This is a genomic window from Heyndrickxia sp. FSL W8-0496, from assembly GCF_038007825.1.
In the GTDB taxonomy this organism is placed as follows: domain Bacteria; phylum Bacillota; class Bacilli; order Bacillales; family Bacillaceae_C; genus Heyndrickxia; species Heyndrickxia oleronia.
Genome location: NZ_JBBOXX010000001.1, coordinates 37,501 through 205,000, shown reverse-complemented (window position 1 = coordinate 205,000; position 167,500 = coordinate 37,501). Strand labels below are relative to the sequence as shown.

Genomic DNA, 167,500 nt, shown 5'->3' with positions numbered 1-167,500 from the left:
ACTTGGTTACTTCTTATATATCTAGTTTTCAAAGAACAAGGCTACTGATTTCAATCACATCATGATTAATCATCAGAGCGTTTGCTTCGTGCTGCCTTGCTCCGAGGTGAACCTAATCATCCTCGAATATGCATTGCCGCAGGAGCAATTATATTTTTATGTCATTAGAATCTTTTAAACAAGAAATCCAATGGACATTTTTTGAAGGATTGAACCTTCAAAACTGAACAAAACAGAAGACGTCTGAACCACGTAAGTGGTTTTCCATATTCCTTAGAAAGGAGGTGATCCAGCCGCACCTTCCGATACGGCTACCTTGTTACGACTTCACCCCAATCATCTGTCCCACCTTCGGCGGCTGGCTCCAAAAGGTTACCTCACCGACTTCGGGTGTTACAAACTCTCGTGGTGTGACGGGCGGTGTGTACAAGGCCCGGGAACGTATTCACCGCGGCATGCTGATCCGCGATTACTAGCGATTCCGGCTTCATGTAGGCGAGTTGCAGCCTACAATCCGAACTGAGAATGGTTTTATGGGATTGGCTAAACCTCGCGGTCTTGCAGCCCTTTGTACCATCCATTGTAGCACGTGTGTAGCCCAGGTCATAAGGGGCATGATGATTTGACGTCATCCCCACCTTCCTCCGGTTTGTCACCGGCAGTCACCTTAGAGTGCCCAACTAAATGCTGGCAACTAAGGTCAAGGGTTGCGCTCGTTGCGGGACTTAACCCAACATCTCACGACACGAGCTGACGACAACCATGCACCACCTGTCACTCCTGTCCCCGAAGGGAAATCCCTATCTCTAGGGAGGTCAAGAGGATGTCAAGACCTGGTAAGGTTCTTCGCGTTGCTTCGAATTAAACCACATGCTCCACCGCTTGTGCGGGCCCCCGTCAATTCCTTTGAGTTTCAGCCTTGCGGCCGTACTCCCCAGGCGGAGTGCTTAATGCGTTAGCTGCAGCACTAAAGGGCGGAAACCCTCTAACACTTAGCACTCATCGTTTACGGCGTGGACTACCAGGGTATCTAATCCTGTTCGCTCCCCACGCTTTCGCGCCTCAGCGTCAGTTACAGACCAGAGAGTCGCCTTCGCCACTGGTGTTCCTCCACATCTCTACGCATTTCACCGCTACACGTGGAATTCCACTCTCCTCTTCTGCACTCAAGTCTCCCAGTTTCCAATGGCCGCTTGCGGTTGAGCCGCAAGATTTCACATCAGACTTAAGAAACCGCCTGCGCGCGCTTTACGCCCAATAATTCCGGACAACGCTTGCCACCTACGTATTACCGCGGCTGCTGGCACGTAGTTAGCCGTGGCTTTCTGGTTAGGTACCGTCAAGGTACCGCCCTATTCGAACGATACTTGTTCTTCCCTAACAACAGAGTTTTACGATCCGAAAACCTTCATCACTCACGCGGCGTTGCTCCGTCAGACTTTCGTCCATTGCGGAAGATTCCCTACTGCTGCCTCCCGTAGGAGTCTGGGCCGTGTCTCAGTCCCAGTGTGGCCGATCACCCTCTCAAGTCGGCTACGCATCGTCGCCTTGGTGAGCCGTTACCTCACCAACTAGCTAATGCGCCGCGGGTCCATCTGTAAGTGATAGCCGGAGCCATCTTTCAATTCTCCTTCATGCGAAGGAAAAAGTTATCCGGTATTAGCCCCGGTTTCCCGGAGTTATCCCAGTCTTACAGGCAGGTTACCCACGTGTTACTCACCCGTCCGCCGCTAATCATCAGGGAGCAAGCTCCCATCAGATTCGCTCGACTTGCATGTATTAGGCACGCCGCCAGCGTTCGTCCTGAGCCAGGATCAAACTCTCCAAAAAGATGTTTGATATAGCTCTTTATAAATAAAAGTAATTCATTGACGTTTCGTTTTGTTCAGTTTTCAAAGATCAATTATTTTCCAAAAGCAACTTTTATAATATATCACTTCTGAACTTCCTTGTCAACAACTTTTTTAACGTTGTTAACGACATATATTAATATACCAGGATATTAAATTTTGGTCAACCCTTTTTTTCTCTCTCCCTTTAATTTTTTTATCTCTACATTTTTTCTTTCTTCTTTGTATCTATTATATAGTTCATGCATTCATTATGAGGTGCCACACGAGTAAACAGTGAAAATAAAATTTTATACCTCTCCTTCATCGCTCGCTTTACAATATGATCAATTCGTTCGTCCTCTAAATCATATAAAATTTCATCCATCTCTCTTTTTAATAAATACTGAATTTCTAATTTTTCTTTTTCATGAATTATTATCCCGAACAATCTATTCAACCCCTTTTTTATAATAAACGTAGTTTTTTCCAAAATTACCGGATTTATGAGAAAAAAATTTATTAGTCATAAATAATAAATGGCCAAGCATACAATTCAATAAGGACTTGTCTATCAAATAAAATATTTACAACAAAAAGGAGATTGCTGAGGTAGGAGGAGATACATTGAATTTTTTTATGATTTTGAGTGGGAAAAGATTAAAAAACTTTTTATTTATTGCATTACTATCGTTATTTACTGCCCTTTTCTTTTATTCACAAACTACTTCACAGGTTGCTGTATTTTCAACCAATGAAGGACCCAAAGCGATCTATAAAGGGGAAAAAGGAATTGCTTTGACCTTTAATATAGGTTGGGGGGATCAAAAGGCCGAACCGATTATTGATACTCTTGTGGAACATAACGTAAAATCAGCTACATTCTTCTTGTCTGGTTCTTGGGCTGAGCGCCATCCAGACATAGTTGATAAGATTATAAAAAGTGGATATGAAATTGGTAGTCTTGGATATGCCTATGAAGATTACACTGATTTAGAAACAGAAAAAATTCGCAAAGACATAGTAAAAGCACAAGAGGTGTTTAAAAAGTTGAATGTGAAAAATATTAAGCTTCTTCGAGCACCTACAGGTCATTTTGATAAAAAGACTTTAAATGTTGCTGAACAATTAAATTTAACTGTTGTCCATTGGAGTATTAATTCAGAAGACTGGACGAACCCAGGAGTCCATCAGATTGTAAAAAACATTGAAAAGGCAAAAAATGGAGATATTATTCTTATGCATGCATCAGATGCAGCAAATCAAACAGAAAAAGCTTTGCCATCTGTTATTGAATCACTTCATAAACGAGGGACATTTACTAATGTTTCAGATATGATCGCAAATGGAAAGGTAAAAACCACACTCATCAACTAACATCACTTAAAAGCAAAACGCTCAGAGTATATTTACATCCATTAGAATGTTTTCTAATGCGAATGTTTATAATAAAAAAAAGACGGTCTCAACAGAATTAATACCGTTGGGACCATCTTTTTATTTTTTCTTTTTGTTATTAGATTTCTTAGCTGTAGTTGGCGCATTAGACTTATTTTTCTTCTCGTTTAAGATCGCTCGTTCCTCTTCGGATCGTTTTAAATATTTCGGAAGCATTAGTATTTGATAAGCATTACAAATAACGAGAGGGAATAACATTAAATACACCCAGCTTTTTTCGTTCACACGTAATACAGGAATCCATTCCAAAATGGTTACAACGACCATAAAAAATAGGGCAGGAATGAAAGTCGTTCTTTTTCCCTGCTGTGATTTAAAATAAGCAACAATTAATCCAGCAATTAATATAAATATCGCCAACGCAATATAAGGAACTAAACTTTCATTTGGCTTCGCAAATTTTTCAAACCGGAAATAAATTAAATCGAATAATGCAAAAATCGTTAAGACAAGTTGAACTCCATTCCATAAAGTTGCTGATCGAAAAATACCTAATCCGAATTGGTGAATAGTCAAATAAGCAAAATAACCGACTTGACTAATTACACTAAAAATGAGCCCGACCCCAATCAACCATATAAAAGTAGATAAAATGGATCCAATCTTAAAATGAATAAAATAGTCCTGAAATTCACTCCAACGAATAATAAATCCTAAGACACCGGTTGTTATACCACCCCATGCTAATGTCGTAAAAAATAATCTTACCCAATTTCTGCTTGTCAATGGGATATCCTCCAATAATTATCATAATTAAGCCACATGCTTAAAAACTTCATCTTTTTTGATTTTACCAAGCACTGTATGAAAAATCTAGAAATTACCCCCTTATTGAATAATTCTTTTCATTAGAACCATATTAACTATATAAGACATCTTTATAGGGGAGAGCTTTTCCTATGAAAAAAATAGTTATCCTACTTTTATGCTGTACATTCCTTTCCGCTTGCTCGGGTAATCCAGGAAGCGAGCAAATGGATTATGACAAAACAAAGAAAATGATTGTTGATATACTTAAAACCGATGAGGGAAAAAAAGCCATACAAGAAATCTTGACCGATACACAAATGAAACAAAAGCTAATTATGGATCAAGCCGTAGTGACTGATACAATTGAAAAAACATTAGTATCAGAAAAGGGAAATGAATTTTGGAAAAAATCCTTTAAGGATCCTGAATTTGCAAAATCCTTTGCTACAGGAATGAAAAAGCAGAACGAAGAGTTACTAAAAAAATTAATGAAGGATCCCGAATACCAAGGAATGATGATAGATATTTTAAAAGATCCTGAATATCAAAAGGAAATGCAGGATTTACTTAAAAGCAAGGATTTCCGAAAACACATTCAATCAACCATCGAAGATACACTCGAGAGCCCTCTCTTTAAAGCAAAAATACAAGAAACATTGTTGAAGGCTGCTAAAGAAATGGAAGGTAACCAAGGATCCCAGAAACAAGGTCAAAATGGCAGTGGTGGAGGAACGCAAGGCGGTGGAGGTGGGCAAGGTACTTAATTTCACCGTGTCTTTAACAGAAAATAAGGGTGCCATCCAATATGGTACCCTTATTTATTTTGCTTTGGCTTTATTTATTAAGTAGATCAATCATTTTCTTTGCAATATCTCCATAAATTTTACCCAACTTATGGTCTGCTGCATAAATTGAAGGTGCAAAGTCTTCCTCATCCCAATCAGGTTGTTGTAATGGTAACTGACCTAGTAGCTCCGTACGTAGTTCTTCAGCTAACTTTTCTCCTCCACCACGTCCAAATACATATTCACGTTCACCAGTAACCTTACTTTCAAAATAAGACATATTTTCAATAACACCTAAAATTTCATGGTCTGTTTTTAAGGCCATAGCGCCCGCTCGTGCCGCCACAAATGCAGCCGTCGGATGTGGAGTGGTGACAATAACCTCTTTACAGTGTGGCAACATCGTATGTAAGTCTAATGCTACATCACCTGTTCCAGGAGGAAGGTCAAGTAATAAATAATCCAATTCTCCCCATTCCACTTCACTGAAGAAGTTATTAAGCATTTTTCCTAACATAGGTCCACGCCATATAACAGGTGCATTATCTTCTACAAAAAATCCCATAGAGATGATTTTTACGCCTAGTCTTTCAACAGGAATAATCCGATCCCCCCGTACGACTGGACGATTGGTGACTCCCATCATATCTGGGACACTAAAACCATAAATATCTGCATCAATAAGCCCCACCTTTTTTCCTTGACGAGCAAGAGAAACAGCCAAATTTACTGAAACAGTTGATTTACCTACTCCACCTTTTCCGCTTGCAACTGCAATAAAGGTTGTTTTATTTGTTGGTGATAATAGGTTATTATTTTCTTCTGCTGGCATGGAGCCTCTAAATTTCTGTAATACCTCTTCAGGAAGCTCAGCAAATCGAATACCTACTGTTTTAGCCCCTGCCTCTTTTAGTGTATTTACTACTAGTGTTTGCATTTGCAATTGTTCACTTGTCCCAGTTTTGGCTATGGCAAGCTTAACACTTACATGTTCTTTCTCTTCCTTTACCTTAATTTCTAAAATGCCGTTTGTCTCTTCTAATGTTTTATGTAGGAAAGGATCTTGTATACCTTTTAATAGATTAAATACCTGCTGCTCTGTTATCACTTCAAACACCATCCTTGATGTGAATTCGGTTACACCCCTACAGTATATCATAATTTCATTTAATAAGCGGTGTTAATGATCGAATCATCAATCAAATTGAAAAGGCTGTTTTCGTATCGTTTGTTGCTTTTGTAAATACCCAACTGCAGGTAGAGTTTGCAACTCTTTCCTCGGAGAAATGAAAGATATAGCAGTCTTCATGAAATAAAACTTCCCTAAATACAACCATGTTTGAGAAAGAGCCAATTAAAAAGGCAATCGAGAACATGTCGATTACCCTACTTTAAATCCTTTTCATTTGAAAAGTATCTCATAATTCCATTATAAATCGATGCCGAGACCTTTTCCTGATATTTATCACTTTTTAAATTCTCACGTTCAGTTGGATTCGATAAAAAACCAACCTCCACTAACGCACCTGGTTTTTTTGCATTTTTTACAATATAAATATTTTTAAGAAGCTTTGCTTCTCGGTCAGTATTTTCAAGATTTCTTATTAATTCGCTCTGGATGAATTTTGCTAATCGTTTATTTTCGATTAAATGTGGCGAATAAAAAGTTTGTGCCCCGCTCCATCTAGGTGAAGGAATAGAATTAAGATGAATGCTTAAATATAGATCAGCTTCGGATTCATTGATCATATCTAGTCGCGTTCTTAAATCCTCAACTTTTCTTCTACTTATTCCTTTTGTTTCAGGATCTGCTAAGTCACTATCATCCTCTCTCGTCATCATGACAAGAGCACCCTGCTCCTGTAAATATTCCTTAATTTTTTTTGAAATGCTTAAAGCAATATCCTTTTCAAGTGCATCTTCATCTCCAGCCCCACCGTCTGGCCCGCCATGCCCTGGATCTAAAATAATTACTTTTCCTGACAAAGGCAGATTCCACGATTCCCATGTATCCCTCTGGAAAAATTGAAATTGAAAGAGCAAAAATAAAAGTAAGGCTCCTAAAATAAAACTGATGACTTTGATCTTCCGCTTCATCCATAACCTTCCCTTCCCATTCTTCTATTCCAAAGATATGGGACAAGGTACAGGTTTAGAACATAAAATTAATGAAGTCTAAGCTTCCTTCTTTGCTCTCCCTTTGTGAACCCTTCCATCCACCAAATATCAACAAATCGTTCACAGGAATAATATATCGATTCTTGGATGAAGCCTTGATCGCCAAATTTCCAATACAGCCAAAAATTATAAAGAGTATCGGTTAAATGTCTAATTTCATTTTCACAGCGCTTCTTTGCCTGCTCAATAGATTCTCCGTAATGACCAAAACGACTATACTGTCCTCCTAATAAAAATGCCTCAATGGCTACATCATAACAGCCTTCCTCTACACCTTGTTGTAACCATAATCCACCCTCAATTCTCTCTGAACCAAAGTATTCCTGGACACTTTTCTTTAAACTTTGTATTGATAACTCTTTTAAGAGTTTTCTTTCATACTTGATCTGTCTTTCTCGTCTTTTTGCATTAAAGCTTGTAATTACATTCATTAATTTCACTCCTCCCATTACCTATTTTTCAACTAACCCCTCTTTCTAATTCACCTTATAAGCGTCAATCATTACCATATAAAGAAAAGCTTGTACTTACCCCATGAGCAGAGATATAGAGTGTTTTTCATATTCTAGAGGAATCGACATAAACTAAGGAAGGACATTTAGATAGGAGACGTTATTATGAGATGCTTATTATTCATTCTTTGTCTTACATTAATCTCACTACAAAGCCATTTTGAAGTACTAGCAGATTCAAAAGGACGCTTTGATTTTGAAAAAACAGGGCGAGTCTTCTGGGAGGTACATTCAAAGGAAAAATTGGTAGCACTCACATTTGATGATGGACCTCATCCACTTTATACACCACAGATTTTAGATATATTAGAAAAATACGACGCAAGAGCCACATTTTTTGTAATTGGTAAGAACGCTGAAAAGTATCCAGACATTATAAGAAAACAAGTGGATGCAGGTCATGAGATAGCGAATCATACCTACCAGCATGATTATGATATACATGTTTCTGCAACAAAATTAGAACAGGAAATCAAAAAGACCTCCAACATTATATACAGCATTACTGGTTATGCCCCTTCTCTCTTTCGTCCTGTTGGAGGATACTACAACGATACTATCGTTAAAACAGCTCTAAAAAACGATAATTATGTCATTATGTGGGGGTGGCATCAGGATACAAAAGATTGGAGTCAGCCTGGTACAAAGAAGATTATTCATAATGTGATTTCAGATACAAAACCAGGAGATATTATTCTTCTTCATGATTCTGGAGGAAATCGAACACAAACAGTAGAAGCTTTAGATAAAATTTTAGCTGTGTTCAAAAAGGAAGGGTACGAATGTGTAACCGTATCAGAATTACTGTATAGAACTCAACCCACTCTACCGGTGTCACTTCGAATTTTCTTGCACTTTTAAACAAGAAGTTTTCGTATCGTTTGTTGCTTTTGTAAGTAAATACCCATTGTAGTTCAGTTAATCAACATTCGTTTTTTTTATTGAAGGTAAAACTACACACATAACTAGATAATCTTCACCTTCCTATAGTGCATGAATACTTTAGCTATGGGAGGTGACAAAATGAAAGGGATATATATGGATGATCCCTCTCAAAGAGATCAACTCAATGAATGGGAAAAAGAAACGCTTATGAAATTTTCGGCAAAAATGAAAGATAAATTAAAACCCTTTCCATGCATCCCAGCCACCATTGGGTTCTCACTAAACCAATTACGATACTGCTTTATCGGTGACCCGAGAGAAATAACCACAATACATGAACTTGCAAAAATATTAAGTACGTACTCTGAAATTTCAAGGGAGATTGGAAATTACACATCACTCATCGTCTTTTTTGAAACGTCTGAGGATTTAAAAGCAACATATACAGTTCAAGATTATGAACAATTATTTTGGCAACATCTTAACAGCTTAAATAGAATGGACCATATGGATTGGCCTATAGAGATACCTAATGATCCACATCATCCCTATTGGGAGTTTTGCTACAATGGGGAGAAGTATTTTATGTACTGCGCTACACCAGCACATGAAAAGCGAAAAAGTAGACACTTTGATGGAATGATGCTTGCCATCACTCCACGCTGGGTTCTCCAAGAATTTAATCAATTGCCGACACGTGCAAAAGGAATCACTAAACAGATTCGAAAGAGGCTGTTAAAATATGATTCCATCGGAGTACACCCTGATTTAAATAGCTTTGGTTCTAAAAATAATTATGAATGGAAACAGTATTATCTTCGTGACGATAATACAACATTATCGAAATGTCCGTTTCACCAAGCAAATAACTTTCCAAAGCTTGAAAAAAATTAATATTATTCATAATAAGCCCCTGTAGTCGCATCTACAGGGGCCTTTCTAGTTGGTTCTCTTAAATGATCTTTCTTTTATTTAGGCTGTTTTTGTATAGTTTTTTGCCTTTTTTAAAAGCAACAGAGCCTATGACCTATGCAAATCCCATTTATCAAGTTATAAATTCAACTAATTGTAAAATATGGGAAAGTTCTAGAATCCTTCATTTATCGATGTTACTATTTTAAAGGTAAAGGCTACCAAATACATATGAAGTTTTTTATAAATCACTAGGAGGTAGAAATGGAACAAGGGCTTATTGAGCAATTGAATGAGTGGCATGAAGCAGATAAACATCAGCAAATTGTCGATTTGCTTTCAGCAATTGCTGATGAAGAACGGGACTATGAATCGATCAGCCTTTTGGGTAGAGCCTATAACAATTTGGGGCATTACGAAGAAGCGCTCTCTCAATTTGATAAAATTTCTGAGGCCGGCAAACAGGATTCTATCTGGAATTATCGGGTAGGCTTTGCTCTTTATTATTTAAAACGATATGAGGAAGCAGCTCAAGTTTTCAGCAGGTCAGCTCAAATAGAGCCTGGTGTTCAAAGTACGGAATACTTTTTAAGACAGAGCATTCATAAAGCAGAGAAGCATAAAAGCGAAGAACTCCGGCTTGCCAAGAAGAAACCCTCCATGGAACGTGGCTGTTCGGTTAAGGAGAAGGCTCTTTTTTCTGATATGTTTTTAGCTGATTTCTGGGAGGACAGCGAGTATGCAAGAGAATCTTATCAATCTGAGCAACCTACAGTTGAACTAATTGATTCGATCGAGAAAGAGCTTGGTTACAAGCTTCCATCCTCTTATATCCATCTGATGAAGCATCAGAATGGTGGAGTGCCGAAGAACACCAACTTTCCAACATCAGAGCCAACTTCCTGGGCGGAGGATCATATTGCCATTACAGGGATTATGGGAATTGGTCGCGAGAAAAGCTATTCACTGTGCGGGGATCTGGGTAGTCCGTTTATGATTGAGGAGTGGGGATATCCTGATATTGGCGTGGTGATCTGTGATTGTCCTTCAGCCGGTCATGATGTCGTCATGTTAGACTACCGTGCATGCGGTAAAGATGGTGAACCTGAAGTTGTTCATGTCGATCAAGAAGATGATTATGAGATTACCTTCCTTGCCGAGAATTTTGAAGAGTTTATAAAAGGCTTAGTTAGCGCAGAACAATATGATACTTCTGAAGAAGATAAAGAAGAAGACCTGGATAAAGTAGCACACGGTAAATTTTCTCCACTGCTGGAGGAACTGTGCTCTCGGATAACCGAAGTGGATCAGATTGAACAGAAAATCCGCAGTATATGTACAGAGGTTGTCGAAGAGAAAGGCCATTTTTCTTTTCATGCAGATGAATTATCGTATGTCATGTATGATGTGCAGTTTTGGTTATATACGAAGTCTTATCCAGACACCAGTCGCGAACAATATGTGGCAGCCTACCAGAACATAATTGCTTTTGGCGGAGAATTCAGTCAAGGCGGATATGCTCCCTCCTTCATTACAGATTGGCTTGCCCACCGCATCAAGGAAGGACGGATTGTACAGAATCACGGGATTATTCGGTTTACCAATTCATATGCAGAGGAAGTAATGAATAGGTTAAAAGAAGCCTAATCTTTGATCAAGTTGCAGATCACGTTCATGCCTACTAATGAAAAGAGCTCGCTTTCAAAGCGAGCTCTTCTTCTTTGGTTCCCTTTTGGTCTTTATCATTCATTTTTTTAGTGGCGGTTCGTTCCGCTCTAATCTTTCATTCAGTGCAACAGCAAGTTCTTTAAAACGTTTCTCCTCTTCCGTGTTCAACTGATCACAAGAATGATCCCTATCCATCCAATAATCCCCGTCCAACAATTCATACATGTCGAGAAGTGTAATCTCTGGAGTGGCTGGATTATAAAAAACGGACAGCATCGGTTCCGGGCCATCATCCCAGTTATATTCGTTCACAATGGCATGTAATAATTCCGGAGAATTTATTCCTTCTATCTTATCGCACATCTTATTCTGAGACTCCTCATACAAAACCTCATCAACAAGCTTTTGCTCCTCCAGTGTCAGAGATAGGCGAACGGCTCCTTTGGTTTCGAGCAGTAGGTCAGCGAGCTTTTTATCTTTCCGGGCTACATTCCAAGCTGTAGCTAATAGCCCAGTGGCGAGTCAAGTTTTGCCCCAGCTTCCATGAGCTTTAACAGCGCTTCAATTTGCTTAAACTTTACAGCTTTTTTAAGTGGAGTATCACCAAGTTTATCTTGTGCCTCAAGTTCTGCTCCATGCTCAATCAATATTTCTATCGCCTGAACAGGCATTCGATTGGTCAAAAAAAGCATTAGCGGTGTTCTCCCCCCGCTCGTCTCGTTCATTCACATTCAGTTCAGCTGCTGCCTTCTGTACCAGTGAAAGATCATCTGTCTTACTAACTTCCTTCCAATTCAAGAGTACTCCCCCTCTACATATGTCCCGCTTCTTCAAACTGACTTCCTATGACTTCAGCATGTTTAAGAAGTACCCAATGATTAACTTCGTCGTATCCAGATACTTCGGCGGTCACTCGATAGCTTGGGTACATCCATTCAGCAGGGGTTGCGGATTTTAAGGCGGATGTGTTCGTTATACCTATGGCCGGGGTTTCCCTTAAGTTAATCAAAGTACCTTGTGGAAAAAAAGCTTCTATATACCCCTCCACTCGAGTCCCAACAGGAAACAGAGTTTTGGTTCGACGCCAGTCTTCCAAACCGAGTTGAAGCTGCTCGTACCACAGTTTCTCGAACTCCGCCTGATTAATCTCCTTGTAATAGGATTCCTGCGTATTCAGTGGATGTTCTGCCAGCATGAAATGATAGAAATCATGCTTTCGATTCGATGTGATACACGTGCCATCATCATGATAAACGATCTGTCTGTATGCCACACCGTCGTTATCAATTTCAAAATACCAGGTCCCCATCCCTTGCTCCTGTATATCTTTTAAATATTTCAAAACAGTCACTCCAATCGGATGAGAAAATCAAGGATGGTTGATACTCATCAATATATTCCTTGTAATCTTTTCGGGTTAGGTCGGTAATATAATCCGCAGTTCTGCTTTTCCAGTATAAGTAATCCAATAACAATAAATTAGCCACTGACCTTTATGCAGGAAAACAGTGCTATAAGTAGGAAGGGCTTTGTAACTTTTATTTCTATGAATATTCATCAATTCGTTAATAATCGGCAATTAAGCAGAGTTAGATAAATCCGTCTTCTGGTTCACCAACCTCAAATCCTACTAATTTTGTCGTTTCCAATTTAAATTTCTCTATCCAAGAACTCCACTCACTATTACTCATCTGTGCATAAAATGATAATCCACTTGGTTCAACAGAGGCCATAATAAAGACCTCATCATCTTCCTGACCGAACCAATAGGGGATTCCATTTTTATATCCTATCCAACCCGGCATACTCTCATATATAGTAGTTACTTTATCCCATACTTCATCAGGTAGGTAATACCATATATTTAGATTGCATTTTTGAGAGTGTATGTTACTCATTTGTGTCCCTCCTTAGCTTTAAAAGAACTACTATAATGGAACACGACTAAAAGCGATGTTCTTCCTTGGTGTATCTTGCAGAAAAACTAGCGGCCAATGAGGAATCTCTTTTCTATTGTACTTTTCTCCACTTTTCCAATAGGAGGTGTGAAGCGAATAGTTGAAGAGTTAAAAAAGTCAATTCTGATCTTTTCAAAGAGAACACTCAAAAGTTCGCTTCTCCTATATTCGTAACCATGTCGCTTGCAAATCTATTGTATTTGTTACATGTCCGTTTATTATTACGTCGTTGAATATCTCCACGTATATATATTTCGTTTGCTCTATTCTATAAATTTCATTTTGATTCAACCAACTCTTCCAATTAAATACAAGGAGAAATCCTATATTGTATAATTCTTCGTGAAATCCTCGAATTCCTTCAAATTTAAGCATATACCGTTTTTTGATGTGTGTTTATGGCTCGATAATAGAAATGTAAAAAAAGGCAGCTAATTTATGTATAAAAAAAAATGAAGCACTCCAATATGGAAGATTTCAAACCTTCTCATTCTGTGAAACAAAAGAGAAAAGCACCTGTAATGGATACAGTGAAACCAATCTTTGATAAATAGCTCTTGAAGGATTCGAGGAAGAAAAAGAAATATCGACGGACGAAAAAAAGAATGCACGATCTGTTGGTTAAGGAACTTGAACTCGAGGGTTCTGCAAATTCGGATCCCCGGGAGTATGTATTGAAACGGATACAAGAACGGTTAGCTTCCGCTCGAAGCAAAGTAGGGAACGTCATAGGTGGATATTGGGGATACGATGGATATTTACACTCACATCACAGAAGATACAGACAGTAATTTGAGTAGGCCTTTGATGAGTTACTTGAACAAAGACACCATTAGTAAAAATGTTTATATAAAAATGCCCATTTGGGGATAATCTCCAAATGAGCGAAAGCCTTGATGCAACAAGGTTTTAACGTTTTGAGAAATATACAGAAAAATTCTAAGTGCATTGAATACATCGTAATCCATTAATATCAACATTTTGGGAATTGTTATATGGATAAAAGTGTATGAAAAAGGATTGAAATTGACATTACTTGAACCAATTTGAACCAAAGTGATTGATGTTAGTTGAATACTATTAACTTGCTTTCCAGAATAGGGCGTTGTTTGTTCCACAATCGCGCCCTATTACGGCAAATAATGTTGGCAACACACTTTGTCAACATTAGAACAGTAGGGAGATGATAATTTGATAACTATGAAAACATTGAAACACGAAATACATAAAGCCCAGTGGCTGGATCTGATCAGGGAACAAAGTGCGAGTGATTTATTAAAGAAGTCCAGAGCCAGGCACCTAACTTATTAGCTTTATAATCCGAGTCTGGCACCTACTTCTGCATACTCTATATCTTTTCTTTCTGCATTCCAATTACCCCCTGTTTGTCCGTCCCATATCGCTCCTGTTTCAACGAAACCGACAGACGCAAACAACTTCCGGACGGCTTCGTTTACCATCCAATATGATGTAGCAACTGCATCGGCTTTTCCTTGTGGAAACGACTTTATGTAATCAATAACTTTCATCATTGCTTGTTTGCCAAATCCTTTGCCTTGATGCTTTTTATCAATCATAAAGCGGTTAAGTCCATAAGTAGATTTATCTCCATATTTTTCACATAAAATTGAACTTTCCGCCAGTTTGTAAAATCCAATATCGACATATCCTATGACTTCATCATTGTTGCATATAGCGAAGATCATAGGAGGTTTTTCGTCGTTGAGTATCTTTACATAGGCTTTAGCCAAACAATATATGCTGGAATCCACATTTCCTTTCTGCTCATCTGTTATGCTTAACTTCAACACTGCCTCAAAATTATCGTGGGTAATCTTTCTTAATTCAATCATTTTTCTTCCCTACTTTCGAAAATATAAATTTAAGTCCATTAACGACACTTCCACAGGAGTGCCGTGTACCAAATAAATCTAAATAAAGTGTACACGAAATCCCCATCTAATAGCAGGTGGGGATTATTTTACGCTTACCAACGATGTACAAACCCCCTTATTCCAGAATAGCGCCCGCACAGGGAACTTGACCGTTTCATGATTGGTCGACATGAACGATACACAATGAAATCTTTAATAGAATTTATTGAAAAACACTCGGTTTAATTTATTAACAGTTGATAAGATGCAAGGTTCGGAATACAATACAGTTGTATTCAACTAGCATCTATCAACTATTTTTTTGAAGGGAATTGATAGTATGGCTAGTATTATAAAAAGAGGGAAATCATATCGAGCACAAGTTTCTCTATACAAACATGGTAAACACAAAAAACTTTCTAAAACTTTTCCGACAAAAAGAGAAGCCGAACTTTGGGCTTTAGAAATGGAATTAGCGAAAGGAGAAGGTAAAGAACTTGCCCACAGAACAACAACATTTGCTGATTTCTTCGAGAACTGGATTTATCTTGTAAAGGTAAATGACGTTAAAGAATCGACATTTCAAAATTATGTTCGTACTTTGGGAGTTATTAGAAACCTATTTCAGGATATCCAATTAAAAGATTTAAATGATATTGTTGTTCAGAAGAAAATAGATGAATATGCCAAGACACATTCTCGAAAAACAACACATGAGGTGCTTCTAAAAATAAAAACATCATTACGTGATGCATATGCTCGTGGTTATATTGCAAATGATTTTGCTCGTTTGGTAAAAACACGTGGAGAAAACCCACCTAAAAGAAACAAAGCTTTATCTATAACTGACTTTAAAAAGCTTCGTAATTACCTTTTACAGCATTCTGAAGATGAATTTAACTTACTTGCATTAGAAACAGGTATGCGACGTGGAGAGCTACTAGCAATTCGACCGGAGAACCTTTACGAATACAGCCCTTATGAATACGGAATAGAAGTTAGACATTCGATCAGTCCTACTTCTGATGACACCTCATAGACACAGAATGCTAAACGTGATGTTTCTATCAACAAAGAAGTGTATGAGCTTATTCGTCAAATTCCCGTTGAAGACAATGGTTATATTTTCGGCTTTGGTGGCTTTAAACAATCGGAACAATTAGCCGAGTTATTAACGGAATTAAACATTAAAAGAACTACCTTTCACGGTTTAAGAGATACGCATGCATCGTTTTTATTTGCTCAAGATATAGATATTGCTTATGTATCCAAACGATTAGGACATATAAATATACAAACCACACAAAATTATTATCTAGAATTAATGCCAGAAAAAAAGCACCAGCAAGATGCCGATGCTTTAAATCTGTTAAGTGCTTTATAAGGTACAAGTTGATTTGAACCAACTTGAACCAAAAAACCTTTGTAAACGTTGATGCAATAAGGAATTGATTAACGTTTTGAGAACTGAGGTGCACGACGAGCGCCTTTAAGACCGTATTTTTTACGTTCTTTCATTTCGTATAAATCATAGTTAATCATAACTTGTTAAAACGGTGAAAAATCAAGCTTTTTGAAAATCTCCTAACTCTAATAAATCATTAATAATTTTTTGATTGTGGGTAAATTGTGGGTAAAACAAAAGAGCACAACGTGTGCAAGTAGTGTTGGTAGCACTCTTACACCGTCCGCCTAATCAGACTAGGCAAACACTTTGCTGTACCCTTGAATGTATTTTATTACATCTAAGGTTTCTTAGCAATGGTTTGCTTTAATATGGGTAAATCGTTGCTTTTTTGTTTCCTAAAAGGAGACATATCAATATGAAGAAACTAATCAAAGTTATTGCAAGTGTTGATTCTTTCAAAAATCTTTCTACATTCAACGAAATTGAAGAAATGAATATAACTGTTCGCAACTATAAAGACATTATTAAATCGGTTGTGATCCGTTCTGACGTAAAGTCTAGATTAATTGCATTATTGGAAGTATTAAAGCGCCATAGCTGCAAGCAAATCGGTGTAAGCTACATGAGTAAAAATACTATCGCTGAAAAGATGGAACTATCTTATAAAACAGTACAACGTTTAATGAAAAAATTAGAGGATCTAGGAATGATCCGTCAAATACCAATGAAAAGAAAATCTGATATGTTGCAAACTGCTAATGCAATTCAGATCATTCCAGATAAAAGTGATGTGTCCGACAAGACCCCTCCAAAAAAGTCCGAGAAGTGTCCGGCCATTAAAACCAATTCTAATTCTTTAAAACAAAATATTAATAATAAACGTAAAGCAACCGTTTCATTTGCTCAAGCTAATTTTATTGCTTCTTGGGTTCCAGAACAATTCGGAAAGATTGCTAACTGTTTCTATCATGAAGCTAAAACTATTAATGAATTTTGGAAAGTTGTTAAACAGAACAATCCTATCATCAATCATGTGGAAGGCAATCGAGCATTTACTGATAAGCAAGAATTACATATTGGAATTAAAGCATTTAAAGAGTTTGTTATGAAGGTTAAGAGTGGAATAAGTATTAAGAATAAATTTGGATACTTTAATGGGATTGTTAACAAGATTATGGACAAGCTTTATTTTGATGATGAATTTATGGGACTTATTTAATTTCATCAAATGTATGAACTTCACATCTAATTTTTTGCGATTGAACCCATGTTTCTAGTTTTTGTTTTCTCATATTGGTTGTTGTGAAAAAATATAGAATTGGTTGTGAATGTTTCTTTATATCGTTCCACATATCAGCATACTTTTCTATTTTCATTTTATTGTCTTTCATGGAACGTGTATTATCTATTTCGACTAAATGCAAATACCCATTTCGGTTAAATACTGCATCACTAATAACTTTCTTTTTGTTGGTGACAGTTATCCCTTTAATTTGTATTCCAAATTGATATTCAGGCTCATTTTTAGATTCAATTACATATTCTCTTTTCCAATCGAAAGGACAATTAAAATATATATAAGCTTGATTGGTTAGTAACAAGTGATCAAAAAGAATAGATTTCTTTATTTCCTTATCAGATCCGATAAATTCACGACCGACTTTATTAAGATAGATTATTTTTCGTTGACCTCTATCAACATGAAGAAAATCTGATAACTGATTAACAATCCTACATGTATTCCTATAGGTTCCCAGCTGCATAATTTCATGTAATTGTTTCACTGTAACTATGCCTAATTTATCTATCATTTGAAGAACTTTCTCTATTCTTTCTTGATTCATATAAATACCTCCTAATTGTTTCATCATCAATATATGGACATTGGAGTACGTGCTTTTCAGCTAATTTATATATTGCCCTGCCTGGTAATGGTTCAAGTTCTTCTGCACCCATTTCATCCAATATGACACGACTACCAACACCATCAGCTATTCGGAATGATATACGAGCAACCATATTCATTTTCACTTGCATAGGGACTGTTTCCCTTGTAGGGTATTGAGTCGCAAATATTAAGCGAAAACCAAGACCACCGCCAATACGAGCGATTTCACCTAAGTATATTTGTGCTAGTTCTGCATACTTTTTAAACTCTTTACTGACTAATTTAGGAGATAATTCGGCTCCTTCATCCACAATTATAAAGGTTCTTTCTTTTATATTTGTATCAGCAATGTTAGTCCAGGAGTGCTTTCTATATCGTTCTTCTTCTAATTTTATTAATTTATAAACATGATCCAAAGCTTTACATGCTTCAATTAAATCTGTTGCGACTGTTTGAACTTGGGGTAGATCCCTATACTTCCAAAATTCAAGACCGCCTTTTAAATCTAAGATAATGAATCTTACACGATCAGGATTAGAAAATAACACTGATGTAAATAGACTTTTTAAAAAGACAGTCTTTCCAAAGCGTGTTGTTCCTCCAATTAACATGTGTGGGTAATGCTCAAAATTATGATATATGATCTTTCTTTTCTTTCCTATCGGTACAAGCCAGGAATGATAATATAACCTGTCTTTGTCATAGTTCCAATTGGACAACTTATTATTTGGTACAAGTGCAGCCAAACCTACTAGAATAGGTGGCAAAAACCATTCAATCACTACACTCACCTCTTCATTGTTTATGTCACTGTAATGGTCATCAGGTGACTGCTTCACTGAACACTTCACTTTTTAATATATCTAGGTTTAAACTAACTTTTGAATGTCATTTCTACCAGCAACTATATATCTATATCCAAAATATAAAGACCTTTGAAAGGTGCTGAAAAAACCACAAGATACTCCCATACTTGGTTATCTCTAAAGCAATTTTTATAGCATCCTTATTTAACTTTTCTTCAAACTTTGATAAAAGAACGAGGGTTCCACCTGCTGATCCAATTGCTACCATACCAAAAGTAAAAGGATCCAATTATCTTCACTCTCCTTTTCATTGAATAGTACAGTGTATGGGCAAATGAAATAAAACATGCATGTCTATCACAAATATTTGTGAAAGGATTTATAAAAATATTTGTAGAAATATACTTTTGAGGTGCATAAAATGCTTAAAAGTAAAATAGGGATATTGTTGAGGACATCGAAATATAGAAGGGAACATATTCAAAAAGAACTAGGAGTGAGTGCTAATACATTGTCTAATTGGTCTACTGGAAAGACCTATCCAACAATGGATAAAGGCTATTTATTGGCAAGGTTATTAGAAGTTAATATAGAAGATCTTTATGAATGGATTGAGGAAGAAAAATAAACCATTCTTTCAAATCAACTTACAATATGAGATTATATACATACAATTCAATTAGACTAGAAAAAAGGGGGATTTATCATGGCTAAAGCAAAAAATAAAGTTATTGCTGGGGATTATCAGGGAAAGAATGTATTACAATCATTAGGAATGACTGTAAGCATTGCAACTAGTTTATTCAAAACTTTAGATTTAACTAAAGAAAACGTTGAAGAATATGAAGTGATTACAGAAGAAAGTAGAAAAAGTGCTACAAGTGCCGTAGGACGTGCTTTTGTTGGTGGGGTCATTTTAGGTCCTGTTGGTTGGCTAGCAGGGTTATCAGCTAAATCAAAAGGTATACATACTATTGCTATACAATTTAAAGATGGAAAAAAGAGTTTAATAGAAGTTGATGATAAAATATACTCTACTTTAATTAAGGTGCTTTTCTAACAAAATAAGCCGTCCGAAATTGGACGGTTTAATCTATTACAACAAGATTCAAAAGACTAGCAAATTCTATCTTCTTAATCCCTTCCTCTGTGGCTAATTTAATTTCTTTCTTTAACGGATCAATTGAACTTATATAACCAAATAGTTTTATTTCAAATCCTTCTTCATATATAGATAAATCTACATATAAATTGTACTCTTTTGCATATTTAATTAATCCCTCAAATTCCGAAATTCTATCTTCATCAAATATAGGCTTATTAATTTTTTGACTATCTATCCACATCTGTTTTGTTTCAGCTACATGTTCAGGCATCATAAAACCATGCCATTTTAACATTCCCCTATCCCTAATACTCATTAATCATTGCCTACCTTAAAATATTATTTTTTATAATCATACACGAACAGCCGTTCGTTTTCAAGTTGATTTACGAACAACTGTTTGTATATAATATAAAGAAAAAAGTGAGGGATAAAAATGAAGCTAATCCCTGAAAAGGATCAGATTGTTATTGAAAAAGCTATATATTTACCTATGGTTATAATCGTACTTAATCAAGATCTAAAAATAATTAATGATAGTCCAATAAAATTAAAATCACCTTATACGGAATGGATAGAAAAAACAATCATCACTGTCCAAAAAGAATTATCCGATGTTAAACGTTATATGAAACACAATCAAATAAAAGTGGAAAAAGTGAAAACTGATGAATCATTTACTCAATATGTTTTTATCTATAAAGGATATGAAGATATCAATAATTACTTTAATCCGAGACTTAGAAACCGAACTGAAGAATTATTAAAGTATTACCTATATCAAAGATTTAATGACAATAACAACTAGTACCTTCATAATTAAACTGGGGTGAATACTTTGACCATAAACATAGATATATATTTAAAATTAGAAGATAAATACTATCAAAAAGGTGGTAGATTCTCCACACTATCACCCTTCAATGGTGCAAAGGATGCTGCCAAATATGCTTATATTTACATCAAACAATTCAAAAGAGAACACGGAAACAAAGAGATTGAAATTTATAAAGTTATTTATGAGGAAACTATAGATATTACTGAAGATGTTCAGAAGTTATATAAGAATGGAAATTTATATCTTGTGAAATAAAATATGCCCCCCTCTCAAATGAGAAGGGGATTTTTTATTAAATAATTTTAAACCAGGCATTAATGCTTTTTAAGAACTGTTCCATTTCTTTTGCTTTTGGTGTTCCTTCTGTAAACTGTCCAATTTCAAATGAAAGTGATCCGCCATCGTTCCGAGTAGGCTTAAAATAATAACCTTTTTGGATAAGGAAATTATGAACCTTTAGTAGTGATTCACCAGAATAGCCACCAGTATAAAAAGAAATTTTCTTTTCCACATTTGCCACCTCTGTTTTAATATCTGATTTCACCAAATTAATAAAGTCATTCCAGCTGATACCTTTTGCTCCACTTCTAAGATTTCTAGGACAGTTCTTTCCACTCCAATGATTATGTTGTACTACTTTCGACAATGGTATTTTAAATGTATTCATAAGATGATTTGTTAACCATGCAGCGTTTTCTACTGACTTTTTAAAATCACCATCACTGTTAACACAAATTTCTATACCGATTGATTTCATATTACCTGATCCATTTCCATCCCCTGCATGCCAACCCACCTCATTTGTTGGCAATGACTGATAAATAGAATCATCATCAACTTGAAAATGCCAAGATGCTTGTCTACTATTTCCGTTATATTGTAATTTTGCATGTGCTTCATCATTGGCACCTTTAGCCGTATTATCCGTTTCATGAATAGTAATATATTCAGGATTCATTTTGATACCAGGACGAGTAAAAGTATTTGATTTAGGAATAAATTTTTGATTAATTTCCACCGTTCATACACTCCTTTCAATAAAAAAGAGTAACGACTATTTGCCATCACTCTTCACTAAATTTTTAGTGCCACTATACAATCCTGTTGCTGATAAACCAAGCATCAACCCAACAATAATTCCTTCTTTTATTGGTGTATCTAAATAAAAAATACCTGCTAACAATCCAAAAAAGACAGCTATAACAGGAGAATATTTTTCTGGTAAACCTACCTTCTTAAAAAACTGAACTAAAGCTAAAATTAATGGAATAATCGCCACATCATGTATTTCAAACATTATTTATCCTCTCCTTTAAACATTCTTGTTTCGATTTTGGTTAAACGCTCTTTCACATCTTCTGATAAAGTTTGAATAACATTTACATACTTATCTTCACGTGCAATATATCTGTTTTCTCTTTGATTGTTGGTATATAGCACCCATAAAAGTAAAGCTATGAATAAAGCAAAAGGCAAACCGTAAAGGCTTGCTGCATCGGTGAATAACTCCCATAAAGTTGACATTGTTAACCCCTCCTAATTTAAACCATAAAAAATACACCTACTCTGCAGGTGCTACATAATCCTCTTTTGTTATTTGTTTATATTCTTCTGGTGTAATTTCGTTCCATTGTACTGCTGAATTTAAGTCATCTTTGCTTGCCCAACCAACTTTATAAGCCCTTTCCCAAAATGACATTATGCGTTACCTCCTTTTAAACGTGCAATGTCTAACTTTGTTTGTACCAACTCTTGACCAAGCGTTTTGACTAGTTCCTTTGTTTGTGCATGAGCCAATTTTTCTTGCACTAATTCAAGTCCTAAAGCATCCAATGAAATTGGAATACTTTCTTGTGCTTCTCTAATTTCTTTAATTTTGCTTAATGGCACTTCATTTAGGATTCTCAATCAAACGCACCCCCAAAACCGTTAAATTTAACCTGGTCATGTGCTGTTCCTTTGTTGATGGTAAAACGGATATTAATTCCCCATTGCTCGGCTGTTTTCTCTGTATTCGTAAAGTGGAATCCTCTTTTATTCATAGCCATTCCAGTTACGTCCTCCCATGTAGGTACTTCATCAAAGGCATTGTTACATGCTTCAATAACAATCGTTGATCCAATCGGTAAATACACATCAGGAGTAACAAGGATTCTAGTTGCAGCTATATCCGTAACAAAAGGATTTTTTAATTCTAATTGAATCGTATCTTCGGTTCTTGTAAATGTGTATGTTCTAGTTGATTTCGCCCCAAATGAGTCCTTTGCTTCAATAGTTAGCTTGTGTTCCTGTTCAAGTTGCAAAGGAATCCACATTTCAATAGGGATTTCTATTTTGTATTCTGCCCCTAACTCTGCATCAAATGTTCGAATGACTTGACCATTGATTCTTTCAGTGATTGTTGCTGTTTGTTTCTCAGGATCATCTACCTGGTATGTGATTGATGGTGTTTCAAGTAATTCCCCTAGATCTTCATCCGTTCCAGAAATAACAGGTGGTCTGTTGTGAATCACTCGGAATTTTCTTTCCTCAACTGTAGATATACCGCCTTGTCCATCATCTGCCCATACTTTTAATGTGTGATCCACATTTTCAGGAAGATCATTTGTTAAAGGTGTTGCACCATCGTAAACACGCTTATTGCTATATGTGATTTTTTTCGAAAACTCGATAGGTGTTGATCCGTCTGATAAGGCAGATTGGATATTTCGAATTGTTCCATCGTTAATCTGCATTTTGATAATAATATTATCGTTTGCATCCGTATCCCTTGCGCTACCATCCACAAGAACCTCATTTTGTCCTTCTGTTTCAGACATTATGAAGTTATTGGCTGTATTTAAAAGAATAGTAGGAGTTACATTGTGTTGGATCACGTAAACGTCCGAATAAATATAATCAGAATATACGTTATTAGTATCCTGTGCGCGTACTCTAAATTGAACTTTTGTAAATGACTTATTAGTAGTAGTCCTGTAATTCCTAGTCGTACTAATATCATTCGTTTGTACACTAAAACCATTTTCGTTGTACTGCATTTCCCAATCGTAACGCTTTATATTAGGTGATGTACTAGGATTGAATGTAAATGTTACTAACTCATCCGGTTTTAGTATTGTACCTTGTTTTGTTGTTGTAATTGGCCCCGGCGGTGCAATGGATTGATTGACGCGGCTACCTCGTACCCACCAATATCCACCTTGTTGCCCATCGGTTGGGTATGTTCCTTCTTCGGCTATGATACCGGATTGAATGAGTGATCCTCTAACGTCCTTCGTTTGTCCAGTTGTAGTTGATTGGTAAATAATACCCTCTTGACACTGTTGTGGAGGATCATCATTAACAATATACGTAAACTCTGATGAACTAGCTTTGAATGCATATATTTTACCAATGATTATATACCATCCAACATTTTCTCTCGGATATCCGTCACGCGGATTTCCAGACCCTTTGATTTCTCCTGTGATTTCATCGAAAGTATACGACGGGTAAAATGTATATCTTGCATTAACATATATTCTCGTTAAATAAGCGGTTTGGGACGCAATATATTCTTTTAAAAAATACGTCTTAACTTTGTCTATATTATACTTACTCCAATAATACTTTGGCTTTGTGACGGTGAAAACGGCGCTTTCTCTCCATGCGCTTTCTAGTCCTTCGGAATCCACCGCTTTCACTCGGAATTTTAATGTTTTTGCGGTAGGTATGGTGATTTCTGTACTAACGCTTGTACTCGGTGTCGTTACTCTTTTTAACCCCGTCCAAGTCGCTCCATCTATTGATTGTTCCAAAACATAAGTTAGGGTTGTCGTTTGTGCGTCCGTAGACCCTCCCCACGTCAACACCCTACTATCGCCAATCTCTAAATTTCCCGTCAGTTGCGTGAATACTCCTGGCGTTGTTGGCGCGGTGTTTTTTGGTTGTTGTTCTAATTGCCAATAAAATTCTGTGGCTCCACTAAAGGTGTTTCCTTCGAATGTCACAAGGGAATTACCCGGTATCAAGCCATCATTTGAAATAGGATAAACGCCGGGTGATATATATCCAAAATCTTTGTAAGTATAGTTATTTTCATTCAACGCTCGCATCTGAAGTGATCCGCCGCCGTTATTTGACCATAAATTCAATCTATAATCATATTTAGAAAAGTCAAACACTACCGTAGGGTAGATTGGTGAAAGTAAATTCCCGCATTGTCCCTTAGTCCCTATTGGTGTCCAAACCATTAAATTACCTCCCCTGTTTCAATGGTAAATGTTCGAATTACTTGATACATTCCTACATCACCAACCTCTTATTTACACTGTCATAAACCCCACGACTAACAATCACATCGTCAAGCGTATAAAAATCCTCTGTGAATTGATTGTTTGTGAAGTTATTAGAGAAGGATTGTTCTAGGTTTGTTAGTTTTAATGATATTTTGGAAATATCATCGGTGTTCTTTTCTGCCCTTTGACTAGTAGCATCCAACCGAATAACCAATTTATTAAATTCTTCCCTGGAAACATAGCCAGTGTTAGATATAACGGCTGTTATTTCTTTAGCATTGCCAACTATAACAATAATTTCAAATTCTGCATTAACACCAGTTGTACCACCGTTAGCAGGTAGAAAGTCGGCTTCTTTTGCAAAGATAATTCCAAAAAGAATTTCTCCTTCATCTGGATCTTCAGCAAAAAGACCTACTTCCCAAACATAAAACCCTTCTGTTAATCCTTCGTTATCAATAGAAGAATGGATCTTACATTGATCTATTTCAACTTGAATACCTGAGATTCCTAAATCTTTTTTAGGACTGATTAAAGCTGTAAGATCATCTATGTTTTGACCGTTGTTTTGACCATCCCCAATAGAAACCTTTGTAAATTTTAATAAAACCCCTGACTCTGCTTTAGCTTGTAATTTACGACCCTTTTTGGTCATGTACATATTTGTGTAATCTGCCATTAATGAATCACCTCCGGCTTAATGGTTGTTTTGTTTCGTATGGAAATAATACCTGCTGTAGTAACATCTAAATTAAGATTAGGCATTGTGAATTTAATAGGGTTGATTGTGATTCTTTTTCTTACAGAAATAACCCCACCATAAAATTGATGAAATTCTATTTGATTGCTAATTTTAATTAATGCACCTAGATGTGCAGGTTTAATTTCATTTATCATGTAATCAAATAAAGGGTAATTTAAATTAGGGTTTTTATTGTCATTTGCATTAAAACGAAATACGATCTTCCCATCAAATTCAACTTTTACAACTGTCTGCAAAATTGATGAAGCAACTGCTTCCAGTAAAGCACGGTCAACTTTTCCCCCTGACCGCCATTTTGCTTTTATTGCTGCTCGTCTACTCTCTAATGTACTGTTAGGAGAAACAACAAGATCTAATTCCTTTTCATAAAAAACTAGTCCCCAAGTAGCTGTATCAACAATAAATTGCTTTTGAATATCCTTGATCTGTTCATCTAATAATCCGAATTGCTTTGCTTCAGCTTCAAATTTTTCTATGAAAATATTACTTTTTCGTTCATAGGTAGGAATGCTTTTAATCATTTCATTGAACAATCTCAACACCACCAAGAACCGCAATTTCTTCATTTCCTATTGAAACATTAATAACCTCATCATTAATTTTTAAATTAGAGTAATCTTCCACACCTTCACTATCCAAAATCAAACTACCTGATTGAGCATAAGAAACAAAATCTTGTTTGAAAGCTATCTTTTTCAAGTAATCAACTATCATTTTTGAAACATTTTCTTCAGCTACTTCCACACTATATCCAGCCTTTAGAGTGGCATTAAACACTAAATTAATAGGTATAGGAATTGCACTAATAACGGTACAATAAGCACCTATAGGCGCTTGTCCATCTCCTAAGCCTGTTCCATTTGGATCTATATGTTTCTGTACCTCTTGAACAAGCAATGGGGATGCAGGTTGCATATTAGAATCAATGATGACAATTTTTACTGTGTTATCACCGTTCCATAATGGAATAACTTTAACTTCCCCTACACCCGGTACTTCTTTCGCCCAACTTTTATAATGATAAATATTTCCACTGGTTGCAGGGGTTCGAATACGTTCCTTGTATCGCTCTCTTAAATCATCGTCTGATTCTTCATCATAACCATCGGTGGTGGGATAAATATTTGTAATACTATTAATTCCAGCAAGGGATATTGGAATTTCAATGATTTGTTGTGCAGGTGTATTTCCGATATTGCCAGGTATAACAGCACGAATTTTAACATTACCTACCTGGTTAATTAGTTTGGTTTCTGTAGAAATAAATTGCACCCCTGATTTAGTTTCAAATAGATCACCTTGATTTATGGTTCCATTACCCTTTACTTCTAATTCTCCTACTGAAAAAGTAGCCTTTCGTCTTTCTTGACCGGTTCTCTGATATATAAACCTTTCTAGTTCTTCACCAGTTAGATTATCCACATCGAATTTTTCAACTACTTCATTCATAGACTGATAAGCTTTTTCAAATTGGTTTGCAGAAGGCTTCGTAGTATCGTAAATAAATGATCCGTCTGTCTTGTCATATTCATTTGAAATATCATTAAGCATTTCATTATGAATTTCTTTCGCTTTTTTATCTTCAAACACTAAAATTCCACCTCCTGTTCAAAAGAATCATCAAAAGTTATTACTCGGAATTTTATTCGCATCCACTTCCCATCACGTTCAAATTCCCAATTCTCCACACTTCTGATATGAGTGTGTCTAAGTAATGATGTTGTCACTTCTCTTTTAATTTCTGCTTCAATAAATGAACGTGGAAAATTTGATCCAATTAAATCTTCAAGTCTCACCCCGTATTCAACACCATCATAAATTCGGAATCTAAAACGTTCTGTTTTTAAAACTTTTGTAATCCATTGCTTTAAGACATCAATTCCATGAAGTTCAATCATTTTTCCATCTTTTAATACAAAATCACATTTATCAAAGTCATATAAAAAAGACTTACCTAATGGTGGCAAGTCCTCTGTAATAGTTTCTGTATCAAATTCTAATTCTGTTATTTGTGGCAGCATTATTCGAACCTCACCGCCTTACATAATACAAAGTATAATTGATCATCTGTTGTTGGCATTAAGATAACTTCATCACCTTCTTTTACAGTGTCTTTTGTTGTCATCTTAACGTCTTTCGCTTCAAAGGTTGTATCAACATTTAAGGTTGTAACAGTAGCACCATCAGAAGTAGATCCACAATCAGAATCAGTGAATTTTATTTCTCCTTTTAATTCTAATTCTCGTTCATATTCTTCAAGCATATGTGCAGACCATACCAGATTATTGTTATATAAAATAACAACATCATTTAGCCTTATTTTTGCATTTGGTGGAGGAGATATGACTTTTCCAGTAGTAATTGATGAAGGAATTTGGTTATCTCTATCTTTAAATAATTTCGCCATTTTGGTTCCCATTATTTCACCTCTAATCCAAGTGACATCTTGTGAAAACCACCACTGATTGTATGACCTACATCTTTAATTAAATATGTGCCAACTATTCCAGTTATCGGTTCTTTAAGTTGAAGTAAACGCCCTGATTTTACTCGGTCATCACCTAATAATTCTATACTTGTTTCTTCAACGATTTTAGCCAATTGTTTCAGTTCGTTTTGTGCAATTTGTGAAGCACTTCTTTTTTCATCCTGATCTAAAGAAACAACCTTTTGTAATTTGCCGTATTTATTAACCAAGGAACTGTTTTCTTTAGTTAAAATTAATTTATCATTTGAAACTATTTGAATGGAATTTATCATGTCAGTTATACTACGTTTTTTTGAAGGATTAGAAATAGCTGCTGTTACATCAACTTCAGATAAATTTTTAGCAAGTTTAAATGTACCTTTAATAATTAGATCCGATTGTTTTTCAATAAATAATTTTCCTTGTCGCATCTCCATTAAATACTTTATTCCTTGCTTTTGTTCAGCCATTCCAATAATTTCTTTGATAATATCACTTACTTTTTTATCATTAAAAATTTTATTGATTTTTGTTGGCATAGATACAATTTTTCCAATAGGTACATTAAAATCTTTACAAATCTTTTTTATCGCTTGATCCGCAGTGATTTTATTAAATTGGTAGACGGCATTTGATTTGTTTAGGTAAAAGGCAAAATCATAAGAAGTATAAGTAATCGGATCTCTTCCCTGCTTAGTTTCATCTACAATTATTGATCTAGTGATTTCATAATCTCCATTTTTCAAAATAACCATATCACCTAAGTCACATGGATTTTTTGGGTGGAAACGTGAATCATTATAAGCTATATCAAAATCTATCTGATCACCTAATTCATCAATGTTACTTTTCCAACTAATTGAGCCAATAATTGGTGTAATGTTGGTCATAGTACCACCCTTAACTAACCATAATTCATGACCCATTAATCACACCTTCTTTTTAACCAAATTAACAAACTTAAATTCGGATAATGAGAGAGAATAATATACATCACCAGTACCATCTTGCAATCCATATTCAAAGTTATCAATAACCATAGGTAAATTGACTGGTGTATTTGTAGCGACCAATCTAATAGGTATTCTTCTGTCAATCCATGATTCTATAATTTCAACATACTCCCATCCATGATAAGTTTTATCTCTGGAAAATGGATAATCCTTTGCTGGGAAAAATGAGGAAATTGTTATTGCTTTAAGACCCCTAAGACCAATTAATTTTATATCACCTTGATTAATAGTCGTATAGGTTTCATTATTTACTGGACTAGGAATTTTAAATTCAGAAGGGACAATAGGAAGCTGTATAACTTGTTCTCTGTTATTGATACTTAAAAATATATCCACTCTCTCACCTCCTACATGTTTGCTAAAGCCTTTTCTATTTTTGATACCATTTCATCCATTATTTCATCAGTAGTTTTATCCATACCCTGAATAATGATTTTTTCAATGACTACACTTTTACCCTCATTCCTAGCCATTTGAACACTTTTATCATGAGGATAGACACGTGATCCATTTGGAAGATCAACAATTTCTCCACCACGTTCATTAATTTGAGCAAGTCCACCAGTAAAATACTGTGTACCCTTTGCAAATTGGGGAATAGTAGGGATATTCATTTCAAATCCTTTTCCACCAATACCAGGCACCCAATCAGGGATTTTAATAGAAGCAAAATTATTAAAGCCTTCTATCATTTCATTAATACCGCCAATAATAAAATTTACCCCTGTTCGTGCAGCAGACTTCATGCCTTCCCACATTCCTGAAAATCCTTCTGAAATTCCAGTCCAAGCATTAGTAAGCATATCCCATAATTGCCCTGCTTTTTCTTTTACCGTGTCCCAGTTTTGCCAAAGAAGGACACCCACCGCAATAACGGCTCCAATAGCCATTGCAACCCACCCTAATGGTGAAATAGCCAATGTACCATTCAATAAAGCTGTAGCAATCTTTACTCCGTTGGTTACACCCTTCCAAATGTTTTGAGCTGCAGTAACTGCAATCACTCCAGCCTTATATGCCCCTATTGCTCCAGCAACACCCATTACAATCGGTCCAATTAGTGACCAATTTCCAGAAATAAAATTGTAAACACCGACAATTCCATTTTTGACTTCACCTAAACCTGTTTTAATTGTATCTAGGGTTACTTTAATTTGTGGCCAATAACTTTTAACATTATTTGCAAAGTTAACGGCTCCTGTCATCATCTTGCCGAATATAGGAACTATACCTTCAGCTTTAGTTGCAAGGGTATCTAAAAGTTCTGATCCTCCTGAATCCTGAAACGCTTCAGATATGCCTGTTTTGACGTTTCGCCACATACTAGTCATTCTTGCTCCAAAACCTTTATGTATGGCTTCTTCTGCCTTTTTAGTGGCTCCTTCAAAATCTCCTAAAGCATCTTTTCCATCACTCATTGCTAGAACTACTTTACTTCTTAGGTCTTCCCATTGTGTTCCAAACAAAGCTACACCAGCAGCATTTCTTTTAACTGGATCTTTCATTGCAGCAAGACCAGCCACGGTTGCATTGAATGCACCTTTTGCAGTATCGCCACCAGCTGCAAACTTATCAGCCATTTCATCAGCTTTTAATCCAATTAGTTTGAAACCTTCTGCTGTTGAATCTGATCCATCTATTGCCCTTATTCCTAATTCTTTAATGGCATCTCCAACTTTATCAAGGTTGAAGGCTCCTGCATCTGCACCTTTAATGAGCATGTTTGTAAATTCTTCAGCATTCATGCCCATGTCTGCAAAATATCCTGAATACTCGTTGAAGGTATCTAAAAGATCCCCTGCATAGTCACCTGTCTTTTGAAATGCAGTTGTCATTAAATCCATTGCGGTATTTTCAGACAGTCCTTTAAAGTTTGCAGTCATTGTTTTGACGGATTTTCCAACCTCGTTCACTCCTGCGCCCCATAAATCACTGATTGTACTCGCACCCATAGCAAGATCTTTTAATTCCTTATCATTCAAGCCTTTAAACATTGCTTTTAATGTGCCTATTTCACTGGTCACTTCGTCTATACTTTCGCCAAAACCTGCCTTAAATACATCTTTTGCAATTCCTTCTAATCCTTTTAAGTCGGCTCCAACTATGCCTGTTTTAGCTGATAAACGATCAAATGCTGTTTCAGTTTCAATAATTGCTGATCCAACTGCCCCAATGGATGCTATACCTGCCCAGGCACTAACAACACCTGTTACACCCTTAGCAACTGAAGAAAAACTTGAAACGGCAGTTGCTCCAAACTGTTTAATTTGATTGCCTGTATACTTTACCTTCTGTTCTAAATCTTTTACTCCACCAGTAGCCTTTTTAACACCAGAAGCAAAGTTCTTGTCTTTAAGTGTCAGAACACCAGAAATGACCCTTTTTCCTGCCAAATGTTCTCACCACCTCAATAAAAAAAGAAAAAGCCTATTTGGTTCCCCATCTGGCTTTTTCTTCGTCAAAATATAAATCCATGCTTGCTATCATAAATTCTTTTTCGTCAAAAGGTAGATTTAATAGATCACTTAATTTACGCCCTTTATGAATAAAGTGATGAAGAAAGTAAAAATCATCATCACTTTTAATTAGTTTTTTAAGTCTTTTACCCTTTTTGCGCTGCTAATGTACCCCGATAGTTCTAATCCTGCTTGAGAAATACTAGCAATTTCACCTGGATCAAAGATTTTTTCTACAATATCAGTTGGTTCAACACACCCATATGCTTTTTGTAATTCAGTATCTTTCAAATCAGGTTCAACAACAATATTATATGTCATGTAAACATCTGCTTGATCTGCTTGATCTTTATCCCTGGACATTGATATGGTATCAAGACACAATGAACGTTCTGGTTTACGAATGGTAATACTTGCATCTAAACGTTGAATATATAACTCCTCTGTTACATCCTTCTTTACTTGATATTTCTCTTTTTCCTTAATTAAATCAGTTAGTGTTAATTTTTTGATCTCAGTCATTTTTCTTTTCTCTCCTTTAAGCACTTATTAAATCAATTGGATCATAGTCTGCAAAGTTAAATGGTAATTCTTCTGTCGCAAGGGTTTTTTGTTCAAATTGCATTAACATAAATTCGTTAAAAGTTACCTCATTTATTGCTACACGTTCAGCACCAAAAGCATCTGGATCAGCAAGTTTTCCAACTAGATTTATTTCAGGCAATTGACCTTTCTTTACACCATCGGCTAATAAAGAAGCTCCACGACTATAGACTTTTTTGACTGTCAAAGTTCCTTCACCAGTCCATCCCGTCATTTTCTTATGAGTAGCTAAATCTTCAGCCATATTTACATCTTCATAATCAATAGTCACTTTAGCTTCAAAGCTTTCAACATCTAACCACTTTTCGTTATTGACCCAAACGGAACCAAATGTTCCATTTATTTGTCTGGTAGATTTTACTTTCTCCATTCTTCAAACCTCCTTATATAGCAATATCAAAGTCTAAGTCTTCCATTGTATCCACAATCTTAATATTTGCCGCAGCAAAAACATTTTTCTTAAATGATCTTTCTTTTACCTTCTGATCATCCCAACTACTTGTATCGGTTCCGATACCTTCCCAAGCAAGTCTTTGAGCATTTACATTTATATCTGCTTTATTTGCAAAGTTAGGATCAAGAAGTTCATTCCCTGAGAGGTCTGTGAAGTATGCATTTATAGAACGGAAGAAAAGGACTTGATTGTCATAAATGTTATTTACTTTACCAACATAATGATCATTGTATGTTGTACGAATATCATCCTTAATCAAATCCATTACTTCAACAACACGAATTGATTTAAAATCCTCTGTTTTTGATGTGGTTGTAGATGTTAAACTATTAACACCGCGACCAATCTTTATTTTTTCACCATCATTAATAAGGATTAGTTCTCCGTTGTCTACTGCTGCATCTGGATCATCAATTTCTGTAATACTGTCTATTTCGTTCAACTCATAATAAGTTGAAGAACGTGTGAACGGTAAACCTGCTAATATTCCAGCAATTCGTGCAGTATATTCGGCAGTGGTATATTCATTTTCGCCAACCTTAATTCCTGAAGTAGTAAAGTTAATAACTCCTTCATGATCTGCTTGTTCATTTGGAAGGACAGCTTTAAAAGTCTTTTTATTATTTTCACGTTTTGTTTTAATCCATGTTGAAATTAGGCTAGTATCTTTTCCATCAATTTGAGGAATTGCAAGGTAATTAAATCGTTTATTATTCAGACGTTTTAAAGCTTCGTTGTAATCTGTTACGTCTGAAGCTAAACGTTCACAAATAACTTTACTCGGTGTACCTTTAAAGGTTTTATGAATGTAGTCTAAAACTTCCGGTGTCCAATCAGATGCTTCAATTTCTTCAATACCTTTGTAAATTTTCGTATCAAAGTTACCTACATCATCTTTTAAAATTAGTGCAACAATACCTAATTGACTTCGTTGTACTGCGGTTACTGCTTTGCCTTTAAATTCAATATTTATTTCAGGTAAACCCACTTTGATCACTCCTTTTCAATCTCTAATTCTTCCATCTTTTCAATTGGATGCTTTTCATAAAATTCCTTATCAGAGATTTCATCTGGTAAGTTCTCTAAACCATCAAATTCACGACCATCATAGAAATTAATATCAAAAGAAAATTCCAGCACACCATCCGTTATTTCGCTATTGGTTTCATCTATATTAAACAAACGATCTTGCACTTTTAGCTTTAATTCAAAGATTCCTTCAAGTTGTTCCTGGACGTCCATTAACTCAATAGAATAATCATTTTCATCAGAAGGAAAATAATTTATCCGAACTGTTAAATCTTTATAAATCTGATTAACATCACTTGAACGTCCATTTGTATCTAACTGCACAAAAAAAGAAGGTCTTTCAAAACCTTCTTTCACATCATTGCTATTGATTGCAATATTATTAAATTCACTTTTAATCTTTGAATTAATAGCTTTTTTAATATCTTTATAACTAATCATCATAAACCACCACTGTCTAACATATCATCCAACCAGTCAATTAACATATCTTCAAACTTACCGCTATTATCGAATTTTTTCATACCCTTCTCCATTACATGTTTACCAGGAACAAAACCTACTTCCTTTCCATCCTTAGTAACTTGTCTATGACCATTTTCAATCAAATGAGCATGAGGGGATGAATTAATAATACGAACAACAATCTGATTTTCACGATCTCTAAACACTTTTCCTCGTTTAAAGCGTTTATGATAAGCACCAGTATCTTTTTTAACTGCACTTTTAGCAAGCCTTGATACATCGGTTCTTGCCTTACTGCCAATTTTCCTCATAATCTTATAGGATTCTTTTGGTAACTTTTTTTGTGCAACCTCCAACAAATCCTTTTGGAAATCCGTTAATCCTTCCATCTTAAAATCCATCAGTTCATCAACTCCTGACAGAAAATTTCTAGTGTTTCATTTTTGAAATAAGGATTAAGAATGTACTTAATTTCAAAACGATGACCACGAAAGAGTATTTGCATGTCCTTTGTAACGTCCTTACCTGATAAATAACGGACAATTATTTTATGGGTGACATTTGTTAGGATTGTATCAGCCTGTTGTTTTTGCAAATTACCTGTTTGAGGAATAATTTCAGCATAAATAGATTTTATTTTTTCAAATTTATATGTTGTTTCATCAAGTTCATTTATAACTTTTTTATTTTCATAGATGTCAATAAGATGTTTGAATTTATTGGTTTGTCTCTTCGGCATCGCTATAAACCTCCTGGACAAAGAAAGGTGTCATGGCATCCAAAGCATCACCTAATTCCTTTTCAGAAACACGATATTCATAATAAATGCCGGCTACCATAATTACTAAATAATCGGTCTGTTTGCCTGTCGCATTTTCCACGTATTTTCTAGCCTGTTCAATATAAAAAGAGAGCATGGAATCATCCATGTCCTCTTCACAATGAATATGACTTTTTAACTTAGGAATTAATTGATCCATATTAAGCACCAGGTTTTGTTGCTCCGACTTCATAACGATAAACCGCTGGTTCAAATGGAGAATAAACTAATTGACCATCAAGCAAGTTGTAAATTTGGAAACCAACTTTGTTTGTTCCAGAATATTTTTCAATTAATTTCTGTAATTCCATACCACCAATTACATCTTGAATGTGGAATGCTTTAAAATCACCAAAATAGAAAACTGGTTTAGTTGGATCTGATCCATCGGCTGCATCTGTAAAGTCCACTTTATGACCAAGTAATTTATACCCTACACCTTCAGATACTTCATGTAATAAAGGCTTTCCAGTAGTATCAGTCATTCCTTCTAATACTGTTAATGCAGCACGGTTGATAATCCACATTGATTTTTTAAGCACTTCTGTAACTGGTTGTCCTTTAAGTTTAACTAGTTGTTGATATAACTTTTGAGAATATCCTGCTGCGTTAATATCAACTGTTTCAGATTCATAATATTGAACTGATTTTTTAGCAAGTGCGCCTGGGTTTTCGTTCCCAGCATCATTACCATTAAACATATAATTAGTTTCTTTACGAACATAAGCTTTTTTCAACTCTTCAATAACAATGTCTTCCACATTCACACCAGACATTTTAATTAATTTCTTTGTAACTGTTGCTAATGCATCAAATTCAGCTGGATCAAGTAGAATTTCATCAAATTCAATAGCTGTTTCAGGAATTTCATCACCATTTCCACGTTCTTTCTTGCGAACATTGGCATCAGCTTTCTTAACTAATACTGGATATTTAACATCACCTTTTGTTCTATGGGTAGAACCGTATTTCCGTAATAAATTTTCTTCTTGTGCATATGTGATAATCTCTGAAGCAATGACTTCTGGAATAGTAACTGAACCATTACCAGCTTCAATTCCTAGTGAACGTGCTTCAGCTTCAGAAATATTTCCGACTACAAAGTTAGCAAATGCAGAACGAATTTCTTTTTCTTTTGTTTTAGTAGATTTATGCCCACGTGTAGAAAGACCTTTGCCAATTTGCTTCATAATTCCATCACGTTGTTCCGGTGTTATACTTGAACGGTTCTCAGGATCAACTGGTGGATCTTCTGGATCTTTTGGATCTTCATCACGATTTTCTGGATCTCCTTCTGGATTTTCTGGATCAGCTGGTGGATCTTCTGGATCATCACCAAGTTCAGCTAATGCATCTGCAATAGCTTGCGCTTCCTCTGCAAGTTCAGTTACTTCCTCTTGAACTGCTTCTAAATCTTCTTCACGTACTTCATTCTTTTCTAATTTTGTACGCAATTCAGTAAGTCTTGCTTTATTTCTCTTTTGTAATGCTAGCAACATTTTTTTATTCATTTCCCATAACTCCTTTTATTTGGTTTAATATTTTAATTCGTTTTTCAACTGATCTATCAATCTCTTTACTTCTGACAAGTGCTGCTTCAGTATCATCATAAGCAGGAATTGACACCACCGAAATTTCAAAAAGATCGGCTTCAATCACTGTCCTTAATGCAGGTTCAACCGAGTAGTTCCAATCTTCTTCAGTTGCAATAAATCCAAATGAACATTGATCAATATCTTTTCGTTCCATACTTTCAACTAAATCACGTGCAGCTGTAGTATTGGGTAAATCCACTTCAAACTTTAAACCACGTTCATCTTCCATCAATCGAAGAGTTCCGCTTTTTGTACGTCCCAGGACTTTATCCCAGTTATGATTGAACAATGCTCTGACATCATTTTCAGCAAGCGAACGTGCAAATGCACCTGGTGCAATTACTTCCTCAAAATAATCACCAATAGAAGTTTTAGAATTAAATACGGATGCATAGCCGCTAATCATTAAAGGTTGTTCATTTGTTCCATCTCTTTTTGAAAGACTGGTGATGTTAAACGTCCTCATTTCCCTTTTCCTTGTCATTATCATCACCCCCCTTCAAAGAATCATCAGTTGCCTTTTTCTCACCAATTTTTGATAGATCATTAGAAATATAGATTGCTTGTGTTTCTGGTGTATTTTGTTTAGGGAATCCAAGCATGTCAGCAACATTATCTGGTGATGTAATTCCTGTTCGGACAATGTTGTAACCGATATTTGTTTTCGTGCTATAAGTAACGAAATCAAGAACATTTATCTTAAATTTGATACGTTTCCCTGAATTTTTTCCAAAAAAAAGAAGACTCAAATGGTCTTCAAAATTTTTCATTATCGGTTTAACTGCTTTGTTATGTAAATACATCATTGCTTTTTCTAAATCTGATTTAGTTAATGCTATATATGTATCTACATTTATTCCTAAGAACTTGCCTAGATCCTTTTTATAAACATTTAAATAGGCAAGGATCTTTTCGTCTTCTATTGCACTTTTCATCGTATCAATAGAATATCCTTTGCCTAATGGAATCATTTTTACTGATCGTGATTCATCAATTGCTTCTAATTGATCCAATACTGCTTTTATTAATTTTGACTGGGCAGCGTTTTGAGGGTTTATATGAGCGTCCAGTTTGAGCAGATAAGCGAGTAAACCACCTTTAGAGTATTTGTCTGTCAAAACCTTTTCGGCGCTCATAACGCCTTCTAGGGTGCTTTTACCAAGTTCTAAAATCCCAACCCCTTTTAAGTGATTTGTACCAATATTTTTTATGTGCCTTATCATGAAAGAAGGAATTTCTATTCCACCTATTTTGTAATGCTCTATTAATCTATCATCAAGTTCCGTATAAACATTTGCTGCTAGATGTAGTTGATTGGAATCCAATACTGGATATACCTCACCTTGCAATAAATAAGTATTTGTCATTAGCTTTATATACTCTGACTGTGTAAGATAATTATTAGGATTGGACATTATCCTTATTGCAGGATCATTTTTCATTTCATTTCCACTTTCATCTACTACAACTATTTCTGCTAACATCATTTGATTGCTAATATCCTGCAACAATTCATATACATCACTTGATTCAAGAATGTTTTCATCATTAACATAACGTCCGCCATAACGGATTGATCTTTTATAATCATCTAACCATCCACGCTTTTCAGCTTGTCTATAAAGAAAATTTGAAAACCTATCTCTTAATCTCAATTTCTCACCGCCTTTCTATCTATAAATTTCATTGATTAAATCATCCATACCTGCTTCACTTAAATCATCCATTAACATCATTGTTTCTTTATGACCAACTAAAAAAGCGACAAATCCATCAATTTTCTTTTTGGATTGTCGCTTGCTTGGTGCCTTCATTCCATTCAAATTAGTTACAACAACTAGATTTAATGCACAATAAACAAATAAAGGATTATCAGTGATAAGTTTTCCTTCATAAATTATTCGTTCAGCATCATCAATCATTGCATTCATTACACTAGGATATTGATTAACAGCCAAGCATTCTATACCAAGATTCTCACATTTCTCAATTAACTTTTGAGACATTGCAGGATCATAATTAATTTGTTGAATATCATATAAATCCATGCATTCCTTGATATATTCAAGAACCTGTTCTTGATCTATCATCTTTCCATCACAAAATTGAACAAAACCTTGTTCAACTAATTCTGAATATGGAACATTATCTTCTTTTTCTCTATGCTCAATATCAGCACTAGGAATAAAATACATTTGTTTTACTTTTAAAATTGACTTTCCTTCATCATCGAAGGTAGGGAAATTTAAACTTACACATGTTAAATCTGTAGTTTTTGATAAGTCTAACCCAATAACACACGGCTCACCAGTTAAATCACCAAGATCTGTAACAAGTACGTGTTCCACCTGATCTTGTTCAAAGAAATTATCTGCACCATTCACAAATACATTCAAATGTTTAGATAAAAACTCCGCTTTTTTATGTGCAGAACGTGCCGCCGTAATAAATTCTGTTTCCAATGCACTCATGGTTACAGATACACCTATGTTTGGGTTAACCATTGCCCAAACTTTTCTATCAGTCCAATCATAGCCTTTATTTGGCTCATAGATCATAACAAAACTGGCATCGTTATCGTCATTTTTCAATACTTCTTTTGCTTCACGATAAACACGCATCCCAACGGATGAAGAACCTTTACCGGCTGTACTGATATTAAACATAATTGGTTCATCACGTGCGACCTGTGCAGACTTAAAGTTATCATATTGATCCATATTTTCTTGTTTGTGAAGTTCATCATTCAAAACAAAATGAGGGTTTGACCCCTCAATTGAATCAATATTTTTACTCATAACAATAAACTGGTTCGAATATGCTAAATCATTATGAATGTAGTCATAAGTTATAGAAGAAATAGATCCTTTTGGGCCTTTATAGATATGAGATGCATTCAGAAGTGCATCATGGTTCATAACTGTTGCTGCAAATGGTTTAGCTGCGTATTGCGCCTGGTTGAAGTCACTAGCACAACAATAACAATCAGCACTTAAAACACCCTCACCATACATGGAATAACCCAAGGCACCAACCGCTAATAAAGTTTTACCATTCTTTTTAGGAATTTGGATATAACATTCACGTGTTACACGGACAACTTTTCCTTTTTCGTTTTTATGAACCCATCCATATATCCATGAGTACGCAAACTTTTCCCATTCTTCTAATATGAATGGTTGTCCAGCTAAATCACCTTTTGTATGACGGACAAAAGTTTCAACCCAATCCATCATTTCATTTGCACGGTCAACATCGAACCAAATATCTTTTCGCCTTTTCCATTTATAATATCTATCTACCATCTTTTTAATAGTATCTGGATATTTTTTAGGATTTTTTCTAACCTTTTTCGCAAATATATCAGCGTAATTTACACCACGTTCAATCATGTTGCATTCCGCCATTTATTCCTATGTGCAGCTAGTTCATCCACTTTTGGTTGTTCAGGCTTCTTTAATTCTTCATCTTTTCTAACAGAAGATCCACCAGTCACAATCTTTCCTGGCTTTGATTTATTTGTTAATCCTAATAAATCCAATGCTTTTGTTTTCTTATCTGCCCATGTTTCAACCTGTTGTGCTAATGGATGCTTTGAATTATTTGTTGCACCTGCTTTATTGGTATGACGTTGTGTTGCTGGGAATCCCTTTTCTTTCCATTGGATATACATCGTCATATAGATTTCATATATATCAAGATAAGATTCAATTAATGGATCTAAAGTAAGGGTGTAAAGATCTGCATCCCTCATAATCTTTAAAATACGTTGTTTCTCAATTTCTGTTTTCTCAGCAACGATTTTTTGTCTTTCTTTTTTGGTAGACAAATTTCACACCCCCCTTTATTTTTTAAAAATCTTGTCTAACGAAAGAAATTAGGCAGGCAACCGGTCTTCAGGCACCCCAAAAATTTTTATTTTTGATAGGGGGGCTTTATAAAAAATAATTTGCGAAAACTTTTTCTTTTTCACCAAGATTCTCTTCAATGCTATGACACACTGGACATAGTAGCTTCAAATTGTTTGGATCTAGCTTCAAAGCTGGGTTCTCTTTCACTGTAACCTTATGATGGACTTGCGCCTGCTTTCCAAAGACAAACTTTCCACACCGTTGACAATAACCTTTGTCACGTTCATAAATGTATTGGCGCATTCTCTTCCATGCTGCACTATTATAGAATTGCTTATTCGAATTATGATAGATACTCTTTTTAGGCTTTGCCCTGGATGATCTCCCATGTTCTTCACAATAGGAACCACGTTCTATTTTGTTATTGCATCCGTTGAAGTTACAGTATTTCATTTGCTGTTAAGGCTTCCTCAATAAATTCAATTAAATCATCTTTCTTTTTTATATTAGATGGGATTTCTATATTCTTTTCTTCAGCATATCTTTTTAATTCAGTAATGGTCATTTCGATTAGTTCCATATCTTCTAATGACTTCTTACTAACTTCACCTGGTTCACCTATCATTGATTCAGGATTTTCAGTTACTTCAAAATCTGGTTCCTCTCCGTTAGAAACAAACAAAGTTCTTTTCTTTTTATTATCCCAATACTCTGTACCATGTGCGGTTACACGTGTTTTAACAAACATAACAACAACTCCTTCAATTAACCTTTAAATTCAATTTTTTCTTTCTTAGTCATTAATTTTAATGAGTGATTAATAATTAAATAGATTAATTTTGGATATTCAAACCACTCATATTCATATTTCTTTCTACATTCCTGCCACAATAGAACTGGCCATGCATACCATTTAATGATCAAAGTTGTGTTTATTACATTATGTTTTTCTCCAAGACTCATAGTGTAATAACACCCAAACCTTAACCGTTGTTTTCTTTTTAATAGACTAGCCATTTCATCCCCTCCCTCTACCATGAATTTATATATAAAAAGCACCCTATTGGATGCTAGATTAAAATAAAGAAATCATTTGCTACTATATTTCTTTAATATTTTCTTTAATATTTTCTTTAGGGTTTTTGTATATAATGAAGGAAAAATTTTTACTGTACTCTAATTAGCGGACAGAAGTGTACTCTAATTAGCGGACAGTGTTGTACTCTATTTAGCGTACAGTGAAGGTGTACTCTAATTAGCGGACAAACAAATGTTTCTATTATTGTTTTCAAAAGAGAAGTGCCACTCAATGAGTAGCACACCAACGAGAAAACTTGTATATAATAAAACGATGTTTCCGCATCGTTTTATCCGAATTTAAGCTATTCCTTACTGCGGTGAATAGCAAACCGTCCCGATCCATTCCTTAGTAGCTGGGATCACTACACCAGGAAGGTGGTAAAGTTACAATGTGGTCATGGCAACTCAGATTGTAACCAGGAATGGAGTAAAATAAAAAGGAACCAACTTTTGCTGGCCCCTTTGATAAATTATCTATGATATAAATTTACCACGTTTAAAACCAAATGCTCATTCTTAAATCGTTGTAAAAACAATGTGATTTCTTTTCAAAAACTTTTTACTCTTTTTTTAAATAAACCTCAACTCGTAACGCAAAAGCCATATTGTAAAATATCCTTGGTTTAAACTTCTTGTGATAATACGATTCACTCATACCAAGTTCATTGTACACTTCATAATCAAATAATTCTTCGTCACCTAAGTATTTAAGGACAAATGCTTGTCTTTCTTTACGTGGTAATCTATTTACTGCTTTTCGAAAGTATTCTATATAGGCTTCTTTCTTTCGTTGCTCGTCAATACGTTCAATAGCAATATCTTCTGTTGATGAATGAAATGCATTAGTGTTTGAAGGAGGAACAAGTGAAAATGTAGATGTTACTTTAGGAAGTCTTTCTTCTGGAACACTAAAACAATATAACCGATATTTCGCTATTTCTTTTTCAACATTTGCTTGTGTAGCTTCTCTATCTATTTCTGGAAGCATAAATGATAATTGTTTCCCCATTAGCGACCCCTCCCATGTATAATAAAAATGATATAGGTTAAAGCCAGGAGGGATCCTGGCATTTTTTACTGTTCTTCATCAAATAATTTATCATCATCATCATCAAGTAAATCATCGTTATTCGTATTACTTGAATTATCCACATTATTAACAGTTTTATCCTCTGTTTCCACATCGTCTATTGTAATTTGACCATCTGGAACACTAACGTTTCCTGATTCATCTACATTATACTCAATACCCTCATGAGGTTCTTCATTATAAAATTCATCAATACTCATTTGTGATTCAACAATAATTAGGGTTACGTCTGATCCGGCTTTCCTATAGAAATTAAATGATTGATCTGCCGATGTATCACCTTTTACAATAAAATCTAAAACAGTTTTCTTGCTATCTTTAGTGGTTTTATTAAATTCGCAACTTAGTTTTTGATCAACACCTTCAATTTCAAGTTCTACTACCTCACGGGTTAATTGATTGAGTTCTTGTTTCTTTTCGTCTTCACCTTTTACATAGAACTGAATAAGTTCTTTTTTACTGTCCTTTGTTTGTTTATTAAAATGCGCTTTTACTGTTACCTGCATGTTAATCGCTCCCTATTATTAATTTTTATTTTTTCTTGAAGCTATACCTTTTCTGGATCTCCATTTCCAATCAACTTTTCTTGGTCTATTCTCTAAATCACACTTTGCTCCTGTTCTCGCCTTCTCCAATTCTTCCTTTGATAGAATGCTAGTTTCAACTTTTGAAATCATTTTGCTACCACCTTTTTAGGTAGTTCTAGAATTGAATCAATAACCTCATTCTGGTAAGAAGGTCTTCCGTAACCAAAAGCCTTCGTTCCATTTAAATCCAAGAACAATTCGCGCGCAATTCGTGCCATTATATAAGCATCAACAATATTGTCGCTTGAATGAGTGAAACCATAATGTTCAATAACTGCATCTTTGACTGCTTCTTTTTTCTCTTTATCTTTTAATCTACGTTTATTACCTGGTTCCCCAGTCCATCCAGTAACTGCAACGAATTTTTTCACTGCATTAGGAGCAACTTCATAATAAGATAACTTACGTTTATATAATTCATTTCTAATTCCGTGATGTAATCCACCAGCAAACATTGCACGTTGTGTACTATATGGAAAACCTTCGATAACTATAAAATCATCTGGATATACGTGAGAATTAATTTCGTAAATTAAAGTGGTCATTCTTTTAGGATCTACACTACCTATCCCTGTTAATTCTTTTGCTTTTATAACATTTCCACGTTCGTCCAATGCTACAAAGCCAGTTTTAGTTGATGGATCTATACCTATGAATCTCATAACTCTACCCCTTTTTATTTATTTTTATCTCTTGGTAATTCTTCAAACTGCTGCTTCCATCCACGGAACAACAATCTAAATTCATTTATTCCGGTGTCTCTTCCTTTTGCAATTAGCTGCTGAACCACTTTACCTTGTTGGTGTGTATCACTAGGGTCATGCCATAAAAACTCAACTACGTCAGCATCTTGTTCGATAGAACTAGATTCTTTTAAGTGTGCTAAGGTAGGTTTTTTAAAATTTTCACTATCCCTTGTCATTTGAGAAAGCATCATAAAACAGCAATTCATTTCACGTGCTATTTGCTTTGCTGTAGATGTAACATTTCCTATTGCTGTTGCTCTTGTTTCTCCTTTTTTAACAGGGATTTTCATTATTTGAAGGTAATCTACTGCAATCATTCCTATACGTCCATACTTCCTTTTAAAACGCTTTGCTGTTGCTCTAACTTCTTCGATAGTTACACCTGAAGAATCTTGAATAAATATAGGTAGTTCTTCAAGTTCGTTGTAAGCATCCTCAACACGTGCTAATTCTTTTGTGCTTAAATTTTTATTTTTAATCCGACCATATGGTAAGCCAGTTATGTTTGAAATCATCCGATCATAAAGTTGATTCCTTCCCATTTCTTGCGACCATATTAGAACTGGTCTTTTCTTTACTTTTGCAACTCCTAAAATTCTTTGTAATAACATTGCTGTTTTACCTACAGAAGGACGTCCAGCTGATACAAACAACCAACCTTCCCATAATCCATGCGCCCATTCGTCAAATTGTTTAAATCCTGTTTCAACATATTCAGCCTTTTTTAGAAGGTGGGAAAAGTATTCCTTCCTTGAATCCTCAAAGCTTTTCATTTTTCCATTTTCTTGTGGTCTTAATTCAGCTACCTTGCTTTCAATTGCAGAAAAGTACTCTTCGTCTGATTCATAATCTTCCCTAGATAGCTGCATGATTTGATAACCAACCAATTCCCCTCTTCTTCGTAGAGCTTTTGACCGAACAATTTCAGCATAGTAAGTAATATTGGCAGTAGAAGGACAAGATTCTGCAAGACTAGTAAGATATGAAATACTTAATTGATCCAACTTATTATGTTGAACATACATTTCTGCTACTGTGGCAATATCAACTGGCTTGTTTTTTTCTTCAAGCCAGCGCATCACCCTATAAATTTGTTGATGTTTTTCATTAATAAAATCTCTATCTTCCAGGAAGACTATTTCGTCCAGTACATTGGAATCCAAGAATATCCCACCAAGTACGGCTTGTTCTGCCTGATCTACTTGAATATCATGTTCGCCAATTAAATGCATCTGGATCACCACCATCTTCTACCCATTTTTGAAACTCAATTTCCTTATCCCTTGGATCTGGTTGTTGATTCTTAAATGGTGTTTTAGGTTGCTTTTGAGCCTTCATTTTTATAGCAAGTTCGGTGAATTTATCTCTCAATTTTTTAGCTGATAAAATATTTGTTTTCCAGAATGAATCTTGTGTTACCCAGTCCATAACTTCCTTTACTAAATATTTGTCAACACCGTCTAATTCAATTAACTTTCTAAATTCATCAGCATATTTTTGGAGATTCGCCTTTTTAATTAGATGACTTACCCCTGCTTCTTCTGCAACGGCAGTGATTTTTTCATGAAAATAAACAGCCATCTTGTAATAGGTATTATCTTCATCATATTTTTTAGGTTTAGTTGATTTCTTTTTAGGTTCTTCCTGTTGAACATTTTCTTTTGGTTTATCCCACTCGTTATAATCCTTATTAAATCCCATTAGCCTTGCCCCCTTAGAACCTATCCCAATGACAACAACAATATTTCTATCAATCAATGCTGTTAACTCTCTATCAATTTGTGATCTATTTGCATTGAGAATCCTGGCTAAAAAGTTAAGTGACATTTCATGATGTTTTCTGCTGAATCCGTATGTATAACGCCAAATAGCAATTAATAGCCGAAATTGTGTGCCATTGAGATTAGTTTTTATTATTTGTTCAAGGATTTCATTGGCAATCCGTGTATGTCCGTTTTTCAATTTTGGATTTGCCATATTCAATCATCCGTTCACATTTTAGTTTTGTGGTTTTAAACCACCTCAATTTCAAAGTCTTTATCTTTCTTTAAACCCTTTTTCATAAGCGCCCTCATTACTGTCATTTCTGCTAGTGTAGACATGTTGTTTTTACTGGATAAGTGTGTTAGGTATATTTTCTCCTTTCGCCCTTGTATGAGCCTTGTCAGCGCTTCTGCGGTCTGTTGGTTTGATAAGTGTCCTATATGAGAAAGAATCCTTGTTTTTACGCTTGTCGGATAGTCAGATGCTTCAACCATTTTCGGTTCATGGTTCGCTTCAATAATGTAAATATCTGAATCCCTCATAGCTGCAAGAATTTCAGTATCTACTTGACCGGTGTCTAAACAAATTGATAACTTTTTACCCTCTTCTGTTTGAACTGTATATCCAAGTGGTTCATATGCATCATGATGGGTTCTAAAAGCACCCACTAGCAAACCCTTAATGTCCATAAACTTCCCTGGTCTTTTAATTCCTTGTAAATCCTCGTCAACACCGTTTATTGACTTCCATTCCTGCACTGCTGCATAAACAGGGATCTTATATTTATTAGCAAGGGGTAAACCCTTGATATGATCACTATGAGCATGTGTAATAAAAATAGCAGCAATTTGGTTTGGTCTAATTCCAACTTCAAGCAATCTTTTTTCAATTTTAGTTTTAGCAATGCCAACATCTATTAGAATGGTAGTTTCATTGGATCGAATAGCAATGCAATTGCCACTCGATCCACTTGCTAAAATATCCACTTTCATAAATGCTCTCCCTCGTTATCAACAATCATCATTGCGTAATTTGCAATGTTTGCACAACGAATAGTTATTTCGTGCTTGTCCCTATCATCTTTTGATAATTTTCCGTCTAGAGTTGATAAATTGTATTGTATTTTCCCTAAAAGATAAGATTCAGAAGTGTGATCCCAACCACGCTTATGATCATTAACCTTTAACTGTGATTCCATATCTCTTGCAAAATCAAAAATCACTTTTCTAAAAGTAGGACTTGGTTCAATTTGTTGTGCAAAAAAAGCTATTTCTTCTCCTAAGGGAAATATACTTATACAATCACGATCTTCGCCGTATCTTAAAGCAATAAGAGAATCTTCCTTATTTGTATAGGTTTCAAGTCTAATATTTTCAGAAAATGCCTTTTTGCTTTCTTCTAGAAACTTTAAATGCTCTGGTGTAATATATGCACCCATTTAATTCACCTCATTCCAATACATCATCGTCATCAGAAGATTGCATTTCCTTCATGTCTATATGCATGTCCATAATATCTAGTAAGCCAACTAACTCCTGATATGTCGGATTATCACCAATTTGTGGAGCATGATCTTTGATGTAATTCTGCTTTGCTACCTTTCCAGTAATTCCGAGACGTTTGAATTTTGCTTGCATTTCTTTTTTAGCTTGTGCTAATTGCGGATCTTCCTCATTTGTTCCATGGTTTGTTGGAGCATCTAATATCTCTTGATTTGGTGTAATATCTTTTCTAGGCTTGTATTCTGGAATAGTATTTTCACCTTCACCATGAGTGATAGTTTCGTCTTCAAATTCAAGTCCATATTGACGTTTTAATGCACGCTGTTGAACATGTTTCCCAAACATATCTTGTGTCCATTTGTTCCAGTTATCTTTGTTTTGACCAGTAAACATATGTGCTACTTCGTCAATGTCCATGATCACCGTTACCGGACGATAACCTTTTCTATATGCTATAGAATAAGCGCCAATAATTTTCCCTCTTGGAAATCCTATTTCATGTTTAATGACTTCTAATTCTTTTGTTTCTGCATTTTTAGCAATCTTAAATTCATCATTTTCATGCACCATTTGAGTATCAGGTGGTTCGAACCCTTCTTGTTCCCTTGCCTTTGAAAGATAAGCTTCTGCAGCAAATTGGATTCGTGCGGTGCTGCCATATTTGATAAAGAAAATTTCATTTTTAAATGGATCTAAACCGTATGAAGCTGCCTTGTGAGCAAATAAAACAAATTCTGCATCGTTTGCAGTTGGTGCCAGGGATGATCTCATAACATTTATTACTTCTGGTTTAAAAGCTTCTTGAATTTCTGGTGTTAACATAAGTGCATTATTTGACATGTTTTTTCCTCCTAATTTTCAATTGTCAATTCCTTACCTGCTACAACCCTAGAAATGATTAATTGTCCACTTGGTTGTTTAAAATTTGTTATTGATTCAGCATTATCAATAAATACTGGTGTGATTACTTCACTTTGTTTTGAAAGAACTTCTCTAAGTTCAAGCCCTGCCCTAATGCCTTCAGACAATGACAATTTCCTATAAGGCTTACCATCCATTTCAATTTCAAATGTGTTTTTCAATTCACCATTTTTTTGTTTCTCAAAGAGACGAATTGAAAGTGTATCGAATAAGTCTTGTACTTTTTCAGCTTGTAATTCAGCTTCTTTCGCTTTAAATGCTTTGATACTGTCCAGAATAAAAATGGATTGATTAAGTGAAGAAAGTAACTCTTTTTCTTCTCTCTCTGCTTCCTGCGCTTGTTCTTGAAAAAATTTAAACTCTTTATGCTTTGATAACTCTTTTTCGAGTGGATCTATCTTTGACTGAATTTCTCTTACTTTTTCAAGTTGTTCTGAAACATCAATGTATTCCAGTGTTTTCAATTCTTCTTCAAGCTTTTTTCGATCCTCAACAATTTGATGAAAAATCTTTTTGAAGTTATCTTTACGTTGTTCATGTTCATCTTTTACTGACTGTAATGATTCTTCCTGTAAAGGTTGTTTACACACACGGCAATGGTCTTCAATCTTTTCATTTTTTAATAAATCCCAATCCTTTTTCATTTGATCTCTTTCTTTATTGAGATTGTTGATTTTTGCATTAAGAACATTTATGCGCCCATTAATATCCCCTGCACTATCAGTAACTTTTTCAATTTCTTCCCTCTCTCTTTTTAAGGGATTCAATTCAGCAACTATAGAGTCAAAAGGAATTGTTGGCTGATAGTGTTCCATTTGTTCTTTAAGTGTTTTTGTTTTACTTTGTGCAGCAATATATTGTTTGTCTTTCTTTTTCTTGTTATCTTTATGCAGTTCTTCAAGGTCACTAAGAGAGTGCTTTTTTAGTAAAGGTTCTAGGCATTTTTTTTGCTCGTCCAGCATATGTTTTAATACTTCTTTACTTGATGGGGAAGTAACATATTTCAAAAGCATTTCACGCTGTTTTTCCCAATGTAGGGTGAAAAAATAATCTGGATTAAACTGTGTTAAAAATAATTCTTTGTCAAAAAGTTGTTCTAAAAGTTCATTAAAACTTCCAGCTTTGCTAGGTACTTCATTGATGTAATATTGAGTTTTTCCTTTATGTAGTTCACGACCTAGCAAAACTTGTTTTTCATCTAAAGAAAATAAAAGTGAAACCTTTGTTTCTTCTGATTCGTAAGTTATCGGTGTTGGATCTAATTTGCTTCCAAGTGAATCAACACCGTATAATAGCCATGTAATAGCTTCTTGAATGGAGCTTTTACCTTGGGCATTGTCACCAGTGATCTTTGTTTCCTCGCCAAAGTTAACAGTGAGATCCTGGTGACTTTTAAAATTTTGAAGAGTTAAGGTAATAAATGTTATTGCCATGGGTTGCCCTCCTTTTAAAGTTCCTCAAGTTCTTTTTCCAACCTATTTATTTCTGCCATGGTTACATTGATAAAAACATTTAACATGTAAGCTTCTACTTCTGCAGAGTAATTATTTTCAACTTGTGAAGATCCCCACTTTGTTAATTCGAATCCAGTAGAATCATATAAAATGTTTATTGATTTAAAACATTTTCCTTTAACCAGATCCATTTGTTTAATTAACAAATCAATTTGGTCAACTATGTCCATTGCTCTCTCGACTCGATCTGTCATGTATTCAAGCGTTTTTCTGTCCACTATTTTTCACCTCCCTTCATTTCTTATCTGTCATGAAGTCAAAAATCATGATCCCAACTAATACAATTAAGAAGATTAATAGATATAATGCGAAAATATGCATTCAGACATCACCTTTCAATTTGGTTGTTCTTTAAGCCATTTGAGTAAAAACTCTTCACATTCCTTTGCAGGAAATAACCACTTTTTCCCTACTCTTTTTTTTGGAAATCTAGGATCATAAAAGAATGTCTCCTTTATAAAGTTGATACTCATATTTGTTTGTCTGCAAAGTTCCTTCATATCCCAAAATGTGCTTTGACTTTCGATTTTTTTTAGATGTTTCCTCACTTCATCTAAAAAAATGTTTTCAATTTCTTTTTCATCAATCTGAACATTAATCATGAAACATCACTTTCTAGCATTTGTTCATCTGAAGTTCTTTCTTCCTCTTGCTCTTTTTCTATATAGAAAAACTTTTCAAAAGGACAGTTAAACACTGAAAGAACTCCTGCTATGAATTGATTACCTGGGGTATTGTAGCGTTTATCATGTTTTTGAAGTTTTGCTCTCCAAACTTGGCTTGGTGAGATTCCCATTTTTTCGGCTAATTCTGCATCGGATTTAATGTCATGATCAATTTGAGCCTTCATCAACTCCTTTACTTTCAAACGCACAGTTTTTTTATTCATATACATCACCTCGTTTTATTCTTTGACGAAATTATATTCGTTCTCGCATAATTAATATAACACGCATAATTTTAAAATTTCAAGCTTAATGACGAATATAATTGCGCGCACGAAATTTAATATGTATAATTGAATAAAAAATGAGTAGGAGAGATATTTAATAATGGTTGAAAAATTAAATGAAGAGAGTTTTGGAGATTTCTTTAGGAGATTAAGAAGATCTAAAGGTTTTAAATCACAAAAAAGTCTTGCAGAATTATCGGGAGTTTCTCAAACAACCATTTCAAGAATAGAAGATGGTTCCCAAAATCCAACACCTGAGACATTAAAGTTACTAGCAAAAGTATTGAAAGTTTCTAACTTTGATTTAATGGCATTGGCTGGACATTATGATGAAGAAGATCTCCTGGATCCTTTACATGTTATTAAGGATGAAATGATTCCAGAAGACAAATTAGATTCCAATAATGTTCAAAAACCTAATAATATTGAATACAAAAAAATAGAAGATCAACAAAGAATTCCGGTATTAGGTTATGTTGCTGCAGGTATTCCAATTGAACGTTCTGAACACATCGAAGGATATGAACTTGTTGAACAAGAGATTATTAGAGGTCGTGAAGTTTTCGGTTTAAGAGTAAAAGGAGAATCAATGATAGGTGATGGAATTTATGATGGAGATACAGTAATCGTTGTTAAACAAGTGGATATTGCGCCGTCTGATATTGCTGTTGTAGCTGTAAATGGTCATGAAGCTACTTTAAAGCGTGTTAAATGTGAAAATGGAATGTGTATGTTAATACCTTCAAATCCAAACATGCAGCCTATTTTAGTTCCAGCAAAAGATGTATATGTAATTGGAAAAGTAATTCAATCTAGAAGAAGCTTTGAATAGGAGGTATTGTTTTTGGCTAGCTTTCGTAAATACAAAAATAAGAAAGATAATAAAACGTATTGGGAATATAGAATTAGATATAAAGATCCTCTATCAAATGATTATAAAGAAACATCAAAGAGGGGTTTTACTACAAAAAAAGAAGCTCAATTAGCTGCGTATGAAATCGAACAAAAACTAGAAAATAAAACTTCATTAAACTCAACTAACCTTACATATCAAGAAGTATATGATCAATGGTGGTCAATACATTCAAGAACAGTAAAACAAAGCACTAGATATACAAAGTTGAGTAAATTTAATGTTCGAATACTTCCCTTTTTCGGCAGAATGAAAATCAAAGAAATAACCCCATCTATTTGCCAAGAATTTATAGACAGAATGGATCAGGAAGTTGATTCAGTAATTGATTTTAAAATACAAGCAAATTTAGTTTTCAAGTATGCAAAATCAAAGAAAATTATTTCTGATAACCCAATGGATAGTGTGATCATTCCAAAGAAGGAAAAAGAATTTTTAGTTGAAAACGAAGAGGAAAATAGAAACTTTTTATATAAGGAAGAAGTCAAACAATTTTTAAGCATTGCAAAATCTACAATGAACAAAAGTGATTTTATTATGTTTTACCTACTCATTTTTTTTGGAATGAGGAAAGGCGAACTATGTGCATTAAAATGGGAAGACATTAGTTTTAAAGATCACTCGATTAAGATAAATAAAACTCTATACTTTGAACAAGGAAAAGAGATTATCCAAAAAACCAAGAACTATTCTACAAGAGAACTGTATATTGACAATCAACAAATGAAAGTTTTGAAAAAGTGGAAAATACAACAAGAAGAAGAATTTTTAAAACTTGGCATGAATGTAAAACCTCCGTACGTGGTCTGTAGGGACGATTTAAGACCATTAAGGTTAGCTTACCCTAATGACGTTTTAAAATCGTTCTATAGGCAAAATAAAGCAATTCAGGAGGTTACTGTACACGGATTAAGGCATACTTTCGCTTCATTAGCATTTGAAGCTGGTGCAACCGTAAAAGAAGTACAAGCCATGTTAGGTCACAAAGATATTCAAACAACTACCAATGTTTATATACATGTGACAAGATCAGTAAAAGAAAAAGCTGCTACAAGAATAAATAACTTACTTAATGAATTATAAAAGTTGTGGGTGAATTGTGGGTGGATATAAAATAAAAGACCCCCAAGCAAAAAGCCTGAGAGCCGTTGAAACGTTGATAATTAACGTTTTGAGAACTGAGGTGCACGACGAGCGCCTTTAAGACCGTATTTTTTACGTTCTTTCATACGAGCGTCACGTGTTAATAAACCTGCACGTTTTAAAGTTGTGCGGTATTCAGGATCAGCTTGCAATAATGCACGAGCGATACCATGACGGATTGCTCCAGCTTGACCTGTGAAACCACCACCATTAACGTTAACTAAAACATCATAATTACCTAAAGTTTCAGTTGCGTTTAATGGTTGTTTAATTACTTCGATTAAAGCTGCGAATGGAATGTAGTCTGCTACATCACGATTATTGATAACGATTTTTCCGTTACCAGGAACTAAACGTACACGCGCTACAGAGCTTTTACGACGTCCTGTACCGTAATATTGAACTTGTGCCAAAATAATACCCTCCCTTATTAATTATCCGCGAAGTTCGTACACTTCTGGTTTTTGTGCTTCATGCTTATGCTCTGCTCCAGCATATACATGTAATTTTTTGATCATTTGACGACCTAAAGATCCTTTTGGAAGCATGCCTTTAATTGCTAATTCAAGCATTTTCGTAGGATAGTTTGTACGCATTTCACCTGCAGTACGAGTTTTTAAACCGCCTGCAAATTGAGTGTGACGGTAATAAATTTTATCAGATAATTTTTTACCAGTTAATTCGATTTTTGAAGCATTTAAAATGATGACATGATCACCAGTATCAACATGCGGTGTGAATGTTGGTTTATGTTTACCACGTAAAATAGATGCTACTTCACTTGCTAAACGACCTAAAGTTTTACCTTCAGCATCCACAACGTACCATTTACGTTCTACAGTATTAGCATTAGCCATATAAGTACGCATTGAGTTACCCTCCTAAAATAAAAAATTAAATTCTACCGTATTTATTTTTACACAGATAAGTTTCCGGGGCTTATTTGTGGGGTTAAATAACATACCATAGGTAATAATATCTTTTTATTAAGTCAATGTCAAGAAGATGTTACACCTGGATTAGTTGTTTTAACACTAGCGAAGAAGACTAGTTTCTTCTAACTCGTATGAAAAGCCGCATTAGACTTTCCTAAAAAGAAAAAAAACTCTAAATATTTCCAGGAAAATCCGTTATTTAACATATCGATAAAATATGTTGAGGATAGCTGGACATGGAAACTAAACAATTTACTTGTAGTAAACCTTCCACAAATACAGTCCTTGAGAAGGAGCTGTTTTGCCAGCATTTACTCGATTTTTTTTCTCGAGTATTATAGGAACTTCTTCAGGATTTCTTTTTCCAATACCAACTTCTAACAACGTTCCCATTAGAATTCGTACCATATTATAAAGAAAACCATTTCCGATAAACCTAACCTCTAATTCATGATTTGACCGAATAAAGCTGATTTCATTAATGGTTCGAACACGATCTATTACTTCTGTCTTTGCTGAACAAAAACTCGTAAAATCATGTGTCCCAATTAAATATTGACTCGCTTGCCTCATTTGATCCTCATTTATTTCATAAGGAAAATGATACGCATAATTCCTGCTAAACGGGTCCCGTATCTTTCCAGTATAAACCTTATACCGATATTCCTTCTGAATAACAGAATATCTAGCATGGAAATCAGAAGTTACCTCTTCAATATGTTGAACGGATATATCGTCAGGTAACGCACTATTTAATACAATGGGCCATCGGTCGATAGGAATATTATAAGGAGAATCAAAATGAATCACTTGCCCCACTGCATGAACCCCTGCATCCGTCCTTCCTGAACCCGTTACATGGATATCCTCATCCTTATGAATACGTTTTAACGCCGCTTCAAGCTCTCCCTGTACCGTTCGACCTTTTGGCTGAATTTGATACCCTGAAAATCCTGAACCATCATAGGCGATTGTACATTTATATCTAAGCATGGCTCTTCCCTCACGCTCTAAAAATAATTAAAACTCCTGCTAAGGCAAATAGAATGAATAAGACTACCCAATCAGCCTTTTTCCAATCTAATAATCGAAACTTCGTTCTGCCTTCTCCCCCTCGGTATCCCCTTGCCTCCATTGCAATCGCTAATTCCTCAGCCCGTTTAAACGAGCTAATAAAAAGTGGGATAAGTAAAGGAATAATTGCCTTTACTCGATCTTTAATAGGACCACCAGAGAAGTCCACTCCTCTTGCCATTTGTGCCTTCATTATCTTATCTGTTTCATCCATTAAAGTAGGAATAAAGCGCAATGAGATAGACATCATCAAAGCAAGCTCATGAACAGGAAATTTTATTTTCTTTAAAGGATGTAATAAAGTTTCTAATCCATCCGTTAATGAAATTGGTGTTGTTGTTAATGTCATCAAGGAGGTTACGAAAATTAATAGCATAAAGCGGAGAGAAATAAAAACCCCTTGCCTTACACCTTCTTCATAGATTTTTACAAAGCCTAAATGAAAAATTAAACTACCTTGTTTTGTAAAGAAAAGATGTAAAAACAAGGTAAATAGAATTAACCATAGTATCGGCTTCAATCCTTTTAAAAAGAAACTAAAGGGTATTTTAGAAAGCAAAATAAGAAGAATGGTAAAGACCACTAAAATCCCATAAGTTACTAAGTTATTAGCTAAAAACACTATACAAATAAAAGCAAAGACAAAAATCAATTTAGAACGTGGATCAAGTCGATGGATCATCGAATCTGTCGGAACATAACGACCAATAATCATTTTCTCCATCATGGTCGTTCACCCCTAATGTTGAACTCCTTGAGAACACTCGCTAGTTCCTCAATCGTTAAGCAAGTTTTTCCAAGCCGTTTGCTCATTCTTTCTTCAAGCAAATATTGAAAATGGACAACATCGGGCACGTTCAATCCTAATGAAATTAATTCATCTGGATTTGAAAAAATATCTCTAGGTGTCCCTCTACGTTTAATCTCCCCTTGATGCATGATAACAAGTTCATCTGCATACTTCGCTGCGTCCTCCATACTATGGGTGACAAGTACAGTTGACAGGCCCTTTTCCTTATGAAGTTGATAAAACATATCCATAATTTCTTTTCGACCCCTTGGATCTAATCCTGCAGTTGGTTCATCAAGAACTAATACATCAGGATCCATTGCTAAAACCCCAGCAATTGCCACACGGCGCATCTGCCCACCTGATAAATCAAATGGTGATTTTGACAAAGTCTCTTCAGTTAAACCAACCTGAACAATTAATTCCTTTGCACGCTTTATTGCCTCATCCTTACTCACACCAAAGTTCATCGGTCCAAAGCATATATCCTTTTCAACAGTCTCCTCAAATAGTTGATGCTCCGGAAATTGAAAAACAATTCCTACCTTTTGACGAACATGTCGAAGTGCCTTTTCCTTTTTATCTGAATGAATCACTGTTTCCCCAATTTTTACTATGCCATTAGTTGGCTGTAATAGAGCATTTAAGTGCTGTAAAAGGGTGGACTTACCAGATCCAGTATGTCCAATAATTGCAATAAATTTTCCTGAAGGGATAGTGAGATTGATATTTTTGATAGCTAGTCTTTCAAAAGGTGTATTTGCCTGATATCTGTACTCTACTTGTTCAAGTGTAATGTCCATAGTGCATCCACCAATTCATTTTCCGTTAAGTAATTTTTCTCTAATGTAAACCCTTGTTTCTCTAACTCTTTGCCCATTTTAATCGAAAAGGGAATATCTAACCCTAGCTCAATTAATTCTTCTTGCATTTGGAAGATCTCCATCGGAGTTCCTTCGTTATAAACTTCACCTTTATTTAACACAACAATGCGATCAGCCTTTGATGCTTCTTCCAGATCATGTGTAATGGATATAACCGTTAGTCCTAATTCCTCTTTCAACTCAAATATCGTCTCCAAAACCTCTTTACGCCCCTTAGGATCAAGCATAGAAGTGGCCTCGTCCAAAATGATTACTTTGGGCTGTAGAGCAATGACTCCAGCAATAGCTACCCTTTGTTTTTGTCCACCTGATAAATGGTGTGGCTCTTGATCGAGAAACGAATGCATATTTACTCTTTCCAAGGCATGATTTACTCTCTCCACCATAATATTTTGTGGGATCCCGTTATTTTCCAAACCAAAAGCCACATCATCTTGTACAGTTGTTCCAACAAACTGATTATCAGGATTCTGAAAAACCATACCTATTTGTTTTCTAATCTCCCACACTGTTTCTTCTGTTAGTGGAAGAGTATCTATCCTAACTTCCCCTTTTTCTGGATAGTGCAGACCATTAAGCATCTTAGCCAAAGTTGATTTGCCTGAGCCATTATGCCCCACAATCGCTAACCATTCCCCTTCATTGATGGATAATGATATATCTTTTAGAACATATGGATCTTGTCCTGGATAACGATAGAAAACATGTTCAATAGAAATAATCTGTCTCACCATTTCCAAGCCCCCTTACAACAAGATAATCATCTATAAATGCAATAACTATTTTTCTCCTCATTTTAAAGATATCACTGACTCGACTTGTCGATAAGATGAAACAAACTTAAATCAGTTGCATTAAGATGCCTACCCTCATGAGCAACAACTTAATCAAAAATACCCTTAATAAAGATACAAAATAAAAAAGCCTGCACCCCTCTCCTGGGGAAATCAACACTTCCCTGGTCACAAACTTCTCTATATAAATAGAGATGGAGAGGGATGCAAGGAGCTAGACGTAATAGACAATGTCTACCCATCGTAACACTCTATTAGCTTCAATACATCGCATTATTTAAATTCATGTTTGAATAATGAATTTACATAAATCTAGTTTTACAAAATTCTAGAAATGAGTTTTGTAAAAAAAAGGGCATAGAAGCAGTTATAACTAACTGTCCTGCCCTTTTAGAATAAATATTTTATTACACTAATTCAATAATTACTACTGGTGCACCGTCACCACGACGAGGTCCAAGTTTCATGATACGAGTATATCCGCCTTGGCGTTCTTGATAACGTGGAGCGATATCAGCGAATAATTTTTGAACAGCATCTTGGTTTGTTTCTGCATTTGCAATTTCATGACGAATGTATGCAGCAGCTTGACGACGTGCATGAAGATCACCACGTTTACCAAGAGTAATCATTTTCTCAACAACTGAGCGTAACTCTTTCGCACGAGCTTCAGTCGTTTCGATGCGCTCGTTGATGATAAGATCTGTTGTTAAATCGCGAAGTAACGCTTTACGTTGCGCACTAGTACGTCCTAGTTTTCTGTAAGACATGAAGTTTCCCTCCCTTGTTGAAGTTATTATATTTTATATCGTAATATCAATCGTCTTTACGTAAGCCTAAGCCAAGTTCATCTAACTTTGCTTTTACTTCCTCTAAAGACTTACGACCTAAGTTACGTACCTTCATCATATCTTCTTCAGTCTTATTAGCTAATTCCTGAACAGTATTGATTCCTGCACGTTTTAGGCAGTTGTAAGAACGAACGGAGAGATCAAGCTCTTCAATAGTCATCTCAAGAACTTTTTCCTTCTGATCTTCTTCTTTTTCAACCATGATTTCAGCATTTTGTGCTTCATCAGTTAATCCAACGAAAATATTTAAGTGCTCAGTAAGAATTTTTGCACCAAGGGATATTGCTTCCTTTGGACCAATGCTTCCATCTGTCCATACATCAAGTGAAAGCTTATCAAAGTTTGACACTTGACCTACACGTGTATTTTCAACTTGATAGTTGACACGTTGTACAGGTGTATAAATGGAATCAATCGGAATCACACCAATTGGAAGATCTTCGCGTTTATTCTGTTCAGCAGGTGTATAACCGCGACCAGTTACAGCTGACATACGCATGCGGAAGTGAGCATTTTTTCCAAGCGTAGCAATATAAAGATCCGGATTAAGAATTTCTACATCGCTATCATGTGTAATATCTGCTGCTGTTACGACTCCTTCTCCTTGCACATCAATTTCAAGCGTCTTTTCTTCGTCAGAGTATATTTTCAATGCTAGCTTTTTAATGTTTAGAATAATTGATGTTACATCTTCAACGACGCCTTCAATTGTTGAGAACTCATGCATGACACCATCTATTTGAATAGACGTGACAGCTGCACCTGGAAGTGAGGATAGTAGGATACGACGTAAGGAGTTACCCAAAGTAGTACCATATCCACGCTCAAGTGGCTCTACGACGAACTTTCCAAAACTTGCGTCATCGTTGACCTCAACCGTTTCAATTTTTGGCTTTTCGATTTCAATCATTCAATTTACCCTCCTTCAAAACGTCGAAACCCCGGCAAGACAAATTTTTATCGACCTAACCGAAATTCCCCATGTTTACATTCCCGTTTGTGCACAACAACTGGATTAATCATTTCTGTTTTGAAAATTTATGCATATCATATCCCATTATTGACATGGATACAAATTCTATACAGAAAAAATTAAACACGGCGGCGTTTTGGTGGGCGGCAACCATTATGAGGTACCGGCGTAACATCTTTAATAGCTGTTACTTCAAGACCTGCAGCTTGAAGCGCACGAATAGCAGCTTCACGACCTGCACCAGGTCCTTTAACAGTTACTTCAAGAGTTTTCATTCCATGTTCCATAGATGCTTTAGCTGCAGTTTCAGCTGCCATTTGAGCTGCAAATGGAGTAGATTTACGAGAACCTTTGAAACCTAGAGCACCGGCACTAGACCATGAAAGAGCATTACCATGAGAATCTGTAATAGTTACAATTGTATTATTAAATGTAGAACGAATGTGTGCAATACCTGTTTCTATATTCTTTTTCACACGACGTTTACGAGTGTTTGTTTTACGTGCCATACGACTATGAAACCTCCTTTACTTATTATTTCTTTTTACCTGCTACAGTCTTACGAGGACCTTTACGAGTACGTGCATTGTTTTTCGTGTTTTGTCCACGAACTGGTAATCCACGACGATGACGAAGTCCACGGTATGAACCGATTTCCATTAAACGTTTGATGTTTAAAGAAACTTCACGACGAAGGTCACCTTCTACCTTCAATTTGTCAATGATATCACGAATTTTATTTAACTCTTCTTCAGTTAAATCACGAACACGAGTATCTTCAGATACACCCGCTTCGGCTAAGATTTTTTGGGCAGTTGGTTTACCAATACCATAGACATAAGTTAAAGAGATCACTACACGTTTATCACGTGGAATGTCTACACCTGCAATACGTGCCATAAAATATGCGCACCTCCTTCATTATTATCCTTGTTTTTGTTTATGTTTAGGGTTTTCACAAATAACCATTACTTTACCATTTCTGCGAATGATTTTACACTTTTCACAAATTGGTTTGACTGATGGTCTGACTTTCATCTGTTTTACCTCCTTAACAGTACGGAGTGCATTATTATTTGAAACGATACGTAATTCTACCGCGCGTTAAATCATATGGAGAAAGTTCAACTGTCACTTTATCTCCAGGTAAAATTCGAATAAAATGCATTCTTATTTTTCCGGAAACATGTGCGAGAACAGTGTGGCCATTCTCTAATTCTACTTTAAACATTGCATTTGGCAATGTTTCACTAACAGTACCTTCAACCTCGATAACATCGTCTTTCGCCATCGAACCCGTCTCCCTTCTTCTTACATTTATGGACTATAAACTTATACCACTTTTACGCGAGTGCCTATGGTAGGCGGTCCATAATGAGGTAATAGTGGGTCTTCATGTAATTCTTGACCAATCCCATGTCCGGCATACTCGCGAACGATAGAAAAGCCATGATTTTCTACAAATGTTTGAATCGCATGAGAGATGTTCGAAAGACGCACACCAGGCTTTAACTCATTTAAGCCAAGATAGAGAATCCTCTGTCACATCCGCGAGCATCCCGCGTCTCTTCATCTATTTTACCAACAGGATATATACATATAGAGTCAGAATAACAACTATACTCCATTCATATCTATTGTTAAAATGTCACCTTCATTTAGCGTAAATGACCTGGAATTATCGTGCAATAATCCTAAATAAGACTTAGAACAAATACCACGTCAACCATTATACCCTTTATATGAAGGAATTGCATCAAACTTGCGAATAAATTTTTCAGCAATTACATCCAATTATTATAAACCCTATTATTTAATAGGATCAAGTAATACATCGATGTCTGAAAAAACCTTATTGATGTCTTGTTCACCATCAATCGTTTTTAAATAGCCTTTTTCCGCATAATAATCAAGAAGAGGTTGAGTTTGCTTAATATTGACTTCTAAACGATTTTGAACAGTTTCTTCATTATCGTCAGCGCGTTGATAAAGTTCACCGCCACAACGATCACAAACACCAGCTTCTTTTGGTGGATTAAATTCAAGATGATAAGTTGCACCACAATTTTTGCAAATGCGACGACCGGTAAGTCTTCCCATCAAAATATCTTTATCCACACTGATATTAATGCAGTAGTCTATTTTTTTGTTTAAGTCTTGAAGAATTGCTTCTAAAGCTTCTGCTTGTGGAACTGTTCTTGGAAATCCATCTAGCAAAAAGCCTTTTTGACAATCATCTTTACTTAAACGCTCACGGACAATACCAATTGTTACTTCGTCAGGAACGAGTTCACCTTTGTCCATAAACGATTTAGCTTGTAAGCCGAGTTCTGTTCCTTCTTTCATAGCAGCACGGAACATATCTCCAGTTGAGATATGAGGGATTGCATACTTATCTACGATTTTTTCGGCTTGTGTTCCTTTACCGGCACCGGGAAGGCCCATTAAGACTAAATTCACCAGTACTTCCCCCTCAGACTCTTCATTTAGTTTTAGGAACATAATTTGTTCCTAAAACTATAGTTTATTTTATAAAGCCTTTATAATGACGCTTCACAAGTTGAGATTCTAATTGTTTCATTGTATCAAGAGCAACACCGACAACGACTAGTAAACTCGTTCCACCAATTTGTGCAGCTTGTGGCAAGCCAGCAACACTTGTAAAGAAAATTGGAAGGATTGATATTATAGCTAAGAATATAGAACCAATAAATGTTAAACGATATAACACCGATGTTAAATATTCTTTCGTATTCTTACCAGGACGAATACCAGGGATATAACCGCCTTGCTTTTTGAGGTTATCCGCCATCTGCTCAGGATTCACTTGTACGAACGCATAGAAATATGTGAAAGCGACAATTAACGCAACATAGATGATCATCCCAACTGGTTTCGTATAGTCAAAGACCCATTGAATTGTATCTGTAACACCATTGGATCCAAAAAAGGATGCAATCGTTCTAGGAGCAATGATAAACGAAACAGCAAAGATTACTGGAATAACACCTGCTGCATTTACTTTTAATGGTAAGTGTGTCGATTGACCGCCCACAGGATTACGACCTGCTAGACGTTGTGCATATTGAATAGGAATTTTTCTTAATGCCTGTTGTATAAATACAACGGCAACGATAATTGCTAATACAACTAACACAATAAGTAGTAAAACAACAATTTTTATGAATAGCTGATTCCCAGCATTACTTAGCTGTTGTTCAAAAATTTGACGGACAACTGAAGGGATACGGGCAACGATACCAGCCAAGATAATAATAGAAATACCATTTCCTACACCTTTAGCTGTAATCTCTTCACCAACCCACATTAAAAAGGCCGTACCAGCTGTTAATACAACGGCAATGGTCAAATATGTTCCTATACCAGGATTACTTATCAATTGACCCTGTGTCATTGAATTAAATCCATATGACATACCAAGAGCTTCGATGAATCCAAGGACAATAGTGAAGTATCTAGTAAATTGTGCTAACTTACGTCGACCAACTTCCCCTTGCTTTGACCATTCAGTAAATTTTGGAACAACATCCATTTGTAATAGCTGAATGATAATTGATGCTGTGATATAAGGCATGATACCCATGGCAAAGATGGAGAACTGATACAACGCTCCACCACCAAAAGTATTTAAAATACTAAAAAAGCCAGATGTATCATTTGCCTCTAATGCACGAGCATCTACACCAGGAACTGGGATAAATGTCCCTATCCTAAACACAATTAACATTAAAAGGGTGAATATAATTTTTTTCCTTATATCACCCACACGCATAAAATTGGAGATTGTCTTTAGCATTAAATCACCTCAGTTTGTCCGCCAGCAGCTTCGATAGCTTCTTTAGCAGCAGAGGAGAATTTGTGAGCTTTGACTGTTAATTTTTTCTCAAGCTTACCATTCGCAAGAATTTTAATTCCTGCTTTCTCTTTGCTTACTACTCCTGTTTCAATAAGAAGAACCGGTGTGATTTCAGTACCATCTTCAAAACGATTAAGAGCATCTAGATTCACGATTGCATAATCTTTACGGTTAATGTTTGTGAAACCGCGTTTTGGTAAACGACGGAATAAAGGTGTTTGACCACCTTCAAAGCCAGGACGTACTCCACCGCCAGAACGAGCATTTTGTCCTTTATGACCTTTACCAGCAGTTTTTCCATTACCTGAACCAATACCACGACCTACACGATTACGCTCTTTACGAGAACCTTCAGCAGGTTTTAATTCATGAAGTTTCATTGTCGGCACCTCCTTGTATAAGTAAATTCTATTACTGTTCTTTTACTGTTACGAGATGAGCAACTTTATTGACCATACCTCGAATTGCGGCATTATCTTCATGCTCAACAGTTTGATTCGTTTTGCGCAAACCAAGAGCCTTAACTGTTTCACGCTGATCTTGTGGACGACCAATCAAGCTGCGAGTGAGGGTAATTGCTAATTTGTTTGCCATTAAAATCCCTCCTTATCCTAACAGTTCTTCTACTGATTTATTACGTAATTTAGCAACTTCTTCAACACGTTTTAATTGTTTGATACCGTCGATAGTAGCACGGATCATGTTAATTGGAGTATTTGAACCAAGTGATTTAGATGTAATATCTGCAACCCCACCTAATTCTAATACCGCACGAACAGGACCACCAGCAATAACTCCAGTACCTGGAGAACCTGGTTTCATTAGAATTTGACCAGCACCGAAGCGGCCAATAACTTCATGTGGAATAGTAGTTCCAACAATCGTTACTTCTACTAAGTTTTTCTTTGCATCTTCAACCGCTTTACGAATTGCATCAGGTACTTCTTGAGCTTTACCAGTACCAAAGCCTACATGACCATTTCTGTCACCTACAACTACAAGTGCTGAGAAACGGAAACGACGTCCACCTTTAACAACTTTTGCAACACGGTTAACTGTAACAACGCGTTCTTCTAACTCAAGTTTGTTAGGATCAATATGACGCATCTATTTGTCCCTCCTTTTTCTATTAAAATTCTAAGCCGTTTTCACGAGCTGCATCTGCAAGAGCTTTAATACGTCCATGATAGAGGTATCCACCACGATCAAATACGACAGCTTTAAAGCCTTTGTCAACTGCACGCTTAGCAATCAATTCGCCCACTTTTTGAGCTGCATCAACATTGCTGTTAGATTCAAGGTTTAAATCTTTATCTAATGTAGAAGCACTAGCTAAAGTTACACCATTTAAATCATCGATCAACTGAGCGTAAATGTTTTTGTTAGAACGATATACGTTTAAACGAGGACGAGTCGATGTACCACTTAATTTAGAACGTACACGAGCATGTCTTTTCTTACGTACCTTATTTTTATCTGGCTTAGTGATCACCCGAGGTCACTCCTTTCTTATTGCTTACGCTGCATTACTTACCAGTTTTACCTTCTTTTCTACGTACATATTCGCCTTCATAACGAATTCCTTTTCCTTTATAAGGTTCAGGCGGACGAACACCACGGATATTAGCAGCTAGTGCACCTACGCGCTCTTTGCTAGTACCTTTTACTATAACTTTTGTATTTGAAGGAACTTCGATTTCAAGACCTTCTTCTGCTTCGAATTCAACTGGGTGAGAATAACCTACGTTAAGAACAAGTTTTGAACCTTGTTTTTGGGCACGATATCCAACCCCAATTAATTCTAAAGATTTTTCGAATCCTTTTGAAACACCCTCAACCATATTCGCTAATAACGCACGAGTTGTACCGTGTAATGCACGATGCTCTTTATTATCAGTTGGACGAGTAATGCTAATTACGTTCTCTTCGATATTGATTGCAATGTCAGGGTTAAAGCTGCGAGTAAGCTCGCCTTTAGGACCCTTAACAGTAACATGATTTCCGTCTAATGTAACAGTTACACCAGAAGGAATTTCAATAGGTTTTTTACCTACACGTGACATTCTTTTGCACCTCCATTCATACCTTTATATTACCAAACGTATGCTAATACTTCTCCGCCAACTTGTTTGTTACGAGCGTCTTTATCAGTTAAAACGCCTTGAGAAGTAGAAACGATTGCGATTCCAAGACCGTTAAGTACTTTAGGAACCTCATTCGCTTTTGCATATACGCGTAAACCAGGTTTACTAATACGCTTAATACCAGTGATTACACGCTCATTGTTTGCACCATATTTCAAGAAGATCCGAATGATTCCTTGTTTGTTATCTTCGATAAATTCAACATCACGAACAAAACCTTCGCGCTTTAGAATTTCAGCAACTTCTTTTTTGATTTTAGAAGCAGGAACTTCTAATTTTTCGTGACGTACCATGTTCGCATTACGAATACGAGTAAGCAAATCTGCAATTGGATCTGTCATTACCATAATATTAACCTCCTTCCCAATTTAGGGTTTACCAACTAGCTTTTTTGACGCCTGGAATTTGACCCTTGTATGCAAGTTCACGGAAACAAATACGGCAAAGTTTGAATTTGCGAATTACAGAGTGTGGACGGCCACAACGTTCGCAACGTGTGTAAGCTTGCACTTCAAACTTTGGTGTGCGCTTTTGTTTCACGATCATAGATTTTTTAGCCACGTTTTCGCCTCCCTTTTAGCGATTACTTTTGGAATGGCATTCCGAATTGTGTTAATAGTTCACGAGCTTCTTCGTCTGTATTAGCAGTTGTTACGATAACGATATCCATACCACGTACTTTACTTACTTTATCGTAATCAATCTCAGGGAAGATAAGCTGTTCTTTTACTCCAAGTGTATAGTTTCCACGACCATCAAATGATTTCTTTGAGATTCCGCGGAAGTCACGTACACGTGGTAGAGAAACTGAAATTAGTTTATCTAAAAATTGATACATGCGTTCGCCACGAAGTGTAACTTTCGCACCGATAGGCATACCTTCACGAAGACGGAAGCCTGCAATAGAATTTTTCGCTTTTGTTACAACTGGTTTTTGACCAGTGATGATTGATAGTTCTTCAACAGCATTATCTAATACTTTTGCGTTTTGAACAGCATCACCAACACCCATGTTGATAACGATTTTTTCAATTTTTGGTACTTGCATTACTGATTTATAATTGAACTTGCTCATCAAAGCAGGTGTCAATTCTTTTTCAAATTTTTCCTTTAGGCGGTTCATGTCGTGTACCTCCCTTCATTTAAAGACTATTTATCTAATACTTCACCAGATTTTTTAGCTACACGTACTTTCTTACCGTTAACTTCTTGATATCCAACACGTGTTGGTTCGTTTGTTTTAGGGTCTAATAACATTACATTAGAAACGTGAATAGCTGCTTCAAAGTTAATAATTCCACCTTGTGGATTAGCTTGTGAAGGCTTAGAGTGCTTTTTCACGATGTTTACACCTTCAACGATTACACGGTCCTTTTTAGGAAAAGCTGCTAGGATCACACCTGTTTTCCCTTTATCTTTACCAGTGATAACCATCACTTTATCGCCTTTTTTAACATGCATCTTAATCGCACCTCCTTGGTTTACGAATCATTTATAATTAAAGAACTTCCGGAGCTAAGGATACGATTTTCATAAAGTTGTTGTTACGAAGTTCACGAGCAACTGGTCCGAAGATACGAGTTCCACGAGGGCTCTTATCATCACGGATAATTACACATGCATTTTCATCAAAACGAATATAAGATCCATCCGGACGGCGGACACCACTCTTAGTACGAACAACTACAGCCTTAACAACTTCACCTTTTTTAACAACGCCTCCTGGTGTTGCTTGTTTCACTGTACATACGATAATATCACCGATATTAGCAGTCTTACGTCCAGATCCACCTAAAACTTTGATTGTTAAAACTTCTCTTGCACCAGAGTTGTCAGCAACTTTTAAACGAGATTCTTGTTGAATCATTATGGTTTACCTCCCTTCGGAAATAGTATCCGAAACATTTATTAGATAATAACAGCCTTCTCAACGACTTCAACAAGACGGAAACGTTTTGTCGCTGATAGTGGGCGTGTTTCCATAATGCGAACGATATCGCCGATTTTTGCTTCATTTTGCTCATCGTGTGCTTTAAACTTCTTAGAGTATTTCACGCGTTTGCCGTAAAGTGAGTGCTTTTTATATGTTTCTACAAGAACAGTGATAGTTTTATCCATTTTGTCAGATACAACACGTCCTGTATAAACTTTACGTTGGTTCCGTTCACTCATTTTCAGAAAACCTCCTCTCTTTATCGATTGTTTACGCCGATCTCTCTCTCACGGATTACTGTTTTCATACGAGCAATCGCTTTACGTACTTCACGGATGCGAGCTGTATTTTCAAGTTGTCCAGTAGCTAACTGGAAACGTAGATTAAATAGTTCTTCTTTAAGAGATTTTACTTTTTGTTCAATTTCGGCAGTGGTTAAATCACGAATTTCATTAGCCTTCATTTGTTTCACCACCAATTTCTTCTCGTTTTACAAACTTACATTTGATTGGAAGTTTATGTGATGCAAGACGAAGTGCTTCACGAGCTACCTCTTCAGATACTCCAGCAATTTCAAACATAATTTTACCTGGCTTTACAACTGCTACCCAGCCTTCAGGTGCCCCTTTACCGGAACCCATACGTACTTCTAAAGGTTTTGCAGTATATGGCTTGTGAGGGAAGATTTTAATCCACACTTTACCGCCACGTTTCATATAACGTGTCATTGCAATACGAGCAGCTTCAATTTGTCTGTTTGTAATCCAAGAAGCTTCAACTGCTTGTAATCCATATTCACCAAATGCTACTTCAGTGCCACCTTTAGCACGTCCACGCATTTTCCCACGATGTTCGCGGCGATATTTTACGCGTTTAGGTAATAACATGATTATTTTCCTCCTTCCTCAGATTTTTTCTTCGCAGGAAGAACCTCTCCACGGTAGATCCAAACTTTTACTCCAAGTTTACCGTAAGTTGTGTCTGCTTCTGCATGTGCATAATCAATATCAGCACGAAGTGTATGAAGTGGAACTGTTCCTTCGCTATAATGTTCAGCACGCGCAATATCTGCTCCACCAAGACGTCCAGAAACTTGTGTTTTGATTCCTTTTGCACCAGCACGCATCGCACGTTGGATTGCTTGCTTTTGAGCACGACGGAAAGATACACGGTTTTCTAATTGACGAGCAATATTTTCAGCTACTAATTTCGCATCGATATCTGCTTTTTTGATTTCAACGATATTGATGTGTACACGTTTGCCAGTTAATGAATTTAGTGCTTTTCTTAAAGCTTCTACTTCAGTACCACCTTTACCGATAACCATTCCTGGTTTTGCAGTACGGATAGTAATGTTGATACGATTCGCAGCACGTTCGATTTCAACACCAGATACAGAAGCATCGCTTAAGCGTTTTTCGATATATTTACGTACCTTTAAGTCTTCATGTAAAAGATCTGCATAGTCTTTTTCAGCGTACCATTTAGATTCCCAGTCACGAATAACTCCGATACGTAAACCTATAGGATTTACTTTTTGACCCACGAATTATCCCTCCTTCTTTTCTGATACCACAACAGTAATGTGGCTAGTACGTTTAAGGATTTGGCTTGCACGTCCTTGTGCACGTGGACGGAAACGTTTAAGTGTTGGTCCTTCGTTCACATAAGCCTCAGTTACAACTAGGTTATTGATATCCATATCATAGTTATGCTCTGCATTCGCAATAGCAGATTTTAAAACTTTTTCTACAACTGGTGAAGCTGCTTTTGGTGTTAAGTTTAAGATAGCAACAGCTTCTCCTACTTGCTTGCCTCGTATTAGATCGACAACTAATCGTACTTTACGAGGAGCAATACGAACTGTTCTTGCAACAGCTTTAGCTTGCATCAGGATGCCCTCCTCTCAATTAGCGTCTTGTTTTCTTATCATCACTTGCGTGACCTTTATAAGTACGAGTTGGTGCAAATTCACCAAGCTTATGACCTACCATATCTTCAGTCACATATACAGGTACGTGTTTACGTCCATCATAAACAGCAATCGTGTGTCCGATGAATGCTGGGAAGATTGTAGAACGACGAGACCAAGTTTTAACTACTTGTTTTTTTTCAGACTCGTTTAGAACTTCAACCTTTTTCATTAAATGTTCATCAACAAAAGGTCCTTTTTTTAAGCTGCGACCCATGGTCGAACCTCCTTTCGTGATTGCGCTACGGCCCTAAAGCCGAACCGTAGTTCAACCCGAGTTATTTTTTGCGACGACGCACAATAAACTTATCAGATTTATTCTTCTTCTTACGAGTTTTATAACCAAGTGTTGGTTTACCCCAAGGAGTCATTGGTGATTTACGTCCGATTGGAGCACGTCCTTCACCACCACCATGTGGATGGTCATTAGGGTTCATTACAGATCCACGAACAGTTGGGCGCTTACCTAACCAGCGAGAACGACCTGCTTTACCAATGTTGATTAATTCGTGTTGTTCATTACCAACTTGACCTACAGTAGCACGGCAAGTAGCAAGAATCATACGAACTTCACCAGAGTTTAAACGTACAAGTACATATTTACCTTCTTTACCAAGAACTTGTGCAGATGTACCTGCAGAACGAACTAATTGTCCACCTTTACCAGGTTTTAATTCGATATTGTGGATAACTGTACCTACAGGGATATTTGAAAGTGGTAATGCATTACCAACCTTGATATCACTTTCAGGACCAGATACTACTTCCATACCAACCTTAAGGTTTTTAGGAGCTAAGATGTAGCGTTTTTCTCCATCCACATAGTTAATTAAAGCAATATTAGATGAACGGTTTGGATCATACTCAATTGTGGCAACGCGTCCTGGTATACCATCTTTATCACGTTTGAAGTCGATAATACGGTATTGACGCTTATGGCCGCCACCTTGATGACGAACTGTTAACTTACCTTGGTTATTACGGCCGCCTTTGCTTTTAAGTGGTGCAAGCAATGATTTTTCCGGCTTATCAGTTGTGATTTCCGCAAAATCAGATACAGTCATACCACGACGTCCGTTAGAGGTAGGTTTGTATTTTTTGATCGCCATTTTTTTCCCTCCTCTTCAAATTACATTATTTAATATTAAACCTCGAAAAATTCGATTTCTTTACTATCAGCAGTTAAAGTAACAATTGCTTTACGGCGCTTGTTAGTGTAACCAGCATGACGACCCATGCGTTTAAACTTACCTTTGTAGTTCATAACGTTTACTTTCGCTACTTTCACACCAAAGATTGCCTCAACAGCATCTTTCACTTGTGTTTTATTAGCTCTTACGTCAACTTCAAAAGTATACTTTTTATCAGCCATTACATCAGTTGAACGTTCAGTGATGACAGGGCGCTTAATGATATCACGTACATCCATTATCCAAGCACCTCCTCTACTTTTTCAACAGCGGCTTTAGTAATGATCAATTGATCATGAGAAACCACATCTAAAACGTTAATGCCATTTGCTTCAACAACAGTAATACCAGGGATATTACGAGCTGAAAGGGCAACATTTACATCAGAACCATCTGTAACTACTAGAGCTTTTTTACCAACAGATAGACTACTTAATACTGCTGCAAATTCTTTTGTTTTAGGCGCTGCAAAAGAAAGAGATTCTAATACAAGAATTTTTTCTTCTAAAACTTTAGTAGATAATGCAGATTTAATTGCTAAACGACGTACCTTTTTAGGTAATTTGTAGCTATAGCTACGTGGAACTGGACCGAATACAGTACCACCGCCACGCCATTGTGGTGAACGGATAGATCCTTGACGGGCACGACCAGTACCTTTTTGACGCCATGGTTTACGACCACCGCCGCTAACTTCAGAGCGATTTTTTACTTTGCTTGTTCCTTGACGTAATGATGCTCTTTGCATCACGATAGCGTCGAACAATACACTTTCATTTGGTTCAATACCAAAAACTGAATCATTTAGTTCGATATCTCCAACTTTTGATCCGCTTTGGTTATATAGAGCTACTTTCGGCATTCCTGTTTCCTCCTTTCCTTGTAATTAATCTACTTTGCTTTAATCGCTGATTTGATTTTAAGCAATGCTTTTTTAGGACCAGGAACATTACCCTTAACTAGGATAAGATTGCGTTCTGCGTCAATTTTGACAATTTCTAAGTTTTGAATCGTAATTTGTTCTCCACCCATGCGACCAGGTAATGCTTTTTGTTTAAATACACGGTTTGGAGCAACAGGACCCATTGATCCAGGGCGACGATGGTAACGAGATCCGTGAGCCATAGGTCCACGAGATTGTCCATGACGTTTAATTACACCTTGGAATCCTTTACCTTTAGAAATTCCAGTCACATCTACGATGTCACCTTCTGCAAAAATATCAACTTTGACTTCTTGACCAATTTCATACTCACTAGAGTTTACTGCGTCGAATTCGCGAATGAAGCGCTTAGGAGCAGTATTTGCTTTTGATACATGACCTTTTTCAGGTTTGTTAGCTAACTTTTCACGTTTGTCTTCGAAACCTAATTGAATTGCTTCGTAACCATCAGTTTCGATAGTTTTCTTTTGAAGAACAACGTTTGGAGCAGCTTCAACAACAGTTACTGGAATTAAATCACCATTCTCAGCAAATATTTGCGTCATACCTATTTTTCTTCCTAAGATTCCTTTGGTCATGAGTCACACCTCCTAATATAATTAACATTTTATTTACTATAGTTTAATTTCAATATCCACACCGGATGGCAAATCTAAACGCATCAATGAATCTACTGTTTGAGGAGTAGGGTTAACGATGTCGATTAGACGCTTATGAGTGCGCATTTCGAATTGTTCACGAGAATCTTTGTATTTGTGCACCGCACGTAAAATTGTGTATACAGACTTTTCAGTTGGAAGCGGAATCGGACCAGACACGCTAGCACCAGATCTTTTCGCTGTTTCAACGATTTTTTCTGCAGATTGATCAAGGATTCTATGATCATAAGCTTTTAAACGAATACGAATTTTTTGTTTTGCCATTATTTTCCCTCCTTTATCGCCTATTTTTATAATAGACATTCTCCGTGGAAATTTCCCACACACGCGCCATGGCAAAGCGGCCGGGTGTGTCAGCAACCTCCCACATCATCGCAGTCAAAGACCAACATTCTCTATTATACATAAAACATTTAGGTAATGCAATACTATAATAGTGATTTATTTAGGTTTTTAACACTTTTTCAATTATACATGCATATGATAAGTTGTTCAAGTAATACTTAAATTGTTGCAATTTAATAATTCTTTAACCTTAATCAATTTCTCAAATTCCTCATATTTTCATTAGAGTATAAAAGCATAGACTTTAAGATTATAGTTACAAAGATTTGTGTAGATAACTGAACAGAACAACGCAATATAACTGTCGTTATATGTATCAATTTCAAACAAAAAAGCAGACGATCGTCACCGTCTGCTTTTTATTTAGTCTAAATATATTATTTAGAGATTGAAGTTACAACGCCTGAACCTACAGTACGTCCACCTTCACGAATTGAGAAACGAGTTCCTTCTTCGATCGCGATTGGTGAAATAAGTTCAACATTCATTTCAGTGTTATCGCCAGGCATTACCATTTCAGTACCTTCGTTAAGATGAACGATACCAGTTACATCTGTAGTACGGAAATAGAATTGTGGACGATAGTTTGAGAAGAATGGAGTGTGACGTCCACCTTCTTCTTTAGATAATACATAAACTTCTGCTTTAAATTCAGTATGTGGAGTGATTGTTCCTGGCTTTGCAAGAACTTGACCACGTTGGATTTCTTCACGAGCAACCCCACGAAGAAGTGCACCAATGTTATCTCCAGCTTCTGCATAGTCAAGAAGTTTACGGAACATTTCAACACCAGTTACAGTTGTAGATTTTGCTTCTTCAGCTAAACCGATGATATCTACAACGTCACCAACTTTTACTTGACCACGTTCAACACGGCCAGTAGCAACTGTTCCACGACCTGTGATTGAGAATACATCCTCAACAGGCATCATGAATGGTTTTTCATTGTCACGTTCTGGAGTTGGAATGAATTCATCAACTGCAGCCATTAACTCAGTGATTTTTTCTTCCCAAGCTGGGTCTCCTTCAAGTGCTTTAAGAGCAGAACCTTTGATTACTGGAACATCGTCTCCAGGGAAACCATATTCAGATAGAAGGTCACGAACTTCCATTTCTACTAATTCTAATAATTCTTCGTCATCTACCATATCACATTTGTTTAAGAATACTACTAGGTATGGTACACCTACGTTACGAGAAAGTAGGATGTGCTCACGAGTTTGTGGCATTGGACCATCAGCAGCAGATACTACTAGGATACCACCGTCCATTTGAGCAGCACCAGTGATCATGTTTTTAACATAGTCAGCGTGTCCTGGGCAGTCAACGTGTGCATAGTGACGAGTTGCAGTTTCATATTCTACGTGCGCAGTATTGATTGTGATACCACGTTCACGTTCTTCTGGAGCACCATCGATTTGGTCATAAGCGCGAGCTTCTGCACCACCAGTTTTTGCAAGAACTGTAGTGATTGCTGCAGTTAAAGTAGTTTTACCATGGTCAACGTGACCAATTGTACCAATATTAGCATGTGTTTTAGAACGATCAAATTTCGCTTTAGCCATTAGGAAATCCTCCTTAATATTTATAATTATAAGTATTTATATGATGCTTTAAAGATGAGCGCTCAACTTTAAAGCAATCATATATCATATATAGTAGTTATACTTTATAAAGGCTCAGAAATCAATTATTCACCTTTATTTTTTTTGATAATTTCTTCAGAAATTGCTTTTGGTACTTCTTCATAGTGATCAAAGTGCATTGAGAATACTCCACGACCTTGTGTACTAGAACGAAGTGCAGTTGCATAACCAAACATTTCAGAAAGTGGAACCATCGCACGAACAACTTGTGCATTACCACGAGCTTCCATACCTTCTACACGTCCACGACGAGCAGTAATTTGTCCCATAATATCTCCTAAATAATCTTCAGGGATAACTACTTCAACCTTCATTGTAGGTTCAAGGATTACAGGGTTACATTTCGAAGCAGCGTTTTTCAATGCAAGTGATGCAGCAATTTTAAATGCCATCTCACTTGAGTCTACATCATGGTATGAACCATCATATAGTTTTGCTTTGATATCAACTAGTGGGAATCCAGCAAGAACCCCACGCTCTAATGCATCTTCAAGACCCGCTTGAACTGCTGGAATGTATTCACGAGGAACAACCCCACCAACGATTGCATTTTCGAACTCAAAGCCTTTACCTTCTTCATTTGGAGAGAACTCAATCCAAACATCCCCGTATTGTCCACGACCACCAGATTGACGTGCGAACTTACCTTGTACTTGTGCACTACTACGGAAAGTTTCACGATAAGCAACCTGAGGCGCACCAACATTAGCTTCTACCTTGAATTCGCGTTTCATACGATCAACAAGGATATCTAAGTGAAGCTCACCCATACCAGCAATGATAACTTGTCCAGTTTCTTGGTCAGTATGTGCGCGGAATGTAGGGTCTTCCTCTTGAAGTTTTTGTAATGCTGTAGTCATTTTATCTTGGTCAGCTTTTGACTTAGGCTCTACAGACAATTGGATAACTGGTTCAGGGAACTCCATAGATTCTAAGATAACTAAATCTTTTTCATCACATAAAGTGTCACCAGTAGTTGTATCTTTCAAACCAACAGCAGCTGCAATGTCTCCAGCATGTACTTCTGTAATTTCTTCACGGTGGTTTGCGTGCATTTGAAGGATACGTCCAACACGCTCACGCTTTCCTTTTGTAGAGTTCTGTACATAAGAACCTGACGCTAATGTACCAGAATATACACGGAAGAACGTTAATTTACCAACGTAAGGGTCAGTCATAACTTTAAATGCTAAAGCTGCAAATGGCTCTTCATCATCTGCATGCTTATTCACTTCTTCATCAGAATCAGGACGAGTACCTTTAATAGCTGGTACATCTAATGGAGATGGAAGATAGTCAATAACAGCATCAAGCATTAATTGAACACCTTTGTTTTTGAATGCAGTACCACAAAGAACAGGATAGAATTCTACGTTAACTGTACCTTTACGAATAGCAGCTTTGATCTCTTCATTTGTAAGCTCTTCGCCACCAAGGTATTTTTCCATTAACTCTTCATCTAGTTCAGCTACTGCTTCGATTAATTTTTCTCTATAAGTTTCAGCTTGCTCTTTATATTCTTCAGGAATCTCAACAACTTCAATTTCAGTTCCTAAATCATTACCATACATAGTTGCTTTCATTTCAATAAGGTCAATAATACCTTCAAATTGATCTTCAGCACCGATTGGTAATTGAATAGGATGAGCGTTTGCTTGCAAACGGTCATGAATTGTTCCAACAGAATATAAGAAGTCAGCACCGATTTTATCCATCTTATTAACGAATACAATACGAGGTACTCCGTATGTTGTTGCTTGACGCCAAACAGTTTCTGTTTGAGGTTCAACCCCAGATTGTGCATCAAGAACAGTTACTGCACCATCAAGTACACGAAGAGAACGTTCAACTTCAACTGTGAAGTCTACGTGTCCTGGTGTATCGATAATGTTTACGCGATTACCTTTCCAAGATGCTGTTGTTGCAGCAGATGTAATAGTAATCCCACGTTCTTGTTCTTGCTCCATCCAGTCCATTTGAGATGCACCTTCATGAGTTTCACCAATCTTATGGATTTTACCAGTGTAATAAAGAATACGCTCAGTTGTAGTCGTTTTACCAGCATCAATGTGTGCCATGATACCAATATTACGAGTATTTTCTAAGGAGAACTCTCTTTTCATTGGTTTTTTCTCCTTCCTAATATGAGAATATAGTTTTTTGGTTGAAAATGAAGGTTAGATTACCAACGATAGTGAGCAAACGCTTTGTTTGCTTCCGCCATCTTATGAGTATCTTCACGTTTCTTAACCGCAGCACCAGTGTTGTTTGCTGCATCAAGGATTTCGTTAGCTAAACGCTCTTCCATCGTTTTTTCTCCACGAAGACGAGCATAGTTTACTAACCAACGAAGACCTAAAGTAGTACGACGTTCAGGACGAACTTCTACTGGAACTTGATAGTTAGCACCACCTACACGACGTGCTCTTACTTCAAGAACAGGCATGATGTTTTTAAGTGCTTGATCAAACACTTCCATTGGATCTTTTCCTGTACGTTCACGAATAATATCAAATGATGAGTAAAGAATTGTTTGAGACTTACCTCTCTTACCGTCTACCATCATTTTGTTAATTAAACGAGTAACTAATTTTGAATTATACATCGGATCCGGTAATACGTCTCTTTTTGCAACAGGGCCTTTACGTGGCATTGTATTTCCTCCTTTCAGAAAGGGTTATATTTGTGTTAAATTATTTTTTCTCTTTTGGACGCTTAGTACCATATTTTGAACGTCCTTGTCTACGGCTATCAACACCCGCAGTATCAAGAGCACCACGAACAATATGATAACGTACCCCTGGTAAGTCTTTTACACGTCCACCGCGAATTAATACAACGCTGTGTTCTTGTAAATTGTGACCAATACCAGGAATGTATGCTGTAACCTCAATACCGTTTGTTAAACGAACACGAGCATATTTACGTAACGCTGAGTTCGGTTTCTTTGGAGTCATTGTACCAACACGAGTACAAACACCACGTTTTTGTGGTGAAGATAAGTCTGTATTCACTTTTTTGAAGCTGTTATAGCCTTTGTTAAGTGCTGGAGACTTAGACTTTGTGATTTTTGATTTACGAGGTTTACGTACTAACTGATTAATAGTAGGCATTTGAATATCCTCCCTTCCAATTTTGTTTAAGCCCACACATCCAGGTGGTTCATTTTAAAGCAAAAACAAAGTTTTTGCAGGATATTTATCTGCAAAAACAGTTTTAATAAATAACTGCAACAGCAGCAGCCCCAACTTCTATTCCACATACCTTACCAAGCTTCTTCATAGAATCTACTTGATTAATCGGTATATTCATATCATTAGCAACCTGAACTACCTTTTCAATTACAACAGGATCAGCATCCTTTGCAATAATTAGTTCATCCACGTTCGCAGTTTTTAGAGCTTTAACTGTTTGTTTTGTTCCCACAATCACTTGTTTCGCCTGCAATACTTTTTCATAAGACATTTTTCATATCCTCCAAAGTAACAGGGTTTATGATTGAAGCACCTTGAATATAGTACCATTTTCAATTATTAATGTCAACACGATATTAAAATAAAAATGATATATGAGCCGGTAATAAATACCGGCTTCATATTTATTCTACTGTTACTTCTTCTTCAACAACAGGAATATGTGGTTCCGCTTTGCGATAACGTTGCATTCCTGTTCCCGCAGGAACTAGTTTACCAATAATAACATTTTCCTTTAATCCTAGAAGCTCATCGCGTTTTCCTTTAATAGCAGCATCTGTTAGGACGCGTGTTGTTTCTTGGAAGGAAGCAGCAGATAAGAAGGAATCTGTTTCAAGGGATGCCTTTGTAATCCCTAATAAAACTGGACGACCTGTTGCAGGAAGCTTCCCTTCTAAAATGGCTTTCTCATTTGCATCAGTGAATTGGTGAATATCTAATAAAGAACCAGGTAAAACATCCGTATCTCCGGCATTGTTTACACGAACTTTACGAAGCATTTGACGTACCATTACCTCGATATGTTTATCTCCAATTTCTACCCCTTGCATACGATAAACCTTTTGTACTTCTTTAAGTAAGTATTCTTGAACAGAATTTACATCACGAACTTTTAATAGCTCTTTCGGATCAATAGATCCTTCTGTTAATTCTTGTCCTCGTTCTACTTTACTGTCTATTGCAACTTTCAAGCGTGATGTATATGGTGCGTGATATGTGCGCGATTCAACTTCACCTTGAACAACAATTTCTTGCTGACGGTCTCTACCTTCATTAATGGCTGTTACCACACCATCAATTTCTGAAATGACAGATTGACCCTTTGGATTTCTCGCTTCAAATAATTCTTGAATACGAGGTAAACCTTGAGTGATATCATCTCCGGCAACCCCACCGGTATGGAATGTACGCATTGTTAACTGTGTTCCAGGTTCCCCGATTGATTGAGCAGCGATAATACCAACTGCCTCGCCTACTTCAACCTCTTGACCAGTTGCTAAGTTGCGGCCATAACATTTTTTACATACACCATGTCTTGTATTACATGTAAAGGCTGAACGAATCCATACTTCTTCGATTCCTGCATTTACAACATCTTTTGATAAGTCTTCCGTAATCAAACCATTTTCTGGAACAATAACTTGACCTGTTTCAGGATGTTTGATTGCTTTTCTCGCATATCGACCAATTAGACGTTCTTCTAACGTTTCAATAATTTCTGTACCTTCTTTTAATGAACCAACAAGTAGTCCTCTGTCAGTACCACAATCATCTTCACGAACAATTACATCCTGAGCAACGTCTACAAGACGACGTGTTAAGTAACCAGAATCGGCTGTTTTTAACGCTGTATCCGCAAGACCTTTACGAGCACCGTGCGTTGAAATAAAGTATTCCAATACGGTTAGACCTTCACGGAAACTTGATTTAATTGGTAACTCAATAATCCGACCAGCTGGGTTGGCCATCAGCCCACGCATACCTGCTAGTTGGGTAAAGTTTGATGCGTTACCACGGGCACCGGAATCACTCATCATGAAGATCGGATTTCGTTTATCCAATGATTCCATTAACTTACCTTGAATTGTATCCTTCGCAGCACTCCAGATAGAGATTACACGGTCATAGCGCTCCTCTTCTGTGATCAAACCACGGCGGAATTGTTTCATAACATTATCAACTTTTCCTTGAGCTTCATGCAGAATCTGCTCTTTTTCACCTAATACAACAATATCTGCTACCCCAACCGTAATACCAGCTTTAGTTGAATATTTAAATCCTAAATCCTTCATGCGGTCAAGCATTTTTGATGTTTCAGTGATTTGGAATCGTTTAAAGACCTCAGCAATTATATTTCCAAGGAATTTCTTAATAAACGGTTTAATAATAGGTTGTTTACTAATATGTTCCTTAACGTTTGTATCCGTATCAACAAAATACTTTTCAGGAGTTTTTTCTTCTAAATTTGTCTTTGTTGGTTCATTCATGTACGGGAATGATTCTGGTAATATTTCATTGAAAACTAATTTACCAACTGTAGTAATAAGAAGCTTTGTCTTTTGCTCTTCTGTAAACGTTTGGTTGTTAACCGAACTTGCATGTACAGCAATACGTGTATGCAAATGAACATAACCGTTTTGATAAGCAAGAAGGGCTTCATTAATATCTTTGAAAATTTTACCTTCACCAACAGCACCTTCACGTTCTAAAGTTAAGTAATAGTTACCCAATACCATATCCTGCGATGGAGTAACTACTGGCTTACCATCTTTAGGGTTCAAGATATTTTGAGCTGCCAACATCAATAGACGAGCTTCAGCTTGAGCTTCCGCTGAAAGAGGAACGTGGACAGCCATTTGGTCCCCATCGAAGTCTGCGTTATAGGCAGTACATACAAGTGGATGCAAACGAATTGCACGTCCTTCAACTAGTGTTGGTTCAAAAGCTTGAATACCTAATCTATGCAATGTTGGTGCACGGTTTAATAGAACTGGATGCTCTCTAATAACCTCTTCTAAAACATCCCAAACTTCTGGTTGAAGACGTTCAATTTTTCTCTTCGCACTCTTAATATTGTGTGCTAATCCTTTTTCAACAAGTTCTTTCATAACAAATGGCTTAAATAATTCGATAGCCATTTCTTTTGGAAGACCACATTGATACATTTTTAAATTCGGTCCTACAACAATTACAGAACGTCCTGAGTAGTCAACACGCTTACCAAGAAGGTTTTGACGGAAACGTCCTTGTTTCCCTTTCAACATATGTGAAAGAGATTTCAATGGACGGTTACCAGGTCCTGTAACAGGACGACCACGACGTCCATTATCGATTAAAGCATCTACTGCTTCTTGAAGCATACGTTTTTCATTTTGAACGATGATGCTAGGTGCACCAAGATCTAAAAGTCGTTTTAATCGGTTATTCCGGTTAATAACACGACGGTATAAGTCGTTTAAATCAGAAGTAGCAAAACGGCCACCTTCTAATTGAACCATTGGTCTTAATTCTGGAGGAATGACAGGTAGAACATCAAGAATCATCCAATCAGGCTCATTTCCAGAATGACGAAATGCTTCTAAAACCTCTAGTCGTTTAATTGCTCTTGTACGACGTTGCCCTTGTGCTGTTTTAAGTTCTTCTTTTAAAGAATCTACTTCTTTATTTACATCAATATCCTGCAGAAGTTTTTTTACTGCTTCCGCTCCCATTGATGCTTGGAACTTAGTACCATACTTTTCACGATATGCACGATATTCCTTTTCAGATAACAATTGTTTCTTCTCAAGAGGTGTATCTCCTGTTTCCGTTACAACATAGGATGCAAAGTAAATTACTTCTTCTAATGCACGAGGAGACATATCTAATACAAGCCCCATACGGCTTGGAATTCCTTTGAAATACCAAATATGTGATACAGGAGCAGCAAGTTCAATATGACCCATACGTTCACGACGAACCTTTGAACGAGTTACCTCTACTCCACAACGATCACATACTACACCTTTATATCTAACACGCTTGTATTTACCACAGTGACATTCCCAATCCTTTTGAGGACCGAAAATACGCTCACAAAATAGACCGTCTTTTTCCGGCTTTAACGTTCTATAGTTAATGGTTTCTGGTTTTTTCACTTCTCCAAATGACCAAGAACGGATTTTATCTGGTGAAGCAAGACCAATTTTCATATACTCAAAATTATTAACATCTATCAAGGGGCCTACCTCCCTTTCAGTCTACAGGTTATACCCGAAAAAGGCACTAGCGCCAAACTGTCATTGGCCTGCCTCCATGAGACGAAACCTAAGGGGCTTGGCGCTAGAGCAACAAATATATTCGATTTTTTAACTTATTTATTTTAAAGGACTATTCCTTTGACGCAACGATTTCTGATTCTTCTTTAGATTCTGGTGCAATATTTAGAGTATCCGCTTGATTGACATCATCTTCATCCTCTAAATCACGCATTTCAATTTCTTGATCATCACTAGAAAGAATTTTTACGTCCATTCCTAAACTTTGTAATTCCTTAATCAATACTTTAAATGATTCAGGAACTCCCGGTTCTGGAACATTTTCACCCTTCACAATGGCTTCATATGTTTTCACACGACCAACAACATCATCTGATTTAACAGTAAGGATCTCTTGTAATGTATAGGCAGCTCCATATGCTTCAAGCGCCCAAACTTCCATTTCCCCAAAACGTTGTCCACCAAATTGTGCTTTACCACCAAGTGGTTGTTGTGTAACAAGTGAATAAGGTCCAGTAGAACGAGCATGTAACTTGTCATCTACCATGTGTGCTAATTTAATCATATACATGATACCAACAGAAACACGATTATCAAATGGTTCACCTGTTCGACCATCATAAAGAATCGTTTTCGCGTCACTTGCCATTCCTGCTTCTTCAATCGTATCCCATACATCTTCCTCTGTCGCACCGTCAAATACTGGTGTAGCTACATGAATACCTAAATATCTAGCAGCCATACCTAAATGCAATTCAAGTACTTGACCGATGTTCATACGTGAAGGAACCCCTAATGGGTTTAACATGATATCTACTGGTGTACCATCAGGTAAAAACGGCATATCCTCTTCCGGAAGAATACGAGAGATAACCCCTTTATTACCATGGCGTCCAGCCATTTTATCACCTTGATGAATTTTACGCTTTTGAACAATATACACACGTACCAATTGGTTTACTCCTGGTGGAAGTTCGTCACCATCTTCACGATTAAAGACTTTAACATCAAGAACAATCCCACCGCCACCATGCGGTACACGTAATGAAGTATCACGAACTTCACGTGCTTTTTCACCAAAAATGGCATGTAATAAACGTTCTTCAGCCGTTAATTCCGTTACACCCTTAGGAGTAACTTTACCAACAAGAAGATCACCGTCTTTTACTTCAGCACCAATTCGGATAATTCCACGTTCATCTAAGTTACGAAGAGCATCTTCCCCAACATTCGGAATATCTCTTGTCATTTCTTCTGGTCCAAGTTTTGTATCACGAGCTTCTGATTCATATTCTTCAATATGAATAGAAGTATAGACATCATCTTTTACAAGTCTTTCGCTCATGATGATCGCATCTTCATAGTTATAGCCATCCCAAGTCATAAATGCTACAAGAACATTACGACCTAATGCTAGTTCAGCCTTTTCCATAGACGGCCCATCACCAAGAACCTCACCTTTTGTCACATGGTCTCCCACACTAACAATCGGGCGTTGGTTATAACAAGTACCTTGGTTTGAACGAATAAACTTCTGTAAGCGATATTTATCTAGGTCACCTTTTACTTGTTGACCATCAACATCTTTCACACGACGAACCCAAATTTCTCTAGCTTCAACATGTTCAACAATACCATCGTGTTTACAAATAACAGCTGCACCAGAGTCCTTTGCAGATACATGCTCCATACCGGTACCTACAATTGGAGATTCCGGTTGCATAAGTGGAACAGCCTGACGTTGCATGTTCGCTCCCATGAGGGCACGGTTTGAGTCATCGTTCTCTAAGAATGGAATACATGCTGTAGCAGCAGAAACTACTTGCTTAGGAGAAACGTCCATATAGTCGATTCTTTCCCGTTTAACAGCTGTATTTTCCCCTCTAAAACGAGCAATTACTTCTTCATCTGCGAAGGATCCATCCTCTGCAATACGAGAATTCGCCTGTGCAACTACATAATTATCCTCTTCATCTGCAGTCAAATAATCAATATGATCGGTTAATTTCCCTGTTTCAGGGTCAACACGACGATATGGAGTTTCGATAAATCCAAAACGATTGACTTTCGCATATGATGATAATGAGTTAATTAACCCGATATTCGGTCCCTCAGGCGTTTCAATTGGACACATACGACCATAGTGAGAATAGTGAACGTCACGAACTTCCATTCCAGCACGTTCACGTGTTAAACCACCAGGTCCAAGTGCAGACAATCTTCGTTTATGAGTTAATTCTGCAAGTGGATTCGTTTGATCCATGAATTGTGAAAGCTGTGAACTACCAAAGAACTCTTTAATAGCTGCAATTACAGGGCGAATATTAATTAATTGCTGTGGAGTGATCGTGTTAATATCTTGAATAGACATTCTTTCACGAACAACTCTTTCCATACGAGATAACCCAATACGGAATTGATTCTGTAATAATTCACCAACAGAGCGTAAGCGACGGTTACCTAAATGATCGATATCATCCGTGTCACCTACACCATGTAATAAATTAAAGAAATAGCTAATAGACGAAATAATATCTGCAGGTGTAATGTTTTTTACACTTTCGTCAATATAAGCATTTCCTAGTACATTTATCACTTTTTCCCCATCATCAATTGGTGCGTAAATCTTAATAGATTGAAGAACGATATCATCTTCAACAACTCCACCAACTTGTGGGTATACTTTAAAGCCTGTTCCATTTTCTAAACTAGGCAAAATTTTATCTAAAGTACGACGGTCAAGTGTAGTACCTGCCTCAGCAATAATTTCACCAGTTTCAGGATCAGCTAATGTTTCTGCCAATCTCTGTCCAAAAAGGCGATTTTTCAAATGCAATTTTTTATTAATTTTGTAACGCCCAACATTTGCTAAATCATAACGTTTTGGGTCAAAGAAACGTGAAATTAATAAACTTTTTGCATTCTCCACTGTAGGTGGTTCACCAGGACGTAGACGTTCATAAATTTCTAAAAGCGCCTTTTCCGTACTTTCCGTATTATCCTTTTCAAGGGTATTACGAATAAACTCGTTATCCCCTAATAAATCGATGATTTCTTGATCAGAGCCGAACCCTAGCGCACGTAAAAGAACCGTAACTGGTAATTTTCTTGTGCGATCGATACGAACGTATACTACATCTTTAGCATCCGTTTCATATTCAAGCCATGCTCCGCGATTTGGAATAACTGTAGCAGCAAAACCTTGCTTCCCGTTTTTATCCATTTTTCCATTAAAATACACACTCGGTGATCGAACAAGCTGTGATACAATAACACGCTCTGCCCCATTAATAATAAATGTACCTGTTTCGGTCATTAATGGGAAATCACCCATAAATACATCTTGATCTTTTACTTCTCCAGTCTCTTTGTTCACCAAACGAACCTTCACTCGAAGGGAAGCGGAATAAGTAACATCACGCTCTTTACACTCTTCAACAGAGTACTTTGGCTCACCAAGACTGTAATCAATAAATTCTAAAGATAGATTTCCAGCGAAATCTTCAATAGGTGAAATGTCCTGGAACATTTCTCTCAAACCCTCATCAAGAAACCATTGATACGAAGAGGTTTGAATTTCAATAAGATTTGGTAATTCTAGAACTTCGCTAATACGCGCAAAACTTCTGCGTTGGCGGTGTCGTCCATACTGAACAAGTTGACCTGTCAACTGATTCACCCCTCAAATCAAGCGTTTTGGTTGCGTTTATTATATCTTAAGTCAGGACAACCAAGCTGAACATAAGACAAAAAGAAAAAGGGTTTTCTATAAAAACCACATTTTTCACATGACGAGCTATTATTTTATAAGTATTTTCCATAATAACCAAAAAATATACTTGACATTATGATTTTGAATATAATTATAGAAAATATCATATTGGCATTTTATAATGCTACCACATGGTTTAATAGACGTCAAGATTTTTTAGCCTTTAAAATATAATATCCTTTATTTTTTCCTACAATCTCTACTTCATTGAACATTTCTTCTAATTTATCCTTCGCAGATGGAGCACCTTGCTTCTTTTGAATAACAACCCATAATTCACCTTGTTGTTTTAAATGATAAAAGCTATTTACCAGAATATCATGTACAATCTTTTTACCAGCACGAATTGGTGGATTAGTAATTATGGCTGCAAATTCTTTCTCTTCAACATTTTCAAATCGATCACTTTCATATACCTTAATATTTGCAATCTGGTTATGCAGCGCATTTTCTTCTGCAAGTTCAAGTGCACGTTGATTAACATCAATCATGTGGACAATGCGATCCTGCGATATTTTTGCCAAAGCAAGACCGATAGGACCATAACCGCATCCAACATCAAGAAATGGACCACTAATTTCCGGAGGCACGAATTGATCGATTAAAAATCTAGAACCGTAATCAACTTCTTTTTTCGAAAAAACGCCTTGATCAGATTTAAATGCGAAGTTGTGACCACGAAGAGTAAAATTCCAATAAAGTGGACTACTTTCAATTTCTGGATTTCGCGAATAGTAATGATTGTTCATCCTATCTCATCCTTCTAAAAAAACTAACTGATTATTACCGTCTCTAACCAATTACTACTAAAATAGACAAAAAAAGCCCGCCTTAAACAGCGAGCTTTTTTAATCGTGATGATTACTTAACTTCTACGCTAGCTCCAACTTCTTCAAGTTTAGCTTTGATTTCTTCAGCTTCTTCTTTAGCAACGCCTTCTTTAAGAGATTTTGGAGCGTTGTCAACAACTTCTTTCGCTTCTTTAAGGCCAAGACCTGTGATTTCGCGAACAACTTTAATAACTTTGATTTTTTGAGCACCAGCATTAGCAAGTACAACATCAAATTCAGTTTTTTCTGCAGCAGCATCGCCACCAGCAGCTCCACCTACAACAGCTACAGGAGCAGCAGCAGTTACACCAAATTCTTCTTCGATAGCTTTAACAAGGTCATTTAATTCAAGAACTGTCATTTCTTTGACAGCTTCAATGATTTGTTCTTTAGTCATTATGATATCCTCCTAATTTTTCAATAATTATTTTATAGTAAAGTAATTTGTATCAAGTTTGCTATATTCAAGCTATATAACAGCTATTAAGCACCTTGTTCTTCTTTTTGATCTGCAACAGCTTTTGTAGCAAGAGCCAAGTTGCGGATTGGTGCTTGAAGAACGCTAAGCAACATAGAAAGTAAGCCTTCGCGAGAAGGTAGTTCAGCAAGAGCTTTGATTTCTTCAACAGTTGCTGTATTTCCTTCAATCACACCTGCTTTAATTTCTAGAGCCTCATTCTTTTTAGCGAAATCGTTTAGGATTTTCGCTGGTGCAACAACATCTTCTGTACTGAATGCGATTGCGTTAGGGCCAGTTAATGACTCCTCTAAACCAGTTAATTCAGCCATTTCTGCAGCACGGCGAGTTAAAGTGTTTTTGTAAACTTTGAACTCGATTCCTGCTTCACGAAGTTGTTTACGAAGTTCAGTTACTTCTGCAACATTTAATCCACGGTAGTCAACGATTACTGTAGATACGCTTGATTTTAACTTTTCAGCGATTTCTTCTACGACTTGTTTCTTTTGATCAATTGCACTGCTCATCTTTACACCTCCTAAGAATTCTAGATGAACACTTATACCGAAATATGAAAACCTCCATATCCCAAAGTAGACATGGAGGTTTAATGCAATAGTCACGAAAACTATAATTTATAAATGCATTACCTCGGTAGGAAATTAAGCTTTCACAAGCACCTACTGTCTACGGTACAAATGTTATTTAATTAAACACAGCGTTTATTATAACAAGGATAATCTATAAAGTCAACTTAGTTTTTTACAACAAATGATGAACCATCAACTCTTACACCAGGTCCCATTGTTGAAGTAACTGAGATGTTTTTCATATAAGTACCTTTTGCAGCTGCTGGTTTTACTTTTAATAGAGTATCAAAGATTGTTGTAAAGTTTTCAACTAATTTATCAGTATCAAATGATACTTTACCGATTGGAACATGGATATTACCAGCTTTTTCAACACGGTATTCAACTTTACCAGCTTTGATTTCATTAATTGCTTTTGTTACATCAAATGTAACTGTTCCAGTCTTAGGGTTTGGCATTAAACCTTTTGGTCCAAGAACACGACCTAATTTACCAACTTCACCCATCATGTCAGGAGTTGCAACGATAACATCAAACTCAAACCAACCTTGGTTGATTTTGTTGATATATTCGCTATCTCCAACATAATCTGCGCCAGCTGCTTCTGCTTCTTTCGCTTTTTCACCTTTAGCAAATACTAATACGCGTTGTGTTTTACCAGTTCCGTTAGGAAGTACAACTGCGCCACGGATTTGTTGGTCCGCTTTCTTAGGATCTACTCCAAGACGAAATGCAACTTCAACAGTAGCATCAAACTTTGCAAAACTAGTTTTCTTTACTAGTTCGATCGCTTCATTAACAGAGTAAGCTTTTGTGCGATCAACTAATTTTAAAGCTTCAACATATTTTTTACCTTTTTTAGCCATTCTAATTTTCCTCCTCGAATGTGGTTTTAGCGGATTTACCTCCCACGAATAAAGGTTGCGAGCAAGTATCTTTTAGCATCGCAACCCCGTCGGACGAAAAACCATTTGTTTGCATGGATTAATCTTCGATTGTGATACCCATGCTGCGTGCAGTACCTTCAACCATGCGCATAGCTGCTTCAACGCTAGCTGCGTTTAGGTCAGGCATTTTTGTTTCAGCGATTTCACGTACTTTGTCACGCTTAACAGTCGCTACCTTTTTGCGGTTAGGCTCACCAGAACCAGATTCGATTCCAGCTGCTTTTTTAAGTAAAACCGCAGCAGGTGGGGTTTTTGTGATAAATGTAAATGAACGGTCTTCAAATACCGTAATTTCAACAGGGATAATTAAACCAGCTTGGTCTGCAGTACGAGCATTAAACTCCTTACAGAATCCCATGATATTAACACCAGCTTGACCAAGTGCAGGACCAACCGGTGGAGCTGGGTTTGCTTTACCAGCAGGAATTTGTAATTTTACAATCTTCACTACTTTTTTAGCCACGAGACACACCTCCTTAAAGTCCGTGATGTGGTAATAGGGAATTTCCCTCCCACTCATCATTTAAAAAAATCTTTATTTATAATAAAGATAGATATATTTTGTTCAGTTTCTCTTTTTTCGAGAACATACTGACCTAAAGAATGTTACCATTTTTAAAAACAAATATCAAGTTGTTTCAATTTATATTTTATCAATTTGTGCAAAAACAAGATCAACCGGAGTCTCTCTACCAAACATATTGACCATAACTTTCGCTCTACCTTTATCACGATCAATTTCCTCAATTTTACCAGTAAAGTTAGCAAATGGTCCTTCTTTTACAGTGACTGATTCACCGACTTCAAAATCTACATCTATGCGTTTTTCATCCATACCCATATGTTTCAGAATAACCTTAACTTCTTCCGGTAATAACGGAGTCGGTTTAGATCCAGATCCCGCTGATCCTACAAAGCCTGTAACCCCAGGTGTATTTCGAACAACATACCATGAATCATCGGTCATAATGATCTCAACAAGAACATATCCTGGGAAAACTTTACGCTTTAGCACTTTTTTCTTACCATTTTTTATTTCTGTCTCTTCTTCCTCTGGAACAACCACTCTAAAAATTTTATCTTGCATACCCATCGATTCAACACGCTTCTCTAGGTTTGCTTTTACTTTATTTTCATAACCCGAATACGTATGAACAACATACCAATTCTTTTCCATTCACAAGGACTTAAATGTCCGTCCCTCCCCAACTAATTATATAATAAGTATTTTTTTCCAAAACGAAAAAACCCGTTAACCGGGCTAAGAAATACATTTATTTAAATTCATTATACCATGCATTGTTATAAGTTATTCAATACAAAGTTTAAAATCTATATATTTACTTCAAAATTAACTTAATGAGTGAAGATATACCTAGATCGACGACCATAAAAAAGACAGCAAGAAAGATAACTGTTGTAACTACTGTTACTGTGTAATTCGTTAACTCCTTTTTCTTTGGCCAGCTAACCTTCCTCATTTCTGATGCTACATTTCGAAAGAATTTCGCAATAGACATGTTTGAAACCTCCATCATGATAGGATGAATCTTTAATTAATAATCTAGTAATTCGTTCTATTTATATTTATAAATAATACTATTTTGTTTCTCGATGTTCCGTATGGGCATTACAATATTTACAAAATTTTTTGACCTCTAACCGTTCAGTATTAGTTTCTTTATTATGAAAGGTCGAGTAATTTCTCGATCCGCATTTTGAACAGGCTAACACTATTTTTTTCTGCATATTTACACCTACTATTATAGGTTAACATAATTTTATGTTAATATAAAAAATTCCTCATTATCGCTATCTTACTTGTTAAAAAGTAACACGCAAAATCTAGATTTGTCAATAAAAGGTTTTGTCTACGAACTAAATTCACGTATTTCTAAATAACGCTCTAGCTTGCGTTTAACCCTTTGAAGTGCATTATCTATGGATTTCACATGGCGATTTAATTCTTCAGAGATTTCCTGGTAGGATTGCCCATCTAAATAGAGTGCTAATACTTTTCTCTCCAAGTCACTAAGTAATTCTGAAATTTTCCCTTCTATGTTTCCATACTTTTCACGATTAATAATAAGTTCTTCAGGATTCATGATCTTTGCACCTGAAATGACATCCATTAATGTTCGATCAGATTCCTCATCATAAATAGGTTTATCAAGAGAAACATACGAGTTCAGTGGAATATGCTTCTGACGGGTGGCTGTTTTAATTGCAGTAATAATTTGGCGGATGATACATAACTCTGCAAACGCTTTAAACGAAGTAAGCTTGTCCTCCTTGTAATCGCGGATGGCCTTATACAAACCAATCATACCTTCTTGAACAATATCTTCCTTATCAGCTCCGACCAAAAAATATGATCGTGCCTTTGCACGTACGAAGTTACGGTATTTCTGGATAAGAAAATCCAATGCTTCACTATCACCTTTATGGACTAATTCAATCAATTGCTCATCTTCCATCATCACATAATTTTCATTATGTGTTACCTCAACATTTAGGTTCACATAAATCCCCCTGACCGCTCGGAAGCAATAGATAGAAATATTATACATTACAGAATTTTCAAGCGTCAATACTCATTGCTGACCTCTCCTTAGCTTTTCGAAAATTTCAGCAACATCTTTGCTTAAAGGAATCCTTGAAACCGGCTTATATTCATGTGTTTCTCGAACGTCCTTTTCAATATTATGATTGATCATATTCATTTCATTTAATAATTCTCGTGCCGATATTCGAAGTGCACCTTGTCCGAAGATCGCCCATTGCTCTGTATAGTCAGATGTAGCAACATGAATCTGAGTTGTCCGATTATTTAATTGGATTGCTAGTTTTTCAATACGTTCATCAGCCGATTCATTTTCCTTTGTAAATATGACTTCAACTTTATGCTGTTTATACTTTTTTTCTTTTCCCTTAACATATAAGGCATCAAATACAACAATTACTCTGTATCCTGTGTATCCCTGATATTCAGCCATTTTTTCAATTAAACGATCTCTTGCATGACTTAGATTTGTTTTTTTTAAACTTCTAAGCTCCGGCCACGCACCAATTATGTTGTAACCATCTACGAGCAGAATGTCCATCACTATTCACCTTGCGGATGTCGTTTCCGATAAACCTCGTATATTAATAAACTAGCCGCAACAGAGGCGTTTAGAGAAGTAACATGTCCCACCATTGGTAGGTGAACAAGAAAATCACATGATTCCTTGATTAGACGACTAATCCCCTTCCCTTCACTACCAATAACGATAGCCAACGGCATCTTTCCATCCATTGTGCGATAGTCTTTACTTCCTTTAGCGTCTGTACCAAAAATCCACAGCCCACGTTCCTTTAATTCCTTAATTGTATTCGATAAATTTGTAACCCTTGCAACAGGTACATGTTCAATTGCGCCTGTTGATGCCTTTGCTACTACTGCTGTTAACCCCACCGCTCTACGCTTAGGAATAATAATACCATGAACACCTGCTGCATCCGCAGTTCGCAAAATAGAGCCGAGATTATGTGGGTCTTCTAATTCATCAAGTATGATGAAGAATGGATCCTCTTGTTTTTGTTCAGCTAACTTAAATAAATCATCTAATTCTGCATATTGATAAGCAGCTACTTGAGCAACTACACCTTGATGATTTTCTTTCACCATTTGCTCAATTTTTTGTTTCGGAACATATTGAACTAAAACCTTTGATTCTTTTGCAAGTTTGATAATTTGTTGCATTTGCCCCTTATTAGAGCCTTCTGAAATCCATATTTTATTGATATCACGATTGGATTTTAAGGCTTCAATCACTGGATTTTTTCCAGCAATAAATTCTCTATCCATATTGATTCCTCCTATTAACTATCTGCTTCAACTGTTTCGATTGCCTTAAAAATAACATTTTCCAATCGATCGAAATCTTTCATTAAATATAAGTGACCAATTAACGCTTCAAACCCTGTACTATGATTATATGTTTGAACATCAGTATTTTTGGGAATCGATCCTGATTTTGCATTTCTCCCTCGTTTTACAATCGCCTTTTCCTCTTCTGTTAATACTTCTTGCTCTATAAACATTTTCAAAATACTTGCCTGGGCTTTGGCAGAAACATATTTTGTTGCCGCTTTATGCAAGTGATGAGGTTTAGTTTTTCCAAGGTGGAGAAGATGATGCCGTATATATACTTCATATACAGCATCTCCCATGTAGGCAAGAGCTAAGCTATTAAGTTGTTTTACATCAACTGGCTTTTGCATATCATTCATGTTTACCCTCTTCTCCATCTAATTCCTTGTGGTGTATCCTCTAAAATAATATTCATTTCTTTCAGTTGATCACGAATTGCATCAGCTAATTGAAAATCTCTATCCTTACGTGCTTGATTTCGTTTTTGAATGAGCTCTTCAATTTCTTCATCCACTAATTCTTCCGATTCAAGTTTTAATCCTAGCACATTGAATAAACCTTTAAATTCATCCATAAAAGCATATAACACTTTTTCTGATGTATTCTTTTCACGCAAATAATAATTTGCTTGCTTGGATAATTCAAATAATACAGAGATTCCATTCGCAGTATTAAAATCATCATCCATTTCTTTAACAAATTCTTGATGTGATTCCTCAATTTTTGTTAGCCATTCTTGATCATTTTCGGTTAAATTAGTACTGCTTTGTAAACGATGTTTTAAATTCTGATACGATGTTTTAATACGTTCTAAACCACTACCTGCATTCTCCAATAGTTCTTCACTATAATTAATAGGATTACGATAATGTACAGAAAGCATAAAAAATCGTAAAACCTGAGGATCAAAATGTTTAATAATATCGTGAACTAGCACAAAGTTCCCAAGTGACTTAGACATTTTTTCATTGTTAATATTGATATAACCATTGTGCATCCAATAGCGGGCAAAAGTTTTTCCAGTTAACGCTTCTGATTGAGCGATTTCATTTTCATGGTGAGGGAAGGTTAGATCCTGACCACCCGCATGAATATCAATGGTGTCTCCTAAATATTTACGAGCCATCGCGGAGCACTCAATATGCCACCCTGGTCTTCCTTTTCCCCACGGACTTTCCCAATGGATCTCTCCCTCTTTAGCCGCCTTCCAAAGGGCAAAATCTAATGCATCTTCTTTCTTTTCTCCAACTTCAATACGAGCACCAGATTTTAAATCATCGACTGATTGATGAGAAAGTTTCCCGTACCCGTTAAACTTTCTTGTTCGATAATATACATCCCCTTCTGATTCATAAGCATATCCTTTATTTATCAATGTTTCGATAAATTCTATAATAATATCCATATTTTCTGTAACACGTGGATGCACACTTGCTCTATTGCAACCTAATTCAGAAACATCCTCAAAATAAGCATCGATAAAACGATCAGCGATTGTTGGTACATCTTCCCCCAACTCTTTAGCTGCCTTAATTAACTTATCGTCAACATCTGTAAAATTTGAAACAAAATCAACATCAAATCCACGATACTCTAAATACTTACGGACCGTATCAAAAACAATAGCCGGTCTTGCATTTCCAATGTGAATATAATTATATACGGTTGGACCGCACACATACATTTTTACTTTTCCCTCTTCTAACGGGATAAATGGCTCCTTTTTTCTAGTTAACGTATTATAAATTTGAATGGACATGTACTTCTTCGACTCCTTCCTCTTGTATACGAGCTAATTCAGCTTCTAAATGTTTTATTCTTTCCTCCATAGCAGAACATACGTCAGCTACAGGATCCGGAAGATCACTATGATTTAAGTCCTTCTTAATTTTGACCCCATCTTGAATGACTACACGACCTGGGATTCCAACAACGGTAGAATTGGGAGGTACATTTTTCAAAACGACTGAACCGGCACCAATCTTAGAGTTTTCCCCAACTGTTATGGAACCTAACACTTTTGCTCCTGTTGCAATTAAGGCATTATCTTTAATTGTGGGGTGCCGTTTTCCTTTTTCCTTCCCTGTTCCGCCTAATGTCACACCTTGAAACACTGTTACATTATCACCTATTTCACATGTTTCACCAATAACGATACCCATTCCATGATCAATAAAAAAGCGGCGTCCGATTTTGGCTCCTGGATGAATCTCTATTCCTGTAAAAAAGCGACTGATTTGTGAAATGACTCGGGCAATAAAAAACAGCCTTCTTTTATAAAATCCATGGGCAACTCTATGGGCCCATATGGCATGTAAACCGGAATAAGTTAAAATGACTTCAAACGAACTTCTAGCTGCAGGGTCTTGCTCAAATACCACTTCTATATCTTCCTTCATGCGTTTAAACACGATACCACTCCTTTCTTTAGTATTCGTTAGAAAGCAACAAAAAAAACGCCTCTGAATAGACAGAGACGCTTTCTACGCGGTTCCACTCTGTTTGAATGCAATATAAGTATGACTACTTCTTGCATCCCAACTTCGTCCTTTTAACGATAGGAAAACCGCTTATTCCTACTAAAATACATCGTTCGGAATAAGATTCAGAGGTGCATTTCAAGAAACGAGAGGCCTAAACCACTTTCAGCCGGTGATGGTTCTCTCTTTCAAACTTCGTTTCTTTACTTCTCCTCATCAACACTTTTTCTTATATATTTAAAACAAAATTTTAGGTAGTCATTTATTTATACATACTATATTACATTTTTTATAAAAAGTTAACCAATAAGAGCTTCCAATCTGCTATTTATTTTTTCTTTGCCTAAAAGCTCAATCGTTTTTGGTAAATCAGGACCATGTGCTTGACCAGTTACCGCTACACGGATTGGCATGAATAATTTTTTACCTTTATGCCCTGTTGACTTTTGCACTGCTTTAATGGCTTTTTGAATTTCTTCTGCTTTAAACTCCTCTAAGCCATTAAGTTCTTGCAAAAAGGCTTTTAGAACTTCAGGAACTTGTTCCTCACTTAAAATTTGCTTCGCTTCTTCATCATAGGAAATGGAATCAGTGAAAAATAGCTTAGACAATTCAACAATTTCAGCACCATAACTCATTTGATCTTGATATAATGCAACTAAATGTTGTACCCATGTTTGTTCTTGCTCAGATAAATTCTCACTTACCAAATTAGCCTTGATAAGATGTGGCAACGCAATTTCAACCGCACGATTTACATCAAGCTGTTTCACATATTGGTTATTCATCCATGTTAATTTTTGCTTGTCGAACAATGCAGGAGATTTAGACAATCGTTCAGCATCAAAAATCTTAATAAATTCTTCTTTCGTAAATAGCTCTTCTTCACCTTGAGGAGACCATCCTAGTAACGCGATAAAGTTAAATAGCGCTTCAGGCAGATAACCTAATTCCTCATACTGTTCAATAAATTGGATAATACTTTCATCACGCTTGCTAAGCTTCTTACGACTTTCATTAACAATTAATGTCATATGTCCGAATATTGGCGGCTCCCAGCCAAATGCTTCATAAATCATTAATTGCTTCGGTGTATTCGTAATATGGTCATCTCCACGTAGAACGTGAGAAATTTTCATTAAATGATCATCAACTGCTACAGCAAAGTTATATGTCGGAATGCCATCCTTTTTAATAATAACAAAGTCGCCAATTCCATCAGATTCAAAGCTTACATTGTCTTTGACCATATCTTTAAAAGAGTAAACACGGCCCTTTGGTATGGCAAAACGAATACTAGGCTTACGTCCTTCTTTTTCAAGACGTTCTTGATCCTCTTTCGTTAAATGGCGGCACTTCCCAGAATATTGTGGTGTTTCTCCCCGTGCCATTTGCTCTTCACGTTCTGCTTCTAACTCTTCCTCTGTACAATAACATTTATATGCTAAATCTCTTTCTAAGAGATCGGTATAATATTTTTGATAGATTTCTCCACGCTCTGATTGACGATAAGGTGCATATTCACCTTCTTTATCGATACTCTCATCCCAGTCCATACCTAACCATTTTAAGTATTTCAACTGGCTTTCTTCGCCTCCAGCTATATTCCGCTTGAGATCAGTATCTTCAATACGAATGATAAATTTGCCTCCTTGACTACGGGCAAATAAATAATTAAAAAGGGCAGTCCTAGCATTACCTATGTGCAAGTGACCAGTAGGACTTGGTGCATATCGAACGCGAATATCGGTTGACATGAAATTTTCCTCCTAAAATAAATAACTATACTTTATATCTTAACTAATTACCGCTTTATTTTACCATATAATTTAATTTCTTACGTCTCTTTCTAAAAGAATAACAGCCAAAGCTGCAATCCCTTCTCCTCTTCCAGTAAAACCTAATTTCTCAGTCGTTGTCGCTTTAACATTAACCCGATCAATTTCTCCTTCTAGAAGTTGTGCAATTCTCTGGCGAATTTCACCTATATATGGGGCCATTTTAGGCTTTTGAGCAATAATCGTACAATCAATATTTCCCAAACAATAACCCTTTTTCTTCACTAATTCCCAAACATGTTGAAGAAGAACTGCAGAATCGGCATCTTTGAATTTTGGATCTGTGTCAGGAAAATGTCTGCCAATATCCCCCTCACCAATTGCTCCTAAACTAGCATCTGCTATTGTATGTAATAAAACATCCGCATCTGAGTGTCCTAATAATCCTTTTTCATATGGAATTTGAACTCCACCAATAATAAGTGGTCTTCCTTCTACAAGCTGATGTACATCATACCCTTGACCAATACGAAACATATTAATAGTCTCCTTTTTCACCTGTTATTTCATTACTGATTGTTTTTTTAATATGGCTTCGGCAAAATAAAGATCTTCCGGAGTCGTTAGCTTAATATTATCATAACTTCCTGTAACGATATGAACAGGATAATTAATCCTCTCCACTAAAGAAGACTCATCTGTTCCAAGATAATGATCCTGTTTAGCCTGTTGATGTGCCTGAAAAAGAAGATCAAAGCGAAAAGCCTGTGGAGTCTGAACCTGCCACAAGCTTTTACGCTCTATTGTCTCCGTTACTTGATTATTGTTTACCTTTTTAATCGTGTCTTTTACCGGAACTGCCGCAATTGCAGCACCTGCTTCATATGCTGAAGCAACTAATTGATGCACCATTTCTAATTGGATAAATGGCCTAGCCCCATCATGCACTAGGACAATCTCCGCATTTTGAGCTGCTAAAAGGCCATTATATACACTATATTGTCTCTCCGATCCGCCATACACGATTGTTATCTTTTCCTTCAAAGGTAAAGTATCAAGCATTCCTTCAAATTCAGCTTCATCATCAGGTTGAACGACTAATATAATTCCTTTGCAGTCCTTATCATGTAGGAATACATTTATTGTATGCAAGATAATTGGCTGGTTTTGTAATTGAAGAAATAATTTATTTTTCCCAGCACCCATTCTCTTCCCCTGTCCTGCTGCAGGAATAATCACCTGATAATCCATGTTCGATACTCCTAAATTCTTATTTAACTATCGTTTACAAAGCTCTTTCTAATAGTTTAGGCTTTGCAAATATCATACGCCCTGCAGATGTTTGTAAGACGCTTGTCACTAATACATCAATCCGTTTACCTATATAGTTTCTTCCTTCTTCAACAACAATCATTGTACCATCATCCAAATAAGCGATTCCTTGGTGATATTCTTTCCCATCCTTTATTAATTGGACATTTAACTCTTCTCCAGGAAGAACTACCGGCTTCACTGCATTTGCCAGATCATTAATATTCAAAACTTGTACACTTTGAAGTTCACAAACCTTATTCAGATTAAAATCATTTGTAACAACGATTCCATTCGTTAGCTTCGCCAGTTTTATAAGCTTACTATCTACTTCTTGAATATCTTCAAAGTCACCTTCATAAATTTGAACCTCGATTGGAAGTTCCTTTTGGATTCGTTTGAGGATATCCAATCCTCTACGGCCTCTGTTTCGTTTTAATGCATCAGATGAATCAGCAATATGCTGTAATTCCTCTAATACGAATTGCGGAATAACAATAATACCATCTAAAAATCCCGTTTGACATATATCCGCTATTCTTCCATCAATAATAACGCTTGTATCCAATAGCTTCAATGAATTTGAAGGCTTTATTTCTTCTTCTGATTCTACTACATTCTTTTTCTTTTGGCGTGCTGACATTGTGAATAGACTCATTAGCTCTTCCCTTTTCTTAAATCCAACCTGAAAACCTACATAACCAAGTAATAATGTAAGAAGAATAGGAATCACCGTATTGAGAATTGGAATTTCCATTTTATTAAATGGGATTCCTGCCAAATATGCAACAAATAAACCAAAAATCAACCCAAGACTTCCTGATAATATTTCCGTAATCGGGGCTTTAACAATAGAATCCTCAAACCATTTTACAAACCCAACAACATACTCTACAGCCCAAAAAGAAATAAAATAAAAAATAATAGCACCGAAAATGGCAGTAGCATATGGATTATTAATAAGAACATAGTGGGAAAGACCAACTAGTTTTAATAACTCAGGCAAGAGAAAAATACCGAGTGTCCCACCGATAATTATAAAGCATGCTTGAACAATTCGCTTTAACATATCTTCACCTCCTTTATTCATTATAAACAAATTCCAAAGTTTAAAACGTCCAATTCATGAATATTTTTTGATTGTAATATTTTAGAAACACTTTTGATATATTGCTCACTTTTTTTACACATTTTCGATGTCCCTTCCTATGAAATTTACAGTTGGCGGTCAGCAAATGTTTGTTCTTTAATTAATTTTAGTCCCTCTCTTATTTTCCTCGCTCTAATCTCACCAATACCTTCCACATCATCCAGTTCATCCACTGTTGCCTTTAATATGTTGGGCAAAATTTTAAATTGAGCCACTAGATTTTCTAATATTGTTATTGGTAATCTCGGAATTTTATTTAACACTCGATAACCTCTTGGACATACATGCTCCTCTGGAGGAATATAGTTGTTATAACCTAGTAATTTCATGATTACATTGTCATCTAATACATCGGAACTAACGATATCTTGAAATCGTGAAAGCATTTCTAATGGTTTAGACTGAACATCAGATGCATAATCTTGAATAATTAATAGAGCTTCTTCTTCAATATCAGCTAATAGCTCTTTCATTTGTAAGCGAACAAGTCTTCCCTCAGTTCCGAGCTCATTTAAATAAGTGATTAGTTCCTTCTTAATTCTAATGACCATCTCCACTCGATGCAGGACTTGTAATAAGTCGCTAAACGTTACTAGCTCCTCAAATTCAAGTACAGATAAATTAGAAATACTTTGGTCTAAAACAACTTTATATTTTTCTAATGTTTGAATAGCTTGATTAGCCTTTGTTAAAATAACCGCAATATCCTTTAAAGCATACCGAAAATTTCCTTGATAGAGGGTAATTACATTTCTCCTTTGTGATATGGCTATCACTAATGATTTTGTTTGTTTTGCTACCCTTTCAGCTGTTCTATGCCGCATTCCTGTCTCTGACGAGGAAATGGATGGATCTGGGGCTAATTGAGCATTTGCAATCAGTATTTTATTTCCTGTTTCATTTAATATAATGGCCCCATCCATTTTTGCTAATTCATATAAATAGCTTGGACTAAATACACAATTAATTGAAAATCCTCCGTCTACTAATGATTGAATCCGATCATTGAATCCAAGAACAATCAACCCACCTGTATTGGCACGTAAAACATTATCAATTCCTTCTCTTATAGGTGTGCCAGGTGCAATTAACTGTAAAATTTCTGACATGGATTTTTGTTGAGGCCTCTTATCTTCCATTGACTCATCCTCCTAAAGCTTGCTGTAAAGCTTCTTGAACAGTGGAAACTCCAATAACTTGAATATCCTTAGGGAAATTCCAACCACCAATATTATTGCTTGGAATGATAGCTCTTCGAAAACCTAATTTTGCCGCTTCCTGAACCCTTTGCTCGATGCGAGATACTCGCCTTACTTCTCCTGTCAGGCCAACCTCACCAATAATACAATCATCAGCTTTTGTCGGTTGATCCTTAAAACTAGAAGCAATGCTGATCATAACTGCTAGATCAATAGCAGGTTCATCTATTTTAATTCCGCCTGCTACCTTTAAATAGGCATCATGATTTTGCAATAATAATCCGACTCTTTTTTCTAGTACAGCCATCAACAATGTCACCCGATTATGATCAATCCCCGTACCTGTTCTTCTTGGCATTCCGAACATTGAAGGGGATATTAGAGCTTGGATTTCTACTAAGACCGGACGTGTCCCTTCCATGGAAGCGACGACGGTTGAACCCGATGCCCCTTTTGAACGTTCTTCTAAAAAGATTTCTGATGGATTCTCAACCTCAGATAAGCCATAATCCTTCATTTCAAATATTGCCATTTCATTAGTAGAACCGAAACGGTTTTTCACAGCCCTCAATATCCGATAAGAATGATGGCGTTCTCCTTCAAAGTAAAGAACCGAATCTACCATATGTTCTAATAATCTTGGTCCCGCAATCGAGCCCTCTTTCGTAACATGCCCAACAATAAAAATAGCAATTCCTTTTGTTTTAGCAATCCTCATTAATTCCGCTGTACATTCTCTTACTTGTGATACACTACCTGGGGCAGAGGTAACCTCGGGGTGATAAATCGTTTGTATCGAATCGATCACAACAAATTGTGGAGAAATCTCTTGGATAGTATGATGAATTGCTTCTAAATTCGTTTCCGAAAACACAAACAATTGATCTGACGATATTTGGAGACGGTCTGCGCGTAGCTTCGTTTGTTTAACTGATTCTTCTCCTGATATATATAAAACTCGATGTTCATCCTTAGACAGTTGGGAGGAAACTTGAAGTAGTAATGTGGATTTACCGATTCCTGGATCACCACCGATTAATACAAGGGAACCCGGAACAACTCCACCACCCAACACTCGATTTAATTCCTTTAAGTCTGTTAATACCCTTTCTTCTTGCTCAGAAACTATTGTGGTAATAGGGGTAGCTTTTGTAACTTCATCAACAGGAGAATGAATGAATGCACCTTTTCTAGGCTTCCCAGTTATTTCAACTTCTTCCACCATTTTATTCCACTCATTACAGCCTGGACATCTTCCCATCCACTTAGCAGATTCATATCCACAAGACTGACAAATAAATTTCGTCGTCTTTTTTGCCATTTTTTACTTCCTCTCTATATATCTATGCTTTTCTGAAATAGTCATTACATTTAAAAAGCTGTTTTTGTATTGATCAAAAGAAACCTCATATGGGAATCCTCCAAGAAGCAACAACGTTTTTAATAAATAGATTTTAAAAAAAGCACATGTTAGACATGTCAAAGATGAAACATTCTATTAACATCAACGTCAATTTCTATACCATAAAAATATTTACTATATATAGACGTTTCAATGTTGGATTTAGTTTCACTTTTTAGCGAGTTCCATTATTCATACTGGAACTCGCTACTGACTATCTTCATGTACCTTTTTTATTGCTATAAAATTGATTCTGTTACTTCTGATGGCTTCACACTAAATTCGCCATCTACTACATCAATTACCACTTTTTGACCTTCTAAAATAACGCCTTTTAACAATTCCTCTGATAAACGGTCTTCTACATTTTTTTGAATTGCTCTCTTTAATGGGCGTGCCCCGTATTCAGGATCATAGCCCTCTTCTGCTATTTTATTTTTAGCCGCTTCTGTTAGCTCAAGTTCAATATGTTTTTCTTTCAATCGCTTCACTAATTGTTCTGATAATAGTGAAACGATATGCTTTAAGTGTTCCTTTTCTAACGCATGGAAAACAATAATTTCATCAATACGGTTTAAAAACTCAGGACGAAACGCGCGTTTTAATTCATCCATTACTTTACTCTTCATGTCTTTATAGTCTTGATTTCCATCTTGAATATTAAATCCGACATATTTATTTCTTTTTAATGATTCTGCACCTACATTCGAAGTCATGATTAGTACTGTATTTCTGAAATCAACGGTACGACCCTTCGAATCAGTTAGTCGCCCATCCTCTAAAACTTGTAATAGGATGTTAAATACATCAGGATGTGCCTTTTCAATCTCATCTAGTAAAATGACTGAATATGGCTTGCGACGAACCTTCTCTGTTAATTGTCCGCCTTCTTCAAATCCTACATAACCTGGAGGTGATCCGACAAGTCTTGATGTAGAATGCTTCTCCATGTATTCCGACATATCAATTCGGATCATTGCATCTTCATCACCAAACATTGATTCAGCTAATGCTCTTGCAAGCTCAGTTTTACCCACGCCAGTTGGTCCTAAAAATATAAACGATCCTATCGGGCGTTTAGGATCTTTTAATCCCGCTCTTGCACGACGAACAGCTTTTGAAACAGCTTTAACAGCCTCTTCCTGTCCAATAACGCGAGAATGTAAAATTTCCTCTAATCTCAATAGCTTTTCCGTTTCTGTTTGCGCCAGCTTTGAAACAGGAATTCCAGTCCAACTTGCAACAACTGTTGCGATATCCTCAACGGTTACTTCACTATTTTCTTGGCCTTGTTTTTCCTTCCAAGTCTTTTTCGTTTCTTCCAATTTTTCACGTAAACGTTGTTCAGAATCCCTTAAAGATGCGGCTTTTTCGAACTCTTGACTTTGAACTGCTGCGTCTTTTTCCTTCCTGATTTCCTCCAATTTGAGTTCAAGCTCTTTTAAATTTGGTGGTGTTGTAAATGATCGTAAACGGACTTTGGAGCCAGCTTCATCAATTAAATCAATAGCTTTATCTGGAAGAAATCGATCAGAAATATAACGATCAGATAGTTTTACAGCTGCCTCAATTGCATCATCTGTAATAGATACACGGTGATGTGCTTCATATCGATCCCTTAATCCTTTTAATATTTGAATAGACTCGTCAGATGAAGGCTCATCTACTTGAATTGGTTGAAATCTTCGTTCTAATGCTGCATCCTTTTCGATATATTTACGATATTCATCCAATGTTGTTGCACCAATGCATTGAAGCTCACCACGTGCCAATGATGGCTTTAATATATTTGAAGCATCGATGGCTCCCTCTGCTCCACCTGCACCAATCAAAGTATGAAGCTCATCGATAAATAAAATAATATTTCCAGCTTGTCGGATTTCGTCCATTACCTTTTTCAAGCGATCCTCAAACTCTCCACGGTACTTTGTCCCAGCAACAACTGTTCCCATATCCAAAGTCATTACGCGTTTATCGCGAAGCGTCTCCGGCACCTCATTATTAACAATTTGCTGTGCCAACCCTTCTGCTATAGCTGTTTTCCCAACTCCAGGTTCTCCAATAAGGACTGGATTGTTCTTTGTTCGTCTGCTTAATACTTCTATTACACGTTGAATTTCTTTGCTTCTTCCGATAACGGGATCTAATGTTTCTTCTCTTGCAATAGCAGTTAAGTCGCGTGCTAGGCTATCAAGAGTAGGAGTGTTAGCACTTGATGTGTTTCCTCCTTGATGGGTTCCCGCTTCATTACTTCCAAGTAATTGAAGAACCTGTTGTCTAGCTTTGTTCAAGCTCACACCTAAATTATTCAGTACTCTAGCCGCGACTCCTTCTCCCTCACGTATAAGACCTAATAAAATGTGCTCTGTACCAACATAGGAATGACCTAGTTTTCGAGCTTCATCCATGGATAATTCAATGACCTTTTTTGCACGTGGTGTATAATGAATATTTTGCCCAGAATCCTGGCCCTTTCCTATTAAGTTTTCCACCTCTACTTGGATTTTTTCGGGACTAAGTCCAAGTCCATATAATGCTTTTGCAGCAATTCCTTCACCCTCTTGAACTAATCCAAGAAGAATATGTTCAGTACCGATATTATTATGCTTTAATCGAATGGCTTCTTCTTGAGATAAAGCTAATACTTTTTGTGCTCTTTCAGTAAATCGTCCAAACATCATATTGATCTCCTCCTAGCCGTTATTCTTCTCTTCAAGTTTTAAACGTTCTCTTATAAGTGTTGCTCTGCGAATATCTCTTTCATAGGGACGTAATGGACCACCAGCATATTGTTGTAAAAACCCTGGTTGTGTAAAGATCATTAATTCATTTAAGATATTTTTAGATACATTTTTGATATAGCCTGTATCAATCCCTAAACGAACATCGGACAAGCATTGTGACGCTTCCTTCGATTCAATTATTCTACTATTGGTCAATACACCATAAGACCTGAAAACTCTATCTTCTAATTGTATGTTAGAGGTTTTAATCAATGCTTCTCTTGCTGACCTTTCTTGTGCAATGATCTGTTGAACAACACTAATTAAATCATCGACAATATCTGTTTCAGATTTACCTAATGTAATTTGATTAGAAATTTGAAAAATATTACCCAATGCCTCGCTGCCTTCTCCATAAATTCCACGAACCACTAATCCTAATTGATTAATAGCAGGAATAATACGATTCATTTGTTGAGTAAGGATAAGTCCAGGCAAGTGAACCATAACTGATGCTCTTAATCCTGTGCCGACATTAGTTGGACAGCTTGTCAAATATCCCAGCTTTTCACTATATGCATAATCAATATGTTCTTCCATTAAATCATCAATTTTATTTGCCTTATCTAAAGCTTCTTTTAGTTGTAAACCAGGAAATAAGCATTGTATCCGTATATGGTCTTCCTCATTAATCATAATACTAACATCCTCTTCACCTGATAAAATCACTGCACCATGTGAAGAATCATCTGCTAAATTCGGGCTAATAAGATGTTTTTCGACTAACACCTTCTTCTGTAGAGCTTGTAGCTGATCCATTTTAAGTAATTCTACTTGATTGCCTTCGAGATGGAAATCAGTATGTAAAACTGATTCTACTTTAGATATAATTTCCCTTGCTTCCTCATTGCTAAACAATGTCGGGAATTTATAGTCCTTAAAGTTTCGAGCTAATCGAATTCTTGAACTTAACACAATATCAGAATCTGGTCCCTCTTTACTCATCCATGAACTTACTGCTTGACTAATGAATTTTTCTAAACTCATGAGGTTTCCCTCCCATCATTCAGAAGTGAACTCTCTAAGGCTCGAACTTGATCTCGAATATCAGCAGCCTTTTCAAATTCTTCATGATTTATTGCTTGCTGTAAATCTAATTTTAACTGTTGGATTTGCCTCTTTATATGAACAGCGCCTCCAATTCTTTTCGGTACTTTACCATGATGTTCGATATTTCCACTATGGAGTCTTTTTATAATCGGATGTAATCGTTCATTAAAGGTTTCATAACAAGTGGAACAACCAAAGCGTCCAATATTAACAAATTGTTTAAATGTCATTTTGCAATTCGGACATTGCAAAATTTCATTTTTTTGAATTGTGCCTTGTTTTGCTTGTTGAAAAACTGGATCAAAATTTAACAATCCTGCAATTATATTGTTAATAGAGAATCCAGGTTCCCCCTCAAACATAAACATCTCACCTTTTTCCTGTGCACATTTCTCACAGTAATGGAATTCGGTTTTTTCTCCATTAATAATTTTGGTAAAATGAAGAGTTGCCGGTCTTTCATTACACTCCTGACAAATCATTTTACTCACCTCTATATTATTTATATTTTAAAGTCATTAGCATGGCCGTTAACATTCTAGCTCTTAATTGGTCCCTTTCTGGAAGGTCCAAATAAAGAACTGAACGGTCCATTACGCTTAACATAATTTTCGCTTCTCTTTTTGAAATAACTTCTTCTTCAACTAAACGAATAATCACATCCTCAGCATTTGATTGTGATATTCTGGACTTTACTAATAGTAATAAATGATCAATTAATTGTGCCTGATCGTGAGGTTTAACCTTAATAATACGAATATATCCTCCACCACCTCTTTTACTTTCAACTACATATCCTCTTTCTATAGTGAATCTGGTATTGATTACGTAGTTAATCTGGGAAGGTACACATTGAAATTTATCGGCAATTTCACTTCTTTTTATTTCTACAATTTCACTACCATTCATTTCCAAAACCTGTTTAAGATAGCTTTCAATAATATCCGATATATTTTTCATCAAGTCCACCTCCTTCTACGACTTGACTTTGACTATATTTGACTTTAATTATACATGATGATATCAGAAAAGCGCAAGCAACTTAGTCAGTGGTGAATAAGTGAAATTTCCACTCTGCCTAACAGAAAAGAAACAGGTTGTGCACCAGTCAATGTATCATTTTAACTAGGTTTACCAAAAATACTAGTCAATTTTTTATCTTATCTTTTTATATATTTCGCAACATGATTATATTCATTAGTTTTACCACATGTGCAGAAAATAAAACCATTTTTTTAACTCGCATTATTAAAAAATGACATAAAAAAACCACAGAATAAATCATTCTGCGGTTTCAAATCGCCTGGCAACGTCCTACTCTTGCAGGGGGAGAGCCCCCAACTACCATCGGCGCTAAGAAGCTTAACTTCCGTGTTCGGGATGGGAACGGGTGTGACCTTCTTGCCATAATTACCAGACTATATTTTGTTAAGGGTTTATTCCCTCAAAACTAGATATATAAAGAAGTGTAATAACCTTAAATCAAATTAGGATAAGTCTTCGATCTATTAGTATTCGTCAGCTCCATGTGTCGCCACACTTCCACCTCGAACCTATCAACCTGATCATCTTTCAGGGATCTTATTTAGATAAACTAAGGGAAATCTCATCTTGAGGGGGGCTTCATGCTTAGATGCTTTCAGCACTTATCCCTTCCGCACATAGCTACCCAGCGATGCCTTTGGCAAGACAACTGGTACACCAGCGGTGCGTCCATCCCGGTCCTCTCGTACTAAGGACAGCTCCTCTCAAATTTCCTACGCCCACGACGGATAGGGACCGAACTGTCTCACGACGTTCTGAACCCAGCTCGCGTACCGCTTTAATGGGCGAACAGCCCAACCCTTGGGACCGACTACAGCCCCAGGATGCGATGAGCCGACATCGAGGTGCCAAACCTCCCCGTCGATGTGGACTCTTGGGGGAGATAAGCCTGTTATCCCCGGGGTAGCTTTTATCCGTTGAGCGATGGCCCTTCCATGCGGAACCACCGGATCACTAAGCCCGACTTTCGTCCCTGCTCGACTTGTAGGTCTCGCAGTCAAGCTCCCTTGTGCCTTTACACTCTGCGAATGATTTCCAACCATTCTGAGGGAACCTTTGGGCGCCTCCGTTACCTTTTAGGAGGCGACCGCCCCAGTCAAACTGCCTGCCTGACACTGTCTCCCACCCCGATTCAGGGGTGCGGGTTAGAATTTCAATACAGCCAGGGTAGTATCCCACCGATGCCTCCACCGAAGCTGGCGCTCCGGCTTCAAAGGCTCCTACCTATCCTGTACAAGCTGTACCAAAATTCAATATCAAGCTGCAGTAAAGCTCCACGGGGTCTTTCCGTCCTGTCGCGGGTAACCTGCATCTTCACAGGTACTATAATTTCACCGAGTCTCTCGTTGAGACAGTGCCCAGATCGTTGCGCCTTTCGTGCGGGTCAGAACTTACCTGACAAGGAATTTCGCTACCTTAGGACCGTTATAGTTACGGCCGCCGTTTACTGGGGCTTCAATTCAAAGCTTCGTCTTGCGACTAACCTCTCCTCTTAACCTTCCAGCACCGGGCAGGCGTCAGCCCCTATACTTCGCCTTACGGCTTCGCAGAGACCTGTGTTTTTGCTAAACAGTCGCCTGGGCCTATTCACTGCGGCTCTCTCGGGCTTGCACCCTAACAGAGCACCCCTTCTCCCGAAGTTACGGGGTCATTTTGCCGAGTTCCTTAACGAGAGTTCTCTCGCTCACCTTAGGATTCTCTCCTCGCCTACCTGTGTCGGTTTGCGGTACGGGCACCTTTCACCTCACTAGAGGATTTTCTAGGCAGTGTGGAATCAGGAACTTCGGTACTAAATTTCCCTCGCCATCACAGCTCAAGGTATCTGGTGACGGGATTTGCCTCGTCACCCCTCTAACTGCTTGGACGCACTATTCCAGCAGTGCGCTTACCCTATCCTCCTGCGTCCCCCCATCGTTCAAACGGTGAAGAGGTGGTACAGGAATATCAACCTGTTGTCCATCGCCTACGCCTTTCGGCCTCGGCTTAGGTCCCGACTAACCCTGAGCGGACGAGCCTTCCTCAGGAAACCTTAGGCATTCGGTGGAAGGGATTCTCACCCTTCTTTCGCTACTCATACCGGCATTCTCACTTCTAAGCGCTCCACCAGTCCTTACGGTCTAGCTTCGCAGCCCTTAGAACGCTCTCCTACCACGGACACCTGACGGTGTCCATCCACAGCTTCGGTGATACGTTTAGCCCCGGTACATTTTCGGCGCAGAGTCACTCGACCAGTGAGCTATTACGCACTCTTTAAATGGTGGCTGCTTCTAAGCCAACATCCTGGTTGTCTAAGCAACTCCACATCCTTTTCCACTTAACGTATACTTTGGGACCTTAGCTGGTGGTCTGGGCTGTTTCCCTCTTGACTACGGATCTTATCACTCGCAGTCTGACTCCTAAGGATAAGTCATTGGCATTCGGAGTTTGTCTGAATTCGGTAACCCGATGAGGGCCCCTAGTCCAAACAGTGCTCTACCTCCAAGACTCTTACCTTAAGGCTAGCCCTAAAGCTATTTCGGAGAGAACCAGCTATCTCCAAGTTCGATTGGAATTTCTCCGCTACCCACACCTCATCCCCGCACTTTTCAACGTGCGTGGGTTCGGGCCTCCAGTAAGTGTTACCTTACCTTCACCCTGGACATGGGTAGATCACCTGGTTTCGGGTCTACGACCTCATACTTAATCGCCCTATTCAGACTCGCTTTCGCTGCGGCTCCGCCTCTTCAGCTTAACCTTGCATGAAATCGTAACTCGCCGGTTCATTCTACAAAAGGCACGCTATCACCCTGCATAAAGCATAGGGCTCTAACTACTTGTAGGCACACGGTTTCAGGTTCTCTTTCACTCCCCTCCCGGGGTGCTTTTCACCTTTCCCTCACGGTACTGGTTCACTATCGGTCACTAGGGAGTATTTAGCCTTGGGAGATGGTCCTCCCTGCTTCCGACGGGATTTCACGTGTCCCGCCGTACTCAGGATCCACTCTGGAGGGAACGAAGTTTCAACTACAGGGTTGTTACCTTCTTTGACGGGCCTTTCCAGACCTCTTCATCTACTCCGTTCCTTTGTAACTCCGTATAGAGTGTCCTACAACCCCAAGAGGCAAGCCTCTTGGTTTGGGCTTCTTCCGTTTCGCTCGCCGCTACTCAGGAAATCGCAATTGCTTTCTCTTCCTCCGGGTACTTAGATGTTTCAGTTCCCCGGGTCTGCCTTCCTTACTCTATGTATTCAAGCAAGGATACTACCCCATTACGGGCAGTGGGTTCCCCCATTCGGAAATCTCCGGATCAAAGCTCGCTTACAGCTCCCCGAAGCATATCGGTGTTAGTCCCGTCCTTCATCGGCTCCTAGTGCCAAGGCATTCACCGTGCGCCCTTACTAACTTAACCTAAAAGGTTATTTAAAACTACTTAATGGATTCATCCATAAAGTGGCGATTCTCGGTTATTACTTGGTTACTTCTTATATTATCTAGTTTTCAAAGAACAAACATATCTATTGAAAGGATTAACCTTTCAAAACTGAACAAAACAGAAGACGTCTGAACCACGTAAGTGGTTTTCCATATTCCTTAGAAAGGAGGTGATCCAGCCGCACCTTCCGATACGGCTACCTTGTTACGACTTCACCCCAATCATCTGTCCCACCTTCGGCGGCTGGCTCCAAAAGGTTACCTCACCGACTTCGGGTGTTACAAACTCTCGTGGTGTGACGGGCGGTGTGTACAAGGCCCGGGAACGTATTCACCGCGGCATGCTGATCCGCGATTACTAGCGATTCCGGCTTCATGTAGGCGAGTTGCAGCCTACAATCCGAACTGAGAATGGTTTTATGGGATTGGCTAAACCTCGCGGTCTTGCAGCCCTTTGTACCATCCATTGTAGCACGTGTGTAGCCCAGGTCATAAGGGGCATGATGATTTGACGTCATCCCCACCTTCCTCCGGTTTGTCACCGGCAGTCACCTTAGAGTGCCCAACTAAATGCTGGCAACTAAGGTCAAGGGTTGCGCTCGTTGCGGGACTTAACCCAACATCTCACGACACGAGCTGACGACAACCATGCACCACCTGTCACTCCTGTCCCCGAAGGGAAATCCCTATCTCTAGGGAGGTCAAGAGGATGTCAAGACCTGGTAAGGTTCTTCGCGTTGCTTCGAATTAAACCACATGCTCCACCGCTTGTGCGGGCCCCCGTCAATTCCTTTGAGTTTCAGCCTTGCGGCCGTACTCCCCAGGCGGAGTGCTTAATGCGTTAGCTGCAGCACTAAAGGGCGGAAACCCTCTAACACTTAGCACTCATCGTTTACGGCGTGGACTACCAGGGTATCTAATCCTGTTCGCTCCCCACGCTTTCGCGCCTCAGCGTCAGTTACAGACCAGAGAGTCGCCTTCGCCACTGGTGTTCCTCCACATCTCTACGCATTTCACCGCTACACGTGGAATTCCACTCTCCTCTTCTGCACTCAAGTCTCCCAGTTTCCAATGGCCGCTTGCGGTTGAGCCGCAAGATTTCACATCAGACTTAAGAAACCGCCTGCGCGCGCTTTACGCCCAATAATTCCGGACAACGCTTGCCACCTACGTATTACCGCGGCTGCTGGCACGTAGTTAGCCGTGGCTTTCTGGTTAGGTACCGTCAAGGTACCGCCCTATTCGAACGATACTTGTTCTTCCCTAACAACAGAGTTTTACGATCCGAAAACCTTCATCACTCACGCGGCGTTGCTCCGTCAGACTTTCGTCCATTGCGGAAGATTCCCTACTGCTGCCTCCCGTAGGAGTCTGGGCCGTGTCTCAGTCCCAGTGTGGCCGATCACCCTCTCAAGTCGGCTACGCATCGTCGCCTTGGTGAGCCGTTACCTCACCAACTAGCTAATGCGCCGCGGGTCCATCTGTAAGTGATAGCCGGAGCCATCTTTCAATTCTCCTTCATGCGAAGGAAAAAGTTATCCGGTATTAGCCCCGGTTTCCCGGAGTTATCCCAGTCTTACAGGCAGGTTACCCACGTGTTACTCACCCGTCCGCCGCTAATCATCAGGGAGCAAGCTCCCATCAGATTCGCTCGACTTGCATGTATTAGGCACGCCGCCAGCGTTCGTCCTGAGCCAGGATCAAACTCTCCAAAAAGATGTTTGATATAGCTCTTTATAAATAAAAGTAATTCATTGACGTTTCGTTTTGTTCAGTTTTCAAAGATCAATTTCTTTAGTCATTTAGCGACAACTTTTATAGTATATCTCATTTAAAATAAGTTGTCAACACTTTTTTTGGTGGAGCCTAGCGGGATCGAACCGCTGACCTCCTGCGTGCAAAGCAGGCGCTCTCCCAGCTGAGCTAAGGCCCCAATTATATAATGGTCGGGAAGACAGGATTCGAACCTGCGACCCCATGGTCCCAAACCATGTGCTCTACCAAGCTGAGCTACTTCCCGTTCATGGCGCGCCCGAGAGGAGTCGAACCCCTAACCTTTTGATCCGTAGTCAAACGCTCTATCCAATTGAGCTACGGGCGCATGATTTATATCTTAAGATATTTTATGGAAGAATCTTTTGCTGCGCAAAAATTCTAAATGCCGAGGACCGGAATCGAACCGGTACGGTAGTCACCTACCGCAGGATTTTAAGTCCTGTGCGTCTGCCAGTTCCGCCACCCCGGCAAGGGTTGTTTGGAGCGGAAGACGGGATTCGAACCCGCGACCCCCACCTTGGCAAGGTGGTGTTCTACCACTGAACTACTTCCGCGACTTTATTTTATAATGCGGGTGAAGGGAGTCGAACCCCCACGCCTTGCGGCGCCAGATCCTAAGTCTGGTGCGTCTGCCAATTCCGCCACACCCGCGTTATGAAAAATGTTTTTCGATTAACAAAAAGATAAGTTATTTAGCATTACAAAAAACAATGGTGAGCCATGAAGGACTCGAACCTTCGACCCTCTGATTAAAAGTCAGATGCTCTACCAACTGAGCTAATGGCTCGTAATGACCTGAGTGGTGCCGGCCAGAGGACTTGAACCCCCAACCTACTGATTACAAGTCAGTTGCTCTACCAATTGAGCTAGGCCGGCATTAGTATATTATAATCCCCAAGCAGAGATTAGTTATAATAGTCGTCCAGCTTTCAGTTTGCTTATTCAAGCAGCAGCTCAAGCTGTACGCTGATGTATTTCAAAGTAGTTTATTCGGTCGTGCTCTACCAATTGAGCTAGGCCGGCATTATATATGGTGGAGGATGACGGGATCGAACCGCCGACCCCCTGCTTGTAAGGCAGGTGCTCTCCCAGCTGAGCTAATCCTCCAAAAAAACGCCTGGCAACGTCCTACTCTTGCAGGGGGAGAGCCCCCAACTACCATCGGCGCTAAGAAGCTTAACTTCCGTGTTCGGGATGGGAACGGGTGTGACCTTCTTGCCATAATTACCAGACTATATTTTGTTAAGGGTTTATTCCCTCAAAACTAGATATATAAAGAAGTGTAATAACCTTAAATCAAATTAGGATAAGTCTTCGATCTATTAGTATTCGTCAGCTCCATGTGTCGCCACACTTCCACCTCGAACCTATCAACCTGATCATCTTTCAGGGATCTTATTTAGATAAACTAAGGGAAATCTCATCTTGAGGGGGGCTTCATGCTTAGATGCTTTCAGCACTTATCCCTTCCGCACATAGCTACCCAGCGATGCCTTTGGCAAGACAACTGGTACACCAGCGGTGCGTCCATCCCGGTCCTCTCGTACTAAGGACAGCTCCTCTCAAATTTCCTACGCCCACGACGGATAGGGACCGAACTGTCTCACGACGTTCTGAACCCAGCTCGCGTACCGCTTTAATGGGCGAACAGCCCAACCCTTGGGACCGACTACAGCCCCAGGATGCGATGAGCCGACATCGAGGTGCCAAACCTCCCCGTCGATGTGGACTCTTGGGGGAGATAAGCCTGTTATCCCCGGGGTAGCTTTTATCCGTTGAGCGATGGCCCTTCCATGCGGAACCACCGGATCACTAAGCCCGACTTTCGTCCCTGCTCGACTTGTAGGTCTCGCAGTCAAGCTCCCTTGTGCCTTTACACTCTGCGAATGATTTCCAACCATTCTGAGGGAACCTTTGGGCGCCTCCGTTACCTTTTAGGAGGCGACCGCCCCAGTCAAACTGCCTGCCTGACACTGTCTCCCACCCCGATTCAGGGGTGCGGGTTAGAATTTCAATACAGCCAGGGTAGTATCCCACCGATGCCTCCACCGAAGCTGGCGCTCCGGCTTCAAAGGCTCCTACCTATCCTGTACAAGCTGTACCAAAATTCAATATCAAGCTGCAGTAAAGCTCCACGGGGTCTTTCCGTCCTGTCGCGGGTAACCTGCATCTTCACAGGTACTATAATTTCACCGAGTCTCTCGTTGAGACAGTGCCCAGATCGTTGCGCCTTTCGTGCGGGTCAGAACTTACCTGACAAGGAATTTCGCTACCTTAGGACCGTTATAGTTACGGCCGCCGTTTACTGGGGCTTCAATTCAAAGCTTCGTCTTGCGACTAACCTCTCCTCTTAACCTTCCAGCACCGGGCAGGCGTCAGCCCCTATACTTCGCCTTACGGCTTCGCAGAGACCTGTGTTTTTGCTAAACAGTCGCCTGGGCCTATTCACTGCGGCTCTCTCGGGCTTGCACCCTAACAGAGCACCCCTTCTCCCGAAGTTACGGGGTCATTTTGCCGAGTTCCTTAACGAGAGTTCTCTCGCTCACCTTAGGATTCTCTCCTCGCCTACCTGTGTCGGTTTGCGGTACGGGCACCTTTCACCTCACTAGAGGATTTTCTAGGCAGTGTGGAATCAGGAACTTCGGTACTAAATTTCCCTCGCCATCACAGCTCAAGGTATCTGGTGACGGGATTTGCCTCGTCACCCCTCTAACTGCTTGGACGCACTATTCCAGCAGTGCGCTTACCCTATCCTCCTGCGTCCCCCCATCGTTCAAACGGTGAAGAGGTGGTACAGGAATATCAACCTGTTGTCCATCGCCTACGCCTTTCGGCCTCGGCTTAGGTCCCGACTAACCCTGAGCGGACGAGCCTTCCTCAGGAAACCTTAGGCATTCGGTGGAAGGGATTCTCACCCTTCTTTCGCTACTCATACCGGCATTCTCACTTCTAAGCGCTCCACCAGTCCTTACGGTCTAGCTTCGCAGCCCTTAGAACGCTCTCCTACCACGGACACCTGACGGTGTCCATCCACAGCTTCGGTGATACGTTTAGCCCCGGTACATTTTCGGCGCAGAGTCACTCGACCAGTGAGCTATTACGCACTCTTTAAATGGTGGCTGCTTCTAAGCCAACATCCTGGTTGTCTAAGCAACTCCACATCCTTTTCCACTTAACGTATACTTTGGGACCTTAGCTGGTGGTCTGGGCTGTTTCCCTCTTGACTACGGATCTTATCACTCGCAGTCTGACTCCTAAGGATAAGTCATTGGCATTCGGAGTTTGTCTGAATTCGGTAACCCGATGAGGGCCCCTAGTCCAAACAGTGCTCTACCTCCAAGACTCTTACCTTAAGGCTAGCCCTAAAGCTATTTCGGAGAGAACCAGCTATCTCCAAGTTCGATTGGAATTTCTCCGCTACCCACACCTCATCCCCGCACTTTTCAACGTGCGTGGGTTCGGGCCTCCAGTAAGTGTTACCTTACCTTCACCCTGGACATGGGTAGATCACCTGGTTTCGGGTCTACGACCTCATACTTAATCGCCCTATTCAGACTCGCTTTCGCTGCGGCTCCGCCTCTTCAGCTTAACCTTGCATGAAATCGTAACTCGCCGGTTCATTCTACAAAAGGCACGCTATCACCCTGCATAAAGCATAGGGCTCTAACTACTTGTAGGCACACGGTTTCAGGTTCTCTTTCACTCCCCTCCCGGGGTGCTTTTCACCTTTCCCTCACGGTACTGGTTCACTATCGGTCACTAGGGAGTATTTAGCCTTGGGAGATGGTCCTCCCTGCTTCCGACGGGATTTCACGTGTCCCGCCGTACTCAGGATCCACTCTGGAGGGAACGAAGTTTCAACTACAGGGTTGTTACCTTCTTTGACGGGCCTTTCCAGACCTCTTCATCTACTCCGTTCCTTTGTAACTCCGTATAGAGTGTCCTACAACCCCAAGAGGCAAGCCTCTTGGTTTGGGCTTCTTCCGTTTCGCTCGCCGCTACTCAGGAAATCGCAATTGCTTTCTCTTCCTCCGGGTACTTAGATGTTTCAGTTCCCCGGGTCTGCCTTCCTTACTCTATGTATTCAAGCAAGGATACTACCCCATTACGGGCAGTGGGTTCCCCCATTCGGAAATCTCCGGATCAAAGCTCGCTTACAGCTCCCCGAAGCATATCGGTGTTAGTCCCGTCCTTCATCGGCTCCTAGTGCCAAGGCATTCACCGTGCGCCCTTACTAACTTAACCTAAAAGGTTATTTAAAACTACTTAATGGATTCATCCATAAAGTGGCGATTCTCGGTTATTACTTGGTTACTTCTTATATTATCTAGTTTTCAAAGAACAAGGCTACTGATTTCAATCACATCATGATTAATCATCAGAGCGTTTGCTTCGTGCTGCCTTGCTCCGAGGTGAACCTAATCATCCTCGAATATGCATTGCCGCAGGAGCAATTATATTTTTATGTCATTAGAATCTTTTAAACAAGAAATCCAATGGACATTTTTTGAAGGATTGAACCTTCAAAACTGAACAAAACAGAAGACGTCTGAACCACGTAAGTGGTTTTCCATATTCCTTAGAAAGGAGGTGATCCAGCCGCACCTTCCGATACGGCTACCTTGTTACGACTTCACCCCAATCATCTGTCCCACCTTCGGCGGCTGGCTCCAAAAGGTTACCTCACCGACTTCGGGTGTTACAAACTCTCGTGGTGTGACGGGCGGTGTGTACAAGGCCCGGGAACGTATTCACCGCGGCATGCTGATCCGCGATTACTAGCGATTCCGGCTTCATGTAGGCGAGTTGCAGCCTACAATCCGAACTGAGAATGGTTTTATGGGATTGGCTAAACCTCGCGGTCTTGCAGCCCTTTGTACCATCCATTGTAGCACGTGTGTAGCCCAGGTCATAAGGGGCATGATGATTTGACGTCATCCCCACCTTCCTCCGGTTTGTCACCGGCAGTCACCTTAGAGTGCCCAACTAAATGCTGGCAACTAAGGTCAAGGGTTGCGCTCGTTGCGGGACTTAACCCAACATCTCACGACACGAGCTGACGACAACCATGCACCACCTGTCACTCCTGTCCCCGAAGGGAAATCCCTATCTCTAGGGAGGTCAAGAGGATGTCAAGACCTGGTAAGGTTCTTCGCGTTGCTTCGAATTAAACCACATGCTCCACCGCTTGTGCGGGCCCCCGTCAATTCCTTTGAGTTTCAGCCTTGCGGCCGTACTCCCCAGGCGGAGTGCTTAATGCGTTAGCTGCAGCACTAAAGGGCGGAAACCCTCTAACACTTAGCACTCATCGTTTACGGCGTGGACTACCAGGGTATCTAATCCTGTTCGCTCCCCACGCTTTCGCGCCTCAGCGTCAGTTACAGACCAGAGAGTCGCCTTCGCCACTGGTGTTCCTCCACATCTCTACGCATTTCACCGCTACACGTGGAATTCCACTCTCCTCTTCTGCACTCAAGTCTCCCAGTTTCCAATGGCCGCTTGCGGTTGAGCCGCAAGATTTCACATCAGACTTAAGAAACCGCCTGCGCGCGCTTTACGCCCAATAATTCCGGACAACGCTTGCCACCTACGTATTACCGCGGCTGCTGGCACGTAGTTAGCCGTGGCTTTCTGGTTAGGTACCGTCAAGGTACCGCCCTATTCGAACGATACTTGTTCTTCCCTAACAACAGAGTTTTACGATCCGAAAACCTTCATCACTCACGCGGCGTTGCTCCGTCAGACTTTCGTCCATTGCGGAAGATTCCCTACTGCTGCCTCCCGTAGGAGTCTGGGCCGTGTCTCAGTCCCAGTGTGGCCGATCACCCTCTCAAGTCGGCTACGCATCGTCGCCTTGGTGAGCCGTTACCTCACCAACTAGCTAATGCGCCGCGGGTCCATCTGTAAGTGATAGCCGGAGCCATCTTTCAATTCTCCTTCATGCGAAGGAAAAAGTTATCCGGTATTAGCCCCGGTTTCCCGGAGTTATCCCAGTCTTACAGGCAGGTTACCCACGTGTTACTCACCCGTCCGCCGCTAATCATCAGGGAGCAAGCTCCCATCAGATTCGCTCGACTTGCATGTATTAGGCACGCCGCCAGCGTTCGTCCTGAGCCAGGATCAAACTCTCCAAAAAGATGTTTGATATAGCTCTTTATAAATAAAAGTAATTCATTGACGTTTCGTTTTGTTCAGTTTTCAAAGATCAATCGTTGCTGTTTTTTCTCAGCGACTTTTATATTATACTTATTAAAATCACTATTGTCAACAACTTTTTTATTTTCTTTTTCAAGCTTCGTTGTCCTCTTGTGGGGCAACGAATAATAATATACCACCTTTTTTTTGATGTTGCAACAGTTTTTTTCTCTTTTTTTTAATAAAAAATTATTATACTAAAATATCATATTCAATTTCTAAAAATAAAGCTCTTCTCATAAAAGAGAAGAGCTCTATTTTTAGTCACGATGCTTCATCGTTGGGAATAATAATACATCGCGAATGGAAGCTGAATTCGTTAATAGCATTACAAGTCGATCAATACCGATTCCTAGTCCACCTGTTGGAGGCATTCCATATTCTAGTGCTTCAATAAAATCATCATCCATTTGATGAGCTTCATCATTTCCTTGCTCACGTTCCTTTAATTGAGCCTCAAAGCGTTCGCGTTGATCAATTGGATCATTTAACTCTGTAAATGCATTTGCATGCTCACGACCGACAATAAACAACTCAAAACGATCAGTAAAGCGTGGATCTTCATCATTTTTCTTAGCTAATGGAGATATTTCTACTGGATGACCGTAAATAAATGTTGGCTGAATTAATCTTTCTTCAACCTTTTGTTCAAAGAACTCATTTACAATATGTCCATATTGCATGTGCTTAGTTATCTCAATACCATGTTCATTTGCTAACTGACGAGCCTCTTCAACAGTAGTAACATTCCAAAAATCTACACCTGTATATTCTTTTACTGCATCCACCATATGAAGTCGACGCCATTCAGGTTCAAGATTTACCTCATTATCTCCATATTGGATTGTTGTCGTCCCAAGAACTTCTTTAGCAATATGTGCTACTAAATTCTCTGTTAATTTCATAATATCCTTATAATCTGCATATGCTTCATACAATTCAATCATAGTGAATTCTGGATTATGCCTTGTTGATACACCTTCATTACGGAATACTCGTCCAATTTCATAGACTTTTTCTAGTCCACCTACAATTAGACGTTTTAGATGCAATTCAATAGCAATACGCATATATAAAGGCATATCCAATGCATTATGATGGGTAATAAACGGTCTTGCTGACGCTCCACCCGCTATAGCATGCATCATTGGCGTTTCTACCTCTAGGTACCCATGCTGATCTAAATATCGTCTCATTGACTGAATAATTAAGCTTCGAGTGATAAAAGTCCGTTTACTTTCTTCACTCATAATTAAATCAAGATATCTTTGACGATAACGTTGTTCAATATCCTTTAACCCATGAAATTTATCAGGTAATGGACGAAGTGATTTTGTTAATAATGTAAATTCTTTTACTTTAATTGATAGTTCTCCAACTTTTGTTTTGAATACAGTTCCTGATATACCTACAATATCACCAAGATCAACAGTATCGAATAACTCATACTGCTCTTCTCCCACTGTATCTTTACGCACATATATTTGAATTTGGCCGTTTAAATCTTGCACATGAGCAAAACCAGCTTTTCCTTTACCTCTCTTAGTCATAATACGACCAGCAATCGTTACAGAAACATCCTTTTCATCTAGGTCCTCTTTTGTAAATTCTTCATACTGTTCTTTTATCTGCTGTGTATTATGTGTCCGATCAAAGCGTTTACCAAAAGGATCCATTCCATTTTCACGGATAGAATTCATTTTTTCTCTTCTAACCTGTAATTGGTCATTCAATTCCTCAAAACTCATTTATTGTCACTCCATCCTATATTTTAAAACTCTTATTCCTATCATTATACTTTATTATTGTACACAATTTCACATTTTCAGACATCCTAAATGTTTATCTAAAATTCATTCCATATTATGTATGAAAAAACCACCAGAGATACTGGTAGTTTTATTTCGAAAATTAGCTAACCTTTATGACACCTGATTCTACTCCTTCTATAAAAGGAGGAAGTGGACTAACAAGTTCAGCGCGTCAATCATCATTATTTATCTACAGGAGTTAGATCCTCCACAGTAATTCCAAGTAAACTGGCGACACTTTCTAGAAATTCCTCAGAAGGCAAACGGCTCCCTCTTTCAATTTCTCCTAAAATAGATACAGATATGTGCAATTCCTTCGCAAGACTTTCTTGAGTATAACCTTTTAATTTTCGAAAAGCTCGAATCCGTCTTCCCCATTTATCTATCTCCATAAGCGAACTCCTTCTTTATCAGGTATTTCGTCTAGAATTTGATGCAACGGGGTTGTTGCATTTGGTAATTGAATGGTTGGATCAATCTCTATTAACGGTACTAAAACAAATGCTCTTTCATGCATCCGTGGATGAGGCACAATTAACCTCTCTGTTTCAATATTTTCGTTATTAAAAAGTAAAATGTCAAGGTCAATCGTCCTTGGCCCCCATCTAAATTCCCTAATTCTCCCCAATTCCTGTTCAATATTTAAGCACTTTTCAAGCAGTTGTTCTGCAGTAAGATCTGTTTCTACCTTCAAGACAATATTCAAAAATTTACCTTGATCTGTATATCCTACCGGATCGGTTTCATATATGGATGAACTTGCTAGTACATTTATTTTAATATCTTGATTAAGGAAACTACAAGCATCCTGCAAATGCCGTGCTCTATCTTCAATATTAGATCCTAATGAGATAAATGCAATATTAATCATTTATTTGTCCTCTTGTAATCTCCACCGCAACTGATTGGTAGTGTCCAGGAATTGGAGGATCTGGTTTAACCACTTGAATAGTTACTTGATGAACGGTTGGGAATCCATTTAAAATGACCTTAGAAATCTCTTCTGCAACTGCTTCTAATAATTGATAAGGTTTGCCTTCAACAACCGCTTTACAGCATTCATATACCTCAGCATAGCTAACTGTATCGTTTAAATGATCCGTTTTCCCCGCTTTTTGTAAATCTAATTCTAACACTAAGGTAACACGAAACCTTTGCCCTAAGCGAGTCTCTTCCGGTAATACGCCGTGATAACCATAGAATTCCATATTATTCAAATAAATTTTATCCATTTAGCTCACCTTTACCTACTAGCACATCCATCATTTTTGTCATTCTACTTATCTCTTTTACATCATGCACTCTCATCATTTGGCACCCCTTCTCCAAACCATAGCAAATAGTAGCTCCCGTCGCTTCCATCCTTTCATCTACAGGTAAATTCATCACTTGTCCAATCATAGATTTTCTAGATGTTCCTAATAAAACTGGATATCCAAGACCAACTAACTTATCTAGGTTTTTCATCATTTCTATATTTTGTTTTAAATCCTTGGCAAACCCTATGCCAGGATCTAGAATAATACGTTCATCCTTTACACCAGCTTTTTTGGCAATTGATATACTTTCATAGAGATCATTTAATACATCTCTAATAAAGTCCTGATAATCTAAATTTTCTCTATTATGCATGAGAATAATTGGAACATCGTAATTCGCGGCAACATCAGCAATTTCAGGATCCTTTTTCGCTCCCCATATATCATTAATGATATGTGCACCTGCAAGGATTGCTTGCCTTGCTGTTTCTGCCTTATAGGTATCAATGGATATCGGTACATTCACGATTTTTGAAATTTCTTTTATGACAGGAACAACCCTCGAGATTTCTTCCTCCACTTCAACCGTAGCATAACCTGGTCTAGTTGATTCTCCACCTACATCGATGATATCTGCTCCATCTTCAACCATTTGCTTAGCATGCTGTATTGCTTTTTCTATATGATTAAACTTTCCACCATCGGAAAATGAATCCGGGGTAGCATTCAAAATACCCATAATTAATGTTTTATTTTCATAATCTAATTGGTATGACTTACATTGTAAAACTCGCCCCATATTCTTCTCCTTCCAACACATATTCTTTTATATTTACAGTCTAACGCTTAATTGTTATATTCTACAACCCGTTTCGCCATTTATCGACAGAAAAAAAGGCAGACGGGTTTTCCGAATGCCTTTCCATTAATAAAAATCACTATTTAGCTAGCAAATTTATTAATCTTCAAATTGATACAAATTTGTACTTAAATATCGTTCACCATTATCTGGTATGATTGCTACTACTTTTTTACCCTTACCTAGTTCAGAAGCTACTTTCAAGGCAGCATGAATTGCCGCACCTGCTGAGATCCCACCTAAGATTCCTTCCTCTCTAGCTACTCTTCGAGATGCTTCGAAAGCTTCTTCCGTTCCGACATGAATAATTTCGTCATAAATCTCTCTATTTAATGTATCCGGTACAAAATTAGCCCCAAGACCCTGAAGCTTATGCGGACCTGGCTTTCCACCTGCAAGAATCGGAGAGTCCTTTGGTTCTACAGCATATATTTTGATATTCGGATACGCCTCTCTTAAAACTTGACCAGAACCTGAGATCGTTCCTCCTGTTCCAATTCCAGATACAAACGCATCTAATTGTTCACCCATCTGCTCGACAATTTCCCTTCCAGTTGTTAAACGATGGATTTCTGGATTTGCTTCATTTTTAAATTGTTGAGGCATAAAGTATCCATTTTCTTTTGCTAATTCTTCCGCCTTTCGAACTGCACCATTCATCCCTTCAGAACCTGGTGTTAACACTAACTGCGCGCCATATGCTCGAAGGAGATTTCTACGTTCCATACTCATCGTCTCTGGCATAACTAATACTGCTTTATATCCTTTAGCAGCAGCAATCATCGCAAGTCCTATCCCAGTATTACCGCTTGTCGGTTCAACAATCGTATCACCTAGTTGCAGTTTCCCCTCTCTCTCAGCGGTCTCGATCATTGCTAAAGCGATTCGATCCTTTACACTACTTCCAGGATTCATGTACTCAAGCTTTAAATATACCTCTGCTTGATTTTCATCAGTTAGTCGATTTAACTTTACAATCGGTGTTCCTCCAACAAGTTCGGCAATTGAATTTACTAAACGAGCCATTTCTCTCCACCTCAAATTCCGAGTATTTTTATTGGTTTAATTATTTAAAATTTAACATTTTATTGATAAAAAGTCAAAGATAAAGTAGTTTTATCATAACCAAAAAGACATAAGTCATTATAACCTATGTCTTTTATCCCTTGTTTATTGCTATATTTTGATTAAATAATATGGCTATTTTGTATTGAATGGCATAATAACGCATGTCTTATATCTTTTCTCAATAATATTCTTTTCCGAAATTTCCTGGATGACGATTAAAGAGTTTTCAATTCCCAGGTCTATAAATTTTAAAATGAGCCCTATTCTTCTACTAATAATTCTTCCAATTCATTTTTGGAAAATACATATTTTTCATTACAAAAATGACATTGTGCTTCAGCTTTTCCATCCTCTTCAATCATATCTTTAATTTCTTCTTTGCCTAAGCTAATGATAGCAGCACCAAAGCGTTCTTTTGAACAATTACACTTAAATTGAACCGGCAACTTCTCTAATATCTTGACATTGTCTTTTCCTAAGATGTTCTCAAGAATTTCTTCAGGACTTAGTCCTTTTTGAATCAGCTTTGAAATAGGTTCCGTTGCTTGTAATCTTTTTTCAATATCATTAATAACATGTTCTTCTGTACCTGGTAGTAATTGGATAATAAATCCGCCTGAAGCTAAAATTGAATTATCAGGATTGACTAATACCCCTACCCCAACCGATGAAGGTGTTTGTTCAGATGCCACAAAGTAATAAGTAAAATCTTCACCTAATTCACCAGAAACAATAGGAACCTGACCAGAGAAATTTTCTCTTAATCCTAAATCTTTTACGACTGTCAATGTCCCTTCAGTTCCTACTGCTCTTCTAACATCTAGCTTTCCTTTTTCATTTAAGTCAAAATGAACCTGAGGATTGGTAACATATCCTCGTACTTCGCCTTTTGCATTACTATCGACTAGAATAGGACCAATCGGACCATTGCCTTCAATTTTAACTGTTATTTTCTCATCACCTTTAAGCATCGCACCCATCATGACTCCTGCTGACATCGTACGTCCTAAAGCTGCTGATGCAGTAGGCCAAGTATAGTGACGGCGAACAGCTTCTCCTACCGTCTCTGTGCTTTTTACTGCATAAGCGCGAACTTGATTATTATATGCTAATGCTTTTACTAAGTAGTCGCTCATTGTTAACTTCCCTTCAATCATTTTTATTTCTTTTATAAATTAAACGTAAGCCTTTTAATGTTAGAAATGGATCAACTATATCGATTGCCTTTGATTCATTGGCAATTAAACTTGCATGCCCACCTGTTGCAATTACGGTAGGTACCTTTTTACTGTTTGCTTTCATGCGTGTTACAATACCTTCTACTTGTCCTACATAACCATAAACAATCCCCGCTTGCATTGCAGCAACAGTGTTTTTCCCAATAACCCCTTCTGTTCTTGCAATTTCAATTCTTGGAAGCTTAGCAGCCTTTGAATACAATGCTTCAGCGGAAATACCAATTCCAGGAGCAATGGCACCCCCCATATATTGACTATGCTCATTGATATAGCAAAAAGTTGTTGCAGTACCAAAATCTACAATAATGAGCGGACTACCATATTCTTGAATTCCCGCGACAGCATTTACAATTCTGTCAGCGCCTACCTCACGTGGATTTTCGTATTTAATATCAAGGCCTGTTTTAATCCCAGGACCAACGACTAATGGTTTAACATGAAAATACTTATTACACATTCTTTCTAATGTATACATAATTGGTGGAACAACAGTTGAAATTATGATTCCATTAATATCTTTGAATTCAATCCCTACATGTTGAAATAATGCACCTATGACCATTGCATACTCATCTTCTGATTTGTGTCGATTCGTTTCCACTCGCCAATGGAACTTCAGTTGATCTTGATCATATACACCCAATACAATATTTGTGTTTCCTACGTCTAAAACAAATAACATAAGCTCACCACTTTACCCTAATCTAAATTGCATGCCAACATCATACCATAATTTATATTGATATAAATAATCATATGAAACATAAACGTATAACTTTTTCATCCAAATGAAATCTACAAAGTCTCTGCTCCTACTCCTAAAGAGAGGAAAATAAAAAGGGAGATTTGCTAATGTAAAAGCCAACTTGATAAAAAAATGTCAAAGGAAGCACTTCTCTGTGTAGAGGTTATTTGTCCTCTTAGAGTTAGAAGTTTATCCAGAAAGAACTGAATCAACTACCGCCTTATCCTTATCATAAAATGCAGTTTTCATGAACTTTGTTCCTAAAAGCCATAATGCCTGCTTTAACACCCGAGGATTTACTCGCCTAAATTCTGTTATTTAAAAATCATTATAAGAAAAGAATCTAAAAAAAAGACATCGCTATTACATAATAGCGATGTCCTTTATAAAAATATTTATTCATTAGGCTTTTCATTATCATCCTGTTCAGGAGTCACAGTTGGCCCAAACTTTTCAGGTCGATTATCATCGTCTGATTTCGTTACTTCTTCGTCTTTCTTCTGGATATTCACCTTTAATGAATCCTTTGATTCATCTTGATCTAACTTAGGTGTTTCCAATGTTGATGCTTTTCGATCTGGTAAAGTTCCATGATCATAAATATGTTTGATTTGTTCCGCATCTAAAGTTTCAACTTCTAATAATGTGTTAGCAATAATTGTGAACTTTTCACGGTTTTCAAGAATGATTTTTCTTGCTCTTTCATAACACTCTTTAATAATATCTTGAATTTCAGTATCAATTTCATAAGCAATTTTATCAGAGTAGTTTTGCTCATTGTTAAAATCTCTACCTAGGAATACTTGCCCACCTTGTGATTGGCCAAACTGTAAAGGTCCAAGTTTATCACTCATACCATATTCAGTAACCATTTTTCGAGCAATATTTGTCGCGCGTTGGAAATCATTGGATGCCCCTGTAGAAACTTCTCCAAAAGTAACTTCCTCTGCTACACGACCACCTAATAAACCAGTAATTTTGTCAAGCAATTCAGGCTTAGTCATTAAATAGCGGTCTTCCTTCGGTAACATAACCGCATATCCGCCAGCTTGACCACGAGGTACAATCGTTACCTTATGAACCATCTCAGCCTCATCTAAAACAAGTCCGATAATGGTATGACCACTTTCGTGGAAAGCAACAATTTTTCTTTCTTTTTGAGATACAACTCGACTTTTCTTAGACGGTCCGGCAATCACACGGTCCGTTGCTTCATCTACATCAGTCATATCAATTTTCTTCTTATCTTGTCTCGCAGCAACTAGTGCAGCTTCATTTAATAAGTTTTCTAAATCAGCACCAGAAAAGCCTGGTGTTCTTTGTGCAATTGCTTTTAAATCTACAGATCCATCTAGCGGTTTATTTCTTGCATGGACACGTAATACAGCTTCTCGCCCATTAACATCTGGACGATCTACAGTGATTTGGCGGTCGAAACGTCCTGGACGCAATAATGCTGGGTCAAGGATATCAGGTCTATTGGTTGCAGCCACAATAATAATTCCTTCATTTGCTCCGAATCCATCCATCTCAACAAGTAATTGGTTTAATGTTTGTTCACGCTCATCATGACCTCCACCGAGACCAGCTCCACGTTGACGACCAACTGCATCAATTTCATCGATAAAAATGATACAAGGTGCATTCTTTTTCGCATTTTCAAATAGGTCACGAACACGTGAAGCACCGACACCAACAAACATTTCTACGAAGTCAGAACCACTTATGGAGAAGAACGGAACACCCGCTTCACCAGCTACAGCTCTTGCTAATAAAGTTTTACCAGTACCTGGAGGTCCAACAAGTAATACTCCTTTAGGAATCCTTGCACCTAATTCAGAGAATTTACGTGGATCTTTTAGAAATTCTACTACCTCTACAAGTTCTTGTTTTTCTTCATCTGCTCCTGCTACATCACGAAAACGGACTTTTTTCTTATCATCATTGTAAAGCTTTGCCTTACTTTTCCCAAAGTTCATTACACGGCCACCGCCGCCTTGGGCCTGATTCAATAAGAAGAAGAAAAGGATAAAGATAATAACAAAAGGAATAATGGAGGTGAAAAAGGACACCCAACCATTCGTTTCTTTCGCTGGCATATTCTCTACCTTAGCATCTTTTGCCTTCGCAACTTGATCGATACGATCTAAAGCAGTGGGATTGTTTAATACATATGTGACAAACTTAGTTTTATCTTTTAATTCTCCTCTTGCTTCATATACGCCTCTTTCTGGCTGTAATGAGACACTGTTTACTTCCCCTTTTTCTAAGTAAGAAACAAACTGATCATATGATATATTTTCTGTTGACTCATTGTTATTGTTAAAATAACTAACAATCCCAATAAGGACTAGAAAGAGTAATACATAAAAGATGGTATTTCTAAAAATTCTACTCATTCCTTACCTCCTCCCACGATCAAAAAACTATCTTCAATAGTATCATAGAAATTCTTAACTTTACAACAATTTGCATATATGGATAGAAACTTCCTCACCACATAACTTTTATTCATATACCCTTTATTTTAAACTTATTCACTTTTGTTATACACTTCAGGTTTTAAAACGCCAATATATGGGAGATTTCTGTATTTCTCAGCATAATCTAATCCATAACCAACAACAAATGCATCAGGCACATCAAATCCTACATAATCAGCCTGAATGTCTGCTTTTCTTCCAGAAGGTTTGTCTAAAAGAGTAACAATCTTTATCGATTTTGCCTTACGATAACGGAACAACTCAACCAAATAGCTCAATGTAAGACCGCTATCAATGATATCCTCGATAATTAAGATATCTCTTCCTTCAACAGAAGTATCTAAATCCTTTAAAATTTTCACTTCTCCAGAAGATACCATAGATTTACCATAACTTGAAACATCCATAAAGTCCATTTCTAAGTAAGTATCCATTTGTTTTAATAAATCAGACATAAATAATGTTGCGCCTTTTAGAACTCCAATTGCCAAAGGAAATCGATCCTTATATTCAAGTGACAATTCTTTGCCTAATTCTTTTGTTCTTTGTTGTATTTCTTCTTCGCTAATTAATACCTTTTCAATATCCTGTTTCATTAAAATGTTTGCCTCCTAGGAGAATGTTTGCTTAAAGTATTGTAAGATATAACAAGTTTGCTCAAATGTTGGCAATATATCATAGGTAGATTTCTTTAACTTAGGTATCCATAATACATCGCCCTGTTGGTCAACAACAATTGGCCATTCATCCCTTTTTTCTCTAGGGATTTTTTCATCAATAAATATATCCTTCACTTTTTTCGATCCATTTAGTCCTTTTACCTTCATTCGGTCCCCAGCTTTCTTATTTCTAATTACTAAGGGAAGCTGGATATCCTCCAAATACATACATGTTTGATCCTGTAAAGAAGGATTTTCAGTTACCTTTCCCTTCAGAAACCTAACACAATAGCCATTTGGTAAGTCTACTTCACTGTTTAAGGACAATTTCATTTCATATGTATGGTTTTGGTTCTCCTTTATAAAGGAGAATGTACACTGCTGATAAGATCTCCTTACCTTTAAACCTAAGGGAAGATCTAAGCGTCCAGATGGATGATTACTTGATAATAATTTAAGAATATCATCTGTATGTACCGCAGTTACAAAGGAAGGATTTTCATTGTAAAGATAGTTTAATATTAGTTGAATCCCTCTTCTTTGTAAAGGCAAAGGCATTTCAATAAAAGATGGAATTTCTATCACTACTTCATTTTTCATTTTATTCCATAATTTATTCATTTTTTCTAACGTTAATTCCTGCAAAAAAGCTTCATCAGATAATATCTCTTCACTAAATCGTTGAAAATGCTCGTGAACATGGTTATTCTCTTTCTTTAAAAAAGGTAATACATTTAATCGAAACCGATTCCTAGTATAATCCTGTTCAAAATTACTTGAATCAATTCTTATGTTTAAATCATGAATATGGCAATACTCTTCGATTTCTTTTTTCGTAACACAAAGGAGAGGTCTTATAATTTCTCCATTTGCGAAAGCTCTCCGTAACGGAATCCCTGCTCTTCCTCTTCCTGTGCTCCCTCGAGTCAATCTCATTAAAATGGTTTCAATCTGATCATCACCATGGTGTCCAAGTAAAAGCTTATTATGCTGGTATTTTTCCATAATATCCTGAAAAAAACGATACCTGTAGATTCTGGCTGTTTCTTCCATGCCTTTGTTTAGGGCACCCATTTTCTCTTGAATATTAATTCTAATTGCTTCACAAGGAATGTTCCATTGTTTGCATAATTCTTGAACAAATAGCAGATCATTATACGAATCATTCCCTCGTAGCATATGATCAACATGTGCAGCACGGATGGATATATTATATATATTTCTTTTTTGAACTAGATAGTGCAGTAATGCAACAGAATCAGGTCCACCTGATACACCTATAAGAACTGAATCCCCCTTTGTTATCAACGTATTCGTTTTAATAAAATCATCGACTTTTCTTTCAAACGGTAACATTTATACTCGTTCCTTTTCAGCGAAAGTATGAACTTTCCATTCTATACACTAATTGTACCAATAATCCTCTTTAATTTATCTATTTAATTGTGACATTTTTTCTTTCTCTACATTACACTTATAATAGCTGGTCATATATATATATAAAGTATAGAAAAGATACGAGCACAATAATAACAATTGTTTCAAATACTCGTGATGCTCTCTTCTTCTTACGTGATGTTTGCCTTGTAGGCGTCACCTGTTTATTTACTTTTGCTCTTCTGCTTGATGGAATAGAGTTTCTATTTTTCACCGGCTTCATCGTATCGCTAGACAAAACCTTTAATAGATCTTTCCTCATGTCTAATGCGGAATAATATTGACCATCTATCGCATCGAATAAAATATTTTCATAGATAGCCATCTCTGGCTTTCTGCGAATCATCCTTTTCAATTGTTCGACACCATCACCCTTTTTAGAAAACCGCGCAGGATAAAATAAGTTTATTATGACCATTGATAGAGCAAATAGATCATAGGAAGGCTCTGCCTTTCTCGTTCCTGCTCCCCAATATCCTCGGTCAAAAAACTCCGTAAACTCCTTTATGGCTCTTCCACTTAATGTTGTTCCTCCAACATCAATACAACGAATTTTTGTTGGCGAATGAGTGATAATTAAATTATCTGGTTTAAGATCACCAAATACCCAACCTTCTTCATGTAACCGATGTAGATCCTGTAATAATTGCAGCATTAATACACCCGTCCATGAGTGTCCCTTTTTTTGAATGAAGTCTAATAAATGTGGTCCCTGGATATATTCCATTACATAAAAGGGAATCTTCATTTTTGGCGTTTCCCAATCGTCAATATCTAACAAAGAAGGCCCGAGGGCAGACCCTTGGACCTTAGCAAATGCTTTCAGAACATTTACTTCTGAAGTGACAGACATAGTGTTATCACTCATCTTTAGTGCTACAAAACGATCATTGCTTTTCGCTAAATAAACAATACCATTGGCACCAGACCCCAATAACCTTACTAAAATATAGCTTTTTTTATGCCATTTTCCTGTGACAGTCGTTCCAGCAGGAAAATTAAATTGACTCTTCAAAGTATTGTTCGTCATCATTTGAAAGCAATCCCCTTAAAGAACGTTTTTTCTTAAAATATGTCATAGCTTCTTTAATTGCTGGTCCAGTTGGTGTGATGCCACCCACACTAAGCTTTGAAAAGACACTAGTCAAAGATTCAAGATTTGGAGTCCACTCTAGCAATTTTTCGACATCTTTCCTTTTCCCAGGAAATACAAAGACTGAAAATTGATTATTTCCCATTCGTGCATTTAAACTTAAAGATAGATCCAGCAAGGCTTCCTTAACTGTTGGTAGCTTATGTTTCATACTTGCACTTGTATCGACTAGAACCAACAAATCTAAATCTACCGTTTCACCCAATTCATCAACTACTTCCATTACCTCACCTCTTTGTTCGGGAGGTAATTCCTCCATAGAAGTAGACTTTCCTAAAATTTGTTTTAATTCCTTATTAACTACTCCTTGGAGAGTTTGTGTCATTGCTTTTCTCGTTACCATTTGAACCGTTTGTGATAAGATTTGCGAATAAACAATTTGACTAACACCACCACCTGATAAGGCAATTCCTTCAATTTCACTCATACCCTTTTCATCGATTACATCATTCTCCATTACACCAATGACATTAACAGTAATCCCTTGTTCATTTGCAAGAGCTGCCATTGCAACTGGGTCATCTCCCTGATTCGAGCACCCGTCTGTAATTAATAAGATTTGTTTTAATTTAGCTGTTTTCAAAGGTTTCCCCTCCCTGATTCTATCGATTCCCAATCATTTTCCTATTACCCATCTTCGACGAATCGGAGGGATTTTATACTATAATATGTTTCTCTTTTATGAAATCATTTCCTTTCCTTTTCCCGCCGGAATGGCAGCCCATTTCGGTGTATTATGTTCAAGCTTAGCCACTACAATCGTCATATCATCATCAATCATTCCGGAACGTGTTCGAATAACCTCCTCCATAATTAAATCAGCAATTTCTTGAGGATCTTTTGTCTCAATTTCTCTTATTTTTCTTCTCATCCATAAATCATAGTTTTCCACATGTTTCGGTCCTTCAAAAATACCATCACTCATCATAATCAAAAGATCTCCAGCTTTCATTTGTTCTGATACAACATCTACATCAAATTCTTGAATCATTCCCATTGGCAAGTTACTAGATTCAATTTTAATTACTTTATCTCCTCGTTTAATAAAGCTCGGTGTTGAACCAATCTTTAAAAATCTAACACTAGCATCCTGAAGATCAATCATTGCAAGGTCCAAGGTGGAAAAAATCTCATCCGTTGTTCTTAATGACAATACAGAATTAACCGATTTAATAGCTACCTTTTCTTCAATACCAGACTGCAATATCTTTTGCAGAAGACGAAGAGTTTCATTACTTTCTTGATGAGCACGCTCCCCATTTCCCATTCCATCGCTAATAGCCACTGCATATTTTCTCGTTCCCAAATCAATTGTGGAGTAGCTGTCGCCGGAAACAAAGCCTCCTCCTTTAGCAGCATGTGCGACTCCTGTTTCGACAACAAACGCCTGTGCAGAACGGAAAGTGACATAGCAAAATCCATTAGGATAAGATGCACATTCTTCTTTTTGAACGATAATCGTTTCTCCTAAAATATCAGATAGCAATGGAGCGATAATTTTTTCACATTCACCATGTCCATTACAGTAAGGAATAGTCATATCAATATCCACATTCCCCACATTTAAGCTATAAATTTCCACCTGTTCAACGTCAAGACCAAAATCCTGAAGGCTATCTAGGATCATTTCTTCTTGCTTATGATGATTCTCACGTTCACGTTGTATTTCCTTTGCAAAATCACCCATTACCTCTGAGACACCAAGTAATTGCTCCGCAACTAGCTTTCTGCTCTCCTTTACCTGCTTTTTTAACTTTTGATTTGCCTGGTAAAAAGTAAGTTCCTGAAGAATCGCATCCTCTACTTTTTTTGATTTAGAGCAATGCTTATCAAGCTCTCGATGAACCTTCTGAGGTATCACCCCTTCCCCTTTATCTGTTTCATATATAACCTTTTTCATTAAATCATAGGTTTTATTAAAGTTTTTTGCCCAGCATTGCTCCTTTTTAAAACAGTTTTGACATGTCCTTTCAGTGACATTGCTTAAGAAATAATCTAACTCTTGATCCTCATGATCGAATTCCCTCCACTGATCAAATTGTGAGAAGCTCTTGGATAGGGCTTGGAAAACAGATGAAAATTGCTCCACCCTATTCACAGTAATGTCCCTTATTTTTCGGATATATTGCTGCTGCTCCTGAGTATATTCATTTGTACCAGGTATATGTTTTGCAAGCTTTGATGTTAAAGACTTTGGGGTTATAAACAATAAAAAAATGGCTATAGACGATTCATAAATATTAACGATCAATGGTGTCTTTACCTCCCCATACATTCCAATGAGTAATGTTGCAATAAGCAATCCTACAGCTGTGCCGATCTTTTTCCCTTCTTTTAGAAGCCCGCCTAATAAGCCAGAAAAGGCAAGTAAGCTCATTTGATAAAAGCTCGAAACATTCGCTAAGCTAAAGATAAGTCCAGTAACTACTCCTACAGTCGAACCTACTGTTGCACCAGCAACAAAAGCTAAGAGAAGTACTAAATATCTAGATAAAATATGCTCTACAGACAAATCAAAAATTGCCCAACCAATGGTACCTGTTAATACGGAGGCAAATAAGATAATTAAACTAATGACTTCCTCCGTTTTTAATGTCTTTTTTCTTTTTCTTAGTGATATTAATGGAATACATTGCATAAAGATAAGTGTAAGTATGAAAGTTAAACTAGCTTCGACCGCGGCCATCATTCCATCATATAATGTGATGTTCTGATTACCTGCTATATAGAAGTATCCACATTTCGATAAAAAGGAAACGACAAATACATAAAAAGGAATTACCTTTATTTCATCCTTATGTAGTCTTCCTATCGTTTTATATATGAGTAAGAAGACAATCCCTGATATGAGTGTGTAAAATGCATTTCCCATCGTAATACTTAATGAACCTGCTGCTAAGCCAAACAAAACAATTGGGGACTTTTTTCTTCTCATCATGTAAACAGACGCGAAAAAAGGAAGTGAAAAAGGTGTTAAGTGAGATAAAATTAATGCCCGTCCCAATAAGAAACCTATGAGTAGCAAAACAATACCCTTTTGGAAGAAAATGACTCCTAGCTTGAGTTGAAGCCGATTCACTCCTTTTGAAAACTCCACTTTTGTTTCCTTTAGATTTACATTCCGTCCTGGTTCAATAAAGGTATGTTCCATTTTTGCCATAATTCACACAACTCCCTATTTCATTTAGTTGTTGTCTATTATAAAATGGACAAGCTTAAAACTTTGTCAAAATAGAGAGGTGAATTGAAAGAAAAGTTCGACTTTGTTCTGCGAAATGCCTAAAAACTAAACAAGTTTTTAAATAGATATGTAGTTTAGATTCATTAAAGCTTTTTAAAAACCTCACAAAAATATATTGACATAATTTAAATCGCTCTGTATTATAGAAATTGTGCTTTTAAAGTAACTTGTTTTACGGCGGTGTAGCTCAGCTGGCTAGAGCGTACGGTTCATACCCGTAAGGTCGGGGGTTCGATCCCCTCCGCCGCTATAAAAATTATTAGAGTGGCCCGTTGGTCAAGCGGTTAAGACACCGCCCTTTCACGGCGGTAACACGGGTTCGAATCCCGTACGGGTCATCATACAAAAAAGGGAATCAGCATATATTGCTGATTCCTTTTTTTATGCTTCTAATTTCCAATCAAGACTATTTTTATATAAAAAAGGTAGGCCTAATCAATAGTCCTACCTTTTCATTACGTTCACCTGCTATATATAAATAGACAGCAAGTTAGCCACGTCTAGCACCACGGCCACCACGTTTTGATTCTGTATTACGTTTTAATGATGACAAACGATCTTCACTATCCTTTAAAAAACGAGCCATTTTTTGTTCAAAGTTTTCTTTCGCACGAAAATTATTATTTGATTTGTTTTGACGTGGACGCTGGGTTTGTGTTTGCTCCTTGGCTTTACGTATTGAAAGTCCAATTTTGCCATCCTTCTCAACATTGATCACTTTTACTTGAACTTCGTCACCGACTTTTAAATGTTCGTTAATATCTTTAACATAATTATCGGCTACTTCACTAATGTGAACAAGTCCTGTTGAGCCTTCTGACAGTTCGACAAACGCTCCAAAATTTGTGATGCCTGTTACCTTTCCTTGTAACTTGCTGCCTACTTCGATTGACATAAAAAATTATTTCCTCCTTAAAAAGATAAAAAATAAACCTTAATCTATATTATAGCCAACGTTAAAAAAGGGTGTCAATAAGACTCATCTTCTTCCTTATCTTTAGGCTTGGGAATATTAAAGATAATTTCTCCATCTTCTGATAGAAAATATTCACTTCTAGCCAGCTTAGCAATGTATTCGTCATCATTTAATTTCACGATCTCATCCTTTAACAATGCATGTTTCTTATCTAATTGAGCGATGGTCTTTTCAAGTTTTTCTTTTTCCATTTTCTTTTCACTAAGAAGGTCATTTCTAGATATGAGTGTAGAAATCAACATATACGAAATGGTTATCATTAGTAAAAAAAAGATGGCTAGTCTCCTAAATAGTAATTTTTTCCTTTTAGCCAACACTTTTTCTTTTACATGGTGCTGTGTCATATATGCATTTTGCATTGGTGCAATATTTCGTTTCGCTTTCTCACCCATTCTCATACCTCCTTTACAAGCACATCTCATTAGTAGAATTATCTCTTAAATATTTTAAGAATGGTTTTTATTCCTGATATAGTTTTATTCGTTGCTTTTTTCACATTACCTGCAATGAAATTATAAGACTTTTCGATTATTTTTTTAATGGATGTCGGAATTGCTCGCCATAAAAGATAGACTATCCAAATTATTGGTTTAAATAAAATCTTTACCATTAATAATAACACCTTAAGAATGGTTTGTACAAGAGCGTAAAGGGCTTTTCCCATCCAAAAAACAACGGTTATCAGTAGAATAACTAGCCATTTTATAGGACTATAAACAATTGTCATAAATAAATGACTGATGTAATTGGCGATAGCAACAATAAGATCAATGGAAATTTCCAATAATTTAAGATAAGTGGTTTTCATTAATGCCTGATATGCTGCAAAACCACAAAGTAATGCTACAAAAATATAGAAGCGAATTTCTCCAAAATTAACCAAAAATAAAATATAAAAGATTAATAAGCCCTGAAGTAACCAAAATAAAACATCATTGATAAATACAATTAACCGTTTTCTAGACCCTCGTTTCAAGAATCGATTATACGTATCAAGGGTGGCACCAAAAAAGCTTCCCATAGAGATCATGGCAAGCATGGTATAAAATTGGGTCGCCAAACTCATCGAAATATTTTGCTAAAGAAGCCTTTAGCTTTCTCCCCATGGTGATCGTCTAAGTATACTAAATCAAATACCTTCCCCTTAATGGATACGATTCCTTTATCAACATCGAGATTTTTCATTTGTAGATTTTGACCACGAATAGATAAGAAGCCCATAACGGTTTCTAATAAAAACTCCTCATTATCAAAGCTTTCAACTTGTTTAACTCCAGTAATGTCTAAAAGCTTTCGGCCCCTCATAATAACATCATGCTCTTGGGACGGCGCTTTATTATTTGATGAACTATCATAATATTGATTCATTTGCTCCCCCACTTTCTTACACAGTTCATAATAAATCCATTGAACAAGCTTTGTAATATATGTATGACAAGCAGTGTAAAAAAAGAACAATATGAATCATAATTGTGGAACATAAACTCAATGAAAGAAGAGGGGATGTTTCAAGTATTTTTTTATTTTAGCGAACTCAAGTTCCTTTATTTGCATCAAAAGCAGACATTTCCTTATGTTTGGGATATAGGTACGTTATTTTGATATTCCTATTTTTTCCATATCATACCCAGTGTCCACATAATGTTTGCAGCTCTTTTCTCAATGGAATGAAAGGATTTGCCGGTTTTTATCCTATTTTTGTTAGTGAAACCATTACCTTTGTCACAACATTTGAGAAAAGAGCCTGATATAAAGTCTGTTTTCGTAATTGCTTTGGTAAAAGCCCTACTGCCGGCTTTTACACACAATAAATGGGTTAGCGTTCTTTTAATGTTTGTAGCTCTTTTCTCAGTGGAATGAAAGGATTTGCCGGTTTTTATCCTATTTTTGTTAGTGAAACCATTACCTTTGTTACAACATTTGAGAAAAGAGCCTGATAACAGATTATCTGGTAGGGGCTAAAATCCTCTTAATCGATATTATTCGTATTAAGTCTTTCTTCCTTGAGAATAGAATACATATTTGCAGCATCTTCTTTACGAGTGGATTCTGTAAGATTTAGTACTTTAGCTGTCACTAATTTCTGACCAAAACGAACCTGCAGTTCATCTCCTACCTTCACATTTGAACTTGCCTTCGCGGTTTGCCCATTAATCGTTATTCTTCCTTGATCAGCTACCTCTTTTGCCAACGTTCTTCTTTTAATTAAACGAGATACTTTTAGAAATTTATCTAACCTCATCGTTGCCATAGCTCTCACCTCTTATAATCCTTTTATCTTCGCCTTATTCCAAAATTGATCTAACTCTTCTAATGTGAAGTCCTGAAAAGAACCTCCGTTTTTTACCACCTGATCTTCAATATATGAGAAACGCCTCATAAACTTCTGATTAGCCCTTTCAAGTGCCTCCTCAGGATGGATGGATAAATGCCTCGCTGTATTGATCAATGCAAAAAGTAGATCTCCAAATTCCGAAAGCATATCACCCTTATTTCCATTCTTCATTTCAATTTCAAATTCCTTTATTTCCTCTTTAACTTTTTTCCACGTTTCCTCCGCTTGTTTCCAATCGAACCCATGCTTTCCTGCATATTTCTGCAAATTATATGCACGCATGATTGCTGGCAACCCTTTCCCTGCATGATTCACTATAGAATCATGCTGGTCTACTTCGCCATGTTCCTTCGATTTAATTTGATTCCAGTTTTTTATCACATCATCCTCATTAGATACCTGTGCATCTCCAAATACATGTGGGTGTCTTCGAATCATTTTTTCCGAAATATTCTCGATAACATCATCAATAGAAAACATTCCTTCGTCCTCACCAATTTGAGAATGCAGCATTACTTGAAGCAATACATCACCAAGCTCCTCAATCATATGCTCAATATCATCTTCATCAATTGCTTCTAGTAATTCATAAGATTCCTCAATTAAATACTTCTTTAATGATTGATGAGTTTGCTTTTTATCCCAAGGACATCCATTAGGACCTCGTAATTGGGCAATAATATCCCTTAATACTGTAAATTCCTTTAATTGTTCCTTATCCATTGGTGGGACATACAAGCTCGTTAAATTATTTAACTCTACTTGTCGATCCAACTCATATAAGGGGACTTTTTTAATATTTTCTTCATTACTTCCTGCAGCTGTTACAATGACTACCTCATAATCATCGGGGTATTTTTCCATTAAAGTTAATTTCACTTCCGAAGCAACATAGGCATCATACACTTGTCCAATAATGAGATGCTGGGTTGAACGGAGATCATTTTTATGTAAATCGGTACCATCTAATAATTGAAAACCTTCAATAGGATCTGCTTTTACAGAAGTAAAAAGAGCATCTATAAAGCTTTGCCCCCCACCTATTTTAACAGTAATATTATTTGGTGGCCCTTCTTCCAACAATAATTGTACCGTTTTCTCTGCAACTAAAGGATGGCCAGGTACAGCATAAACAATTTCTTCATTTTGTGCTTCCGCTATAAGCAGATTCTTAATTTGCTCATAGACTTGTTCAAATTGATCGTTTTGTTCATATATATCATCAAAGCTAGTATATTTCATTCCTTCTCGTTCTAGCTCCTGTACAACCGGATGCTCCTTAGTCCGTAAAAAGACATGCGCTGCACTTGATAACGTCCTGTATACACCTAAAGGAAGCTGATCAATATCGCCTGCACCTAAGCCTACAATTATTATTTGTCCATTCATCATAATCCTCCATTATTTCTTTTTATGTAAAAGAAATTTACCAAAAGGAATTTCCTTCACTTCATCTTCTCTAAATAATTTAAAATACCCTATCAAATAAAGATAACAAAATCCACCCAGACAAACCCCACCTAATGACTCAAAAAGACTCCATATTCTGTTAGTGAGATGGAAGTAATCAAAAACATAGGTCCATATTTGAAGTATAAAAGCCATAACTCCAGCACTAACTAATAGCCTGATAAAAAAACGCCTAAAATTTAGGTGTATGCCTCCTCTTTTTATTTTATAAATAGACAGCAATAAAATAAAGAACAGCGCGATAATTGTGGAAACACTTGCTCCCATCGTGCCGATTTGAGGAATCAATAGATAGTTTCCAAGTACTTTTATGATCATTCCAATAATAATAAACTTAGCAGATGATAATAGATCCCCTAAACCCTGTAATATTCCATTTATGGTCAAAATCATCGAGCTAAAAAAGATAGAAATTGAAAAAACCTTTAGTACATTTGAACCCGCTTGATTTGAAAAAAGCATAGTGTTTGTAGGTTCCATAATACTAATTAAGCCAATAGTAGCCCCTAATCCAAAAACTACACTCACCTTTAAGGCTAATTGTATTTTTTCTTCTATATTTTTTTTCTGGCCATGTAGAGTGGAAGATAATTCTGGAACCAAGGTTAATGAAAAGGAAGTGGCTACTACTGTCCCTAATTGAATGAATGGCTGGCCACGGTCATAAATTCCTTTTAGTACCTTTGCCTTTTCACTAGATATGCCTGTTGAAGTAAGCAGCGAATACAGATTTAAGGAATCAATTAGCTGCAATAAAACAAGTAGGGCTCCACTAATACAAACCGCTATGCCTTGGAAAATAAATTTTTTTCCGATAAATTTAAATGCCTGCCCAAGTTGCAACGATGCTTCTTCCTTATGACGGAAATAAAAGAATAATAAAATAGCGGCAGCTAATAAACTTCCAACAACAGAACTAATGAAAGCACTCCTTCCTACCTGATAAAGAGATGCTCCATTACGAACTAACACATAAGATAAAAGCAGAATACAGATGACTCGAATGAACTGCTCGACTACTTGAGATACAGCAGTTGGCAACATCTCCCGCTTTCCCTGAAAATAACCCCTAATTGTAGAAATAAGCGGCATAATTAAGAAAGGGACAGCTACTACCTTAATTAAAGGCACTAGGCGACGATCTCCCATCCAGTGAGCAATTATGTGTGAGCCGAAATAAAAAAAAGAAAAAAGAATGATACCGATAAATCCTAAAATGATAAATGCTGCGAAAGCAATACTGTGAGCATCACTTGCATTTACTTTCTTCGCATCAGCCACCATTTTGGATATAATGACGGGGAATCCGTATGTTGCCAGCGCTATAGCTATTCCATAAATCGGATACACCTGCTGGTAAATATAAAACCCCGTATCACCGACTATATTTTGAAAGGGTACACGATATACAGCACTTAATATCTTTATAATGGTTGCTGCAATTGTTAAAATTAACGCACCCCTAAGAAATAACCTCGAGTTATCTGAAGGCAATGTTATTCGACCTCTCCTATAATATCTAAAAAGTAATTAGTTAAAACAAATCTTCTGTATTATAGCATAATCAGTCAAAAATAATGGCACGACATAAAAAGAAGCGGTAGGATCATCCGCTTCTTGCCTAGATTATATTTTCTTGTAAAGTATTTACCTATTGTTCCATCTGTCTTGCTAAAAATGCGGATGCTGTTTCGGCAGCCTTTTGTTCTACTTCTCCAATCGTACGGTCCTTTGAAAAAATAATGACAGCGCCAATTGGATCGCCATTCGCTACTATTGGTGAAATAGTATAGGAAGATAGTTCTTCTTCAAATCCATCAATCAGTGATACTTGTCCTTTTTGTGTGACAATCTGAGTGGTACGATCATCCATGACCTTTTCAACAGGCGAACCAATATTCTTATTCAAATAATCCTTTTTCGATACACCCGCTACAGAAATAACAGCATCTCGATCGCATATTAGTATTTGACTTCCCAGACTGTCATATAATGCTTCTGCATACTCTTTTGCAAAATCACTTAATTCGCTAATTGGAGAATATTTTTTAAGGATTACTTCTCCATCGCGATCCACAAAAATTTCTAATGGATCACCCTCACGGATACGAAGAGTTCTACGGATTTCTTTTGGTATAACGACTCTTCCTAAATCATCAATTCGACGAACTATTCCAGTTGCTTTCATCTTATGTTGCCTCACTTTCATCAGATGATTTTTTGGCAATGAATGATTGCCTTGGTTTTTATTGAATCTTTTCCCTCTGTTGACATTAGTATCTTTCAACAAAAAAGTTCTATACATGTGAGTTCATTTTTGAAAGCCATTTTTATAGCGACTGGTTGAAATAACCATTTCAATAGTTTAATTTCCCTTCTTTCCATCTAAATAAACATGTTTAATCCCTAGATATTAAGAAAGGGACATGTTTTAATAATATTCCTCAGCTTGTGGAGAAGAAAGCTTCTCTACAAACCTATATTGGTATCACGTTTTCCAATATTACCCAATAAAAAAAAGACTGTCGAGAAAGTAGCTCGACAGCCTCAAGAAGTATGTCTAAATAACATGTTCCTTTGTTTTAAGTGACAAATTCACTTCCTTAATAATTTCATAAGCGACTGAAAGCCACTTCTCTTGATCCAAACCTTTTATATTCAAAGTAATTTTTAACTTATTTCCATCCATACCAAATCCGACAGCACGACCATATTTGTTCAATTGACTGACCACCTTTGGACCATCAACCTGTTGTGTTCCCTGTTCGGACATTAGTATCGTTACTTGCTGTTTTATCTGTTTTATTGATTCTAGCATCGCCTCTTGCGCATACACCTTCATTTCAGCTACTGTGAATAAAAGTCCAACTTGTGACGGGTATTCACCGAAACGATCTATCATTTCCTCTTTTAATTCCTCTACTTCTTCAAGCTGTGTAATACCTCTAAATCTTTTGTACATTTCAATTTTTTGATGCCCATCAGATATATACGTATCAGGAATATATGCATCAATTTCTAACTCAACCTCAAAAGCTGGTACAGTTGGTTGCCCTTGTCCCTTTCTTTCCTCAATTGCTTCTTTAAGCATTTGCGAATACAGATCGAATCCAACAGAATCAATAAATCCATGTTGCTGAGCACCTAATATATTTCCCGCTCCACGAATGGATAAATCCCGCATCGCAATTTTAAATCCAGAACCTAACTCCGTGAACTCCTTAATAGCTTGAAGGCGTTTTTCAGATACCTCTGTTAGTACCTTATCCTTTCGATACGTGAAATATGCGTAAGCAACTCGATTAGATCTTCCTACACGACCACGCAATTGATATAACTGGGAAAGACCCATTCGATCAGCATCAAAAACGATCAATGTGTTTACATTTGGAATATCTACTCCTGTTTCAATAATAGTAGTTGTCACAAGGACATCATATTCCCCTTCTAGAAAACTTAAAATTACCGATTCCAGCTCGCTTTCAGTCATTTGTCCGTGTGCATAGGTCACCCTGGCGTCTGGCACAAGGGCTGAAATCTCTTCTGCTTTCCTTTCAATATCCTCTACCCTGTTATATAAAAAATAGACCTGTCCGTTCCTAGATAATTCACGCTCTATTGCCTCACGGACTAAATGACCATTGTACTCCATAACATAGGTTTGAACAGGAAAACGATTTTCCGGAGGTGTTTCAATTACCGATAAATCTCGAACACCTAGCATAGACATATGCAGTGTCCTAGGTATTGGTGTCGCGGTCAATGTTAACACATCAACATTTGTCTTTAATTGCTTAATCTTCTCTTTATGAGTTACACCAAACCGCTGTTCCTCGTCTATAATAAGCAGCCCTAAATCATGATATTGAACGTCCTTTGATAATAAGCGATGCGTTCCAACAACAATGTCTACCGTCCCACTTTTTAACCCTTTTAAGGTCTCTGTTTGTTGTTTTTTGGTCCGGAAACGACTGAGTAGCCCAATATTAATTGGATAGTCCTGAAAGCGCTCTTTAATAGTTTCAAAATGCTGTTGCGCTAAAATAGTTGTAGGTACTAAAAAAGCCACTTGCTTTTCATCCATTATCGCCTTAAATGCTGCACGAATTGCTACTTCTGTTTTTCCATAGCCAACATCTCCACATAGCAATCGATCCATTGGTCTAATTCTTTCCATGTCCCGTTTAATCTCCTGTACAGAGCGTAGCTGATCTTCTGTCGGCTGGTATGGGAATGTTGCTTCAAATTCCCTTTGAAGGTCACCATCCGGTGAAAAGGCAATCCCTTTTGCGGCTTCCCTTTCTGCATACAGTTTAATTAAATCATCTGCAATATCTTGAACAGAGGATTGTACTTTCTTCTTAACCCGCTTCCAATCACTTCCGCCTAATTTATAAATTTTAGGCTCTTTTCCCTCTGAACCAACATATTTTTGAACAAGTTCAATTTGCTCAACCGGAACATATAGCTTGTCGCTTCCTTGATATCTCAGGTGGAGATAGTCTTTATGAACCCCATTTATAATTAATGTTTCAATTCCTAAATACTTCCCTATTCCATGATTTACATGAACAACGTAATCTCCAACTTTAAGCTCCGAATAGCTTTTTATCTTTTCAGCATTTGATAATTTTTGACGTCTAGCTGTTTTTTTCGTGCTTTTATTAAATAGTTCTTCCTCTGTAATAACAGCTAATTTTATCATTGACAGCTCAAAACCCGTATTTAACCCACCTTCAATAATCTGTATTGTAGAGGGTAAGATTTTGCCTTGATCTTCAACTACAGCTGCCTCAATATCATAGTCCTCTAAGACACTATGAAGTTTTTTGACACGATTCTTATCACTACCTAAAAAAACAACAGTAAAACGTCCCTTTTTCCACCGATCAATTTCTGCCTTTAAGACATGCATTTGTCCATGGAAGTTTTGCATTGGTCGACAAGTGATATTTAAAATGTTTTGTGGACTCGTATTAGGGATATGTCTCAAAAATAAAGAAAAATAAATTTTTGATAAATTCGTTTGAGCTAATAATTTTGTTAAACTATGGGATACCTCAATATCATGAACAATTTGCCCCTCCTCTAATAAAGAGGTAAACCATTCCGCTTCCTCATTAACTAATTGATCATTTATTTCCTGGATACGGCTAAATTCATCAAGAATTAATATTCCCTTACCAGAAACATAGTCTAGCAAACTGGTAGACGCTTCATAGGCTAAAGATAAGTATTTAAAAAATTGTTCTGGTTTTTGACCATTTCGAAGTAATTCCAAATCATAGCCTATATTTTGAACTAATCGTTCCTTAGAAGCCTCACTTTTCACTTTTTTTAATGTTTTAGATAAACCTTTTTCAAGTTTATCTGCAATCATTGGTAGTTGAGCAGGGTTTACAGGGGACTCTGTTGCCGGACCGATCATTACTTTATCTAGCTTTTTCACTGATTTTTGGTTTTCAATTGAAAAAGTCCGAATGGAGTCAATCTCGGTATCAAAAAGCTCAATACGGATTGGGTTAGCCTCTGTTAAAGGATAAATATCCAAAATTCCACCACGCAAGCTAAACTCTCCAGGAGCACTCACCATCTCATTTCGACTGTACCCCATAGTATTTAAGTTTACTAATATATTTTCTAAATCTATTTCATTACCTACTTGAAAAGAAATTTGATAGCCTTTCCAAATATTTGGTGTAGGAAGGATCCTACGTAAACCCGCCATTGGAACAATCAAGACACCTTTTGCTTTAGAAGTCAAAAAGTTTAGCGCTTCAATTCTTTGACCTTTCAACTCTGGACTAGCAATTCCAATTTCAGCGGCAATCAACTCGTTTGCCGGATATATATATAGCGATTTATCGGAGATAAATTGTTGTAAATCATCATATAATTTTTGTGCTTGATGAAGATTATAGGTCACAATAATAATGGATTGATGGACTTTTTGATAAATAGAGGCGATAAATAGCGCCCTAGAGGATCCTGATAATCCCGCTACAAGCTGTTCCTTTAATCCTGCCTCAATTCCCGTGATAACAGACCCTATCTCATCTTGCTGTAAAATAATTTGCTGTAAATCCTTCAAGCTTTCAGTTCCTCCCCTCAAAATATCTCCATTAAATAAATTCATAATCATGTATATGAAAAAGACCAAACAGAAAAATGCTTTGGATCTTTCTCCAAAGCGGTTAATGAATCAAATAATCATATTCATGCAGGTTTGGATTTCTATCTAATGCTTCTTGACAGTCTTCACAAATAGAATGAATATGAATATCTCCATTTGATTCATAGGAAACCATTTCCTGTCTTTCTTCATTTGTCAATGTGTGAAGTCCAATTTGATCTGAATAAATCGATGATCGTTCAATACTTCCAATATTTGTACCACAATGACGGCAAAAATAGTGAATCGCCATATTGAGGCCTCCTTATAAACAATGCTTTTTATTAGTATTAACCTGTTTAATAGGAGTTATTCATCGTTGATATTGAATTAAATGTCCTTCGTGAAGTCCTCTCTTTCTTTGCTATAAAAATCTTATTGTGATACAAAAATCATCTCAGAAAAGGCTTTTAATTATAAAGATTCATTACCTCAAGAAATGGTTTTTTCAACCATTCCTCACAAGCATCAGCACTTTTTCTGATCATCATTTGCATCTCTTCCCATTCTTCCTTATTAAATTTCCCTAAAACATAATCCGGGACAGATATTCCTTGATCGGGTCTGTCTATTCCTATTCGAATACGGTTAAAGTTCTGTGTTCCTAAATGAGCAATAGTGGACTTTATTCCATTATGTCCCCCTGCACTTCCCTTTTGTCGTAAACGAATTTTCCCAACTGGCAAATCCAAATCATCAAAGATCACTACTAGATCATCCACTGAAATATCATAATAATCCATAATTGGACGAATACTTTCACCGGATAGATTCATATAGGTAAGCGGCTTTAATAAAATAAACTTCTCACCAAGATTGTTAATTACTGTATATAAACCTTTAAATTTTGTTTGATTCAAAGAAGTTTGATAACGTTTAGCCAGTTCATCAATAACCTCAAAGCCAATATTATGTCTAGTTCGATCAAATTGAGAACCTGGATTTCCTAAGCCAACAATTAATTTCATTAATTACACCTCAATTTTACTATACCACATAAATAGGTAACACCTGTATGTTAAATAAGTAACATTACACTTACAATTTCATTCTCTATACTATTATACGATGTTTGTATTAAGGAAAGTGTCTAAAGTTTAAAAAGACGCAACCCCTTGGTTACGTCTACATGATTTATTCGCCTTCTGGACTTGTTTCTCTTCCTTCTACATTATCAGGCATTCCAGGTTCTTGTTCTTCTCCGGTACTAATTTCCTCCTCTTGTCGAGGAGCTAATATGGAAGCGATGGTTAGTTCATCCTCTTGCATAATTTGATAAGAGAATTTATTCCTTATCTCTGAAACGGTTAATGTATCACCAACTTGGAGAGAGGAAACATCGACTTGTATAACATCTGGTATATCATTAGGTTTTGCAGACACCGTTAATTCATGTACTGCTTGTTGTAAAACACCACCATCTTTTACTCCTAGACTATCTCCTACTAATTCAACCTTCACATCTGCTTCCATTTCAGCTGATAGGTCCACAGCTTTAAAATCGATATGAAGAAGTTCCTTTTTAAGGCTATCTTCCTGAAATTCACTTAAAACAACATTTTGTTTGTCTCCATCCACATTAAGAGAGATAACACCGTTTCTCCCCACTTCTTTTATTACCTTTAAAAAGTCAATTCCACTTACAAAAATAGATTTATTTTCCGCATTATATCCATAGATCACTCCAGGTATGTTACCTAAATCTCTTAGTTTTTTTAATTCAGAATGTTGTTTTGTCTCACGTTTTTTGGCATTTAAAGTTGTTGCCATATCCCATTACCTCCTTAGATATATGTAAAGAGTCTCTAATTTATCATTCCCCAAATCGAAGGAGATCTAAACATTAATCAAGGCTCTTTTCTCAAGCATTGTTCACTATTTGAGACAAATTTTAACTAATAACTATCGGCTGAAGACCACTACACTTTTCATTTCTCTGAGAAAGAGCTGCAATCTTCATAAGGACTGATGAATCATTATTAGTGTGATTGCTGGCAGTTGGGCTCTTACAAAAACAAAAACTATACGAAAACAGCCTTAATCAAAGAGGTATAAGGACAAAAAAAAAGAGACCCGTTTAAAAGTCCCTTTTCAAAATTTATCAATCAAATAATGTACTTACTGATAGCTCCTCATGAACTCGGATAATTGCTTCTCCAAGTAAAGGTGCGATCGAAAGCTCTACCACTTTGTCAGATTTTTTCTCTTCAGCTAAAGCGATAGAATTGGTCACAACAAGTTCTTTAATTTTTGAATTATCAATTCGTTCGATTGCCGGACCTGAAAGAACTGGGTGAGTACAACTCGCGTATACCTCTTTTGCCCCATTTTCAACTAAAGCATTAGCAGCTAAAGTAATGGTTCCAGCAGTATCAATAATATCATCAATTAAAATAGCGATTTTCCCTTCGATATTCCCAACTATATTCATAACCTCAGCAACATTTGGTCTTGGTCGACGTTTGTCAATAATGGCAATAGGCGCCTTTAGACGTTCTGCCATTTTACGCGCACGTGTCACACCGCCATGATCTGGGGAAACAATCACAATTTCATCATTAAAGTTCTTCTTTTTAAAGTAATCAGCTAAAATAGGAACACCCATTAAGTGATCAATTGGAATATCAAAAAATCCTTGAATTTGTGGAGCATGTAAATCTAATGTAATTACTCTTGTTGCTCCAGCAGTTTCAATTAAGTTCGCTACTAACTTCGCAGTAATAGGTTCCCTTGCTCTTGCTTTACGATCTTGTCTTGCATATCCATAATACGGCATAACAATATTAATCGTTTTAGCAGATGCACGTTTTAGAGCGTCAATCATGATTAGAAGTTCCATCAAGCTTTCATTAACAGGAGCACTCGTTGGTTGTACCACATATACATCACACCCACGAATACTTTCTTCAATATTGATTTGAATTTCCCCGTCACTAAATCTTGTAACAGAGCATTTTCCAAGTTCTACTCCAACAACTTTTGCAATTTCTTCTGCTAATTTATGGTTTGAATTTAGACTAAATATTTTCAAGTTAGGATCGAGATACTGGTTCGACATGATGGACCTCCAATTATTGATTGTGTTTTAGTTTATTTACATAGTTTTCTTTATTCACTTGTCGTGCACGTGCAATAGATAATGCTTCGCCTGGAACATCTTCTGTAATCGTAGAGCCTGCTGCTATATAAGCACTTTTTCCGATTGTCACAGGGGCTACTAAATTAGAATTACATCCTATGAACACATCATCTTCTATTTTAGTTAAATATTTATTTTTCCCATCATAGTTCACAGTAATTGAGCCACATCCAATATTTACATTAGATCCAACTTCTGCATCTCCAATATAACTTAAATGAGATGCCTTACTTCCTTTACCGAAATGGGTCTTCTTAATTTCCACGAAATTACCAATCTTCACTTCATCTTCAATTTTTGAATCTGGTCGAATATGTGCAAATGGACCAACTTGAACTTTTGACCCAATCAAGCTATTATACGTGACCGATTGTCGTATAGTAGTTTGATGACCAATTACGCAGTCTTTAATTTCTGAATTTGGGCCTATAATACAATCTTCGCCAATTTGGGTATCTCCTGAAATAAATACACCAGGATAAATAACTGTATCTGCCCCAATTACTACATCCGTTTCAATATAGGTTTGTTCCGGGTCAATAAGGGAAACACCATTTCTCATATGGTGTTCATTAATGCGCTTTCTCATTATCTTTTCTGCTTTCGAAAGTGCAATTCGATCATTCACGCCTAATGTTTCATCCATATCTTTTGTTTGATAGGCTGAAATTACTTCACCTTGTGCTTTTAATATTTCAATAACGTCTGGTAAATAATATTCACCTTGTGCATTATCATTAGAGACTTGCTTTAATGCTTTAAATAATTCTTTATTGTCAAAACAGAATACGCCTGTATTTATTTCGTTTATCGTTCTTTCTTCTTCAGTCGCATCTTTATGTTCAACGATTCTCTCAACAAATCCTTCATCATTTCGAATGATACGCCCGTATCCTTCTGGTTGATCTGTGTATGCTGTTAAAATAGTTGCCTTTGCCTTTTGTTCGACATGATGTTTCATTAGCGCTTCCATTGTCTCAGCTTGAATCAGAGGTGTATCACCACATACTACCAGTGTAACTCCCTCTTCATTGGCCAATTCACTATCGGCTTGCATCACCGCGTGAGCTGTTCCAAGTTGTTGTTCTTGTAACGCAAAAGATGTTTTCCCATCTAATTTAGCTTTTACTAATTCAGCTCCGTGGCCGATTATTGTCACCATTTTATTGACATGTAGTTTCCCAATTTGATCGACTACATGTTCAACCATTGGCTTTCCACATACAGGATGAAGTACCTTATAAAGCTTTGACTTCATGCGAGTTCCTTGGCCTGCAGCTAAAACAACAGCAAATCGATTAGTCATATTTGGTCCCCCAATAAACCTTTTTATCCATAACAAAATATAACGTAATTTACGTATGATTTCAAGGTAAGCTGAAGATATACATAGATTTGTCAACTATATGTGAATATTTTCTTATTTCATATAACCCTCATGTATGTATAAAAAAGGGAGGTTTTCGAAAGATTTTGCTTTTATAAAATCCCTACTTACCCGCTGTTACACCTATTAACGCGCTTCAATGGTTCTTATGAAGTAGAAATGAAGGGGGGATTTTATAAATTCAAACTTTAACTAAATAAAAATAATTTTTGAGAAAAAGAGCCGAAAAAAAGAGCCTTACTTCTTGGAGTAGGCTCTTGCTGCTTTTATTCTATTAGGAAGCTCCGGCTTCTTCAAACTCGACTTCCTCTAACTCTCCTAATCGGTGATACTCCGCCAATACAGATTCTTGAATTTTGCTTCTAGTATTGGAATTAATTGGATGAGCAATATCTCTAAACTCTCCATCTGGAGTGCGTTTACTTGGCATCGCGACAAATAATCCATTATTCCCATCAATTACTCGGATATCGTGAACAACAAATTCATTATCCAATGTAATAGAAGCAATCGCTCTCATTCGCCCCTCTGTATTAACACGGCGTAATCTTACATCTGTTACTTCCATCCTATTCACCACCTTTTTGCATAGATAGAATCTAGTTAAAGTATTCAACAGATTTTGATATATTCCTTCTTAAATTGTAAAATTTTTTAAATAATTAATAGGACTCTTGTATTTCCTAGTAAATCAAATCATATATTAATCATTTATTAACCAACAGAAATCAAAATATACATATTTTTAAAACTTTTGAAGCAATACTCTCCTACTCAGGTGTATACATAAGAGAAAGTTGGAACCAAAAACAGGCTCATTTTGAAAGAAATCACTTTTCGATATTCTTATCACAAAAATAATGCTGTTTTCCTATAGTTGTTGCATATGTAAAAGCCCTACTGTTGAACTTTACACCTAATAAATCCCTTTTAGCTATTCTTATGAAGTTCGTAGCTCTAAAGAAATAAAGGAGGGTGACGGTCTTCAACTTTTTTATTATTAGTTAAGGCTTTACCTAAATAAAAATAATCTTGGAGTGCAGTACAAAAAAAAAGACTATCAAGTGACAGTCTTTTAAATGCTTATTTAACTAATGCAATAACCTCTATTTCTATTTGAACGTCCTTAGGAAGTCTAGATACTTCTACACAGGATCTTGCTGGCTTATGCTCAGAAAAATATTCTCCATAAATTTCATTAATAATTGAAAAATCATCCATATTTTTTATAAATACAGTGGCTTTCACAACTGTCTCTAAAGAGGCGCCTGCTTCATGTAATACAGCTTTAATATTTTTGAATACTTGATGCGTTTGTTCTTTTATATCATCAGAAATAAGTGTCCCTTCTTCAGTTAAAGGGATTTGACCAGAACTATAAAAAACATTATTTACGACAATTCCTTGTGAATATGGTCCGATTGCTGCCGGCGCTTTTTTTGTAGATACGACTCTCATTAAAAATCCCCCTTGGATTGTAAAAAGTAATTTCCCTCTACCACTCTGATCTTTTTCTCTTTCACATCTACATCCATTAGTTTAACCAGTGATACATAATCATCCACTAATCTTTCTTCTGCTTCCTCAGACTCTAATAGAACGGCAATCCCTGCTAATTTTGCATTAAACTCTTCTAAAAGATTCACCATACCATTAACAGTCCCCCCAGCTTTCATAAAGTCATCAACAATGAGAACCCTTGCTCCCTCATTTAAGCTTCTTTTAGAAAGAACCATCGTCTGAATTCTTTTCGAGGATCCAGATACATAATTAATACTAACTGTTGAGCCTTCAGTTACTTTACTATCTCTTCTAACGATGACGACAGGTACATTTAAATAAGATGCGGCTGCATGTGCAATAGGAATCCCTTTGGTTGCTACTGTCATAATAACATCTATATCTTTATTCGCAAATGACGAGGCAAGTAACTTTCCAACTTTACTTACGATTTGAGGGTTTCCTATCAAATCAGTTAAGTATAAATAACCGCCAGGCAGAAGTCTTTCGGGGTCTGCAATTAATTGGCAAAGCTCTGCAATTATTTCCCTAGCAGCTTCCTCTTTCATATGAGATATATACTTTACTCCACCTGCTGCGCCGGGAATGGTCTGAAGCGTGCCTATTCCCTGCCTTTCAAAAGTTTCCTTTATGATTGCTAAATCTTCACTAATGGATGACTTCGCTGACTCATATCTTTCAGAAAAGAAAGTTAACGACACTAGCTCCTTTGGGCGCTCAAGTAAATAATGTGTCATATCAATTAATCTTTCACTACGACGAAACTTCATATTACACCCCCCTTTACATATATTCCCGAATAATTATTAATAATATATCACCAATGTACGGATTATGTCCATTAGTCTAAAACTAACTATTAACTATATGGAAATGCGGTGATGCACCATTCAATTTACACATTGTTCATTGCTTCCAAAAATAATCCTCTATTCAGTAAAACGGTCACCTAACATTCGAACTGCAAAAACCTGATCACAAAATCCTCTAAGGCCATTATATATTCGTTGAAGGCGCGAATCGTATTGAACAAGACCAAATACAGTTGGTCCACTCCCACTCATTAGGACAGCGTCAGCACCAAACCTAAACATTTGCTCCTTAATATGTTGTACCTCAGGATGCATTTTCAATGTTACACTTTCTAAAGCATTCCCAATTTCCTTACATACCGATTGATAATCCCCTTGTTTAATTGCTTGAATCATCGCTTGGGAATTCGGATGTTGAATAGATTCTAAATTTAGATTCCGATAAACATCTGCCGTTGATACACCAATGGATGGCTTTGCTAAAATAACCCAGCAATTAGGCGGTGCAGGTAAGTGAGTTATTTTTTCTCCTCTTCCTTTTGCCAAGGCTGTTCCACCATACACACAAAAAGAAACATCAGAGCCGATTTCCGATCCAATCTCTGCAATTTCATCTAAAGTTAAGCCCAAGTTCCAAAGTTTATTTAAACCACGTAATGTGGCAGCAGCATCACTACTTCCACCAGCTAAGCCAGCAGCAACCGGGATCATTTTATCAATAGTAATTGAAACACCTTGGTTAATATGAAATTTCTCCTTAAGAACCTTTGCTGCTTGAAATGCTAAGTTACGTTGATCATCTGGAACAAATCTATTTTGAGAAATGATACGAATCTCACCGTCTGTTGTTTCTGACAATCCGATTCTGTCAGAAAGATCGATTGTGGTCATAATCATTTCGACTTCATGATATCCGTCCGAACGCTTATTTAAAACATCTAAGGTTAAATTTATTTTCGCCGGTGCTTTAATAAAAATCGTCAACAGTTTCACCCACTTTAATCCGACATTTGATTTTTGACTTAAGTACTTTCTGGTGTTAAGCTCGGAAGCTTTCCAAATATATTAAGGTACTTTCTCTGTTCTTATAAGTTTGTACTATTTTACCACAAACAATAATTGCCATATAACCTCTTCACAAATATTGTATTTTACCACTATCAATGAATATATGGAAGATGTATCTGTAAATATATTGTCTATAAACTAATAATCAGTGATATCAGGATTAATGGAACCGTTCAATCTTAAGAGATATTAAAAAAGACCGAGAGATAACCCCGGTCTTTTCGGCATGTAATTGTTTTATTCCATGAGCTCGAGCCTGTCTTTAGGAATATCGATTATTGGCAAGCTGTTGTTGCGCGATTTCAATCGCTCGCTTTACCATATTTCCAGCATCCTTTGCCTTAATACCGCCCCATCCTTCTTGCTGAACGACATCATAAAAACCTAATTCCTTAGCTAATTCTTCTTTTAGCTGACTAGACATAATTCCTTTTCTTCTGCCCACTTTGAATAACCTCCTTAAACATACCTTATACATAGTATGTTCAAGCAAAAGGCTATTTATCGACTCATTTCATTTTAAATAAACGCTGTATAAAAGGGCAAAAAAACAAAAAGCAGTAAACGCATTGTCTACTGCTGCCCTAATACTATATTTCCTGTTGTTTCATCATAGAAGGTTAATTGGACCGTTTCAGTAAGCACATCTGCATAGCTGTAGGAAACACGTTCAAATGAGTTTTCCTCTTGATCTAATTCGATGACAAAAACTGATGGATAAGTTTCTGCCAAAATACCCGAACGTTCAATGGTTTTTCTTCGTCCACCATTAGCTTTCAACATTAATCTTTTTCCAAGATTTGAATCAAGGGATCTCTTAATGTCAGTTAATGTCTTTGGCATTTCGCTCCACCTCACTATGTATTAGTATAGCACAATATGTAAAAAAGGTCAAATATAAATTATTTATTTTATCAGTCAAAGGAATGTACTGTCAATACTTTTCATTCAACAAAATGACCGTTTTTTTTACAAATTTAGTTTTACCAACAAACTGAATAATATGTAGATAAACTATATTATTTAAAAAATGTTTATTACATAGGGGTTAAAAGCCTGTTTATCCTGTATAAATTTTGCATTCAACAAATGAAATAAAATATATCGAAGAGGCTCGAGTCATGTTGATTTATCGTGAAAAAAATGAAGTTCGTTTGCAGATTATCAGAGAGGCACTTAACTTTAATAGCTACATTACATTTAATATTTTTCATAAGAAAAAGACTCTAATGAATATTCATTAGAAGCCTTCTCCACTATTCTTCCATGACAGGCTTATATGGCATTCCCGTGCGCAAGACCCCTTTTGTCTCAATTCCTCCCAACCCCTTTTCACCAGTTAATGTATTACGTAAAACATCCCACACATTTATTGGTTCCATAAAGGATGTATAACTAATTTTAGCTACTATATAAACAGGATCAAGTGCATGAATATTAACTCTTAGTGGGGAGCTTGCAAAATTAGCGCCTACTTGAATTAACGATTCAAAATGAGATTGGCATGCTCCTGCAAAAATAATTAATTGGTCCAAATGGGGTACCTTTTTTCTTGCTTCAATCACCGTTTTAACGAAATATTTAGAATGTCTATATGCGTTTATATCTGCCTTTTTTCCTTTTGATTTTGAATAGGAATCATGTCCTGTAATCACTAAAATATCCGGCCGATACTTATCAATTAATGGCCCGATTTGATTTGGCATATCCTTTTCATAACAGTGGATTCCATAAACTTTTATTCCTATTTTTTCATAAAGATCGATACATTTTTTTAAGTAATTAGGGTCCCCATCAAGATGTAAAACGCGTCCTGGAATATGAAAATAGCTAAAATCCTGATTATATCCATTTGTTGCATTGTATTCATGTCTATGTCGTAATAAATCAATATCTTGTTGGAATAGTTCAAAGGATTGCGCTTCTAATGAACGAAATTCCCTAGAAATCTTCGACCTTTCCTCTGAGTCAATCATCACTAAGTCTTCAAAGGGAGCATCTGCGATTAATCGATAGTCCTCACCATATAAAATAGCTGTTTCTTTGCCATCTTTATTAATAATATCAATCACTCTAAATAAAAGATCACATTGATATGATTTTCTTCCCACGATTGAATTGATTTTTACACTCATGAGTTTTCAACTCCAATGTAAAGCAAAATAGTCTTTTTACTTCTAACATTAGGCTATGCATCACACATAGAATAGGTGAAAGGGGACTATTAGTAAAATTCAAGTGTTAAATTCCGCTAATAGCCCCCTTTTAAAGGTATTTATTTATTTATAATAGGATAGAGAGCATTACTTAGTGCGGCGAACTCTTCAATAGAAAGTGTCTCGCCTCTTCTGCCAGGATCTATTCCAATTTGACCTAATGCCTCAAGAATTTCCTCTTTAACCCCTTTGCCGTTTGGCAACTGACTTGTAAGATTATTTAAAAGTGTTTTCCTTCTTTGTGCAAAAGAAGCTCGTGTCACTTGGAAGAAGAATTCCTCATCATCAACGTTAACAATTGGTTCATCATGTAATGTTAAGCGAATAACTGCAGAATCTACATTTGGCTGTGGCATAAATACCGTTTTAGGAACTACCATTACAGTTTCAGCTTTCGTATAATATTGAATAGCAATCGACAAGGAACCATATTCTTTTGTGCCAGGTTTCGCACTTATTCGATCAGCTACTTCCTTTTGGAGCATAACAACAATTCCCCTAAGAGGGAGCCTTTTTGTTAAAAGCTGTGTAATAATCGGTGTTGTTACGTAATAAGGAAGATTGGCAACAACCATAATATCCTGAATATCTTTAAATTCTGTTTCTATTAGTCCTTGTACATCTGCCTTTAAAATATCTTGATGAACAACTTTTACATTATCGTATGGGGTTAATGTGTCCTCCAATATCGGAAGTAAACGTTGGTCTATTTCAAACGCTAATACCTTTTTGCTGCTTCTGGCTAAATGCTCTGTCAACGCTCCAATACCAGGTCCGATTTCTATGGAGCCAGTCTCCTTGGTTAAACCAGCACTTTCTGTAATATTTCTTAATATATTAGGGTCAATTAAAAAGTTCTGACCTAAGCTTTTTTTAAACGAAAATCCATATTTTTTTAATATTTCCTTTGTTCTCATCGGGGTAGCAATATCTTTATGCATTCTTTTCCTCCTGTAGGACTATTTCAATTGCAGAAGCAAAATCCTCTTTACTAATTTGAAACATCATTAATCGCTTATGAAGCTGCTTTCCATTTGTATATCCTATTTTCAATAGTTCGCCTAAGCGTTCTCTTCTAGCCTTTGATTGAGGGAAGCCTATTAACCCGGCAGTAATCAAATCTTCCTTCGTAATCACTTCTATAATATCCTCTTCCATCGTATGAGCATCCTTTAATGCCTCGCGAATAGCATCTGGACTAGCATGTTCAACACCAATTCCCCTGCCAGACGTTGGTTTTGCATCCTTTTTTTTAATGAAGGCATGCTTACAACCTGGCACATGATCAGAGACGATTTTTCTAATCTTCTCACCTGGAAAATCAGGATCTGTAAAAATAATGACCCCTCTTGTGTCCTGAGCTAGTCGAACCTTTTCAATTGTTTCCTTTGAAACGGCGGACCCATTTGTTTCAATTGTATCTGCATCAACGGCTCTTTTAATGGCCGTGGTATCATCTCTACCCTCTACAACGATAATTTCTTTTATTTTCATTTTTCCTCCAAAATAGTGAAACATTTTTGTAACATTATTCGTCTTATATTATAAACCACCTATATTATAATTGTATTATACAGATACACACATCAAAAAAACAAAAAACAGAGGGAAGACCCTCTGCATCTAATTCAGTATTTTAATTTTGACTCGTTTTCTTCCCCAATTATAGGCTTGTGACTTATTGGAGAAAAACACATCAATTTTTTGACCTTTCATTGCACCACCAGTATCTGCTGCAATGGCATAACCATAGCCTTCAACATATACTTTTGTTCCAAGTGGAATAAAATTAGGATCTACCGCAATTATTTTCATGTTTGGATTGGCACGTAAATTAATACCTGTAGCTGTACGTCCTGAACATCCATTACACTCTGCTGTATAAGCGGTCGATGTTACATAATATTCTTTACCACCTTCAGGTTCACCTCTAGAAACCTGGGCTGTTAATACTTTTGTTCCAACTAAAACAACCTTTTCCTTACTTTCCTTTAAGGTTTTTTCAGTTAGTAATTTTCGATTAACTTCTTTTCCGTTTTCCTTGGTTACTTCATAGGTTTTATGAACGATGCCATTTTCACCATGCTGTACTACTTTTTCTTGCCCTTTAAGTAAGGTAGAGTCCTTTTTAGTAGTTATAGCATATTGAATAGGTTCTTCCACTACATCGCTGACTTTTTTAACTCTGATCACTTTAATTACATCTTCTGGACTAACTTTATGTTTTAGATCCGGCTTTGTACGGTCTAATTCTTCAAGTTTGACTCCCTGTTGCTTTAAAAAGTCAGCGACCGTAGTCGAAGTTGACCAAACCTTTTTCTTCTCGCCACCATCATTTAGTGTTAAGGAAAAAGCCTTCGCAATATCTATTTTCATATTTTTGGTAATATCTTGATTTAGTCCTGGATTTACTTGATCATATTTTCCAATTTTAATCTTTTCATTTTCAAGTAATTCCCTTATTGTATTTTCTGTCGTCCAAACCGATCGTTCCTTACCGTCAATCGCTAGATGGACTTTTTTAGCTGGTTTCCAGACAAAAGACAATTGATCTGTTACCTTAGTATCTTTTGGTAATGACAAATAATCCTCTGAGTGTAAATGAATATCTAAATCGTCTAAAATATCTCCAATCGTATTCGAGTGTGTCCTAATAACTTTTTTCTTCCCATCCATTGTCATAGCAACAGTTTTTTTCGTAGTTTCATAGGCAGTAAACGCTAAAACCCCTGCAAAAACTATGGAACTAGAAATAACAATAGTGAGTCTTTTACTACTCATTGTCCTGGAAAACAGGCTTTTCACATGCTTTAAATTCATGAAAATGAAACGCCTCCTTCTCTCCGTGAGATTATATAGACTATCTTGTCTACTGTCAACCTAATAGACTTTTAGAAATGTATTGCCTATTATGCATAACATTTCCAAAAATGAAAAGGGAGACTTATCGACATCGTTATCCTATGAGAAAGAAAAGACTTGTAGAACTTTAAGTTTTTCAAAAAATATTAGACAAGCTCCCTTGGCATTCGACATCTTTAGATATCATATTATGCCGAATAATTTATTTGCATTTAAGGATGTTTGCTTAGCCACTTCCTCAAAAGATATTCCCTTTATTTCTGCAATCTGTTCAGCAACTAATTTTACATATGCAGGTTCATTTCTTTTACCTCTATAAGGGTGTGGAGCTAAATAGGGACAATCTGTTTCAATTAAAAGGCGATTTAAAGGAATTTCTAATGCAACTTCCTTTGGTTTTTTCGCATTTTTAAATGTAACAGGACCACCTAACGAAATATAGAAGTTCATGTTAATGCATTCTCTAGCTATTTCAGGGCTTCCACTAAAGCAATGCATAATTCCACCAACTTCTTGTGCATCCTCTTCTTTTAGAATATCTACAATATCTTGAGTTGCTTCACGATTATGAATAACAATTGGTAATTTCACCTTTTTGGCTAATCTAATTTGTTTACGAAATACTTCCTTTTGTATCTCCTTCGGTGACTTATCCCAATGATAGTCTAATCCCATTTCTCCTAACGCAACAACTTTAGGATGTTTAGTTAATTCTTCTATCCAGATAAGGTCCTCATCTGACATATCAATGGCATCAACAGGATGCCATCCAATACTGGCGTAAAGAAAATCATAGGTTTCAATAAGCTCCATTGCTCTATTAATCGTTGGTCGATCAAATCCAACAACAACCATCTTCTTTACTCCCGCATTTTGTGCATTTTGGATGACTTCTTTTAAATCCAGATCATATTGCGAATCATTAAGATGAACATGTGTATCGAATAACATTTATACTAACTCCTTATCCAATATAATTTTATTATAAAAATCCTACACAAGCTTTGCATTCATTTAACATTTACATTACATTTTTTTAAATACATTTTCCTATTAACTATTTGTGAAAAATATAACTTTTTTACCAGTTAATTTCGACAATATTTTGCCATTGTTCAACCTAAAAATAGTGTTATAACTACCCATTTATTCCTCTAATGATTAAAATAACCACTCTATAAAAGAAAATTTATATACTAATTGACCAAAATTATTTGTACCTAGCATTATAACTCTATACTGGAATAATGCAAAAAAGAAAATAACATAGAGGATCACGTCGAAAATTGTTCCACGTGAAACATCTCTATGTTATACTAGCCAATATTTTTTAGATAGTTAATCCTTTATATTATTACAATTACTTTACAATTGCACCATTTGGAAGGCTTTGATCGATACTAGCAAGAGATAATTGGCCGTCTTTTGATCCAGCCAGGATCATTCCTTGTGAAAGTTCACCTCTTAATTTTACTGGCTTTAAGTTTGTTACACAAATTACCTTTTGACCTACCAATTCTTCTGGTTTATAGTATTGTGCAATTCCAGAAACCACTTGACGTTTCTCATATCCTAAATCTAATTGTAATTTTAGCAATTTATCTGCTTTTTTAACGGGTTCTGCATGAATTACTTCTGCAACACGAAGTTCAACCTTCATAAAATCATCAATAGTAATTTCACTTTTTTCTTCCAACTTTTCAGTTTCCATTTCTTTTTTCTCACCCTTAACAGGTTCCCCTGCCATTTTTTGCTTAATGTATTCTACTTCTACATCAATTTCCAATCGTGGGAAAATTGGTTCCCCTTTCTTAACCACTTTTGTACCTGATGGGATGGAACCAAATTTATTAAGACTCTCCCAATTTTTTAATTCATCATCTTTAATACTTAATTGTTCAAATATATTCGTCGGTGTTTTGGTTAAAAATGGTTGAAGTAAAACAGCAACTATACGTAAAGACCCCGCTAAATGGACCATGACAGAAGATAGTTCTGCTTGTTTTTTCTCATCCTTAGCTAAAACCCAAGGACTTGTCTCATCAATATATTTGTTTGTTCTACTAATTAATTCCCAAACAGATGCTAAAGCAACCGAGAATTCCATTTTTTCCATTGCTTCTTCATACTTTTGGATCGTCTCCATATTAACTGTGACCAAATCTTCATCAAAGGAATTAATAGGTCCATTATACGTTGGGATTTCGCCATCAAAATATTTATTAATCATCGCTACTGTTCGATTAAGAAGATTACCTAAATCATTAGCTAAATCAAAATTAATTCTTTCAACAAAGCCTTCCGGTGTAAATACTCCATCTGAACCAAATGGCACTTCCCTTAACAAGTAATAACGCAATGCATCCAACCCATATCGATCAATCAAGGTAACTGGATCTACTACATTTCCTTTTGATTTAGACATCTTTCCGTCTTTCATTAATAACCATCCATGTGCAAATACCTTCTTTGGTAATGGTAAGTCTAAAGCCATTAACATGATTGGCCAATAAATTGTGTGGAAACGGACAATTTCTTTACCAACTAAGTGCACATCTGCTGGCCAATACTTTTGGTACTTTGTATCATCGCTTGTTCCATACCCTAATGCCGTAATATAGTTTGAAAGTGCATCAATCCAAACATAGATAACATGTTTTGGATTACCTGGAACCTTAACACCCCAATCAAATGTAGTACGTGAAACAGCTAAATCCTCAAGACCTGGTTTAATAAAATTATTAATCATTTCATTTTTTCTTGATTCAGGCTGGATAAATTCAGGATTCTCTTCATAAAACTTTAAAAGGCGATCAACATATTTACTCATTTTAAAGAAATAGGATTCTTCTTTTACCTTTTCAACAGGTCTACCACAGTCTGGGCAATTTCCATTGACTAATTGGCGTTCTGTAAAAAATGATTCACATGGTGTACAATACCATCCTTCATATTGATCTAAATAAATATCACCCTGCTCCACCAATCGCTGAAATATTTTTTCTACTACCTCTTTATGTCGATTCTGAGTTGTACGAATAAAATCATCATAAGATATATCCAATTTATTCCATAGATCTTGGATTCCTGCGACAATATTATCTACATAGGCTTGTGGTGTTATCCCTTCTTCTTCAGCCTTACGTTGTATTTTTTGGCCATGTTCATCTGTTCCTGTTAAGTACATTACATCATAACCACGAAGTCGTTTATACCGCGCCATTGCATCCCCAGCTACAGTTGTATACGCGTGTCCGATATGTAAATTCCCACTTGGATAATAAATCGGTGTCGTAATATAAAATGTTTTATCCTTCTCCATTACCTGTCCCACCTTATAAAATATTTTCTAATACATATTCATGACTCAATAGTAAGTTTAGCACCTTTGGCATTCTAAATGTCTTAATTGAAATGGAAATAAAAAGAAATTGTAAAAATTATTACGCTAGTCTTGCTATATACTAATAAAAACTAGTTCAAGGAAAGTGCCTAAAAAAAATACTCTCACCCAATGGACGAGAGTTATTAATGCCAATTTGGGCAAACAATATACATTTCCTTACCTAAAGACATCATAGCCTCTTATATCATCAAAATATACATAAATTTTTGCTTTTCTGCAACTTTCCTACTTATATAAGCGAATTTTAAAATGAAAGGGCATAGTAAAAAGGTAGGAAATTTGTCGAAAATTATTTTTGGCTTTTTATGATTTGTAAAAAAATAGATTTTTATTCGTCGGGGAATAAATGGTAATTTTTTCTTCAATGAAGAAAAACCCTTATATATCAAGTGGTTTCAGTGTTTTTTAGAATGAAAATAGAGTGAAAATAATTATTGACGAATATGGGAATCGTTGGTATGATAGATTCAGTTAATGAAAAATATGTCGAAAAATGACGATAAAGATAAATTTACAATAGGAGGAGAAACAAAAAATGAAATCTACTGGTATTGTTCGTAAGGTTGATGAACTAGGTCGTGTAGTTATTCCTATCGAACTTAGACGTACACTTGGTATTGCTGAAAAAGACGCATTAGAAATATATGTAGATGATGAAAAAATCATTTTAAAAAAATATAAGCCTAGCATGACTTGTCATATTACTGGGGACGTTTCTGATGATAATGTTCAATTAGCAGGCGGAAAATTAGTTCTTAGCCGTGAAGGTGCAGACCAATTAATTAAGGAAATCCAAGCTGCTTTCCATAAGGAGTAGTTAATAGTTTCTTTATCTTAAAAGGCATCTCCTATTTATATTAGAGATGCCTTTTCTTTGTTTTATTTTATTCCTTTATTTACTCTTGATGAAATGTTTGATAAACTTCTCTTTTTGGTAAATTTCTCTCTTTTGCAACTTGTTTAATTGCTTCCTTTGAAGTTAATTTTTTCTGGTCCATATAGTGGTTTACATGGTCAATCACGCTTATATCTGTCCACCAAGTTTCCTGTTCATTCTCCATATTTTCATGATTTCCCTCTACAACTATACAAAATTCCCCACGAACTTCATTAGCTTCAAACCACTTGATGATTTCATCTATAGTGCCTCTTAAAAACTCTTCAAACTTCTTTGTTAACTCTCGACAAAGCACAATATTTCTATTTCCAAGTACTTCACTCATTGCTTTTAATGTTTCCTTCAATCGGTGAGGAGCTTCATATAATATAAACGTTTCAGTTTTATTATTTAAATTTTCCAATTCAGCTCTTCTTTCCTTTTTATTCCTTGACAAAAATCCATAAAAATAAAACGGTTGTGGATTAATTCCAGATGCAATTAATGCAGTTAAGGCAGCATTAGCTCCAGGTAAGGGAACAACTGTAATGTTTTCTTCTAATACTTGAACAACTAATTCATAGCCCGGGTCCGATATTGATGGCATACCAGCATCACTGACTAATGCTACTTTTTCTCCTAAAAGCAATTTAGAAATAAGATTCTTTGCACTGATTTCCTTATTATGTTCATGATAACTTGTAATAGGTGTTTGAATATCAAAATAATTGCAGAGCTTTTTCGTGTTTCGAGTATCTTCGGCAGCAATAATATGAGCTTCCTTCAATATACGGACCGCACGATATGTCATATCTTCTAAATTCCCTATCGGCGTGGGTACAAGATACAGAATTCCTTTACTGTTATCATTAACAAAGCTTTTTTGTACTTGCATCTTTATCCCTCCTTTTTGTCATATTCAATAGCATTTCCAAATAACATCTCTTCGACTTCTTCACTATACTGATTTTCTGCTTTGTAAATATATAATGGTGGTAATACCTTTAAATCCTTACTGCCATCCTTAATTCCCTCTACCAGTATTGTATTTGCCTCTTTTCCATACCTTGGATATACAAATCGCAGACGTTTCGGCTCTATACGATATTTTCTCATTAGCATTAAGATATCTAATAGTCTTCCCGGTCTATGTACTAATGCTGCCTTTCCACCCTGACGCAATAATTTGCTACTAACCTGAATAGCATCCTCAAGCGTACATAATATTTCATGTCTTGCAATAGCCAGATGCTCATTTATATTTTTTTCGCTTTTTGGTGGTGTAACAAAATAAGGTGGATTACATATAACAACATCAAATTTACCTTTTCCTAGCCTTTCAGGCATTTCTTTAATATCTCCATGAATCATGTTGATTTGATTCTCTAAGTGATTATAAGAAATACTCCGTAATGCCATATCATAAAGCCTTTCCTGAATCTCAACCCCTATAATATTAGCTTTTGTACGGTTACTTATTAATAATGGAATCACACCATTCCCAGAGCATAGATCGATTACTCTTCCCTTCTGGATGGGAAGATAAGCAAATCTCGCTAGCAAAACTGCGTCTAAAGAAAAAGAAAAGACCGACGGACTTTGAATAATTCGCAATTCCTCAGCAAGCAAATAGTCCAATCGCTCATCATTTCTTAACTCAACCATTACTCTACCTCCATATTAAGAAAAGAATTCCAGCTTGATAGCACCTTTCTAACAGAGTGCATAATCACGAATATCTCACTTAAAAAGCCTTCCCTTATTTAAGGAAGGCCACTCTTTTTTTCTCTCTATTCCTATTGTACAATTATACCTACTTCTATTTCATTGTTCTTATTTTTTATTTAAAAACGAGAGGCAAAATAAACAATCTTCATCTTTTCGAGGGCTTCCAAAATGAACATTACAAATGTGAAATCCCTCTTGATATAATCTTGCTAAGTTATCATAACCTTCGCCTATATCAAAATCTTTATGATTAGAATCAGCTTGATCTTCTTTTCTACTATTTTTTTGTATCGCCACATCCTGGATTATGGCATATTCTCCATTATCCAACCGACGACGCAAATATTCATTTTCTATTTTTAATGAATTATTTTCTTCAATCATCTCGGCTAAGTTTTTTTTCAACTCACCTAACTGCTGGTATAAGTTTCCAATTTGGATTTCCATATTACTGACTGAATCGAAGAACTCTTTTTTATCCATTAACTCCACCTCTACTCCGTGGCTTGGATCGATATGGCATCTTCACTTAATAATTCATCCATCGTAAACTCTAGGACACGTTCTTCTAATTGTACTTGTAAAACACGTTCAAGAATATTGAGTCCAATGACCTTGCCCAATCCTAAAGGTGTTCCTACTGTTTCACCCACATCAGGCAAAAATTCCTTAGCGGATTCATATTCATCATTTTCGTATTTAAGACAGCACATGAGTCTACCACATAGTCCGGAAATTTTTGTTGGATTTAAAGAAAGGTTTTGATCCTTTGCCATTTTAATAGATACTGGTTCAAAATCGCCAAGGAACGTAGAACAACATAGCATTCTGCCACATGGACCAATACCACCAAGCATCTTTGCCTCATCCCTAACACCAATCTGCCGCAACTCAATTCTCGTACGAAAAATAGCGGCTAAATCTTTTACAAGGTCACGAAAATCTACACGACCATCTGCGGTAAAATAAAAAATTACTTTATTACGATCAAATGTATATTCTACATCCACTAGCTTCATATCGAGCTGGTGTTCAATAATTTTGTCACAACAAACCTGATAAGCTTCCATTGCAGCTTCTTTATTTTCATCCACGATCAAATGGTCCTTTTGATCCGCAATTCGAATGACCTTTTTTAATGGAAGAACTACATCATGCTCCTCTACTGTCTTTTGGTCCATAACCACCTTACCAAACTCAACGCCTCTGACTGTTTCCACAATAACGGAGTCATCTTTCTGAATTGAGAGACCATCCGGATCAAAATAATAAACCTTACCGGCCTTTTTAAATCTTACACCTACTACATTAAACAAAGGTAGATCCCCCCTGCAAATTTAAGACAAGCTGTTCCATCAATAAATGAGGATTCATATTTCCTTGTAACTTTCTTTTTGCCTCTAAAATAGCTGACATCTTTTCAGCTATTTTTGTCGGTGAATTTTGAAGCATATCTACCTCAAATTGCCTCCGTTGATCTGGATAGATTAATTGTTTGTCTCTTCCTAACTGTAATGTAAGAAGATCTTTATAAATAAATAACAAAAGATCAAGCCCTCGATCTATTTGATTTTTTTCCTTAAAATGATTATACCAGTCCTCTTGTAATTCAACCATGGCAAATAATGAGCCTTTACCGAGGACTTCATATAATTTTAACACTATTTTTCGAGCTTGTGCAAACCACTCATCACGATCAAGCTGAATTGCTTCATTTAGATCATTTGTGAGGTTGGCTAATAAAGGAGCGGTAGAAGGAGAAATACCTTCTTCAATTAGTTTTTTTTCTAAGTGATTCATTGAAAATGGTTGAAAGGAGACGATCTGGCATCTCGAAAGAATGGTTGGCAAAATTTGTTGCACTTGCTCAGTAATTAATATAGCTGTTGTTTCTGAGTTTGGTTCTTCCAGGAACTTCAACAAGCTGTTTGCCGCATTAGTTGTCATCTTATCTGCATGCACTAGAGTATAAAGCTTTTGTTTAGACTCAACTCCTGATTTGCTAAATTCCTGTTGTAAGTTTTTTATTTGATCTTTTTTTATTGATAATCCATCTGGTTCAAGTACGTGAACATCGGGGTGGCTTTGATGATTAATTCTTTTACAGTTGCTGCACTGTTCACATGGATTTATTCCGTCTTTTAGATTAAGACAAAATAGACTCTTAGCAAATAACACACTTACCTCTTTCTTTCCCAGTCCATGTTCTCCCTCAAATAGATAGGCATGTGCAACACGATTACGCAATATACTATTTTTTAACACTTTAGCTGCTAGTGGTTGAACTTTCTCCAGTTCATCCCAAGATAACGTCAATCTAAATCACTCTCTTACGTATATATATTTAAAATTAGTCCCTTGATTTCTCCGATCTTTCCTAAAATATCTATTTGAGTTTTATCCTTTTTAATATAATCTTCGGTTAACTCCACTAAATGTTTATCAATTTGTTCAACAATACTTAATTTTCGGCCCTCACCATATTGATTCCATGTATGAGATTGTTTTAAGTTCATACCAAAATCAACTGTTTCTTTAATAAACCTTTTTACGAGGTTTTTATACTTTGTTAAATCTTTAAACGTTCGTGAGCGAGATAAACGCTCACCTGCTTGATCAATTTCAGATATTAATTTATTTAATTGTTCTATTTGTAACTTTTCATCTTGTTTATGAATGATTTCAGTAAATTTAATATTACTGGAGTTTGAACCTTTTTGATCAGGGCGTTTATTATCCAAACCCAATCGTAAATCTTGGTTTATTTTCAACATTTATACCTCCGTTAAAATTGCTCAAATCGCTCAACTGGAAGTACAAATACGGTTGCTCCACCAACTTCTACTTCCACCGGGTATGGGATATATGAATCTGCATTCCCTCCCATTGGTGATACAGGTGCCATAAGCTGTTCACGGGATTGGCAGTTATCTTTAATAACCTGCATAGCCTTTTCAACACGTATATCTTCTGTACCTATCATAATAGTAGTATTTCCTGATTTTAAAAACCCACCAGTACTCGCTAGCTTTGTTACCCTAAAATTATGTTCAACCATGGCGTTCATTAAACGTGTACTATCCTGATCCTGCACAACAGCTAGAATTAGTTTCATAAAACTCCCCTCCCAATATATTTAATAAAATCAGTCAGTTATTACTCTTTTTGTTATTATATCATTTATTATATATGTATTTGAGTATATCCCTAAATAATCCTTTAAAAAACATAAAAGCCCTAAGGAAAAATATACCTTAAGGCTTGTTGTTTATTAAATCTTCTATTTTGGATTTCACTGCACTATATACTTTATCTAATGATTGGCCAGCATCTACTTCATATATCCGTTCAGGAAATTTATCTAATAATAGTTTAAATCCTTCTCGTACTTTTGTATGGAAATCCATCGTTTCTAAATCTAAACGATTCACTTCTCTTCCCTGATTATCAGATATTCTTTTTAAACCAACTTCAACATCTACATCAAAAAAAATCGTTAAATTTGGCATTAGATCCTGTGTAGCAAATCGATTAATAGAGTATACTTCTTCAATTCCTAGCCCTCTAGCATAGCCTTGATAAACTAAGGAACTGTCTATAAAACGATCGCATAGTACAATAGCTCCATCATTTAATGCTGGGATGACCTTTTCAACCAAGTGCTGTCGTCTTGCAGCTGCATATAAAAGTGCCTCAGTACGGTAATCCATTTCTGTATTTTCTTTATTCAATAAGATTGTTCTTATTTGTTCAGCGATATTGATTCCGCCTGGCTCCCTAGTCATTACAATTTTATATCCCTTTTGCTTTAGCGCTGTTCCTAACTTATTTAACACAGTTGTTTTTCCAGCACCTTCTGGCCCTTCTGCAGTAATAAATAATCCTTCCAAAATAATAACCTCCAACATCCAATTCAAATACTCATACTATATTCATTAGTATTTACACTCTTAATCTACATAGACTAAAATTTCCCTATTTGTTAATCGCTCAATTTCACCTTGAAACCTAGCATTTAAAGTTAATAATTTATCTAATACTTCTATCGTTTCATCTGTTATGCATTCCCCTGGTAATGTAAGTGGAATCCCCGGTGGATAAGGAATAATCATTTTTGCAGCAATTCGATTAACTGCATGTTTAAAAGGAACCCATTCATACGACCTATCTTCCATTTCACTAAACGGAATTGCCAAATGGCTGATTTTATTCTTTATATCTACCATTTTATTATCAGCATTATTCTTATTAAGTTTAGGTTTTTTAATAACCTCTTTCATTTTCTCGAATGCTTCTATGTATATAAATTCCGCTCCCTTTTTTAACAATGGTAATACCATTACCACTTGATGCGGATCAGCCATTTCAGTATATACCCCTTCCTCCTC

189 protein-coding genes, 11 tRNA genes, 7 rRNA genes, 1 pseudogene and 2 other annotated features (1 of these 210 cut by a window edge) are annotated in these 167,500 nt (G+C 36.8%); of the genes and pseudogenes, 17 read left to right on the top strand and 191 right to left on the bottom strand.

What is annotated here, in order from left to right; all coding sequences use genetic code 11:
* Positions 1-277: 277 nt before the first annotated feature.
* Both NST63_RS01210 and NST63_RS01205 read right to left on the bottom strand, forming a co-directional pair.
* A 16S ribosomal RNA gene (locus tag NST63_RS01210) occupies positions 278-1,830 on the bottom strand.
* Positions 1,831-2,052: 222 nt separating this feature from the next.
* Complete coding sequence (locus NST63_RS01205) at positions 2,053-2,280, bottom strand: hypothetical protein (RefSeq protein WP_058006009.1); 228 nt, start codon at positions 2,278-2,280, stop codon at positions 2,053-2,055.
* 176 nt (positions 2,281-2,456) lie between these two features.
* Between NST63_RS01205 and pdaB the strand changes: the two genes are divergently transcribed.
* Positions 2,457-3,206 (top strand): polysaccharide deacetylase family sporulation protein PdaB, encoded by a 750-nt coding sequence (gene pdaB, locus NST63_RS01200; protein WP_071976272.1) that lies wholly within the window; start codon positions 2,457-2,459, stop codon positions 3,204-3,206.
* 120 nt (positions 3,207-3,326) lie between these two features.
* On the opposite strand, the gene NST63_RS01195 is transcribed toward pdaB, so the two are convergent.
* Positions 3,327-4,013 (bottom strand): KinB-signaling pathway activation protein, encoded by a 687-nt coding sequence (locus NST63_RS01195; RefSeq protein WP_071976271.1) that lies wholly within the window; start codon positions 4,011-4,013, stop codon positions 3,327-3,329.
* A gap of 173 nt (positions 4,014-4,186) precedes the next feature.
* Here NST63_RS01195 and gerD point away from each other — a divergent pair, with 173 nt between their 5' ends.
* On the top strand, positions 4,187-4,801 hold the full coding sequence (gene gerD / locus NST63_RS01190; RefSeq protein ID WP_058006006.1) for a spore germination lipoprotein GerD: 615 nt from the start codon (positions 4,187-4,189) through the stop codon (positions 4,799-4,801).
* 70 nt (positions 4,802-4,871) lie between these two features.
* Here the strand turns inward: gerD and NST63_RS01185 are convergent, their stop codons facing one another.
* The 3 genes from NST63_RS01185 to NST63_RS01175 form a co-directional block, all read right to left on the bottom strand.
* The gene (locus NST63_RS01185; RefSeq protein ID WP_071976273.1) at positions 4,872-5,930 is read right to left on the bottom strand and encodes an Mrp/NBP35 family ATP-binding protein; all 1,059 of its coding nucleotides are present in this window, start codon (positions 5,928-5,930) and stop codon (positions 4,872-4,874) included.
* Positions 5,931-6,208: 278 nt separating this feature from the next.
* Entirely contained in the window at positions 6,209-6,919 is a 711-nt protein-coding gene (gene cwlD / locus NST63_RS01180; protein ID WP_058006005.1) for an N-acetylmuramoyl-L-alanine amidase CwlD, read from the bottom strand.
* Positions 6,920-6,987: 68 nt separating this feature from the next.
* On the bottom strand, positions 6,988-7,431 hold the full coding sequence (locus NST63_RS01175) for a YbaK family protein (protein WP_058006004.1): 444 nt from the start codon (positions 7,429-7,431) through the stop codon (positions 6,988-6,990).
* A gap of 186 nt (positions 7,432-7,617) precedes the next feature.
* Here NST63_RS01175 and NST63_RS01170 point away from each other — a divergent pair, with 186 nt between their 5' ends.
* From NST63_RS01170 to NST63_RS01160, 3 genes are all read left to right on the top strand, one after another.
* Positions 7,618-8,373 (top strand): polysaccharide deacetylase family protein, encoded by a 756-nt coding sequence (locus tag NST63_RS01170; protein WP_212946410.1) that lies wholly within the window; start codon positions 7,618-7,620, stop codon positions 8,371-8,373.
* A 162-nt stretch (positions 8,374-8,535) separates the two neighbouring features.
* Entirely contained in the window at positions 8,536-9,291 is a 756-nt protein-coding gene (locus NST63_RS01165) for a YqcI/YcgG family protein (protein WP_212946411.1), read from the top strand.
* Positions 9,292-9,573: 282 nt separating this feature from the next.
* Positions 9,574-10,956, top strand: coding sequence for an SMI1/KNR4 family protein (locus NST63_RS01160; protein WP_341041078.1), 1,383 nt, complete (start codon positions 9,574-9,576; stop codon positions 10,954-10,956).
* Between the two features lie 99 nt (positions 10,957-11,055).
* On the opposite strand, the gene NST63_RS01155 is transcribed toward NST63_RS01160, so the two are convergent.
* The 7 genes from NST63_RS01155 to NST63_RS01130 form a co-directional block, all read right to left on the bottom strand.
* A complete protein-coding gene (locus NST63_RS01155; RefSeq protein WP_341041077.1) occupies positions 11,056-11,340 on the bottom strand; it encodes a DUF4274 domain-containing protein in 285 nt (94 codons plus the stop codon).
* Between the two features lie 140 nt (positions 11,341-11,480).
* Positions 11,481-11,669, bottom strand: coding sequence for an ankyrin repeat domain-containing protein (locus tag NST63_RS01150; RefSeq protein ID WP_341041076.1), 189 nt, complete (start codon positions 11,667-11,669; stop codon positions 11,481-11,483).
* Positions 11,617-11,775 (bottom strand): hypothetical protein, encoded by a 159-nt coding sequence (locus NST63_RS01145; RefSeq protein WP_341041075.1) that lies wholly within the window; start codon positions 11,773-11,775, stop codon positions 11,617-11,619. The genes NST63_RS01150 and NST63_RS01145 overlap by 53 nt, the downstream gene beginning before the upstream one ends.
* Before the next feature lie 13 nt (positions 11,776-11,788).
* Entirely contained in the window at positions 11,789-12,319 is a 531-nt protein-coding gene (locus NST63_RS01140) for a hypothetical protein (protein WP_341041074.1), read from the bottom strand.
* A gap of 247 nt (positions 12,320-12,566) precedes the next feature.
* Positions 12,567-12,875: a hypothetical protein gene (locus NST63_RS01135; RefSeq protein WP_212946414.1), complete on the bottom strand. Its 309-nt coding sequence runs from the start codon at positions 12,873-12,875 to the stop codon at positions 12,567-12,569.
* Positions 12,876-13,097: 222 nt separating this feature from the next.
* On the bottom strand, positions 13,098-13,310 hold the full coding sequence (locus NST63_RS27745) for a hypothetical protein (RefSeq protein WP_436580682.1): 213 nt from the start codon (positions 13,308-13,310) through the stop codon (positions 13,098-13,100).
* Positions 13,311-14,248: 938 nt separating this feature from the next.
* On the bottom strand, positions 14,249-14,788 hold the full coding sequence (locus NST63_RS01130) for a GNAT family N-acetyltransferase (RefSeq protein ID WP_071976260.1): 540 nt from the start codon (positions 14,786-14,788) through the stop codon (positions 14,249-14,251).
* Between the two features lie 361 nt (positions 14,789-15,149).
* On the opposite strand from NST63_RS01130, the gene NST63_RS01125 reads away from it, so the two are divergent.
* Both NST63_RS01125 and NST63_RS01120 read left to right on the top strand, forming a co-directional pair.
* Positions 15,150-15,848 carry a phage integrase SAM-like domain-containing protein gene (locus NST63_RS01125; protein WP_341041073.1) on the top strand — a complete coding sequence of 233 codons (699 nt, stop codon included), beginning with the start codon at positions 15,150-15,152 and terminating at the stop codon, positions 15,846-15,848.
* A 39-nt stretch (positions 15,849-15,887) separates the two neighbouring features.
* Positions 15,888-16,193 carry a tyrosine-type recombinase/integrase gene (locus NST63_RS01120; RefSeq protein WP_242598362.1) on the top strand — a complete coding sequence of 102 codons (306 nt, stop codon included), beginning with the start codon at positions 15,888-15,890 and terminating at the stop codon, positions 16,191-16,193.
* A 68-nt stretch (positions 16,194-16,261) separates the two neighbouring features.
* Here the strand turns inward: NST63_RS01120 and rpsI (NST63_RS01115) are convergent.
* Positions 16,262-16,327: pseudogene (rpsI, locus tag NST63_RS01115) on the bottom strand (30S ribosomal protein S9); the annotation flags it as partial.
* Between the two features lie 305 nt (positions 16,328-16,632).
* Between rpsI (NST63_RS01115) and NST63_RS01110 the strand changes: the two are divergent.
* Positions 16,633-17,436 (top strand): helix-turn-helix domain-containing protein, encoded by an 804-nt coding sequence (locus tag NST63_RS01110; protein WP_341041072.1) that lies wholly within the window; start codon positions 16,633-16,635, stop codon positions 17,434-17,436.
* Here NST63_RS01110 and NST63_RS01105 read toward each other — a convergent pair.
* The 3 genes from NST63_RS01105 to NST63_RS01095 all read right to left on the bottom strand — a co-directional run bounded on the left by NST63_RS01105 (position 17,429) and on the right by NST63_RS01095 (position 19,200).
* Positions 17,429-18,061, bottom strand: a complete 633-nt coding sequence (locus NST63_RS01105) for a replication-relaxation family protein (RefSeq protein ID WP_341041071.1) — start codon at positions 18,059-18,061, stop codon at positions 17,429-17,431. The two genes, NST63_RS01110 and NST63_RS01105, sit on opposite strands and share 8 nt — an antisense overlap.
* Complete coding sequence (locus tag NST63_RS01100) at positions 18,018-18,944, bottom strand: FtsK/SpoIIIE domain-containing protein (protein WP_341041070.1); 927 nt, start codon at positions 18,942-18,944, stop codon at positions 18,018-18,020. The genes NST63_RS01105 and NST63_RS01100 overlap by 44 nt, the downstream gene beginning before the upstream one ends.
* 73 nt (positions 18,945-19,017) lie before the next feature.
* Entirely contained in the window at positions 19,018-19,200 is a 183-nt protein-coding gene (locus NST63_RS01095) for a hypothetical protein (RefSeq protein WP_341041069.1), read from the bottom strand.
* 132 nt (positions 19,201-19,332) lie between these two features.
* Between NST63_RS01095 and NST63_RS01090 the strand changes: the two genes are divergently transcribed.
* Complete coding sequence (locus NST63_RS01090; protein ID WP_341041067.1) at positions 19,333-19,539, top strand: helix-turn-helix transcriptional regulator; 207 nt, start codon at positions 19,333-19,335, stop codon at positions 19,537-19,539.
* 78 nt (positions 19,540-19,617) lie between these two features.
* Complete coding sequence (locus NST63_RS01085; RefSeq protein WP_341041066.1) at positions 19,618-19,971, top strand: hypothetical protein; 354 nt, start codon at positions 19,618-19,620, stop codon at positions 19,969-19,971.
* A 28-nt stretch (positions 19,972-19,999) separates the two neighbouring features.
* On the opposite strand, the gene NST63_RS01080 is transcribed toward NST63_RS01085, so the two are convergent.
* Positions 20,000-20,311 carry a YolD-like family protein gene (locus tag NST63_RS01080; RefSeq protein WP_341041065.1) on the bottom strand — a complete coding sequence of 104 codons (312 nt, stop codon included), beginning with the start codon at positions 20,309-20,311 and terminating at the stop codon, positions 20,000-20,002.
* A gap of 141 nt (positions 20,312-20,452) precedes the next feature.
* Here NST63_RS01080 and NST63_RS01075 point away from each other — a divergent pair, with 141 nt between their 5' ends.
* The gene (locus tag NST63_RS01075) at positions 20,453-20,824 is read left to right on the top strand and encodes a hypothetical protein (RefSeq protein WP_341041064.1); all 372 of its coding nucleotides are present in this window, start codon (positions 20,453-20,455) and stop codon (positions 20,822-20,824) included.
* A gap of 30 nt (positions 20,825-20,854) precedes the next feature.
* Positions 20,855-21,109 (top strand): hypothetical protein, encoded by a 255-nt coding sequence (locus NST63_RS01070; protein WP_341041063.1) that lies wholly within the window; start codon positions 20,855-20,857, stop codon positions 21,107-21,109.
* 37 nt (positions 21,110-21,146) lie between these two features.
* Here the strand turns inward: NST63_RS01070 and NST63_RS01065 are convergent, their stop codons facing one another.
* The 42 genes from NST63_RS01065 to NST63_RS00860 form a co-directional block, all read right to left on the bottom strand.
* Positions 21,147-21,872 carry a peptidoglycan recognition protein family protein gene (locus tag NST63_RS01065; protein WP_341041062.1) on the bottom strand — a complete coding sequence of 242 codons (726 nt, stop codon included), beginning with the start codon at positions 21,870-21,872 and terminating at the stop codon, positions 21,147-21,149.
* A 36-nt stretch (positions 21,873-21,908) separates the two neighbouring features.
* Positions 21,909-22,151: a hypothetical protein gene (locus tag NST63_RS01060; RefSeq protein ID WP_341041061.1), complete on the bottom strand. Its 243-nt coding sequence runs from the start codon at positions 22,149-22,151 to the stop codon at positions 21,909-21,911.
* Complete coding sequence (locus NST63_RS01055) at positions 22,151-22,378, bottom strand: BhlA/UviB family holin-like peptide (RefSeq protein WP_341041060.1); 228 nt, start codon at positions 22,376-22,378, stop codon at positions 22,151-22,153. Before NST63_RS01055 ends, NST63_RS01060 begins: the two co-directional genes overlap by 1 nt.
* A gap of 37 nt (positions 22,379-22,415) precedes the next feature.
* A complete protein-coding gene (locus NST63_RS01050; RefSeq protein WP_341041059.1) occupies positions 22,416-22,553 on the bottom strand; it encodes an XkdX family protein in 138 nt (45 codons plus the stop codon).
* Positions 22,553-22,762: an XkdW family protein gene (locus NST63_RS01045; RefSeq protein WP_341041057.1), complete on the bottom strand. Its 210-nt coding sequence runs from the start codon at positions 22,760-22,762 to the stop codon at positions 22,553-22,555. The genes NST63_RS01050 and NST63_RS01045 overlap by 1 nt, the downstream gene beginning before the upstream one ends.
* Positions 22,759-25,086, bottom strand: a complete 2,328-nt coding sequence (locus NST63_RS01040) for a hypothetical protein (RefSeq protein ID WP_341041056.1) — start codon at positions 25,084-25,086, stop codon at positions 22,759-22,761. Before NST63_RS01040 ends, NST63_RS01045 begins: the two co-directional genes overlap by 4 nt.
* Positions 25,087-25,138: 52 nt before the next feature.
* Complete coding sequence (locus NST63_RS01035; protein ID WP_341041055.1) at positions 25,139-25,810, bottom strand: hypothetical protein; 672 nt, start codon at positions 25,808-25,810, stop codon at positions 25,139-25,141.
* Positions 25,810-26,427: a putative phage tail protein gene (locus NST63_RS01030; protein WP_341041054.1), complete on the bottom strand. Its 618-nt coding sequence runs from the start codon at positions 26,425-26,427 to the stop codon at positions 25,810-25,812. Before NST63_RS01030 ends, NST63_RS01035 begins: the two co-directional genes overlap by 1 nt.
* Entirely contained in the window at positions 26,417-27,484 is a 1,068-nt protein-coding gene (locus tag NST63_RS01025) for a baseplate J/gp47 family protein (RefSeq protein WP_341041053.1), read from the bottom strand. The genes NST63_RS01030 and NST63_RS01025 overlap by 11 nt, the downstream gene beginning before the upstream one ends.
* Positions 27,484-27,915 (bottom strand): DUF2634 domain-containing protein, encoded by a 432-nt coding sequence (locus tag NST63_RS01020; protein WP_341041052.1) that lies wholly within the window; start codon positions 27,913-27,915, stop codon positions 27,484-27,486. Before NST63_RS01020 ends, NST63_RS01025 begins: the two co-directional genes overlap by 1 nt.
* Complete coding sequence (locus tag NST63_RS01015; protein ID WP_341041051.1) at positions 27,915-28,313, bottom strand: DUF2577 family protein; 399 nt, start codon at positions 28,311-28,313, stop codon at positions 27,915-27,917. Before NST63_RS01015 ends, NST63_RS01020 begins: the two co-directional genes overlap by 1 nt.
* Complete coding sequence (locus NST63_RS01010; RefSeq protein WP_341041050.1) at positions 28,313-29,287, bottom strand: XkdQ/YqbQ family protein; 975 nt, start codon at positions 29,285-29,287, stop codon at positions 28,313-28,315. Before NST63_RS01010 ends, NST63_RS01015 begins: the two co-directional genes overlap by 1 nt.
* Before the next feature lie 3 nt (positions 29,288-29,290).
* On the bottom strand, positions 29,291-29,710 hold the full coding sequence (locus NST63_RS01005) for a hypothetical protein (RefSeq protein WP_341041049.1): 420 nt from the start codon (positions 29,708-29,710) through the stop codon (positions 29,291-29,293).
* Between the two features lie 11 nt (positions 29,711-29,721).
* Positions 29,722-31,767 carry a phage tail tape measure protein gene (locus NST63_RS01000; protein ID WP_341041048.1) on the bottom strand — a complete coding sequence of 682 codons (2,046 nt, stop codon included), beginning with the start codon at positions 31,765-31,767 and terminating at the stop codon, positions 29,722-29,724.
* 192 nt (positions 31,768-31,959) lie between these two features.
* A complete protein-coding gene (locus NST63_RS00995) occupies positions 31,960-32,352 on the bottom strand; it encodes a phage tail assembly chaperone (RefSeq protein WP_341041047.1) in 393 nt (130 codons plus the stop codon).
* Between the two features lie 16 nt (positions 32,353-32,368).
* Entirely contained in the window at positions 32,369-32,803 is a 435-nt protein-coding gene (locus tag NST63_RS00990; RefSeq protein ID WP_341041046.1) for a phage tail tube protein, read from the bottom strand.
* 13 nt (positions 32,804-32,816) lie between these two features.
* Complete coding sequence (locus NST63_RS00985; protein WP_341041045.1) at positions 32,817-33,875, bottom strand: phage tail sheath C-terminal domain-containing protein; 1,059 nt, start codon at positions 33,873-33,875, stop codon at positions 32,817-32,819.
* Between the two features lie 5 nt (positions 33,876-33,880).
* On the bottom strand, positions 33,881-34,357 hold the full coding sequence (locus NST63_RS00980; RefSeq protein ID WP_341041044.1) for a phage tail terminator family protein: 477 nt from the start codon (positions 34,355-34,357) through the stop codon (positions 33,881-33,883).
* A complete protein-coding gene (locus NST63_RS00975) occupies positions 34,357-34,782 on the bottom strand; it encodes an HK97 gp10 family phage protein (protein WP_341041043.1) in 426 nt (141 codons plus the stop codon). Before NST63_RS00975 ends, NST63_RS00980 begins: the two co-directional genes overlap by 1 nt.
* Positions 34,782-35,120, bottom strand: a complete 339-nt coding sequence (locus tag NST63_RS00970; RefSeq protein ID WP_341041042.1) for a phage head closure protein — start codon at positions 35,118-35,120, stop codon at positions 34,782-34,784. Before NST63_RS00970 ends, NST63_RS00975 begins: the two co-directional genes overlap by 1 nt.
* On the bottom strand, positions 35,098-35,361 hold the full coding sequence (locus tag NST63_RS00965) for a head-tail connector protein (RefSeq protein ID WP_341041041.1): 264 nt from the start codon (positions 35,359-35,361) through the stop codon (positions 35,098-35,100). Before NST63_RS00965 ends, NST63_RS00970 begins: the two co-directional genes overlap by 23 nt.
* Before the next feature lies 1 nt (position 35,362).
* Complete coding sequence (locus tag NST63_RS00960; RefSeq protein ID WP_341041040.1) at positions 35,363-36,712, bottom strand: phage major capsid protein; 1,350 nt, start codon at positions 36,710-36,712, stop codon at positions 35,363-35,365.
* Complete coding sequence (locus NST63_RS00955; protein ID WP_341041039.1) at positions 36,705-37,280, bottom strand: HK97 family phage prohead protease; 576 nt, start codon at positions 37,278-37,280, stop codon at positions 36,705-36,707. The genes NST63_RS00960 and NST63_RS00955 overlap by 8 nt, the downstream gene beginning before the upstream one ends.
* Positions 37,249-38,451: a phage portal protein gene (locus NST63_RS00950; RefSeq protein ID WP_341041038.1), complete on the bottom strand. Its 1,203-nt coding sequence runs from the start codon at positions 38,449-38,451 to the stop codon at positions 37,249-37,251. The genes NST63_RS00955 and NST63_RS00950 overlap by 32 nt, the downstream gene beginning before the upstream one ends.
* 15 nt (positions 38,452-38,466) lie before the next feature.
* Complete coding sequence (locus tag NST63_RS00945) at positions 38,467-40,188, bottom strand: terminase large subunit (protein WP_341041036.1); 1,722 nt, start codon at positions 40,186-40,188, stop codon at positions 38,467-38,469.
* Positions 40,185-40,625 carry a P27 family phage terminase small subunit gene (locus NST63_RS00940; RefSeq protein ID WP_278892554.1) on the bottom strand — a complete coding sequence of 147 codons (441 nt, stop codon included), beginning with the start codon at positions 40,623-40,625 and terminating at the stop codon, positions 40,185-40,187. The genes NST63_RS00945 and NST63_RS00940 overlap by 4 nt, the downstream gene beginning before the upstream one ends.
* A gap of 106 nt (positions 40,626-40,731) precedes the next feature.
* A complete protein-coding gene (locus tag NST63_RS00935; RefSeq protein WP_278892552.1) occupies positions 40,732-41,100 on the bottom strand; it encodes an HNH endonuclease in 369 nt (122 codons plus the stop codon).
* Positions 41,087-41,395: a Rho termination factor N-terminal domain-containing protein gene (locus tag NST63_RS00930; protein WP_341041035.1), complete on the bottom strand. Its 309-nt coding sequence runs from the start codon at positions 41,393-41,395 to the stop codon at positions 41,087-41,089. Before NST63_RS00930 ends, NST63_RS00935 begins: the two co-directional genes overlap by 14 nt.
* 17 nt (positions 41,396-41,412) lie before the next feature.
* A complete protein-coding gene (locus tag NST63_RS00925) occupies positions 41,413-41,664 on the bottom strand; it encodes a hypothetical protein (protein WP_341041034.1) in 252 nt (83 codons plus the stop codon).
* 622 nt (positions 41,665-42,286) lie between these two features.
* The gene (locus NST63_RS00920) at positions 42,287-42,736 is read right to left on the bottom strand and encodes an ArpU family phage packaging/lysis transcriptional regulator (RefSeq protein ID WP_341041033.1); all 450 of its coding nucleotides are present in this window, start codon (positions 42,734-42,736) and stop codon (positions 42,287-42,289) included.
* Positions 42,737-42,801: 65 nt separating this feature from the next.
* Positions 42,802-43,323 carry a hypothetical protein gene (locus NST63_RS00915; protein ID WP_341041032.1) on the bottom strand — a complete coding sequence of 174 codons (522 nt, stop codon included), beginning with the start codon at positions 43,321-43,323 and terminating at the stop codon, positions 42,802-42,804.
* An 18-nt stretch (positions 43,324-43,341) separates the two neighbouring features.
* Positions 43,342-43,494: a hypothetical protein gene (locus tag NST63_RS00910; protein WP_341041031.1), complete on the bottom strand. Its 153-nt coding sequence runs from the start codon at positions 43,492-43,494 to the stop codon at positions 43,342-43,344.
* Entirely contained in the window at positions 43,491-44,066 is a 576-nt protein-coding gene (locus tag NST63_RS00905) for a hypothetical protein (RefSeq protein ID WP_341041030.1), read from the bottom strand. The genes NST63_RS00910 and NST63_RS00905 overlap by 4 nt, the downstream gene beginning before the upstream one ends.
* Before the next feature lie 14 nt (positions 44,067-44,080).
* Positions 44,081-45,382, bottom strand: coding sequence for a replicative DNA helicase (locus NST63_RS00900; protein WP_341041029.1), 1,302 nt, complete (start codon positions 45,380-45,382; stop codon positions 44,081-44,083).
* A complete protein-coding gene (locus tag NST63_RS00895; RefSeq protein WP_341041028.1) occupies positions 45,360-46,127 on the bottom strand; it encodes a replication protein in 768 nt (255 codons plus the stop codon). The genes NST63_RS00900 and NST63_RS00895 overlap by 23 nt, the downstream gene beginning before the upstream one ends.
* Before the next feature lie 35 nt (positions 46,128-46,162).
* The gene (locus NST63_RS00890; RefSeq protein WP_341041027.1) at positions 46,163-46,906 is read right to left on the bottom strand and encodes an MBL fold metallo-hydrolase; all 744 of its coding nucleotides are present in this window, start codon (positions 46,904-46,906) and stop codon (positions 46,163-46,165) included.
* On the bottom strand, positions 46,903-47,352 hold the full coding sequence (locus tag NST63_RS00885; RefSeq protein ID WP_341041025.1) for a hypothetical protein: 450 nt from the start codon (positions 47,350-47,352) through the stop codon (positions 46,903-46,905). The genes NST63_RS00890 and NST63_RS00885 overlap by 4 nt, the downstream gene beginning before the upstream one ends.
* 10 nt (positions 47,353-47,362) lie before the next feature.
* On the bottom strand, positions 47,363-48,256 hold the full coding sequence (locus tag NST63_RS00880) for a RecT family recombinase (protein ID WP_341041024.1): 894 nt from the start codon (positions 48,254-48,256) through the stop codon (positions 47,363-47,365).
* An 11-nt stretch (positions 48,257-48,267) separates the two neighbouring features.
* Positions 48,268-49,770 carry an AAA family ATPase gene (locus NST63_RS00875; protein ID WP_341041023.1) on the bottom strand — a complete coding sequence of 501 codons (1,503 nt, stop codon included), beginning with the start codon at positions 49,768-49,770 and terminating at the stop codon, positions 48,268-48,270.
* A gap of 14 nt (positions 49,771-49,784) precedes the next feature.
* Entirely contained in the window at positions 49,785-50,069 is a 285-nt protein-coding gene (locus NST63_RS00870) for a hypothetical protein (protein ID WP_341041022.1), read from the bottom strand.
* 117 nt (positions 50,070-50,186) lie between these two features.
* The gene (locus NST63_RS00865; RefSeq protein WP_341041021.1) at positions 50,187-50,453 is read right to left on the bottom strand and encodes a group-specific protein; all 267 of its coding nucleotides are present in this window, start codon (positions 50,451-50,453) and stop codon (positions 50,187-50,189) included.
* Complete coding sequence (locus tag NST63_RS00860; protein WP_341041020.1) at positions 50,450-50,740, bottom strand: hypothetical protein; 291 nt, start codon at positions 50,738-50,740, stop codon at positions 50,450-50,452. Before NST63_RS00860 ends, NST63_RS00865 begins: the two co-directional genes overlap by 4 nt.
* 163 nt (positions 50,741-50,903) lie before the next feature.
* On the opposite strand from NST63_RS00860, the gene NST63_RS00855 reads away from it, so the two are divergent.
* The gene (locus tag NST63_RS00855; RefSeq protein ID WP_341041019.1) at positions 50,904-51,635 is read left to right on the top strand and encodes a helix-turn-helix domain-containing protein; all 732 of its coding nucleotides are present in this window, start codon (positions 50,904-50,906) and stop codon (positions 51,633-51,635) included.
* 12 nt (positions 51,636-51,647) lie between these two features.
* Entirely contained in the window at positions 51,648-52,799 is a 1,152-nt protein-coding gene (locus tag NST63_RS00850) for a site-specific integrase (RefSeq protein ID WP_341041018.1), read from the top strand.
* Positions 52,800-52,879: 80 nt separating this feature from the next.
* Here the strand turns inward: NST63_RS00850 and rpsI (NST63_RS00845) are convergent, their stop codons facing one another.
* The 96 genes from rpsI (NST63_RS00845) to spoIIE all read right to left on the bottom strand — a co-directional run bounded on the left by rpsI (NST63_RS00845) (position 52,880) and on the right by spoIIE (position 133,062).
* Complete coding sequence (gene rpsI, locus NST63_RS00845) at positions 52,880-53,272, bottom strand: 30S ribosomal protein S9 (protein ID WP_058005995.1); 393 nt, start codon at positions 53,270-53,272, stop codon at positions 52,880-52,882.
* A 21-nt stretch (positions 53,273-53,293) separates the two neighbouring features.
* Positions 53,294-53,728 (bottom strand): 50S ribosomal protein L13, encoded by a 435-nt coding sequence (rplM, locus tag NST63_RS00840; RefSeq protein ID WP_058005994.1) that lies wholly within the window; start codon positions 53,726-53,728, stop codon positions 53,294-53,296.
* A 318-nt stretch (positions 53,729-54,046) separates the two neighbouring features.
* Positions 54,047-54,787: a tRNA pseudouridine(38-40) synthase TruA gene (truA, locus tag NST63_RS00835; protein ID WP_212946415.1), complete on the bottom strand. Its 741-nt coding sequence runs from the start codon at positions 54,785-54,787 to the stop codon at positions 54,047-54,049.
* Between the two features lie 10 nt (positions 54,788-54,797).
* Positions 54,798-55,595 carry an energy-coupling factor transporter transmembrane component T family protein gene (locus NST63_RS00830; RefSeq protein ID WP_212946416.1) on the bottom strand — a complete coding sequence of 266 codons (798 nt, stop codon included), beginning with the start codon at positions 55,593-55,595 and terminating at the stop codon, positions 54,798-54,800.
* Positions 55,592-56,461 carry an energy-coupling factor ABC transporter ATP-binding protein gene (locus tag NST63_RS00825; protein WP_341041017.1) on the bottom strand — a complete coding sequence of 290 codons (870 nt, stop codon included), beginning with the start codon at positions 56,459-56,461 and terminating at the stop codon, positions 55,592-55,594. Before NST63_RS00825 ends, NST63_RS00830 begins: the two co-directional genes overlap by 4 nt.
* The gene (locus NST63_RS00820) at positions 56,437-57,276 is read right to left on the bottom strand and encodes an energy-coupling factor ABC transporter ATP-binding protein (RefSeq protein WP_212946418.1); all 840 of its coding nucleotides are present in this window, start codon (positions 57,274-57,276) and stop codon (positions 56,437-56,439) included. The genes NST63_RS00825 and NST63_RS00820 overlap by 25 nt, the downstream gene beginning before the upstream one ends.
* A 467-nt stretch (positions 57,277-57,743) precedes the next feature.
* Complete coding sequence (gene rplQ / locus NST63_RS00815) at positions 57,744-58,106, bottom strand: 50S ribosomal protein L17 (protein ID WP_058005989.1); 363 nt, start codon at positions 58,104-58,106, stop codon at positions 57,744-57,746.
* A 46-nt stretch (positions 58,107-58,152) separates the two neighbouring features.
* A complete protein-coding gene (locus NST63_RS00810; protein WP_058005988.1) occupies positions 58,153-59,097 on the bottom strand; it encodes a DNA-directed RNA polymerase subunit alpha in 945 nt (314 codons plus the stop codon).
* Between the two features lie 182 nt (positions 59,098-59,279).
* The gene (gene rpsK, locus NST63_RS00805) at positions 59,280-59,669 is read right to left on the bottom strand and encodes a 30S ribosomal protein S11 (RefSeq protein WP_058005987.1); all 390 of its coding nucleotides are present in this window, start codon (positions 59,667-59,669) and stop codon (positions 59,280-59,282) included.
* Between the two features lie 25 nt (positions 59,670-59,694).
* A complete protein-coding gene (gene rpsM, locus NST63_RS00800) occupies positions 59,695-60,060 on the bottom strand; it encodes a 30S ribosomal protein S13 (RefSeq protein WP_058005986.1) in 366 nt (121 codons plus the stop codon).
* A 24-nt stretch (positions 60,061-60,084) separates the two neighbouring features.
* Positions 60,085-60,198 (bottom strand): 50S ribosomal protein L36, encoded by a 114-nt coding sequence (gene rpmJ / locus NST63_RS00795; protein WP_058005985.1) that lies wholly within the window; start codon positions 60,196-60,198, stop codon positions 60,085-60,087.
* 34 nt (positions 60,199-60,232) lie between these two features.
* A complete protein-coding gene (infA, locus tag NST63_RS00790) occupies positions 60,233-60,451 on the bottom strand; it encodes a translation initiation factor IF-1 (protein WP_058005984.1) in 219 nt (72 codons plus the stop codon).
* Positions 60,452-60,492: 41 nt separating this feature from the next.
* Complete coding sequence (locus NST63_RS00785; RefSeq protein ID WP_235813405.1) at positions 60,493-60,660, bottom strand: M24 family metallopeptidase; 168 nt, start codon at positions 60,658-60,660, stop codon at positions 60,493-60,495.
* A 309-nt stretch (positions 60,661-60,969) separates the two neighbouring features.
* Positions 60,970-61,620 (bottom strand): adenylate kinase, encoded by a 651-nt coding sequence (locus NST63_RS00780; RefSeq protein WP_212946419.1) that lies wholly within the window; start codon positions 61,618-61,620, stop codon positions 60,970-60,972.
* 64 nt (positions 61,621-61,684) lie between these two features.
* Positions 61,685-62,977, bottom strand: a complete 1,293-nt coding sequence (secY, locus tag NST63_RS00775) for a preprotein translocase subunit SecY (protein ID WP_078109865.1) — start codon at positions 62,975-62,977, stop codon at positions 61,685-61,687.
* A complete protein-coding gene (rplO, locus tag NST63_RS00770; protein ID WP_058005981.1) occupies positions 62,977-63,417 on the bottom strand; it encodes a 50S ribosomal protein L15 in 441 nt (146 codons plus the stop codon). Before rplO ends, secY begins: the two co-directional genes overlap by 1 nt.
* 31 nt (positions 63,418-63,448) lie before the next feature.
* Complete coding sequence (rpmD, locus tag NST63_RS00765; protein WP_058005980.1) at positions 63,449-63,631, bottom strand: 50S ribosomal protein L30; 183 nt, start codon at positions 63,629-63,631, stop codon at positions 63,449-63,451.
* A gap of 12 nt (positions 63,632-63,643) precedes the next feature.
* Positions 63,644-64,144, bottom strand: a complete 501-nt coding sequence (gene rpsE, locus NST63_RS00760) for a 30S ribosomal protein S5 (protein ID WP_058005979.1) — start codon at positions 64,142-64,144, stop codon at positions 63,644-63,646.
* 22 nt (positions 64,145-64,166) lie between these two features.
* A complete protein-coding gene (gene rplR, locus NST63_RS00755; RefSeq protein ID WP_058005978.1) occupies positions 64,167-64,529 on the bottom strand; it encodes a 50S ribosomal protein L18 in 363 nt (120 codons plus the stop codon).
* A 34-nt stretch (positions 64,530-64,563) separates the two neighbouring features.
* Positions 64,564-65,100: a 50S ribosomal protein L6 gene (rplF, locus tag NST63_RS00750; RefSeq protein ID WP_212946420.1), complete on the bottom strand. Its 537-nt coding sequence runs from the start codon at positions 65,098-65,100 to the stop codon at positions 64,564-64,566.
* 29 nt (positions 65,101-65,129) lie between these two features.
* Positions 65,130-65,528: a 30S ribosomal protein S8 gene (rpsH, locus tag NST63_RS00745; RefSeq protein WP_058005976.1), complete on the bottom strand. Its 399-nt coding sequence runs from the start codon at positions 65,526-65,528 to the stop codon at positions 65,130-65,132.
* Between the two features lie 28 nt (positions 65,529-65,556).
* Entirely contained in the window at positions 65,557-65,742 is a 186-nt protein-coding gene (locus NST63_RS00740) for a type Z 30S ribosomal protein S14 (protein WP_055737812.1), read from the bottom strand.
* Positions 65,743-65,764: 22 nt separating this feature from the next.
* Positions 65,765-66,304, bottom strand: coding sequence for a 50S ribosomal protein L5 (gene rplE / locus NST63_RS00735; RefSeq protein ID WP_058005975.1), 540 nt, complete (start codon positions 66,302-66,304; stop codon positions 65,765-65,767).
* 26 nt (positions 66,305-66,330) lie between these two features.
* Entirely contained in the window at positions 66,331-66,642 is a 312-nt protein-coding gene (gene rplX, locus NST63_RS00730; RefSeq protein WP_341041015.1) for a 50S ribosomal protein L24, read from the bottom strand.
* 37 nt (positions 66,643-66,679) lie between these two features.
* Complete coding sequence (gene rplN / locus NST63_RS00725; RefSeq protein WP_058005973.1) at positions 66,680-67,048, bottom strand: 50S ribosomal protein L14; 369 nt, start codon at positions 67,046-67,048, stop codon at positions 66,680-66,682.
* 41 nt (positions 67,049-67,089) lie between these two features.
* Positions 67,090-67,353, bottom strand: coding sequence for a 30S ribosomal protein S17 (rpsQ, locus tag NST63_RS00720; RefSeq protein ID WP_058005972.1), 264 nt, complete (start codon positions 67,351-67,353; stop codon positions 67,090-67,092).
* Between the two features lie 20 nt (positions 67,354-67,373).
* On the bottom strand, positions 67,374-67,577 hold the full coding sequence (rpmC, locus tag NST63_RS00715; RefSeq protein ID WP_003351417.1) for a 50S ribosomal protein L29: 204 nt from the start codon (positions 67,575-67,577) through the stop codon (positions 67,374-67,376).
* Entirely contained in the window at positions 67,567-68,001 is a 435-nt protein-coding gene (gene rplP, locus NST63_RS00710) for a 50S ribosomal protein L16 (RefSeq protein WP_058005971.1), read from the bottom strand. The genes rpmC and rplP overlap by 11 nt, the downstream gene beginning before the upstream one ends.
* 2 nt (positions 68,002-68,003) lie before the next feature.
* The gene (gene rpsC / locus NST63_RS00705; protein ID WP_058005970.1) at positions 68,004-68,660 is read right to left on the bottom strand and encodes a 30S ribosomal protein S3; all 657 of its coding nucleotides are present in this window, start codon (positions 68,658-68,660) and stop codon (positions 68,004-68,006) included.
* A gap of 3 nt (positions 68,661-68,663) precedes the next feature.
* Positions 68,664-69,005 carry a 50S ribosomal protein L22 gene (gene rplV / locus NST63_RS00700; RefSeq protein ID WP_058005969.1) on the bottom strand — a complete coding sequence of 114 codons (342 nt, stop codon included), beginning with the start codon at positions 69,003-69,005 and terminating at the stop codon, positions 68,664-68,666.
* A gap of 19 nt (positions 69,006-69,024) precedes the next feature.
* The gene (gene rpsS / locus NST63_RS00695; protein ID WP_058005968.1) at positions 69,025-69,303 is read right to left on the bottom strand and encodes a 30S ribosomal protein S19; all 279 of its coding nucleotides are present in this window, start codon (positions 69,301-69,303) and stop codon (positions 69,025-69,027) included.
* Between the two features lie 61 nt (positions 69,304-69,364).
* Positions 69,365-70,195 (bottom strand): 50S ribosomal protein L2, encoded by an 831-nt coding sequence (gene rplB, locus NST63_RS00690; protein WP_058005967.1) that lies wholly within the window; start codon positions 70,193-70,195, stop codon positions 69,365-69,367.
* A 35-nt stretch (positions 70,196-70,230) separates the two neighbouring features.
* The gene (rplW, locus tag NST63_RS00685) at positions 70,231-70,515 is read right to left on the bottom strand and encodes a 50S ribosomal protein L23 (RefSeq protein ID WP_071976257.1); all 285 of its coding nucleotides are present in this window, start codon (positions 70,513-70,515) and stop codon (positions 70,231-70,233) included.
* Positions 70,515-71,138: a 50S ribosomal protein L4 gene (gene rplD, locus NST63_RS00680; RefSeq protein ID WP_058005965.1), complete on the bottom strand. Its 624-nt coding sequence runs from the start codon at positions 71,136-71,138 to the stop codon at positions 70,515-70,517. Before rplD ends, rplW begins: the two co-directional genes overlap by 1 nt.
* Positions 71,139-71,167: 29 nt before the next feature.
* Positions 71,168-71,797 (bottom strand): 50S ribosomal protein L3, encoded by a 630-nt coding sequence (gene rplC, locus NST63_RS00675; protein WP_341041014.1) that lies wholly within the window; start codon positions 71,795-71,797, stop codon positions 71,168-71,170.
* Between the two features lie 36 nt (positions 71,798-71,833).
* The gene (gene rpsJ, locus NST63_RS00670; RefSeq protein WP_025729837.1) at positions 71,834-72,142 is read right to left on the bottom strand and encodes a 30S ribosomal protein S10; all 309 of its coding nucleotides are present in this window, start codon (positions 72,140-72,142) and stop codon (positions 71,834-71,836) included.
* A gap of 458 nt (positions 72,143-72,600) precedes the next feature.
* Positions 72,601-73,788 carry an elongation factor Tu gene (gene tuf, locus NST63_RS00665; protein WP_212946422.1) on the bottom strand — a complete coding sequence of 396 codons (1,188 nt, stop codon included), beginning with the start codon at positions 73,786-73,788 and terminating at the stop codon, positions 72,601-72,603.
* 125 nt (positions 73,789-73,913) lie between these two features.
* A complete protein-coding gene (gene fusA / locus NST63_RS00660; protein ID WP_212946423.1) occupies positions 73,914-75,992 on the bottom strand; it encodes an elongation factor G in 2,079 nt (692 codons plus the stop codon).
* A gap of 59 nt (positions 75,993-76,051) precedes the next feature.
* A complete protein-coding gene (gene rpsG, locus NST63_RS00655; RefSeq protein ID WP_058005961.1) occupies positions 76,052-76,522 on the bottom strand; it encodes a 30S ribosomal protein S7 in 471 nt (156 codons plus the stop codon).
* Positions 76,523-76,562: 40 nt separating this feature from the next.
* A complete protein-coding gene (gene rpsL / locus NST63_RS00650; protein ID WP_058005960.1) occupies positions 76,563-76,982 on the bottom strand; it encodes a 30S ribosomal protein S12 in 420 nt (139 codons plus the stop codon).
* A gap of 103 nt (positions 76,983-77,085) precedes the next feature.
* Positions 77,086-77,334 carry a 50S ribosomal protein L7ae-like protein gene (locus tag NST63_RS00645; protein ID WP_212946424.1) on the bottom strand — a complete coding sequence of 83 codons (249 nt, stop codon included), beginning with the start codon at positions 77,332-77,334 and terminating at the stop codon, positions 77,086-77,088.
* 133 nt (positions 77,335-77,467) lie between these two features.
* Positions 77,468-81,061, bottom strand: a complete 3,594-nt coding sequence (gene rpoC, locus NST63_RS00640) for a DNA-directed RNA polymerase subunit beta' (RefSeq protein ID WP_212946425.1) — start codon at positions 81,059-81,061, stop codon at positions 77,468-77,470.
* A gap of 151 nt (positions 81,062-81,212) precedes the next feature.
* Positions 81,213-84,770, bottom strand: a complete 3,558-nt coding sequence (gene rpoB / locus NST63_RS00635; RefSeq protein WP_058005957.1) for a DNA-directed RNA polymerase subunit beta — start codon at positions 84,768-84,770, stop codon at positions 81,213-81,215.
* 248 nt (positions 84,771-85,018) lie between these two features.
* Positions 85,019-85,621: a class I SAM-dependent methyltransferase gene (locus NST63_RS00630; RefSeq protein WP_212946426.1), complete on the bottom strand. Its 603-nt coding sequence runs from the start codon at positions 85,619-85,621 to the stop codon at positions 85,019-85,021.
* Between the two features lie 112 nt (positions 85,622-85,733).
* On the bottom strand, positions 85,734-86,102 hold the full coding sequence (gene rplL, locus NST63_RS00625; RefSeq protein WP_213083995.1) for a 50S ribosomal protein L7/L12: 369 nt from the start codon (positions 86,100-86,102) through the stop codon (positions 85,734-85,736).
* Positions 86,103-86,185: 83 nt separating this feature from the next.
* Complete coding sequence (gene rplJ, locus NST63_RS00620; protein ID WP_212946427.1) at positions 86,186-86,686, bottom strand: 50S ribosomal protein L10; 501 nt, start codon at positions 86,684-86,686, stop codon at positions 86,186-86,188.
* A 36-nt stretch (positions 86,687-86,722) separates the two neighbouring features.
* Positions 86,723-86,870 (bottom strand) — a sequence feature (ribosomal protein L10 leader region).
* A 43-nt stretch (positions 86,871-86,913) separates the two neighbouring features.
* The gene (gene rplA, locus NST63_RS00615; RefSeq protein WP_058005953.1) at positions 86,914-87,615 is read right to left on the bottom strand and encodes a 50S ribosomal protein L1; all 702 of its coding nucleotides are present in this window, start codon (positions 87,613-87,615) and stop codon (positions 86,914-86,916) included.
* Positions 87,616-87,733: 118 nt separating this feature from the next.
* Positions 87,734-88,159, bottom strand: a complete 426-nt coding sequence (gene rplK, locus NST63_RS00610; RefSeq protein ID WP_058005952.1) for a 50S ribosomal protein L11 — start codon at positions 88,157-88,159, stop codon at positions 87,734-87,736.
* Positions 88,160-88,339: 180 nt separating this feature from the next.
* Positions 88,340-88,873, bottom strand: a complete 534-nt coding sequence (gene nusG, locus NST63_RS00605; RefSeq protein ID WP_212946428.1) for a transcription termination/antitermination protein NusG — start codon at positions 88,871-88,873, stop codon at positions 88,340-88,342.
* 163 nt (positions 88,874-89,036) lie between these two features.
* Positions 89,037-89,216 (bottom strand): preprotein translocase subunit SecE, encoded by a 180-nt coding sequence (gene secE, locus NST63_RS00600; RefSeq protein WP_058005950.1) that lies wholly within the window; start codon positions 89,214-89,216, stop codon positions 89,037-89,039.
* Positions 89,217-89,295: 79 nt separating this feature from the next.
* Positions 89,296-89,445, bottom strand: a complete 150-nt coding sequence (gene rpmG / locus NST63_RS00595; protein WP_071976252.1) for a 50S ribosomal protein L33 — start codon at positions 89,443-89,445, stop codon at positions 89,296-89,298.
* A gap of 122 nt (positions 89,446-89,567) precedes the next feature.
* Entirely contained in the window at positions 89,568-90,287 is a 720-nt protein-coding gene (gene sigH / locus NST63_RS00590) for an RNA polymerase sporulation sigma factor SigH (RefSeq protein ID WP_235813404.1), read from the bottom strand.
* Positions 90,288-90,290: 3 nt separating this feature from the next.
* Positions 90,291-90,800 (bottom strand): NYN domain-containing protein, encoded by a 510-nt coding sequence (locus NST63_RS00585; protein ID WP_058005949.1) that lies wholly within the window; start codon positions 90,798-90,800, stop codon positions 90,291-90,293.
* A gap of 2 nt (positions 90,801-90,802) precedes the next feature.
* Positions 90,803-91,546 (bottom strand): 23S rRNA (guanosine(2251)-2'-O)-methyltransferase RlmB, encoded by a 744-nt coding sequence (gene rlmB / locus NST63_RS00580; protein WP_212946429.1) that lies wholly within the window; start codon positions 91,544-91,546, stop codon positions 90,803-90,805.
* 14 nt (positions 91,547-91,560) lie between these two features.
* Complete coding sequence (locus tag NST63_RS00575; protein ID WP_212946437.1) at positions 91,561-91,962, bottom strand: Mini-ribonuclease 3; 402 nt, start codon at positions 91,960-91,962, stop codon at positions 91,561-91,563.
* Positions 91,963-91,973: 11 nt separating this feature from the next.
* On the bottom strand, positions 91,974-93,371 hold the full coding sequence (cysS, locus tag NST63_RS00570) for a cysteine--tRNA ligase (protein ID WP_341041004.1): 1,398 nt from the start codon (positions 93,369-93,371) through the stop codon (positions 91,974-91,976).
* Positions 93,352-94,023, bottom strand: coding sequence for a serine O-acetyltransferase (gene cysE / locus NST63_RS00565; RefSeq protein ID WP_341041003.1), 672 nt, complete (start codon positions 94,021-94,023; stop codon positions 93,352-93,354). The genes cysS and cysE overlap by 20 nt, the downstream gene beginning before the upstream one ends.
* A 58-nt stretch (positions 94,024-94,081) precedes the next feature.
* Positions 94,082-94,321, bottom strand: a binding site (T-box leader).
* Between the two features lie 70 nt (positions 94,322-94,391).
* Entirely contained in the window at positions 94,392-95,849 is a 1,458-nt protein-coding gene (gltX, locus tag NST63_RS00560; RefSeq protein ID WP_341041001.1) for a glutamate--tRNA ligase, read from the bottom strand.
* Between the two features lie 72 nt (positions 95,850-95,921).
* Entirely contained in the window at positions 95,922-96,407 is a 486-nt protein-coding gene (ispF, locus tag NST63_RS00555; protein WP_212946432.1) for a 2-C-methyl-D-erythritol 2,4-cyclodiphosphate synthase, read from the bottom strand.
* A gap of 24 nt (positions 96,408-96,431) precedes the next feature.
* The gene (ispD, locus tag NST63_RS00550) at positions 96,432-97,121 is read right to left on the bottom strand and encodes a 2-C-methyl-D-erythritol 4-phosphate cytidylyltransferase (protein ID WP_341041000.1); all 690 of its coding nucleotides are present in this window, start codon (positions 97,119-97,121) and stop codon (positions 96,432-96,434) included.
* Between the two features lie 34 nt (positions 97,122-97,155).
* The gene (locus NST63_RS00545) at positions 97,156-98,250 is read right to left on the bottom strand and encodes a PIN/TRAM domain-containing protein (protein WP_058005941.1); all 1,095 of its coding nucleotides are present in this window, start codon (positions 98,248-98,250) and stop codon (positions 97,156-97,158) included.
* Positions 98,251-98,396: 146 nt separating this feature from the next.
* The gene (gene disA, locus NST63_RS00540; RefSeq protein WP_212946434.1) at positions 98,397-99,470 is read right to left on the bottom strand and encodes a DNA integrity scanning diadenylate cyclase DisA; all 1,074 of its coding nucleotides are present in this window, start codon (positions 99,468-99,470) and stop codon (positions 98,397-98,399) included.
* A gap of 4 nt (positions 99,471-99,474) precedes the next feature.
* The gene (radA, locus tag NST63_RS00535) at positions 99,475-100,851 is read right to left on the bottom strand and encodes a DNA repair protein RadA (protein ID WP_341040999.1); all 1,377 of its coding nucleotides are present in this window, start codon (positions 100,849-100,851) and stop codon (positions 99,475-99,477) included.
* A 320-nt stretch (positions 100,852-101,171) separates the two neighbouring features.
* Positions 101,172-103,613: an ATP-dependent protease ATP-binding subunit ClpC gene (gene clpC, locus NST63_RS00530; protein WP_341040997.1), complete on the bottom strand. Its 2,442-nt coding sequence runs from the start codon at positions 103,611-103,613 to the stop codon at positions 101,172-101,174.
* Positions 103,614-103,625: 12 nt separating this feature from the next.
* Positions 103,626-104,702 carry a protein arginine kinase gene (locus NST63_RS00525; protein WP_212946435.1) on the bottom strand — a complete coding sequence of 359 codons (1,077 nt, stop codon included), beginning with the start codon at positions 104,700-104,702 and terminating at the stop codon, positions 103,626-103,628.
* Positions 104,699-105,247, bottom strand: a complete 549-nt coding sequence (locus tag NST63_RS00520; protein WP_058005936.1) for a UvrB/UvrC motif-containing protein — start codon at positions 105,245-105,247, stop codon at positions 104,699-104,701. Before NST63_RS00520 ends, NST63_RS00525 begins: the two co-directional genes overlap by 4 nt.
* Before the next feature lie 16 nt (positions 105,248-105,263).
* On the bottom strand, positions 105,264-105,728 hold the full coding sequence (locus tag NST63_RS00515) for a CtsR family transcriptional regulator (RefSeq protein ID WP_373312707.1): 465 nt from the start codon (positions 105,726-105,728) through the stop codon (positions 105,264-105,266).
* Between the two features lie 338 nt (positions 105,729-106,066).
* Positions 106,067-106,183: ribosomal RNA gene (rrf, locus tag NST63_RS00510) — 5S ribosomal RNA — on the bottom strand.
* A 70-nt stretch (positions 106,184-106,253) separates the two neighbouring features.
* Positions 106,254-109,196, bottom strand: a 23S ribosomal RNA gene (locus NST63_RS00505).
* A gap of 186 nt (positions 109,197-109,382) precedes the next feature.
* Positions 109,383-110,935, bottom strand: a 16S ribosomal RNA gene (locus NST63_RS00500).
* A gap of 141 nt (positions 110,936-111,076) precedes the next feature.
* Positions 111,077-111,152: transfer RNA gene (locus NST63_RS00495), tRNA-Ala, on the bottom strand.
* Between the two features lie 10 nt (positions 111,153-111,162).
* Positions 111,163-111,239: transfer RNA gene (locus NST63_RS00490), tRNA-Pro, on the bottom strand.
* 4 nt (positions 111,240-111,243) lie between these two features.
* A tRNA-Arg gene (locus NST63_RS00485) sits at positions 111,244-111,320 on the bottom strand.
* A gap of 58 nt (positions 111,321-111,378) precedes the next feature.
* Positions 111,379-111,464 (bottom strand) — tRNA-Leu (locus NST63_RS00480).
* Between the two features lie 10 nt (positions 111,465-111,474).
* Positions 111,475-111,549: transfer RNA gene (locus tag NST63_RS00475), tRNA-Gly, on the bottom strand.
* Positions 111,550-111,564: 15 nt separating this feature from the next.
* Positions 111,565-111,646: transfer RNA gene (locus NST63_RS00470), tRNA-Leu, on the bottom strand.
* Between the two features lie 60 nt (positions 111,647-111,706).
* Positions 111,707-111,782 (bottom strand) — tRNA-Lys (locus tag NST63_RS00465).
* Positions 111,783-111,795: 13 nt separating this feature from the next.
* A tRNA-Thr gene (locus NST63_RS00460) sits at positions 111,796-111,871 on the bottom strand.
* A 155-nt stretch (positions 111,872-112,026) separates the two neighbouring features.
* A tRNA-Val gene (locus NST63_RS00455) sits at positions 112,027-112,102 on the bottom strand.
* 8 nt (positions 112,103-112,110) lie between these two features.
* A 5S ribosomal RNA gene (gene rrf, locus NST63_RS00450) occupies positions 112,111-112,227 on the bottom strand.
* A 70-nt stretch (positions 112,228-112,297) separates the two neighbouring features.
* Positions 112,298-115,240: ribosomal RNA gene (locus tag NST63_RS00445) — 23S ribosomal RNA — on the bottom strand.
* Positions 115,241-115,578: 338 nt separating this feature from the next.
* Positions 115,579-117,131, bottom strand: a 16S ribosomal RNA gene (locus NST63_RS00440).
* Together the 16S, 23S and 5S rRNA genes with 9 tRNA genes alongside form the textbook arrangement of a ribosomal RNA operon.
* 319 nt (positions 117,132-117,450) lie before the next feature.
* Complete coding sequence (gene lysS, locus NST63_RS00435) at positions 117,451-118,938, bottom strand: lysine--tRNA ligase (RefSeq protein WP_058006067.1); 1,488 nt, start codon at positions 118,936-118,938, stop codon at positions 117,451-117,453.
* A gap of 245 nt (positions 118,939-119,183) precedes the next feature.
* Positions 119,184-119,393, bottom strand: a complete 210-nt coding sequence (locus NST63_RS00430) for a helix-turn-helix domain-containing protein (RefSeq protein WP_058006068.1) — start codon at positions 119,391-119,393, stop codon at positions 119,184-119,186.
* Entirely contained in the window at positions 119,384-119,872 is a 489-nt protein-coding gene (folK, locus tag NST63_RS00425) for a 2-amino-4-hydroxy-6-hydroxymethyldihydropteridine diphosphokinase (protein WP_212946506.1), read from the bottom strand. The genes NST63_RS00430 and folK overlap by 10 nt, the downstream gene beginning before the upstream one ends.
* Entirely contained in the window at positions 119,865-120,233 is a 369-nt protein-coding gene (gene folB / locus NST63_RS00420) for a dihydroneopterin aldolase (RefSeq protein ID WP_212946508.1), read from the bottom strand. The genes folK and folB overlap by 8 nt, the downstream gene beginning before the upstream one ends.
* Positions 120,226-121,059 (bottom strand): dihydropteroate synthase, encoded by an 834-nt coding sequence (folP, locus tag NST63_RS00415; RefSeq protein WP_341040993.1) that lies wholly within the window; start codon positions 121,057-121,059, stop codon positions 120,226-120,228. The genes folB and folP overlap by 8 nt, the downstream gene beginning before the upstream one ends.
* Before the next feature lie 159 nt (positions 121,060-121,218).
* Positions 121,219-122,145: a cysteine synthase A gene (gene cysK / locus NST63_RS00410; RefSeq protein ID WP_058006072.1), complete on the bottom strand. Its 927-nt coding sequence runs from the start codon at positions 122,143-122,145 to the stop codon at positions 121,219-121,221.
* Between the two features lie 302 nt (positions 122,146-122,447).
* On the bottom strand, positions 122,448-123,323 hold the full coding sequence (hslO, locus tag NST63_RS00405; protein WP_212946511.1) for an Hsp33 family molecular chaperone HslO: 876 nt from the start codon (positions 123,321-123,323) through the stop codon (positions 122,448-122,450).
* Positions 123,324-123,336: 13 nt separating this feature from the next.
* A complete protein-coding gene (locus tag NST63_RS00400; protein WP_058006073.1) occupies positions 123,337-124,107 on the bottom strand; it encodes a type III pantothenate kinase in 771 nt (256 codons plus the stop codon).
* A gap of 458 nt (positions 124,108-124,565) precedes the next feature.
* Positions 124,566-126,569, bottom strand: coding sequence for an ATP-dependent zinc metalloprotease FtsH (gene ftsH / locus NST63_RS00395; protein ID WP_058006074.1), 2,004 nt, complete (start codon positions 126,567-126,569; stop codon positions 124,566-124,568).
* 134 nt (positions 126,570-126,703) lie between these two features.
* Positions 126,704-127,249, bottom strand: a complete 546-nt coding sequence (hpt, locus tag NST63_RS00390) for a hypoxanthine phosphoribosyltransferase (protein WP_058006075.1) — start codon at positions 127,247-127,249, stop codon at positions 126,704-126,706.
* Between the two features lie 15 nt (positions 127,250-127,264).
* On the bottom strand, positions 127,265-128,668 hold the full coding sequence (gene tilS / locus NST63_RS00385; RefSeq protein ID WP_242598369.1) for a tRNA lysidine(34) synthetase TilS: 1,404 nt from the start codon (positions 128,666-128,668) through the stop codon (positions 127,265-127,267).
* A gap of 118 nt (positions 128,669-128,786) precedes the next feature.
* Complete coding sequence (locus NST63_RS00380; protein WP_212946543.1) at positions 128,787-129,779, bottom strand: protein kinase domain-containing protein; 993 nt, start codon at positions 129,777-129,779, stop codon at positions 128,787-128,789.
* Complete coding sequence (locus NST63_RS00375; RefSeq protein WP_058006077.1) at positions 129,748-130,485, bottom strand: VWA domain-containing protein; 738 nt, start codon at positions 130,483-130,485, stop codon at positions 129,748-129,750. Before NST63_RS00375 ends, NST63_RS00380 begins: the two co-directional genes overlap by 32 nt.
* Before the next feature lie 96 nt (positions 130,486-130,581).
* On the bottom strand, positions 130,582-133,062 hold the full coding sequence (spoIIE, locus tag NST63_RS00370) for a stage II sporulation protein E (protein WP_341040992.1): 2,481 nt from the start codon (positions 133,060-133,062) through the stop codon (positions 130,582-130,584).
* Positions 133,063-133,319: 257 nt separating this feature from the next.
* Here spoIIE and NST63_RS00365 point away from each other — a divergent pair.
* Both NST63_RS00365 and NST63_RS00360 read left to right on the top strand, forming a co-directional pair.
* Positions 133,320-133,393 (top strand) — tRNA-Met (locus NST63_RS00365).
* A 16-nt stretch (positions 133,394-133,409) separates the two neighbouring features.
* Positions 133,410-133,481: transfer RNA gene (locus NST63_RS00360), tRNA-Glu, on the top strand.
* 152 nt (positions 133,482-133,633) lie between these two features.
* Here NST63_RS00360 and NST63_RS00355 read toward each other — a convergent pair.
* The 26 genes from NST63_RS00355 to metG form a co-directional block, all read right to left on the bottom strand.
* On the bottom strand, positions 133,634-134,038 hold the full coding sequence (locus tag NST63_RS00355; RefSeq protein ID WP_058006079.1) for a S1 domain-containing RNA-binding protein: 405 nt from the start codon (positions 134,036-134,038) through the stop codon (positions 133,634-133,636).
* Positions 134,039-134,112: 74 nt separating this feature from the next.
* Positions 134,113-134,511 carry an FtsB family cell division protein gene (locus NST63_RS00350; RefSeq protein ID WP_071977239.1) on the bottom strand — a complete coding sequence of 133 codons (399 nt, stop codon included), beginning with the start codon at positions 134,509-134,511 and terminating at the stop codon, positions 134,113-134,115.
* Positions 134,512-134,549: 38 nt separating this feature from the next.
* Positions 134,550-135,185: a spore cortex biosynthesis protein YabQ gene (gene yabQ, locus NST63_RS00345; RefSeq protein ID WP_212946514.1), complete on the bottom strand. Its 636-nt coding sequence runs from the start codon at positions 135,183-135,185 to the stop codon at positions 134,550-134,552.
* Positions 135,182-135,487 (bottom strand): sporulation protein YabP, encoded by a 306-nt coding sequence (gene yabP / locus NST63_RS00340; protein WP_058006082.1) that lies wholly within the window; start codon positions 135,485-135,487, stop codon positions 135,182-135,184. The genes yabQ and yabP overlap by 4 nt, the downstream gene beginning before the upstream one ends.
* 601 nt (positions 135,488-136,088) lie before the next feature.
* Positions 136,089-136,361, bottom strand: a complete 273-nt coding sequence (locus NST63_RS00335; RefSeq protein ID WP_180213739.1) for an RNA-binding S4 domain-containing protein — start codon at positions 136,359-136,361, stop codon at positions 136,089-136,091.
* A 21-nt stretch (positions 136,362-136,382) separates the two neighbouring features.
* Entirely contained in the window at positions 136,383-137,843 is a 1,461-nt protein-coding gene (gene mazG, locus NST63_RS00330; RefSeq protein ID WP_341040990.1) for a nucleoside triphosphate pyrophosphohydrolase, read from the bottom strand.
* A 12-nt stretch (positions 137,844-137,855) separates the two neighbouring features.
* Positions 137,856-139,418: a putative polysaccharide biosynthesis protein gene (locus tag NST63_RS00325; RefSeq protein WP_341040989.1), complete on the bottom strand. Its 1,563-nt coding sequence runs from the start codon at positions 139,416-139,418 to the stop codon at positions 137,856-137,858.
* Between the two features lie 157 nt (positions 139,419-139,575).
* The gene (gene spoVT, locus NST63_RS00320; protein WP_180213736.1) at positions 139,576-140,112 is read right to left on the bottom strand and encodes a stage V sporulation protein T; all 537 of its coding nucleotides are present in this window, start codon (positions 140,110-140,112) and stop codon (positions 139,576-139,578) included.
* A 372-nt stretch (positions 140,113-140,484) separates the two neighbouring features.
* Positions 140,485-144,015 carry a transcription-repair coupling factor gene (gene mfd, locus NST63_RS00315; protein WP_341040988.1) on the bottom strand — a complete coding sequence of 1,177 codons (3,531 nt, stop codon included), beginning with the start codon at positions 144,013-144,015 and terminating at the stop codon, positions 140,485-140,487.
* A 103-nt stretch (positions 144,016-144,118) separates the two neighbouring features.
* Entirely contained in the window at positions 144,119-144,349 is a 231-nt protein-coding gene (locus NST63_RS00310; protein ID WP_212946521.1) for an anti-sigma-F factor Fin family protein, read from the bottom strand.
* Between the two features lie 157 nt (positions 144,350-144,506).
* Positions 144,507-145,064, bottom strand: coding sequence for an aminoacyl-tRNA hydrolase (gene pth, locus NST63_RS00305; RefSeq protein WP_078109481.1), 558 nt, complete (start codon positions 145,062-145,064; stop codon positions 144,507-144,509).
* A gap of 166 nt (positions 145,065-145,230) precedes the next feature.
* Positions 145,231-145,866, bottom strand: a complete 636-nt coding sequence (locus NST63_RS00300; protein ID WP_212946522.1) for a 50S ribosomal protein L25/general stress protein Ctc — start codon at positions 145,864-145,866, stop codon at positions 145,231-145,233.
* Between the two features lie 331 nt (positions 145,867-146,197).
* Positions 146,198-147,154 (bottom strand): ribose-phosphate diphosphokinase, encoded by a 957-nt coding sequence (locus tag NST63_RS00295; RefSeq protein WP_058006090.1) that lies wholly within the window; start codon positions 147,152-147,154, stop codon positions 146,198-146,200.
* A 13-nt stretch (positions 147,155-147,167) separates the two neighbouring features.
* Entirely contained in the window at positions 147,168-148,541 is a 1,374-nt protein-coding gene (glmU, locus tag NST63_RS00290) for a bifunctional UDP-N-acetylglucosamine diphosphorylase/glucosamine-1-phosphate N-acetyltransferase GlmU (protein WP_212946524.1), read from the bottom strand.
* A 355-nt stretch (positions 148,542-148,896) separates the two neighbouring features.
* On the bottom strand, positions 148,897-149,190 hold the full coding sequence (gene spoVG, locus NST63_RS00285) for a septation regulator SpoVG (protein WP_058006092.1): 294 nt from the start codon (positions 149,188-149,190) through the stop codon (positions 148,897-148,899).
* A 515-nt stretch (positions 149,191-149,705) separates the two neighbouring features.
* A complete protein-coding gene (locus NST63_RS00280) occupies positions 149,706-150,080 on the bottom strand; it encodes a RidA family protein (protein WP_078109484.1) in 375 nt (124 codons plus the stop codon).
* Positions 150,080-150,913, bottom strand: a complete 834-nt coding sequence (purR, locus tag NST63_RS00275) for a pur operon repressor (RefSeq protein WP_180213733.1) — start codon at positions 150,911-150,913, stop codon at positions 150,080-150,082. The genes NST63_RS00280 and purR overlap by 1 nt, the downstream gene beginning before the upstream one ends.
* 159 nt (positions 150,914-151,072) lie before the next feature.
* Positions 151,073-151,939, bottom strand: a complete 867-nt coding sequence (ispE, locus tag NST63_RS00270; protein WP_212946526.1) for a 4-(cytidine 5'-diphospho)-2-C-methyl-D-erythritol kinase — start codon at positions 151,937-151,939, stop codon at positions 151,073-151,075.
* Positions 151,940-152,285: 346 nt separating this feature from the next.
* On the bottom strand, positions 152,286-152,468 hold the full coding sequence (locus NST63_RS00265; RefSeq protein ID WP_212946528.1) for a small, acid-soluble spore protein, alpha/beta type: 183 nt from the start codon (positions 152,466-152,468) through the stop codon (positions 152,286-152,288).
* Between the two features lie 128 nt (positions 152,469-152,596).
* The gene (gene veg / locus NST63_RS00260; RefSeq protein ID WP_071977244.1) at positions 152,597-152,866 is read right to left on the bottom strand and encodes a biofilm formation stimulator Veg; all 270 of its coding nucleotides are present in this window, start codon (positions 152,864-152,866) and stop codon (positions 152,597-152,599) included.
* Positions 152,867-153,279: 413 nt separating this feature from the next.
* Positions 153,280-154,158 (bottom strand): sporulation peptidase YabG, encoded by an 879-nt coding sequence (gene yabG, locus NST63_RS00255; protein ID WP_212946529.1) that lies wholly within the window; start codon positions 154,156-154,158, stop codon positions 153,280-153,282.
* Positions 154,159-154,298: 140 nt separating this feature from the next.
* Positions 154,299-155,180: a 16S rRNA (adenine(1518)-N(6)/adenine(1519)-N(6))-dimethyltransferase RsmA gene (rsmA, locus tag NST63_RS00250; RefSeq protein ID WP_341040978.1), complete on the bottom strand. Its 882-nt coding sequence runs from the start codon at positions 155,178-155,180 to the stop codon at positions 154,299-154,301.
* Positions 155,173-155,733, bottom strand: a complete 561-nt coding sequence (gene rnmV, locus NST63_RS00245) for a ribonuclease M5 (protein WP_180213730.1) — start codon at positions 155,731-155,733, stop codon at positions 155,173-155,175. The genes rsmA and rnmV overlap by 8 nt, the downstream gene beginning before the upstream one ends.
* A 129-nt stretch (positions 155,734-155,862) precedes the next feature.
* Positions 155,863-157,059 carry a G5 and 3D domain-containing protein gene (locus NST63_RS00240; protein WP_212946533.1) on the bottom strand — a complete coding sequence of 399 codons (1,197 nt, stop codon included), beginning with the start codon at positions 157,057-157,059 and terminating at the stop codon, positions 155,863-155,865.
* Positions 157,060-157,284: 225 nt separating this feature from the next.
* A complete protein-coding gene (locus tag NST63_RS00235; RefSeq protein WP_212946535.1) occupies positions 157,285-158,052 on the bottom strand; it encodes a TatD family hydrolase in 768 nt (255 codons plus the stop codon).
* 409 nt (positions 158,053-158,461) lie between these two features.
* On the bottom strand, positions 158,462-160,423 hold the full coding sequence (gene metG / locus NST63_RS00230; RefSeq protein WP_341040967.1) for a methionine--tRNA ligase: 1,962 nt from the start codon (positions 160,421-160,423) through the stop codon (positions 158,462-158,464).
* Positions 160,424-161,042: 619 nt separating this feature from the next.
* On the opposite strand from metG, the gene NST63_RS00225 reads away from it, so the two are divergent.
* Positions 161,043-161,324: an AbrB/MazE/SpoVT family DNA-binding domain-containing protein gene (locus NST63_RS00225; protein WP_058006102.1), complete on the top strand. Its 282-nt coding sequence runs from the start codon at positions 161,043-161,045 to the stop codon at positions 161,322-161,324.
* Positions 161,325-161,403: 79 nt separating this feature from the next.
* On the opposite strand, the gene rsmI is transcribed toward NST63_RS00225, so the two are convergent.
* The 9 genes from rsmI to NST63_RS00180 all read right to left on the bottom strand — a co-directional run.
* Entirely contained in the window at positions 161,404-162,279 is an 876-nt protein-coding gene (gene rsmI, locus NST63_RS00220; RefSeq protein WP_212946537.1) for a 16S rRNA (cytidine(1402)-2'-O)-methyltransferase, read from the bottom strand.
* Positions 162,280-162,281: 2 nt separating this feature from the next.
* Positions 162,282-163,049 carry a tRNA1(Val) (adenine(37)-N6)-methyltransferase gene (locus NST63_RS00215; RefSeq protein WP_341040964.1) on the bottom strand — a complete coding sequence of 256 codons (768 nt, stop codon included), beginning with the start codon at positions 163,047-163,049 and terminating at the stop codon, positions 162,282-162,284.
* Positions 163,050-163,217: 168 nt separating this feature from the next.
* Positions 163,218-163,595, bottom strand: a complete 378-nt coding sequence (yabA, locus tag NST63_RS00210) for a DNA replication initiation control protein YabA (RefSeq protein WP_058006105.1) — start codon at positions 163,593-163,595, stop codon at positions 163,218-163,220.
* An 11-nt stretch (positions 163,596-163,606) separates the two neighbouring features.
* Positions 163,607-164,428 (bottom strand): PSP1 domain-containing protein, encoded by an 822-nt coding sequence (locus tag NST63_RS00205; protein WP_212946539.1) that lies wholly within the window; start codon positions 164,426-164,428, stop codon positions 163,607-163,609.
* Positions 164,421-165,428, bottom strand: coding sequence for a DNA polymerase III subunit delta' (gene holB, locus NST63_RS00200; RefSeq protein WP_212946540.1), 1,008 nt, complete (start codon positions 165,426-165,428; stop codon positions 164,421-164,423). Before holB ends, NST63_RS00205 begins: the two co-directional genes overlap by 8 nt.
* A gap of 14 nt (positions 165,429-165,442) precedes the next feature.
* The gene (locus NST63_RS00195) at positions 165,443-165,883 is read right to left on the bottom strand and encodes a YaaR family protein (protein ID WP_058006118.1); all 441 of its coding nucleotides are present in this window, start codon (positions 165,881-165,883) and stop codon (positions 165,443-165,445) included.
* A 14-nt stretch (positions 165,884-165,897) separates the two neighbouring features.
* A complete protein-coding gene (locus tag NST63_RS00190) occupies positions 165,898-166,227 on the bottom strand; it encodes a cyclic-di-AMP receptor (RefSeq protein WP_058006108.1) in 330 nt (109 codons plus the stop codon).
* A 139-nt stretch (positions 166,228-166,366) separates the two neighbouring features.
* On the bottom strand, positions 166,367-167,002 hold the full coding sequence (gene tmk, locus NST63_RS00185; protein ID WP_078111245.1) for a dTMP kinase: 636 nt from the start codon (positions 167,000-167,002) through the stop codon (positions 166,367-166,369).
* 60 nt (positions 167,003-167,062) lie between these two features.
* Positions 167,063-167,500 carry the 3' portion of an aminotransferase class I/II-fold pyridoxal phosphate-dependent enzyme gene (locus NST63_RS00180; RefSeq protein WP_341040950.1) on the bottom strand. Its footprint extends 996 nt past the window's final position, so the window shows 438 of its 1,434 coding nt (coding positions 997-1,434); its start codon lies off the right edge, out of view — the gene reads right to left on this strand; the stop codon is at positions 167,063-167,065.

Coding starts and splice junctions, on each gene's coding strand:
- gerD (WP_058006006.1), top strand. CDS start 4,187: ATGAAAAAAATAGTTATCCTACTTTTATGCTGTACATTCCTTTCCGCT.
- cwlD (WP_058006005.1), bottom strand. CDS start 6,919: ATGAAGCGGAAGATCAAAGTCATCAGTTTTATTTTAGGAGCCTTACTT.
- NST63_RS01175 (WP_058006004.1), bottom strand. CDS start 7,431: ATGAATGTAATTACAAGCTTTAATGCAAAAAGACGAGAAAGACAGATC.
- NST63_RS01170 (WP_212946410.1), top strand. CDS start 7,618: ATGAGATGCTTATTATTCATTCTTTGTCTTACATTAATCTCACTACAA.
- NST63_RS01165 (WP_212946411.1), top strand. CDS start 8,536: ATGAAAGGGATATATATGGATGATCCCTCTCAAAGAGATCAACTCAAT.
- NST63_RS01160 (WP_341041078.1), top strand. CDS start 9,574: ATGGAACAAGGGCTTATTGAGCAATTGAATGAGTGGCATGAAGCAGAT.
- NST63_RS01155 (WP_341041077.1), bottom strand. CDS start 11,340: ATGTGCGATAAGATAGAAGGAATAAATTCTCCGGAATTATTACATGCC.
- NST63_RS01150 (WP_341041076.1), bottom strand. CDS start 11,669: ATGCTTTTTTTGACCAATCGAATGCCTGTTCAGGCGATAGAAATATTG.
- NST63_RS01135 (WP_212946414.1), bottom strand. CDS start 12,875: ATGAGTAACATACACTCTCAAAAATGCAATCTAAATATATGGTATTAC.
- NST63_RS27745 (WP_436580682.1), bottom strand. CDS start 13,310: ATGCTTAAATTTGAAGGAATTCGAGGATTTCACGAAGAATTATACAAT.
- NST63_RS01130 (WP_071976260.1), bottom strand. CDS start 14,788: ATGATTGAATTAAGAAAGATTACCCACGATAATTTTGAGGCAGTGTTG.
- NST63_RS01125 (WP_341041073.1), top strand. CDS start 15,150: ATGGCTAGTATTATAAAAAGAGGGAAATCATATCGAGCACAAGTTTCT.
- NST63_RS01110 (WP_341041072.1), top strand. CDS start 16,633: ATGAAGAAACTAATCAAAGTTATTGCAAGTGTTGATTCTTTCAAAAAT.
- NST63_RS01105 (WP_341041071.1), bottom strand. CDS start 18,061: ATGAATCAAGAAAGAATAGAGAAAGTTCTTCAAATGATAGATAAATTA.
- NST63_RS01090 (WP_341041067.1), top strand. CDS start 19,333: ATGCTTAAAAGTAAAATAGGGATATTGTTGAGGACATCGAAATATAGA.
- NST63_RS01085 (WP_341041066.1), top strand. CDS start 19,618: ATGGCTAAAGCAAAAAATAAAGTTATTGCTGGGGATTATCAGGGAAAG.
- NST63_RS01080 (WP_341041065.1), bottom strand. CDS start 20,311: ATGTTAAAATGGCATGGTTTTATGATGCCTGAACATGTAGCTGAAACA.
- NST63_RS01075 (WP_341041064.1), top strand. CDS start 20,453: ATGAAGCTAATCCCTGAAAAGGATCAGATTGTTATTGAAAAAGCTATA.
- NST63_RS01060 (WP_341041061.1), bottom strand. CDS start 22,151: ATGTTTGAAATACATGATGTGGCGATTATTCCATTAATTTTAGCTTTA.
- NST63_RS01055 (WP_341041060.1), bottom strand. CDS start 22,378: ATGTCAACTTTATGGGAGTTATTCACCGATGCAGCAAGCCTTTACGGT.
- NST63_RS01050 (WP_341041059.1), bottom strand. CDS start 22,553: ATGTCATTTTGGGAAAGGGCTTATAAAGTTGGTTGGGCAAGCAAAGAT.
- NST63_RS01040 (WP_341041056.1), bottom strand. CDS start 25,086: ATGGTTTGGACACCAATAGGGACTAAGGGACAATGCGGGAATTTACTT.
- NST63_RS01035 (WP_341041055.1), bottom strand. CDS start 25,810: ATGGCAGATTACACAAATATGTACATGACCAAAAAGGGTCGTAAATTA.
- NST63_RS01020 (WP_341041052.1), bottom strand. CDS start 27,915: ATGCTGCCACAAATAACAGAATTAGAATTTGATACAGAAACTATTACA.
- NST63_RS01015 (WP_341041051.1), bottom strand. CDS start 28,313: ATGGGAACCAAAATGGCGAAATTATTTAAAGATAGAGATAACCAAATT.
- NST63_RS01010 (WP_341041050.1), bottom strand. CDS start 29,287: ATGGGTCATGAATTATGGTTAGTTAAGGGTGGTACTATGACCAACATT.
- NST63_RS00995 (WP_341041047.1), bottom strand. CDS start 32,352: ATGACTGAGATCAAAAAATTAACACTAACTGATTTAATTAAGGAAAAA.
- NST63_RS00990 (WP_341041046.1), bottom strand. CDS start 32,803: ATGGAGAAAGTAAAATCTACCAGACAAATAAATGGAACATTTGGTTCC.
- NST63_RS00980 (WP_341041044.1), bottom strand. CDS start 34,357: ATGATTAGTTATAAAGATATTAAAAAAGCTATTAATTCAAAGATTAAA.
- NST63_RS00975 (WP_341041043.1), bottom strand. CDS start 34,782: ATGGATTTTAAGATGGAAGGATTAACGGATTTCCAAAAGGATTTGTTG.
- NST63_RS00970 (WP_341041042.1), bottom strand. CDS start 35,120: ATGCCGAAGAGACAAACCAATAAATTCAAACATCTTATTGACATCTAT.
- NST63_RS00965 (WP_341041041.1), bottom strand. CDS start 35,361: ATGGATCAATTAATTCCTAAGTTAAAAAGTCATATTCATTGTGAAGAG.
- NST63_RS00960 (WP_341041040.1), bottom strand. CDS start 36,712: ATGAATAAAAAAATGTTGCTAGCATTACAAAAGAGAAATAAAGCAAGA.
- NST63_RS00955 (WP_341041039.1), bottom strand. CDS start 37,280: ATGACAAGGAAAAGGGAAATGAGGACGTTTAACATCACCAGTCTTTCA.
- NST63_RS00945 (WP_341041036.1), bottom strand. CDS start 40,188: ATGATTGAACGTGGTGTAAATTACGCTGATATATTTGCGAAAAAGGTT.
- NST63_RS00935 (WP_278892552.1), bottom strand. CDS start 41,100: ATGAAATACTGTAACTTCAACGGATGCAATAACAAAATAGAACGTGGT.
- NST63_RS00930 (WP_341041035.1), bottom strand. CDS start 41,395: ATGTTTGTTAAAACACGTGTAACCGCACATGGTACAGAGTATTGGGAT.
- NST63_RS00925 (WP_341041034.1), bottom strand. CDS start 41,664: ATGGCTAGTCTATTAAAAAGAAAACAACGGTTAAGGTTTGGGTGTTAT.
- NST63_RS00920 (WP_341041033.1), bottom strand. CDS start 42,736: ATGGGGAAACAATTATCATTTATGCTTCCAGAAATAGATAGAGAAGCT.
- NST63_RS00915 (WP_341041032.1), bottom strand. CDS start 43,323: ATGCAGGTAACAGTAAAAGCGCATTTTAATAAACAAACAAAGGACAGT.
- NST63_RS00910 (WP_341041031.1), bottom strand. CDS start 43,494: ATGATTTCAAAAGTTGAAACTAGCATTCTATCAAAGGAAGAATTGGAG.
- NST63_RS00905 (WP_341041030.1), bottom strand. CDS start 44,066: ATGAGATTCATAGGTATAGATCCATCAACTAAAACTGGCTTTGTAGCA.
- NST63_RS00900 (WP_341041029.1), bottom strand. CDS start 45,382: ATGCATTTAATTGGCGAACATGATATTCAAGTAGATCAGGCAGAACAA.
- NST63_RS00895 (WP_341041028.1), bottom strand. CDS start 46,127: ATGGCAAATCCAAAATTGAAAAACGGACATACACGGATTGCCAATGAA.
- NST63_RS00890 (WP_341041027.1), bottom strand. CDS start 46,906: ATGAAAGTGGATATTTTAGCAAGTGGATCGAGTGGCAATTGCATTGCT.
- NST63_RS00885 (WP_341041025.1), bottom strand. CDS start 47,352: ATGGGTGCATATATTACACCAGAGCATTTAAAGTTTCTAGAAGAAAGC.
- NST63_RS00880 (WP_341041024.1), bottom strand. CDS start 48,256: ATGTCAAATAATGCACTTATGTTAACACCAGAAATTCAAGAAGCTTTT.
- NST63_RS00875 (WP_341041023.1), bottom strand. CDS start 49,770: ATGGCAATAACATTTATTACCTTAACTCTTCAAAATTTTAAAAGTCAC.
- NST63_RS00865 (WP_341041021.1), bottom strand. CDS start 50,453: ATGATTAATGTTCAGATTGATGAAAAAGAAATTGAAAACATTTTTTTA.
- NST63_RS00860 (WP_341041020.1), bottom strand. CDS start 50,740: ATGAATAAAAAAACTGTGCGTTTGAAAGTAAAGGAGTTGATGAAGGCT.
- NST63_RS00855 (WP_341041019.1), top strand. CDS start 50,904: ATGGTTGAAAAATTAAATGAAGAGAGTTTTGGAGATTTCTTTAGGAGA.
- rplM (WP_058005994.1), bottom strand. CDS start 53,728: ATGCGTACTTATATGGCTAATGCTAATACTGTAGAACGTAAATGGTAC.
- truA (WP_212946415.1), bottom strand. CDS start 54,787: ATGCTTAGATATAAATGTACAATCGCCTATGATGGTTCAGGATTTTCA.
- NST63_RS00830 (WP_212946416.1), bottom strand. CDS start 55,595: ATGATGGAGAAAATGATTATTGGTCGTTATGTTCCGACAGATTCGATG.
- NST63_RS00825 (WP_341041017.1), bottom strand. CDS start 56,461: ATGGACATTACACTTGAACAAGTAGAGTACAGATATCAGGCAAATACA.
- NST63_RS00820 (WP_212946418.1), bottom strand. CDS start 57,276: ATGGTGAGACAGATTATTTCTATTGAACATGTTTTCTATCGTTATCCA.
- rplQ (WP_058005989.1), bottom strand. CDS start 58,106: ATGTCTTACAGAAAACTAGGACGTACTAGTGCGCAACGTAAAGCGTTA.
- NST63_RS00810 (WP_058005988.1), bottom strand. CDS start 59,097: ATGATTGAAATCGAAAAGCCAAAAATTGAAACGGTTGAGGTCAACGAT.
- rpsK (WP_058005987.1), bottom strand. CDS start 59,669: ATGGCACGTAAAACAAACACTCGTAAACGTCGTGTGAAAAAGAATATA.
- rpsM (WP_058005986.1), bottom strand. CDS start 60,060: ATGGCACGTATTGCAGGTGTAGACATTCCACGTGATAAACGTGTAGTG.
- rpmJ (WP_058005985.1), bottom strand. CDS start 60,198: ATGAAAGTCAGACCATCAGTCAAACCAATTTGTGAAAAGTGTAAAATC.
- infA (WP_058005984.1), bottom strand. CDS start 60,451: ATGGCGAAAGACGATGTTATCGAGGTTGAAGGTACTGTTAGTGAAACA.
- secY (WP_078109865.1), bottom strand. CDS start 62,977: ATGCTAAAGACAATCTCCAATTTTATGCGTGTGGGTGATATAAGGAAA.
- rplO (WP_058005981.1), bottom strand. CDS start 63,417: ATGAAACTTCATGAATTAAAACCTGCTGAAGGTTCTCGTAAAGAGCGT.
- rpmD (WP_058005980.1), bottom strand. CDS start 63,631: ATGGCAAACAAATTAGCAATTACCCTCACTCGCAGCTTGATTGGTCGT.
- rpsE (WP_058005979.1), bottom strand. CDS start 64,144: ATGCGTCATATTGATCCTAACAAACTTGAGTTAGAAGAACGCGTTGTT.
- rplF (WP_212946420.1), bottom strand. CDS start 65,100: ATGTCACGTGTAGGTAAAAAACCTATTGAAATTCCTTCTGGTGTAACT.
- rpsH (WP_058005976.1), bottom strand. CDS start 65,528: ATGGTAATGACAGATCCAATTGCAGATTTGCTTACTCGTATTCGTAAT.
- rplE (WP_058005975.1), bottom strand. CDS start 66,304: ATGAACCGCCTAAAGGAAAAATTTGAAAAAGAATTGACACCTGCTTTG.
- rplX (WP_341041015.1), bottom strand. CDS start 66,642: ATGCATGTTAAAAAAGGCGATAAAGTGATGGTTATCACTGGTAAAGAT.
- rplN (WP_058005973.1), bottom strand. CDS start 67,048: ATGATTCAACAAGAATCTCGTTTAAAAGTTGCTGACAACTCTGGTGCA.
- rpsQ (WP_058005972.1), bottom strand. CDS start 67,353: ATGAGTGAACGGAACCAACGTAAAGTTTATACAGGACGTGTTGTATCT.
- rpmC (WP_003351417.1), bottom strand. CDS start 67,577: ATGAAGGCTAATGAAATTCGTGATTTAACCACTGCCGAAATTGAACAA.
- rplP (WP_058005971.1), bottom strand. CDS start 68,001: ATGTTATTACCTAAACGCGTAAAATATCGCCGCGAACATCGTGGGAAA.
- rplV (WP_058005969.1), bottom strand. CDS start 69,005: ATGCAAGCTAAAGCTGTTGCAAGAACAGTTCGTATTGCTCCTCGTAAA.
- rpsS (WP_058005968.1), bottom strand. CDS start 69,303: ATGGGTCGCAGCTTAAAAAAAGGACCTTTTGTTGATGAACATTTAATG.
- rplB (WP_058005967.1), bottom strand. CDS start 70,195: ATGGCGATCAAAAAATACAAACCTACCTCTAACGGACGTCGTGGTATG.
- rplW (WP_071976257.1), bottom strand. CDS start 70,515: ATGGATGTACGTGATATCATTAAGCGCCCTGTCATCACTGAACGTTCA.
- rplD (WP_058005965.1), bottom strand. CDS start 71,138: ATGCCGAAAGTAGCTCTATATAACCAAAGCGGATCAAAAGTTGGAGAT.
- rplC (WP_341041014.1), bottom strand. CDS start 71,797: ATGACCAAAGGAATCTTAGGAAGAAAAATAGGTATGACGCAAATATTT.
- rpsJ (WP_025729837.1), bottom strand. CDS start 72,142: ATGGCAAAACAAAAAATTCGTATTCGTTTAAAAGCTTATGATCATAGA.
- tuf (WP_212946422.1), bottom strand. CDS start 73,788: ATGGCTAAAGCGAAATTTGATCGTTCTAAAACACATGCTAATATTGGT.
- fusA (WP_212946423.1), bottom strand. CDS start 75,992: ATGAAAAGAGAGTTCTCCTTAGAAAATACTCGTAATATTGGTATCATG.
- rpsG (WP_058005961.1), bottom strand. CDS start 76,522: ATGCCACGTAAAGGCCCTGTTGCAAAAAGAGACGTATTACCGGATCCG.
- rpsL (WP_058005960.1), bottom strand. CDS start 76,982: ATGCCTACTATTAATCAGTTAGTACGTAAACCTCGTAAATCAAAAATC.
- NST63_RS00645 (WP_212946424.1), bottom strand. CDS start 77,334: ATGTCTTATGAAAAAGTATTGCAGGCGAAACAAGTGATTGTGGGAACA.
- NST63_RS00630 (WP_212946426.1), bottom strand. CDS start 85,621: ATGAACAATCATTACTATTCGCGAAATCCAGAAATTGAAAGTAGTCCA.
- rplJ (WP_212946427.1), bottom strand. CDS start 86,686: ATGAGCAGTGCAATTGATCAAAAGAAACAAGTCGTAGAAGAAATCGCT.
- rplA (WP_058005953.1), bottom strand. CDS start 87,615: ATGGCTAAAAAAGGTAAAAAATATGTTGAAGCTTTAAAATTAGTTGAT.
- nusG (WP_212946428.1), bottom strand. CDS start 88,873: ATGGAAAAGAATTGGTATGTTGTTCATACGTATTCGGGTTATGAAAAT.
- secE (WP_058005950.1), bottom strand. CDS start 89,216: ATGTCTATTGCGAAATTCTTTCGAAATGTAGCATCAGAAATGAGGAAG.
- rpmG (WP_071976252.1), bottom strand. CDS start 89,445: ATGCAGAAAAAAATAGTGTTAGCCTGTTCAAAATGCGGATCGAGAAAT.
- NST63_RS00585 (WP_058005949.1), bottom strand. CDS start 90,800: ATGGACATTCTGCTCGTAGATGGTTACAACATAATTGGTGCGTGGCCG.
- rlmB (WP_212946429.1), bottom strand. CDS start 91,546: ATGGATAGAGAATTTATTGCTGGAAAAAATCCAGTGATTGAAGCCTTA.
- NST63_RS00575 (WP_212946437.1), bottom strand. CDS start 91,962: ATGCAAAAGCCAGTTGATGTAAAACAACTTAATAGCTTAGCTCTTGCC.
- cysS (WP_341041004.1), bottom strand. CDS start 93,371: ATGTCCATTCAAATTTATAATACGTTAACTAGAAAAAAGGAGCCATTT.
- gltX (WP_341041001.1), bottom strand. CDS start 95,849: ATGTCAACCGATATTCGCGTTCGATATGCACCAAGTCCTACTGGTCAC.
- ispF (WP_212946432.1), bottom strand. CDS start 96,407: ATGTTTCGTATTGGTCAAGGGTATGATGTACATCAGCTTGTAGAAGGA.
- ispD (WP_341041000.1), bottom strand. CDS start 97,121: ATGGATTATCAGGTGATTATTCCTGCAGCAGGACAGGGGAAGAGAATG.
- NST63_RS00545 (WP_058005941.1), bottom strand. CDS start 98,250: ATGTTAAAGCGAATTGTTCAAGCATGCTTTATAATTATCGGTGGGACA.
- disA (WP_212946434.1), bottom strand. CDS start 99,470: ATGGAAGATAAGAGGCCTCAACAAAAATCCATGTCAGAAATTTTACAG.
- radA (WP_341040999.1), bottom strand. CDS start 100,851: ATGGCAAAAAAGACGACGAAATTTATTTGTCAGTCTTGTGGATATGAA.
- clpC (WP_341040997.1), bottom strand. CDS start 103,613: ATGATGTTTGGACGATTTACTGAAAGAGCACAAAAAGTATTAGCTTTA.
- NST63_RS00525 (WP_212946435.1), bottom strand. CDS start 104,702: ATGAGTTTAGAAAAATTCATTAGTCAAGCAGTAAGTTCATGGATGAGT.
- NST63_RS00520 (WP_058005936.1), bottom strand. CDS start 105,247: ATGATTTGTCAGGAGTGTAATGAAAGACCGGCAACTCTTCATTTTACC.
- lysS (WP_058006067.1), bottom strand. CDS start 118,938: ATGAGTTTTGAGGAATTGAATGACCAATTACAGGTTAGAAGAGAAAAA.
- NST63_RS00430 (WP_058006068.1), bottom strand. CDS start 119,393: ATGGAGATAGATAAATGGGGAAGACGGATTCGAGCTTTTCGAAAATTA.
- folK (WP_212946506.1), bottom strand. CDS start 119,872: ATGATTAATATTGCATTTATCTCATTAGGATCTAATATTGAAGATAGA.
- folB (WP_212946508.1), bottom strand. CDS start 120,233: ATGGATAAAATTTATTTGAATAATATGGAATTCTATGGTTATCACGGC.
- folP (WP_341040993.1), bottom strand. CDS start 121,059: ATGGGGCGAGTTTTACAATGTAAGTCATACCAATTAGATTATGAAAAT.
- cysK (WP_058006072.1), bottom strand. CDS start 122,145: ATGGCTCGTTTAGTAAATTCAATTGCCGAACTTGTTGGAGGAACACCG.
- hslO (WP_212946511.1), bottom strand. CDS start 123,323: ATGAGCGACTACTTAGTAAAAGCATTAGCATATAATAATCAAGTTCGC.
- NST63_RS00400 (WP_058006073.1), bottom strand. CDS start 124,107: ATGTTATTTGTTTTAGACGTAGGAAACACAAATATTGTATTGGGTGTA.
- ftsH (WP_058006074.1), bottom strand. CDS start 126,569: ATGAGTAGAATTTTTAGAAATACCATCTTTTATGTATTACTCTTTCTA.
- hpt (WP_058006075.1), bottom strand. CDS start 127,249: ATGAAACAGGATATTGAAAAGGTATTAATTAGCGAAGAAGAAATACAA.
- tilS (WP_242598369.1), bottom strand. CDS start 128,668: ATGTTACCGTTTGAAAGAAAAGTCGATGATTTTATTAAAACGAATACG.
- NST63_RS00380 (WP_212946543.1), bottom strand. CDS start 129,779: ATGACGAACAATACTTTGAAGAGTCAATTTAATTTTCCTGCTGGAACG.
- spoIIE (WP_341040992.1), bottom strand. CDS start 133,062: ATGGCAAAAATGGAACATACCTTTATTGAACCAGGACGGAATGTAAAT.
- NST63_RS00355 (WP_058006079.1), bottom strand. CDS start 134,038: ATGTCAATCGAAGTAGGCAGCAAGTTACAAGGAAAGGTAACAGGCATC.
- NST63_RS00350 (WP_071977239.1), bottom strand. CDS start 134,511: ATGGGTGAGAAAGCGAAACGAAATATTGCACCAATGCAAAATGCATAT.
- yabQ (WP_212946514.1), bottom strand. CDS start 135,185: ATGAGTTTGGCGACCCAATTTTATACCATGCTTGCCATGATCTCTATG.
- yabP (WP_058006082.1), bottom strand. CDS start 135,487: ATGAATCAATATTATGATAGTTCATCAAATAATAAAGCGCCGTCCCAA.
- NST63_RS00335 (WP_180213739.1), bottom strand. CDS start 136,361: ATGAGGTTAGATAAATTTCTAAAAGTATCTCGTTTAATTAAAAGAAGA.
- mazG (WP_341040990.1), bottom strand. CDS start 137,843: ATGAATGGACAAATAATAATTGTAGGCTTAGGTGCAGGCGATATTGAT.
- spoVT (WP_180213736.1), bottom strand. CDS start 140,112: ATGAAAGCAACTGGAATAGTTCGTCGAATTGATGATTTAGGAAGAGTC.
- NST63_RS00310 (WP_212946521.1), bottom strand. CDS start 144,349: ATGGCGATTCACTATTTTTGCCGTCATTGTGGTACAAATATTGGAAGT.
- pth (WP_078109481.1), bottom strand. CDS start 145,064: ATGAAATTAATTGTTGGCTTAGGAAATCCAGGTTCTCAATTTGATCGA.
- NST63_RS00300 (WP_212946522.1), bottom strand. CDS start 145,866: ATGGCAACAACTTTAAATGCCAAAAAACGTGAGACAAAACAACATTCT.
- NST63_RS00295 (WP_058006090.1), bottom strand. CDS start 147,154: ATGTCGAACCAGTATCTCGATCCTAACTTGAAAATATTTAGTCTAAAT.
- glmU (WP_212946524.1), bottom strand. CDS start 148,541: ATGACTAATCGATTTGCTGTTGTTTTAGCTGCAGGCCAAGGAACTCGC.
- spoVG (WP_058006092.1), bottom strand. CDS start 149,190: ATGGAAGTAACAGATGTAAGATTACGCCGTGTTAATACAGAGGGGCGA.
- NST63_RS00280 (WP_078109484.1), bottom strand. CDS start 150,080: ATGAGAGTCGTATCTACAAAAAAAGCGCCGGCAGCAATCGGACCATAT.
- purR (WP_180213733.1), bottom strand. CDS start 150,913: ATGAAGTTTCGTCGTAGTGAAAGATTAATTGATATGACACATTATTTA.
- veg (WP_071977244.1), bottom strand. CDS start 152,866: ATGCCAAAGACATTAACTGACATTAAGAGATCCCTTGATTCAAATCTT.
- yabG (WP_212946529.1), bottom strand. CDS start 154,158: ATGAGTGTAAAAATCAATTCAATCGTGGGAAGAAAATCATATCAATGT.
- rsmA (WP_341040978.1), bottom strand. CDS start 155,180: ATGCATAAAGATATTGCTACCCCGATGAGAACAAAGGAAATATTAAAA.
- rnmV (WP_180213730.1), bottom strand. CDS start 155,733: ATGAAAATAAAAGAAATTATCGTTGTAGAGGGTAGAGATGATACCACG.
- NST63_RS00240 (WP_212946533.1), bottom strand. CDS start 157,059: ATGAATTTAAAGCATGTGAAAAGCCTGTTTTCCAGGACAATGAGTAGT.
- NST63_RS00235 (WP_212946535.1), bottom strand. CDS start 158,052: ATGTTATTCGATACACATGTTCATCTTAATGATTCGCAATATGATCTG.
- metG (WP_341040967.1), bottom strand. CDS start 160,423: ATGGAGAAGGATAAAACATTTTATATTACGACACCGATTTATTATCCA.
- NST63_RS00225 (WP_058006102.1), top strand. CDS start 161,043: ATGAAATCTACTGGTATTGTTCGTAAGGTTGATGAACTAGGTCGTGTA.
- rsmI (WP_212946537.1), bottom strand. CDS start 162,279: ATGCAAGTACAAAAAAGCTTTGTTAATGATAACAGTAAAGGAATTCTG.
- NST63_RS00215 (WP_341040964.1), bottom strand. CDS start 163,049: ATGGTTGAGTTAAGAAATGATGAGCGATTGGACTATTTGCTTGCTGAG.
- yabA (WP_058006105.1), bottom strand. CDS start 163,595: ATGGATAAAAAAGAGTTCTTCGATTCAGTCAGTAATATGGAAATCCAA.
- NST63_RS00190 (WP_058006108.1), bottom strand. CDS start 166,227: ATGAAACTAATTCTAGCTGTTGTGCAGGATCAGGATAGTACACGTTTA.